The following is a 198366-nucleotide window of genomic DNA, read 5'->3' as shown; positions in this document are numbered from 1 at the left end:
GGCCCGCTGGGTAAACTGCCGGATCCGGTGTATGTGCCGCTGAAGGCCAAAGCGCTGGAGGTGATGCTGGCGGACCAGCTGAGCTGGATCACCGCGTGGCGCACCGAGCGCTTTGCCAGCCCGCAATACGCCGATAAGTATTATCAGCGTAAGCCTTTTTATCAGCAGGCGCTGAATGAGCAGGTCAGCGCGCTGCCGTCGTCGACGGCGCCCGCGGAAAGCGAAGGGCCGCGAGAAGTGCCGTTTATCGATAAGGATCGTCTGGATCGCGCGGCGTGGGGCTATGACTTTGCCCATACCGGTATCGTGGCGCTGCTGGCTCAGGTGCTGCTGGATATTATTCCCACCACGCAAGCCTGCGGGTAAAAATGATTATTGATATTAATGTCGGCGATATAGTAGTGCAGGCGCGAACGGATATGAAAATACAGCTGAAGATATTTATAGCGGCCAATTTTATTTGACCGCTACAAATATCATTATCAGTTATATATGGGGGTTCATCTATTAGCATAAATACAAGCATTTAATTACGCCATTTATTAATAAGTCATCACTTTATATTTGTAAGGACACATCAATGATAAAGCATATCCGTATTTTGCCCGGCGGGCTGGTGGTGCTGGTCGCCGTTTTGCTCTGCCTGCTGACGGCCTGTCGCGACCACAGTCGCGACGGCATGAGCGGCGCTGATATCACCCTTTTAAACCACGGCCCGGACGACATTGTTTCGGTGCAGGTGAACGGTTACGGGGGGCCCAGGGCTAATCCCTACGGCGGCGGCGGCGGCTTTTGTTGCGTGATGGTACCAGATGTCTGGCGCCCGGGACTGACGGCAAAAATCACCTGGACTTCCGATCCTAATGCCTGGATGAAATCGAGTGATATGCCCGATGATTATGAAACACACTATCAGCGGCATGGACCGATCACCGTACCTATTGAGCGCTGGGAAGAGGAGCAGGCCTGCGGTTTTCATGTGCATATTTTCCCCTGTGATAAGGTGCGGATAGTGCGTTCCTGCATTCCGCCGGGACAGCCGGGATATCCGGTCCCCCAGTCTCCCCCTGACTGGGAGGTGAGGGCACAGAAAATACTAATCAAACATATCAAGGAGGAAGTTGTATGTCCGACACCGCAGACTCCACGCTGAATGCCCTGAAGGCGCTTATCGCAGCGTTTCAGACCGGCGCCACCCCGGTCGCTGTTAAAACCTCCACCGCGGAAGCGGCCAGCTTACCGCCGCAGTTTCCCGGGCTGGATGACAAAAAGCCCGCGGATAAAATCAAGCAGCAGAAAACCGAATACAACGAGCGCGGGCGCCTGCCGGCGAGCAGAACGCAGACCGAAGGCAACTACGCCAGGCAGTACCTGGAGGGGTATGTTAAAGAGTCCGATCATCAATCGGATAAAAAAACGGAACCGGGCTGCCCGGCCAGCCTGCATATCAGCCTGTTCTTCGACGGAACCTGCTGTAATGAAGAAGATGGTGATGAAATGTATGGCTCGCGAAACCCGCCGTTGACCAATATCGGTCGGCTTTATCATGCGGCCAGTTGGGTAGATCAAAAGAATACTGCAGAAAACGATGGCTATTTTAGTTACTATTTTCCCGGCTGTGGGGCGCGCTTTCCGGAGATAGGTGAAGAGCACTACTCGCTGGACGGCGAGCTGTTTGCCAATGGCGGCGAAGACCGTATCAACCAGGCGCTGCTAAAAACCTACAGCAGCATCTGCTATGCGGTGAACAAAACCGCGATCAAAGACAGCGAACTGACCAGATATCGGCAAAGTATGGCCACCGTCTGGCCCTTCTCGCGGCTGACCCAGAAGTTCAACCGTAAAAGCGCGCTTGACAAATTCTGCGACGACCATCTGGGGTGCGTGGTCAATCAGTGGCCGCGGCAGCCAACGCGGTTGCATATCCAGCGCTCGCAGCGGCGCATCGCCAAAATCAAGCTCTTTGTCTACGGTTACTGCCGGGGGGCCGCCACCGCCCGCGCCTTCGCCCGCGGGCTGGAGTCGCTGCTCGATGACGCCAGAATGCCGCTCGATGCGACAAATATGCTGCCGGCGGGGGCGGTGGTACCCGGCGGCCCGACCCTGCTGGGCATTCCCATCAGTATCGAGTTTATGGGGCTGCTGGATACGGTCTCCGCGGTTGGCGTGCCGCATATCCTGCCGTCGGCCACCGGGCATCTGGGCTGGGCGGCCAACAGCCTGCGGCTGCCGACCACCAAAGGCTTTTTAAAAAGCTGCTACCACTTTGTTGCCGGCCACGAGCAGCACGGCGACCTGCCGCTGGATTCTATCCGCGGTCCGGACGGTAAATACCCGGCGGGGGCGGTAGAGGTGGTCTACCCCGGGATGCATGCCGATGTTGGCGGCGACTGTAAGCCTGCGGAACTCGGCAAAGTGCAGACCGATGCCGCCGGCCTGCTGTCAAAGGTTGTGCTGCACGATATGTATGCCGCCGCCTTCGATGCCGGGGCGCCGCTGAGCGTACCTGAGGAGGTATTGCCCGGAGGGGCTAAAAATAAGACCTACCGGATAATGACGAATGCCGTTATAAAACAATTTAAAATCTCCGAACAGGCGATCGCCCTGTTTAACGCCTGGCAGCAGGCCGGGGCGCAGCAGGCGGGGGCGAAGACCGAAACGCCGGCCGTCAACGAGGCGGAGGTGGTGGCCATCGCCGTGGCCCAGGGCCGGGATCCGGTTGCCGCGCTGAAGGCGGCTCACGACAAGGCGGATGGCGATAAGGCGAAAGCCGCCGCCGCGAAGCCGCCGGAGAACGGCCCGCTGGGCAAGCTGCCGGATCCGGTGTATGTGCCGCTGAAGGCCAAAGCGCTGGAGGTGATGCTGGCGGACCAACTGAGCTGGATCACCGCCTGGCGCACCGAGCGCTTTGCCAGCCCGCAATACGCCGATAAGTATTATCAGCGTAAGCCTTTTTATCAGCAGGCGCTGAATGAGCAGGCCAGCGCGCTGCCGTCGGCGGCGGCGCCCGCGGAAAGTGAAGGACCGCGAGAAGTGCCGTTTATCGATAAGGATCGTCTGGATCGCGCGGCGTGGGGCTATGACTTTGCCCATACCGGTATCGTGGCGCTGCTGGGCCAGGTGCTGCTGGATGTGATCCCCACCACGCAGACCAACCAGCTTGGCGGTCCGCTGGTGGCGGCGCAGGAGTCGGAATATATTCAGATCAAGAAAAGCGGCGATGCCCGGCGGGCGGCGCTGATGGGCTCGCCGACGATGCTGGATTTTTACGATAACTACGTGCATGACACGCTGGCTAAATATAATCACGACCCGCTGCACTCCTCGTTTTCCCACGGCTATTTTGCGTCGCGGACGATTTACGATAACGATGATGATACGTGGGATTCGGTGAAACAATTTGGCCAGCGGGTAAAAGCGATTATAGATATTAATGTCGGCGATATATTAGTGCAGGCGCGAACGGATATGAAAGATCTGAATACGGTATCGGGCGTGCTGGGTAAAATATATCGCGATATAAAAAGCGAGGCTTTTAAAATACTGCTGCCTTAATTCGTTATCGCCATATTCATTATATCCGCTAAGTATCCTTAATAACGCTATACGGGCGTGATGATGCACGCCCGTGGCTAAGGGAATCATCAATTTTATGTTCAAGGAAAAAAATGCCGCGGTAATGACCGTCGCGGCTACCGCGACCCTGTGTCTTGCCGTCTGGACAATTGTGGTCCTGCTGGGCGGTCTGGGATGGTGGAACTGGCACGCCAACCGCACGCTGCAGTGGACGGCGATCCGCGAGATATTGACCGTCTGTGGCCTGATCTGGGCGTATGGTCTCTGTCTCTGGATACTGGGCTTTATTGCTTTCCACCTGTTTATCAGGCAAAAAGCCGATGGGCAACAGCGTCAGACGCGGACTTTTATTAGCCAGCAGACAAAACCGGTGCAGCCGTTTGCGTCCTTAAAGCACTTTCTCCGTCGCCGCTACGGCCGATTGTGGCGCAATAAGGTCCGCCTGCTGTGGGTCGCTGGCGAGGCGGCGCAGATTGCCGCCATCGTTCCCGGCCTTGCGCATCAGCAATGGCTGGAGGGCCGCGGTACGGTGCTAATTCACGGCGGTAGCCTGTCGGCGAAGGTGGATAATGAGCGGCTCAGCGCCCTGCGTCGGCTGCGCGGCCGCCGACCGCTGGATGGTATCGTGCTGGCGCTGGACAATGCTCAGGCCACCGCCGCGAACCTGGACGGGTATTTGCGTACGCTGGAGCTGGTAGCGCAGGTCCTGCGCTACCAGCCGCCGGTCTATCTGTGGCAACTCCACGACAGCGACTGGCCTCAGGATACGCGCATTACCCAGACGCTGGGGGCGTTGTTCCCGCCGCGGGCCGTCCTGCAGGATGTTGAACGGCAGCTTCGCGCCATTCTGCCCGCCATGCTGGCGCAGGGGACCCAGCAGTTGTGCGCTGATTCGTCCCACGATTACCTGCTGCGTATCGCTAAATGGCTGAAGGAGGGCGGTATCAGCGGCTGGAAGTCGCTACTGACGCCGTGGCTTACCGGGTATCTGCAACAGATCCCGCTCCGCGGTCTGCTGTTCAGCCCATCGTTAAAGGCGGAAGAGGAGGCGGACAATGGGCTCTATCCCCACCATTGGTCAGCCCCGGCCGTCTGGCAGGGGATCATCGCAGACTGTGGCCGCGCGCGCGGCGTGCCGGTGGGGGGGGCGTGGCGCCGCTCCCTCGGCGTCGGCCTGCTGGCGCTGTTTGGCTTGTGGGCGGCGGGAAGCCTGCTCTCTTTTATCGTCAACCGCCAGCAAATTGTTAGCGCCACCCAGCGGGTACAGCTGCTGCGGCAGCCCGTCGTTAACGACCAACAGCTGATCGATTTGCAGGTGCTGCGTAACGATATCGGCCGTCTACAGAATCAGCTTGCCAACGGCGCGCCCTGGTATCAGCGCTTTGGTCTTAATCATAATGCGCCGCTTTCTACCGCGCTGCTGCCGTGGTATGGGCGGGCTAACCAGCGTCTGATCCGCGACGCGGCGGCAGAAGCGCTCACCCGGCAACTGACGGTGTTGGTCAACCTGCCGCCGCGCAGCCCGCAGCGGGCGCAGCTGGCGAAAGCGGGTTATGACCAGTTAAAGGCCTATCTGATGATGGCGCGTCCGGATAAAGCCGATGCGGCGTTTTACCGCCAGACAATGACCGCCGCGCAGCAGACGCGTCAGGGAGTCGCCCCGGCGCTATGGCAGAGTATCGCCCCCGATCTATGGGCCTTCTATATGGACAACTTGCCGTCGCAGCCGGCGTGGAAAATCACACCGGACGCCGCGCTGGTGACGCAAGCGCGTCAGGTGCTGCTGGCGCAAATCGGGCGGCGCAACGCTGAAAGCACGCTTTACGAGAACATGTTGCTGCAGGTGCGCCGCAACTATGCCGACATGACGCTGGAAGACATGACGCCGCAGACCAATGCCAGCCGGTTGTTTACCACGGAAGAGGTGGTTCCGGGGATGTTCACCCGCCAGGCGTGGGAAGGCGGCGTGCGCGAGGCGATCGATAAGGCGGTGGCGGCCAGGCGCGATGAGATCGACTGGGTGCTGAGCGATAGCCGCCAGACCGTCAGCGGCGATGTCTCCCCGGAGGCGTTGAAACAGCGGCTGACCGATCGCTATTTCACCGATTTCGCCGGGACGTGGCTGGGTTTTCTCAATAGCATTCGCTTGAATCCGGCGCGCAATATTGCCGATGTTACCGATCAGCTGACGTTGGCGGGCGACGTTCGTCAGTCGCCGCTGATTGCGTTGATGAATACCCTTGCCTGGCAGGGGCAGACCGGGCAGCAGCGTGAGGGCGTGGCGGATTCGCTGGTGAAGTCGGCTAAAAATCTACTCGATAAGGATAAGCAGCCGTTTATCGATCAGCAGGCCGGCGGCGTGCGCGGCCCGCTGGAGAGTACCTTTGGGCCGCTGCTGGCGCTGATGGGCAAAAATCCCTCTCAGAGCGTGGTCGCCGCAGACAGCACCCTCAGTTTACAGACCTGGCTGACTCGCCTGACTCGCGTACGCCTGCGGCTCCAGCAGGTGGCAAACGCCCCCGACCCGCAGGCGATGATGCAGCAGCTGGCGCAGACCGTGTTCCAGGGCAAAAGCGTCGACCTGACCGACACCCAGGAATACGGCAGTCTGGTGGCGGCCAGCCTCGGCGAAGAGTGGAGCGGTTTTGGCCAGACCATGTTCGTCCAGCCGCTGACGCAGGCCTGGGAGACGGTGCTGCAGCCATCGGCGGCCAGCCTCAACGAGGCGTGGCAGCGTTCTGTGGTCGCCAACTGGCATTCGGCTTTTGACGGCCGCTATCCGTTTGCCGCGGGTAAAAACGATGTCTCGCTACCGATGCTGGCGGCATTTATCCGCCGCGACAGCGGGCGGATCGATCGGTTTCTCACCAGCCAGTTGGGTGGCGTGCTCAACCGCGAGGGCAGCCGCTGGGTGGCCGATAGCACGCACAGTCAGGGGCTGACGTTTAACCCGGCCTTCCTGAAGGCGATTAATCAACTGAGTTCCTTGTCCGACATCCTGTTTACCGACGGCAGCCAGGGGATGGGGTTTGAACTACAGGGGGTGGCGACGCCGGGTATTGTTGAAACGCAGCTCACCCTCGACGGCCAGAATATGCACTACTTTAACCAGCTTGCCGAATGGAAAAGTTTCCGCTGGCCGGGGACGTTCAACAAACCCGGCGCGATGCTGACCTGGAGCTCAACGGCGGCGGGCGCCCGGCTATTGGCGAACGACAGCGGCCCGTGGGGCACGCTGCGTATGCTGGAGAGAATGAAGCGCCAGCAGATCGGCGATGGGCTGTTTCGCCTGACGGTCAATACGCCGGATAGCCGGCACCTGCAGTGGTTACTGCGTACGGAACTCGGCGATGGCCCGCTGGCGTTGCTGAAACTGCGAAACTTCACGTTGCCGACACAGATTTTCATCGTGGAGGCCCCCCGAGCAGAACCGTTTGCCGACGGTGACGTAGAGGAATAAGGGCCGACATTCACTCTGCAAGCGCTGCTTTACAAGCAGCGAGTTTTCTAATTCTGACATCTGAGATATTCCATGGACGATTTAACTCTGCGTTATTTTGACGCTGAAATGCGCTATCTGCGCGAGGCTGGCGAGGAGTTTGCCCGCGCCCATCCCGATCGCGCCGCGGCGTTAAACCTCGATAAAGCCGGCGCCCGCGATCCCTATGTTGAGCGGCTGTTCGAGGGCTTTGCTTTCCTGATAGGGCGGCTGCGCGAAAAGCTCGACGACGATCTGCCGGAGCTGACCGGCGGGCTGGTGAGTATGATCTGGCCGCATTATCTACGTACCATTCCGTCGCTGGCGATGGTGGAGTTCAGCATCGACTGGCGGGAGATGAAAGAGCCACAGCGGCTGGAGAAGGGGACGGAGGTGATCTCCCGGCCTATCGGCGAGACGGGCACCCGCTGCCGTTACACCACGACCCAGCCGCTAACCTTACAGCCGCTCGCGCTCTCCCGCGCCAGTATCAGGACGCTGGCGGATGGCCGCCAGGCGATTTGTCTGCGTTTTGATTGTGGCGAGCTGGTTGACTGGAGCACGCTCGACCTGCGCCGTATCCCGCTATACCTGAATGCCGATGCGCCGCTGGCCTGCGCGCTGCATGAAGCGCTGACCCTGAACGTGGCGCACATCGGCATACGTCTGGCGGGGGAGGCCGATAGCAGGCCGCTGGCGGCCCATTTTGCCGTCTGCGGGTTTGGCAACGATGAGGCGCTGCTGCCTCAAAGCGGCGGGTTCAGCGGCTACCAGTTGCTGCTGGAGTATTTCAGCTTTCGTGAAAAATTTATGTCGGTCGCGCTGTGCGGCCTGGAGAATATGACGTTTCCTGATGCGCCGGGATGGTTTGAGATAGACGTGGTGCTGGATAAATCGTGGCCGCAGGAATACGCGTTGTCAGAGAAACATCTGCGCTTACACTGCACCCCGGTTATTAACCTGTTCCCGCTGGAGTCGGACCCGCTGCATCTGGATTCACTACAAAGTGAGTATCTGCTGCGTCCCATGCGCGTCCAGGATGGACACACCGAAATCTATTCGGTGGAGTCCGTCACCTCTTCTCGCCTTTCCGGCACCCAGGCGTATGTGCCGTTTACCAGTTTTCGCCACAAAGGCGGCATGTTGCGCCATGATGCGCCGGAATATTATTACCACACGCGCGTTAAACGTGGCCCGTCCGGGCTACATGATACCTGGCTGACGCTGGGCGGCGAGGCGTTTGACCAGCATCGCGTGCCGCAGAATGAAACCCTGTCATTGAGCCTGATCGGCACCAACGGCCAGCTGCCGCGCCGGGCGTTGCAAAGCACGCTGCTGGACACGGTGGTCAAATCCACGACGTCGCGCCTCCAGGTGCGTAATCTCAGCGCGCCGACGTTGCCGTGTTATCCACCGGATCGCGACCGTTTTCACTGGCGGGTGTTGAGTCATCTCGGCAGCAGCTTCCTGTGGATGATGGATAACGCCGAGGTGTTGCGCGGCGCGCTGGCGTTGTATGACTGGACGGATAACGAAATGAACCGCCGTCGTCTGCAGGCGATCGTCGATGTGAGCCACTGTGAGGTGGAACGTTTTGCCGAGGGGCATTTTCTACGCGGCGTGCAGATAGAAGTGACGCTTGACGGTAACGGCTTCGCCGGGCACGGCGACATCTGTCTGTTTGGCGAGATGCTCAACCGCTTCTTTGCCCTGTATACCGACATCCACCTGTTTAATCGTCTGATTCTGATACTGCAACCTACCGGAGAGCGTCTCGAATGGCAGGAGAACCACAAACGCCGCATTCCCGGCTGAGCCCGCGGCTTGAGCGGGATATTCAGCGCATCAACTTTTACCGCTTCTGTCAGCTACTGGAAAAATCGCGACCTGGCGCGCCGGCATTAGGCAGCACGCTGAACCCGGCGGATGATCCGATACGCTTTCGCCCGCATCCGGGGATGGGTTTTCCGGTCAGCGAGCTCAAAGCGGTGGAGTATGATGAGGCGCATCCCGACGCGCCGCCGACGCTGCGCACCACCTTTATGGGGCTATACGGTGTCGATTCACCGTTGCCTACCGCCTGGCTGGATGATATTGCGCAGCAAAGAGAAGGGCATGAGGCGCAGGAAGCATTTCTCGATATTTTCAACCACCGCATTCTGAGCCAGTTTTATCGCATCTGGCGCAAATACTCGTATCCGGCAACCTTTGAAGACGGCGGTCGCGACCGTACTTCGCAGAGCCTGCTGGGGCTGATCGGGCTGGGCATTCCCGGCACCGCTCAGCATATTGCCGCGCCGGTATCTCGCTTTCTGGCATTACTCAGCGTGATGCGCCTGCCCGCGCGCACTGAAGAGGGAATTCAGGCGCTGGTACGATTGTTGGCGCCCCATACGCGGGCGGAAGCGTCGCCGCACTGCCCACGGACGGTGTACCCGGCGCAGCCGCTGGGTTTTTACGGCGATAACGATTTCCTGCTTGATGGCTATACGGTACTGGGCGATGAAACGACCGAGATTGCCAGCCAGTTGCTGATCGCGCTGTATACCGATGATATCGCCGAGGCCGCAGGCTGGATGCCGGAAGGGCAAATCTATGCGGACTTTCTGGTTCTGCTGCGGGTTTATCTCGGCTGGCGCTATAAGGCCAAAATCACCTTAACGCTTCCCACGCCGCTGTTACCCGCGCCGGTGCTCGGTGAAACGCCGTTTATGCTCGGCATCAGCGGCGTTCTGGGCATGGAGGGGGACGCGGTTCCGCCGGATTTACCGGCCACGTTTACCACGGAACTGGGCGGCTACCGCGGCATGCCGCTTGCACCATTATCACAAGGAAACCAACGTGTTGCATATCACTTCACTTAAACTATCCGCACTGATTATTCTGCCGTTCATGCTGGCGGGCTGCGGGCTAACACAGAAAATCAGCGACGGCGCTTCATCCGCCGTAAAGTCAGTATTTTATCGCCAGGTGAAAACGCTGCGTCTGGATTTTAGCGCGCGCAATGCGTTAAACACCGATAACCGCGAGGATAACAGCGCCTCCCAGCCGGTGATGGTGCGGGTCTATGTGCTGAAAGATCGCAAGACCTTCGATAAGACGGTTTACCAGCAGCTGGCGGCGGAAGGAGAGGACATTTTAAAAGACGACCAACTGGCCAGTCGCGGCCTGGTGCTCAAACCGGGAACGGCGATGAGTCTCACCATGCCGCTGGATGAACAGGCGCAGTATGTCGCCGTGGTGGCGCTGTTCCGGGCGCCGGATCTGACGAAAAACGACTGGAAGCTGGTGCTTACCCGTGAGGATCTTGACCCGGACCGCGCGCGCGTCATTGAGGCCAGCCATCATCAACTTGTTCTGCAACCACGGAAGGACAAGTGAGAAAGGCGCTGCGCAATTTTATATTCAATTAATAACCTCACTGACGCCATGATGGCCAAACCTGATTTTATTTAAGGTTTGGCCTGTTGGGGAATCATTTAACCGTGGGCAGATCGCTATATCGGGTGGTGTATCGCGGGGAGAGCATTTCCCGCTTCATCTGCCACGGTTGCTGGATACCCTGGCCGGCGAAGTAAAGCGTCCCACGTCCGTCTTCTGCATTCAGGCGGTCCAGCACCTCCATCAATTTTTGGCTGTTTTTTCGCGGCGCATTTTCGTCAAACAGATTAAGTTGCGCGACGCCCTGGCTATAAAAATCGCCCAGCATTACCCCGGCTTTCTGATACCGGCAGCCACTTTGCCAGATGGCATCCAGACAACGCGTCGCGGCGGCGATAATATCCCTGCTGTCCTGCGTTGGGGTAAGCAGGGCCACCGAGGCATTATTGGCGTAATACCGTTCGTCAGGCGCGAAGGGTGAGGTTTTTACAAAGACGGAGATAAACCGGCAGTATTGATGTTCCTGACGAAGTTTCTCTGCTGCCCGGGAGGCATAACTACAGATGGCCTGGCGCATTTCTTCGTACTCCGTAATGCGATGGCCGAACGAACGGGAGCAGACGATCTCTTGCTTTACCGGGGCAAACTCTTCCAGCTCGAGGCAGGGCTCGCCGCGTAATTCACGGACGGTTCTTTCCAGTACGACATTAAAGTGTTTTCTGATAAATCGGATATCCGTGTCAGCCAGCTGCAATACCGTCCGGATCCCCATCGCTTCAAGCTTCTTCGCAATGCGTCGACCCACTCCCCAAACCTCTTCCACCGGTAGCGCCGCCATCAATTTTCTTTGCCGCTCCGCATTCGACAGGTCAACCACGCCTCCTGTCTGCTGTTGCCAGCGTTTTGCCGCATGATTCGCCAGTTTAGCCAGCGTTTTTGTCTGGGCTATACCGACGCCTACCGTCAGGTGCGTGCGTTGCCGCACCGTGGCTCTGAGCTCATGTCCAAACTCGGTAAGAACGCGGCAGTTACGCACGCCGGTAAGATCGCAAAAAACTTCATCAATGGAGTATTTTTCGCAGCGAGGCGACATCTCTTCAAGCGTCGTCATTACCCGGTTGGACATATCGGCGTAGAGTTCATAGTTGCTACTAAAGCAAACCACCCCATGATGTCTGAAGATATCTTTTTGTTTAAAGTACGGTTCACCCATTTTCACAAACGGTTTGGCTTCCGCAGAACGTGAAATCACACAACCGTCATTATTGGACAAAACGACCACCGGGCGGCCGCGTAAGTCCGGGCGAAAGACGGTTTCACAGGAAGCATAGAACGAGTTCACATCACACAGGGCAAACACAATCAGCCCGCCGATTTCACGATGTAGGTCACCACGCCAAAAATTTCCAGACACTCTTCACTGCCTGGCATAATCGGCTGGTAGGCGGGATTATCAGGTTTGAGCATGACAACAGGATGTAACTGGAGGCGCTTAACCGTGAATTCTCCATCCACTGCGGCAATAACGATGCTGCCATGGACGGCCTTGCGGGAGCTATCCACCACCAGTAAATCACCATCGCCAATGCCAGCGCCAATCATTGAGTCACCGCTTGATTTCACAAAGTAGGTGGCGCCTGGATGCTGAATCAGCAGTTCATTCAAGTCGATACGCCGCTCAACATAATCCTGTGCGGGGCTAGGAAAACCGCAGGGAACAAGGTCGCTGAACAGCGGTAATGCCACGATCTGGCGTAGTTCGGTTAGTGTGAAAAACTGCATGATGATCACCGATTATTTTTACTGTATGCATATACAGTATTGTAGATCGGTGGCAGAGATCAAGAGGGGCGTACCTTATCAAAACCTGCGCCAGCGCCCGGCTGGCGGGGGTTTTATGTCTGAAGCCGGTTGATAAACAATAGATTACCTCATCGCTAATATTAACGACTTCGCCGTTTAGCTGGCGAAAATAGCGCGGCGATTTTATGTAAAAAGAATCTGAATATGACTGGGTAAAGGATCTGATATTAACGAGACCGGGATGTCTGCGCGATTAACGCGCTGGGATTGCTCACCGGCCGACCGTATGCAAGAGCTGGCCGGTGAGCAAATGGCTGTGATGGCAGTTCGCAGCCGCGGTTATTTTAAAGCGTCCGCGCAGGTTTAAACATATTTCTTCGCGCCAGGAGGCTATTTTCAGACTTACCTCATTACCGTTGCTAATAAGTCAAACCACTAATTAACGCCTGTTAAGAAAGCTCCACTACTAATAATGACGGTATAAAGATGAACAAAAGCACAGAGTTGAATAATTAAGAGTATTCCTGGGGGAATTATCGGGCAGAGAGATGACTTCTGATAAATATTCAGGATAATTTATCAATCTTAAGGAATTTGCCCCGCGGCTGCCTGTACCATAAAGGAATCCATATGGTTAATCGGATATCGATCCTGTCATCTGTCGACAGCTCCTCGTTATTATTCTGGAAATTCAGCGGGCAGGAGAAACTGTCCGAACCTTTCCACTTTCAGGTCGATTTACTCAGCCAGGATTTTGCTATCGACCGTCAGGCCATGCTTGGCAAAAACATGACGGTGGCGGTCCCCGGCCAATGGGGGCAGGAGCGTTATCTTTCCGGCAAAATCACCGCCGTTACCGTGCGCGCCGAAGATCTTGGCGAGACGCGCTACGCCGTCTATCAGACCACGCTGGAACCCGATTTTTGGCCGATGATGCGCGACCGCAACTTCCGTATTTTCCAGCAGCAGCGGGTGCCGGATATCGTGGCCAAACTGTTTAGCGAGCATAACGTTAAGTTTGAGGACAAACTTACGCGTAGCTACCGGCAGTGGGATTATTGCGTGCAGTACGCGGAAAGCAGCTTCCATTTCATCAGCCGTTTGCTGGAGCTGGAAGGTATTAGCTATCTGTTCCGCCACGATAAAGACGGCCATACCCTGGTGCTGATGGATGACTATCAGCAGGCTGAATCCTTCCCCGGTTATGAAACTATTCCCTGGCATGCGCAGCCGGGCGGCGGCGCGGTCGGCGAAGAGGGCATTAGCCAGCTGATGGCGAGCCACGTCGTCACGCCGGGGCTTTACAGCACCGATGACTATGATTTTCGCAAGCCCCATGCCTGGATGCTGCAAACGCTGCAGAACCCGGTCTCGCCGACGCCGGGCAAAATCGACGTTTACGACTGGCCGGGGCGCTTTATGGAGCACGGCGACGGCGAAGCCTACGCCCGCATTCGTCAGCAGTCCTGGCAGGCCGAACAGCAGCAAACGCAGGGTATCGCCACCGCGACCGGTATCGTCCCGGGACACACGTTTACGCTGACGCATGCGCCCAATATGGCTGATAACGCTAAATGGCTGGTGGTGGGCGCCCGTTATGATTTTGAAGAGAATCAGTACGCCTCCGGCGGCGGAAATACCGCGCAGCACCGCATCGCGTTCACCGTCATTCCCGCCGCGACGCCATTTGTCCCTGCGTCAAGGACCGACTGGCCGCGCACCTACGGGCCGCAAACCGCCCGCGTGGTAGGGCCGAAAGGAGAATCGATCTGGACCGATAAATATGGCCGGATTAAGGTGAAATTCCACTGGGACCGCGAAAGCCAGGGCGATGAAAATAGCTCCTGTTGGGTGCGCGTTTCCAGCGCCTGGGCCGGCCAGGGTTACGGCGGGGTTCAGATCCCACGCGTCGGTGATGAAGTGGTGGTGGACTTTATTAACGGCGAGCCGGACCGGCCGATTGTCATTGGCCGCGTCTATAACGAAGCCAGTATGCCGCCGTGGGCGCTACCGGCGGCAGCCACGCAGATGGGCTTTATGAGCCGTTCAAAGGATGGTTCGCCGGACAACGCCAACGCCCTGCGTTTTGAAGATAAACCCGGCGAAGAGCAGCTCTGGCTGCACGCCGAGCGCAACATGGATACTGAAGTCGAAAACGACGAGACCCATGATGTCGGCAATAACCGCACCAAAACCGTCGGCAAAGACGAAACCAGCCATATCAAACAGAATCGAACCCGCACGGTGGATGGCAATGAAAGCGTTACCGTCGGCAAAGATCGCAGCAAAACCATCAATGGTAATGAAACCACCACCGTTGAGCAGAACCGTACCGAGAGCGTGAAGGGGAATGAGACCCTAAGCGTTGAGCAGAACCGCGATGAAACTATTAGCGGCAACCATACCACCACGGTGAAAAGCAACCATACCGCGACCGTCGAAGGCAAGCAGTCTCTGGCGGTCGTACAGGATCGCACCCGTCAGGTGCAGGGTAACGAAAGCGTCAGCGTCCAGCAGAACCGTAACGTGCAGGTCACCGGCAATCAGACGCTGGGAGTGACCGGCAATCACGATATTTCCGTGACCGGTAAGCAAACGCAGACCATTGCCAGCAAGCAAGAGGTGACGATCGGCGCCGGGCGTACCCTGAGCATCACCGGCGGTGATACCCGCTTTACGCAAGGGAGCGTAACCGACAGCGCTACCGATACCGTACATATCAACGTGGGTGAAAGCGGCATTCTGATAAGCAACGGTAGCGTGGAGATTACCGCTGGCGGATCGACGATCACCATTAACGCCGCCGGCGTGATGGTGAATGGTAAGAAGATTGAGCTCAATGCCTGACAGGAAAAAGGAATGAACGCGGCGAAGAATCCGACCGAAAAAGTGATGAGCGAGCTTGAGCTTAGCTGGCTGGACGCCAGCGAGCAGGCGGAGCAGATCCGCTTATTTATCTGGCGGGTGCCTGCCGGCGGCGAGTCGCTGCTTGATGGTTTTATCGCGCTGCAGCAGCACCCCGAAGGGCGCTCGCTGCCGGATCTGCTGCTGGGGCTAACCACGCCGTTTGAGACCAGCTATGGCTACAGCGACGCGCTCGGGCGCGAGTTTGTGGAACATTACGAAGCGACGCCGGATGCCGCTATATGGGATGCCGAACGCTTTCTTCCGACCTATAGCCCGGCGCAGTTGCGGCAGCTGCTGCAGGATTTTGCGACGACATTTCATGACGATTTACGTTATCTGGTGTTGGTGCTGAAACCCTCCGCCGTCAGCGATGAAAAGGCGTTGAACCGCTGGTTGAACGGCTGGCTGGCGCAGGAGGCGTGCAACGCCAGACTGTTACTGATCGACACCCTTGAGCAACCGATCTGGCAGCCGCTGTATGAGGCGCATCCGCGCAGGGTACGGCTGCTGACCGATGATGTCGACAGTATGAAAGTGATGCACCAAACCGCGCGCGGGCAGAGCGATCTGAATCCCGATCGCCTGCTGTTTCGCCGCTATCTGGCTGACGCCATGCTGCTGCTGGAAAAAGGCAGCGCCGCGCAGGTGGCCGCGCGCGGCGGCATGGCGCTCGGCGTCGCCCAGCGCTGCGGTTGGGCCGACCAGCAGGCGATGATGCATAACCTGATCGCCGGCGGTTGGTTGAAAGGTAACGATCATCAACGGGCCGTCGAACACTACCGCCAGGCGCAAAACATCAGCGGCGAAATTGCCGATCCGGCGCTTAAAGGACAACTGCGTACCCAAAGCACTTTTGGCGAGGCCGGCGCCTGGTTTGCGCGCAAAGAGTATCTCCAGGCGGCGAAAGGCTATCGCCGGGCGGCGGGTGAAGCGCAAGCCATTCCACATCCGGTATTTGCCGTAGAAGGCTGGCGGATGTCCGGTTTTTGTCTCAACCTCGCCGGGCATCGGGCAAAAGCGATGGAGGAGTATGCCCACGCCATCCAGGCGGCGGAGCCGATCCCACGCCAGGAGCGCGGCCAGACCACGCTGCCGCTGGCATTTCAGGATCTGCTGCGCATCCATGATAAACGGCGAACCGAGGCGCTTGAAGCCTGCGCGACGCGCTGGCAAAGCGAAAAACAGCGCTTAATCCAGCAGGCGGAAGACCGCTTGCCGCGGGAACCCGTCGTCGAACAGGTAAAACGCGTGGACCGGCAGTTACAGCTACAGCTGGAAGCCGCGTTCGCGCTGATCCGCGAAGCGCGGGAAAAACTGATCCGCGGCGGCGATGACAGCTTTCGCCGCGTGATCCGTCTGGCGCGGGAGACGCTGCATCCGCACTGGAACGGCCTGCCGGAGATCGCCCACCCCTTTGATGCCCCGCCGGGTGAATGGCAAAGCCTGCCTGCCTGGGGAAATACCGATGCATCATCCACTGAAACTGCAGGGAGCAACCCGCTATGAAGACCCGGATTATTATTATTGTTGCCGTGACGCTGCTGGCAATCCTGTTTTTAAGCCTCTCGGACGGCGGTTTCGCCACCGAAGTGCGCACCTTCCTGCGCGCGCTGCTGCGCGCCATGTTCTGAGGCGCGTCTGATGCACTCCGGCGCTCACTTCGACCCGCAGCTTGGCCTGGATATCCATACTTATCCCTGGCCGCTGCCGACGCCGCATATCGGCATCGTTTTCGACGTGTTTGATTATCTGCCGCTGCTGGGCACTACCGTACACGTCAACGGCATCAAACGCGCCAGCGCGGGGACCGGCGGTATTGCGGTGCATATTCCGGTCGGCGGCGTGTGGGTACCGCCGCTGCGCGCGCCCGGCGGCCCGCAGATGGAAGACGAGCTGTTTATGGGCAGTAAAACCGTCGCCGTCGACGGTGAGCCGTTTTCCCGCATCGGCATGCCGGTGCTGAGCTGTAACATCCTCGGGATGGTGCCGCCGTTCCGCCTGAAGCGGCTGAGCAAACCAAAGCCGCTCTCGCTAACGCTGCCGCTGACGTTTAACCTCGCGATTCCCAACAATGTGATTGTCGGCGGGCCGCCAACCATCAACCTGATGGCGCTGCTGATGCGCGCCGGGTTAAGCGGGTTGGGCAAGGGGTTGAAGAAAGTTAAAAAAACGCCGCAGTGGCGGCTGTTTATGCGGCGGTTTAAAAAGCTGCGCCAGAAGCTGTTTCGCAACATGGATCCCGGCGTCCTGAAATGCCGGGTGCTACGCGCCGAACCGGTTGATATCCGCGACGGTAGCGTGAGCCTGGAACATGAGGATTTTTTGTTACCCGGCCGCCTGCCGCTGGCGTGGACGCGAAGCTACTCGTCGGCGGATCTCGATGAAGAAGGGCTGTGCGGTTACGGCTGGTCAACCCCGGCGGACACCCGCCTTGAAATACTGGCCGATGAAGGCGTCGCGGTGTTGACCCAGCCTGAAGGGATGACGCTGTTTGCGGCGCTGCCACAGTCCAACGGCCGCGATCAGGGTATTGTCGGCCTGCCGGACGGTAGCCGCCTGTGGCGGGAAACCCGCAATGGCGAATGCTTCTGGCATGTTGAGCAGGAAGGGAGCGCGCGGCTGCAATTTCGCGGTAAGTGCGGGCGGCTGGCGATTTACCGGCTGGCGGACCGTAACGGTAACGGCTGGCAGTTCGACTGGCAGGGACGCGAACTTGAGCGCATCCGCGAGTTCAGCACGCGCGGCATGAGCGGCAGGGAGATCCTCGTCACCTGGCAGGATGGCCGCCTGTGGGCGCTACGCCTGCGCAACGCGCTGGATGACGAGATCACACCGCTGACCCGCTATGAATACGATAGCGATAATCAATTGAGCGCGGAGATCGATGCGCTTTCGCATCCGCGGCGCTTCTACTATCAACAGCGCCATATGACCAGCCATGTCGACCGTAACGGCCAGGGCTTTCACTACCAGTTCAATGACGAGTGGCGGGTGGTTCACGCCTGGGGCGACGGCGGCGTATGGGATTACCATTTCGCCTGGCACGACTTGCTCAACGAAGTGGAAATCACCGATTCCAACGGCCATGTAACGTCTGTCAGCTTTGATGATAACGGCCTGCCGATTTCGGAGATCGATCCGACCGGCGGCAATACCGTCTTCCACTACGATGATTTTGGCCGCACCGTCGAACTCATTGAGCCGGACGGCAGCACGCGTCGTTGGGAGTATGATGAACAGGGGCGAATGATCGCCGAACATCTGCCGGACGGTAGCCAGATTCAGGCGGCCTACAATGAAGACGGCGATCTGCTGACGCTGATTGATGAGAAAGGCGCCTGCTGGCGTTCGGACTATGATGAACGCGGCAACCTGCTGGCGGGAACGGACCCTACCGGCGTCACCTCGCGCTATCAGTATGATGAGTACGGGCAGCTGAGCGCGGCGGACGTGCCGGGTTCCGGGCAGAGTCGCTATCGCTATGATCGGTTTGGTTTTTTGCAGGCGCTGAGCCAGGCCGGCGCGGGAACCACTCAACTGCGGCATTCCGCGCGCGGCACCCTGCAGGAGCGTATTGACGCCGGCGGCGGCAGCAGCCGTTTCCACTGGGACAGCAAGGATCGGCTGGTGGCGATGGTCAATCCGCAGGGTGGCGAAATTCGCGTCGCTTACGACCGGGAAGATTCACCGCTTCACTTCACCGATGAAGCCGGCCAGATAACCCGTTTTCGTTATAACCGCACAGGAATGCTGGCCGCCTGCGAGACGCCGGATGGCGCGACGCTTGGCTATCAGTACGACCTGGAAGATCGCCTGCTGGCGGTGATCAACCAGAACGGTCAGCGCTGGCAGCTGGACCGCGACGCGCTGGGGCGCATCGCCGCGGAGACCGATTACTGGGGACAGGTAACCCGTTATGGCTGGGATAAAGGCAACCGGCTGATCGGCCGTGAGGATCCGATGGGGCGGCTGGTGCGTTACGGTTACGACCGCGGCGGGCGGCTAAGCGAGCGGCGCAGCGGCGATACCCTGCAGGCGAAGTATCATTACGATCCCTGCGGGCGGATGGTGCTGTGTGAGAATCCGTGGCGGCGGCTGGCGTGGCGCTATGATGACGCCGGGCGGGTGCTGCTGGAGGAGCAGGACGGTTTTCAGCTGCATTATGGCTATAACGAGCGCGGCCTGCTGGTCTCCCGGCGCAGCGACAGCGGTCATCAGGTGCGTTACGCCATGGATGAGTATGACCGGCTGAGCCAGATCCAGCTGAATGACGATGCGCCGATCGTGCTGGGTTACGATGAGGCCGGGCGGCGGGTCAGCGAGCAGCTGTCGGCGGAGGTGACGCGTCATTTCACCTACGACCGGCTCGGCCAGCTGACGTCGCAGCAGGTGTTGCTGAATGATTTACCGCTGTTCGCCAGCGGCTTCAGCTGGGATAGGCTGGGTAACCTGACCCGGCGCGATGACAGCCTGTGGGGCAGCGATCGTTACGCTTACGATCCGGTGGGGCGCTTGACGGCCCATACCGCGCCGGACGGTACGCTGCGGCAGTTTGTGCAGGATGCGGCGGGCAGCCACCTGCAGACGCAGACCCGGGCGGTGAATGAGAGCGCCGGAGGCTGGTTCCGCGAGGGGCAGCAGCGCGGGGTGCGTTATGTATTCGATCGCGCGGGCGAGCTGCGACAGCGGCGCGATGTCCGGCATAACGGCGAGAAAGAGGATTTTAGCTGGGACGATAACCGCCAGCTGGTGGCGGTGCGCAAGGGCGAGCGGCTGGTGCGCTACGGTTACGACGGGCTGGGGCGCCGGGTGTTCAAGCAGACGGCGGAAGAGACGCGCTGGTTCTACTGGCAGGGCGACGCGCTGGCGGGGGAAACGGTCACTATCACCCGCGAACCGCTGGCGGCACAGAGCATTTTTGATACCGGCAGCCGGCTGCAGCGGCAGAAAGCGCAGGCCGCGCTGTTCGGCAGTATGCGCGAGTACGTGTACTATCCGGGAAGTTTTCAGCCGCTGGCGCTGTTGACGCAGGAAGCGGGCAGGAAGGAGAGCTGGCACTATCATTGTGACCCGAACGGCGCGCCGGTCCGCCTGACGTCATTGCAGGGCGAGATAGTGTGGTCAGAGAAGACGGGCGTATGGGGAGAAAAAGGGGAGATCTACGCCGATCGTATCAGCAACCCGCTGCGTTTCCAGGGACAGTATTTTGACGCTGAAACGGGGCTGCACTATAATCGACATCGTTACTATGATCCTGAAATTGCGGGATTTATTAGTCAGGATCCGATTGGATTAGCCGGTGGGCTGAATGTTTATCAGTATGCGCCGAACCCATTAAGCTGGATCGATCCGCTGGGACTAAAATGTGGCTTCGCGGAAAAGGACAATATAACCCAAAGGTGGGTAAATAAATTAACAGGTAAAACTCCGGCTGAAATAGACTCCCTTTTAACATCTAAAGGTTGGACGAAGATCTATCCACAAGCTGGTAGGCCTGAGGCTATTCAACATATACAATATGTGAAAACGACAAAATCTGGTACAACATATAAATTAGATTATCATCCTGGTGGTAACGCAAAACAACAAAATATTCATGGAAATGATTACTGGAAGGTTTATAGGACTAATAGTGAAGGTGAGGATATCGTATATGGACGTATAGGTCATGGTGGTTTTGAAAATTATGATCTAATAAAGGACTCTCCTGTTTATGTCGACGGTGTATTAGTAAATGGTGGGATGTAAAATGTTTGATTTTTCTGCAGAAATAAAATCATTTCATTCGTTAGGCGATGTGCTGTTAAATACAAATATATCTGTCTATCTTGCTGAAATGTATGCTGACCATTGTGTTGAGTACAAAGAGTATCTTCTACCTGATGCGAGTAAGAGATTTGCCTATGTATTGGATGATACTTTAACTATATCAACCGAACCTGATGGAAATATATTTTCTATTGGATGCAATCAAAATTACAAAGGGTTATACAAAAACTTATTATATGCCGGTCAAGAATTTGGTGAGATAAAAAAACTCACTTATCGGCAAAGAATATTTAATGGTTCCATTATTATAGACGAGGATTTTGGCATTCAATTTATATTACCCTCACCATTTGATGAGATAGCTGACAGTATAGATAACATTCCGTCCGACTTGAAATTGAATGAAATATATATAGGGGATTTTTCATTTTGGAATCCATGTAAATAACAAAGCAAAGCCGGGTAATAAATTAACTCTTCCCGGCCTTTATAGCAACGCTGCGCTTTGGGAACTCTATCTTAGAGCTTAGATTGGTGCGGGTTGACGGTACGATTGGCCCAGGGGATAGGATTGTTCGTCTGATCCGATTGGATTAGCCGGTGGGCTGAATGTTTATCAGTATGCGCCGAACCCGCTGGGGTGGGTGGATCCGTGGGGGCTGACTGGAAAACCGTTAAACTCACCTGATATAAGCAAGTGGCTTAATAAAGGGGGAACGGTTTGGCAAGAAGTTGAAAGCAAAGTTTGGGTATACCAAGATAGTGCTGGCAATGTTGTTCGCTATCCAGAAGGCTTTCCAGATTTTACACCATATGAAAGGCAGAGTGTTAATGTTCCAGACTTAAGGGGAGATCATAGTAAGTCACCTGGAGGAGATTTTGGTAAAGCAGATGCATTAGCGCCAAAAGGCCAGGCGAATTATGATCTTAATACGTGGCATCATCATCAAAATGGCATCACAATGCAGGAAGTGCCCAAAAATATTCATCGCCGGTTCACCCATAGAGGCGGTGTATCTAAAATAAAAAGCAACTGTCAATAATATCAGGAGTTATAGAATGCCTATTTTGACTGGATTAAGTATTGATAAACAAGATATTAGCTATCTGGAGGGACATTTCTCTGTTGCTTTTCCTGATGATTACAAAGATTTTTTAAAAAAATACAATGGATATAGAATCGTGGCACCTGACTATTGCGATCTACCATTCGACAAAGTTGATAATGATTTTATTTCATTCGATGTGCTTCTTGGTTATAAGACTAGTAATAGTAATTTTGATATAGTTGAAATTAATGAAGAGTTACTAGATGAAATATCGTTTATTGATGGTGCACTAATAATTGGCATGGATCCAAGTGACAATGGCTATGTCCTGATAACTAAAAATAATTTGGCCGGAGTTTATTACTGGGACCGGACTTGCCTACATGCTGAGGATAATAAACAAAGCTATGATATTAGTGATGATGATGATGATTTAAATCATCTTTATCTTATAAATAAAACCTTTTCGGATTTTTTTGGAAGTATAATGAATCTAACAGCCAATAAAGGAATGAAGTTATCTACGGGATTGTAATGATACTCTTAATTTAAGGATATACTTCTTTAATACCCTGCATGGTTAATTATCATGCAGGGTTTAATAATAAATTGGATTGCACATCTATAATGTCAAGTATTAAAAAGTAATAAATTGGATCATAGGATTTAGGGAGTCTTGCTTCCTGATAGATATAAACATTCTGGAGATTTTATTGGCCCAGAAGAAAAATCTCAGTATTTCCAGTAAAGGAGTATTGCACTATGAAAGAACTCGAAAATCCAAGAATTGAATCCGAAGTTAACTCCTTTGTTGAAAAAGGAAATGCGTTGCGTAATGACAAAAAATATGCTCAGGCTTAAGAGCAATATGAAAAAGCCTGGAATATTTTGCCTGAACCAAAACCAGAATGGCAAGTTGCTAACTGGATTACCGCAAATATATTCAGCGCTTATTTTGACCTTGGTGATTACAATGAGGCAAAAAAAGGGGCGAAATGACGTTGCAAACGAAAGTAAGAACTATTTCTTTAAATGATAAAAATCCACGCTACTGTGTGGGTTTTGCAATGCGAAAGCCCTTTGAGCAAATGGTATAATACCGGGAAAAAGGATTCCAGCCGGCGGCACAGGCATTTTTTTGATTCCGGCAGTCGGCAGCATGCGCCGGTCCGCCTGACGTCATTGCAGGGCGAGATAGTGTGGTCTGAGAAGACGGGCGTATGGGGAGAAAAAGGGGGGGGGCTACGCCGAACGTATCAGCAACCCGCTGCGTTTTCAGGGCCAGTATTTTGACGCTGAACGGCTGAATACCTTACTTACCTCTCTCGCGGCATCCCCTTCTTACTACTGTACATCGCTTTATCCGCACTGTTCAGCAATGTATCGGCATCCGCGGCATCGTGTGGGAAAACGGCAATGCCGATGCTGCCGGAAATCGTAATAACATGCTCGTGGATCAAAAATGACTGAGTCAGCGCATTGCTGATTTTTTCCGCCGTTTGTCGGGGGAGCGGATCGTTTACCTTTAATCCGGGGAGCAGGGCGATAAACTCGTCGCCGCCGAGGCGGGCTACCGTATCACCTTCTCGTAAAACGCTTTGTAGACGGAATGCTACCAGCCACAGCAGTTCGTCACCCACGGCGTGGCCGTAAACATCATTCACCGGCTTAAAGCGGTCGAGATCGATAAAGAGCAGCGCCACCTCTGTCTCATTGGCGATAGCCTGAGTAATCGCCAGCTCCAGGCGATTAACCAACAGCCTGCGGTTTGGCAATCCGGTCAGCGCGTCGAAGTTGGCGTGCAGCCAGACCACCTGCTCCCGCTGTTTGCGGTCGGTGATATCGCGAATAAACGCGGAGAAAATCTGCTTGCCTGATTGTTGATGTGGCCAGATTGACAGCTCGATAGGGAACTTGCCTTTAGTGCGATGCAGGGCGGTAATTTCGATGGTGCGATTAAGGATATTCGACGGCTGAGCCGCCTGAAAGCGCATTAAACCACGTGCGTGCTGCTCGCGAAACTCTTCCGGCACGATCATCTCGCCCAGGTTGTTGCCGATAGCTTCCCCAGCGGACCAGCCGAACATTCTTTCCGCGGCCTGGTTCCAGTTAATCACTACGCCCGCATGATTGATGGTAATCACCGCATCCTGCGCGGTCTCAACCAGCTGTCGATGGTTCTCCTCGCTTTCTGCCAGCGCTCGCTGCATCGACTCAATCTCGCTGATACTCTCTTGCAGCTCACGATGCATTTCCGCAAGCGAAAGCGAGAAAAAGCGAATACGCTCTTCTACTGACATATTTTTCATTTCGGCGTAGAGATCGCTGGCGCTACGTGGTGGCATAAGGCGTTCCTGATGAATCGAAGAGAATATTCAACCAATATAACAATAAGTGTAGTTAAAAAAAGATCCGCTGCTGACATCTCCGCTATTTTATCTATTAAATAAAATCTATTGTAAATTTGTCCAGATTTAAATTTAACGCTTAGTTACAGATGGATCATATTCCGGAGGTAATAATCCGCACTCTTTATAAAGCGTATTAAGGACAATTTATCGTGAATACTTTCTTGCGTAACACCCTGGCCGCCGTGTTGATGACTGCGGGTCTTTCCGTTGCCGCTCAGGCCGCGACGACAACCGAAGTACCGCCGTTATCCCAGGACCCGGTGGTGCAACATCTCAAGCTGAGCAACGATCAGGTCAGCAAAATTCAGGCCCTGCGTCAGGAGCTGGAAACAAACCTCAAAAATATCAAAATTGGTGGTTACCAGGATGGGGCTCTGGTTGATGTGATTCAATCCGGCAAATGGGATGATGCGAAAGTAAAACAGCAGTTAGCCGCTTTTGCGCAATTGGATCAGCAAACGCGTTATTACCGAGTGAAATATTACTTCGGTATTAATCAGGTACTGACGGCTGAACAGCGCGAGCAGGTAAAAAAAGATCTGCAGCAGGCACTAAATTAAACAATGTACGCATGTTCCGCCCTTTAGCGGAACATGCGTAATGACTTTCCGCAATGAAAAGACAAGGGCGTCATCATGAAGAAGTTTCTCTTTATTGCGCTGGGAATGACCGCGTTGTTTAGCCAGGCTGGGGTCGCCGGGACTAAAACGTTGGTCGATTATGGCGTCGTACAGGAAAGCCATATTATTAGCAACCCGCATCAGCGCCAGCCGCTTCGTACGCTGGCTGCGGGAACGCTGGGCGGCGTTGTCGGCCATCAATTCGGTAATGGTAAAGGGCAGACGGCGATGACCGCCGCAGGCGCCCTGGCCGGAGCTGGCGCTTCACGCTATCACCAGGATCGGCAGCAGGGCGCTCAGCAGGTTGAACTGCTAATCAAAACCAATAGCGGCCAGGTGATACAGGTGCTACAGGGTTACGACGGTCGGCTTATCTTCAACAAGGGAGATAAGGTGCGTATCCTGACGTCGGGAAATGATACCCGGGTGGATAAATCGGTGTAATGCGCCAACCGGGAGCCAATACATTCCCGGTTGGCGTGACACGTTATGCCGATTTCAGCATATCAAAGCGGATAATCCGCGAACGTCCCAGCTCTTTCGCCCGATACAGCGCGGCATCTGCGGCACGTAGCAGGCTGTCGCTTTGCGCGTGTTGCGGATAGCTGGCGATACCGATAGAGACATTCACCTGGCCTATGTCCGTCAGCCCGCAGCGTAAAGTCATATTTCTCACGTTGTTGTAGATTTCAGTCGCGCAGGCTTCCGCTCTGGCCTCATCGCTGCCGGAAAGCAGCACCAAAAACTCTTCGCCGCCATAGCGGAATGCCATGCCAATATCGCGAACCGCGCGCTGGATGATCGCTGCGACGTTTTTAATCACCAGATCGCCCGCTTCATGGCCGTAATTATCGTTAACCGCCTTAAAGTGATCGATATCAATCATCAGGCAGCTCAGCGGACTGTTGTTGCGCACCGCCAGATTCATCTGCGTATGCAGCGCTTCCTCAAGATGGTGGCGGTTTCGCAACCCGGTCAGAGAATCAAACAACGCTTTTTCCAGCAGCGCGTTGCGCAGACGCTGATTGGACAGCGCCAGGCCCAGCGCTTCCGCCATGAGTTCGAGATAGGCGCGGGAAGGGGCTGTCTCACTGGTGACATTACGAAAAGAGAGCAGGCCAATGGCTTCACCCTGGGCGATCAGTGGGACGCACAATGATTGCTCGTTACATTCTTGCGGCAGATGATAGCAGGCGATGTCCGGCTCGCCGTTAACCGGCGGATGGCTCAGACCGCGGCGTACTGCCCAGCAGTTATCAGGATAAAAGACTGCGGGCTCGTCAGGTGGCGAAAGCCACTGCGCGACGCAGCGCATTTGCCAGGGATTGGTATCCAGAATATACAGTCGGCCAGGAACGTCCGGCGCGATGTTGGGCGCGAAAAGTTCAGCGACCTTCACCACATCCTCGAATGACTCACATCCCTGCAAGCGTTGAGTCATTCGCGCCAGCAGTTCACGAACCGCCCAGTCGGCATCGCGTTGTTGTTCAAGGCGCTGGCGGGCAAGGCCATTTTCGCGAAAGATGCGGATTGCCTGCGCCATATCGCCGATTTCATCGATCTGTTTGAAGTGCGGTGGTTCGACGGCATAATCCTGTGATGCCAGACGTTGTACCACATCGCTGAGTCGTACCACAGGGGTGAGTACCCGGCGTTTGAGAATAAAACCGAGAACAAATAAAAACATTAAGGCGGTCAGGCCGACCATCGCTTCCGAAAGCGTCCGCCAGAGGTGCGATTTTTCAGTAGCTTGCTGCATGGCGTTGTTCGTTCGGCCTTCCAGCAGCAGGCGGAAATGATCGATCTGCGTTTGCACCCGATCCAACTCCTGCTCATAAGGCTTGCCGTAAACCTGCAAAATCGCCTCTTTCTCTTCGCCGCGAGCGACGCGATCGATGGCGGCCTGCTGTTCATCTTGTAATTCATCGGCAATACGCAGGCCGTCGCGCAACAGCGCCAACTCCTGCTGGCTGGCGCCAATGTCTTTTAGTTTAAGCAACCGATCTTCAATTGATTTGAGAGTTTGGATCTGCTGACGATACTGTTGCAGGGTCTCTGGTTGTTTTTCGATGACGTACAGTCGCGTGAGGTCCGAAAGCTCCCACGCGTCGCTTTCTATCTCATCGGCAAGACGAACGAACGCATCCCGTTGTTGTACAGCCTGGCGTTCAGCGCGATCGGCGCCGGAAGCCATTAGCATCGCCATACCGGATGCAATGGTCAGGCCTACGGTGATCCCGTAGGCCCAGTTAGTCATGGTGGCGATTCTCACCGAATATTTCCTTGCAGGCAGATGAATGAGACATTCGTCTTTTTATTATAGAACCCCGCAGCCAACCGGAAGATTCAGAGGCGCGGTATGCGGGTGACGAGGTGGTGTAACTCCTCGGCATGCTGGCGCAAAACAAGATACACATCGTTATCCAGAGCGCCATTTATAACATCAGTTTCGATAAGATGTAACGCCTCTTGATACGGCATACCGAGCCGATAAGGGCGATCCTCAACGAGCGCGGTAAAGATATCCGCAACGGCGATAATTCTGTCTGGAAGGTGCAAATAACGATGATTCAAATGAAGTGGATAGCCGCTGCCATCGAGTTTTTCATGGTGATTAGCGGCCCAATCGATGATTTCCGCCAGATCGGTGAAATCTCGTAATATTTCACCGGTCATATAGCTGTGTTCGCGAATCAATTCGGCTTCGTCATCGCTAAGTTCAGCCTGTTTTTCGAGGATCGCCAGTGGAATATATATTTTGCCGATATCATGCAAATAGCCGGCAATTTCAATTTTACGGCACACCAGCGGCGGTAAATTCATATAGACGGCGAGGGCATAAGAAATTTCGCCAACCATAATGCTGTGGCTGGCGGTGAAACTACTGTAGGTATCGACAATTTTCGCGATCAGCAAACAAATATCTTTCAGACCATCGATGTCAATATATACGTCGTTAATCGGCCCCACAATTTCCAGCAACCGCTGAATATGCTCTGCTTGCATATGGCGCCAGAAGGTAGGGTGTTGCGCTAGTTCACACAGAGTATCGCAAAGTGGTGGATCGATATCGCGATAGTCATCGACAAAGCGGGCGACGAGCGCCTTTTGTTGGTCCGGGGCAACGACGCCTTGCGTAGGGAGGAGACGCTCAAAGCAGTCCGCAAAATAGACGATATGCTGCTCCAGAGTGCCTTTGCGGGTTGGATCAAAGTGGTGATCGCCAATAATAGGGCGAATAAGGGTAAAAGTGTCCAGGCCGGCAAGCATCTGTACGCCGCGGATTTGGTGTGGGTCATAAAGGTTATCTATCGCATTCAGTGAGTCAATGCGCCGCTTATCACCCAGTACGCCGATATCATGCAGCAGCGCGGCCAGAAAGATGGTTTTTTGCTGGAGCGCTGGAAGCTCCAACGCCAGCGATAATTTGTAGCTTATCAGCGCCGTGCGCAGTAAATGCAGATCCAACCTTGGGTTGATGGCGTTAATGACGCGCGTGACCAGCATTAAAGCCGACTTTAAGGCAATACGCATTTTTCTCTCCGTCCATGTAAACCGCTGTTGCCGTTAATCCTGTGACATCCGAAAGCATGCTCAAATGCCTCCCGGACGCTGCATGAGTGAAGAGATGTATATCTGAGGCTTCATCCACGCTCCGTAAACAATTCATTTTAGCTCACATAGTCGCTTTCATTCTGCTAATCACTTGATGAATCCTTTCACAGTTTGATTCATATCTAGTTGCGATGAGGAGTGATTGCTTTTACATCACCTTTCAGGAGGCGATAGGCGCGGACTGACAAACCCAAATCAGCGATAATGTGTTGTCAGTCTCAATTTTTCGAGATGGCATCGGCAATGCGGTTTAATTGCCACGAGTGCAGCAAAGAGTAACAACCAGGGAATAGTTGAGATTCCTGCGAACGCGACTATTAGTTAGTTGCAATGTTATACTTTTGTCAGTATTTATCAGTAAGCATAAATAATCCTGTTCTTATTTATATTTATTAATAGCTAACATTTTTAATCGGCTAGTACGGTCGCAAATATTATTATCCACAGTGATTGTTTGCACTGACTATATTTGATGTATGTATGTTTTTTGCCCGTGCGCGTTGAGGGCCTAATGTGCCGGAAGGCGGCGTCAACAGCGGCCTGCGTGATGCCATGCCTGTAAAATCGCCAGATAGCAGTTTAAGTCCATTCCTATATCAGAAAAAATCATTAGCGCGAAAATGATTATCAGCGTGAATATGAATGAACGGACTTCATTTCCGCTTTACAATTTGTAACATCTGTGAATCTATTATGTATTTTGGCATTAAGTGTAATTTTTTCTTGCTGCCGTGAATTTACCAGGATTACTATTGTCTGACTTGCTGTATCGCCTAATGACGGATGAAGGGACTCGTTTTTTCCTTAAGCGTTACCCTATATTTTAATGTTTACAGGAAAAACCATGTCTTGCGCCTTTAAAAAACATCTATTGCTTCCCCGCTATTGGGTGACCTGGTTTGGCCTGGCCATTCTTTGGTTAATCGTCCAACTCCCTTATCCCGTGTTACATACGCTCGGTACTAGCGCAGGGCGGTTATCACGTCGTTTTCTGAAACGTCGGGAACACATTGCCCGGCGTAACATTGAGCTGTGCTTTCCGGAGATGTCCTGCGCTGCCCGCGAAAAGCTGCTGGAAGAGAACTTTATGTCTCTCGGCATGGGGCTTATCGAAACGGGTATGGCGTGGTTCTGGAGCGATGAACGCGTTAAGAAGTGGTTTGACGTCGACGGCATCGCCAATCTGAACAATGCGCTCAGCGCCGATAAAGGCGTGATGGTTGTTGGCATTCACTTTATGTCACTGGAGCTGGGTGGCCGCGCAATGGGCTTGTGTCGTCCGATGATGGCGACGTATCGCCCGCACAATAGCCCGCTTATGGAGTGGGTGCAGACTCGCGCTCGCCTGCGTTCGAATAAAGCGATGATCGACCGTCGTAATCTCTCCGGGCTGGTACATGCGCTGAAATCCGGTGAGGCGGTGTGGTTTGCGCCGGATCAGGATTACGGCCCGAAGGGCAGCGTATTTGCGCCGTTCTTCTCGGTTCCACAGGCGGCGACGACTAATGGTACCTGGGTGCTGTCGCGCCTCTCCGGTTCAAAAATGCTGAGTATCAGTATGGTGCGCAAGCTGGATCGTAAAGGCTACAGCCTGCATATCAGTGAAGTCATGAATGATTATCCCGGCGAAGATAAACAGATTGCCGCCAGTTATATCAACAAGGTCATTGAACGCGAAATTCTGCGTGCGCCGGAGCAATACCTGTGGGTGCATCGCCGGTTCAAAACCCGCCCGCTTGGCGAAACTTCGGTATATTAGTACCACAGTTGCGCTCCACGCTTTCAAAATGACCGCAGTTGCGTTAACGTGAGCCGGATCATACTTTTTGTTGAAAGCGAAGGAGTGCAGCGTGTTCGCTGAGTTTGGTGTTTTGAATTATCTGACCTACCTGGTCGGGGCTATTTTTATCATTCTCGTACCAGGTCCCAATACTTTTTTTGTACTGAAAACCGGTATCGCGCACGGCGTTAAGAAAGGATACCTTGCCGCCGCTGGCGTATTTATCGGCGATGCGGTTCTGATGTTCCTGGCTTTTGCTGGCGTTGCGACGCTTATCAAAACGACCCCGGTGCTGTTTAATATTGTGCGCTATCTCGGCGCGATTTATCTGCTTTGGTTGGGCGCCAAAATGCTCTACTCGGTATTTAAACAGCGCGAGGGGCATGATGCCGCCGATGCTGAGCCGGGGAGCGCGATCTTCAAACGTTCGTTAACCCTGAGCCTGACCAACCCGAAAGCGATCCTTTTCTATGTCTCTTTTTTCGTCCAGTTCATTGACGTTAATGCGACATCGCCGGGCGTCGCGTTCTTTATCCTGGCGCTGACGCTGGAGATCATTAGTTTTATCTACATGAGCTTCCTTATCCTGTCTGGTTCGTTTGTGACGCGCTATGTGAAAACCAAAAAGAAACTGGCGAAATTGGGCAACAGCTTGATCGGTCTGGTCTTTGTCGGCTTTGCCGCACGCCTGGCGACGCTGCAGTCCTGATCCCGGAAACTATCTGCCAGCGATAATCGCTGTGTTGTAACAAAAACCCTTCAATTTTTATTGCATTAGTGTTACATATACAGCCGATTATCGCTCACAGAGAAGGGAACCCGGATGATTCTGCAAAAAATCCTCAGTAATAAAAACGGCAAGAAGTTTCTGTTGTCGATGGCGACGGTATTTGCTATTGCGCTTGCCGTCGTGGGCCGCGCAACGTTCGGTGGCGTGGTGAGCGAGTACAACATGCCGTACTCGGAGTGGACAACTTCAATGTTCTTCCTGCAAGGCGCGATGGTGATGGTTTACAGTACCGTGTTCACCGTGTTATTTGCTATCCCGCTGGGCTTTCTGTTTTTAGGTTCTGATCGTCAGGACTAAATGCAACAAGGCGAACTCTTGTTCGCCTTTTTGAATGATCCTATCTGTCACCAGCCACGGTCATGATGATGGTGGCGGTGTCGATGATGATAACCATCATCTACGATACATCCCGATAACAGCGTGCACAGCGCAATAATCAACGGTAACACCATCGGTTTTTTCATTACTCACTTCTCCAGTTAATGCCCGCTTTAGCAAATAAATACAGCGAAGCGGCTGATGAAGTGAGTGTATCGTCTTAACTTATTGAGTAGATAAGACAACTCTGCAATACCGGGCGGAGGGGAAAAATGAGATTACCACCAGCCCAATTCGGTACCGGCGACCACTACGATGGCGACGATAATCATAATAATGGTCGTCTTTTTCATGATGCCCCCCCTGGCGCCGCATAGCCACCAACAAAAAACCAGCCCAGAAAGACCACGGCAACGATGAAAATCACCACCGGAAAAAGAATACCCAATTTCATGCTCAGTTCCTGTCTATTAACGTTATGTTATCTATCATACTGGAAAGTTATGCTTTTTGGTCAATATCGAACCGGGTCAGCATGCGGCGTGCGTTTTTGTCGTGGTACATAGCCTCATCCGCCGCGCGTAGCGCCTGCTCAACATCCATATTTCGCGGATCGACTTCGATCACCCCAAAGCTGGCGCCAGGATATTCTATACCGTGTCCGGCCAGGCGGTAACGTCCGGTAAGCTGCTGGCGTAAGTGGGCAATAAACGCCTCCTGCGCGGATGATTCAAGCGCCGGGCCGATGATTAAAAACTCATCGCCGCCGAGGCGGCCAACGGTATCTTCGTCACGCACGCTGGCACTTAATCGTTCGCCTATCTGGATGAGAAAACTGTCGCCGCAGGGGTGGCCCAGTTTATCGTTAATCGCTTTAAAATCATCGAGGTCGATGAAGATAAGCAGAAGTCGGCGTTGTTGGGCGCCAGCAGTGATAAACAGCGTCTTAAGATGTTTAAACAATGCGCGACGATTAGCTAAACCTGTCAACTCATCGGTATAGGAGTGCATCTCCAGCGCCGCATTCGCGCTGCGCAGTTGCTGAACCAGCGTCTCTTTCTCCACGTAATGAGAGATCAGGCTGGCGAACAGGATCATGACCTGTTCGCCTTCCAGGTTAAAGGGCTGCTTGACGCGGCTGGTGGCGCACAACGTGCCATATAAGGAACCATCGGCAAGATGGACCGGGATACTGAAGAACGTGGCGATACCGAGCTCCTGCGCGGCAATACAGGAGCGCCAACGTTGGCCAACGTCGTTGCAAAATATACAGTTATCATCGATCGCGCGTTTGCAAAGCGACTCGTCCCAGGGAACGGAGAACCCTTCGGGGATCTGCATTTCGCTGCTGTTGTGGGCATACATGACGAGCTGGCGCTGGGCTTCGAAGTCAATGCGGGTGAGATAAGTTGACTCCATGCGGGTCACCAGCTCCAGCATTTCCAGCAATTGTCGCACCAACGTTTCGAGCGTTCGTTCGGTAGCAAGCGTCTGTGAGACGCGGGCAAGAATGAAGTCTGACATGAATGAAACGGCCCCCGGACGTTAGCGCAGTACTGCGAGCTTGCGCAGCGAACAGCTAATAACAAACATATTTATAACGAATGTATCACATTTAGCAGGGGGATATCTGCTATCGCGACGGTAAAAAAAAGCCCCATCGGGGGCGATGGGGCAAAACTCATTGATTATGGAATGATCTGTTCTCTGGTCAATTCGAGAACGAGCGCTACTCTAAAGGGCAAAAGTGTAGTTAAAATGGAGAAACCGTGGAGATTCAGGGCGAAAGGTCGCTTTGAATAAAACAGGAGCAATTATGAAGTGGATAGTAATGATGTTGCCGCTGGTGTTAGCGGGCTGCGCTCAGTCACAACAGCCTGATGCGCCGCCGCCGCCAAACTCGATCGGTATGGCCAATCCGGCCGCCGTCTATTGCGACCAGAAGGGCGGTAAGCAGGTTCCGGTCCAGACACCTCAGGGCGTGCGCACCGACTGTAAACTTCCCAGTGGCGAAACGCTCGATGAATGGGAACTGTGGCGGCGCGATCATCCGGCGAAAAAATAATTCGCCGCCGCTAGATTAAGCTCTTTAGCCACTCCGCCAGCACCAGCGCATGGTTTTGTTGCGTATCTTTTGCCGCATAGAGCAGGGTTAATGGTTGCTGGTTGGCCAATTTGGCGAGCCGTAGCCCTTCATCGCGATGGTTTTCCAGTTCTTTGTGGTACTGCTGGCGGAAGTGAGGGAAGTCAATCGCTTCTCCATGCAGAGCCTTGCGTAAATCGCTGGAAGGCGTCAGGGTTTTACACCACTCGTCATAATGCAAATCCTCTTTTTTTATCCCCCGTGGCCACAGGCGATCGACCAGCACGCGGTAACCGTCGCTGGCCTCTGTAGGGTCATAAACGCGTTTACATTGAATCATCATTATTCTCCCGTCGTTATGTCAATCTGGCGGCAAGCCCTTGCAGCACACCGATAAATAACCATTGTGTTCCGCGAATGATAACGCTAATCTGAGGTTCCTTGTGTTGCCCGATAATCCACAGACATAAGGATCCTGCTATGAACACCCCTTTGCGCATTGCCCTTGTTGGCGATTACAACCCTGACGTGATTGCCCATAAGGCGATTCCGCTGGCTATCGATGACGCTGCCGCGGTTCTGGAACAACCGGTGAGTTATGACTGGATAGCCACCAGCGAGATTACCAGCGCTGACCGGCTCACCGATTATGACGCTATCTGGGTGGTTCCCGCCAGCCCGTATAAAAACGCCGAAGGCGCATTTATCGCCATTCGTTACGCCCGTGAAAATGGTATTCCGTTCCTCGGCACCTGCGGCGGTTTCCAGCACGCGATTATCGAATACGCCCGTAATGTAATGGGATGGCAGGATGCGGCGCACGCCGAAACCGATAGCGAAGGGCGAATGGTCATTGCGCCGTTAAGCTGTTCGCTGGTGGAGAAATCAGACGCTATCGAGCTGCGCGCGAACACGCTGATTGCTCGCGCTTATGGCCGGGACAGCATTGAAGAGGGATATCATTGTAACTACGGCATTGCCGAAAGCTTTGCCCATGAGCTGGAGCAGGGCGCGCTGCGGGTGACCGGTTGGGATGAGAACGGCGAGATCCGCGCCGTGGAGTTAACCACCCATCCGTTCTTCGTCGCCACGTTGTTCCAGCACGAGCGCAACGCGCTGGAAGGGCGTCCGGCGCCGCTGGTACAGGCTTTCCTGCACGCAACCCGACAATAAAAAATCGGCAGCCCCGGCTGCCGACCCTTGTTATTAATGAATTTCCCGCGCCCTTCCGGCAAGGGCGCCGAACAGCGCCATGACCACTGCGATGAGTGCGACGATGATTAACGGTATATGCCAATCGCCGTAAGCATCATGGATTTTACCGATGAGCGGCGGCCCGCAGGCGGCCAGCAGATAACCGATAGTCTGCGCCATGCCGGAGAGCGCCGCGGCCTGATGCGCTGAGCTGGCGCGCAGGCCAATAAACGTCAGGCCAAGGATCATGGTAGCGCCGGATCCGAAACCAAAAATCAATGTCCAGATCACCGCCTGACCGGGCAGTAACCACAGACCGAGCGTGCTGAACACGCACATTAAGGCGACCAGAACGGCGATGCCACGCTGATCTTTCAGGCGATGGAGTACTAGCGGGATGGCCAGGCCAGGCGCAGCGGTCGCCAGCTGCAACAGACCATGCAGAGAGCCAGCCTGCGCTTCGCTGTAGCCCATACTCTGCAGGATTGCGGGCAGCCAACCGACGATCACGTAATAGACCAGTGAATTAATGCCGAGGAACAGCGTTACCTGCCAGGCCAGCGCCGAACGCCAGATCCCCCGATTGTGCGCGGCGCCCGAACCGGTCATCGGCGTGGAAGCCTGGCGGCGGGCCTGCGGCAGCCAGAGAAAGAGCGCAAATAGGGGGAAAATCATCAGCAGCAGCAGCGCGCCGCGCCAGCCAAAACCCACTAGCGCCAGCGGCACCACCATTGCGGAACCTGCCGCCGCCGCCGCGCCCATGGTAATGGAGTAGGCGCCGGTCATACGGGCGACATGGCCGGAAAAATCACGCTTAATTAACCCAGGCAGCAGCACGTTACCCAGCGCGATTCCGCAGCCAATGAGCGCTGTACCGAGATATAGCCAGGCTGTTGAGGGGAGGGAACGTAATCCGATCCCGAGGCAAATAATCACCATCGCTAGCAGCAGGCTACGCTCAATGCCGAAACGGCGGGCGACGCCGGCCGCCAGCGGAGAGACCAGTCCGAAGGCCAGCAAAGGTAGTGTAGTGAGCAGCCCGGTTTGCGCCGTCGTCAGTTGGTATTCAGCGCGTATCGCATCCAGCAGTGGGGCGATACCGGTGAAAGTTACCCGTAGCGTGGCGGCGATAAATAAAATGCCGACAATCAGCAGCAGCTTGCTGCCGTCGGCAGAGGAAGAAACAGGACTCATAACGTTCTCAGACTAATAAACAGGGTCGTAACAATAGCCTGTTTAACCGCTGTTTGAATCAAGCTAAAATGACAGATTATCGCTAATATCGGACAATTTGATGATTGGACTGGGTTTAGACGGCTATGAACCAGACAGCGGCCATGAAGCGGCGCTGGCGTTTCGCATCCAGGTGGTGGACGACGAGCAGTTTATTCCGCGCCATCAGCACCGCAAAGGTCAACTGATCCTCGCGCTGCACGGCGCTTTAACCTGCGAAGTGGATAACGCTATGTGGATGGTGCCGCCGCTGTATGCGGTGTGGGTACCGGGTCAGCTTCCACACAGCAATCGTGCAACGCCAGGGGCGCAGGTGTGCTTTTTGTTCATCGAACCGGGGGCGGCGCCGATGCCTGAGCATTGCTGCACGTTAAAAATCTCACCCCTGGTGCGAGAGTTGATTATGACCCTTGCCGAACGCGGCAGGGAGGCGCTTGACGCGCCGCCTACGCAGCGCCTGGTGCAGGTATTATTTGATGAGCTACCGCAACAACCGCAGGAGCACCTGCAGTTGCCGGTTTCAGGACATCCGAAGATTCGCCGGATGGCCGACACTATGGCCCGCGATCCGGCGCACTGGCAGACGCTGTCGCAGTGGGCGGCGGCGTTCGCCATGAGCGAACGCAACCTGGCGCGGCTGGTGGTGCGGGAGACCGGGCTTAGCTTTCGCCGCTGGCGGCATCAGCTGCAGTTGATTCTGGCGCTGCAGATGCTGGTGCGCGGACAGACGGTACAGCAAACCGCCCAGACGCTCGGTTATGATTCAACAACCGCCTTTATCACCATGTTTAAAAAAGGATTAGGGCAAACGCCTGGCCGCTACCACGCCAGTTTATCTAAGCCTTTCCGATAAAAAGTGAAATAATGCCGGCGGCGATAAGCGGCCCGACCGGGACGCCGCGAAACAGCGCCACGCCCAACACGGTACCCACCAGCAGCCCGGCGACCAGTTGAGGCTGCGAACCCATGAGAGCGACTCCGCGTCCGCCAAGCCACGAGACGAACACGCCCACGGCAATCGCCAGCAGTGACTTCCAGTTCACAAAAGAGTGGATAAGCGTCGAGGGCGGTAACGTTCCGCTGGCGATGGGAGCCATCACGCCGATGGTCAGAATGATGATACCAATGGTCAGCCCCTGCTTTTCAATCCAGGGGAAGAAAACATTAAGCGGCGTCACCCGCACGATGATGAGCACCAGTATTGAGATAGCGACAGTGGTGTTATGGCTGATGAAGCCGAGCGCCGCCAGCCCCAGCAAAATAAACAGGGTTGTATCGAACATGCCAGAGATCCTTGCCAAAATAAAAAAAGAAAACCTGCTTACTCTACGCATAATCGCGTGAATAAACAGGCTTTTAATTTATTTGCTGCAAATAAGGCTACCAGCGCCGCCCGTGAACCTTGTCGCATACCGGCGATGCGTTAAATGACGCGACGGAACGCTACCAGCTCAGGACGGGCGATACGCAGATAATCGTCGGTATTCATAATGATCGATTTTTCCAGCAGGCCGGCATTAAAGGCTATCTCTGTAAAACGTTCGAACAGCAACGGGTCGGCGACCAGTTTTAGCTTAGGGTGGAAGCTAAACGGCGGAATGGCGCCGAATACGCAGGCGGTAAGGGCATCGACTTCTGCCGGGCTGGCGAGTGACGCTTTACTGCCGCCAATATGCTGCGCCAGGCGGGATAAATCGGCCTGCTGATCGGCGGCAAGGATAGCCAGCACGTGCTGGCTTATCCCATTACCTTTCACTTTACAGACCAGCGCTTTGGCGCCCTGTCCCAGCGCGGTACCGCGGATTGCAGATACGGCTTCACATTTACCAACGGCTTCATGTTCCATAACCCGGTAGCGAGCCTGTTGCCGATCAAGGAGGCGACATAACCGCTGGTGTATGTCTGCGGTCTCTGGCGATTGCATGTTGCGATAGTTCCTCTACAGAAAAGGCAAAGCTTAACCCCGCGCGATGGCAATGAAAACTTATCTGCGAAGGTCGGGGCTTTTTTTCTGCTTTTTGTTCATATACAGGCGCGCATCGGCAGCTTTCATTGCGTCGCTGAGTGATTGTTCTGGCGCGAGATGTTCCCCGCCCCAGGAAAAATCGACGCGCTGTTGATGGTCATGAATCGCCAGATATTGCCGGATCTTCGCCGGGATATTTTCCGCTTCATCGTGCGGATAATCGATCAGAATTAGAAAAAACTCATCGCCTCCTAAGCGCACGCCATAATCGCTGCTACGAATGGAAGCGGAAATAGCCCGTGCCAGAAGAATAATCGCTTCGTCGCCGGCGTTATGCCCCCAGGTATCGTTGATCTTTTTCAGTCCATCGCAGTCAAGCGCCACCGTTACCACATTAACCCCTTGCGCGGTAAGCCGTTGCAGGCGCGACTCCAGCATCGGAGTAAGGATCTTACGATTATAAAGGCCGGTCATGGTATCGCTGATATTCTCTTTCGATACCGAGTTATAAAGGCGGAAATGAACCCGCACCAGATGCAGTAACGCGGCGGTAGAGAGTAAATAAAACAGGAAGAGTTTCCACGAACTGAGCAGAAAATACATAATATCAAGAGATAAGCTTATCCGTAAGTTTTCTGCCACCTGATGGGTGTAATGGGCGTAATTCAACAGATGTGTTTTACTATGATGTACCTCAATGAGGGCGCCGGTATCGGAATCCTTCAAGGTAATATCCAGATAGCGCCACACTAAAGGCCGGTCGCTGGTATATAACAACGCCTCAATCTCTTGCGCGGTCACATCGACCATCACTACGCCTTTTAGCTTATCCTTGAAATACACCGGCGTTAAAAACGATAAAATATTCTTTCCCGTCATCGCATCAACATACACGGTTGAGATGAGCGAGCGACCCTGTTCTAAACCATCGAGGCTGGCCTGGCTAATACCCAGTTTACTGTCCTGAAGAAAATTCCAGTTCTGTATCGGATTGCTTTTAATTCTGACGGGTGCATAAAAATAGATATATTTATTTACCAGATCTATGTAATAGCGAAAGCGTTTTTCTGATTTGAGCGTCGCAGGAACCTCTGGCTGCCAGCTATCATTCCTGGCAACCGCGCGATCGAATGCCTGGAGCGCAGGAATATCGCCACGCCACTTGCCGCAGTCGGCATGCGCGGCGCTTAGCGTGCCATGCAGTTGGGGATAGGTATATCCGGCGATATTCAAACCACTGACATCCCCGTTGTGTTGTACGCTATTGCAGACCTGCTCTAGCTCCGTTTGATTTGGGGGAGTATCCAGTTTGCGCAGAAATTGAGAGATGATGAGTTGATTCTGATATTTATCATAGAGAAAGGTCGATTCTCCTTTTTCTATGATGTATCGCATATAGCCTGACATATCGCGATGGGTAGCGATTAATTCGTATACAAGAAATGAAGACGTCAACACCACAACGCCTGCGGAAATAACATGTCGCAGTAATTTATTCTGTAATTTCATGATGTTTGGATTCGTCTTACCCGTTTAGCTGATTTTATCATAGTGGATAAACAGGCTACCAGAGCGTGGGTGAACGAACGGCTGGTCAGATTAACTATGCTGACAGATAGTGTAGGTGTGGAGAACGAGGCAGGGCAGATTAACTAAAATGCGGCACTCTTCATGACGCGTGTCTGAAGAGTGCGCAGGACTGGCCAAAGGCCACTCATGAGGCGGCGGAGGCAAACATTTTGCTTCCGGCGACTTGTGACATGACAGGCTGATAAACATCGATAGATTCGATATTGTCAAAAGTCACCATGTCGGATTTGCAAAAAATGCATTTCGCGCCGAAGGGGTTTTTTTCGCTCACATCAAAATGTGAGGTTCTGTACTGTGACCCATGGCAGCACGGGCATCGGAAATGAATATTGTTAATCATAATTTTATCCTTTTATATTATTATGTTTTTTTTACATTTTGTCACTGACCCACAGATGAATATGTAAATTTCTGATGGGCTGAACTGCAAAACGGAAATATCGTTTGCGTTACTACTAAAAATAGCATGCCTGACAAATTATGTTATCAATTTATGCCATTTTGTGTTGATTTGAATGAGATGCTTCTTATTTATCTACTCAGGTCAAGGCCGTCATCGTTATCGTAAATCAGAAGTTCGCATCAAATTCAGCCAGCGTTTAACCGTCTTACTAAGCCATTACTCTTATTAGTCATCTTCTATCCAGTTTTTAATGTATCAAAGCATACAGGATTTGATTTGCAGAAGAATCTTAATACTATTGGAGAGACTCAGGAAAGGTGGTATCAGCGATAGCGCCTGGAGGTGTGAGTAACTGCTTGGGTAATATCTTTCTGTCTTTCAAATCGACGTAACCATTAACGCATAGTAGAAAAAATAGTGCAACCTTTATTTTAGCCGTCCGGAGACCCGATGCGTAAAGGATTAATTCGGCAATTATCAAAATGTAAATGTACGGAGCCAGAATCTGCCTGGCAATGTGTTTTCGTGACAGATAAATCAGCCAGAATGGGTATTTATCTGGCTGATTTATGAGACTAAGTATTACTGGTGGCGCCTTGTTTATGGAACAGCTCGCGGAAGACCGGGTAAATATCTTCCTGATCGCGAATATGCTGCATTGCAAAATTCTCAAACGTCGCCTGCAGATGCTCATACTCGCGCCACAGCGTCTGGTGGGCGCGGCGGGTGATTTCGATATAGCTGTAGTAACGAACCACCGGCAATATTTTCTTCGCCAGCAGTTCATGACACAGCGGCGAGTCGTCCGCCCAGTTATCGCCATCCGACGCCTGCGCGGCGTAAATATTCCACTGCGCCGGGTCATAGCGGGCTTTAACAACCTCATCCATCAGCTTTAAGGCGCTTGAAACGATCGTGCCGCCGGTCTCCTGGGAATAGAAAAACTCATGTTCATCCACCTCTTTCGCCTGGGTGTGGTGGCGAATATAGACCACCTCAACGTTTTTATAGGTCCGGCTGAGGAACAAATACAGCAGAATGTAAAAACGTTTCGCCATGTCTTTTGTGGACTGGTCCATTGAACCAGAAACATCCATCAGGCAGAACATCACCGCCTGACTTGAAGGCTCCGGTCGTTTCTCATAGTTTTTATAGCGTAAATCGAACGTGTCGATAAACGGCACGCGCTCAATTTTAGCCCGCAGTTCAGCAATCTCTTTACGTAGCCGCTCCTCTTCCAGCAACTGCGCTGGTTCGCTTTTGGCAATGGTATCGAGATCGTCTTCCAGCGCCCGCAGTTCGCGCCGTTTACCGGCGGTCATCGCGGTTCGCCGCGCCAGCGAATTCTGTAGCGAGCGCACCACGCTGATATTGGCCGGCACGCCGTTGGCGGTAAAACCCGCACGATGGGTTTTGAACTCGTTCAACTGGCGTTGCTGGTTTTTCTTCAGGTTGGGAAGGGCCAGATCTTCAAACAGCAGGTCAAGATATTCATCTTTGGAAATCTGAAAGACGAATTCATCCTGGCCCTCGCCATCGGCGCTGGCCTGCCCCTGACCACCGCCGCCTCCGCCGCCGCCGCCCTGAGGGCGTTCAATGCGGTCGTTCTGGACAAAGTGATCGTTGCCGGGATGGACGCGATTACGTAGCCCGCCGCGCCCCTGATGAAACATCGGCTCGTTAATATCGTCCGTCGGAATAGAGACGGACTCACCGCTGTCGATATCGGTCACCGAACGTTTATTGATGGCTTCGGAGATCGACTGCTTTATCTGCGCCTTGTAACGGCGCAGAAAGCGCTGACGATTGACAGCGCTTTTGTTCTTCCCGTTCAGGCGTCGGTCTATGAACCAGGTCATATGCCCTCCTGTACTGCATTTGCCAACTGTACCCAGATGTTGATTAGGGTAGATGTCTTTCGTTATACGAGCCGTGGTGCTGAAACCCGGCAGCCGCGGCTACCGGGTTTGTCGCTATCAGGACGATTTACGTACCCGCAGGTACCATTCGCACAGCAGGCGCACCTGTTTACGGGTATAGCCTTTTTCCATCATGCGATCGACAAAGTCGTCGTGTTTTTTCTGCTCGTCGGTAGACGTTTTGGCATTGAACGAAATGACCGGCAACAGCTCCTCGGTATTGGAGAACATTTTCTTCTCAATAACCGTGCGCAGTTTTTCATAGCTGGTCCAGTTCGGATTACGTCCGCTGTTATTCGCTCTGGCGCGCAGCACGAAGTTGACGATTTCATTACGGAAATCTTTCGGGTTGCTGATCCCCGCAGGCTTCTCGATTTTCTCCAGTTCCGAATTCAGCGATTCACGGTCGAACAATTGCCCGGTATCCGGATCGCGGTACTCCTGATCCTGAATCCAGAAATCCGCATAAGTGACATATCTGTCAAAAATGTTCTGTCCATATTCGGAATAAGACTCAAGATACGCCGTCTGGATCTCTTTGCCGATAAACTCGGCGTATTTCGGGATCAGATAGCCTTTAAGGAATTCCAGATAACGTTCGGCCTGCTCTTGCGGGAACTGTTCGCGTTCGATTTGCTGTTCCAGGACGTAGAACAGATGGACCGGGTTGGCCGCCACTTCGGCATGATCGAAGTTAAACACCCTTGAGAGAATTTTAAAGGCAAAACGGGTAGAGAGACCGTTCATCCCTTCGTCGACGCCGGCGTAATCGCGATACTCCTGGTAGGATTTCGCTTTCGGGTCGGTATCTTTCAGGCTTTCGCCGTCATAGACGCGCATCTTCGAGTAGATGCTCGAGTTTTCCGGCTCTTTCAGGCGCGACAGAATAGAGAAGCGCGACAGCGTTTCAAGCGTTCCTGGGGCGCATGGCGCATGGGTCAGTTCACTGTTATTCAACAGTTTTTCATAAATACGGATCTCTTCCGAGATGCGCAGGCAATAAGGCACTTTGACGATATAGACACGGTCAAGGAACGCCTCGTTGTTTTTGTTATTACGGAAGGTTACCCACTCGGATTCGTTGGAGTGCGCGAGGATAATGCCGTTGAACGGCAGGGCGGAGATCCCCTCGGTACCGTTATAGTTGCCTTCCTGGGTCGCCGTCAGCAGTGGGTGCAGTACCTTAATCGGCGCTTTAAACATCTCGACGAATTCCATGATCCCCTGGTTGGCGCGGCACAGCGCGCCGGAGTAACCATAGGCATCCGGGTCGTTTTGCGCATAGTGTTCCAGTTTGCGGATATCCACTTTCCCCACCAGCGCCGAAATGTCCTGGTTATTTTCATCACCGGGTTCCGTTTTGGCGATGGCAATCTGTTCGAGGATTGACGGCCACACTTTCACGACGCGGAATTTAGTGATATCGCCGCCGAACTCGTGCAGGCGTTTCGCCGCCCATGGCGACATAATTGTGCCGAGATAACGGTTAGGAATACCGTATTCTTTGTTGAGGATCTGCGCGTCCTCCTGCGGGTTAAACAGGCACAGCGGATGATCGTTGACCGGGCTGCGTTCGCCGTTGGCGCTCAGTACATAGATTGGCACTCGCTGCATCAGCGATTTCAGTCGTTCCGCCAGCGAGGACTTACCACCGCCGACCGGCCCCAGCAGATACAGAATCTGTTTTTTCTCTTCCAGACCCTGCGCAGCATGTTTCAGATAGGAAACAATCTGCTCGATGGCATCTTCCATACCATAAAACTCTTCAAACGCCGGATAGCGTGCAACAACCCGGTTTGAAAAGAGGCGGGACAGCCGCGGCTCCAGGGCCGTATCGACCATGACTGGTTCACCAATGGCCGTCAATAGCCGCTCAGCCGCGTTGGCATAAGCACTGCGATCTTGCCGGCAGATGGTAAGAAACTCCTGCAGTGTGAACTCTTCGTCCTTGGCAGCTTCATAGCGCTGGCGATAGTGATCGAATATATTCATGGCATGCCGTCCTTTCGTTTTTTAGCACAGGTTGAGAGCCGTTCATATGAATAGTAGGGGCCCCCGGAAGGAGCAGGCTGAACGACATCCTTCACTTCTCAGCAACCCTCGTGCCAGGTTACAGAAGCGATTTGGATAACGTGCTCTGCGACTACACCTTCTAAATTTAAGCGTAGATGCATTTAGAAAACTTGCATGCCGCTAAAACTCAATTTCAATGACATATCAATAACTCATCCGGAAACCAGGCAATTTTTCGCATATCTTGCCAAAGCCGTTCATCAATGCGTCATGAAGTTGCAAGAGGGCGGTCATCAAGCAGTGGGAAATTGTTCGGTTTAGTGTAAGAGCAAGTAAAGCATTTGAGGCATAACCTCTACGACGTTAAACTACACGCGCTAATTATTTGACAACAGGAATATGGATCGTGACTAAAATCAAACTTCTGGCACTGGGTGTGTTCATCGCGACGTCAGCTAGCGCAGCGCACGCTGACGGGAAGTTAACGCTGGGGGCCGGCGTGGGCGTCGTCGAGCATCCTTATAAACAATATGATGCAGATGTTTATCCGGTACCTGTCATTAGTTATGAAAGTGATAATTTCTGGTTCCACGGTTTGGGTGGTGGTTACTACCTGTGGAATGATACCAACGACAAACTGTCCGTGACCGCTTACTGGTCGCCGATGTATTTCAAGCCGGGCGACAGCGACAATTCGCAGATGCGCAAGCTGGACCGCCGCAAATCCACCATGATGGCGGGTTTGAGCTACGTTCATAACACTCAGTACGGATTCCTGCGTACGACGCTTGCCGGTGATACGCTGGACAACAGCAACGGTATCACCTGGGATCTGGCCTGGCTGTACCGTTATACCAACGGCAACCTCACCCTGACGCCGGGTATTGGCGTGGAGTGGAACAGCGACAATCAAAACGAATACTACTACGGCGTCTCGAAGCATGAGTCTAATCGCAGCGGCATGCGCAGCTACGATCCTGACAGCAGCTGGAACCCGTATCTGGAGCTGGCGGCGAACTATCGTTTCCTCGGCGACTGGAGCGTTTACGGTATCGCCCGCTACACTCGTTTGTCTGACGAAATCACCGATAGCCCGATGGTGGACAAATCCTGGAGCGGCCTGATTTCGACCGGGATTACCTACACCTTCTAACAGCGCACTACGACAGACTTTTTTGTGCATCAAAACAGGGCGTTATGCCCTGTTTTGCTATACGGTGGCGCGAAAGTGGCGAACTCCCACGACAATTCGCGTTTATGCCGGGTGACGGCTACGCCTTATCCGGCCTACGGTCCGTGCCATTGTGAGCTTAAATCTCTATCTCGTACCTATGGTTACTGACACTGCCGGTGTTGGTGGCGACTGGCCGCTCCCTGTCGCCCCATTTAAGTAGGCCTGATAAGCGAAGCGCCATCAGGCGCACATAGTCTACCCGCTCACGCCCGACGGTTATTGGGCGTTTTCGTACAGGGTTTGCGCGTTGATTAACGCTTCACGACGCGAATGGTCTGCGCCAGGCGGGTGGGTTTCTCTTCGCTGGCTTTCTGCGGCACGGTCACGCAGCAGGTTTCGACGCAAACGAAAGTTTTGTAGCCATCATCCGGCATATCGCCCATGCTGACGGAAAGCGCCGGGCCCGGGTTCCAGGCAACGACGTTACCGTGGTGGCGATGGACCACATCGATGTTGCGCTTCAGGACATCATCATGAATCACGCTGCAGGCTTCGGCGTTCAGATAAACGCGGTCGGTACGGTCAGGGAAGGTCTGGATGCCGTCTTTCAGCACGCCTTCTTCGGCATTCAGCACTTTATCAACATAGCGATCGCCAAGGCCGCTAACTTTCACCGCCGCGATATCGCCAACGTTGAAGTAGGTGTGCAGGGCAGAAGTGGTTTCAAACTCGCCGTGGGCTTCCAGTTCGATCTCGCAGGTCTTACCCAGCTTGAAGCGCGCATACAGCGTGAAGTCGTGCGGCCAGTATTTGCGGGTTTCGTCACTGCTCTGGAGCTCGAAGGTCAGCATCACGCCGTTTTCATCTTCGTCCTGGCATTTTAGCGCCCACGGCAGGTTACGTGCGAAACCGTGCGACGGCAGCCCCTGTTGCGCTGATGGGCCGAACCACGGCCAGCAGATGGGTACGCCACCGCGCAGGGCGACGCCGCTTTTAAATGGGGTATTGTTGCTCAACCACAAAACTTCTTCTTCACCGGCCGGTTGCCAGGAGAGCAGGTGAGCGCCCTGTAGGGCGACGGAAGCTTTTACCTGCGGGTGGTCAACCACGATAAGTTCAAGATCGTCCAGCTGGCGGCGGGATAAAGCAGGAGAAAGTTGTTCAATCACCGGGAGAGCAAAAATTTTATTAATCATTACGCCATCCTCTTTCAGGCAAAAAAAAGAGCGACCGAAGCCGCTCTTATTAATTACTTGTTCATCTCAACTTATTTGGAGATGTGAGCAATCAGGTCCAGAACTTTGTTGGAGTAACCAGTTTCGTTGTCGTACCAGGAAACCAGTTTCACGAAGTTGTCGTTCAGTGCGATACCAGCTTTAGCATCGAACACGGAAGTGCAAACTTCGCCGTTGAAATCGGTAGATACAACGTCGTCTTCGGTGTAACCCAGAACGCCTTTCATTGCGCCTTCAGAAGCCGCTTTGATTGCTTTCTTGATTTCTTCGTAGGACGCTGCTTTTTCCAGACGAACGGTCAGGTCAACAACGGATACGTTCGGAGTCGGAACGCGGAACGCCATACCGGTCAGTTTGCCGTTCAGTTCTGGCAGTACTTTACCTACAGCTTTAGCAGCGCCGGTAGAGGACGGGATGATGTTCTGAGCTGCGCCGCGGCCGCCGCGCCAGTCTTTGTGAGACGGGCCATCAACGGTTTTCTGAGTTGCGGTGGTAGCGTGAACGGTGGTCATCAGGCCTTCAACGATACCGAAGTTGTCGTTGATAACTTTAGCCAGCGGAGCCAGGCAGTTAGTGGTGCAGGATGCGTTAGAAACGATGTCCTGGCCTGCGTAAGTGTCGAAGTTAGCGCCGCGAACGAACATCGGAGTGTTGTCTTTGGACGGGCCAGTCAGAACGACTTTTTTCGCGCCAGCGGTGATGTGTTTACGAGCGGTTTCGTCGGTCAGGAAGATACCGGTTGCTTCAGCAACAACGTCAACACCAACTTCGTCCCATTTCAGGTTAGCCGGGTCACGTTCAGCGGTAACACGGATTTTTTTACCGTTAACGACCAGATGACCGTCTTTCACTTCAACGGTGCCGTCGAAACGACCGTGAGTGGAGTCATACTTCAGCATGTAAGCCATGTACTCTGCGTCTAACAGGTCGTTGATTGCAACGATCTCGATGTCAGAACGTTTCTGAGCAGCACGGAAAACAATGCGACCGATACGGCCAAAACCGTTGATACCTACTTTGATAGTCATATATTCCACCAGCTATTTGTTAGTGAATAAAAGGTTGCCTGTAAAATTACAAAAACCTTACGCAGCGTCAAGCGGAATCGTGTCAATCATTGCGACAAATCAATCCTGAGCAGACCTTTGCGCGATTGATTTGCCTCACTCTCCCTTTGAGCCCAATTCCATATGGGGACTGCGTCCGGAATTTTAAAGGTCATATAAGATAAAAATGTGATTAGTATCACAATTATCTGGCTGCCTGATGGCATCGGATAAGTTTAGAACAAAAGTACAGGTTTCATTGTTAATGTTTTGTTAGAATCGACGGGTAAAGTTGCCCTTTCAAAGCGAGAAGTAATCACATGGCTAATAAACCATCTCCTGACGAGCTCAAACAAGAATTGAGCGAGATGCAGTTTTATGTGACGCAGAATCACGGTACCGAACCGCCGTTTACCGGTCGGTTGCTGCATAACAAAAAAGACGGCATCTACCACTGCCTGGTCTGCGATGCGCCGCTGTTTCACTCACAATCCAAGTATGACTCCGGCTGTGGCTGGCCGAGCTTCTATGAGCCGGTGAGCGACGACGCGATTCGTTATCTCAATGATTACTCCCACGGTATGCAGCGTACGGAAATTCGCTGTGGCAATTGCGATGCGCACCTGGGGCATGTCTTCCCGGATGGCCCGCAGCCGACCGGCGAGCGTTTTTGCGTCAATTCGGCCTCATTAAGCTTCACCGATGACCAAAACGGCGAGCGAACTAAAGGCTAAGAAACGATTCAGCAAATTATTCCAAGTCGGATGAGCAGAAGATGGATATCGAGCAAATTATTGCCAGTATGACGCCGGAACTGTACCAACGTTTAGCCACCGCGGTGGAGTTAGGAAAATGGCCGGACGGCGTTGCGCTGACCCCGGAACAAAAAGAAAACAGCATGCAGCTGGTGATGTTGTGGCAGGCGCGCAACAACACGGATGCGCAGCATATGACCATCGACACCAACGGTCAGATGGTGATGAAGAGCAAACAGCAATTGAAAGAGGATTTCGGAATCGTGCCGAAGCCGATTGCGACGTTCAAACCGCAGTAATCTGCTGCACTGAGCGCCCGGTTTAACCGGGCGGCTCTTTAAGTCACCCCGGTCGCGTCGTGCTTCCGGGGCTCGCGCTTTACTGCGTCTTGATACCTAGCGACTCGGCCAACTGTCGGGCAAGCTGGTTTTTATCATCTGCGCCATATTCCCAGAACATGCCGCCCGCTAACCCTTTGCTCTTGATGTAATCGGCTTTGATCGCCACCGAACGAGGGTTCTCGTAGGACAGGGCGAATAGCGCTTTGCCATCGGCTGATTTTACCGATAACCACGGCACCTTCGCTTCGTCATCCCAATGTTCAGTAAAGCGTTTCTGCGGATCGTTTAGTAGTTTGGCGACAATATCGTTGTATTTCACATAGGTATCTTTCCTCAGGTCATAACCCAGCGATTTAAACAACTCGATTTGCTGCGCCCCGAAGTAAGGTTGAGTGGCCGGGTTTTTCTGCGCATCCGGCTTACTCCAGTCGATGCCTGGCTCGACGGCACGTTTCGGTACCCGGCCATAGAAACCAATACCGAGATTCATTTGGCTGGGTTTGAGACCAGCAGCCAGATAGTTATTAACCACAAAATCGGCGCTGTATTTATCCGCTGCGGCCGCCGTCGGCCAGTGGCGGGAGTCATACAGATTGGAGTTGAAATATTGCGTGCCGTAGGCCATGTCGTAGGTCATCAGATTGATGTAATCCAGCTGCGGGGCGACCGCTTTCACGTCGACCCAGCTTTTTGGACTTTCAACATTAGCGCCCACGGCGATGGTCACCAGTTTCTTAGTGCCAACGGCGGCACGCAGTTCTTTAAGCAACGCGGTAAAGTTATCGCGATCCGCCGGTTGGCTAGCCACTAATCTCCAGGCGCCGTTAACCGGAAATTCCCAGTCAAGATCGATGCCATCAAGGCCATACTGGTTAATGACCTGCTGAACCGAACGAATAAACACCGCCCGGCTTTCCGGCGTGGCTGCCGCGCCGGAAAATCCACGCGCGCCCCAGCCGCCGACGGAGAGCAGGACTTTTAGATCCGGGTTTTGCTGACGTAGCGCCGGCAGTTTTTGTAAATCCGCCTGTACTTTCGGCGACAGCCAGATTTGATGGAGATGGTCAGGATCTTTCAGCGCGTCGTTGGTCTCGTCTTTTTCATCGTTGTAGATAAGGCCGAACGAGTAGTTAAGATGGGTTATTTGTCGGACATCAAGCTTGTCGATATCGCCGCCGGGGCCTGCGGTGACGTCGCCGCCGCCGTTAAAGTAGCCGACCGACATGTAAGATTGCGCGGAAACGACAGAGGCGCAGAGCAGGGGTAATGCTGCCAGCAAGGGCAAAAGTTTCATCGGAGTTCCTCTTTGACAATAATAAAAATGCACACGCCACGGAAATGGCGTGGCGAAAAAACAGCCTGCCCACAGTATCAGCCCTTATCCGGGGAAACTGCGAGACAGCTCAATTTATCGAGGTCAACGAGGCGGTAAATACCGCCCGGCGTGAGGCACGCCGGGCGAGACGTCAGGGCTGAGTTTCCAGCCAGTCATCGAGGGTGTAGAGCGTGGCTCCGGCGGCGGCCATGTCCATAAAGGCAACGGCGCTGTCCTGCGGCTGCAGGTTGACACCGCGACAGCCGTCGGTGATAACGTTAACGGTGTAGCCCAAATCCAGCGCATCGAGCACGGTAAATTTAACGCAGTAATCCGTCGCGAGGCCAAGAATGTTCAGCTCCGTCACGCCGTGCGCGCGTAGCCAGCCATCCAGTTCGGTTTTCTGCCGGTGACCGTTGTCGAAAAACGCGCTGTAGCTGTCGATTGCCGGGTTTTGCCCTTTATGAAACACGGCGTTGATGGCCTGCTGTTTCAGTAACGGGTGCAGCGCGGCGCCATCGCTATGCTGCACGCAGTGATCGGGCCAGAAAGTCTGCGGCAGGCCATCAAGCTCGCCCTGGGCATAGGGTTCTGCCTGATGCTGGCTGGCAAAGCTGCCGTGGTTGGCCGGATGCCAGTCCTGGCTTGCGATGATGGCGTCGCCGCGCGCCAGGCTCCAGTCGATCAGCTGATTTGCGATATCAATGGTGCTATCGCCTTCGGGGACGGCTAGCGCGCCGCCGGCGCAGAAATCGTTTTGCAGGTCGACCAATAGCAGTGCGCGGTGGCTCATAGCATGCTCCTTATTCATCGGGGGTCAGCTCGCCGCGCAGGTTTTGCTGCATGGCGTTTCGAATGGCCGCACCATCAAGGTTCTGACTGAGCAGATAGTGTAGCTTGGTCAGCGTCGCTTCCACGGTCATATCAAAACCGCTAATGACACCGGCCTGCGCCAGTGCGTTGCCGGTGGCGTAGCCGCCCATATTCACCTTACCCGACATGCATTGCGTCAGATTCACCACCACGATACCGCGCTGGCTGGCTTCCGCCAGGACCTGAATAAACTCGCCGTTCTGCGGCGCATTGCCTACGCCATAAGAGCGCAGGATCAGCGCTTTCACCGGCTGACGCAGGAAGTTACGCACCACATCGGCAGAAATCCCCGGATAGATGGTGACCACGCCGATCGGCTGCGGCGTAATCGGGTGAACGATCAGCTCGCCATTTCCGTGCGGCGCCGGCGGGGTACCGAGACGGCGGATATGGATGCCGGCCTCCAGCAGTGGCGCGAGGTTTGGCGAAGCAAAGGCATCAAAACCGTCTGCGTGGGCCTTAGTCGTGCGGTTGCCGCGATACAAACGATTATTGAAGAACAGCGAAACTTCGTTGATGGGATAGTTGGCGGCGACGTACAGCGCATTGAGCAAATTGATTTGCCCATCGGAACGCAGCTCGGCTAGCGGGATTTGTGACCCTGTCACAATCACCGGCTTACCTAAGTTCTCCAGCATGAACGACAGCGCCGAAGCGGTGAAGGCCATGGTATCGGTGCCGTGCAGGATAACAAAGCCATCGTATTGGTCGTAGTGGTCGCGAATATCGTCAGCGATATGCTGCCAGTCTTCCGGCGTCATATCAGACGAATCCATCAACGGCGCATATTCATGAATAGTGAAGTCCGGCATCTCCGGGCGGTGGAACTCGGGCATCAGCGCCAGCTGGCGCTGCAGGTGGCCGGAAACGGGGATATAACCGTGATCGGAGCGCTGCATACCGATGGTCCCACCGGTGTAGGCAACGTAAATCGATTTCTTTTGCATAGCATCGCTTAGGTTGGATGTGAACAGGCGCAGTATAAAGTGGCAGGCAAAAAAATAAAGCGCTAACCCTGGGAGTTGCAGAGAAGCGCTTGAATTTAATGTCGTTGAAACGCTGCCCCACGGCGGGGGCAGACGGGGGATTAACGAATATTGGCGCAGGTCAGACAGAAGGCATAGCGATTCTGCGGATCGTTAAATGCCGCCAGTTTATCGCTTTCCGTTTTCACAACGTCCGCGGCTGCCGCAACCGGCGCAGGCAGGTATGCCTGGATGGCGGCCGGCAGAGCCGCGCGCACTGAACCGGTCAGGCTATCCATCACCATCGCGAAGAACGTTGGTTCTTCCTGGTACCAGGTGATATGCCACTGTTTCAGTTTCGCCAGCTCCGCGGCTTTCGCCACCGCGTCGTCGAAATCGCCGAGGCTATCCACCAGACCGTTGGCCTTGGCGTCTTCACCGGTCCAGACGTGGCCTTGCGCGATTTGGTCAATCTTCTCCGGTGTGCTCTTACGCGCGTTAGCCACCAGGGTGATAAAGCGCTTATAGCCGTTTTCGATGCTCAGCTGTATTAACTGCTTCACTTCCGGCGGCAGCGATTTGGTGGTTGAGACATCGGCCAACGGCGAGGTGGCGACGCCATCGGTATGGACGCCAATTGAACCGAGCGTATTTTCCACCGTGTTAATCACGCCAAAGATACCGATGGAGCCGGTAAGGGTGCTCGGGTTCGCCACGATGTAATCCGCAGGGGTGGAGATCCAGTAACCGCCGGATGCCGCCATGCCGCCCATTGAGACCACCACCGGTTTACCCGCCGCTTTCGCCGCCGCCAGTTCTTCGCGGATGACCTCCGAGGCGCTGACGCTGCCGCCAGGACTGTTGACGCGCAGAACGATCGCTTTCACTTTCGGATCCAGGCGCGCGTCGCGGATTTGCGCCGCGGTGGTATCGCCGCCGACGTTACCCGGCGTTTCTTCACCATCCATGATGGCGCCGTTCGCAAAGATAACCGCTACCGCTGAACCCTGTTCAGCAGGCGCTTTGACGTTGTAATCGTAGTAGCTGATGGCGCGATAGTTGTTATCCGCTTTGCTCCAGCCAAACTGCTTAGTCAGCGCCTTTTCCACTTCCGTCGAGGTGGCCAGCTCGTCGACCAGCTTGTTATCCAGCGCGTATTTCGCGGTATCGCCATCGACTTTACGAAGGCCGTCGATCACGCCCTGAGCGCCGGGGAACAGCTGCTGCGCGGTGATCTGGCGGTTAGCGGCAATAGTGTTGAGATAGTTCTGCCACAGTTCGCCGATCCAACGGCTGTCCGCTTCACGCGCAGCCGGCGACATGTCGTCGCGAATAAACGGCTCGACGGCGGATTTGTAGGTACCGACGCGGAAAACGTGGGTCGAGACTTTCAGTTTATCCAGCAGCGATTTGTAGTACAGACCGTTGGTGGCAAAGCCGTGTAGGTCGACTTCACCCTGCGGCGAGAGCCAAATTTTATTTGCGAAGCTCGCCAGGTAGTATTGCCCCTGGGTGTAGCTGCTGCCGACGGCATATACCGGTTTACCGCTGTCGCGGAACTCGCGTAGCGCTTTACCGATGTACTGCATCGAAGGCTGATCGCCGCCGACGAAGTTTTTCAGATCCAGTACGATACCGGTGATATTACGGTCGTCTTTCGCCTGGCGAATCGTCTGTACGATATCGAACAGTGAGTTCTCCTGCAGACGATCGGAACTGGCGCCGAACAGCTGGCGACCGATGACTCCCAGTTTGCTGCTGGCGGAAGGCTTATCAACTACCACGCCGGTGATGTTCATCAGCAGCGCGCCGCGTGCGGTATGTTCCGCGGTGCTGCTGCTAAACTGCGCCCAGATGCCGACGCAAATCAGCACCAGTGCCAGGAACACCAGGTTCAGCGCGAATTGGCGAATGAAATTGAGTATTCGCCATGTCCATTTAAAAAATCCGGCAAGAAATCGCCAAAGGGTTCGCATGTATTCTCCCTAATATTTTGATGATGGGTCAGCCGCAGGGGCTGCCGCGTCTGGCTATCCTAAAGAGAGTGCCGACGCTTGTCAGCAGGAATCACCCATCGGGCTGTAACAAAATCCATGCGCATGTTAATTTTATGCAAAATGACATCACAGGAGTTACACAGATGGATGCTCTCGAACTACTGGTAAATCGCCGCAGCGCGTCGCGCCTGACCGACCCGGCTCCGGCTGGCGAACAGCTGGAAAATATCCTTCATGCGGGGATGCGCGCGCCGGATCACGGTACGTTACAGCCGTGGCGGTTCTTTATTATTGCCGATGATGGTCGCGAACGCTTTAGTCAACTGCTGGAAAAAGGGGCGATGGCCGCCGGGCAGGATGAAAAAGCCATTGAAAAAGCACGCAATGCGCCGTTTCGCGCACCGTTGATTATCGCGGTGGTCGCGCGCTGCGAAGAGCATCCGAAGGTGCCGCAGTGGGAACAGGAGATGTCCGCCGGATGCGCGGTGATGGCGATGCAAATGGCCGCAGTGGCGCAGGGCTTTAACGGTATCTGGCGTAGCGGCGCGTTAACCGAGAGTCCGGTTGTCCGCGAAGGCTTTGGCTGCCGCGAGCAGGACAAAATTGTCGGTTTCCTTTACCTCGGCACGCCGCAGTTAAAAGCAGCAACCACGTTTGCGCGACCGGATACCGCGCCGTTCGTCACGCGCTTCTGAGTCAACGCTTGTTACGCCGGGTGGCGGCTGGCGCCTTACCCGGCCTACGGGGCGTGCGGCCTGCCTTTAATTTATTCACCATGCTGGCTGAAACTACTGATGCTGGCTATCTCAAAATCCCCGGTGGCGCTGCCGCTTACCGGGGCTACAGCGCTTTGCGATTTGGTAGCCCGGAGAAGGCGCAGCGCGCCGCCTCCGGGAATGCAAAGGCGATGACGTTACTTCTGCGTTTTGGCGAATTCATCTTTGGCTTTCTGCAACTGCTGCTGGAAAGCCGGATTGGTATGCAGGGTCGCTACAACCGCCGAGCCGACAATACGCGCCGCATCGACGTCGCTCTGCCAATGATAGCCGCAGATAACCCGGCTTTCGCCCAGCTCATAGCCGCGCTTGAGAATTTCGTTTTGTCGTTGCGGGTTGATCTCCGCCAGTACCAGCGCGGTTGCCCAACCGATTGAGGTGTGACCGGAAGGATAAGAGCCGTTTTTCGACAGCTTGTCCTGCTCGGTGGTGTTACAGGTTGAGACGCCGTAGAACGCAAACGGGCGAATGCGCATATATTTTTCTTTCGCGCTGCGGGTGGCCAGATCGCCGGCATCCTCAATCATATTCGTCAGCAGCTTATGCAGCTGCGGCGCGTCTTTTTCGGTGATGGGCGAACCAAAGGCGCTGGAGAAGGCATTCGCCACGCCGCCGGCGCTAAGGTTGGCATCTTCAGCCGCCAGTTTACCGCGTTCGGTATTGCGCAGCAGTCGTCCTTTCTCATACATCGCCTGATCGTTTAAAAATGCGATACTGCCAACTTCCGGCGGCGGCGGCAGCAGCGCCAAGCTATCGATGGCCTGGGCATTTTTCAGATAATAGAGATCGGGTTTGGTTGTCGCATCGTTGCCGGCAGGGACCAGTGCGAAAGCGTTAACGGAAAACAGGCTGGCGAGGCAGAGGGCGAGAACGCGCTTTTTCATCTACATTTCCTTACGGTGTTATATGTCCAGAACAATGGTTTTGTTTTTAGTCACATTTTTGTCATCTGTAAGTAAAAGTTAAAATCACATTGAAAAAATTGTTCGGTATCGCAAAAACGCATATTTGTCTGCTTAATGAGCAACCACTCGCGATTTCGGACTGTCGCACTTATCACCTTGCCGTTTGGGCGCTACCATAGCGGGATTGCAATGACAGGAGATGTCCATGAGCGAGCAAGCTATTCGTTTAACGCAATACAGCCACGGAGCCGGTTGCGGTTGTAAAATTTCCCCCAAAGTGCTGGAAACCATTCTGCATAGCGAGCAGGCGAAGTTTGTCGACCCGAACCTGCTTGTCGGCAACGAAACCAGCGATGATGCGGCGGTCTACGATCTGGGTAACGGGACGTCGATCATCAGCACCACCGATTTTTTCATGCCGATCGTCGATAATCCTTTTGATTTTGGCCGTATCGCGGCGACTAACGCCATCAGCGACATTTTCGCCATGGGCGGCAAACCGATTATGGCGATTGCGATACTTGGCTGGCCAATCAACACGCTGGCGCCGGAGATTGCTCGCGAAGTGGTTGAAGGCGGGCGTTTTGCCTGCCAGCAGGCCGGAATTGCGCTGGCGGGCGGTCACTCCATCGATGCGCCGGAACCGATTTTCGGGCTCGCGGTGACCGGCGTGGTACCAACCGAACGTATCAAGAAAAATAGCACCGCGCAGGCGGGCTGTAAGCTGTATCTGACCAAACCACTGGGCATTGGCGTGCTGACTACCGCCGAGAAGAAATCGCTGCTGAAGCCGGAACATCAGGGGCTGGCGACGGAGACCATGTGCCAGATGAACCTTGCCGGCGCCGCATTTGCCAATATCGAAGGGGTAAAAGCGATGACGGACGTCACCGGTTTCGGTCTGCTGGGGCATCTCAGCGAAGTCTGCCGCGGCGCGGGCGTTCAGGCGCAGCTAAATTACGCCGATATCCCGAAACTGCCGGGCGTTGAAGCCTATATCGCCGCCGGAGCGGTGCCGGGCGGCACCGGGCGCAACTTTGCCAGCTACGGTCATTTGATGGGCGAGATGCCGGCGGAATGGCGCGATCTGCTGTGCGATCCGCAAACTTCCGGCGGCCTGCTGCTGGCGGTAACGCCGGAAGCTGAAGCCGAAGTCCAGGCCGCTGCCGCGGAATTTGGCATCAAGCTGGCCGCCATTGGCGAGCTGGTAACCGCCCGCGGCGGGCGTCCAATGATCGAGATCCGTTGATTAGATGCGGTTGTTTATTGCAGAAAAACCGAGTCTCGGTCGCGCTATCGCCGATGTGTTGCCAAAACCGCATCGCAAAGGCGATGGTTTTATTGAGTGCGGCAACGGGCAGGTGGTCACCTGGTGTATCGGCCACCTGCTGGAGCAGGCGCAGCCGGATGTTTACGACGGCCGCTATGCGCGCTGGAATCTGCTCGACCTGCCCATCGTTCCGGAAAAGTGGCAACTACAACCAAAACCGTCGGTCACAAAACAGCTGAACGTCATCAAGCGCTTGCTTGGCGAGGCGCAGGAAGTGGTTCATGCGGGTGACCCGGATAGAGAAGGGCAACTGCTGGTCGATGAAGTGCTGGACTACCTGCAGCTGGCGCCGGAAAAGCGCCAGCAGGTGCAGCGTTGCCTGATTAACGACCTTAACCCACAGGCGGTTGAACGGGCGATTAACCGCCTGCGCGCGAATAGCGAGTTTGTCCCGCTGTGCGTGTCGGCGCTGGCCCGCGCTCGCGCCGACTGGCTGTATGGCATCAACATGACCCGCGCCTACACCATTCTCGGGCGTAATGCCGGCTATCAGGGAGTGTTGTCGGTTGGCCGCGTACAGACGCCGGTATTGGGGCTGGTAGTCCGTCGCGATGAAGAGATTGAAAACTTCGTCGCCAAAGATTTCTTTGACGTCAAAGCGCATATTGTCACGCCGCAAGACGAGCGGTTTATCGCCACCTGGGTGCCAAGCGAAGCCTGCGAACCCTATCAGGATGAAGAGGGGCGTTTACTGCATCGTCCGCTGGCCGAGCATGTCGTTAAACGCATAGAAGGGCAGCCGGCAATCGTAACCGGCTATAACGATAAACGCGATTCCGAACCGGCGCCGCTGCCGTTTTCGCTGTCGGCGTTGCAGATTGAGGCGGCGAAACGCTTCGGCTTCAGCGCGCAGAACGTGCTGGATATCTGCCAGAAGCTGTATGAGACCCATAAGCTAATTACCTATCCGCGTTCGGATAGCCGCTATCTGCCGGAAGAACACTTTGCTGGCCGCCATGCGGTACTGAACGCGATTAGCGTCCATGCGCCGGATCTGCTACCGCAGCCGGTGATGGATCCGGAGATCCGCAACCGCTGCTGGGATGATAAAAAGGTCGATGCGCACCACGCGATTATCCCGACCGCGCGCAGCAGTCAGGTCAAACTCAACGATAACGAAGAGAAGGTGTACAACCTGATCGCTCGTCAGTATCTGATGCAGTTCTGCCCGGATGCGGTATTCCGCAAGTGCCAGATTGACCTTGATATTGCTAACGGCAAATTTGTCGCTAAGGCGCGCTTCCTCGCCGAAGCGGGCTGGCGCGCGCTGCTTGGCAACAAAGAGCGCGACGAAGAGAACGACGGTACGCCGCTGCCGGTGGTCGCCAAAGGCGATGAGCTATTGTGCGAAAAAGGTGAAGTGGTGGAGCGACAGACCCAGCCGCCGCGCCACTTTACCGACGCGACGCTACTGTCGGCGATGACCGGTATTGCCCGCTTTGTGCAGGATAAAGAACTGAAAAAGATCCTCCGCGCAACCGACGGTCTGGGGACGGAAGCGACCCGTGCAGGGATTATCGAGCTGCTGTTTAAGCGCGGTTTCCTGAATAAAAAGGGGCGCTATATCCACTCATCGGACGCCGGTCGGGCGCTAATCCATTCCCTGCCGGAAATGGCCGCGCGCCCGGATATGACCGCCCATTGGGAGTCGGTATTGACGCAAATCAGCGAAAAACAGTGCCGCTATCAGGACTTTATGCAGCCGCTGGTAGGGACGCTTTTCCAGCTTATCGATCAGGCGCGGAGCACGCCGGTGCGCCAGTTCCGCGGGCTGGTTGCGCCAGGCGGAGCGAAAAAATCGTTTAGTAAAGGGAAGGGTAAGCCGAAAGGCAAAAAGCCGGCGGCGGATATCGCGCCGGAAAGTCCGCAATAATGTCTCCGCCCCTCGCCACGGAGGGGCTTAGCTAAAACGCCCTTCCGCCTGAGGGCGCTTAACCCGGTTGAGGGTTTTCCCGCATATCATTTCCGCCTCCCTGCTCTAAAATAGGGTCATTGATGTTAAAGAAGGGATGATGATGGCAAACGATCCAATGGACAGTATCCTCAAAATCAGATCGGTCAGCACCATGGCTGAACTGCAACGACACGTCAGAAACGTGATGTCCGCTTTTGGCTATGACCGGATCGTACTATTTTCTATTTCCCCACTACGTACTCCCTATATTGAACGCATTTACTGGATTGAAGGGCACTGGTTTGACGATGAGGTAGATGAACAAACCTACCTGCAGCGCTGTCCGGTCAACCAGCATTTCATCCATACCTCCCGGCCATTTTTGTGGCGAAAAACCGGTAGTGACACGGCCAGCAGTGAGTATCAAATTGTCGACGTTCCCTTGAAAGGCGCGCTTCATGGCATGCAGATCCCCATTTTCGGCCGCACGGGGATTGAAGGGGCGCTGAGCCTTGGCGGCATGGCCATCGACGCTTCTCCACGAGCCGAAATGCTGCTGATGTTACTGGGCATAGAGGCATTTCATTGCGCGCGGAGATTGTTGAGCTCTGTTGAGGAAGGTAACGCAACCGTACTGACCCGGAGAGAAATCGAAGTACTCACTCTGGTAGCCAAAGGGCTTAGGCAGGGAGACATTGCCGCCGTGCTGGGGATCTCTGAACGTACGGTGGAGAATCATTTGCGCCATGCGCGCGGTCGCCTGAGAGTGGTGACCACGGCGCAGGCCGTCCAGGTGGCGATGCTGAACGGTGAAATATCGCCGCCACACAGTGAATAATCGCTATATCCGCAGATGAAAAGGAAAAGATGATGAGCGAACAAATCAGTAAACAACCGCAAGTGGACCATGCTGAAGAGAATGCTTTTTTTCCTTCGGCCTATTCTCTCAGCCAGTTTACCAGCCCGGTGTCTGACCTCAGCGGCGCTGATTACACGCGGCGCTATAATGGACGGCGGAAAGTGCTGGTTATCGCCGCCGATGAACGTTATCTGCCTACCGATAACGGCGCGCTCTTTTCGACCGGTAATCATCCGGTAGAGACGCTGCTGCCGATGTACCATCTGCACGCCGCAGGTTTCGATTTTGATATTGCGACGCTCTCCGGGCAAATGGTCAAGTTTGAATACTGGGCGATGCCGCGCGAAGACCAAAAGATTATGCCGTTCTTCGAGCGTTATCTTCCGCAGTTCCGCCAGCCCCTGGCCCTTTCTGACGTCGTAGCGCAGCTGGATGCTGATAGCGATTATGCGGCGGTATTTATTCCCGGCGGCCACGGTGCGCTTATCGGCCTGCCGGAGAGCGAAGCCGTCGCCGAAACGCTGCGCTGGGCGATACGACACGATCGGTTTGTGATTTCGCTCTGTCACGGCCCGGCGGCGTTCCTCGCGTTACGACAGGGGGAGAATCCGTTAAACGGTTATGCTATTTGCGCGTTTCCGGATGCCGCCGATAAACAAACGCCTGATATCGGCTATATGCCCGGTCACCTGACCTGGTATTTTGGCGAAGCGTTAAAAGCAATGGGGCTTGAGATCGTAAACAGCGATATTAAAGGTCGTGTACATCAGGACCGTAAAGTACTGACCGGGGACAGCCCTTTTGCGGCGAATGCGCTCGGTCAGTTGGCGGCAAAAGCGTTGCTCGACGAATATGCAAAGTAACAGCAATCTGATGATGAGGGGGAGCAGTGAAGTATATCTCAATTAGTCAACCGGGCGGCCCGGAGGTTCTTCAGATTGGTGAAGGCGACATCCCCTCGGTCGGTGATAACGACGTCCTGATCCAGGTTAAAGCCGCTGGCGTCAATCGGCCGGATATCTTACAGCGACAGGGCGTTTATCCGATGCCGGAAGGGGTAACGCCGATACCCGGACTGGAAGTCGCTGGGGTGGTCGCGGCGGTAGGATCGCAGGTGACGGATTTTCATCCCGGCGATAAGGTTTGCGCCCTGACCAACGGCGGCGGCTATGCGGAGTATTGCGCGGTACCGGCGGGGCAAACGTTGCCAATACCGCCTGGGTTGAGTTTTAGCGAAGCGGCGGCGATACCTGAAACTTTCTTCACCGTGTGGGTGAACCTGTTTCAGATGGGCCGGGCGCAACCTCATGAAAGCGTCCTGATTCACGGCGGGGCCAGCGGCATCGGGACGACGGCGATCCTGTTGTGTCATGAGTTAGGTATGAAAGTCTATACCACCGTCGGGCAGGAAGAAAAAGTGGCGGCGCTGCGTCCTTATGCCACGGCCATCAATTATAAAACCGATGATTTCGCAGAGAAAATCACTCAGCTGACCGATGGTAAAGGCGTCGACGTTATTCTCGATATCGTGGGTGGACCCTATTTTAATCGTAACCTGGAACTGCTGAAACGAAACGGGCGGCTGGTTATTATCGGCTTTATGGGCGGGCGAATCGCCCATGATGTTGATATTCAAACCTTGATGCTCAAGCGCGCGACCGTGACCGGTTCAACGATGCGCGGCCGAAGCGCAGAAGAAAAAAGGCAGATCGCTCAGGCGTTGAAGGACCACGTCTGGCCGCTGCTGTCGCAGGGTAAATGTAAGCCGCTGATTTACGCCAGCTATCCGATGGCTGAAATCGCGCAGGCGCATGCCTGCCTCGATAGCGGTAATCATCTGGGGAAAGTGGTGATTACCATGGAGTAGAGTTGATATCCCCGACGCCGGGCGTCGGGGATAAAGACACAGATTAAATCACACCCTGCGCCAGCATGGCGTCAGCGACCTTGACGAAGCCGGCGATATTGGCACCGCGGACGTAGTTGGTCTGCTTCTCTTCACCGCCGTACTCGACGCAGGCGTGGTGAATATCCAACATAATGTGATGCAGACGCGCATCCACTTTCTCCGCTTTCCAGCCCATACGCGCGGCGTTTTGCGCCATTTCAAGGCCGGATGTGGCAACGCCGCCGGCGTTGGCTGCTTTGCCCGGCGCGAACAGCACGCCAGCGTCGAGGAACAGATCGGTGGCGGCAATGGTGGTGGGCATGTTGGCGCCTTCGGCAACCGCTTTAACGCCATTGGCGATCAGCATTTGCGCGGCATCGACATCCAGTTCGTTCTGGGTCGCGCACGGCAGCGCGATATCTACCGGCACTGACCACGGCTGCTGGCCTTCGAGGTAGGTCAGACCGAATTCGCGCGCGTAGTCGGCGACGCGGCCGTGGCTACGCTCTTTAATATCGATCAGGCGCGCCAGTTTCTCTTTAGTGAAGCCGGCTTCGTCTACCACCGTACCGTTGGAGTCGGAGGCGGTAATGACGCGCGCGCCGAATTCCATCGCTTTCTCAATGGCGAACTGCGCCACGTTGCCGGAGCCGGATACCGCGACGCGCATCCCTTCGAAGCCCAGACCGTGGCGCTTAATCATCGCTTCCGTAAAGTAAACCAGACCGTAACCGGTGGCCTCCGGGCGGATGAGACTGCCGCCGAAGGAGAGACCCTTGCCGGTGAAGACGCAGGCGCTGTTGTTGGAAAGTTTGCGCATCATGCCGGCCATAAAGCCGACTTCGCGGCCGCCAACGCCGATATCGCCCGCCGGAACGTCGGTATCCGGGCCGAGGTGACGATACAGTTCCGTCATCAAAGCCTGGCAGAAGCGCATCACTTCGCCGTCGCTTTTACCTTTCGGGTCGAAATCGCTGCCGCCTTTACCGCCGCCCATCGGCAGCGTGGTGAGGGCGTTTTTGAAGGTCTGTTCGAAGCCCAGGAACTTAAGGATCGACAGGTTGACCGACGGATGGAAACGCATACCACCTTTGTATGGGCCAATTGCGGAGTTGAACTGCACGCGCCAGGCGCGGTTAACCTGAACCTGATTGCGATCGTCAACCCAGACGACGCGGAACTGGATGACGCGCTCCGGTTCGACCAGGCGTTCCAGCAAATTGAGCTGACGATAGCGCGGATTCTGTTCAAGGAACGGCCACAGAGTGGTCATCACTTCGCGGACGGCCTGAGCGAATTCAGTTTGATGCGGGTCGCGCTGTTGAACGCGGGCGAGAAAACTTTCCAGAGTACACGCCTGATCCATAGATGTAATTTCCCCTTACGGTTGTGGTTGCTTGTTATTTTTTATACCCGGCCTTGAAAAAGCCGATTTTCCGACTATAGCACCGGAAATAGTTAGGCTGACAAGGAAAAATTGAGCGCGGAGAAAAATTTATAATCCGACGAGGGTCATAACTAAAAACGATGACCCAGGCCGGAGATGAGGGGGAGAGAAGCTAGCCTGCTTGTTGGTTTATAAAGGCATTCAGCAGAGGAATATCCGCTGGCGCCAGATCAAATTCTAATGCTTGCGACGGCGTACACCAGCGCAGTTCGCTATGGTAATGGGCGACGGGTTCACCGCTAAACTCGCCAACCCACCAGGCGTGCAGGTGGATCAAACGTCCGGACACTTCCCGCTGATGGCTGGCGATATATCGGGTTGGCCTCGCGACGATAGCCAACTCCTCTTCCAGCTCGCGCGCTAACGCCTGCGCCTGGCTTTCTCCGGGTTCGATCTTGCCGCCGGCGAACTCCCACAGCCCCGGCTGATCGGCATGCGGCGGGCGCTGCGCCAGGAGAATTTTGCCGTCGCGTTCGATAATCGCGGCGACGACATCAATGATTTTTTGCATAGTTGTCCTGAATCATTCAAATACCGGCCTTGCTTATAATGGCGTATTATCTCCGTCTTTCCCCTGTACCGACAACCTTTTAGCCTGATGGAGCGTCACCGTGCTTGATAGCCGCCTGCACCCCCGATTGAAGCCCGTACTGAATGCCATCGCCCGCGTGCTCGATCGCCCGGGGATCTCCCCTGACGGCCTGACGCTTTTCGGTTTTGCTATCGGCGTGCTGGCCCTGCTGTTTCTGGCGCTCGGCTGGTACGGCGCCGCGCTGGCGGCCATTTTGCTCAACCGGTTGCTGGATGGCCTGGATGGCGCGCTGGCGCGGCGGCGTGGCCTCAGCGATGCGGGCGGGTTTTTGGATATTTCGCTCGATTTTTTGTTTTACGCGCTGGTGCCGTTCGGTTTTATTGTCGCCGACCCGACGCAAAATGCGCTGGCGGGCGGCTGGCTGCTGTTTGCGTTTATCGGCACCGGCAGCAGCTTCCTGGCGTTTGCGACCCTTGCGGCAAAGCATCAGATTGCCAATCCGGGCTATGCGCATAAATCATTTTATTATCTTGGCGGGTTGACGGAAGGAACGGAGACGATCCTGCTATTTGTACTGTGTTGCCTGTTTCCGGCGCACTTTACCTGGCTGGCGTGGTGCTTCGGCGCGCTATGCTGGCTGACGACCTTCACCCGTATCTGGAGCGGCTACCTGACGCTGAGGGAGGCGCAAAGCCAGAACCTCCCTCAGTAGTCAGATTATTTGCTGCTGTCCGGGCCGCGTTCGCCGGTGGCTACCGGATTTTGCGGATTACCGCTCCATTCATACCAGCCACCGTCGTAAACGGAGACGTTTTTCCAGCCCATCGCTCTGGCGTACATGAAAGTCTCTGAGGCGCGCCAGCCTGTGCCACAGTAAAACGAGACCTGCTGGTTGGGCAGAATGTTCCACTGTTTCCACATCGCCGCGATATCGTCGGCGCTGCGCATCGTTCCGTCCGGATTATGGAAGTCTTCCATATGGGTGGAATCGCTGCCGGCATGGCCCCAGCGCGCGCCGGCAATATCGCCCTTCGGCTTGATGTAGCTGTAGCCGCTGGTGGTGCCGATAAATTCCGGCCACGAGCGGATGCTGACCAGCGAAGCATCCTGGCGGTGTAGTAACCCACGCGCCTGTTCGGTATTGAGCATTAACTGCGGCTGACCGGGGATCGGCGCGCCGAAATCTGCCGCCGCTTTTTCTGCGGCTGGCATACCGCGTTCGACCGGCAGATTCGCGTCGGACCAGCTTTTCCAACCGCCGTCGAGCAGGCGTACATCTTTCACCCCGGCATACAGCATGATCTGCGCGACGCGCGCGGCGGCGTAGACGTCGCGGCCGTACAGAATCACCGTGGTGTCATGGCGAATACCGTGTTTAGCCAGCATCGCTGTTAGCTGTTCATCGGACACTTTGTTCCACAGCGGCTCGCTTTCCACTTCATTGGTATCGATATAACCGGCGCCGGGAATGTGATTCAGCAGATAAAATTTCGGCGCGCCCCAGGCCACTTCAAACAGTTTCCAGTCGCCTTGCGGGGCGGCGGTAACGGTTTTACCTTGCTGTAAATCGTGGATCCACTGCGGATACACCAGCTGCTCAAAGTGCGGCAGCTTCTGCAGGCGCTCGCTCTGACTGAAGGCGTCGCTAAGCGTGCTGAGCTTCGTGAATCCGGCTTCTTTCAGGCGCGCCGCAACTCTGGCGTTATCCTCGGCGCCGCCATATAACGCGATTGGCGTATCGGCCTGCAGCTGGTGCTGAGTAGCCCATGCGCGCAGTTGTTCGTCGCTCATTGCGCCAAGCCAGGTAGCGGAGAGGTTTAGCGCCTGAGGTTCATGGCCCTGTGGCCCGTTGGCGCTTTGCGGCCAACCGTTATAGAAAGCGCTGAGGCGGGTGTCTATCGCCACGCCGTGCCGCTGTTGCAGCGTTGAAAAGTCCAGCGTTGGCATGGTATCAGCGGCGAAAGAAGAGGAAGCAGCAAGCCCCATGAGCAGGGCGAGTGCGGTCAATTGAGAAACACGTTTCATCGAAATGCCCGACGGTAGAAAGAGGAGGGCTCATTCTCTGCTCCTGATAAGGGAATTTCTTTGCGATAACGCAGGTTAGACGGAATTTGCCTGCCAGGCGGCGATATTAATATAGCGTCCGCCCGGCGGGAGATCCTGGCTGTCGTGAGTCACCAGCACCGCCGGGATTGCCAGCCGGTCAATTTCCGCAAATACCCACTGGCGAAAATCGGCGCGGCGTTCTGCGTCCAGGCGATTAAAAGGCTCATCCAGCAGCAGCGCTTGCGGCCTCGCCAGCAGGGCGCGCAGCAGGCTGACGCGCGCGCGCTGTCCGCCGGAGAGCGTGGCCGGATCGCGCGAGGCGAAGCCCGGCATACCGGCGCGCGCCAGCGCGTGCTCGACTTCGGCCCGCCGCGACGCGCCGCGGATCTCCGCAGGCAGGGCGAGCTGTAAATTGTGCCCTACGCTGAAGTGGTCAAACAGCAGTGCATCCTGAAACAGGATGCCAATGCGCCGCGCTTCGGTGGCGAGCCCGTCGCAGCGGCGTTCGTTGAGCCATAATTCACCTTCAGCGCGAAAGGTGTCGGCAAGCGCGCCGATCATCCAGGCAAAAAGGGTTGATTTACCGCTGCCGGAAGGGCCCATCAGGGTCAACACTTCGCCGGGAGCGACAGAAAAATTTACTCCACACAACAGCGGTTGGCGGTGGAGGGTTAATGTCAGGTCGTTAACGGTTAGCATTAGCGTAATCCCCGGCGGCGACGGCCCATAAACCAGGCCATCAGCGCAGTAACCATAAAGCAGATCGCCGGTAGCAGCAATTGCCACAGCGCTTGTGCGGCAAGCCGCGTGCTGTCGCCGCCGCTGCTCAGCGCTACCGCTTCGCTGGTCAACGTCGGCGTCCGTCCGCCGCCGAGCCACACGGTCGGCAGATACTGCGCGATACTCACCGAAAACCCGACCGCCAGCGCGGTGAGCAGCGGTCGCGCCATTGACGGCAGTTTGACCCACCAAAACAGGCGGCCGCGCCGCCAGCCAAGCGTACGGGAAATTAATAACAACCGTGGATCAAGATTGCGCCACGCCGGGGAGAGGATAAACAGCATCCATGGCACGACCCATAACAGATGCCCCCATAATACCGTCATCAATTGACCGTCGAGCCAGCCCACGAGTGCTAATTGATATTGACCATCGGCAAGCGGCAGCGTCGGGATGATTAATGGCAGCCAGAGTCCGTTATATCTGGCGGGACCGAACTCCAGCCACAGCAGACACAGCGCGGCTCCCAGTATCGCTGCGCCCAATGCCAGCCAGAGGCTGTTACCGATCGCCTCAGCCGTTGGCTGCGTCCATTGCGAAATGCCAGCCAATAACAATGCGCAAACCAGACCGCAGGCGGGTACCACCTGCGCCAGAATACGTCCGGTCGCAGCGTTGGCGGGGGCGGCGCGCTTGCCGCATAGTGCGGGAATAGTTTGCCGCCAACGGCGCCAGCCTATCGATGCTATGGCCGCGAAGATTAACGTGAACGCCAACAACAGCAGGCTGGCCAACGCGCCTTTCGCCTGTTGCAACGGATCGCCCTGATTAAGCCACTGCCACGCCAGTACCGCCAGCGTTGGCGGATTTCCCGGACCGATCACTAAAGCGACATCCACCGCCGACAGACTCCAGGCAACGGTGGCCAGCAGAACAAGGCTCATCGATGGCAGCAGCGCCGGCACAATAATCCACTGCAGACATTGCCAGCAGTTGTAGCCGAGGGTTTTCATGACTACGGTGTGGGCCGCCAGCTGTTTTTCACCCAGTACGCCATACGCCACCCACAGTAAAAAGGCGCTCTCTTTGACCGCCATCGTCAGGCCCAGACCGATACCGTAGCGATCGGCCGGTGGGCTCAACGCGGGAAACAGACGATACAGCCAGCCGCCTTCGGCAAATAGCAGCAGGGCGGCCGTGGCGAAAGCGACATGGGGTACCGCCAGCAGCAGCGGTAATCTTCTCGCAAGGCGCTGCCAGCCGGCGGCTGGCCATAACGCGCCAATCACCGTCAGGGTGATGAACAGCGCGCCGCCCACCGCCAGCAGCGTAGAAGCTAGCGTCGCCGCCAGCGCCTGCGGCAACTGCGGATCGCTTAATAGCGCCCGCCAGGCCGCGGCGTCGACGGCAGGTACCGCCATCAGCGCGGCGGCGGGAAGCAGAGGGAGATAGACAAGCGCTATCGCTCCCCACGTCAGCGCAATTAGTGGGTACCGTAGCGGCGCAACCATTCCTGCTCCAGCGCGTCAACCCAGGCGGCGTGCGGTTCAGCCAGCATCGGCGGCGTCGCTTTCGGTTGCACGGCGTACAATGCGGCGCGCTGGGCGTCGTTGAGTTTTTCGGGATCGAGTACGCTGGGATCGCCCCAGATTTGCGGATCGGCTTTGCGTAGCTGAGCCTGCGGCGATAGCAGGAAGTTGGCAACCACATGTGCGCCTGCCGTAGCGCGGGCGTTGGCGGGGATAGCGACAAAATGCACGTTGCCGAGCATCCCTTGTTTAAAACCGAAGCTATAACTGTCTTGCGGAAGTTCGCCGCTGGCGGCTTTTTGCTGCGCATGCAGCGGATTGAAAGTGAGTGATAGTTGTAGCGTGCCTTGCGACAGCATCGCGTCCATCCGCGCCGGTGACAGCGGAAAATCGCGACCCTGGCGCCAGAGCAGCGGGTGTAGCCTGGCGAGATAGTCCCATAGCGGCGCGGTCACCGCGGCGAAACTGGCCGCCTGCGGCGGCTGGCGCAGGGCATCCGGTCGATCGGTTAGCGAGATCAGCAACTGCTCAAGGAAAGCGGTGCCGGTAAAATCCGGCGGCCGCGGATAGGTGACGCTGCCTGGATGCGCTGTGGCGAACGCCAGTAGCGCCTGTGCGCTGTCCAGGGGGGCAGACAGCTGCGAGCGGCGAGCGATAAAGGTCAGCTGCGCGCCACCCCACGGGGACTCCGCGCCATCGGTGGCGAGGGAGAAATCTTCCCGAACCGGTTTTCGCGTATCGACGTAGCGCCAGTTAGGCAGCTTTTCAGCCCAGCCGCTGCGCAGTAAATTCGCCTGCTTCAACGTGCGGAAATTCTCGCCATTAACCCACAATAAATCGATTGAACCGCCGCGGGAACGACCGGCACGCGCCTCGGTCTGAATACGCTTAACCGCATCGGCGGCATCGGCGATATGTACAATACGCAGATCGACGGCGTAATCACGTTTAACCTCGGCGCTGACCCAGTCGAGGTAGCGGTTAACCGCCGGATCGCCGCCCCAGGCGTTGAACCACACCGTCTGGCCACGCGCCTGCTGGCTGATGCTCTGCCAGCTCTCGTCGGCGTTGGCGAGAGTCGGGGCCAGCAGCAGCGCGGCAAGCCAAATTAAACAATAACGCAGACTGCGCATATTGACTCCTTAGGGATGAGTGTCGGAAACATCGGGCTTCGGGATTTGGCACAGGCCCTGCGCCGGAATCGCCAGCGCGGAATTAAAGCGCGCGGATAAATTTTGCAGGCCGATCAGCGCGGTTAGCTCGGTTAACGCCTGAGCATCGAACTGCTGCGCCAGCCGGGCGCGCAGCGCGTCATCGACGGCGGGCGGCGTCATGCTCGCCGCTTCGGCATATTCCAGCGCCAACCGTTCGCTATCGCTGAATAATCCGCTATTGCGCCAGTCGTTAACCGCCAATAGTTTTTCGCTGCCGCCGGCGCGCTGCGCCAGTTTCATGCTGGTGATATCAATGCAAAATTCACAGTGACACAGTTGGGCGATACGGGCGCTCACCAACGAGCGTAGCAGCGGATCGAGCGGCGAGCGCCGGCGCTCCAGATATCCGACAAACATCGAAACCAGATAAAACGCCAGCGGGATGCGACCCCACCAGCGGATAGGGCTGAGCACCGCGCCATAATGGCGACGGTGTAGCCATGCCTGCGGGCGCAGGATCAATGGAATCGACGTTAACGGCGGTAGATTCATGGCGATTTCCTATTGTGATGCGCAACGTATTGCGCCCTGGCTATCGCGACTACGATAGCCAAAGCGAACAAAATAGATAAGCCGCTGAGCAGCCAGAACCGCCCCCCCGTCAGCAGGCTTCCGGCCCACGAGTAGACGATAGTCGCCGGTAATTGGCCGACGCCGGTGGCAAACATAAAATGGCGAAAGCGGATTGAGGTTAGCCCAGCGGCATAGCTCACCGGATCGAAAGGGACGAAGGGCAGCAGGCGGCAAACCAGGATGGTGTGCTTGCCGTAACGACTAAAAAAGCCATCTACGCTCTGTAATACCGCCTTGCCGGTCAGTTTTTCTACCACTTCACGGCCCAGTACGCGGGCAATAAAAAAGCACAGCGCCGCGCCAGCCATCGCGCTGACCCATGACAATACGCCGCCCCACAGTGCGCCGAACAGCGAAGCGTTGGCAAAAGTTATCAAAAACGCCGGCAGCGGCGCGACAATTGCCTGCAGGATCATCAGACCGAAAGAGACCAGGGCTGCCAGCGGACCATAAGCGTCAATAAAACGCTCCAGCGCCTGCTGATCGAGGGTGGCAAACGCGCTAAGGCTATGTTGCAGAAAGGAGCGTACGCCCGGTATTAACCACCAGCCGACGAGTGCTGCCAGCGCCAGCAGGACGATAGCGCCGCGTGAGAGCCACAGCCGTTTTCTGTTATCCATTTTCATCGCCTACCGCGGATGTTGCGACACTAATGCGTTTATAGCGGCCATAACGCCTGGCGGCCTGAGTTAATACAAATAGCGCCAGGCCGGCGATGCTGAGTTTGCCAATAAAGGCCGGGGTGATGCCATCGCGGGCCAGTTCGCTGGCCATAAAAGTATAAATAAACAATCCCGGCAGGGTGGCGATGGTGGAGATAAACGTAAAGGACCAGAAGGGGATCGCCGTCAGTCCATAGGCATAGTTCTGCAGATTATAAGGGAACAGCGGCACCAGCCTGGTGAAAATCAGAAAATCGCAGCCGCTGCGGGCAATACCGCGCTCGAACGCCTGAAAAACGGCATGGTGACCACAATAGCGCTGCAGCGCTTCGCGCCCCAGCCAGCGGGCCAGCAGGAACGACAGCGATGAGGCGACAGTCGCGGCGATAAGCGACAGTAACGTGCCCAACCAGGGGCCGAATATCATACCGCCGACGATGACCAACGCGCTGCCGGGCATCAGGCACAAGGTGGCGATGATAAACAGCAGGATATAAAGCGCATAACCTGCGCTACCGCTGTGCAGAATAAGTAATTGAAGATCGTGAAGGTGGCTGAACAGTCTCGTCAGCCCGGCGTGATGAACAAGCCATGCCAGCAGGGCAAACAGGAGTACGGCAAACAGCAGTTTATAGCGTGCCTGGTAACGGCTTCTTTTGCATGAGGGGTCTCCTGTCTTCGTTTTGCCCGGCAGGAAACGCCGGGTGCGCGCGACAGTATAGTAAATTGCCGTTAGCGACAATGTATACCGTTCACTTTATTGATTTTGCTCAGGATAGCGGGGCTCCGCGCCGGAGCCCCGGAGAAGAATTACGGCTTAAAGGTTGCCCATACCGGCGCATGGTCGGAAGGCTTTTCCATCCCGCGGATGTCGTAATCGATGCCGGTTTCGACGCAGCGCTGGGCCAGCGGCGAGCTTGCCAGCAGCAGGTCGATACGCAGACCGCGGTTGTCATCAAAACCTTTAGAGCGGTAATCGAACCATGAGAAGCGCTCATTATTATCCGGGTTGGCGTGACGCCAGGTATCGACCAGGCCCCAGCCCAGCAGACGATCCATCCATTCACGCTCTTCCGGCAGGAACGAACATTTACCGGTGCGCAGCCAGCGCTTGCGGTTCTCTTCGCCGATGCCGATATCAAGGTCGGTAGGGCTAATATTCATATCGCCCATGATAAGCACCGGATTTTCTTTGTTCAGCTCGGTATCGAGGTAGTTCTGCAGATTCTGATAAAACGCCGCTTTCGCCGGGAACTTGGTCTCGTGGTCACGGCTCTCTCCTTGCGGGAAATAGCCGTTAATTACCGTGACATTGCCAAACGGTGAGGGGATTTCCGCCATGATGATGCGGCGTTGCGCATCTTCGCCGTCGCCCGGGAAGCCGCGACGCACGGCTATCGGAGTCTCTTTGGTCAGCAGCGCCACGCCATAATGGCCTTTTTGCCCGTGGTAAAAGACGTTGTAGCCCAGCTTCGCCACCTCTTCGAGAGGAAACATATCGTCGTGAACTTTGGTTTCCTGGAGGCCGATAACATCGGGCTGATGTTTATCGACGATGGCGGCCAGTTGATGGGGGCGGGCACGCAGGCCGTTGATATTAAAAGAGATGTATTTCATAGTCGCTGCCACTGTGCAAGGTGAATAGTGCAAGGATGTTAGCAGAATTTCATCATGGTGGCTGCCGGCAGGTGGTTAATTCTACCGATTACTGCGGTTGGCGAGCGAATCGCACAAATTATGCACCGTTTTGGCGCATGTCGCGCCAAAAAAGCGCAGATATCTACGATAAATTTCGTAGAGGATCACAATTACAGAATTATATCTTATCGCTGCATAACTTATCGTCTTTTTCCACTATCCAGCGCCGTTTACCTGATAATTATTCACTAGATATGCATTTTTGTTGAATAATTAATGCCTGTAACTCGTTGATATCACGTGATTGAGCTCAATTTATGCATTTTTGCCTCTGGCTGGCACGATGCGTGCAATCTACATTTACAGCGTAATAACTCATAAATTTTAACATCGTTCTTACTTTTAATTTACCGGAAGAGGTCGATATGTCTCAGTCAATTACGCGTAGCAATTTTGATCAATGGATGATGCCGGTATATGCGCCGGCGGCTTTTATTCCGGTACGCGGCGAAGGTTCACGGTTGTGGGATCAGCAGGGGAAAGAGTATATCGATTTTGCCGGCGGTATCGCGGTGAATGCGCTGGGACACGCTAGCCCACAGCTAGTAAAAGCGCTGACCGAGCAGGCGGGAAAATTCTGGCATACCGGTAACGGTTACACCAATGAACCGGCGCTGCGCCTTGCCAAACAGCTGATCGACGCCACCTTTGCCGACCGCGTTTTCTTCTGTAACTCCGGCGCCGAAGCCAACGAAGCGGCGCTGAAACTGGCGCGTAAATACGCCCACGATCATTACGGCAGCCACAAAAGCGGCATTGTCGCCTTCAAAAACGCTTTCCACGGGCGCACGTTGTTCACCGTCTCCGCCGGCGGTCAGCCTTCCTATTCGCAGGATTTTGCGCCGCTGCCGCCGCAGATCCAGCATGCTACCTATAACGACCTCGACTCGGCGCGCGCGCTGATTAATGACGACACCTGCGCGGTAATCGTCGAGCCGATGCAGGGCGAGGGCGGCGTGGTGCCGGCGAAAGCGGAATTTTTGCGCGGCCTGCGCGAATTGTGTGACCAGCACAACGCGCTGCTGATTTTTGATGAGGTACAAACCGGCGTCGGGCGTACCGGCGAATTGTATGCCTATATGCACTACGGGGTGACGCCGGATGTCCTGTCGACGGCGAAAGCGCTGGGCGGCGGCTTCCCGATCGGCGCGCTGTTGGCGACGGAGAAATGCGCCAGCGTGATGACCGTCGGCACTCATGGTACGACCTACGGCGGTAACCCACTCGCCACTGCTGTTGCCGGGGAACTGCTGTCTATCGTCAATACCCCGACGCTTTTGAACGGCGTTAAACAGCGTCATCAGTGGTTTAGCGAACGCCTGAGCGCGATTAACGCCAGATACGGCCTGTTCAAGGAAATTCGCGGACTGGGGCTGCTGATTGGCTGCGTACTGAACGACGAATATGCCGGAAAAGCAAAAGCCATTAGTACCCAGGCGGCGGAAGACGGGCTGATGGTATTGATAGCCGGGGCAAACGTCGTTCGCTTCGCCCCGGCCCTTAACGTGAGCGAGGAAGAGGTTAACACCGGTCTCGATCGCTTTGAGCTGGCCTGCCGTCACTTCCTTGCGGGAGTTTCATCATGATGGTGATCCGACCGGTTGAAAAAGCCGATTTGCCGGGGCTGATGGCCCTGGCGGGAGAAACCGGCGGCGGCCTGACGTCGCTGCCGGCGGACGAACCCACTCTGGCTGCCCGCATTGAACGCTCCCAGCGGACCTGGCGCGGCGAACTGCCGAAAAGCGAACAGGGCTATGTCTTTGTGCTGGAAGATAGCGTCAGCGGCGCGGTTGTTGGGATCTGCGCGATTGAAGTCGCCGTTGGCCTCAACGATCCCTGGTACAACTATCGGGTCGGCACCCAGGTACATGCTTCAAAAGAGCTCAATGTTTATCACGCGCTGCCGACGCTGTTCCTTAGCAACGATCACACCGGCTGTAGCGAACTCTGCACGCTGTTTCTCGATCCGGCATGGCGTAAAGAGGGCAACGGCTACCTGTTGTCGAAATCGCGACTGCTGTTTATGGCCGGTTTCCGCGACCACTTTAATGACAAAGTGGTCGCCGAGATGCGCGGCGTGATTGATGAGCATGGTTATTCGCCGTTCTGGGAAAGCCTTGGCAAGCGCTTCTTCGCGATAGAATTTTCCCGCGCCGACTATCTCTCCGGCACCGGTAAAAAAGCGTTTATCGCCGCATTAATGCCAAAACATCCGTTATATATCGACTTTCTCTCCGATGAAGCGCGGGCGGTCATCGGCCAGGTTCATCCGCAAACGGCGCCTGCGCGTGCGGTACTGGAAAAAGAAGGCTTCCGTTTTAACAACTACATCGACATTTTTGACGGCGGCCCGACGCTGGAGTGCGAAATTGACCGGGTGCGGGCGATACGCAAAAGCCGCCTGCTGACGGTGGAGGAAGGGCAACCTGCGCCGGGAGAGTGGCCGCAGTGTCTGGTCACCAACGAGCAGTATCAGCAGTTCCGCGCCATCCTGGTCCATGCCGACCCGGATAGCGAAACGTTGCTGCTGAGCGCGCGTGAGCTGGATACGCTGAAATGCCACCCAGGCGACCGCGTACGGATGGTCCGCCTGATCCCCGAGGAGAAAGCATCATGAGTTTATGGATTAACGGCGAATGGCAAAACGGGCGCGGCCCGCAGCGCAGTAAATATAACCCGGTCAACCAGGCGCTGCTGTGGCAGGGGAATGACGCCGACGCCGGGCAGGTCGCGCAGGCGGTTAGCGCCGCGCGTCAGGCTTTTCCCGCCTGGGCCCGCCTGCCATTTAGCGCGCGTCAGGCGATCGTCGAGAAGTTTGCGGCGCTGCTGGAAGCGAACAAAAGCCAGCTGACGGCGATTATTGCCGCCGAGACCGGTAAACCGCGCTGGGAGGCGGCCACGGAAATTACCGCCATGATAAATAAGGTGGCGATCTCGGTGCGCGCCTATCATAGCCGCACCGGCGAGAGCGAGACGGCGATGGCCGACGGCGCCGCCACCCTGCGCCACCGTCCCCACGGGGTACTGGCAGTGTTCGGGCCTTATAATTTCCCGGGCCATTTACCCAACGGACATATTGTACCGGCGCTACTCGCCGGTAATACCATCGTCTTTAAACCCAGTGAGCTTACGCCGCAAAGCGGCGAAGTGGTGGTTAAGCTGTGGGCGGAGGCGGGCTTACCCGCTGGAGTCGTGAATCTACTGCAGGGCGGCCGGGAGACCGGCGAGGCGCTGAGCGGGCAGGTGGATATCGACGGTCTCTTGTTCACCGGCAGTTCCGCGACCGGCTTCCAACTGCACCGTCAACTGGCCGGGCAGCCGCAAAAAATCCTCGCCCTCGAAATGGGCGGTAACAACCCGCTGATTGTTGACGAACCGCAGGATATTGACGCTGCGGTCCACCTGACAATCCAGTCGGCGTTTATCACCGCCGGGCAGCGCTGCACCTGCGCGCGCCGTCTGTTGGTGAAGCGCGGCGCGACGGGCGATGCGTTTTTACAGCGTTTAGTGACGGTGTCACAACGTCTTATTCCCGACGAGTGGGATGCGCAGCCGCAGCCGTTCCTGGGCGGACTGGTATCGCCGCAGGCCGCGCAAAAGGTGCATCAGGCCTGGCTTGGGCACGTGGCGAGCGGCGGACAGACGTTACTGGAGCCGCGCCTGCTGCGCGACGGTACCTCGCTGCTGACACCGGGGATCATCGACATGAGCAACGTGCAGCAGGTGGCGGATGAAGAAGTTTTTGGCCCGCTGTTGTGCGTGTGGCGCTATGACGATTTCGAGCAAGCGATCGCGATGGCTAACGCCACCCGGTTTGGTCTCTCCTGTGGGTTGATTTCCGCCGAGCGCGATAAGTTCGAGCGCCTGTTGCTGGAGGCCCGCGCCGGGATCGTCAACTGGAACAAGCCGCTCACCGGTGCTGCCAGTACCGCGCCGTTTGGCGGAACCGGCGCCTCGGGAAATCATCGTCCAGGCGCCTGGTACGCCGCCGATTATTGCGCCTGGCCGATGGCCAGCCTGGAATCCGCCGAACTGACGCTACCGGAGACGCTCAGTCCGGGGCTGGATTTTTCATTGCAGGCAAGTTGATGAAAGTTCGCGGGGCCGGGATTCTCGGCCCTGCGAGTTTTCCTCGATCCGTTTCAGTAATAAAGGAGGCGTCGTGGACGACTTTCTGGCACTAACTCTGGCGGGGCGCTGGCCGCATCATTTTCATGGCGAAACCGCCCATTTTCGTTGGCACTGGATCGATTGCGGCATCCTGCTGCTGACCCCGCATGCGCGCTGCGAACGTTCACTGGTGCTCTCCTGCGGTATTCACGGCAATGAAACCGCGCCGGTGGAGATAGTCAACGCTTTGCTTCAGCAGTTGTTTAGCGGCGAACTCCCGCTGCGCTGGCGTGTGTTGGTGATATTCGGCAACCCGCCGGCGCTGCGGCAAAATAAACGCTATCTCGATAGCGATATGAACCGCATGTTCGGCGAACGCTGGCGCAAGTTCGCGCCCAGTGGTGAAACGGTGCGGGCGCGGCAGTTGGAAAGCGCTGTGACGCGTTTTTTTAGCGATAGCCATGGCGTGCGCTGGCACCTGGATATGCATACCGCTATTCGCGGCTCGCTGCATCCGCGCTTTGGCGTGTTGCCGGCACGCGAGGAGCCGTGGGGCGAAGATTTTCTCAGCTGGCTTGGCGCGGCCGGGCTGGAGGCGCTGGTGTTCCATCAACAACCGGCGGGAACCTTTACCCACTTTAGCTGCGAACGTTTTGCCGCGCTGGCCTGTACGCTGGAGTTGGGCAAAGCGCTGCCTTTTGGCGACAACGATTTAACCCAGTTCTCAGCGACGCAGCGGGCGTTAAGCAGGCTGTTGGTGGGCGATTTGGCGGTGGAAGAAACGACTGCGCCGCTGCGCTACCGGGTGGTGCAGCAGATCACCCGCCACAGCGACCAGTTCCAGTTGCATATGTCGGGGGAGACGCTCAATTTTACACCGTTCAGCGCCGGGACGCTGTTGGCTGAGGATGGCGAAACGCGCTATGTCGTCGAAAAGGCGCAGGAGTACGTGCTGTTTCCCAACCCCGGCGTAGCGCCAGGGCTACGGGCTGGGCTGATGCTGGAACGGTTGTAATTTCCTTTCTTAACTATTCACAGCCGTTGTTGTTCGCGGTTGTGAATATCGAGTGAAATATGGCTGCGCACCGATCTTATTTATTTGTGCCATTGGCATGGTTTGCGGATTATTCCTGGTTAAATGCTTTGTTTTTAATCTCCACTGTTTTATAATCTTCATAGTTTCCTTATAAAACAGCCTGTTATTTATTTTTTGTTGCATATCCCTCCTCATTTTCCTTATTTTCTCCACAATTGGTGAGAAAATGTTTTTTACACTTTCATTGTTTTACGCTTGCACTGACTAATTGACGATAAAGCGCGTAAAGTTAATCTCGTCAACACGGCAATGCGCCGTCAGAATAACTGATAGTAAGGACATAACCATGAAGAAGATTACTGCTCTGTTTGTTGCCTCTACTCTGGCTCTGGGTGCTGCTAACCTGGCTCACGCGGCCGATACCACCGCTACCACCCAAACCGATAGCAAACCGATGATGCACCATAAAGGTATGCCGGGTCATCACGATATGATGTTCAAAGATCTGAACCTGACCGATGCGCAAAAACAGCAGGTTCGTGACATCATGAAAAGCCAACGCCAGAACATGAAACGTCCGTCCCTTGACGAACGTCGTGCCATGCACGATCTGATCGCCAGCGATACTTTCGACAAAGCGAAAGCCAGCGCGCAGATCGACAAAATGGAAGCGCAGCATAAAGAGATGATGCTTTCCCGCATGGAAACCCAGAACAAGATTTACAACATCCTGACGCCGGAACAGAAAAAACAGTTCAATGCGAATTTTGAGAAGCATCTGACAGAACGTAAAGCGCCGGAAGGTAAAATGCCTGTACCTGCTGAGTAACTCAGCGCGAAGAATGAAGACCGCCGGTCTTGCCCAATCATTGCCAGTAAGGCTTTGGGCAGGGCCGGCGGTTTTTTACGTTTAATCCCGTTGCGTTCAGCCTGCTCGTCTGTTTCTGCGAGTTGCTCGCCATTATCGGAATACATTTATAAAGATACGGTTTATCTCCCCTGTTGATGCACGCTAATATCCCCTCTCGAAGAATATTTATATTTAATATCAAATGTTTATATATATTTATGTAAGAATGGGGTTGCTGAATGGTATCTGCTGGGAGTCAACCGGTTTTAATTGAGTGGAATGTTTTGGCGCTAATCGCCATCATCTCTTTTTATTTTTATCGTTGGCAAAAGGGAACAGGGCGACGGCTTGCTATAGAGCCCAAAGAGCTTCGGGCGGTGGTACCAGGCTTGCTATTAGTCGTGCATCCGGAGTGATGTCATGACGAAATTACTCCTTAAGTTATCGCAACTACTTACTGTCCTATTGTTTTTAATGAATTATATGGCTTTCGCCGCCGATGGTATTGGGGATGTAAAAAAGCCGCGACAGTTCTCAACCACAGCAATACCTTCTTTTGAGCATATCCTTTCATTTGACGTTCTGGCCAGCTTTAATCCCGATGGGAGCATGGAAGTCCAGGAGAATATAAGCGTTTTAGCTATGCGTGGAAGGATCCGCCAGGGCATTTTCCGAACGTTGCCTGATATTTGGGAGCGACGTGATGGTAGAATATTCCGTGCCAACTATACGGTAATGTCAGTATTACTAAACGGCGTTCCAGAGCTTTTTCAGCTTGATCAACAACCGCAAGCAGTGATTGTGCGTATTGGCAGCGCTGGACATATCCTCAGGCCCGGTATCTATCATTATCAAATACGCTATAAAGTGAGTAATCATTTCAGCCGATCTCATGGCAAAGATGAGCTTTACTGGAATGTTACCGGGAGTAGCTGGCCCTGGCCTATCAGTAGGGCCAGTTTTCGTCTGCAGCTTCCGAACGCAAGTGAAAATCTGAACGCTCAAGCAAAAGATCGCCGGTTACACTCCATTGAAGCGTTTTCCGTAATGGTCGGGTCGAAGCGATCTGCAGCGACCATATTACCAGACGGCAGTGTCCGTACTATACGCTCTATGGCAAAAGGTGAGGGTCTAACGGTTGTCTATAGCTGGCCGCAAGCGGTACTGGCTAACGCTCCCCAGCCGAAGGCCGTTGCGCCATTAGTACATTTGTTGATACCTACACCCGAAACCCTGGTGATATGGCTGCCATTATTGCTAATGATTGGCTATTACTATTGCTGGTGGCAAAAAAATGTCATTCAAACCGGCTTAAAGATGCCGGCTATTTTCTCGCTTGATCATGTACCAAATGGTATGACTCCGGGCTATCTGCGTTTTCTTATCCGCCGTGACTATGATGATATTGCTTTCAGTAGCGATGTGCTTGGATTAGTGACCAAGAGGGCGGTCGCGTTAGTAAGTGGAAAACGGGATGCTCTGAGGAAGGCCGGTGTAATACTACGGCTCTCGCTATTAAACACCGCAGGAAACAGCCGTCTGGATCGTGCTGACAAAGCGCTTGTTAGTCAGATTTTTAGTGGAAAGCGAAAAAATCTTCCTCTTTGTACAGGGCATCAACCCTCACTACATAAGGCGCGTCGAAATCAGGAAAAATATTATGATGCGCAGCGTGAGAGGCTTTTTCGTAAGTGGGGGCCACCCCTCAGGCATTGTATTTACCTGTCGCTTTTGATGCCTGCAGTTTGCGCTATTTGGGTGGATTTTCGCATTGCGCTTATCACTATTCCGGTGCTTTTCTTATGGCTGGTAGGAGGGGCAATCTGGTTTTTCCTGGCGAGATTTTTATGTCATCGCCGTGACATGTGGCGTTTTTGGGGGCCAGTTCCTCTTGTTTTAGGATTAATTTTTGGTTCCTTGACGACGTGGGGAGGCTACGTTCTCATGTTTATGCAACCGGGTAATCAGCCCCCGGCTGGATACCTTGGTGGTATGGCGATGGCATTTGCATTTCTCGTATTTGTAAGTTGGCGAACGCCGCGCTATACCCAGCGCGGCTTGAATGAACTCGCCGTTGCTAAAGGGGTGAAACTGTATCTGGCGTCAGCACAAAAAGAAAATCTACACTATCGATACCCGCCTGCTCAAATCATGTCGCATTTCGAAACGCTGTTGCCCGTGGCGGTAGCGCTCGGCTTAGGTAAAGAATGGATGGAGACATTCGCAGACTACCTTAGAGACCACGATATGAACTCGCAATTATTCGCTGGTATTGAGTGGAACGACATAACTCAATTTTGCGAGTGCTGTCATGCTTGTTCAATGGCTGCTGCTAAACCTGACTCTGGAGCTGTTTCACAGGATTTGCCTGACAGTAGTTATGGCTCCAGCGATAGTGGTTTTTCCGATAGTAGCTCTGGGGGAGATGACGGTGGCGGCGGCGGCTGGTAGTAAAGCTATGATCTACGGCCGTTAGGTTTGCCGGAGTTACTTTGCGCCAGAACCCGGCGCAAATTAACGCTTTAAAATGAATGCAGCTGATACTCACCGCTAAGCAAAGGCTTACAAAGGATCTTGTAGCCATCGTGATCGAAACCGGCTGGCAGTGCGGTGAGTTCAGCAGCTTGCGTCAGCGAATCCACCGCGCCCAGCCACAGCCAGTTATGAATGATGTGGTACTGGACCATATCCGGACCGCGCTCCTCCAGCGCCACCGGACCCGCCCACGGCCAGCACACCAGCTGAAGCTTACTCATCTGCGCCAGCAGCCGCTGGTTATGATCTTCGACGCGCTCTCTACCGCAGCAGGCGCCGGCGCAGCGCCCCAGCGCGGAACGAAAACAGGCGCGCCCGCGTCTCAGCGGTTCCAGCCCCAGAATGCCGTAACACAGACGGTGCTCATCGGCGATGGTTTGCAGCGCCTGTAATGCCGCGCGGCGGTTAGCGAACAGGCCGTACAGGTGCTGCTGATGGGAGAAATCGACTTCTCGCGCATACACAACTTGCGGTTTACCCGCCTCCAGCAGCCAGGAGCAGAGCTGCTTATTACGCCGCAGTCGTTTATTAAACAGCGGCTGCTGTTCTTTAATTAACCGCGCTTCAAGTAACAGCGCGCCTAATTCCCCGGCGGTCCGCTGCCAGCTGATGCGTCGCGACTGGCGCAGCATGGAGGCTTCATCAGCGGTACGCAAATGCGACAGCACCCGGCTGCGGATATTCACGCTCTTACCGATATAAAGCGGCAGCGTCTCGCTTTCCCCATGGAACTGATACACCCCTGGCAGCTTTGGCAAGGCCTCAAGCCATGGACGTAAGTGTTCGGGGTACTCATAGATTGCCGCCGCTTCAAATTCCAGACGCGGGGCAGATTGTTTTCTGGCCACAACAACTCCTGATACTGTTTATGTATCCAGTATAGCAGGCGAGTTTTACGGCGAAAAGAACAAAAAATAACCCCGGCGCTGGCCGGGGTGCAGGGGAGTAGTTACTTCTTCCAGAAATCGTCGAAGACGGTAATCGGCGGGCGGCGCTTATGCTCGGTTTTCAGATACCAGCCTTCGATGGTTTTGGCGATGTTCTCGTCCAGGGTTTTACCTTCCAGATAGTCATCAATGTTTTCGTAGGTCACGCCCAGCGCGACTTCATCCGGCAGAGAAGGGCGGTCATCTTCGAGGTCGGCGGTCGGCTGCTTCATATAAAGGTGCTCAGGACAGCCCAACTGCGCCAGTAGCTGTTTGCCCTGACGTTTATTGAGACGGAAGATAGGATTAATGTCGGTACCGCCATCGCCGTATTTGGTAAAGAAGCCGGTGATCGCTTCTGCGGCATGATCTGTTCCCACGACCACGCCTTTGGTCATGCCGGCGATACTGTATTGGGCTTTCATTCGCTCACGGGCTTTCTCGTTGCCGCGAACAAAATCGCTCAGCTCAATACCCGCTTCTCGCAACGCCTGCTCGCTGGCCAGCACCGCGCCTTTAATATTGACGGTCAGCACGCGGTCGGGCTGGATAAATTCGATGGCATCCTGGCAATCCTGCTCATCGGCCTGGACGCCATAAGGCAGGCGCACGGCGATAAATTGCAGGCTGCGATCGCCGTTTTCGGCACGCAGCTCATCGATCGCCATCTGGCATAGTTTGCCGGTAAGGGTCGAATCCTGGCCGCCGCTAATGCCGAGCACCAGTGATTTAATGAACGGGTAGGTCTGCAGATAGGATTTCAGGAAATCCACGCTGCGGCGAATTTCGCCTTCGACATCAATCTGCGGCTTCGCGCCCAGCGCCTGAATAATTTGTTGTTGAAGCGTCATTACGCCCTCCGGAAAGTGAGCCTGTATGGCAACCAGCATGGTCTAAAACTACCTCTTTGCTGCTGAAACGACAAGGCTGGTACCGCTGACTGACCGAAAAGAAGGCAACCAATGGCATAGCATTTAATTATGGTGCGGAAGGTAGTTGGAAGTAGAGTGCGCTGCGCCGCTGTTTTTTTGCACATATCTGGTTACCAGAAAAGTTCTGAATTTACATGAATTCGACGTTTGGCTTGAAAAATAACGCTTTTTATTCCAGGCTTAAAACACGCCGATTACATAATGAGGACGGAATATGAACAAAAAATTAGCAGGATTGATGGGCGCAGCGGCAGTATTAACCATGCTGGCGGGGTGTACGGCCTATGACCGCACCAAAGACCAGTTCACACAGCCAGTTGTTAAGGATGTCAAAAAAGGCATGACCCGCAGCCAGGTTATGCAGATTGCCGGTAAACCGTCATCTGAAGTCACCATGATCCACGCACGCGGAACTTGCCAGACTTATATCCTGGGTCAACGGGATGGTAAAATTGAAACCTACTTCGTCGCGCTGGACGAGACCGGTCACGTGATGAACTCCGGCTACCAGACCTGCGCCGAGTACGACACCGATCCGCGTAACAGCAAATAACTACGCGTCACAAGCTGAGAGCTACGAAAGCCCGACCATTGGTCGGGCTTTTTTATGGCGGCTAATGCTTATTTAATTGCGCGAATTATTTGGGGGAAATGTGAGGGTAGTCAAAACGCGAGGTCAATGAGAGACAATTCTGTTCAACAGGGAATTATCCTGCCGCCAAATGTTGCCGTATACTCAATGCATAAACAAAACTAACCGAAAGTTACCAGTCTTACCGGCTCTCAGTCATTGCTGAGGCCCAGGTCCTACAAATTGAGGAAGCGTTCATGGAAAAGAAACATATCTATCTGTTCTGCTCGGCTGGCATGTCCACTTCACTACTGGTCTCCAAAATGCGTGCCCAGGCAGAAAAATATGAAGTCCCGGTAATTATTGAAGCGTATCCTGAAACGCTGGCCGGTGAAAAAGGGCCGGAAGCTGATGTCGTATTATTAGGGCCACAAATTGCGTATATGCTGCCGGAAATCCAACGTTTGCTGCCGAACAAGCCGGTAGAGGTCATTGACTCCATTCTGTACGGTAAAGTTGATGGCTTAGGTGTATTGAAAGCGGCCGTCGCGGCCATTAAGAAAGCTGCTGCACAATAATTTTATTTTTTAAACTCGCGATATTCTGGCGTCTGGTAGTTAATTAATACTAGCCGCCACTATATTCAACAGTTTATTTTCCCGTCAAAGAGTAATTTCATACATCATCGCCGTAATATTTTATTGCGGCTTTTAAGGGTATTGACTATGAGTAAAGTGATCGATTCGCTTGAAAAGGTACTCCTTCCTTTTGCTGTTAAAATAGGAAAGCAACCGCACATTAATGCGATTAAAAACGGCTTTATTAAATTAATGCCGCTGACCCTCGCCGGGGCCATGTTCGTATTAATCAACAACGTTTTTCTGAGCTTTGGTGAAGGTTCTTTCTTTTATTCAATGGGGATTCGCCTGGATGCCTCCACCATTGAAACCTTAAACGGCTTTAAAGCCATCGGCGGTAATGTCTATAACGGTACGTTGGGCATTATGTCGCTGATGGCGCCGTTCTTTATCGGCGCCGCGCTGGCCGAAGAGCGTAAAGTCGACCCCATGGCTGCCGGTCTGCTGGCGGTCGCTGCCTTTATGACCGTCACGCCTTATAGCGTGGGTGAAGCCTACGCCGTTGGCGCCAACTGGCTCGGCGGGCAGAACATTATCTCCGGGATGATTATCGGCCTGGTGGTGGCGGAACTGTTCACCTTTGTCATTCGTCGCAACTGGGTCATTAAACTGCCGGATAGCGTGCCGTCATCGGTATCGCGTTCCTTCTCGGCGCTGATCCCGGGCTTCCTGATTTTGTCGGTCTTCGGCATTATTTCGTGGATTCTGTCAAACTACGGCAGCAACTTCCATCAGATCATCATGGACTCCATCTCCACGCCGCTGGCGGCGATGGGCAGCGTCGTTGGCTGGGCGTACGTAATCTTTAACTCCCTGCTGTGGTTCTTCGGGGTGCACGGTTCGCTGGCGCTGACCGCGCTGGATAACGGCATTATGACGCCGTGGGCGCTGGAAAACATCGCGCTGTATAACCAGTATGGTTCTGTCGACGCGGCCATCGAAGCCGGCAAACAGTTCCATTTCTGGGCGAAGCCGATGCTCGACTCCTACATCCTGCTGGGTGGTTCCGGTGCGACGCTGGGTCTGATTATCGCCATCTTCATCGCTTCTCGCCGCGCCGATCATCGTCAGGTCGCTAAGCTGGCGCTGCCGTCAGGCATCTTCCAGATTAACGAACCGATTCTGTTCGGTCTGCCGATCATCATGAACCCGGTCATGTTCATCCCGTTCGTTCTGGTCCAACCGATTCTGGCCGCGATTACGCTGGCCGCTTATAGCCTGGGCATTATCCCACCGGTGACCAACCTGGCCCCGTGGACGATGCCAACCGGTTTGGGCGCTTTCTTTAACAGTAACGGTAGCGTTGCTGCCCTGCTGGTCGCGCTCTTCAACCTTTGTGTCGCTACTGCCGTGTACCTGCCGTTCGTCATCCTGTCGAACAAAGCGCAGAGCACCATCGAGCAGGAAGAAAGCGAAGAAGATATTGCTAACGCACTGAAATTCTGATGTCGAGCGGTACGGGCTCTTCCCGTACCGCCTGAGAAACGAGGGAAATATTATGTTTGATCTGGATAACATCGACGCGGTAGAAACCCCGGAAAATGACCTCGAAGAGGTGGTGATGGGGCTGATTATCAACTCCGGACAGGCGCGTAGCCTGGCCTATGCGGCGCTGAAGCAGGCGAAGCAGGGGGATTTTGCCGCCGCGAAATCGATGATGGAGCAATCGCGGATGGCGCTGAGCGAAGCGCATCGCGTCCAGACCCAGCTTATTGAAAGCGATGAAGGCGAGGGCAAGATGAAGGTGAGTCTGGTGCTGGTTCATGCGCAGGATCATCTGATGACCTCAATGCTGGCCCGTGAACTGGTGGCCGAATTGATCGAGCTGCACGAGAAGGTACAATAGGCTATCCGAACGATGAGGCAGCCGAAGATGATGACCACCGAGATCAGTACCGCCAGGGAACAACAGCTCTTCAACGGGAAAAACTTTCATGTGGTCATCTATAACAAAACGGAGAGCGTGAGCGGGCTTCACCAGCATGATTACTACGAGTTCACTATCGTTTTAACCGGGCGCTATTATCAGGAAATTAATGGCAAGCGGGTGTTGCTGGAGCGCGGGGACTTTGTCTTTATCCCAATGGGGTCGCACCATCAGAGCTTTTACGAGTTTGGTGCGACGCGCATTCTTAACGTTGGCATCAGCAGACGCTTCTTTGAGAAACATTATCTGCCGCTGCTGCCGTTCGGTCTGGTCGCCTCTCAGGTCTATGCGGTGCAAAGCGCCTTTCTCAGTTATATCGAGTCGGTTATTGCTTCACTGAATTTTCGCGAGACTGAATTTGACGAGTTTATTGAACTGGTCTCGTTTTACACCATTAACCGCTTACGTCATTATCGTGAAGAGCCCGTTGAAGATGTGATTCCTCACTGGCTGAAAAATACCGTAGAAGATATGCACGATAAAAACAAATTTGGCGAAAGCGCGCTGGAAAATATGGTGCAATTGTCCGGGAAAACGCAAGAATATTTAACCCGGGCGACCCAGCGCTATTATGGTAAGACGCCGATGCAGATCATTAATGATATCCGCATCAATTTCGCGAAAAAACAGCTGGAAATTACCAACTATTCGGTCACTGATATTGCGTATGAATCAGGATATAGCAGCCCAAGTCTGTTTATTAAAACATTCAAAAAGCTGACTTCCTTTACGCCAAGCAGTTATCGCAAACAGCTGACCAATATTAATTAACTCGCAGCGGAATTTACCGCGCGGTTTATTCATTCAAGTTAACTGTCCGCATTTATGCGGAGAGCGGTCTACGTCTACGCGTAGCGCCTAAGGGAGAAAGATATGAGCCAGAAATTAAAAGTCGTGACTATCGGCGGCGGCAGCAGCTATACCCCGGAATTACTGGAAGGTTTCCTCAAACGCTATCATGAGCTGCCGGTAACGGAACTGTGGCTGGTGGACGTGGAAGAAGGGCAGGAGAAGCTCGATATCATCCATGCGCTGTGCCAGCGGATGGTAGAAAAAGCCGGCGTGCCGATGAAAGTCTACAAAACGCTGGATCGCCGCGCGGCGCTGGAAGGGGCGGATTTCGTCACCACGCAGCTACGCGTTGGCCAGCTGAAAGCGCGTGAAAAAGATGAACGTATCCCGCTAAGCCATGGCTATCTTGGCCAGGAAACCAACGGTGCGGGCGGTCTGTTTAAAGGCCTGCGTACCATCCCGGTGATTTTCGATATTGTCAAAGATGTGCAGGAAATTTGCCCCGATGCGTGGATCATTAACTTTACCAACCCGGCGGGTATGGTCACCGAGGCGGTATATCGCCACACCAATTTCAAACGCTTTATCGGCGTGTGCAACATTCCAATCGGTATGAAGATGTTTATTACCGATGTGCTGCAGCTGAGCCCGAGCGATGAACTGAATATCGATCTGTTCGGCCTTAACCACCTGGTGTTCGTTCGCGATGTGCTGGTCAATGGCGTGTCGCGCTTCGATGAACTGCTGGACGGCGTGGCTTCTGGCCGCCTGACCGCGAACTCGGTGAAAAATATCTTCGACCTGCCGTTTAGCGAAGGGTTGATTCGCTCACTGCGCCTGATCCCATGCTCGTATCTGCTTTATTACTTCAAGCCGAAAGAGATGCTGGCGATTGAGATGGGCGAGTACTACAAAGGCGGCGCGCGCGCTCAGGTCGTACAGAAGGTTGAAAAACAGCTGTTCGAACTGTACAAAAATCCGGATCTGAACATTAAGCCGAAGGAGCTTGAGCAGCGAGGCGGTGCTTACTACTCTGATGCCGCCTGCGAGGTGATTAACGCCATTTACAATGATAAGCAGGCCGAGCACTATGTGAATATTCCGCACCATGGCCACGTTGATAATATTCCGGCCGACTGGGCGGTAGAAATGACCTGTACGCTGGGCCGCGACGGTGCGAAGCCAACGCCGCGAATCACGCATTTTGATGAAAAAGTGCTGGGGCTGATTTATACCATCAAAGGCTTTGAAGTGGCGGCCAGCCAGGCGGCAATAAGCGGCGAGCTTAATGACGTACTGTTGGCGCTGAATTTAAGTCCGCTGATTCATTCGGATCGCGATGCCGAGCAGCTGGCGCGGGAGATGATCCTCGCCCATGAGAAGTGGCTGCCGAACTTTGCAGCGACTATCGAAAAACTGAAACAGTAACGGGAGCGGCCGATGGAACGCGTATTGATCGTTAACGCCGATGATTATGGCCTGAGCAAAGGGCAGAACTACGGCATTATCGAAGCCTGCAGGAACGGACTGGTGACGTCGACCACGGCGTTGGTCAACGGCGCGGCTATCGGCCACGCCGCCCAGTTGAGTCGCAGCCTGCCCGAGCTGGCGGTGGGCATGCACTTTGTGTTGACGCTGGGCGAGCCATTATCGGCGATGCCGGGGTTAACCCGCGACGGGCGGTTGGGCAAATGGATTTGGCAGATGGCGGAAGAAGACAGCCTGCCGCTGGATGAGATCGCCCACGAACTGGAGTGCCAGTACCGGCGTTTTATCGAACTGTTTGGTTGCGAACCGACCCATATCGACAGCCACCACCACGTGCATATGATCGCGCAGATCTACCCCATCGTCGCCGCTTTTGCGCGCGAAAAGGGCGTTGCTTTGCGTATCGACCGCCAGGTGGCGGCGCTGAATGGCCTCGATCAGGATGCGGCTCGCAGTAGCGATGGCTTCAGCAGCGAATTTTACGGTGAAGCGGTTTCACAAGCGCTGTTCCTGCAGACGCTGGATGCCTCACTTGAACAGCAGGAAAACTCGCTGGAAGTGATGTGTCATCCGGCATTTGTCGATAACACCATTATGGGCAGCGCTTACTGCTATCCGCGGCTGACCGAACTGGACGTGCTGACGTCCGGCGAACTGAAGTACGCTATTGCGGAACGCGGCTACCGGCTCGGAAACTATCGCGACGTATAAAGAGAGGAAAGCCCGGCAGCCATGAACTGCCGGGCTTTTTATTATGCGGGTATGGCCGCAACTTTACTGCTTCTTGACCAGACGCGATGCGCGGCCAGTAACGTCAGCAGCTTATCGACGCTAAGCGTATTTATCGCGTCGCATTCGATAACCCCTTCTTCACCCGCAGCGGGCACCTGTAGCAGCGAACTAAACTGCCGCGCATCGCCCGCCAGTAAAATAGGCTTCAGATGCTTATAGGCTTCCAGCAGATAGTAGCGGGCATCCCCGTTATCGCTGATGCTGCTCAGATCGCCGCCGGGAACGATAACCGCATCAACCGTCAACGATGGCGAGCCGGCGAAGGTTCCGGCGATCGGTAGCTGCGATCCATCATCGGCGCTGACTTCGCCCATACGCGAATAGAGCAGTTTGCTGTGGACGCCTCTGGCCTGCAGCGCTTGCAACAGGTTGAGTACATCCTGCGCGCAGGTCTTCTCGTTGAGTAATACCACGACAATTCGTCCTTTTACGTCGCCATCGCCATCAGCGTAAAGACTGAGGGTTGGATCTTTCTCCACGCCGTTAACCGGCGCTGGCGGGGCAATATTCCGCTGCTCATCGCTGAGTTCGATACCGAGATTGTTGGCTACCGCTTCCGCCAGCCCGATATCAATATGCGCCAGATGATCGACCACCCGCTCGCGGATCCAGACTCTGACCACTTTGCTCAGCTCAAAACTAAAGCCGCCGATAATGTGCTGCTGCTCAATCGGCGTCTGGCTGAGCCAGAACAGGCGAGGCTGGGCGTAGTACTCGCCGAAGGAGGGGCTACGGTTACGGATTTTCTCGCCATCAACGCGTTCCGCCAGTGATTCAAAGCCGCCGCGTTTCGGCGCCGGCGGCGTTTCGCGAGGCCAGTTATCGTTGATAGAGTTGGGCTCATAGTTTGCTGGATTGGTATCAATCTCCATTCGGTGCATGCCGTCACGCTGGAAATTATGATACGGGCAGGTAGGGCGGTTAATCGGAATTTCGTGGAAATTTGGCCCGCCGAGGCGGCTAATTTGCGTATCGGTATAGGAGAAGAGTCGCCCTTGCAGCAGCGGGTCGTTACTAAAATCGATACCCGGCACGATATGACCCGGATGGAATGCCGCCTGTTCGTTCTCAGCGAAGAAGTTGTCGGGGTTACGGTTAAGCACCATTTTGCCGACTCGTTGCACGGGCACCAGCGCTTCCGGAATGAGTTTGGTCGGATCCAGCAGATCGAAGTCGAAATCGAACTCGTTTTCCTCTGGAATTAACTGCAGGCCGAGCTCAAACTCCGGATAATCGCCAGCCTCGATGGCTTCCCATAGGTCGCGGCGATGAAAATCCGGGTCGCGGCCGGTCAATTTCTGCGCCTCATCCCACACCAGGGATGCTTTACCGGCCACCGGCTTCCAGTGGAAGCGTACGAAGGTGGCTTTGCCTTCGGCGTTGATGAAACGGAAAGTATGTATGCCGAAACCTTCCATCGTGCGATAGCTGCGCGGCAAGCCGCGGTCGGACATGGCCCACATCACGTTATGCAATGTTTCCGGCTGCAGCGAAACATAGTCCCAGAAGGTGTCATGGGCGCTTTGTCCCTGCGGAATTGCCCAGTGCGGTTCGGGTTTCACCGCATGGACAAAGTCGGGAAATTTAATCGCATCCTGGATAAAGAAAATCGGCGTGTTATTGCCCACCAGGTCGAAAATGCCCTCTTCGGTATAGAATTTGGTGGCAAAGCCGCGGATATCACGCACGGTATCGGCCGAGCCCGCGCCGCCCTGAACGGTGGAGAAGCGGACAAAAACAGGGGTGATTTTTTCCGGCGCGGACAGAAAATCGGCTTTGGTAATCTCTTTCAGGCTTTTGTAAGGCTGGAAATAGCCGTGCGCGGCGGAACCGCGAGCATGAACGATACGCTCGGGAATGCGTTCATGGTCAAAGTGGGTAATTTTCTCACGCAGGATAAAATCTTCCAGCAACGTTGGTCCGCGGTTGCCGGCGCGTAACGAGTTTTGATCGTCGGCGATGCGTACCCCCTGATTGGTGGTCAGCGGGAAGTTTTCGCCGCCTTTACGCTGCGGCTCAAGCGTATCTAATTTTATGCTGTGAGTATCCGGCGCTTTCAGGCTGCCGGGCGACGTCGGCTGCTCCCCGGGCGCGGTTGGCTGGGGAGTAGGGCGCCATTCGCGGTCTTCGGGTGCCAGTGAATCAAGGCCCGGTTTTGCTTCATCGCTATCGTGTACCGGAGCCTGTCGGCTGTGTGGGTCGTGGTGTTTTTCTGACATCTGCTCGTCTCCTGCTTTCATTGCTAAAAGTGGTCGTTGCTAAACCAAAACCCTTCTAACTATAGAACATTGTTCTGGGTTCGCCGGGCAGAAACGAATAGAGTTATCCTAAAATGCGCATTAGCGGAGGAGGGGCGACGAAAAGGGGGGCGATCGGCTATGATAGGGGTTTATGTTCCCGCTTTGCTTAGTGAATCCATCTGTTATGAAAACATTGCGCCAACAAAATCGCCCTGTCATTAGCTACGTGCCGCGCGTCGAGCCTGCGCCGCCGGATCATGCCGTTAAAATGGACCATTTTCGCGATGTCTGGATATTGCGGGGCAAATATGTCGCCTTTGTACTGATGGGCGAGCGTTTCCGCCGTTCACCGGCGTTCACCGTGCCGGAATCGGCGCAGCGTTGGGCTAATCAGATACGCCAGGAAGGTGAAATAGAGGCCTGACCTCGCGGGTAAAATAAAAAAGCCGCTGAAATTCAGCGGCTTTTTTGTGGCTGTTAACGTTAGCGATGCGCCAGTTCGGCGTCTTCTTCGCTATCGAGGATGGCTTTATCCGTCTGGCGCAGCCACTGGCTGGTCAGCGTGCCGGCGGTCATTGAACCGTTAACGTTAAGGGCGGTACGGCCCATATCAATCAGCGGCTCGACGGAAATCAGCAGTGCGACCAGCGTGACCGGCAGACCCATCGCCGGCAGCACGATCAAGGCTGCGAAGGTCGCGCCGCCGCCAACGCCGGCTACGCCCGCGGAGCTTACGGTGACGATACCCACGAGGGTGGCAATCCACATTGGATCCAGCGGGTTGATGCCAACGGTTGGCGCTACCATTACCGCCAGCATCGCCGGATAGATACCGGCGCAGCCGTTCTGACCAATCGTCGCGCCAAATGAGGCGGAGAAGCTGGCAATAGATTCCGGCACGCCCAGACGGCGCGTCTGCGCTTCCACGTTCAGCGGAATAGACGCCGCGCTGGAACGGCTGGTGAAAGCGAAGGTAATCACCGGCCAGACTTTACGGAAATACTTCAGCGGACTGACGCCATTGACGGCTAACAGCAGACCGTGTACCACAAACATGATCCCCAGCGCGATGTAAGAGGCCACCACGAAACCGCCGAGCTTGATGATGTCATGCAGGTTGGAACCGGCAACCACTTTGGTCATCAGTGCCAGTACGCCGTACGGGGTCAACTGCATTACCAGACGCACCAGCTTCATCACCCAGCCCTGCAGCGTGTCGATGGCGGTCAGGACGCGTTGGCCTTTCTCCACATCGTCTTTCAGCAGTTTCAGCGCCGCGACGCCAAGGAACGCCGAGAAGATAACGATGCTGATGATAGAAGTCGGGTTAGCGCCGGTCAGATCGGCAAACGGGTTTTTCGGCACAAACGACAGGATCAGCTGCGGAACGCTCAGATCTGATACTTTACCGACATAGTTGCTCTGGATGGCGTTCAGACGAGCGGTTTCCGCGCTGCCCTGCACCAGGCCTTCAGCGGTGAGGCCAAACAGGTTGGTCACCAGCACGCCGACCAGCGCGGCGATTAGGGTGGTGAACAGCAGCGTACCGATGCTCAGGAAACTGATTTTCCCCAGCTGTGATGCATTGTGCAGGCGCGCCACCGCGCTCAAAATGGAGGCGAAGACCAGCGGCATGACAATCATCTGCAGCAGTTGCACGTAGCCGTTACCGACGATATTGAACCACTGAATAGAATCTTTCAGAACCTGACTGTCGGAGCCGTAAACCAGCTGCAGGCCAAGACCAAAGATAACGCCGATAACGAGACCGACCAGTACTTTTTTAGCGAGGCTCCACTGTTTGTGGCGGGTTTGAGCCAGCGCAAACAGTAAAACCGCGAACACGACAACGTTCGCTATTAATGGAAAATTCATCCCCGTTCTCCTGATATCTTGTTACCTGGGTTGGTCTGAAACCAACTCTTATGGCGCCAAGAGTAGCAGAAGGCCTTATTGCTTTCTTATACTCAAATGGAATGGGTTATAACCAAAAAATTATTTAGCGTATTTATCGTTCAGCCTGATGGTTAATAAAACGATTAAAGGTTATTTGCAGCGAATTAATCATATTTGATGACCAGCGCACGGCGCTATTTTCGGCCATGCTTTGCGGCATCCAGACGGCGTAAATGAACAGCGCCATGCACAGCGCGCGCTCGAGCTGATTGCCTTTGCGCGGCGCGAGGATCGGCAGACGGAACCGCCAGCGACAAGGCCACAGCAGCGGTACGCCGGCCGGGGTGAGCATATCGGCGAGTATATGGCTGAGGTAGCCAAGCACTAAACCCTGCAGCGCATCGGCCGGGATTATCCAGCTCTCCGGCACTTTTAGATAGAACAGCGCCAGCGCGCCGAATACCGCCAGCAGGCTGTGGGTAAAGCCCCGGTGGCCAAAGGCGCGGGCTACCGGTTTTGAGACCCAGCTTAAACGCTGCCCGAGGAAAGATTTAGGATGGTCGATATCGGGCAGCAGGCAGGTCAGCACGGCGGAAGGAACGATATGCCACCAGTCCCCCTGCGCCAGCACGGGTGTTAATTCTGCATTTTTTGCAAATACCGCACAGGCGATAGAAAAGAAGAGGTGGCCTTCCGCCGTCATGATAAAAACCCTAAACTGTCAATTCATACAGTATAGGGTTTTTATACAGTATACGGAAGAGGTGACGGTGTAACTCTTTGTCACAAGGTTGACATATTTTGACGACATTAATGCCAGCGCAAGTCGCTTAGCCGCGCAGGTCTGCTACCGTCAGCTGCTGCAGAGACGCCAGTTTCACATCGGCCAGTACGAAGCGCGGATCGCGGCTGTTTTCTGCTTCCGGAACCACAATCGAGCGCATCCGCGCCGCTTTGCTGGCAATCATGCCGTTAACAGAATCCTCCAGCGCCACGCAGGACATTGGCGCGACGCCAAGCTTTGCGGCGCAATCAAGATAGACCTGGGGATGCGGTTTGCTGTAAGGCAGATGTTCGGCTGAGGCCAGCGCGTCGAACTGGTCGCGAAGTTCAAACATTTCCAGCACTTTTTCCAGCATATGCAGCGGCGACGCGGAGGCGAGGCCGATTTTTAGTCCTTCGGCCTTACACAACGCCACGGCTTCACGCACGCCGGGCAGCAACGGCCGTGACTCCTCGACCAGCTGAATGGCCCGGCGGATAATGCTGGCGGTTACCTCCGCGCGGTCCGGGCCGCGCCAGGGCTGTTGCGCAAACCATAAATCGACCACCAGGTCGATGCGCAGCCCCAGCAGGTCAGGTAATTCATCACGGCGGCTAATATCCACTCCGAGGCTTTCCAGTACCTCCAGCTCTGCGCGGTCCCATAGCGGCTCTGAATCGATAAGCAGGCCATCCATATCGAAAATAGCGGCAAGAATCTGACGCTTTGCTGACATAAGTTCCTCTCCATTGGCGTAAGTAGATAACGAAATTGTCCATATGGTATATCATACCGCGCTGAAGCAGGCGAAATTCGCTGCGGAAGATAGACTTATACCTGACTCTATGTCGGCATGGAGAGTCTGGCGTTTTAAACAAGGGGAACTCATGACGTATCAACAAGCTGGACGCATTGCGGTCATTAAACGCATTTTGGGATGGGTCATCTTCATTCCAGCCGTGCTGTCTACGCTGATTTCCGTACTGAAGTTTATGTACGAGCATAGCGAAAAGAAACCGGGTATTGATGCGGTGATGATGGATTTCGCCCACCTGATGATTGAGATGGTGCGTTTCAATACGCCGTTCCTGAATTTCTTCTGGTACAACTCGCCGCTGCCGGAGTTCAAACATGCGTTGAACATCGGTTTCTGGATTATCTACGCGCTGGTGTTTGTCGGTATGGCGTTGCAGGCTTCCGGCGCGCGGATGGCCCGCCAGGCGAAGTTTCTACGCGAAGGCGTGGAAGATCAGTTGATTCTGGAACAGGCTAAAGGCGCGGAAGGCCTGTCGCGCGAACAGCTTGCCGAACGTATTGTCGTTCCGCGTCATACTATTCTGAAGCAGTATTTCACGCTTTACGTGCTGCCGATTGTGGTGATTGTGATCGGTTATATTTTCTTCTCGCTGCTTGGCTTTCTTTAAGCAGAAGATCTGCCCGGCAAGCCGGGCAATGCCTTACTTGGCAGGCAGCGCTCGCGGCTTGCCTTCATTGTCTACCGCCACATAAATAAACAGGGCTTCCGTCGCCTTATAACGCTGGCCCAGAGGTTCCGTCGATACTTTTTTCACCCACACCTCAATATTAATAGTGATCGAGGTGTTGCCGCGCTTTACGCAGCGGGCATAGCAGCACACAACATCGCCAACGGCGACCGGGCGTAAAAAAGTCATACCATCAACACGGACAGTCACAACGCGGCCGCGGGCAATCTCTTTGGCCATAATCGCGCCGCCGATATCCATCTGCGACATCAGCCAGCCGCCAAAAATATCGCCGTTCGCGTTGGTATCCGCCGGCATGGCCAGGGTGCGTAAAACCAATTCGCCCTTCGGGGCGAGATCTGTTGTTGTCATTCTATACTCTGTACTAGTCAAAGGAGATCAGGCGCGATGCTACTATGAAAACGGCGCAGAGAGAATAGGGGAATACGCCCGTCGGTACGGGCGTCGGCAGATTAGAAACTTAGGGTAACGCCGGCGTAATAGGCGCGCCCCGGCTCGTTGTAAGTTGACGCACCGGCGTTCTCGCGATAAATCTGCTTATCAAACAGGTTGCTGATGCCGGCGTTCAGGCGAATATCTTTCATCAACTGATAGTTGCCGCCGATCCCGACTATCGAATAAGCGCCGACTTCATTGGTGGCGAGAACCCCGGTCTCGTTGCGAATTTCCGCGTACTGACGCGGCTTTTGACGGCCATACATTGTCCAGTTTATGTTAGCCGACAGTTTGCTGTTTACCTGCCAGTCAAGCATGGTATTGATAGTATATTTCGGGATCACCGACAGCGGATTGCCGGTATCTTTACTTTCCGATTTAATCATCCAGGTCGCGTTGGTGCGCCAGTTCAGGGTGTCGGCAATCAATGGGATCAGCACGGTCCCTTCCAGTCCTTCTACTACGGCTTTGCCGCCGTTCTGCCACTGTAGAATGTTGTTGCCGCTGGAAGTGTAGCCAAGCACCTCGGTGCCGGAGACGATTTTGTTTTTGTAATCATTACGGAACCAGGTGATCCCGGCGTTATAGCCTCCGGCGTTGAATTCCAGCCCAAGCTCTTTATTGATGCTGATTTCCGGATCCAGGTCCGGGTTGCCGAGCAGATAGCAACTGCCTGTTGCAATGGCGTTCGGGCATCCGTTGCCGCGGGTGGAGAGCAGATAGCCTTCGCTGGATTGATATAAATTCGGTGCTTTAAATACCCGTGCAATACCGGCTTTGACTTTAAACCACTCACCTAATGCCTGCGCCAGGTTGAGGCTTGGGCTCCAGTTACTGCCGAACTGGTTGTGGTAATCGAAACGCAGGCCGGGAATGATGTTAGTTCCCGGCGTGGCCTCGATATTATCTTCCAGGTAGATCCCGGTTAACGTGGCGCTGTTTTTGCTACTACGATCGGCGGCATTGCCGCTGGTGCCGGCGATGGTTTCACCGCTCACGTCAGTGGCCTGCATCGACGCCGGATCGTTGAGTTCGTCGCGGTTCCACTCCATGCCAAGCGTCAACGTCTGATCCGCCAACCAGTAGAACGGAATGTTTAACTCGCCTGTGGAGCGCCATGATTCCAGACGGCTGGTGGCGTATTCATCGCTATTGATCATCCCCTCGACGCGGCCGGTTGATCCTTCCTGCAGGCGGGTATTATTGGTTTTTTCATAATAAACGCCGGCTTTTGACTGTCCCCAATCCCAAATTCCGTTATAGGTTAGCCCCCACGACTGGCGATACAGGCGGTTGGTCTCATGGCCGTAGAGTGAATCAACCAGGCCATTGGGGCTAAGGTTGCCGTTACTGTACTGGGTATCGCCGGCATAAATATTGCCCTGGCGGCTGTAGGCATAGTTGAAATCGAGGATCTGTTGTGGGGTCATTTTCCACGACAGCAGGGCGTTAATATCTTTATTACGCACGCCTTCGCGACCGGCGGCATATGAGCCATTCTGCGCATGGTTGATATCCCAGGCGTCAGCATCGGTTTTATTGATGTTGCCGTACAAACGCATGGTGAGGGCATCGCCTGACAGCGGCCCGCTGAGGTTAAAGTTGGCCCGGTTGGTGGCGCCTTCTTTGTTATTCTCCGGTTGATTGGTGAAGAACGACAGTGAGCCGTGCCAGTCGTTGGTTGGTCGTTTGGTAATGATATTCACCACGCCGCCGGCCGCGCCGGACCCATAGCGGGCCGCAGCGGGTCCGCGCAGGACTTCAATACGTTCAACCATTTCAGCGGGTACCCAATTACTATCACCGCGGGTATCGCGTTCACCGCGCCAGCTGTAACGTACCGAATTTCGTGAGGTAACCGGTACGCCATCGATCAAAATCAGCGTGTTTTCGGGGCCCATCCCGCGAATGTCGATTTGACGGTTGTTACCGCGGCTACCGCTGGCGCTGTTGCCGGTCAGATTCACGCCGGGCATTTTACGGATGATTTCTGACAGGTCATTAACCGGCGGCTCTTTGGCAATATCTTCGGCAGTGATAATCGAAACGCCGGGCTGTTGTTTTAACGCTTCTTCGGCGGTGCTGTAGACCACCATGGTTTCAGTATCCTGTTCGGCTTCTTCGGCCAAACTCTCCGCTGAAAAGAAGCTGGCGATAATGATGGTAAGGGGAGCGAGGGGGAATGCGGTGTTCGTTCTCATTGTAAATATCCGTATCAAAATAAAACAAGAACGTGAATATTAATAATAATCATTATCATTACAATGAGGCGAGACGAAACTTCATCAAATCCTCACAATTGGCGCAATTTTTCCAGTTTGATGAAGAAAGCGTGAAGGCGAGCCGTTGGGGAATGGCGTAATAAGAGGTGGCTTACCCACTCTTTCGGAAGTTAAATTTGAACTGAACGGGATAGGAGGTAGAGAAAAGAAATGAAAAGCACAAGGGAGGCGGTACGCGCCGGCTAGCGCGTACCGTTGAGAGGTATTAGTGCTTATCGTCCTGTGGCATGTGGCGGTAGATATAAACGCCGCTCAACAGGGTAAAGACCAGGGTCAATGCCGTTAAACCGAAGACTTTGAAGTTGACCCAGATATTCTGCGGCAGCCAGAACGCGATGTAGATATTAGCCAGCCCGCAGAGAATAAAGAACAGCGCCCAGGCCAGATTCAGCCGCGACCACACCTGCTGCGGCAGCGTCAGCTCTTTACCAAGCATGCGTTGGATCAGCGGCTTTTTCATTACCCACTGGCTGAACAGCAGGGCGCCGGCAAACAGGGCGTAGATGACGGTCACTTTCCACTTAATAAATTCATCGTTGTGGAAGAAGATTGTCAGCCCGCCGAATACGGCGACCAGCACAAAAGTGATCAGCGCCATCTTTTCAACTTTACGATAGCGCACCCAGCTATAAATGAGGACTACCGCGGTGGCGACGATCAGCGCGGTGGTTGCGGCGTAGATATCGTAAATCTTATAAAAAGCGAAGAAGACTACGAGCGGTAAAAAATCGAGAAACTGCTTCATACATCAATTCCGTCGTTCAGGAAGGGCCGGAATGCCCGGCCCTGATTAAAGTTAGTTGCGAATAAGCATATACAAGCGGAACAAATAGATCAGCAACAGCGCAGAGAACAGATTGCTGATGGTATTAATGACCACGGCGGCAACGTTGGGCGACAGCGTTGCAAAGCTTGAAGCAAGCAGCAGCAGCGCCGTTTTTGCCAGCAGCCAGCCGAGTACCGCAGGCGCCACCAGGCGCATATTCGTCCACGCCAGACGCATACTGCCGCGCATTGCGCTAAAGATGCCGATTTTATCCTGCACCAGCATCACCGGCGCGAACGCCAGAACAATCGCCAGCAGCACGCCCGGCACCAGCACCAGCATCATCCCCATCTGTACCACGAAGGTGGTGAACAGAATAAGCAGCAACAGCTTCGGCAGAACCGGCGCCGCCGCGCCGATCGCCCGCAGCGCGCTGACGCGATGCCCGGCGGAGATCAGCTGAATCAGCAACAGTACGCCGCCGACGAGGATGGCATTCCCCACCAGGCCCGAGAAGGTTGAGGCTGCCGACGCGCGCAGCAGGATCTGCTGCTGTTCCGGCGTCATGTTCTGCACCAGCTCAAACAAGCCGGCGCTGCCCACGAGGTTATCGCCCTCGCTGAGAATCGATAACTGCTCGTCGCTGGGCGAAAAGGCATGGCCAATGACTACCGTGATGAACGCGCATAACAACGCAATCAGCAGAATAGTAACGAACTGATTACGAAAAAAATTCCCCGTGTCACGGTAGACGGACTTCGCCGTGATAGACATGCATTCTCCTTGAGTCTTGCAGGTGTTTTAACTAGCCGGGGATTGTACCGCAAAACGTGGTTGGGTAGCAGTCTCTGCCGAGGTCACGGTAGGTATATCTTTGTAAAGAGTTCCCAGCGGCGGCAGGCCATAGCGGGCACGGGCGCGATCGCACGCTTCGTTGAGTTCGCCGCCTTCGCCTGACATGGCAAACTCGCGGCAGGGGGAAGGCCGCTGGTGATAGATGGAGCAGTGTACCGATTCGCCGATTTCACCGCTTAAGGCGGTACAGCGGCTTTGCCGCTGATTGGTACCGCTCATGCAGCGCAGAAAAGGGGTAAGGGGTTCGGTGAGCTGTGTGGGTACCACGCCGCCAGCGTCGTCGGCTTCAGCCCAGTAGAAGGAGACTCGAAAATACGCACAACAGGCACCGCACGTCATGCACGGGTTGATTTCACTCATAATTACACCTGAAAAAAACGCATCAACACAAATTGTCTGCAATTAAATTAGCTATCCGCGCGATCGGCGACAAGAGGGGCAAGCAAAAATTTTTCTCATGGGTAAAAATTGATGTAAAGACAAATCAGAACGTTACTAACTGCTGCAAAAATTAATCTGGATCAATAAATGTTAAATCTAATGGCCTGGTGTGATCTAAAACAGATCAAAGCTAACTCATTGTAGGTATATTTGCAGCCGCTGATAAAAACCATAATGGGGACATGGATATGAAGAAAATAGCAGCGGCGGCATTGATCTTAGGTACGCTTTCTGGTGGTAGCGCCTGGGCGCATGAAGCGGGGGAGTTTTTTATTCGCGCGGGCTCGGCGACGGTTCGCCCGACTGAGGGCTCTGACAACGTGCTGGGTAGTCTCGGCGGTTTTAACGTCAGTAATAACACCCAGTTGGGTTTAACCTTTACCTATATGGCGACCGACAATATCGGTATCGAACTGCTGGCGGCAACGCCGTTCCGCCATAAGGTCGGTACCGGGCCGACCGGCACTATCGCCACCGTACATCAGCTGCCGCCGACGCTGATGGCGCAGTGGTACTTTGGCGATGCGCAAAGTAAAGTGCGCCCGTATATCGGCGCCGGTATTAACTATACGACCTTCTTTAACAATGATTTCAACGATACCGGTAAGGACGCCGGGCTTTCCGACCTGAGTCTGAAAGATTCATGGGGCGCGGCAGGACAGGTTGGCCTGGATTATCTGATTGACCGCAACTGGCTGCTTAACATGTCGGTCTGGTACATGGATATCGACACCGATGTGAAATTTAAAGCTAACGGCGTTGACCAGAAAGTCAGCACCCGTCTGGATCCGTGGGTGTTTATGTTCTCTGCCGGTTATCGCTTCTAATGCTTTAAAAAAACTGGCCGCTTGCGGCCAGTTTTATCCTCTTCAGACCAGCCGATGGGCGTGCAGTTTGGCGCTTTCCATAATGCTATCCATTATCACCTGCACGCGATGCGGCAACACGCCTCGCTGACGATAAATCAACCACGCCTGCATATTCACGCCGCGTTCCCGTGGCAGACAGGGTTGTAACGTACCGGCCTCCAATTCCGCCGCGACGGAGTAAAAAGGGGCATAAACGATGCCCAGACCCTGCTTGGCAAGCTCGATGGCCGGTAAAATGTTATCGCATACGCTGGAACCGTTGACCTCCACCTGAATGCTTTCACCCGCTGCGTTATAGCAATGCCAGCTGTTGCGGATCCCGCCCAACGTACGCAAAGTGATGCAACGATGCTGCGCAAGCTCATCAACATCGTGCAGAGGCGACTGCGTAATATAATCCGCGCAGGCAAACAGCCCCATGCGAAAGCGGGTGAGAGGCCTTGCGATCAGGCTTTCGTCCTGGGGCTGGAAAAAGCTAATCAGCAGATCGCAATCGCTATCGAAAAGCGTCCCGTGTTTCTGTTCGCGCTCGTCGGGATTGCGGGTGAGAAGGTTTACGGTTAATTCCGGCGCTGAGCGCAGCACCGGCGGCAAAAGATATCGGGCAAGGAAAGCCTGAATGCCGATTGGCGCGCCGAGCGTCACCATACCGTTGAGGCTGCGTTTCCAGGTACCGGACATATCAAGCAGGTCATTATGCTTATCCAGCAGAATGTCCGCCCGGCGCAGGAACTGCTCGCCAAACTCGCTCAGGATTAATGCCCGTGGGTGGCGGATAAAGATTTCCAGCCCCAGGCGCCGTTCCAGCGCATTCAGCGCCCGCGACACGTTCGACTGCGGCATATCCAGTAGCTGGGCGGCTTTGCTAACGCTTGCCGTTTCGGCAATCACGCGGACGATGCGGAGTTCGTCTATGCGCAGGTCTTTTTCTTTCACGAGGTCGCTTCTTTTGGTTTTGCTATATCAAAAATGATATACATCTTTGCTGTCATTGTCATATGACTTCTGGTTGGGAGCTGGGTATCATTTGTGTGGATTATTTGTTACAGCCGAAAAATACAGAGAAATAATTCGATGAAAATAACAAGAATGGCTGCGTTATCTGCAATGTTGCTGCTGGCTGCGTGCGCTTCCAGCGTAACCGAAAAAGAAAAATATATTGAATATGACGATATTATCAAGGGACTATCGGTTTCGGGGGAAGAGATATTATACCGGAAAGATAAAAGTACTGATTTTTACCGTTACCAATATTTGGTCTATCAGTCGGAAAATGATTATTCTCGGCACAGCCCCACGATTACAGTGAGTGGCATTGCTAATTATAAAACAGCGTAGTTAGTACGGTTTACCTTTTTTATTACCAGGTGTTATTATGTTCCTTAACTACTTCGCCTTAGGCGTGTTAATTGCCGTGTTTTTGATTTTATTTTACGGCATTATTATTATTCATGATATTCCCTATTTATTAGCCAAAAAACGTCAGCATCCTCATCAGGATGCGATCCATGTGGCCGGCTGGGTGAGCCTGTTTACCCTGCATGCGATTTGGCCGCTGTTATGGATCTGGGCAACGCTGTATCGCCCCGAGCGCGGATGGGGAATGGCGCATAAAGTCGAAGATAACGCCGAAATGCATCAGCGAATCAGGCAACTTGAAAGCGAGCTAAAGCGTCTGCAGGAGCAACAGATAACTGTAACGACAAACTCGTCAAATAACCGCTGAGGCCAGTGTATGGATTTACTCATTATTCTTTGCTATGTGGCGTTGGCCTATGGCGTATTTAAAATTTTCCGTATCCCGGTAAATAAATGGACGGTACCGACGGCGGTCCTTGGTGGGGTGTTTATTGTCGGCGCGCTAATTCTGACTATGAATTATAATCACCCGTACACCGACCGGGCGCAAAAAATAGCTCTGTCGATCCCGATTGTGCCGCAGGTGTCGGGGGCCATCGTAGAAGTTACCGATAAAACGAATGTGTTATTACGCAAAGGCGAGGTACTGTTTCGTCTTGATGATAGCCGCTATCGCGCGCGACTGAATAAACTGGAGGCGGATCTCAGTGCCGCCGAAGCGGATATCAGAACCCGGAAAGCGGCATTAAGTGAATCCGCCGCTAACGTCCAGCGGATGACGGCTGAATATGAACGTGCCCGTCAGGATTATCAACGCTATGCGAAAGGCGCGGCCATGCCGGTTAACCCTTTTTCTGAGCAGGACGTGAATCACGCCGAGCAGCAATATCAGGCGCAATCCGCGGCCCTGCGGGCGGCTAAGGCACAGTATCAACAGGAGTTAGAAAGACTATCTGCGCGTTTCAATGGCGAGGATGCGCAAATCGCCAGCCTGAAATCGCAGATTGCCGAGGCGCGTTATGACCTTGAACAGACGGTATTCCGCGCGCCCAGCGATGGTTATGTCACCCAGGTGCTGGCGCGACCGGGAACCACGGCAGTTCGTCTGCCGTTCAAACCGGTGATGATTTTTATTCCGCAGCAGAAACGCCAGGTGGTGGCGGTATTTCGCCAGAACGCTATCCTGCGCCTGGAGCAGGGGGACGAGGCAGAGGTGGTATTCAATGGTCTACCGGGGCAGGTGTATGCCGGCAAGGTCACAAAAGTATTGCCAACTATTCCCGACGGCAGCTACCAGGCCAGCGGCGCGTTACAGGGTTTAAGCGCCACGCCCGGTCGGGAAGGGGTTTATGTGATGATTGACCTCGCGGCGAGCCGCGATCTCGCCCATCTCCCTGATGGCGTCAGTGCCCAGGCGGCGGTGTATACCGACCATTTTGCCCACGTGTCGGTGATGCGTAAGGTGCTGTTACGGATGACCAGCTGGTTGCATTATCTGTATCTCGACCACTAAAGGCCGAAGTTGAGCGAAAAAAAGCCCGCGATAAACGCGGGCAAAAATACTGGAAGCAATGTGAGCAATGTCGTACCGAATACCTGAGTTGTTCACTCAACTATTCGGTAATGAGAAAGATAATATTTCTCATTTAAGATATCAACCCCAGAGTTTGTGCGGAGGCGAATTTTTTTAATCAAGGGTGAAAACCGTGCGTTTCTGGCTGTTATCACGCGGCCAGGCCGCCGCGACATCGCGGAGCGGCAGCGGCGTGGTGGCGATGGTAAACTGACCGGGAACTGCAGCCTGCAGCATCTCCCCGGTTGCCGCCAGCAGTTGCGGCATGGTCAGGCTGCCGATGCCGCTGCCCATAAGCTGTAGCGGCGCGGCGCGCAGCACGGCGCCATTTAACGCGATATCCGCCCCGGCAAGGGAACCCACCTGCACATAACGCACCGGCTTATCGCCGGGGGTATATTTCGCCAGCATGGGCAGCAGCAACTCTGCGCTGCGTCCCCACAAATAATCCACGATCGCATCAACTTGCCCGGCGCTGGCGGCGGCGAATTGTGCGCTAAGCGTCTGCTCATCGGCGGTTAAATCAATACACTCATCGGCTGCGAGGGCGGCCAGCGCTTGCGCATTGCGCCCGGTGGCAATGATTTTTTTCGCACCGAGGTGGCGGGCAATCTGCACCGCCAGCTGCCCGGCGCTGCCGGTGGCGCCGTTAATCAGTACCGTTTCGCCGGCCTGAAACTGCGCCCGCTTTACAAGCGCAGCCCAGGCAGACATGCCCGGATTGGCCATGGCCGCGGCGCTGATATCGTCAAGTTCATCCGGCAGCGGCAGGCAATTCTGCATTGCGACCGGCGCGCGTTGCGCCATACTGCCGAACGGGGCGCTGGGGAAAGCAAAATAGACGCGCTGGCCGTCAGGGGTCATACCGACGCCATCGATACCGACGACAAACGGCAGAGTGCCGTCAAAACTATAATGATGTCCTGATGCCCGGCCCTTTACCACGTGGCTAATGGCGGCGGCGCGAACGTCGATCAGCGTGTGTCCGACGGCGGGCTGCGGTTCGCTAAAATCGGCCCATACCGGGCCTTCGCTTAGATCAAATACCACGGCGGCTTTCATAACATTATCTCCTGATGATAATTATGTGTAATATGCACATATTCTTCAGGAGCACTATACGCGGTTAACTAATATATGCAAGATGCACATAATAATTACGACATCACCGACTTTCACGGCGCGCTGCTGGATATCATTAGCGTGATGAATCAACCTCTGCGCGATGAGCAGATATTGCAGGCGGCAGGGGTGCAGCTTGAACAGATACTATTTCCGCTACTGGTGGCGGTAGGGCGCTATGGCCCGGTGGGGGTAGTTGAGCTGGCGGATCATTTAGGCCGCGATTACACCACCGTCAGTCGTCAGGTGAAAAAGCTGGAGGCTCAGGGGCTTGCCTGCAAGCAGGCCAATGCCAAAGACCGGCGGATTAGCGAGGTGACGCTCAGCGAAGAGGGGCAGCGGATAATCGACGCTATTGCCGTTGCGCGGCGGCGGTTAATGAATCAGGTGCTGGATGGATGGTCAGAAGACGAGGTGCTGGCGCTGTTTCGCTTAACGCGAAAATACGCCAACAGCCTGCAGCAGAAATAGCCGCCCGGCGTGAGGCCGGGCGGCAAAGGGTCAGGCGGTTTTGGTCGCCGCTTTCAGACTCTGCGCGAAGGTTTTTAGCTCTTCGAGCATTTTTTGCGGTTGTTCAAGATTGCGCTCGATAATCTTAACGATGGCCGAGCCGGATATTGCCCCGGCGGCGCCGGCGTCAATAGCGGCCGAAACCTGCTCCGGCGCCGAGATACCAAAGCCCTGCAGCGGCGGCGCGGCGTTATATTCCGCCAATTTTTCAATCAGATGATGCAGCGGCAGCGCGGCGCGGTTTTCCGCGCCTGTCACGCCAGCGCGCGATAGCAGGTAGGTATAGCCGCGGCCATAGGAGGCAATCTGGCGCAGTAAATCGTCATCGGCATTTGGCGGGCAGATGAAAATCGGCGCAATGTTATGGCGCAGCGCTGCCTGACGGAACGGGGCGGACTCTTCGACCGGCACGTCGGCGACCAGCACGGAATCCACGCCGACACGCGCGCATTCGGCGTAGAACTCATCAATCCCCGGGCTGAACACCAGGTTCGCGTACATCAACAGGCCGATTGGAATGGTCGGATGCTTGTGGCGGATCGCCGCCAGCATCTCGAAGCACTGCGCCGGGGTAACACCGGCGGCAAAAGCGCGCAATGTGGCGCCCTGAATCGTCGGGCCGTCGGCCAGCGGGTCGGAGAAGGGGATCCCCAATTCCAGCGCATCGGCGCCGGCTTCAATCAGCGCATCGATGATTTTCAGCGACTGTTCCGGCCCCGGATCGCCGAGGGTGACGAAGGGAACAAAGGCGCCTTCCTGGCGGTTTTTTAACTGTGCAAATAGCGTCTCGTAACGTTCCATCAGATTTCCCCTCGCGCTTTCAAAATGTCGTGTACGGTGAAGATGTCTTTATCGCCGCGGCCGGACAGGTTAACCACCAGCAGCTGCTCTTTATCCGGATTCTCGCGCATCATCTTCAGCGCGTGCGCCAGAGCGTGCGACGACTCCAGCGCCGGAATGATGCCTTCATGGCGGGAGAGCGCTTTAAAGGCATCCAGAGCTTCGTTGTCGGTAATTGACACATACTCAGCGCGCCCGGTGCTATTAAGGAACGCATGCTGAGGCCCCACTGACGGGAAATCCAGCCCGGCGGAGATAGAATAAGATTCTTCAATCTGCCCGTCGGAGGTTTGCATCATCGGCGACTTCATGCCGAAATAAATGCCGACGCGACCATGCTTCAGCGGCGCGCCGTGCTCGCCGGTTTCGATACCGTGGCCGGCAGGCTCGACGCCAATCAGGCCAACGCCGGATTCATCAATGAAATCAGCGAACATGCCGATGGCGTTAGAACCACCGCCAACGCAGGCGATCACCGCGTCCGGCAGGTGTCCTTCTTTCTCGAGGATCTGCGCTTTGGTTTCTTCGCCGATCATGCGCTGGAATTCACGCACGATAGTCGGGAATGGGTGCGGGCCAGCGGCGGTGCCGAGCATGTAATGCGCCTTCTCGTAGCTGCCGGACCAGTCGCGCAGCGCTTCGTTACAGGCATCTTTCAGGGTGGCGGAACCGCTGTGCACTGGAATGACTTCCGCACCCATCAGGCGCATGCGGAACACGTTCGGCGACTGCCGCTCGACGTCTTTGGCGCCCATATAGATGCGGCATTTCAGACCGAGCAGGGCGCTGGCCAGCGCCGAGGCGACGCCGTGTTGGCCGGCGCCGGTTTCGGCGATAATTTCCGTTTTACCCATACGTTTGGCCAGTAGCGCCTGGCCCAGCACCTGGTTGGTTTTGTGCGCGCCGCCGTGGAGCAGATCTTCACGCTTGAGGTACAGCGTGGTGCGGGTGCCTTCGGTCAGATTGCGGCATTTGGTCAGCGCCGTCGGGCGGCCCGCGTAGTTTTTCAGCAGGTCGGTGAATTCGGCCTGAAACTCAGGATCTTTTTGCGCGCTGACGAAAGCCTCTTCCAGCTGGCGCAGGGCGGGCATCAGGATCTGCGGAACGTACATACCGCCGAATTCGCCGAAATACGGGTTCAGTAAAGTGCTCATTATTGCATTGCTCCTTAATATGCGCGCAGCGTCTGGAAAACGGCAGCCACCAGGCTTGCCTCTTTTATTCCCGGCTGCGACTCTACGCCTGAGTTGAAATCGAGTCCGGCACAGCCGCTTTTCGCGGCTTCTACGCAGTTATCGGCGCTGAGGCCGCCTGCCAGCATCACGTTACGCAGGTCCTGGCCCTGCAGCAGCGACCAGTCGAAGCGTTGACCGCTACCGCCCTGACCGTTGTCAAAGACATATCTGTCCACATGATTGAGGTTACGCGGCGGCAGCGTTTCGCCGACGCTCAGCGCCTTCCAGATTTGGATCTGCTCCGGCAGCGCCGCGCGCAGGGCATCAATCCAGGCCTGGTCTTCGCTCCCATGAAGCTGGACCGCGGCGAGTTTCAAGTTGGTCGCACGGGTGACGACCTCTTCAATGGCTGCATCGCGGAATACGCCAACGTAGCTGAGCGGCGCGGCGGCCATTACCGCCTGTGCCTGCTGGTCGTCAACGGCGCGCGGCGAACTGGCGACGAAAATCAAGCCGCCGTAGATAGCGCCCGCCTCCCAGGCGACTTGCGCATCCTGCGGACGAGTCAGGCCGCAGACCTTGTTCTCACCTAACAGCACGCGCTTCACCGCAGCGCTGAGGTCCGGTTGCTCCATTAGCGCCGAGCCAATCAGGAAGCCGTTGGCGAAGTGGCTCAGTTCGCGGACTTCGCCGTAGGTATGGATTCCGGATTCGCTGATCACGGTGACATCCGGGCCGAGACGCGGCGCCAGTTGACGCGTGCGGTTCAGATCAATCGACATATCGCGCAGATCGCGGTTGTTAATGCCGACGACTTTGGCCTTCAGCGCAATCGCGCGCTCCAGCTCCTCTTCGTTGCTGACCTCGGTCAGAACGCCCATATTGAGGCTGTGGGCGACGGCGGCGAGCTGCCGATATTGGTCATCATCGAGCACCGAGAGCATCAGCAGGCAGGCATCGGCCTGGTAGTAACGCGCGAGGTAAATCTGGTAAGGATCGATGGTGAAGTCTTTACACAGAATCGGCTGCGGCGCGACCTTGCTGACGATCGGCAGAAAATCAAAGCTGCCCTGAAAATATTTCTCATCGCACAGTACTGAAATTGCCGAAGCGTAGTGCTTATAAACCCCGGCGATGGTCGCCGGGTCGAAATCTTCCCGAATCAGTCCCTTCGACGGCGACGCCTTTTTGCACTCAAGAATAAAGGCGGTGCGGGCGCCGGCCAGCGCATCGTAAAAATGGCGCTCGGACGGCACGATATCATTCTGAAAACTGGCTAACGGTTGTTGTTGTTTGCGGGCTTCTACCCAAATCGCTTTGTCGGCAACGATTTTTGCTAAAACGGTCTGCATTATTTACCCTCTTGCCGCTAATGCGGTCACTCTGTCATAGGCCGCTCCGCTGTGCAGCACATCCAGTACCTGCCGGGCGTTGGCTTTCAGGTCTTCATGCCCGTGTAAACGCATCAACATGGCGACGTTGGCGGCGACGGCGGCTTCGTGAGCGGCTTCACCTTTACCTTGTAGCAAGCGCGTGAGAATGTCACGGTTTTCTTCCGGCGTGCCGCCGGCCAGTTGCTCTTGATGATAAGGCGTCAGACCGAAGTCGGCGGCGGTCAGCTGATAGCTCTGAATTTCGCCGTTATTGAGTTCGGCGACCACGGTCGGCGCATGCAACGAGACTTCGTCCATACCGCCGCTGTGTACCACGGCGGCGCGTTGATAGCCGAGTACGCGTAAGGTTTCGGCAATCGGCAACACCAGTTCCGGGCTGTAGACGCCAATCAACGCCAGCGGCGGGTGCGCAGGGTTAATAAGCGGCCCCAATACATTAAACAGGGTGCGCGTTTTCAACTGCTGGCGGACCGGCATCGCATGGCGGAAACCGGTGTGGTATTTCGGCGCGAACAGGAAGCAGACGCCCAGTTCATCCAGCGCGGCGCGCGATTTATCGGCATTCATATCCAGATTAATACCAAACGCGGCCAGCAGGTCGGACGAACCGGATTTACTGGAGACGCTGCGGTTGCCGTGTTTCGCCACCTTTAAACCGCAGGCGGCGGCGACAAAGGCGCTGGCGGTTGAGATATTGATGCTGTTGCTGCCATCGCCGCCGGTGCCGACAATATCGGCAAACTGATAATCCGGACGCGGGAAGGGCGCGGCGTTTTCCAGCAGCGCGGTGGCAGCGCCGGCAATTTCCTGCGGTTGCTCGCCGCGCACTTTCATGCTTACCAGCGCCGCGGCCAGCTGTTCCGGCTTCACTTCGCCGCGCACGACGGCGGAAAACAGCACGTGGCTCTCCTGCTGGCTCAGCGTCTGTGCCTGGTACAATTTTTCCAGAATCGGTTGTACGACATTGGTCTGTTCCAGTTTCTGCAGCGCCCATGCCAGCGTTTGCTCCAGCAGCAGCGCCCCCTGGGTAGTCAGAATCGACTCCGGATGGAACTGGAAGCCGCAGACGCGATCGGCGTCGTGGCGAACCGCCATCACCATACCGTTGAAATTGGCGTTAATGGTGAGCCCGGCCGGAATATTGCTGCCGACCAGTGAATGGTAGCGGGCCACCGGCAGCGGGTTGGCAAGACCAGCGAACATCGCCTGGCCGTCATGCTCAATGCTGGAGGCTTTGCCGTGAAGGATTTCTCCCGCCTGGCCGACATAGCCGCCGTAGGCTTCCACGATGGCCTGGTGGCCGAGGCAGATACCGATAATCGGTAACTTGCCGCGCAGGCGGGTCAGCAGCTCCGGCATGCAGCCGGCTTCGCTTGGGGTTCCCGGCCCCGGAGAGAGCATCAGCACCGGGTTATCCATGGTGCCGATACGTTCAATCAGCGATTGCGCCGGAACGGTATTGCGATAAATAACCACGTTGTGGCCGTTAGCCCGCAGCTGGTCGGCGAGGTTATAGGTAAAGGAGTCGATATTATCGAGCAGCAGGATGTCGGCCATTAGAAAGTCTCCTTCGCGTGATGGGCCTGAGCAATGGCGCGCAGCACGGCGCGAGCTTTATTACGGGTTTCATCCGCCTCGGATTGCGGAACGGAATCGAGCACGATACCGGCGCCCGCCTGCACGGTGGCGATACCATCTTCAACGTAGGCTGAGCGGATCACGATGCAGGTATCGAGGTCGCCATGGGCGGTAAAGTAGCCGACCGCGCCGCCATAACTACCGCGCCGCTTGCCTTCTGCGGCGGCGATTAGCTGCATGGCGCGAACTTTCGGCGCGCCGCTAAGAGTGCCCATATTCATGCAGGCGCGGTAGGCGTGCAGGACGTCCAGGTCGCGGCGCAGTTCACCAACCACGCGGGAAACCAGATGCATCACAAAGGAGTAGCGATCGACTTTAGTCAAATCCGCCACGTAGCGGCTACCCGGCGTACAGATGCGGGCCAGGTCGTTACGGGCCAGGTCGACCAGCATCAGATGTTCGGAAAGCTCTTTGTGGTCGGTACGCATCTCCAGCTCAATACGGCTATCGAGATCGCGATCCAGCGAACCGTCGGCGCGGCGGCCGCGCGGACGGGTGCCGGCAATGGGGTAGATCTCAATCTGGCGGCTGACGGCGTCGTATTTCAGCGAGCTTTCCGGCGAGGCGCCGAACAGGGTGAAATCGTTATCCTGCATAAAGAACATATACGGGCTGGGATTGCTCTTTTTCAGCACATCGTACGAGGCCAGCGGCGACGGGCAGGGGAGGGAGAAACGGCGCGACGGCACGACCTGGAAAATTTCGCCCGCGCGAATGGCGCGCTGCATTTTGCGCACCACGGCGCCGTACTCTTCATCGCTCTGATCGACGTCGCAACGCATCTCGGCGACGGTAGTGACCGGCAGCGGCGCAGGCGGTTCATTTAACTGCTGGCGAAGCTGGGCGATACGTTGCAAAAGACGCTGTTTCTCATTCTCCAGCGGCGTGAACAGGCTCGCCTGAATGCGGGTGTTTTTGGTCTGATGATCGATGACCAGCAGCGTTTCCGCCAGGTAGAAACAGTAATCCGGGCAGGCGGTATCGGCGTCGAGCGGCGGTAAATCCTCGAAACCGGCCACCAGGTCGTAAGCGAACAGGCCGCCGAAGAACATCGCTTCGCGCTCGGCCTGCGGGACGCTGACCAAATCTTGTAGCAGACGAAACGCATCGAACACCGATAACGAACACAGGCGAGCGTCTTCATCCAGCAGGGCGCTAACCGGTGGGAAGGTGAGTACCCGGCTGTTCGGCTGGCGCAGATTCTCAATGCCGGACGGCAATGCGTTATCCAGCAGTTCAAGCAGCGCGGCGCCGTTCGCCGACAGCGCCTGGACAGTGACGGTATTGCCAAGCGCGGTAATGCGCAGGGCGCTATCGACCAGCAGCAGGCTTTTTAAGTCGTCTTTACTATCGATGTCGGCCGATTCCAGCAGCAGGGTTGCCGGGCGCGCGCCGCATAATTGATGGAATAACGCCGTCGGGTTTTCGCGATAGATGGCGTCGCTGGTGAGAAGCTCGAGCGCTGGTTTTGATGTTTGCATTATCATTCTCGCCTGTTCTGTTCATTATTTTGTTCAAAAAAAAGCCCGCTCAGTGGCGGGCCAGGTATCTGTTTGCTGAGTGCAAAACGCGATTACGCCGCCCGATTCCAGGAACGACGCCACCAGCTATGAAGAGTAATAATTTGCGTTTTCATCAGAGATACCCGTTTTGTGAACTTGCGTACTAGTTAACTGGTTCATGAAAATAAAGTCAACCCTTGTTTGCAGATTTTCTTTCTCAGTCGTTATCATAATGCGCTTATTTCAGTTCAGGTCCACCAGGAGCCATCTTGAGCGACACTAATTACGCGGTCATTTATGACCTGCACAGCCATACCGTCGCCTCCGATGGGCGATTGACTCCAGAAGAGTTGGTACACCGCGCGCATGATATGCGGGTGGGTACGCTGGCTATCACCGATCACGATAGCGTGGCGGCCATACCGGCGGCACGTGCCGAAATTGCGCGGGCTGGACTGCCGCTCACGCTTATCACCGGGGTAGAAATTTCCACCCTATGGGAAAATCACGAAATTCATATCGTGGGACTGAATATTGATATCGACCATCCGGCGATGACGCAACTCCTTTGCGAACAGAAAGAGCGGCGCAACCAGCGCGGGCGGATGATTGCCGAACGGTTGGAGAAAGCGCGTATCCCCGGCGCCTGGGAAGGGGCGTTAAAGCTCGCCGATGGCGGCGCGGTCACCCGCGGCCATTTCGCGCGCTTTTTGGTTGAAGCGGGTTTCGCCGGCAATATCGCCGACGTATTCAAAAAATATCTCGCCCGCGGGAAAACCGGATACGTTCCGCCGCAGTGGTGTACAATAAAACAAGCGATTGATGTCATTCATCATTCTGGCGGCAAAGCGGTGATCGCCCATCCAGGGCGCTACGATCTTTCCGCCAAATGGTTGAAACGGCTGTTGGCCCATTTTAGCGAGCAGGGCGGCGACGCGATGGAGGTCGCCCAATGTCAGCAGGCGCCGCATGAGCGCGCGCAGCTGGCGAGCTACGCGAAACAGTTTGGTTTGATGGCGTCGCAGGGTTCAGATTTCCACCAGCCCTGCCCGTGGATTGAACTGGGGCGTAAACTTTGGCTACCCGCTGGCGTGGAAGGGATCTGGCGCAGTTGGGAAGGGGCCGCTGAACAAATTGAGAGGGAAGTATGAGCCAGTTTTTCTATATCCATCCCGATAATCCGCAGGCGCGGTTGATTAATCAGGCGGTGGAAATCGTGCGTAAGGGCGGGGTTATCGTTTATCCAACGGACTCTGGCTATGCCCTGGGTTGCAAAATCGAAGATAAAGGGGCGATGGAGCGGATCTGCCGTATCCGTCAGTTGCCGGATGGCCACAATTTCACCCTGATGTGCCGCGATCTCTCCGAGTTGTCGACCTACGCGTTTGTCGATAACGTGGCGTTTCGTCTAATCAAAAACAACACGCCGGGCAACTACACGTTCATTCTTAAGGGAACGAAAGAGGTGCCGCGACGCCTGTTGCAAGAAAAGCGTAAAACCATTGGTATGCGCGTGCCGGCGAACCCTATCGCCCAGATGCTGCTGGAAACGCTTGGCGAGCCGATGCTTTCGACATCATTAATGCTGCCAGGTAATGAATTCACGGAGTCCGATCCGGAAGAGATTAAAGACCGTCTGGAGAAGGTGGTCGATCTGATTATTCATGGCGGTTATCTCGGCCAGCAGCCGACGACGGTTATCGACCTGACCGAAGACGCTCCGGTGGTGCTGCGTGAAGGCGTCGGTGATATCAAACCCTTCCTGTGATGCTTCTCGCGGGCGGCGTTACACGCGCCGCCCGCGGCTTAAATTTAATTTAAAACACCTTTCATATTGAGTCATTTCTTCCCTGGTATATTATTAGCACGCTTACGATATCACTCATTGATATCGCTTCCAGAAAGAAACTCAACATTATGCATAAGCTGACTATTCAACCCTCTGATGTTATTAAGAGGGAGAAAGTGCTATTCAATTTTTTCATACTTTCAAGCATTACCGTTACTTTATATCTGGTGGGAAAAGCCATACGCCATAGCGATATTGCTTTGTTCTGGCCACTGAATGCGGTCATTGTCGGATTATTTATCAGGCATAAGGCGTTACGTTATAAAAAATACGCCGCAGTTGTTTTAGCCGCAATGCTATTATCAAGCTTTGCTACGGGCGAGCGAGGAGTCTATAGCATTCTGGTGGATTTCTCCGATGTGCTATTTATGTTAATAATGTACTGGCTGATAATCAGAGAAGAGAAGGCAGATGAAGATAATTTAAAAATAACCATCTTTCGAATTTACAGCTATTGTTTTATCTCCGCGTTATTATGTTCAGCCCTGGGGAGTTATATTTATTCCTGCGGTATTCACGCTGAATTCTGGCAAATCTATCCTGTTTGGTTTAGCGAGGAGTTTACCACTAGTGTGCTCATTCTACCTTTTACGCTGTTGTGTCAGAAAAAAGAGTTTTTTAGCGCATTGAATTTGCGGCGGTTAGTACCGGTTGGCATGTTAATGGCCTCGCTGCTGGTCTCTATTCTCAGCGGAGTGACGGGAAGTATGGGAACGCTGGCGATGATTCTTCCGGCGTTAATTTGGTGCGCGCTAAACTATTCATTATCAACAACCTGCTTGCTGACTTTGTGCTCCGGTATGGTGGAAATGATGCTGATCGACCGGCACGCTATTGAATCGAACATGACGTCGTTTCTGCCTATGATTATCTCCACGCGCCTTGGCATCGCATCTATTGCCATTAGTCCGGTTATCGTCGCGGTCAGCGTGGAGGCGGTCAACAAGATGGTGAAACAGCTATCGCGACAGGTTCGCTACGATTACCTGACCCGGGTTCATTCTCGTTTTGGTCTTTATGAACATCTGCGTGAACTGGAAGTAACGGACAATGAGACGTCGCTAAACGTGCTGGTGCTTGATATTGACCATTTTAAAAAAATTAACGACACCTGGGGCCATGATTGTGGCGATAATGTTTTGATGACTTTCGCCCGGCGGGTCAAAAACACTGTAGCCGATCGAGGGGTGATTGCCCGACTGGGCGGTGAAGAGTTTGCCGTGGTGATGACGGGCAAACCGGGTGAAGATGGCTATCGTTTAGCTGAAGATATTCGTCAGGCGATTGAAGAGATGAATATTGCCTGGAAAAGTGCGAATTTATCGCTAACCGTCAGTATTGGTCTTAGCTACGGGCAGGTGATGCGCTGGAATATTGTTGACAGCTTTGATCGGTTATTATCTGAGGCAGATAGCTATCTTTATCAGTCTAAAAAAACGGGGCGCAATCGTATCAGCGCCTCTCCTCTAATAAATAATATTGTTACCGGCTCATAGTCGAGATTAAAGCTGGTGGAACTCAATAATAATGACCTTTTACTTGTGATTGAATACAGTTAATTTATGCTCAAACTGAACCCAAATACTTATCCCATCACCCTGGTAAAAAGCGTGCTGGTTGTTTCACTGCTGGCGTTAATGCTGATTATTGTCAGCCTGACCGGCCTGTTTAACTATCAGTCGCGTCAGGTCAGTACCGCCATTGATAAAAAAATCATCGGAACTCAGTATGCGTTGATTCAGCATAAACTTGAAGATGCCGTTGACCGCCCGCGACAAATAACGAATCTATTTTTACAATATATACAGGGGGAAGGTAACAACATCGATAAGGATGCTTTGGTTCCTGAAATGGTGTATTTGACCGCGAGCGCGTTTAAAACCATGCCTGCCTTTCAAAGCCTGTCGTGGTTTGCAGAAAATGGCGCCTGTATTGCTGTCATTCGCGACAATCACAGTAATCAAATTTATTTGCAGCGAACCCAGCGCGATAATCATCACTCCCTGGTAAAATACAGCGGTTTAAGCCCGCAGACCAATATTGTCAAAGTTAATAACGCCTTTAATGTCGCTGATTTTCCGCAGTTTCGCCGCGCACGCCAGCAAACGAGCGGTTTCTGGCAACGCTCCCTCTCTACCGGCAGCATCATCATGAGCTGGAACCAGCCGGTGTACGACAAGCAAGGTCGCTTTGTCGGGGCGATCGCCAGTGGCGCCACACCCGCAGATATGACCGCTTATTTACAGAGTCTCCTGCCGGACAAAAGCTATGCTCTCCTGCTTATTGATGACAACAATCGTATTGTCGCGCGTACCGGTAGCCAACAGATCTGGCAGCAGGATCGCCAACTGATAGAAAAACTGACTTCCGCGCCACCGTCGCCAACGTCATTTTCCTTACGTGCTGGGGAGAAGACTTTGCTGGCGACCGCCTTTAGCGTGCAGGACAGCCAACATCTGTTGAACTGGAAGGCGGTTCTTATCGCCCCGCAGCATGCGGAAATGGCTGAAATGAATAAGCAGCGTCTACTTTTGATCTTCACCACGACGCTGTTTATTTTTATTTTGATGTTGGTTCTACTGATGATTATTTCGCATTTTACCGGCGCCTTAAAGGATGTTGCAGATAAAGTGCGTCTCGGATTGATGCCGTGGAAGAAACAAACTAAACGAGTATTTCCGGAAATAGCGTCACTGGATACGGCCTTGAGCAATCTTTGTTCAATTATTCCTGATACGTTTGAATTGAAACGCCGGAAACTGGAAGAGGATAGCGAAACCGGCTTTTTAACCCGTAGTGGTCTACTGAATTGTGAATCTCTTTACTATCACCGCAATATGTTGGCGATGATTCACGTCAACAATTACAACTCGGTAAAGCATGTACTTGGTACCGCCCAGGCGCGGCAGTTTATTCATCAGTTTGCTTTACGCATTCGCAAAATGTTGCCTGCAGGGGCGCTATGTTGCCGCGACCGCGAAGACTTGTTCATCATTGCTTTTGACGGCATTTATGCCGAAAAAGATGTCGCCTGGTATAGTGCGCTAATTGCTTCCGTTTTTCGTATGTCTACTTCTGATATGCCGGGTGAATCGCATATATTTACAGGCCATATTGGCATGTTGATTGAGTCGCTCACGCCAGAGAATATCAGCGAATGTCTGATGAATGTTAGCCTGGCTTTACAGCATGCTCAAATGCAGCGTAGCGGCATGAGTAAACTTTTCACCGTCGCTATGCGTGAAGAGGAAGTCAATAATCTGCGTCTGCATCAGGCGTTATGCGATGATCTCCGTTCAGAAGGTTTTCATTTGGTTATGCAGCCGATCGTCGCATTTGAATCGCAGCGCCCTTGTAAAGAAGGTGAATGCCTGGTTCGCTGGCAATCCAATGTGCTTGGCTTCGTGCCGCCCGATAAATTCATTTCCCTCGCCGAGAACACCGGCATGATTGTGCCGTTAGGGAAATGGATAATTGAAACCGCCTGTCGTGAACTTGCCGCGTTTATCGCGCGCGGCGCGCCACGGGATTTTAAACTTCACGTCAATATCTCGCCAATTCAGCTTCAGCAACCTGATTTTGCTCAGCATCTGCTGGAATCAATTCACGCTTGCGATTTGATGAACAGTAATATTTGCCTTGAAATCACCGAAAGCGTCTTGCTACAAGACACGTGGCGAATTGTCGAGATACTGGCTTATTTACGCCGCCTTGGCGTTTGCGTCGCGATTGATGATTTTGGCTCCGGTTACTCCAGCCTTTCATATCTGCATTCACTGCCGTTTGATTGTTTGAAGATCGACCGTGGGTTTGTCAGCAATGTGCTTGACGACAAAAAAAATGAAGCGGTTATCGCCTCGGTGTTAATGCTGGCTCGAAGCTTTTCCGTGCCTCTGGTGGCCGAAGGCGTTGAAACGTGCGAAATGGCGGAAAAACTGCAGGAGATGGGCTGTGATTTGGCGCAGGGGTATTATTATTCCCGGCCGAAAACGTTTGATAGCTTTGAATTTACTAATGGTTTATTTGTTGTTGACCCCGAATGATGTGCCCGACAAACGGCGATAATAACGATGCAGATATTAAAAAAACAGCTTTCGGTCAACAGCTACCCGTTCACCTTAACGCAGGCCATCATATTTACCTTAGTTACGACAATTATCGTCGTGCTGCTGACGACATATGCTTTTCTCTACTACGAGGGTTATGCTTTTTTTGATGAGGTGAGTGCTGATATTCTGCGCGCGAAAAGAGTCAATATCGAGGAAGTTATCCACGATTATATTGATGTTCCCGTACAAGCGAATGCGATACTGGTCCATGCCATTGGGCGCCAATCCAGTGCGGCGATCCCGGTTCGCAGTTTGATTGGGGAAATGGTCAATACCACCAATAACGTATTCAGCAACAAACATTATCTCAATCTGGTTGAATTTGGCGCGATGAATGGCGATTTCCTTCAGGCGGCACATGGTAAAGTCGCGTCGAATGATTATCTTGCGGTAAAAGATGCGCGAACAGCTCATCATCTGACGGTGTATAGTCATCTCACTGTGAATTCATTGGTAAAAGCGGTGCTACCGGATTATCAAATAACGCAGCGCGAATGGTATGCGGCGGTTGCTAAAGACCAGTGTTCTCACTGGACAAAACCTTTTCGCGATTATGAGTATGATAATGAAATTGGCGTCGCGTTTAGCTCGCCGGCATTCAATCGCACAGGGCAGTTTGTTGGCGTCGTCGCCAGCGAATTGCACCTCAACGAACTAAATAAAAGCCTGGAAAAATTTAAACCCCATCCTGAAAGTATCCTGCTGATTGTTAATGAAAAAGATGAACTAATCTCTTCATCCGTTCCCTCATTAACGCGGAGTATGTTGGCGGGTGGAAAACACTCGCAACTGAATTTGCAAACGCTGGAAAATACTCCTTTACCGGTTATTGTAGCCGCTAGTCGTACCTTAAAAGCGCATGACCACACGGGATTACAGTTTTTCAGTTCCGGCAATGAAGAATATTATGTTGATGCTTTTCCTGTTACCGACCGTGACGGCATACTGCACTGGACGGGGATTGTAATTAGTCCGGCGAGAATGATTACGCGCACCATAGTCAAATATATAGCCATTACCATGGGCGTGCTGTTTATCATTTTTGCTTTTGGCCTGTTGGTGGTTTTCTGCGGCCTGGCGAGGGTAGTCAAACCATTGCGGGATATTGTCCGTAAAGCGGATCAGCTTGCGACGCACCGCTGGACGCCGCCAGATAATAAGCGTCATTTCCCGGAAATCGCCTCTCTGGAAACCACTTTTATGGCGCTGTCACATAAACTGGCGGAAAGCTTCGACGTCCAGCGGCGCGAAATAGAAGAGGACAAAACCACCGGCTTATTCACGCGGACAGGGCTACTGCGGCAGACATCGCTATATCAGCGAAGAAACTTACTTGCGCTATTGCATATCAGTAACATGAACGCGATTATCAATTCATTAAGTACCGAATATGGTGAGAGATTTATTAGCGATTTTATTGTTCGTCTGCGTAATTTACTGCCGACGAATACGCTAATCGCTCGTGATAAAGTGGATCAGCTTATCGTGGTTTTTCCGGGGCATCACCAGCCAAAGGAGCGGCAGCAATATAGTGAACTACTTTCCTCACTATTTATCGATGTCGAATACGACTCCCATCTTGCGGCAAGCAAATATGTTTACACCGGAAATATTGGTGTGGTTACGGCTGATATTAGCGTTGAGAATATTGAGCAAACGTTGCGTGAGGCGTGGATTGCCCTACGTCATGCGCAGAAACAGGGGAATGGCGTCGCGACGTTTTTCAGCGGTGAGATGCATGAGGCCGAGCTTTATAATATCCAACTTCATGAGCATCTTCATGATGCCATCCAGCATCATGAATTTCGTCTGGTACTGCAGCCAATTGTGGATTTGCAGGATCAAACCATTTTTCGTGAAGGAGAGTGTCTGCTTCGCTGGCCGTCCGCAGTGGGTGGGGAGATCTCGCCTGAGCGTTTCATCCCACTGGCGGAAGAGAGTGGGATGATTATTCCACTGGGGCGGTGGATTATCGAGGAGGCTTGTCGGGAACTCGCCGGGATGATAAATCGCGGGGCGTCACCGCATTTCCTCCTGCACATAAATGTATCGGCGATTCAACTTCTGCAACAGGATTTTGCCTGGCATTTAATGGATGCTATCTATCGTAATGGCCTGGTCACGGGCAATATTTGCCTTGAGATAACCGAACGGCTATTGATGAATGATGCTACGCGAATGAGCAGAATGATTGCTTATTTACGCCGCCATGGTATTGCCGTAGCGCTGGATGATTTTGGCGTCAATTTATCCAGCCTGTCTTATTTACACTCGCTGTCATTTGATAGCATCAAAATTGACCGCCGGCTGATTTGCCAATTTGCCGATGAGGATAAAGCAGAATCGATGATTGCATCGTTGATTGTGCTGGCTCAGGGTTTTAAGGTGCCCGTTGTTGTTGAGGGTATTGAAGATGAGGCGATAAAAAACCAGTTACGCGACCTCGGCTGCCAGAAAGCGCAAGGTTATCTATTTGCTCATCCGGCGCCATTTGCCCACTTTCCCATCCAGGCAAGTTCGCTGACGGCGGATGATGAGCAATAGACGGAGAAATGTATCGCAGTGAAGCATTCATTTTGAAGTTAGTGTAGTATGTTCGCCCACGCAGGCGCGCGCGCTGTTTTACAGCGCTGACGAATGGCGCCTTAAATTGTGTAAAGTGTTTATATAACAACAGGTTGGTGTTTTTAATGACCTGTTGTCGCCAAAGCATATCAGACGCCTGGGAAGGCGACACCTAAAGGAAGCTCTATGAGCGAGAAATTACAGAAAGTGCTGGCTCGTGCTGGCCATGGCTCCCGCCGTGAAATTGAAACTATCATCGAAGCTGGCCGCGTCAGCGTGGATGGTAAGGTCGCAACCCTCGGCGATCGCGTAGAAATCGTACCTGGTTTGAAAATTCGTATCGACGGTCATCTTATTTCGGTAAAAGAATCTGCCGAGCAGATTTGCCGGGTATTGGCCTATTACAAACCAGAAGGCGAACTCTGCACCCGTAACGACCCGGAAGGGCGCCCGACGGTATTTGACCGTCTGCCAAAACTGCGCGGCGCGCGCTGGATCGCGGTAGGTCGCCTTGATGTGAACACCTGCGGCCTGCTGCTGTTTACCACCGATGGTGAACTGGCGAACCGTTTGATGCACCCAAGCCGCGAAGTCGAGCGTGAGTACGCCGTTCGCGTTTTCGGCCAGGTTGATGAAGACAAACTGCGCCAGCTGGCGCGTGGGGTACAGTTAGAAGATGGCCCTGCAGCATTTAAAACGATTAAGTTCACCGGCGGTGAAGGGATCAACCAATGGTATAACGTCACTCTGACCGAAGGCCGCAACCGCGAAGTGCGTCGCCTGTGGGAAGCGGTCGGCGTTCAGGTTAGCCGTCTTATCCGCGTACGCTACGGCGATATTCTGCTGCCGAAAGGCCTGCCGCGCGGCGGCTGGACGGAACTGGATTTGGCTCAGACCAACTATCTGCGTGAACTGGTGGAGCTGCCAGCGGAAACCGAAAGCAAAGTGGCGGTGGAGAAAGATCGCCGTCGCATGAAAGCGAATCAGATTCGCCGTGCCGTCAAGCGTCATAGCCAGACCAGCGGCAATCCGCGTCAGGGTAATAACGGTAACCGCCGTTCCAGCACCCGCAACAAGACTAACGGCTAATGCTGTCCGTTCCGGCGGTCTCCCGCCGGAACGCTCCTCCTTTATCCCTTCGCTTGTGACATTTTTCACACTTTTGCATAAAGACAAGAAACAGGAATTACGCAGACAAATAACGCAAAGTGATGTTATTAGCGTCGCCATATACTGTCGGCACTGATTACAAAACAGGTAGCCCGCAATGAGTACAACAACAAAGTTATCGGCAAGCTATGTGGTCATCGGCGTAAAAGAAAAGATAGGCTATGGCTTAGGTGATTTCGCCTCTAATTTATCGTTCGGTTTTGTCTCTTTATTCCTACTGTTTTTTTATACGAATATTTATGGCATCAGCGCGGTACAAGCGAGCCTGATCTTTGTGATTGCCCGGGTGATTGACGCAATATTTAATATCCTGATTGGCTTTGCAATTGATAAGACGCAGAGTAAATATGGCAAACTGCGTCCCTGGCTATTATATGGTGCGATACCGTTAGGTTTTTTAACCGTGCTGTGTTTTGTGCCGTTTGGCGGGGAGGCTAAATTTTATTTCGCGCTTGCTTCTTATACTATTTATTGTCTGGCCTATACGGCGGTTAACACGCCTTATTCGGCATTGACCAACCGCCTGACGCAGCATGAAGCCTCGCGCTCGTCGCTGTCGGTATACCGCTTTGTGTTGGCGATTGTCGGCTATCTGATTGTTTCCACGACCGCCGACTGGCTGATTTCGCCTTTTAACGATAAACAAATGGGCTATGTCTTTGCCGTTTCCTGTTTTGCGCTGTTAGCGACTTTTATGTTTCTTGCCTGTTTTGCCATGACCACGGAGCGAGTTGGCGAAGAGGATAAAATGAATGCGCCGACGCTTCGTGAAATGTTCCGTGCGGTATTAGGTAATGCGCCACTAATTCATCTGTCATTATTTACCGTATTTTTCTATATCGCTTATACCGTATGGATGGCGATCGCCATTTACTTTATTAAATACATCATCGGCAGCGAAGGTTTCACCGCTACTTTCTTCATGGTTCAGTCAGGTGCTTATATCATTGGTACCATTGTTTCCGAGAAAGTGATTGCGCTAATGGGGAAAAAGAAAATGGCGCTACTGGCATTGTTAATTGGCGTGCTGGGAGTGCTGATGCAATATTTTATCGCCGGTAATAATCTGTGGCTGATAATGATTGGCGTGTGCCTTTACAGCATTACGCTAGGCATGGGCTTTGTCGCCATGTGGTCGATGATTGCCGACACCGTCGAATATGCTGAATGGCATCACGGCGTACGCTCTGAAGGCGCAATCTACGGTTTCTTTAACTTCATCACCAAAATTGCGATGGCGATTGGCGGCGGTTGCGCGGGCTGGATGCTGGATCTCTATCACTATGATGCGGGTAATGTGACCAGCGATGCAATTAATGGCATCAATATTCTGATGACGCTTTTCCCCGGCGCGATGTTCGCCATCAGCGCCATCTTCGTGGCCTGCTATTCGTTGGATGAAAAAACCTATCGCGATATTGTGCAAAAAATCAGCCTGCGTAAGCAAAACGCGCTTTAACCTCAAGGAGTCAGAGAGATGAATAACGATTTTAGTACCCTTATCGCCGCCATGACGGCAGAGGAAAAAGTGGCGCTGCTGACCGGCAGCGGCCTGTGGCGCACGGCTTCGTTGCCGCAGCATGGTATCCCCGATATCGTGATGACCGATGGTACCTACGGCGTGCGCTATAGCAGCGCGCAAATAGATGGTAATGAAAAGTGGAGCATGGATGACTTCATCTCGGTGATTACTCAAACCGCCGACCAGGCCAGCGCCGATGAGCCTGTCGCGAAGGGCGGCAGTGAAGCGTTGTTCAGCGCCTCGCTGCCGGCCACCTGTTTTCCGAATGGCTCCAGTCTGGCCTGTAGCTGGGATGTTGAACTGGTACGGGAGATGGGGGAAGCGCTGGGTCGCGAATGCCAACAGATGGGGGTGGGCATTCTATTGGGGCCGGGAATTAACATTCGGCGCACCCCGTTGGCTGGACGCGGCTATGAATACTACTCTGAAGACCCGATCGTCAGCGGTGATATCGCCGCGGCGCTGATTAACGGCTTACAGGCCGAAGGCGTCGGCGCCAGCCTTAAACATTTTGCCGCCAATAACTCCGAGTATCGGCGTACCGAAATGGATTCCATTATTGAGGAGCGAGCGCTGCGTGAAATCTATCTCGCCGGATTTCAACGAGCGATTGCCAAATCCCGGCCGTGGACGGTGATGTCTTCTTATAACCGACTTAATGGCGTTCAAACATCGCAGGATCCGTTCTTACTGACCCAGGTATTGCGTGATGAATGGGGATATGACGGTCTGGTGATGTCCGACTGGTACGGTATTAAAGACCGCCCGGCATCGCTGCTTGCCGGCAATGACCTGGCGATGCCGGAAACCCGCCGGGACAAACAAACCCTGCTGGCGGCCATCTCCTGCGGCGAGGTACCGATGTCGGTGGTTGACCGGGCCTGTTTGCGGATGCTGGAGCTGGTCGATAAAGTACAACGACATCGCCGGCCGCAAACGCGCGCTGACTTTGCCGCACACCATGCGTTATCGCAGCGTTTAGCGGCAGAATCCATCGTATTGCTGAAAAATGAAGACAACCTGCTGCCGTTGAAACCACATAAAACCCCGCGCATCGCGGTGATCGGTAAGCCCGCACAGGAGCCGGTTATTCAGGGCTCAGGTTGTGCCACCACGGTTCCGTATTTGCTCGACCGTCCGCTGGATGAGATTTTCGATCTTGCCGGGGACGACTTTAAGGTCACGTGGTCGCCGGGCGCGCCAGACGACAACCAAAGCGACGAGCAGGCTCTGGCGCAGGCGCGCGATGTTGCCGGGGCCGCCGACGTGGCAGTGGTTTTTGTCAGCACGGCGGTTGGCGAAGATGGCGAAAATGGCGATCGCCAGGATCTGAATATTCTCCCCGCGCACGAACAGCTGATCCGCGAGGTCGCTGCGGTACAGCCGAACGTGGTGGTGGTGTTGGCCAACAGCGATGCGGTGGTGATGCCATGGCTTGGCGAATGCCGGGCGCTGCTGGAAACCTTCTTCGCCGGACAGGGGATGGGGCGCGCCGTTGCTGAAATTCTCTTCGGTAAGCGCAACCCCTGCGGTAAGCTGACCGTCACGGTGCCAAATACGCTCGAAGAGACGCCCGCCTGGCTGCAGTATCCTGGGGAAAACCTGCGCCATCATTATGGCGAAGGGCTATTTGTCGGCTATCGCTATTACGATAAACGCCGTCTTACGCCTCTTTTTCCGTTTGGCTTTGGCCTGAGCTATACCCAATTCAGCTATGCCAATCTTTCGCTTTCCACAGCGCGGCTTGCCGAAGGCGACACCCTGTATGTAGCGTTTGATTTAACGAATACCGGCGACTATGAGGGCAAAGAGATTGTACAACTGTACGTTGCGGCCCCGAAGGGGGAGCTTATCCGCGAGGTTCGCGCGCTGAAAGCCTTTAGCAAAGTACCGTTGCTGGCGGGAGAAACGCGTCGGGTCGAGCTCGCGCTGCCTGTCGCTGATTTAGCCTGCTATCATCCGGGGCTGGCGGATTGGCTGGTGACCCCTGGGCAGTGGCAAATCTACGTGGGCGCTTCGTCACGCGATCTTCCATTAACGGCAAGCGTTGAGATTGATTGCCCTGCGCGCTACGTACCGCTGCGCGACGACAATTCTCTCCAGCAGCTTATTCAACAGCCGGAAGCCTTTGCCCGCGTAGTGACGCTGATATCGGCGAAAAGCGGTGTAGCGCCAGACCTGGTAAGGGAAAAGCTTATCCGCCTGGCCCCGGATCTGTTCTGTGGTTTGCTGATTGCATTGACTGAATTCCTGGCGCTGGATATCGATCGCGATGAACTCAATGCCGTGCTGGCGGGCCATCAATAACCAAAAGTTCAGGAGGTAATCCGTGTTCCCGTTTTCAGTGACGCATCCTCGTCAGGTAACGCAAAGCGGGCAGCCGGCGACCAATAGCGGCTACGAGCTGATCGCCTTCGACGCCGAGAAACTCAACGTCTTTGCCGCCGAGGTACGCTACTGCGAACCTCACTGGCACCCGGCGCCGGAGCTTATCACCGTCGTTCATGGCGGTTTTACGCTGGCCGTCGGTCAGCGGGAGTGGCTGTTGCGCGAGGGCGATATGCTGTATATCAACGCGGAGGAAGTGCATTCACTCAGCGCGGAGATGGCCGGTAGCCAGCTGGTCACCGTGCAATTTTCGCCAGGTCTGTTTGATGAAATGCATCCCTCTCCGCGGCTGGAGTGGTGTACCGCCGGACGTATTGCGCAGAACGCGGATTGGCAGGTGCGCCAGCGGCTAACGGCGCTGCTGCAACAGCTCGTCGATAACCGTACGCCATTCCAGCGCATCGCGGCGATTTATTTACTGCTTGATGCGCTGGTGACGGCAGGGGAGCCGCAGGAGCGCGAAGAGAGCTCGCTACGCGAAGAGTCGATGATTAAAAAAGGCATTGATTATATTAATCTGCATTACGATCGGCCACTGACGTTGAGCGAAGTGGCCGAGCACAGCGGCATGAGCTATTCGTGGTTTTCCCGGCTGTTTAAGCGGGTGAGTCGTTACAACTTTAAAGAGTATCTGACCCTGGTACGGCTGAATAAGGCCCGTAATCTGCTGCGGGATACGCGTACGCCGATAACCGAAATCAGCCATAGCTGCGGTTTTCAGGAGCACAAATACCTGATCGCCGCCTTTAACAAATACTGCGGACTGACGCCGACCGAGTACCGTAAACGCTTTGTTTCGCGGCAAAACGTCCTCGACCAGCAGCTGGCGCTCGGCGAGGACTGTGTATGCCTGCCATTAAACGGCCAACTGCTGGCGCGGCTGGCGGTTAGTAATCAATCCCCATCTGCGCTTTAACCCCCGCGTCAAAGGCATGCTTTATCGGGCGTAGCTCGCTGACGGTATCGGCTAACTCGATAATTTCGCGATGGCAGCCGCGCCCGGTAATCATCACCGTTTGGTGCGCAGGGCGGTTTCTCAGCGCCGTCAGCACCTCTTCCAGCGGCAGATAGTCATAGGCCACCATGTAGGTAAGTTCATCCAGTAGTACCAGATCCAGGCTGTCGTCGGCCAGCATGCGCCGCCCGTGCTGCCAGACATCGAGGCAGGCAGCGGTATCGCTTTCGCGATTTTGCGTATCCCAGGTAAATCCAGTGGCCATTACCTGAAACTCGACGCCGTGCGGCTCCAGTAAATTACGCTCGCCGTTAGGCCAGGTTCCTTTGATGAATTGCACCACGCCGGCTTTTTTGCCGTGTCCAACCGCGCGGGTGACGGTACCGAAGGCGGCGGTAGTTTTGCCTTTACCGTTTCCGGTAAATACCATGATCAGCCCGCGTTCTTGCTGGGCGGCGGCGACCCGCGCATCGACTTTGTCTTTTACCCGCTGCTGGCGCTCGCGGTAACGTTGATCGCTCATTGGGATATCCCTGGTTTACGCCCTGGCTGGGCATCAAAGGTCATACCGGTTTTACGTCGGCTATCGTCGCCCATCAGCCATAAATAGACCGGCATGATATCGGCAGGGGTTTTCAGCTTTTGCGGATCTTCGGTCGGGAAAGCGCTGGCGCGCATTTTGGTGCGCGTCCCGCCAGGATTAATACAATTTACCCGCAGATGACGGCTTTGGTACTCTTCGGCCAGTACCTGCATCATCCCTTCGGTGGCGAATTTCGAGGCCGCGTAAGCGCCCCAGTTGGCGCGGCCCTGGCGGCCAACGCTGGAAGAGGTAAACACCAGCGAACCGGAATCAGACTTGAGTAATAAAGGAAGAAGCGCCTGGGTGAGCATAAAAGTGCCATTAACGTTCACCTGCATCACCTGCTGCCATACCTCAGGATCCTGCTGGTCCATCGGACATACGTCGCCAAGCAGGCCCGCGTTGTGCAATACGCCGTCGAGACGCGGGTAGTGAATGGCGATTTTCTGCGCCAGTTGCTGGCACTCCTGCGGCGTGCAGGTCAACAGGTCGAGAGTGAACCAGCGTGCCGCAATACCGCCAGCCTGTTCAATTTCTTGCGCGACGCCGCGCAGCTTTTCTTCATTGCGGCCGACCAGTACCACGCTTGCGCTGTAGCGCGCATAGGTAAGGGCGGCTTCACGGCCGATGCCGTCGCTGGCGCCGGTGACCAGAATGATACGGTCTTTAAGTAGGTGATACTGCGGTTGATAGTGCACGGCGACTCCTCTGCTGGCCTGCTTATGGCCACATCTTATTCGGTATCTTACTTTTGCGCTTTATGCCTCAAACGATTGATGATTGCAATCAGTCAAAGGGAAACTCTTCGCAGAATTAATATCTTGCAACGATTTCATTGCGACAAAAAAAAACGGGAATGCGCCTCGCAGCGCACGGAAAGCGCAGAGACTTGATGATAAAGGCTGATGTACACTGTGCGTCAACGTCAGTGCTTTACACAAGGTGAAAACGTGGAATTACTTGCTCAATACGGCTTATTTTTAGCCAAGGCTGCGACTATCGTCGTTGCCATTGCGGTTATCGCCGCCATTATCGTTAATCTGACACAGCGTAAGAAGCAGCGCGGCGAGCTGCGGGTGACGAATCTTAGCGAGCAATATAAGGAGATGAAAGAAGAGCTGGCGGTGGCGCTGCTGGATGGCCCGCAGCAAAAACTCTGGCATAAAGCGCAGAAGAAAAAGCATAAGCAGGAAGCCAAAGAGGCCAAAGCGCGGGCAAAATTGGGCACCACGGAGCCCAGCGGCAAGGCGCGTATCTGGGTGCTGGATTTTAAAGGCAGCATGGATGCCCACGAGGTAAGCGGTCTGCGCGAAGAAATTACGGCGGTGCTGGCTTCGGCGAAGGCGCGTGACCAGGTGGTGGTGCGTCTGGAAAGCCCCGGCGGGGTGGTTCACGGCTATGGCCTGGCTGCATCGCAGCTGCAGCGCTTACGTGATAAACAGATCCCACTGACGGTTGCGGTCGATAAGGTCGCTGCCAGCGGCGGCTATATGATGGCCTGCGTGGCGAACAAAATCGTCTGCGCGCCGTTTGCTATCCTTGGCTCGATTGGCGTAGTGGCGCAGATCCCCAACATCAATCGCTTCCTGAAAAACAAAGACATCGATATTGAACTCCATACCGCCGGGCAATATAAACGCACGTTAACCATGTTGGGTGAAAACACCGAGGAAGGCCGGCAGAAATTCCGCGAAGATCTCAATGAAACCCATCAGCTTTTTAAAGATTTCGTACATCAGATGCGCCCGTCGCTGGATATCGAAAAGGTAGCGACCGGCGAGCACTGGTACGGCGTGCAGGCGCTGGAAAAAGGGCTGGCGGATGCGGTACAGACCAGCGATGAACTCCTGTTGAGCATGATGGATAACCATGAAGTCATTAGCGTGCGTTATCAGCAGCGTAAGAAGTTGCTCGATCGCGTTACCGGTAGCGCGGCAGAAAGCGCGGACCGTCTATTACTTCGCTGGTGGCAGCGTGGGCAAAAGCCCTTAATGTAAGATAAAACAACGCGAGGCTGATACCTCGCGTTGCTGTTTCTGGCTGGCTTAAGCCGAGAGCCGGCCCATCAATGACTGGCTATTAATCAACCAGGTGATACTTATCTGACAACTCATGAGCGAGATACTTGAACATGTTAAATACGGCAGTGCTCTTCGCTGTCGGCAAACCTTGCTCATCAAGATAAAACTCGCCGCTGAACACCAAAACCCCGTTACGCTGAACGACGTTGGTGGCTTCAATTCCGGCTAACGTATCTTCATGATCGCGAATGAGTTGGTTGGCAATTTCAAGTAACGCCTGGCGTTCGATGGGTTGGGTTGTACCTTGCATAACGGACTCCTGTAGTTCTTCGCGGGTAGTCTACGCCGCGAGAGGGCAACGGGCAAATTTTCCATTGATTGTGCAGGGGTAATTGCAACTGGCTAAGAAACATCACTTTACTGGCGGAGTTGGCTTTTGCATGCTAATAAAGTTGCGTAACGAATTTTATCAGGTACAGTGTGACGCTTTCAGCGATCTGGCAACAGATTTGCTTGACATTCGGCCAAAAATTCTTCGTGCTATGCAACCTGGCTCGCTAAAGCCAGCAAACTCAGCTATCTGGTTTTATGGATGTGAAACTGGGCGTGCAGAGGGTTGATATCCATCGACGTGGCCGCAACATATCAGGCACGTCGCTAGTGGATGGTGAATCAATGTGCGATGTATTCCTGGATGAATTAAATTAGGTAAAGGTGAATATGGGTAAAGCTCTCGTTATCGTTGAGTCCCCGGCAAAAGCCAAAACGATCAATAAGTATCTGGGTAATGACTACGTGGTGAAATCCAGCGTCGGTCATATCCGCGATTTGCCGACCAGTGGCTCAGCTTCCAAAAAGAGCGCCGACTCTACCTCCACCAAAGGGGCTAAAAAGCCTAAAAAGGATGAACGTGGCGCTCTGGTCAACCGCATGGGTGTAGACCCATGGCACGACTGGAATGCGCATTATGAAGTACTTCCGGGTAAAGAAAAGGTAGTTTCAGAACTCAAACAGTTGGCGGAAAAAGCCGACCACATCTATCTCGCAACCGACCTTGACCGCGAAGGGGAAGCCATTGCCTGGCACCTGCGGGAAGTTATCGGTGGTGATGAGCAACGGTACAGCCGCGTGGTGTTTAACGAAATCACCAAAAACGCAATTCGTCAGGCCTTTGAGAAGCCGGGCGAGCTGAATATCGATCGTGTTAATGCCCAGCAGGCGCGCCGCTTTATGGACCGCGTGGTGGGGTATATGGTTTCTCCACTGCTGTGGAAAAAAATTGCCCGCGGTCTGTCCGCTGGCCGCGTGCAGTCTGTCGCAGTCCGCCTGGTCGTTGAGCGCGAACGCGAAATTAAAGCCTTCGTTCCGGAAGAGTTCTGGGAGATCGACGCCAGTACTACCACGCCGGGCGGTGACGCGTTACCGTTGCAGGTGACTCACAAGAATGACAAGCCGTTCCGTCCGGTTAACCGTGACGAAACCATGGCGGCCGTCGCGCTGCTGGAAAAAGCGCGATATAGCGTGCTGGAGCGCGAAGATAAGCCGACCAGCAGCAAGCCGGGCGCGCCGTTTATCACCTCCACGCTGCAGCAGGCCGCCAGTACCCGTCTTGGCTTCGGCGTGAAGAAAACCATGATGATGGCCCAGCGTCTGTATGAGGCCGGTCATATTACCTACATGCGTACCGACTCTACCAATCTGAGTCAGGATGCGTTGAATATGGTACGCGGCTATATCGGCGATAACTTCGGCAAAAAATACCTGCCTGAAAGCGCGAATCAGTACGCCAGCAAAGAAAACTCGCAGGAAGCGCACGAAGCGATTCGTCCTTCTGACGTGAATGTGATGGCGGAATCGCTGAAAGACATGGAAGCCGATGCGCAGAAGTTATATCAACTGATTTGGCGTCAGTTCGTCGCCTGTCAGATGACGCCGGCAAAATACGACTCAACCACCCTGACGGTACAGGCTGCCGAGTTCAAACTAAAAGCCCGCGGTCGTACGCTGCGCTTTGACGGCTGGACGAAAGTGATGCCAGCGCTGCGTAAAGGCGATGAAGACCGGACGTTACCGGTGGTCAATCAGGGCGACAGCCTCAGCCTGGTGGAACTGACACCTGCGCAGCACTTCACTAAACCGCCTGCGCGTTTCAGCGAAGCCTCGCTGGTAAAAGAGCTGGAAAAACGCGGCATCGGTCGTCCGTCCACTTATGCGTCGATCATTTCGACCATCCAGGACCGCGGCTATGTACGCGCCGAGAATCGCCGCTTTTACGCTGAAAAAATGGGTGAAATCGTCACCGACCGTCTGGAAGAAAACTTCCGCGATCTGATGAACTACGATTTTACCGCACAGATGGAAGACCGCCTCGATCAGGTGGCCAATCATCAGGCCGAGTGGAAACAGGTGCTTGATAACTTCTTTGGCGATTTCACTTCCCAGCTACAAACGGCTGAGAAGGATCCTGAAGAAGGCGGTATGCAGCCGAACCCAATGGTGCTGACCAGCATCGACTGTCCGACCTGCGGGCGTAAAATGGGCATTCGTACCGCCAGTACCGGGGTATTCCTCGGCTGCTCTGGCTACGCTTTGTCGCCGAAAGAGCGTTGCAAAACCACCATTAACCTGGTACCGGAAAACGAAGTTCTCAACGTGCTGGAAGGCGATGATGCCGAAACCAACGCGCTGCGCGCTAAACGTCGCTGTCAGAAATGCGGCACCGCGATGGACAGCTACCTTATCGATCCGAAGCGTAAACTGCATGTCTGCGGTAACAACCCGACCTGCGACGGCTACGAGATTGAAGAGGGCGAGTTCCGTATCAAAGGCTATGACGGCCCTATCGTGGAGTGTGAGAAATGTGGTTCCGAAATGCACCTCAAAATGGGGCGTTTTGGTAAGTACATGGCTTGCACCAACGACGAATGTAAAAATACGCGTAAGATCCTGCGTAATGGCGAAGTGGCTCCGCCGAAGGAAGATCCGGTGCCTTTACCGGAACTGCCCTGCGAGAAGTCCGACGCTTATTTCGTCCTGCGCGATGGCGCGGCGGGCGTTTTCCTGGCGGCAAACACCTTCCCGAAATCACGTGAAACACGTGCGCCGTTAGTGGAAGAGTTGTACCGCTTCCGCGATCGTCTGCCTGAAAAGCTGCGTTATCTGGCCGATGCGCCGCAGCAGGATCCTGAGGGCAATAAAACGCTGGTACGCTTTAGTCGTAAGACCAAGCAACAGTACGTTTCCTCCGAGAAAGAGGGTAAAGCGACCGGCTGGTCCGCCTTCTTTATCGACGGTAAATGGACTGAAGCGAAAAAGTAACCTTCTGAATGGGCCGCGATGCGGCCCATTCTTTCTTCGATTTTCCTCGCACTACCGCCTCGTCATTGTCGCTTTATAACCGACTTATTATTTTTTGTTACCATCTATACACTGTAGATATAAATGATATAGTGGTTATAGCGAATCACTTTTTTATTATTAAATCGTCTTATACACCATCGGTCTCAGCACGCGTTGTGGCGCAGGTTCGGCGTGCCGCAGGGCATCTCTGGCATTTTGCCGCCGGCAGGCAGCAGTCTGAACGTAATGGGTATTAAGCGGATTCATTTGACGCGTTTACGGATATCAGCCATGAAACTACAGCAACTCCGCTACATCGTTGAGGTTGTTAACCATAACCTGAATGTCTCCTCTACCGCCGAAGGCTTGTATACTTCACAGCCTGGCATCAGCAAGCAGGTACGCATGCTGGAAGATGAGTTGGGAATTCAGATATTTGCCCGCAGCGGTAAGCATTTAACTCAGGTCACTCCAGCCGGTCAGGAAATTATTCGCATCGCGCGTGAAGTGTTATCTAAAGTTGAGGCCATTAAATCCGTGGCAGGCGAGCACACCTGGCCGGATAAGGGCTCGTTGTACGTTGCCACCACCCATACGCAGGCGCGTTATGCGCTCCCTGGAGTGATTAAAGGCTTTATTGAGCGTTATCCTCGGGTCTCTTTGCATATGCATCAGGGGTCGCCGACGCAGATTGCAGAAGCGGTTTCGAAGGGTAATGCCGACTTTGCCATTGCTACCGAAGCGCTGCATCTGTACGACGATTTGGTGATGCTGCCGTGCTATCACTGGAACCGTTCAATTGTGGTGACGCCGGACCACCCGCTCGCTTCGAAAGGTTCGGTGACCATTGAAGAGCTGGCGCAGTATCCGCTGGTAACTTATACCTTCGGCTTCACCGGACGTTCTGAGTTGGATACCGCGTTTAATCGCGCCGGGCTTACTCCACGTATCGTCTTCACGGCGACTGATGCCGATGTCATCAAAACCTATGTGCGCTTAGGGCTTGGCGTTGGAGTTATTGCCAGCATGGCGGTCGATCCCGTGTCCGATCCAGACCTGGTAAAACTCGATGCCAATGGTATTTTCAGCCACAGCACCACCAAGATAGGCTTCCGCCGAAGCACCTTCCTCAGAAGTTATATGTATGATTTTATTCAACGTTTTGCGCCGCATTTAACGCGAGATGTGGTCGATACGGCCGTGGCGCTACGTTCGAATGAGGATATAGAGGCCATGTTCAAAGATATTAAACTGCCGGAAAAATAATCGAATTGATAAATGGCATTTCCTCCGGGGAGTGCCATTTTCTATTATGGACCTTATCAGAACTTATAAACCTCGTTGTAATCACATTTCTACGGATTTTCACTTCGTTATTTCTCCAATATACCCGCTGCGATCAAAATAACGGTTAAAAGCCTTTTACCTGTTCCTGAATTAGCTGGATCTATTTTATATATCTTATTAAGATTTATCTGTACCTGATGATTTTAGCAATTGGTGGTGATGAAATGATAAACAATATCGATTATGCAAAGCTCGCGATGTCGTATGAACGTCACAAAGCGGAAATCGATCCAACGCTGCGCAGTCAGGTCTGGGGCTCACTACTGATGGGGCTTAGCGCTTTCTGGTGCATCGTTGCATTATTCATCTGGATTATTAGCTAAAGCAGTTTATCAGAGAAGGTTATATTTCACTTTTGTGACAAAAGGAGGTTGGTAAAATTAGCACCCGGAATTGTGGAACACGGTGGAAGAAATTATTTTCCGACTTATCAGCTTTAAATGTTAATCCATCCTGAGCTAATCATTGTCTATCCGTGATTAGCTCTTTTTCTTTTCCCGTTCAGTGAATAGGTTCGGAACTTACTCAACCTCATCAAATATCTCCGTGCTGTAACACTGTTATCTTCAAAATTTCTGAACTGTATGGTTTTGTCAATTTTAGCAATTTGAGTTGTTATCAAAGTGTTATGTCAAGTTTGTGTTATCTTTAATAAAGACCCTGAGGAGTTCAGGGCATGCATCCCTGTGATAAAGGAGGAGCTATGTCGTCAACACTACGAGCAGCCAGTAAGGATACGCTACAGGTCAAAGACAAAACCTACCATTACTACAGCCTGGCGCTGGCCGCTAAACAACTGGGCGATCTCACCCGACTGCCCAAATCCCTCAAAGTTCTGCTTGAAAACCTCCTGCGCTGGCAGGATGGCGAGTCGGTGACGGAACAAGATATTCAGGCGCTGGCCGGCTGGCTGCAGAAAGCGCATGCCGACCGCGAAATAGCCTATCGTCCGGCGCGCGTATTGATGCAGGATTTTACCGGCGTACCGGCGGTGGTCGATTTAGCCGCCATGCGTGAAGCGGTAAAACGGCTGGGCGGCGATACGGCAAAGGTGAATCCGCTCTCGCCGGTTGACCTGGTGATTGACCACTCGGTAACGGTGGACCGTTTTGGTAATGAAAACGCCTTTGAAGATAACGTGCGCCTTGAAATGGAGCGGAACCACGAACGTTATGCTTTCCTGCGCTGGGGGCAGCAGGCCTTCAGCCGCTTTAGCGTTGTGCCGCCGGGAACCGGGATCTGCCACCAGGTGAACCTTGAATATCTCGGCCGTGCCGTGTGGAGCGAACTACAGGATGGCGAATGGGTGGCTTACCCGGATACGCTGGTGGGTACCGATTCGCACACCACCATGATTAACGGTCTGGGCGTATTAGGGTGGGGCGTCGGCGGGATTGAAGCGGAAGCGGCGATGCTTGGGCAGCCGGTATCCATGCTTATACCTGATGTCGTCGGTTTCAAGCTGACCGGTAAACTGCGTGAGGGGATCACCGCGACTGACCTGGTGCTGACAGTGACCCAGATGCTGCGCAAACATGGTGTGGTTGGCAAGTTCGTAGAATTCTACGGCGACGGTCTCGACTCGTTACCGCTGGCCGACCGGGCAACCATTGCGAATATGTCGCCAGAATATGGCGCGACCTGCGGCTTCTTCCCGATCGATGCGGTAACCCTCAGCTATATGCGCCTGAGCGGGCGCAGCGAAGAGCAGGTGGCATTGGTTGAAGCTTATGCCAAAGCGCAGGGGATGTGGCGCCAGACGGGCGATGAGCCGGTATTTACCAGCACCCTGGCGCTGGATATGGGTACGGTTGAGGCCAGCCTCGCCGGGCCGAAACGGCCGCAGGACCGCGTCGCGTTGGGCGATGTGCCGAAAGCGTTTGCCGCCAGCAACGAACTGGAAGTGAATCAAACGCAAAAATCGCGTCAGTCGGTTGATTACACTCTCAATGGGCAACGCTATTCGCTGCCGGAAGGCGCGGTGGCGATTGCGGCAATCACTTCATGTACCAATACTTCCAACCCGAGCGTGTTGATGGCCGCCGGCCTGCTGGCGAAGAACGCCGTTGAGCGTGGCCTGAAACCGCAGCCGTGGGTGAAAGCCTCGCTGGCGCCGGGTTCGAAAGTGGTTTCTGATTATCTGGCGCATGCGGGGTTGACGCCTTATCTCGATGAATTGGGCTTTAACCTCGTAGGGTATGGTTGTACAACCTGTATCGGTAACTCCGGGCCGCTGCCGGAACCTATCGAAGAGGCAATTAAAAAGGGTGACCTGACCGTGGGGGCGGTGCTCTCCGGTAACCGCAACTTCGAAGGTCGTATCCATCCGTTGGTGAAAACCAACTGGCTGGCGTCGCCACCGCTGGTCGTGGCCTATGCGCTGGCTGGCAATATGAACATTGATCTGACCCGTGAACCGCTTGGGGTTGGTAAAGACGGTAAGCCGGTGTTCCTGAAGGATATCTGGCCGAGCGGCGAGGAGATTGCTCGCGCGGTGCAGCAGGTTTCCACCGACATGTTCCGTAAAGAATATGCCGAAGTCTTCGAAGGTACCGAGGAGTGGAAAGCTATTCAGGTAGACCGTTCCGATACCTATCGCTGGCAGGATGACTCTACCTATATTCGCCTGTCGCCATTCTTTGATGAGATGGGCGTTGAGCCGAAACCGGTAGAAGATATTCACGGCGCGCGGATCCTGGCGATGTTAGGCGATTCGGTGACCACCGACCATATCTCTCCGGCAGGAAGTATCAAGGCAGACAGCCCTGCAGGACGCTATTTGCAGGAGCACGGCGTGGCGCGCGCCGATTTCAACTCTTATGGTTCACGACGTGGCAACCATGAGGTGATGATGCGCGGTACCTTTGCCAATATTCGTATCCGTAACGAAATGGTGCCGGGCGTGGAAGGGGGGATGACGCGTCATTTACCAGACACGCAGCCTGTTGCTATCTACGATGCGGCTATGCTGTATAAAGCCGAGGGTACGCCTCTGGCGGTGATTGCCGGTAAAGAATATGGTTCAGGTTCCAGCCGCGACTGGGCGGCAAAAGGGCCGCGTCTGTTGGGCGTGCGGGTTGTGATTGCCGAGTCCTTCGAGCGTATTCACCGCTCCAACCTTATTGGCATGGGGATATTACCGTTGGAGTTTCCGCAAGGCGTGACGCGTAAAACGCTACAGCTGACCGGCGAAGAGCGGATCGATATCAGTAACCTGCAGGCGCTGCATCCTGCGGCAACGGTTCCAGTCACCATCACCCGCGCCGATGGACAGCAGGAGGTCATTCAGTGTCGCTGTCGTATCGATACCGCGACTGAACTTACCTACTATCAGAATGACGGCATTCTGCATTATGTGATTCGTAATATGCTGTAAAAGAAAGGGCCAGCGAATGCTGGCCCTGATTCATTCTGGAGCTGACTTATTTATTCAGCAGATGCCCCATCTTGGCCGCTTTGGTATCCAGGTAGTGTTCGTTTTTCGGGTTACGGCCGACGATGAGCGGAACGCGTTCGACGATATTGATTCCCGCCTCGGTCAGAATTTCGACTTTCTTCGGGTTGTTGGTCAACAGTCGAACCTGCTCAACGCCGAGCAGTTTGAACATATCGGCGCACAGCGTAAAATCGCGCTCATCGGCGGCAAAGCCTAGCTGGTGGTTGGCTTCGACGGTATCGTAACCTTGATCCTGAAGCGCGTAGGCGCGAATTTTATTCAGCAAACCGATATTTCGGCCTTCCTGACGATGATAAAGCAGGATCCCGCGCCCCTCTTCAGCGATGTGCGACAGCGCCGCTTCCAGCTGAAAACCGCAATCACAACGCAGACTAAAAAGGGCATCGCCCGTCAGACATTCTGAGTGTACGCGAGCCAGTACCGGGGCTTGCCCCGAAATATCGCCATACACCAGCGCGACATGATCCTGCCCGGTTGCCAGTTCTTCAAAGCCCACCATCAGGAAATCGCCCCAGGGGGTTGGCAGTTTGGCTTCTGCCACACGTTTAAGCTGCATGTGATTCTCCAGATTCTGACAGCACCTGAATGTGCTTTCTGTTTACTACTATTTTGCCACAACGCCGCGACGTTCTCCTAATTACCAACGACCGCCTGCGCGGAAAGCGCACAAACGATCTACTTTCCGTTATGATATTCAGAAGGAAAGAGAAGGAGATATGATGCTGTTGATTGCCAAAAGGACCGCCATCGGGGCGGCGCTATTGCTTGTTATGCCCGTTATAGTCTGGCTCTCCGGCTGGCAGTGGCAGCCGGGTCAAGCCCCGGCCATGTTGAAAATGTGGTACTGGGTGACTGAAACCGTCACCCAGCCGTGGGGAATAATTACTCATGTAGCGCTATTTGGCTGGTTTTTGTGGTGTTTACGGTTTCGTCTGCGCGAAGCGCTGGTGCTGTTTCTCATTCTCGGCGCCGCCATCCTGGCAGGTCAGGGGCTTAAATCCTGGATCAAAGAACGGGTGCAGGAACCACGGCCATTTGTGATTTGGTTAGAAAGAACCCAACAGGTACCGGTGGCGCAATTCTATGAGTTAAAACGTAAAGAACGCGCTAAACTGGTGCATGAGCAATTGGCTGAACAACAGACAATACCGGGATTCTTGCGTAAACACTGGCAAAAAGAGACCGGTTTTGCCTTTCCGTCCGGCCATACCATGTTTGCCGCCAGTTGGGCGTTGCTGGGGGTAGGACTGTTGTGGCCACGTCGGCGCTGGGTGACTATCGGCCTGCTGTTGGGGTGGGCTACTGCGGTCATGGGCAGCCGCCTGGCGTTAGGCATGCACTGGCCGCAGGATCTTATCGTGGCGACCAGCCTTTCCTGGCTGCTGGTTACCGCGGCGACCTGGCTCACGCAGCGTTTTTGCGGCCCGTTAACCCCGCCTGTCGAAGAGGCGACGGATATCAAAAAACGCGCAACCTGACGCCGTTTATGTTGAATTTCGCGACACCTGGCCGCATATCATGACGGGTGTCATGCTTTTCCATTTCACCACTGCGGTGAAAATGATACTTTATAGGGCTTGAACGCGTTTTACTCGCGCAACCCACAGAACGGGAAGTCATGTGAAATATTTACTTATTTTCTTACTGGTGTTAGCTATCTTCGTCATCTCTGTGACGCTGGGTGCGCAAAACGACCAACTGGTCACGTTCAACTATTTGCTCGCGCAGGGTGAATTCCGCATCTCCACGTTGCTGGCGGTGTTATTCGCTGCCGGGTTTGCGATTGGCTGGCTGATTTGCGGCCTGTTCTGGCTGCGGGTTCGTGTATCGCTGGCGCGCGCCGAACGTAAAATTAAACGCCTGGAGCAGCAGATCGCGCCAGTGACCGTAGCGCCTGCTGATGCCGGCGTCCCTGCGGTCAAGGAATAACCTTCTATGCTGGAGTTGTTGTTTCTGCTTCTTCCCGTTGCCGCTGCCTATGGATGGTATATGGGGCGCAGGAGCGCACAACAGTCCAAACAGGACGATGCTAGTCGCCTGTCGCGTGATTACGTGGCCGGGGTCAACTTCCTGCTGAGCAATCAGCAGGACAAAGCCGTAGATCTGTTCCTCGATATGTTAAAAGAGGATACCGGCACCGTTGAAGCCCACTTGACCCTTGGCAACCTGTTTCGTTCGCGTGGTGAAGTCGACCGCGCCATCCGCATTCACCAAAGCCTGATGGAGAGCGCCTCGCTCACCTACGATCAGCGCCTGCTTGCCGTCCAACAGCTGGGGCGAGATTACATGGCCGCCGGCCTGTACGATCGCGCGGAAGATATGTTCAAGCAGCTGGTGGATGAAACCGACTTCCGCCTGGGCGCGCTACAGCAACTGCTACAAATTTACCAGCTAACCAGCGATTGGCAGTCCGCGATTGAAGTCGCCGAAAGGCTGGTAAAATTGGGCAAAGAAAAACATCGCAGCGATATCGCCAACTTCTGGTGTGAGCTGGCGCTGCAGCAGATGGCCAGTAACGATCTCGATAAAGCAATGACGCTGCTGAAAAAAGGCGCGTCAGCGGACCGTAACAGCGCCCGCGTCTCGATTATGATGGGGCGCGTGTGGATGGAAAAAGGCGACTACGCGAAAGCGGTAGAAAGCCTGGAACGGGTGATTGGCCAGGATAAAGAACTGGTTGGTGAAACCCTGGAAATGCTGCAAACCTGTTATCAGCAGTTGGGTAAGCATGAGGAGTGGGAAGCGTTCCTGCGCCGCTGTGTCGAAGAGAACACCGGGGCGACCGCGGAGCTTATGCTGGCGCAAATTATCGAGCAGCAGGAAGGCGCCGAGGCTGCACAGAGCTATGTGACTCGCCAGTTGGAACGACACCCGACGATGCGCGTGTTCCATAAACTGATGGACTACCATCTTAATGAGGCGGAAGAAGGGCGCGCGAAGGCGAGCCTGGGGGTTCTGCGCAACATGGTTGGCGAGCAGGTGCGGAGCAAACCGCGTTACCGCTGCCAGAAGTGCGGTTTTACTTCCCACACCCTGTACTGGCACTGCCCGTCCTGCCGTTCGTGGGCGACTATCAAGCCGATTCGCGGCCTTGATGGCCAGTAACATCTAAAAAAAGCCTGTCTTTAGTTACAACATACTTATCTGTATTTTACCGTACCCGCTTCTGTTACCACGTGCCCGCTTTTGTCTGTAGCCGGGCAAAACCAGCCTGTCATTTTCCCTACTTCGCAGGTAGAATGCTGCCCGTTTACCTTTTTTGCGCCGTGCAGGCGCCCATCAACAATTAAGGTCCGGTCATGACGTCTACTGCTAGCTCTTCTCCTCGCGTTATCACATCTTCTCCCGTGGTTGTTGCGCTTGATTATGATAACCGCGATAAGGCGTTAGCCTTTGTTGATCGAATCGATCCGCGCGATTGCCGGTTGAAGGTAGGTAAGGAGATGTTCACGCTGCTGGGCCCGCAGTTTGTTCGCGACCTGCACCAGCGCGGCTTTGAAGTATTCCTCGACCTGAAGTTCCACGATATCCCGAACACCACCGCACGCGCGGTCGCCGCCGCCGCAGAGCTTGGCGTATGGATGGTAAACGTCCACGCTTCCGGCGGCGCGCGTATGATGACTGCCGCCCGCGAGGCGCTGCTGCCGTTTGGGAAAGAGGCGCCGTTACTGATAGCGGTCACCGTACTGACCAGCATGGAGGCCAGCGATTTACAGGATCTCGGTATTACGCTTTCTCCAGCCGATCATGCTGCTAAACTGGCGGCGCTAACCAAACGCTGTGGTCTCGACGGCGTCGTCTGCTCAGCGCAGGAAGCCGTCCGCTTTAAACAAGAGTTAGGACAAGAATTTAAGTTAGTTACCCCAGGGATCCGCCCCACAGGCAGTGATGCTGGCGACCAACGCCGGATTATGACTCCGGAACAGGCGCAGCAGGCAGGGGTTGATTATATGGTAATCGGCCGACCGGTTACCCAATCCGCCGATCCGGCTGCAACGCTTGCGGCTATCAACGCGTCGCTGAAATTGGAGGCGTAATGAGCGATTCTAACAGCCGCCTGGTTTACTCTACCGATAGCGGACGTATCGAAGAGCCGAAAGCGGCGCCGCAAAGAGCGAAGGGCGATGGTATTGTGCGCATTCAACGCCAGACCAGCGGGCGCAAAGGGAAGGGCGTTTGCCTGATTACCGGTATCGATCTCGATGATGACGCGCTGGCGAAGTTGGCCGCTGAGCTGAAAAAGAAATGCGGCTGCGGCGGTTCACTCAAGGACGGAGTGATTGAAATTCAGGGTGATAAACGCGACTTGCTGAAATCACTGCTGGAAGCCAAAGGGATGAAAGTGAAATTAGCGGGTGGCTAAGATAATTTCTGCGAAATAAACAACAAGGCCACGGTATTTACCGTGGCCTTAATTATTTGTAGATGCGTGAGTCAGTAACTACGAAATTATTATTAATTTAATACGCGGGGTGGTTATTTACCAACCTGGTGGCCAATGATGCCGCCAACCGCTGCGCCGCCCAGGGTGCCCAGGGTGCTGCCGTCAGTTAATACCGCGCCGCCCAGTGCGCCGGCGCCTGCGCCGATTGCGGTGTTACGGTCGCGTTTAGACCAGTTAGAGCAAGCGCTCAGGGACATTACTACAGTAACCGCCAGTACGGCCGCAGCCATTTTTTTGCTCATCGAAGTCATCATTTTATTCTCCTGAATAATCTATTCATGGATACAACTTCCTTTTAAGCATAGCAACTGACTATGACTTAAGGGTTATTCCATGAAACTTAAGTTGCGCAGGTGTTGCTCTAATCACGCAGGTGATAGTCACTTCCTGTTATATCGCTAATAATAATTCTACTTATTTTAAAATTTAACGTCAGGTAAAAAATCTTAATTGCAGGTCAGAATACTCTCAGACACAGAGGAGCTGCCAACGCCATTCCAGGGCGCTGGCGGAAGCGATCAGGCGGGGTTGACAATATCGAGGGTTAAACCGCTTGCGCAGAGCTGCTGGCGAATAGTTTCGCTCAGGTTATTGTCGGTGATGACGCGATTGAAACGGGCAATCGGGCCCAGTGGATAAGGATGCACGACGCTGAATTTCGAACTGTCGCTGAGCACAATAGCTTCGCTCTGTTTTTCCAGCACTGCGTTAACCACATCGGCGCGCATCATGTCGCGGCCGGTAAAACCAGTTTCACTCTGCCAGCCGTCAACGCCGATAAATGCCTTGCTGAAGTGCACCTGCTGGATGCATTGACGGGTTAACGGGCCAACCATGCTTTCACTGCGTTTCTGATAAATGCCGCCCAGCAGAATGACCTCACCCGGCGTTTCCTTGAGTAAATGCGCGATATAGCTGCTAACGGTGATGATCGTGATATCGCCGCGTTCCGCCAGCGTGCGGGCCAGCAGGGCGTTTGAACTGCCATTTTCGATGAACACCGTCTCTCCGCCTGCCACCAGCGACGCAGCGCGCGCGGCGAGTTCACGCTTAATGGCAAAGTTGGTCATCATGCGGGTTTCGACGTCTTCGCTATCAAGCGGTACGGCAAAGCCGTGGGTGCGGCGCAGATAGCTTTGCTTTTCCAGCGAATTCAGATCCTGGCGAATAGTGACTTCGGAGACACCGGTCATCCTGGCCAGATCGGCAACGCTCATGCGGCCTTTATCGATGACCATTTGTAAAATACTTTGTTGTCGGGCGTTCATAGCTACATCACAGTTAGAGGTCTATACGGCGCCCAGCAGGCCTTCGGGCGTGCTGGGGGACAGGAATGAATCAGATTTCCCACGGCGCTTTCGTTTGCCCTGAGTCCTTCTCTGGCTCGTCGTGAGACAACGCCTGCAGCTCGGCTTTGAGGATCTCCAGGTTATGGATAGCCGAGTGATAATCTCCGGCAACCAGAATATCCAGCACGGTATCGATACGTTGGGCGAGCAGGCGGGCATTCAGATCAGACATAGCATTATCCTGGTTACAAAAATGAATGAAATCAATGATGCAAAAAACGGCTGCAAAAGAGAAGCGAAAAAAACGCACATCCTTGCGCAGCTGGCGATATTCACTCAAAACGAGAAATGTATGGCCCCTGGGCAGGGGCCATAAAAGCGTTACGCCGCCGGACGGGCGATGACGCTGCGGGTTTCCATACGGACTTCAGCGATAGTCACGTCGATAACATCGGTGACTTTATAAACGACTTCACCTTTAATCTGTACGGTTCCGTTCTCCTGGCTGCAAACCAGTTCATCGCGTACCGCGTGCAGGAAAGGTGCCGGGATAAAGGCGACAGCGCCGTTATCAACCAGGCGTACGCGCATGCCGCCGCGGCTGACATCAATGATTTCTGCCGCATAACGGGTATCGGTTCCGGCTTTATCGTTGAGGAAGCGAGCGTACAGCCAATCTGCGACGTCGCGTTCCGCCATACGGTTCAGACGACGACGTTCCGCCATCTGCACGGTGACATCATCCTGCGGGCGGCCAATGGTCTCGCCTTTAATGATGGCCTTTAACAGACGGTGGTTGATCATATCGCCGTATTTACGGATTGGCGAAGTCCAGGTCGCGTAAGCTTCCAGCCCAAGGCCGAAGTGTGGGCCCGGCTCGGTGCTAATCTCAGCGAACGACTGGAAGCGGCGGATACGGCTATCAAGGAAACCTGAAGGCTGGGCATCCAGTTCGCGGCGCAGTTTACAGAAACCTTCGAGCGTCAGGACTTCCTGCGGATCAACGTGTACATCGTGCGTTTTTAGCAGCGCGGCCAGTTGCTCGGTGTTAGCCGGGTCGAAACCGGTATGCACGTTATATACGCCGAAGCCGAGGTTATCGCGCAGCACGCGTGCCGCGCAGATATTAGCGGCAATCATTGACTCTTCAACAATGCGGTTGGCGATGCGGCGAGGTTCGGCAACAATATCCAGTACTTCACCTTTCTCACCCAACACGAAGCGATAATCAGGGCGGTCTTTGAACACCAGGGCGTGGGTTTGACGCCATTCGCTGCGGCGTTGGCAGACTTCCTGCAGCAGTTTGATTTGCTGCGCGATAGCGTCATCGGCAGGTTCCCAGGCGCCGATATTTTCCAGCCAGTTGGAGACGTCGTCATAAGCCAGTTTGGCTTTTGATTCGATGGTCGCGGCGAAGAATTCGATATTATCTTCAATGGCGCCGTCGGCTGCCAGGGTCATGCGGCAGGCGAGCACCGGGCGCACTTCGTTGGCGCGCAGCGAGCACAAATCATCAGACAGTTCGCGCGGCAGCATCGGGATATTAAAGCCCGGCAGATAGTTGGTGAAGGCGCGGATTTTCGCCGCGTTGTCCAGTTTGCTGCCCTCGGCAATCCACGCCGTCGGATCGGCGATAGCGACGGTCAGCAGCAGTTTACCGTCGTCGGCGCGCTCTACATATAGCGCATCGTCCATATCTTCGGTGCTGGCGCTGTCGATGGTCACGAACTCAAGCGCCGTCAGATCGCGACGTTCCAGTCCTTCATCGAGCATCTCGGTAGCAACGCCATTCGGCGCTTCTTTTTCCAGGTTATGACGCGCCAGCGTCACCCACCATGGCACGAAATGATCGTCGCTAAAGGTGATGAACTGCGTTAATTCGGCATAAAATCCGCGGTCGCCTTTCAGCGGATGGCGACGCATTTCAGCCACCGCCCAGTCACCCTGTTTGAAGTCGTGTTCAACGCCACGCGCGGCGCGGCAAGGGATGGCGTCTTTCAGCAGCGGATGATCAGGAACAATAGACAGGCGATCGTCTTTTTTCTGCACTTTACCGACAAAACGGGTCAGGAAAGGCTCAACCAGCTCTTCCGGCTCGGCGCTTTCACGTTCTTTTTCCGTATGGACCACGGCGATAATACGATCGCCATGCATCACTTTTTTCATTTGCGGCGGCGGAATGAAGTAGCTTTTCTGCGAGTCGACTTCGAGGAAGCCAAAACCTTTTTCCGTACCTTTAACGACCCCTTCAACGCGCGGAGTCTGGGAATGCAATTGCTGTTTAAGCTGCGCTAGCAGCGGGTTGTCCTGAAACATAATTAGGTTTTTTCGTGGCTAAAAGAGCGGCTGACATTTTTACGCGAATATGCCTGCCTCAGCAAGCGCTGTTTCAGCATTTTACGTCGCTTGACGTACCTCGCCGAGGGCGATTTTAAGCCGGTTCAGCCAGCCGCAGAGGCCGCACCACGCCAGCAGATTGATAGCCTCAATGCGGGAAAGCCCATATTCAGTGAGGGGAGTTAGCTGTGCGGCGCTAAAACGGTCCGGCGCACGGGTCAATAGCTGCGCCGCCTGCAGGAAAACGTGTTCCAAAGAATGGCTTTGCGCCCAGCGCTGAATCGTTCGTTCATCGCCGCGCAATGCTTGCAACAATCCGTTATCAGCTGTCCAGCGCGCTGCCCAGGCGTTAAAACAGCTGACGCTACCGTTGATTCGCGCCGCCAGCAACGCCGCCATTGTGCTTAAGGGCTGCGCAGAGTTATCCAGTTCAGTTAGCAGTTGATGCAGCAGCGCTAACGCCCCTTCATCCGTTGCCAGAATAGGGGCGAGAGGCTGTAGGCCGGGATGACGGTGCCATGCGGCGAGCCTTGCTTGCCTATCGTCATTGGCGTAACGCAGGTCGGCATCATCGATATCCGCAGACCACTCTCCTGTCACGTCCGTGAAGCGTTCTGACGGGGCATCTTCCTGCTGCGGCATACCCGGAAGCCAGCGTACCGGTTGTCCGAGCGCGGCCTGAAAGGCAGCTACCGCGCGGGCCTGAAAGCCCACGAAACCAATAATCTGGTTAATTAACACAATATCGCGGCTGGTCAGTCCGACCTCATCAAGCTGGCGGCGGGAGACCTCGTTGATAACCGAAGGGGAACTGGCTAACTGGCGTGCGTACTGGGTAATCTGCGCCAGTCGGCGATTACTCTCTCGTGAGGAATCAGGGCCCGGCAACGGCGCCAGACGCGCGGCATAGTGGTTACATAAGCGCTGTACGCCGTAGACCTGAGCGACGGTCAGGGCGGTGCTGAGACGGTCGTAGGCGCTGAAGGTTTGTAATCGGGTTACCGTGACGCTGTCCGGGAAAAGCACCTTTGCCAATTGACGCGCGGGCGCCAGCCAGCCTTCATGGGGGTGGCTGACATCGGCTGCAAGCGACAGATCGAGCAAAAAACGGTCATCAACGTCAGCGGCTTCTGGCACCAGAGGAAGAACCTCGACCGGGCTGTTGGTTGACTGGGTCTCGTGATACCAGTGGTTTTTGCCATACACGCGGCGTTGCTCCATGGGCGTTCCTTGTTCGGTAGGTGGCGAACCGCCGTTTCGCGGTACCTCTATGCACAACTATCCTGGCGTAACCCTGAAGCAGGAGAAAATATTGATACGTACTAATAAATAGCGGATTGGAATAACAGAGGAAAAGCGTAGGTAGAGAGGGGGAGGAAAGATCCTCCTCACCGGGGTGAGGAGGATAAGGAACTTATTTCAGTTCCAGTTCGTTCATCGCAGCGATGTTAAAGCCGCCGTCAACGTGAACGACTTCGCCGGAGATACCCGCAGACAGGTTAGAGCACAGGAAAGCCGCGCTGTTGCCGACGTCTTCGATGGTGACGGTGCGACGGATCGGGGTGACCGCTTCGCAGTGCGCCAGCATTTTACGGAAATCTTTGATACCGGATGCCGCCAGGGTGCGGATCGGACCGGCGGAGATGGCGTTAACACGAATACCTTCCGGTCCCATCGCGTTCGCCATATAGCGGACGTTGGCTTCCAGAGACGCTTTCGCCAGACCCATAACGTTATAGTTCGGGATCGCGCGCTCAGCGCCCAGATAGGAGAGGGTCAGCAGCGCGGAGTTCGGGTTCAGCATCGCGCGGCAGGCTTTCGCCATCGCCACGAAGCTGTAGGCGCTGATGTCGTGGGCGATTTTGAAACCTTCGCGAGTTACGACATTGACATAGTCGCCATCTAACTGGTCAGCCGGCGCATAACCGATAGAGTGCACGAAACCATCAAATTTCGGCCATACTTTCTCAAGCTCAGTGAACAGCGCGGTGATGCTTTCGTCTTCAGCCACATCGCACGGCAGCACAATGTTGGAACCCAGCGCAGCAGCAAACTCTTCTACGCGGCCTTTCAGTTTTTCGTTCTGATAGGTGAATGCCAGTTCAGCCCCTTCACGGTGCATTGCTTGCGCAATACCGTAGGCGATGGACAGTTTACTGGCCACGCCAGTGATCAGAATGCGCTTACCGGAAAGAAAACCCATAGCTTTAATCCTTATCGTTATTGCTTATTTTTACTCTAACAATCAAAAGGTTAACGTTGTTATTTCAAAATAACTCAAATTTAGCCGGGAATTATATCCCACTGAAGACCCCTTGTGTCACGATTTTTTGTGTCGCCTGTCGCAAGGCAGCGCGTAATGATAAATGCGCTCGCTCCAGTATATCACCGGATAATCACTGTGTTTTAGCGACAGATCCCAACGCGTTGCCGAAATTTCTGCGGTTAACGGCGCACGATCGTGGTGAGTAAAAGCAGGGCGTCCGTCGTTAGCGGCGCGAGTTCGCCCGGCGCTTGTTGGCGCCAGAAAATACCCGATTGCGCTTCATATTGCCGTTCACCAAGTTGCCAGCGCCCCTGTAATACCCACGCGACGCCTTCGTCGCCGGGGGTCTGTACATCGTCCACGACGCGTACCTCGGCGGCGGCGCGACTGCGCTGGGTCATGATATTAAAGTCGAGACCGCGCTCGCGGATCCCTTCGCTACGCAGCGGCCACTCGCCGGCAAAAGCCCAGGGTTGCCACAACGCTAAAGGGTGATCGATAGCTTCGCCTTTCAGGCGGAGCGGTTGCCCGGTCAGCAGAGTAATGACCCGATCGACGCCGGGAAAGCAGGAAAACGGACCATCATTTTGCAGAGTGGCAATGCTGGCTCGCCATAAAAAAGGGGCATCAGGTGAAGGCACACAGACTATCTCACGGGTCTCACCTGCGCCATTTTTCCAGGGTGTGACGGGCAGAGTGGATAGTTGAACGGGAACGATCATGAGCGGTACACCTCGGTTAAGCGCTGCCTGCGCAGGCGTTAATCAACGTTATTGTTATGGTTTTGTTACTTTTTGCAATACAAAGAATTTACATATTCATCACAAAAATAGGATGCGTGCGGTGCGGGCAGTTGTCAATGCTTGTATATACATGATCGGTCAGATGGGGAGTGAATGAAATAATAATAGCGAGGTACCTATGTCTTCTTTTTCGTCTACAGACGGGCAATCAAAAAGTAATGAGGCAGGATTAAAGGAAACGCGGTCGATTGATTACATCCCCGAGCGCGAAAGGCATGGGCATCCCTTTAGCCAGTTTACCCTATGGTTTGGCGGCAACCTGCAAATTACCGCTATTGTCACCGGCGCTTTAGCCGTAGTGCTGGGTGGTGACGTGGTGTGGTCGCTGACAGGTCTTCTTCTTGGACAGGTGCTGGGGGCGGCGGTGATGTCGCTGCATGCGCTGCAGGGACCACGGCTGGGTTTGCCGCAGATGATAATAAGCCGCGCCCAGTTTGGCGTCTTTGGCGCGGTAGTGCCGTTGGTACTGGTCTGCATTATGTATGTCGGTTTCTCCGCGAGCGGTACCGTACTGGCGGGGCAGGCGATGGCAAAACTGTTGAGTATCAGCAATGTAGCTGGAATGCTGCTATTCAGTGCAATTATTATTGTTATTGCGGTGCTGGGTTATAAGGTGATTCATAAGCTGGGTAAACTGGCGAGCATTATCGGCATTCTGGCCTTCGTCTATATGTTCGTTACCCTGCTGATGTCGGCGGATCTCACGGCCCTGGCGCAAAATAACCATTTCTCCCTGCCGATGTTCCTGCTGGCGATGTCTCTATCCTCGTCGTGGCAAATCGCTTTCTGCCCGTATGTGTCCGACTATTCGCGCTACCTGCCACGCAATGTATCGGCAACGAAAACGTTCTGCTCGGTGTTTTTCGGAACCGTATTGGGAACCCAGACATCCATGACGCTGGGTGTGTTTACCGCCGCGATTGCCGGCAGCGCATTCCCCGGTCATGAAGTGAGTTATCTGGTGGGATTAGGTAAAAGCCAGGTGATGGCGATGGTTATCTATTTTGCTATCTGCTTTGGCAAAATCACCTTCACGACGCTCAACGCTTACGGCAGTTTTATGTCTCTGACTACCATTGTTTCCGGTTTTCGTCGTCAGACCGCGTTGTCGCAGCAATGCCGGGTTGCTTTCGTCGTCATGATGGTGGCGGCTTCATGTATTATCGCGCTGCTCAGCGAACCGGCTTTCTTAAAGCACTTTACCCATTTCCTGTTATTCCTGCTGGCCTTTTTCGTTCCCTGGAGCGCCATCAGCCTGACGGATTACTACATTATCTCTAAAGGCGCGGTCGATATTCCGGCGCTGAGCGATCCGCATCAACGCTATGGTTTCTGGAATTGGTATGCCATTACCATTTATATCATTGGCGTGCTGATTCAACTGCCGTTTATTGAGAACCCGCTGTTCCATGGTTCGCTGACGTGGATATTCGCCGGCAATGATGTGTCATGGATTATCGGCTGGGTAGGTACCGGATGGTTGTATTTTGCGCTGCGACGCTTCGACCGCCGTCCATTACCGGCGCAGAGCGTGTTCCCGCAGTCATAAACAGCAGGGGCGGCTATTGTGCCGCCCCTGAAGGAAGGTTAACGCTATTTGCCATCTTTTCGCCAGGCGTCGGCAGTCAGCGCCTCGCCGAAATGGCCGGCGATCAGCCGTTTGGTCAGTTCATGGAGCGGCGAGGCCAACACATCGGCGGTGCTTCCGCGTTCGACTACTTCGCCCTCATGCATCACCAGCACCTGATCGCTGATATGCTTCATCATCCCCAGATGCTGGGTCACGTAGATGTAGGATATTCCCTGTTTCTCCTGCAGCTCCAGCATCAGGTTGATTAGCTGCGAACGCATCGACATATCCAACGAGGCCAGCGCCTCATCGCAGATAATGACTTTCGGGCGCAGGATCAAGGCGCGAGCAAGCCCCAGGCGCTGCTTTTGCCCCGGCGCCAGCATATGCGGATAGTAGCTGACGTGGTCCGGCAGCAGTCCCACCATGCGCATGGTTTCGATAATCTGCTTTTCCCGGGCTTCCGGTTCGAGATCGGTATTGAGACGCAGCGGGAAATCGAGGATCTGCGAAATACGCTGACGCGGGTTGAGCGAGGTCGAGGGATCCTGAAAAATCATACGAATACGCTGGCTACGGAATGAGTAGTCGCCAAACTCCAGCGGATGGTCGTCAATCAACAGTTCGCCGGTGGTCGGCTCGACCATGCCGGCCAGCATTTTGGCCAGCGTGGATTTCCCGGAGCCGTTTTCACCAATAATTGCCAGCGTCTGCCGCTCGCGCAGGGTAAAGCTGAGCGGCTTCACCGCCTCTACCGTCTGGCGATGGAACCAGCCGGTGCGGTAGCGAAAGGTCTTACTCAGATTGCGAACTTCCAGCAATGTTTCGACCATTTCACTCTTTCTCCATGTTCAGCGGGAAATGACAGGCGTACAGATGATTACGCGCGCCGGTCAAACGCGGCGTGACGATACACTCGCGTTGAGCATAGGGACAGCGCGGCCCCAGTCGACAACCGATGGGCAGCTGTTCCAGCAGCGGAATGGCGCCGGGCAGGGTATTCAGCCGGCTTTTATGCGGCATTGAGCTGCCGAAGTCCGGGATCGCACGAATCAGCGCCTGCGTGTAGGGGTGATGAGGGATGGTCACCAGCTCTTCGCTCGGGGCGGTTTCCACCGTCTGCCCGCAATACATGACGTTAATTTTATCCGCCCATTTGCTGAGCATCTGCATATCGTGACTGATCAGCAAAATGGTGGTGTTGTTATTCTGGTTGAGCCGGGTCAACAGGCGAATAATTTGCGCCTGGGTGGTTGGCTCCATGGCGTTAGTGGGTTCATCAGCAATCAGCAGCCGCGGCTGGTTGGCAAGCGCGATGGCAATCATAACCTTCTGACATTCGCCGTCGGTCAGTTCGTAGGGGAAGCTGCGCATAATATCTTTGTGGTCTTTAATCCCCACCCGGTGCAGCAGTTCGATAGCGCGGCGCTTGCGCCAGCCAAAGCGTTGCCACCAGTGGCCTTTAAAGGTCCAGCCGGGGATATTTTGCATCAACTGCAGACCGATACGCTCGGAAGGGTCGAGGCAAGACTGCGGCTCCTGAAAGATCATTGACACGTTGTGGCCAATCAGTTTGCGGCGCTCGCGGTTAGACAGGCGCAGCAGATCGATATCATCAAAACGCATACGGTCGGCGGTAACCCGCCAGTTGTCTTTGGTGACGCCGCAAATCGCCTTGGCGATCAAGCTTTTGCCGGAGCCAGACTCACCGACCAGACCACGGACTTCACCTTCAGCCAGCGTCAGGCTGACCCGGTCGACGGCCTTTACCCAACCCTCGTTGGTTTTAAACTCAATGGTGAGATTACGAATATCCAGTAACGGCATTATTGAACCCCGGCAATAATTGCGCGGCGAATACCGTCGCCCAGCAGATTGATGAGCAGTACGCTTATCATGATGGCCGCGCCCGGCAGCATAACCGTCCAGGGAGCGACGTAAATCAGTTCCAGCGCGTCGCCGAGCATGGCGCCCCATTCCGGAGACGGTAGCTGGGCGCCGAGGTCGAGAAAACCGAGTGCGGCAATGTCGAGGATCGCCATTGACAGCGCGCGGGTAATTTCGGTGACCAGCCCGGCGGTAATATTAGGCAGAACCGCAAACCAGAGAATATTGAGCGTGGAAGCGCCGTCGAGGCGGGCGGCAATCACGTACTCTTTTTCCAGTTCATCGTGCACCATGCTATAGACCGAACGCACCATGCGCGGCAGCAGCGCCAGCCAGACGGCGAACATTGCATGGCTCAGATGCGGCCCGGCGAAAGCGACGACGATAATCGCCAATAGCAGCGAGGGGATCGACAGCAGAGTGTCGAGGATGTGGTTCATTATCGCTGAACGCAAACCATGGGTGGAGCCGGCAATGACGCCAAGCACCAGGCCGAACAGTGCGGCGCCGAGCGTGACCACAAAGGCGCCGCCAACGGTCGGCGCCGCGCCGCTGAGCAAGCGGCTCAGAACGTCGCGGCCGAGATCGTCGGTACCGAGGAAGAACGACACTTCGCCGTAGCGCGACCACGAGGGCGGCAGCAGCTGGTAGCCGAGGAACTGCTGATCGATGCCATAAGGCGCGAACCAGCCGCCGAATACGCACAGCAGCACCAGCGCGCCGCAGCCGTATAAACCAATCATCGCGGTGGTATCGCCGTAGAATTTACGCCATACGGTGCGCAATGCGCCGGGCGGGCGCTTTTCAAGATAGACGCTATCGTAGGGCATACCATTCCTTATGTTTCAGTGGGTTAGCCATGGCTCCTAAAATATCCGAGATGACGTTGACGATAATGACCAGCGCGCCGATTACCATCACTCCGGCGGAAATCGCCGCGTAATCCTGTTGGCGGATAGCGTTGATCAGCCAGCGCCCCAGACCCGGCCAGCTGAAGACCATTTCGGTAATCATCGCCAGCGTTAGCATGGTGGAAAACTGCAGCCCCAGGCGTGGGATCACCGGCGGCAGGGCATTGTGCAACACGTGACGATGCAGGATTGTCCGTCGGGTGACGCCGCGTGTCGCCGCCGCTTTAACATAGTTAGTATCGTAGACTTCGCTGGTGCTGATGCGCATCAGGCGGATCACTTCGGTGGTCGGCGCGACGGCCAGGGTCAACACCGGCAGCACCATATGCCGCGCGGCGCTGACGATCATCTCATGGCGCCACGGCGAATCAGAGAGCCAGGCGTCGATGAGGGCGAAACCGGTCACCGTCTTCACTTCGTATAATAAGTCAAAGCGACCGGATACCGGGAACCAGCCCAGCGTCAGCGAGAAGAACAGGGTAAACAGTAATGCCAGCCAGAATACCGGAATAGAGAACCCCACCAGCGCCAGGGCGCTAATGAGCGTGTCCGGCCACTTATTACGCATGATCCCGGCAATCATTCCCACGGGAATGCCGACCAGCAGCGCAAAACCAAATGCCAGAATGCACAGCTCCATTGTGGCCGGGAAGACCACTTTCAGCTGTTCGGAAATCAGTTGGCCATTGATGCTGGAGACGCCAAAGTCCCAGTGCAGCACCCCTTTGAACCAAAACAGCCAGGCATTCCACAGCGATGCACCCTGCAGCGGCGCGTGCGGCGTGAAATAGCTGAGGCTAAAGCCGATAAAGGTGAGGAAAAACAGCGTCACAAGTAACAGCAGCAGGCGGCGCAGGGTAAAAATAATCATGGTTTTTTCACCTCTTCTTTTTCGCGCGACACGCCTGCGAAGGAGGCGTTGCCAAACGGACTCAGCACCAGTCCTTTCATATCATAACGATAAGCCTGCAGCCGCAGCGAAGAGGCCAGCGGCAGCACCGGCAGTTCGCGGGCGAGAATATGCTGTGCCTCTTTATAGGCTTCGATGCGCGAGGCCAGCTGCTGAGAAATCAGCGCTTTTTGTAACACCTCATCAAACTCGCGGTTGCACCAGTGGGCGAGGTTGGTCTGCGAACCAATCGCCGCGCAGCTCAACAGCGGGCGGAAGAAACTATCCGGGTCATTACTGTCGGTGGCCCAGCCGGAAAGCGTCAAATCGTGGCTCATGTCCATCAAACGTGCCTCCTGGAAGCGGCCTTCAACAGGAATAATAATCACTTTTACACCCACCTGCGCCATATCCGCCTGTATCAACTCGGCGGTTTTCAATGGGCTGGGGTTCCACGCCTGAGAACTGGTCGGCACCCACAGTTTTAAGGTCAAATTACTCAAGCCCAGCGCCTGCAGGCGACGACGCGCCTCCGCGGGGTTGTATTCGGTGATTTTAGCGTCGTTGTCGTAGGCCCACGAGGCGCGCGGCAGCATTGAAGCCGCGGTTTCCGCGGTGCCGTAGTAGATCGATTGCATCAGCCGCTGGTTGTTGATCGCCAGCGCCAGCGCGTGGCGAACTTCCGGGTTATCCAGCGGCGGTTTGGCGGTGTTGAAAGCCAGCCAGGCGATATTCATACCCGGGCGCAGCGTCAGACGCAGGCGCGGATCGTCGCGCAGGATGGTGAGCTGGCTGGCGGCCGGCCAGGCGAGCACATCGCATTCGCCGGTCAGCAGTTTTGACAGCCGGCCGGTGCCGCCGGAACCGAGATCCACCACCACCTGCGGCATCAATGGCTTGCCGCGCCAGTAGGCCGCGTGGCGCTGCAGGCGGATGTACTGCCCGGTACGATACTCTTCTAGCTTGAACGGACCGGTACCGACGGGCTGGCGGTCGAGTTGTTCTTCGCGATCGCTTTTGGTCAGCTGCGCGGCATACTCTGCGGACATGACCGAAGCATAGTGCGTCGCCAGGTGCCACAGGAAAGAGGCGTCGGGACGTTTCAGGCGAAACTCGACGGTATGGTTATCCAGTTTCCGAACGCTTTCTACGGTGTCGGCGAACTGCAGACTATCGAAATAGGGGAAGCTACTGCCGTTGACGCTGTGCCACGGGTCGTCACGGTTAAAGATGCGCCCGAAGGTGAATATGACATCATCAGCGTTAAAAGCGCGGGTCGGTTTAAACCAGTCGGTGGTCTGGAACTGGACCTTATCGCGCAGATGGAAGCGGTAGGTGGCGCCGTTATCAAGCACTTCCCAGCTTTCCGCCAGTTCAGGCACCAGACGGTAGGTATAAGGGTCGACGTCGAGCAGGCGATCGTAGATCTGGGCGGCGAGGGTGTCGACAATCAGGCCGCTGCTGACTTTTTGCGGGTTAAAGGTATTTACCTGCCCGCTGACGCAATAGACAAATCCGCTATCGCGGATATCGGCATTAGCTGGCAGCGCCGGAGTCGGGGCCGGCGCGGCAAAAGCCTGCCCGCACAGCATCGAGGCTGCCGCTAAAAGAGAGGACAATTTCAGGCGCATATTTTCTTTTTGATCATAGAGCAGAGCTCTATCTTATTAATATTAAATGACATTTACCACCACCTTTACGACATCGAGGGGGATAATGCGGTCACCGGCAGCGCATGTTGTCCAGCCAGTTGGTCAAAATAGTGTCGGAACTAAACCTGTATTATCAAACATGGTATCTTTTTATTGCCAATTTCTCCAGTTAGCCATCTGCAGGCGTTCTGGTGTCGGCGCGGGTGGGCTGTGGGGATCAGAGCGGAAGGAGCTGATTATAGCGGGCAATATAATCTTTTGGCGTGATCTCCAGTTCTCCGCCATCGCGATGGATGGCGACGAAAGTACGCAGCACCAGTCCGCTTTTACGCTCTGATATTTCCCAGCCTTGTTCATTGTAGGCATCACGGGTGGAACGCACGCAGAGATCCGAGAAAATCATCATTAATGAGAGGGCTGGCGCATGATGATTTTTCATGGTGTGGATCAAACTGGCATGGGCGGCATAGCGGGTGAGCGTATGAGAATTAACCGGAATCACGTGAATTTTCAATCCATTGAATGATATTGCCGTCGATGATAATTCACATTAAGACATCTTACCAGTTACATATTATTAACTCTCCGCGTTTTCATATGTGAATTAATAGTGACGTTGTCACTTTTCAATCCTCCAGCGGTGTGAATTCATATAACGCCAGCGCATTGCTCTGCAGTGAATCCACCCGTAGCCAGCCATCATCCAGTTGTTCCTCATGCACGCTCAGCGCCGGACGGGCGTGGTGCTGGAGCCAGCGATAATCTTCTTCGTCAGGGCCGCTGCGGCTACGAAATGCCTCAAATAGCGGGAATAGCGCGCCATGGTGCTGATCGAACAGATGCTGTTTGATGCGCCAGCGTCCCTTCAGCCCTGCAAGCCGCAGGGTATAGGGCTGGCGAAAACGCTGAGTAAAGGCCTCTTCGCTCGACAGCCAGGGGTTGAAAATCACCGTATTGCGCAGTAGCAACTGGTAGTGTCCGTTATGGCGCAATAACAACAGGTTTTTGTCATTGATTAAGACTTCGCCGCGTAGACGCCGCCACAGCCATAATACCCAGTACACCGGGCGCGGCAGACCATGCAGGTAGTGCAGCGCCAGGCTGGAGGTGTCGAGTTTACCGTTGTCCCGCGCTTCCCCCTGAAGACCTGAATTAAGCCAGAAGCCGGCCAGCCACACCCGATCGGCAATGCCCAACAGGTTATCCATCAACAGCGCGCCGCGGAAAAAACGCCCGTTGGTATCGCGGGTATCGCCGGTTAGGGTATTCCACGATAGCAGCCACAGCGGTAACGAGAGCTGCCGTTGCCGTAGGGCATGATGGATTTGGCGTAATTTTTGTCGTGGATAGTCTTCGCTGGCGGATAGTTTGCTGCTATCGGCCTGCGCCAGGTCAAGCAGTTCGTTGGCATCCGCCTGGCAGGCGAGAAAGTCGGCCTCGCTGAGCAGCGGGGAAGACAGGAGCGGATCGTCGCCAATACCGCTTTGCGGGAAACGATGCCAGATACCCATTTGCGGTTGTTGCAAGGTGGACGCGAGCACTTCTCGCTGTTGTCGCCAGGCCAGCTGTCGCGCCGCTTCACTGGCCTGCGGCGACCAGTGCCAGACAAAGCGCCAGCTCGCGAGCGTTGCGGGTGGAAAGTGATTGGCGGCGAGTTGCAGAAAACGCTGTAATAAATCGCAGCGGGTGGTTAAGCCGGTATGTAGCAGCACCGTCCAGCCTTTCTGCGCCAGCCAGCTAAACAGCTGCTGAAGATTGTACCAACAGGCATAGCCTGCGAGCGTCGGGTCGTCCCAGCCCTCGCCAAACAAGCGACTGCTGAGAAACGGATCGTGAATATCGATGCCGTAAACGGGTAGCGTCTGCTGCAGTTGCTCCAGCTCGCGTCGCACATCTTCGCGGAGTAAATCATCGAGTTCACGGACGGTAACGATGGTTCGGGTATGGCGTAATACCGGCGCGCGCGCTGGCAGCTGGCGGATATCCACCAGCCGTGTCTGACGCGGGTTGAGCAGCAGCGGCGGCGTATCATCGCTGCTTTTTTCCGCCTCGTTAAGACGGGCGTAAAGCCTCTCGACCGCGACCGGGCGCCAGATTTCGCTGGCGTTCGCTCGTGGACGAGCGCTGGACTGCGGCTGCTGCTGGCGAAATTGTCGCGGCGTGATGCCGTGCTGGCGCTTAAACAGATCGCTCATGATGCGGGTACTGGCGAAGCCGTTATCCTGTGCCACCTGCTGAACCGAGCGGCGGGTAGTCAGCAGTTGCTCGGCGGCTTTGCCGAGACGCAGGGCGGTAATGTACTGAACGAAGCTAATGCCGACCTCTTTATGGAACAGGCGCGAAAGCCAGGCCTCAGAGACAAATTCGGCGGCAGCCAGTTCCTGCAGCGAGATCCTCCGCTGATAGTTGGCTTCGATGCGCGCTATCACGTTGGTAATTCGTCGGCTCCAGGTCTCGGCGCCGCGGCGCAGGCTGGGCACGATAGGTTGGGTAAAACGGGTTGCCAGCAGCAGGGCAATTTCACTCAGCCAACGGTTGGCCTCCAAGCGGTAGCGCGACTGATGATTGACCAGCCCGGCTACCAGCAACTGGCGCATCAGCTGGCGTAGATTATCTGTGGCATCCCTGGTTTCGCTGCTAACCCGATAATCACTGGCAAAAAAATCGCTATCAAGGCGGGTGAGCCAACCGGCGGCAAGGTTGAGGATCATGACCGCATTGGCCTCTTCGCCGGTAATCTGCCAGCGCTGGCGGCGGTTAATAATCGCCAGTTCATCAACCCGCATCGGTTGCGACGATTCGCCGAGTTGCAACGTTGCGCTACCTTCCAGCAGCCATAGCAGCGTTAATCCGTCGTTTTCCGGCGGGCTGAAATGGCGAATATCGCGAACCGTGAGGCTGAAATCGCCGAGATGATGTTCCATGCGCCGCTCCTTAAAAGACAAAAAATAGCAGGCTGTTTTTTGTCATAACAGAATTGTATAGAAAATAGTCATTGATATTTCGTCAATATAAAACAAAAAAAGTCATTTTAAAGCCGGGTGGGGCGCATAAACTCGAAAGTGTCGTACAAACACAACACAGGAATAATAAAAATGACACATCCACTGATTGAATCCTTGCAAGTTAATGAAGCGCAGTTTGTGGCGTTACGTCGCCGCTTCCACCAACAGCCCGAGATTGGCTTTGAAGAACATAAAACCAGCGATGAAGTCGCCCGGTTGCTTACTGAGTGGGGTTATGAAGTGCATCGCGGCCTCGCCGGTACCGGCTTGGTCGGGACGCTGAAAGTCGGCAGCGGCGAAAAACGTCTGGGATTGCGCGCGGATATGGATGCACTGCCGATGCAGGAAATGAGCGGTAAAGCATGGGCAAGCCAGGTCGACGGGCGTTTTCACGGCTGCGGCCATGACGGTCACACCACCACGCTACTGTATGCGGCGGAATATCTGGCGCGCACGCGTCAGTTTAACGGTACGCTGCATTTAATTTTCCAACCGGCGGAAGAGCTGCTGTACGGCGGACGGGTGATGGTCGAAGATGGCCTGTTCACGAAATTCCCCTGTGACGCCATCTTTGGCCTGCATAACATGCCGGGCCAGAAACTGGGCAAAATCGGCCTGCGCGACGGCGCGATGATGGCCTCTTCCGATACGCTGCATATCGAGGTGAAGGGCATTGGCGGCCATGGCGCGGTGCCGGAACATACCGTCGATGCGACGCTGGTGGCCTGCCACATTACTCTCGCGCTGCAATCAATCGTTTCACGCAACATCACGCCATTTGAACCCGCGGTAGTCACCGTCGGCAGCATTCAGGCGGGCCATGCGCCGAACATCATCAACGATAAGGTATTGATGAAGCTAACCGTACGTACCCTTAACCAGCAGGTGCGCGAGACGGTGCTGCAGCGTATTCACGACATCGCGGTCGCTCAGGCGGAAAGTTTTAACGCCAGCGCTACCTTAACCCACGTCAACGGCAGCCCGGTATTGCGTAACGATCCGGCGGCTAATGAGCTGGTCCGTGAAGTGGCGACCACGCTGTTTGGCAAAGAACAGGTTGGTACCGTGAATCCATTTATGGGCAGCGAAGATTTCGCCTTCATGCTGGAGAGCAATCCCAACGGCTGCTATTTCACTATCGGCGCGGGTGATGAAGCCGACCGCTGCATGGTGCATAACCCAGGGTACGATTTTAACGATCAAATCCTGCTTACCGGCGCGGCGCTGTGGTGCGGCCTGACGGAACGCTATCTGCGTTAACCTATCGCGACGGGGGGACCCGATTATGAGTTCTGTATCGTTAAGCGAATCTCAGTTCGTCGGTAGCGATCGCCTGCTGGCGGGTATTGTGCTCAGCGTGCTGACGTTCTGGCTGTTTGCGCAATCGGTTATCAATGTTGTTCCGGCGATGAAAAGCAGCCTCGATATTTCACTGGAGACGCTAACCCTGGTGGTGAGTCTCAGCGCCTTATTCAGCGGCTGTTTTGTGGTGGCCAGCGGCGGGCTGGCGGATAAATTCGGCAGGGTGCGGATGACCTATCTCGGCCTGGCGCTGAGTATTATCGGTAGCGCATTTCTGGCGGCGTCGCAGGGACCGGGGCTATTTATCACCGGCCGTATCCTGCAAGGGCTCTCGGCGGCCTGCATTATGCCGGCGACGCTGGCGCTGATTAAAACCTGGTATGAAGGCAAAGCGCGGCAGCGGGCGGTGAGTTTCTGGGTCATTGGTTCCTGGGGCGGCAGCGGGCTTTGCTCGTTTGTCGGCGGCGCGATTGCTACCGGTCTTGGCTGGCGGTGGATCTTCGTGTTCTCGATTGCGGTGGCGCTGCTGGCGTTGCTGCTACTGCGTGGCACCCCGGAGAGCCGCAGCGCCAGCGCCGATCGGCATAAGCTGGATGTGGGCGGATTATTAAGCCTGATCGCGTCGCTGGTGCTGCTTAATCTGTTTATCAGCAAGGGTCATCAATGGGGCTGGAGTAGTGGTTTATCGCTGTCGATGCTGTGCGGCGCGGTGCTGGCGGCAGCAGTATTTATCCGCAGCGGCCTGCGTAAAGGTGAAGCGGCACTGATCGACTTCGCTTTATTTCGCAACCGAGCCTACGGCGCGGCGGTGCTATCGAACTTTATGCTCAACGGCGCTATCGGCACCATGATGATTACCAGCATCTGGCTGCAACAGGGGCATCATCTCAGTCCGCTGGAAACCGGCATGATGACGCTGGGCTATCTGGTGACGGTACTGGCGATGATCCGCGTCGGGGAAAAGCTGCTCCAGCGCTATGGCGCACGGCTGCCGATGATGACCGGGCCGGTCTTTACCGCCATCGGCATTTTGCTGATCTCCTGTACCTTCCTCGATAAGTCGCTCTATATCGGGACCGTCTTCTTCAGCAATATCCTGTTTGGTCTCGGGCTCGGTTGTTACGCCACGCCATCGACCGACACCGCCGTCGCCAATGCGCCGGAGAATAAAATTGGCGTCGCGTCAGGGGTGTATAAGATGGGAAGCTCGCTTGGCGGCGCGATGGGTATTGCCGTGACAGCGTCACTTTTTGCGCTATTCCTGCCGTTGGGGATGGCCAGCGCCGCGCAGTACGCGCTGTGGTTTAACGCCGCGCTGTGTTTAGGCTCAATGCTGGTCAGCGCGGCGATGCTGCCGCGCGTCGCTCATAGATGATGCTTCTTCAGTAATGCGCGTAGCTGGTGGTAGGTAAGCCCCAGCAGCTCAGCCGCCTGCTTTTGATTGTACTTCGCCTGCTGCAGGCTTGACTGCAGCAGGCTTTTTTCTTGCTCCAGCTGAAAGGCGCGCAGGTCCAGTGGTAGTTTGGGAAGCGCAGATTCATCGCCTGGAGCAGGCGCTGGGGCCGCGCGGCGAAATGGGTTGATAATGATATTATCCAGCTCGCTATCACTGCTGCCGTGGCGGTAAACCGAGCGTTCAACCACGTTTTTCAGCTCACGAATATTGCCCGGCCAGCGGTATGCGAGCAGCGTGTCGACGGCTCGCTCGCTAAAGCCGGGAAACAGAGGAAGCCCCAGTTCGCGGCACATCTGAATAGCAAACTGGTTGGCAAGCAGCATGATGTCGCTTTGGCGCTCGCGCAATGGCGGTAGTTGCACGACATCAAACGCCAGCCGGTCGAGCAGGTCAGCGCGAAAATGGCCTTCTTCCACCATTTTAGGTAAATCCGCGTTGGTGGCGCACACCAGCCGTACGTTAACCTGCAGCGGTTGGCTGCCGCCGACGCGTTCCAGTTCGCCGTATTCAATTACCCGCAGCAATTTTTCCTGCACCAGCATCGGAGCGGTGGCTAGCTCATCGAGAAACAGCGTGCCGCCGTCAGCACGTTCAAAGCGCCCCGGATGCCGTTTGCTGGCGCCGGTAAAGGCGCCGGCTTCATGACCAAACAATTCGGAATCGAGAAGGTTTTCATTCAGCGCCGCGCAGTTGAGCGAAATAAACGGCCCCTGCCAGCGCGAAGAGAGAAAGTGCAGACGGTTGGCAATAAGTTCTTTCCCGGTGCCGCGCTCGCCGATCACCAGCACCGGTTTATCCAGCGGCGCCAGCTGCGAGACCTGCTCGAGCACCTCCAGAAAGCTGTTGGCCTCGCCAAGCAGGTTATCCTTGTATTCCGCCATGATGAATTTCGCCATTAAGTAGTGTGATTCGCCAACTCACTGTAGCAAGCAGGCGACCATATCTCAACCACCTTGTTTAAAATCAATAAGATAAAAATTTGGCACGCCATTTGTATTAACTACTGCACAGGCCGCTGCCTGCTATCAGAACTATGAGGATTGAAATTATGGGTATTTTTTCTCGCTTTGCCGACATCGTGAACGCCAACATCAACTCTCTGCTGGAGAAAGCGGAGGATCCGCAGAAGCTGGTCCGTCTGATGATTCAGGAGATGGAAGATACATTGGTTGAAGTGCGTTCTACCTCCGCCCGCGCGCTGGCGGAAAAGAAACAGCTGACCCGCCGTATCGAACAGGCGCAGGCGCAGCAGGTGGAATGGCAAGAAAAGGCCGAGCTGGCCCTGCGTAAAGAGAAAGAAGATCTGGCGCGTGCGGCGCTGATCGAAAAACAGAAGCTGACTGACCTTATCGGCAGCCTGGAACACGAAGCGCAACTGGTGGATGAAACCCTGGCGCGGATGAAAAAAGAGATTGGCGAGCTGGAGAATAAGCTCAGCGAAACCCGCGCTCGTCAGCAGGCGCTGATGCTGCGTCATCAGGCGGCCAGCTCTTCGCGTGATGTTCGCCGCCAGCTGGATAGCGGTAAAATGGATGAAGCGATGGCGCGTTTTGAGTCTTTCGAACGCCGTATTGACCAAATGGAAGCCGAGGCGGAGAGCCATCGTTTTGGCAAACAACAATCGCTGGATCAGCAGTTTGCCGAGCTGAAAGCGGATGATGAAATCAGCGAGCAACTGGCGGCGCTGAAAGCCAAAATGAATCAGAATAACCAGTAATGCATATTGCGCGGCGCGGTGTTGCGCCGCGGCTCACCACCTGTAAGGAGTACACATGAGCATGCTTTTTCTTGCCATCCCGCTCACGCTGTTTGTGCTGTTCGTGTTGCCGGTCTGGTTATGGCTGCACTACAACAATCGCTCGGCGGACGGGGCATTAACCCAGAACGAACAGCAGCGCCTGCTGCAGCTGACCGATGAGGCGAAACGGATGCGCGAGCGTATTCAGGCGCTGGAAGCGATCCTTGATGCGGAACATCCGAACTGGAGAGACAAATAATGGCCGGATTGGATTTTAATAAAAAACTGTGGCGCATTCCGCAGCGCGGCATGGTGAAAGGGGTCTGCGCCGGTATCGCGCAGCACCTGGATGTGCCGGTGAAGCTGGTGCGTTTGATAACCGTACTGGCGATGATTTTTGGCCTGTTCTTTTTTGTGCTGGTGGCCTACATCATTCTCACTTTCGCGCTGGATCCGATACCGGATAGCGAACTGTACGGCGAGAAAGGGCCAAGCAATGGCGATTTACTGGCCGCCGTGGATGCCGAACTGGCTTCCGGCGAACAGCGCCTGCGTGATATGGAGCGTTATATCACCTCCGATACCTTCACGCTGCGCAGCCGTTTTCGTCAGCTGTAAAATTTTTCCATGTAACCAACGAGGCAACGCATGAATATGAAATGGCAACAGGCAGGGCAAAAAGTGAAACCGGGTCTTAAGATCGCCGGTAAGCTGGTGCTACTGACCGTGCTGCGATACGGCCCGGCGGGCGTTGCCGGTTGGGCGGTGAAATCGGTGGCGCGTCGGCCGCTGAAAATGTTGCTGGCGGTAGCGCTTGAGCCGCTGCTCAGTCGGCTGGCCAATCGTTTTGCCCGCGGCATGAAATAATTCCTCAGGGGGAGGAATACCGGCGCGCTTTATATTGGCCCTGATTATCCCCATCTATTTAGCTTATCATTAAACGACATTCCTTCTGGGCATAACGGACTGGCGATGAAGCGACTCAAAACTGAATTCAATGCGCTGGTCAACCGCGGGGTTGACCGGCATTTACGTCTTGCCGTGACCGGGCTAAGCCGCAGCGGCAAAACGGCTTTTATCACCGCGATGGTCAATCAACTGCTGAATATCCACGCCGGGGCGCGGTTGCCGCTGCTGAGCGCGGCGCGTGAAGAACGTCTGTTGGGCGTGAAACGGGTTCCGCAGCGTGATTTCGGTATTCCGCGTTTTACCTATGATGAAGGCCTGGCACAGCTTTATGGCCAGCCCCCGGCCTGGCCGACGCCGACCCGTGGGGTGAGCGAAATTCGTCTTGCGCTGCGCTATCGCTCCAACGACTCTCTGCTACGTCATTTCAAAGACACTTCAACGCTGTATCTGGAAATCGTGGATTATCCGGGAGAATGGCTGCTCGACCTGCCGATGCTGGCGCAGGATTATTTAAGCTGGTCGCGGCAGATGACCGGGCTTTTACAGGGGCAGCGCGGAGAGTGGTCTGCCCGCTGGCGGCAGCTGTGTGATGGGCTCGATCCGCTGGCGCCCGCCGACGAAACCCGTCTGGCGGAGATCGCCGCCGCCTGGACCGATTATCTGCACGCCTGCAAGCGCGAGGGGTTGCACTTTATTCAGCCGGGGCGGTTTGTGCTTCCCGGCGACATGGCGGGCGCGCCGGCGCTGCAGTTCTTCCCCTGGCCGGATGTCGATGCGATTGGCGAAGCCAGACTGGCGCAGGCTGATAAACACACCAATGCCGGGATGCTGCGCGAGCGTTTCAAATACTACTGCGAGAAAGTGGTGAAAGGCTTTTATAAAGATCACTTCCTGCGCTTTGACCGCCAGATTGTACTGGTGGACTGTCTGCAGCCATTAAACAGCGGGCCGCAGGCGTTTAATGATATGCGCCTGGCGCTGACCCAGTTGATGCAAAGCTTCCATTACGGCCAGCGAACGCTGTTCCGCCGCCTGTTTTCACCGGTTATCGACAAGCTACTGTTTGCCGCCACCAAAGCCGATCACGTGACCGTCGATCAGCATGGCAACATGGTGTCGCTACTTCAGCAACTGATTCAGGACGCCTGGCAGAATGCCGCCTTTGAGGGCATCAGCATGGATTGTCTGGGGCTGGCGTCAATTCAGGCCACCCAGGGCGGGCTTATCGAGGTTAACGGCGAGAAGATCCCGGCGCTGCGCGGCGATCGTCTGAGCGATGGGCAGCCGCTCACCATTTTCCCGGGCGAGGTGCCGGCGCGGCTGCCGGGTCAGGCCTTCTGGGAACAGCAGGGCTTCCAGTTTGAGAACTTCCGCCCGAAAGCGATGGATGTCGATAAACCGCTGCCGCATATTCGCCTCGACGCGGCGCTGGAATTTTTGATTGGAGATAAATTGCGATGAGCGAGCCGATAAAACCGCGGATCGATTTCGATGGCCCTTTGGAAACGGAAAAGAGCCAGACCTTAAAATCGGCCCGCGCCTTTGACGCGGCGGATGCGCAAACCTTCTCTCCGATGCTGCCTGAAAGGGTCGCTGAAGAAGAGGGGGCCGCCGAAGCGGTGGTGGAATCGGTACTGCGCCCGAAACGCAGTCTGTGGCGGCGGATGGTTAGCGCCGGGCTGGCGATTTTTGGCATTAGCGTGGTGGCGCAGGGCGTGCAGTGGACGGTGACGGCCTGGCAGACCCAGGACTGGATTGCGCTCGGCGGCTGTGCGGCCGGGGCGTTGATTGTCGGCGCGGGCGTGGGCTCGGTGGCGACCGAATGGCGTCGCCTGTGGCGTTTGCGCCAGCGTGCGCACGAACGCGATGAAGCGCGGGATCTGATGCATAGCCACGCGGTGGGCAAAGGGCGCGCGTTCTGTGAGAAGCTGGCGCAGCAGGCCGGGCTGGATCAATCGCATCCGGCGCTGCAGCGCTGGTATGCGGCCATCCATGAAACGCAAAACGATCGCGAAGTGGTGAGCCTGTACGCGCAACTGGTACAGCCGGTGCTGGACGCACAGGCGCGGCGGGAAATCAGCCGCTCGGCGGCGGAATCGACGCTGATGATCGCCGTCAGCCCGCTGGCGCTGGTCGATATGGCGTTTATCGCCTGGCGTAACCTGCGGTTGATTAACCGTATCGCCACTCTCTACGGTATTGAACTCGGCTATTATAGCCGCCTGCGTTTATTCCGCCTGGTGTTGTTGAATATCGCCTTTGCCGGCGCCAGCGAACTGGTGCGCGAAGTCGGAATGGACTGGATGTCGCAGGATCTGGCGGCCCGCCTGTCGGCGCGCGCCGCCCAGGGTATCGGTGCCGGCTTGTTGACCGCCCGTCTGGGGATTAAGGCGATGGAGCTGTGCCGTCCGCTGCCGTGGATCGCGGATGATAAACCGCGGCTCGGCGATTTCCGCCGCGAGCTGATCGGCCAGTTGAAAGAGACGCTGCAGAAAAGCAAAACCGGCGCGGAGAAATAACGCCGGCAAGCGTAAATGCCGGGTGGCGGCTGCGCCTTACCCGGCCTACGGTTCGTGCGGCCTGTCATTAATTTATTCACCACGCTGGATCCCCCGGTGGCGCTGCCGCTTACCGGGGGATCCAGCGCTTTGCGATTTGGTAGCCCGGAGAAGGCGCAACGCGCCGCCTCCGGGAAAACCCCTTAAAAAAGTGGTAAACCGATAACAGTATCTACGGTCCGTGCGGCCTGCCTTTAATTTATTCACCATGCTGACTGAAACTGCCGGTGTTGGTGGCCTCAAAATCGCTGAGACGTTCCCGGCAGGCCGGGGCAGCCCGAATGGATGCGGGCTGAGGGCCGTGATTTGCAAGGACGCTGCCTCGGCCCGACCCGAAGCCTGCCGGGATAAGTCGAAGGTACCACGAAGTGGCGATTTTGGCGGCCAGAGCCCGGGAGTACAGAGGGCGGCGGCGACTGGCCGCCCTCTGTGCGCTCCCTGCGCCACGGAAAACATGTCGCAGAAAAATTAACCAGGAGCGCAAGATACTCTGGAGCGAAACGAGATAAACGCTTTTCTCAAGCTAAAAGGTTGCAAACCGATAACAGTATCTACGGTTCGTGCGACCTGCCGTTAATTTATTCACCACGCTGGATCCCCCGGTGGCGCTGCCGCTTACCGGGGCTACAGCGCTTTGCGATTTGGTAGCCCGGAGAAGGCGCAACGCGCCGCCTCCGGGAAAAAACCTAGCGACCAGCGCCCTCTGTGCCATGAGAGCCATAACGCAGAAGAAATATCGGGAGCGCAATGTGCTCTGAATTAACACAACGCATATGCTTTCCTGGACCAAACGATACGCTGCGTCTGCTGTAATTGATGAAATCCTTTAAACAGTTTACTGTTGCCCGCATAACTTTACGGCATAAAGCCCATTTTTCCGCCATACTGTCAATAATTGTTGACAGCTATCTTCACGTAAGCCCATATCTGTCCTATCATTCATCCGTCATTGGCCTTTTTAGGGTGAAAACTCCTATGCGTCTGGAAGTCTTTTGTCAGGACCGTCTTGGTCTGACCCGTGAATTACTCGATTTGCTGGTGCTGCGCGGTATTGACCTGCGCGGTATCGATATCGACCCGATTGGCCGAATCTACCTTAATTTCGCCGAGCTGGAGTTCGCCAGTTTCAGCAGTTTAATGGCGGAAATCCGCCGTATCTCCGGCGTAACCGATGTACGTACCGTGGCGTGGATGCCGTCAGAACGGGAACATCTGGCGCTGAGCGCGCTGCTGGTGGCAATGCCGGAACCGGTGCTGTCGCTGGATGCCAAAGGCAAAGTAGAGCTTGCCAACCCGGCCAGCTGCCAGCTGTTTGGTCAAACCCAGGCCCGCTTACGCAGCCATCCGGTGGCGCAGCTCATTACTGATTTCAACCTGCAGCGCTGGCTGGAAGGCAATCCGCTGGAGTCGCATACCGAGCATGTGGTCGTTAATGGCCAAAACTTTATGCTGGAAGTAACGCCGGTGTATCTGGAAGGCGAACACGCCGAACGCGTGCTGACCGGCGCCGTGGTGATGTTACGCTCCACCGTACGTATGGGGCGTCAACTGCAAACGCTGACGACCCAGGATACCAGCGCCTTTAGCCAGATCCTCGCCGTTGGGCCGAAAATGCGCCACGTCGTCGAACAGGCCCGCAAGCTGGCGATGCTTAGCGCCCCGTTGCTGATTGTCGGCGATACCGGTACCGGTAAAGATTTGCTGGCCCATGCCTGCCATCTGGCCAGCCCGCGCGCGAACAAACCGTATCTGGCGTTGAACTGCGGTTCGATTCCGGAAAACGCGGTGGAGAGCGAGCTGTTCGGCGATGCGTCGCAGGGGAAGAAAGGTTTCTTTGAGCAGGCCAACGGCGGCTCTGTGCTGCTGGATGAGATCGGCGAAATGTCGCCGGCCATGCAAACGAAGCTGTTGCGCTTTCTCAACGATGGCACTTTCCGTCGCGTCGGTGAAGATCACGAAGTGCATGTCGATGTCCGGGTTATCTGCGCGACGCAAAAAAATCTCGTCGAACTGGTGCAGAAAGGGCTGTTCCGCGAAGATCTTTATTATCGTCTGAATGTGTTGACGCTGAACCTGCCGCCGCTGCGTGATTGTCCGCAGGACATCATGCCGCTCACCGAACTGTTCGTCGCGCGCTTTGCCGATGAGCAGGGCATCCCGCGGCCCAAACTCTCTGCCGACCTTAATACCGTGTTGACCCGCTATAGCTGGCCGGGCAACGTGCGTCAGTTGAAAAACGCAGTGTACCGGGCGTTAACCCAGCTTGATGGCTTCGAACTGCGCCCGCAGGATATCCTGTTGCCAGATCACGATGTGTCCTCGCTGCCGGTTGGCGAAGAGGCGATGGAAGGATCGCTCGACGATATTACCCGCCGCTTTGAGCGTTCGGTATTGACGCAGTTGTATCGCAGTTTCCCCAGCACGCGTAAATTAGCCAAACGTCTCGGCGTTTCGCATACCGCGATTGCTAACAAGCTGCGCGAGTATGGTCTGAGCCAGAAGAAGGGCGACGAGTAAGTCACAGGTTGCGGCCGGCTCGGCGCGGCCGCAATTAACTGCGTTTTTTTAGCGATATTTCTGTATATACTTATTTTATTATTCTTTTTTCCGGGAAGGTGACGGTTGGTGCTGCAACGGGATTGGCCTCAGTGGATGATATTACTGGTACTCTCCGCCGTGCTCTCCTTTGTGCTGTTCCGCTTTCATCTCCCTGCCGCGCCGCTGCTTGGCCCACTGATCGCCGGAATAATCCTCAGCCTGCGCGGCGCCACGATTCGTCTCCCTCGTCCCTTCTTTATCGCCGCTCAGGCTATCATCGGCTGCATGATCGCCCGTGCGCTCACGCCGTCTATTTTCGGCGTTCTGGCCGCCAACTGGGCGCTGGTGTTGATTATCCTCTTTTCCACGCTAGCCATCAGCGCGCTGACCGGCTGGCTGCTGGTGCGCTACAGTTCGCTACCCGGAGCAACCGGCGCGTGGGGAAGCTCGCCGGGTGGCGCATCGGCGATGGTGGTGATGGCGCAGGAGTATGGAGCCGATGTTCGGCTGGTGGCTCTGATGCAGTATCTGCGGGTGCTCTTTGTGGTCGGCGCGGCGGTGATGGTGGTGCGTTTGGCGCTTGGCGGCGAGGCGCAGGAGATGACCCAGCATATCGTCTGGTTCCCGCCGCTGACTTTTAATCTACCGTTAACGCTGCTATTGACCGCGGTCGCCGGTTGGTTGGGGTTACGTTTACGCATCCCGTCCGGGGCAATGTTATTACCGATGCTGGCCGGCGCGTTGGCGCAGGGCGAGGGCATGCTGTTGCTGGAGCTACCGGAATGGTTACTGGTGCTGGCGTATACCGCGCTCGGCTGGACGGTTGGCCTGCAGTTTAATCGCGAGATTTTTCTGCTGGCGTTGAAGACGCTACCGCAAATCATCGCCGCCATCGTTGGCTTGATCGCGCTGTGCGCGCTGATGGCTTTAGCGTTAACGCACCTGCTGCCGCTGGATTTTCTCACCGCCTATCTGGCGACCAGCCCCGGCGGCCTGGATACGGTAGCGATAATCGCCGTCGGGACCCGGGCGGATATGTCTTTTATCATGGCGATGCAAACGCTGCGCCTGTTTACCATATTGCTCACCGGCCCGGCCACCGCGCGGTTGATTTCGCGCTATGCGCCGCGCAAAGAAAAAAGCCTCCGTTGAAGGAGGCTTGATAACAGAAGGAGGGCGATTACGCTTTCAGCGCAGCCAGCGCCGCATCGTAATCCGGCTCTTCGGTGATTTCGTTAACCAGTTGGCTGTAAACCACCTGGTCGTTTTCATCGATAACGACGACTGCACGTGCTGCCAGACCAGCCAGCGGGCCTGCGGAGATAGCAACGCCATAATCTGCCAGGAACTGCGGCGCGCGCAGGGTGGACAGGGTGACCACATTGCTCAGGCCTTCTGCGCCGCAGAAACGGGACTGCGCGAACGGCAGGTCAGCGGAGATGCACAGCACCACGGTGTTGTTCAGCTCAGAAGCCAGTTGGTTGAATTTGCGAACCGATGCCGCGCAGACGCCGGTATCGATGCTTGGGAAAATATTCAGTACTTTACGTTTACCAGCGTATTGGCTCAGCGTGACGTCAGAGAGATCTTTGGCGACCAGCGTAAACGGCTGCGCCTTCGCGCCAGCCTGCGGAATGGAGCCCTGAACGGACACTGGGTTACCCTGGAAATGTACGGTTTGCGACATGGTTATCTTCCTGTTTACATATAGTTAACGTCGTAGTTAGTGTATGACATCAGCCAGCAACACGGCAAACTCTATTTAACATTTACCTAAGAGGCCCAGGGAATGCGCAACCTTCGAGTTTTTGAAGAATCATGGCCGCTACACACGCCGTTTGTTATTTCTCGCGGCAGCCGCAGCGAGGCCAAAGTTGTCGTGGTGGAAATAGAAGAGGATGGGGTAAAAGGGGCCGGAGAATGTACGCCTTATCCGCGCTACGGTGAGAGCATCGCCTCGGTGATGGCGCAGATTATGGCAATCGGCGAGCAGCTTGAGCGCGGCGCTACCCGCGAGCAGGTGCAACAGCTACTGCCGGCAGGAGCCGCGCGCAACGCCGTCGACTGTGCGCTGTGGGATCTGGAGGCGCGCCGCGCGGGGAAAACGTTGCCGCAGCTGCTTGGCGTCAATCTGCCGCGCGAAGTGGTGACGGCGCAAACCGTGGTAATCGGCACGCCGGAACAGATGGCGGCCAGCGCCGCCGCGCTGTGGGAGAAAGGCGCGCGGCTGCTGAAGGTCAAGCTCGACGATCATTTGATTAGCGAGCGGCTGGTTGCTATTCGCGACGCGGTGCCGCAGGCGACCTTGATCGTGGATGCTAACGAAGCGTGGCGTGGCGAGGGTCTGGCGGCTCGCTGCCAGCTGCTGGCCGATCTTGGCGTGGCGATGCTGGAGCAGCCGTTGCCGGCCGGCGCGGATGAGGCGTTGGAAAACTTTATTCATCCGCTGCCGATCTGCGCCGATGAGAGCTGTCATACGCGGGAAAGCCTGCCGGCGCTGGCGGGCCGCTACGAAATGGTCAACATTAAGTTGGATAAAACCGGTGGTTTGACCGAGGCATTGCTATTGGCGCAGGAGGCTGAACGGCTGGGCTATACGCGGATGCTGGGCTGTATGCTTTGTACTTCACGGGCCATTTCCGCCGCGCTGCCGCTGGCGCCGTTGGCCCGTTTCGCGGACCTTGATGGACCGACCTGGCTGGCGGTGGATGTCGAGCCGGCGCTGCAGTTCAGCACCGGCCTGCTTCATCTGTGAGTGTGCCAGTGCAGTAAATCGGTCATCGCCGCGAGGTACTTTTCTGTGGCTTCGTCGGCGGAGACCGGCGGGAATTCGGCGGTAATGCACGGTAGGCCGATATCGGCGCACCAGCTGCCGAAAGAGCCTGGCGTTTCGTAACCGACGCTGCCCACCAGCGGTAAATTAAAGGCCCCGGCAAGCCATTGTCCAAGCTCGCTGTGGCCGGGGTCTTCAATGCAGGCTAGCGGATCGTGGAAGGAGACCACCCACGCCGGGTGGATCTGGTGGATCAGCTGGCACAGCGCCTGGGTTTCGGGTTCCGAACCTGGCTTTTCACCGGTCAGCAGCACTACATCGCGCTCTTCCGCGGCGCTATTCCAGCGATACACCGTTTCTCCCGCCTTCCAGTTAGCGGCCGGAAAGTTACGGTTGAGATCGATGCCGCGGGCGTTGGCGCGTAGCCCTAACTGACAGCCATCGGGGTTGACTGTGAGAACGACATGATGGCGGCGTAGCTCCGGTTTCAGCGTGCGCAACGCGCAGGAGAGGGTGACGATCGACGAGTTTTCGTCGCCGTGCGTGCCGGCGATAATCAGACCGCTGCGGCTATCGGCCAGCGGAGCGGGGAACCACAGCAGCGGCGCGCCGAGATGCGACTGGCCGTAGCGTTGCGTGCCTGGCGGGAAAGCGCCGCGCAAGGGGCGAGGGCGTGAAACGGGCATAGGGTATCCTGTCATCAGGTTATTGTTAGCAGTGTTGTAGAAAAGCGCCCCGGAATCAAATAGTTTCCATGGTTGGCGAAAAAACTCGTCATGTCAATTTTCTATCATAAGCCGTTTGCAATTTCAGCTGGGGAAACAAATAATTATCGCTCTGCCAGCACTGGTTTGTTCATTTAAAAGGGGATCTCATGAAGTATCCTGTCACATTGACATGCGGCGCGCTGTGGTTAGCCAGCGTTTCTTCTCTTGCCTGGGCGGCTGACGTGCCTCCGGGAACCGTATTAGCTGAAAAACAGCAGCTGGTACGCCATATCAAAGACGAGCCCGCTTCATTAGATCCCGCTAAAGCCGTCGGCCTGCCGGAAATTCAGGTTATCCGCGATCTGTTCGAAGGGCTGGTGAACCAGGATGCGAAGGGCAATATCATCCCTGGTGTGGCGACCCGCTGGCAGAGCAACGATAACCGCGTCTGGACCTTTACCCTGCGCGATAATGCGCGCTGGTCCGACGGCACTCCGGTGACGGCGCAGGATTTCGTCTATAGCTGGCAGCGGCTGGTCGATCCGAAAACCACCTCGCCATTTGCCTGGTTTGCCGCCTTAGCGGGTATCAGTAATGCGCAAAATATTATTGATGGTAAAGCGGCGCCAGACACCCTCGGGGTGACGGCGGTAGATGCCCACACGCTGCGCGTGCAGTTGGATAAACCGCTGCCGTGGTTCAGCAACCTGACCGCCAGCTTTGCGTTCTACCCGGTGCAGAAAGCCAACGTTGAAAGCGGCGCTAACTGGACGCGCCCGGGCAGCCTTATCGGCAACGGCGCCTATGTGCTGAAAGACCGGGTGGTGAATGAGAAACTGGTTGTCGTGCCGAATACACAGTACTGGGATAACGCCAAAACGGTGATTAAGCAGGTGACTTTCGTGCCGATTAACCAGGAATCCTCGGCGACCAAACGCTATCTGGCGGGGGATATTGATATCACCGAATCCTTCCCGAAAAATATGTATCAGAAGCTGCTGAAGGATATTCCCGGACAGGTCTACACGCCGCCGCAGTTAGGTACCTATTATTACGCCTTCAATACGCAGAAAGGGCCAACCGCCGATGAGCGCGTGCGCCTGGCGTTAAGCATGACTATCGACCGGCGGATTATGGCGGAGAAGATCCTCGGCACCGGCGAGAAACCGGCCTGGCGATTCACCCCTGATGTCACCGCAGGCTTTACTCCGCAGCCTTCGCAGTTTGAAAGTATGAGCCAGGCCGAGCTTAATGCCCAGGCTAAAGCGCTGCTATCGGCGGCAGGATATGGCCCGGACCGTCCGCTGAAGCTGACGCTGCTGTACAACACGTCGGAAAATCACCAAAAGATCGCCATCGCCGTGGCGTCAATGTGGAAGAAAAACCTCGGTGTCGACGTGAAACTGCAAAACCAGGAGTGGAAGACCTACATCGATAGTCGTAATACCGGTAATTTCGACGTTATCCGCGCGTCGTGGGTAGGGGACTACAACGAGCCGTCGACCTTCCTGTCGCTACTCACTTCTACTCATAGCGGTAATATCTCGCGGTTTAACGATCCGGCATACGATAAGATCCTCGCTCAGGCGGCGCAGGAAACCTCGGAAAAAGCGCGTAACGATGATTACAATGCGGCAGAGAAAATCATCATGGCCAAAGCGCCTATTGCGCCGATTTATCAGTATACCAATGGCCGCCTGATCAAGCCGTGGTTAAAAGGATACCCGATCACCAATCCGGAAGACGTGGCCTACAGCCGCACGATGTATATTGTGAAGCATTAATCAGTACCGGTTGCCTGATGGCGTCAGGCAACCATCGCTAACCACAGAACTGGCGCGGCTTGCAGCGCCAGTCTCTCTTTCTGACCATTTCCCGCCGCAGATGAAAACATCACTTTTCTGACTCATAGTTATCCTGCCGTATTTGGCGGGATAACAAATCAATAAATATGTCACTAAAACTACGGCTTTCTGGTGCTGGCGCGAACTTGTAACGCTGAAGGTAATTCAATGAATTTATCTGTCGAATTACCCGCCAGGAGCTCCAGCAATGTCTGTCCTGCGAGGGTTCCCGTTTCACTCCAGGGAAATTCGACGGCAGTCAGCGCCGGTGAACAAACGGCGGCAAGAGTCCCTCCGCTCAGGCTTGCCAGTGCCAGAGAGTCGGGCACTTTTTGCCCCGCGCCATGGCAGGCCATAATGCAACCGCAGGCGATTTCATCGGATGTGCAAATCAGCGCATCCAGTTCGGGCCAGGTGATACGAATATCACCGAGCAGGTTCAGGCCGGTCGTAATACCTGCCGCCAGGTGAGAGGTCACCACGCGATGCGGAGAGTGGTTAACGGAGAGCATCGCGCTGTTCCAGCCGCTCAGGACCTGGCGAAACATAATGTTATTGGAAGCCGTGCAAAGCAGGCCGATATTTTTGTATCCGGCCTGTACAAGCGAGGTGACCAACTTTTTGATGGCTGCAGCATAGTCAACACCAATGCTAACCCAGCTCGCATCACGATTGATGGCGCCAATCTCAACCACCGGCACGCCGGTATTACTTATCATTTGCGAACAACTGCTGATGTTATCAATATTGAATTGAACAATCGCAGCCGGGTTGTAAGCGAGCATTTGCGCAAAAGCTTTTTCTTCACTCTGTCCACCCTGGCCGGATTCGATAAACATCATGCTATAGCCCTGGGTCGCAAGCACGGTCTGCAGTGTTTCGGAGACGGCAAGAAAGCCCGGGGAGGAAAAAGAGGGAACCACGCCCATCACCAGGCTAGAGTCAGCGGAGGCAAGGTTGCGGGCCTGCAGATTTGGCACATAGCCCAGTTCGCTTACCGCTGCTTCTATGCGTGTGCGCAGTTCAGGGTTCACTTTTTCAGGCATCCGTAACGCGCGAGACACGGTCATTGTGCTAACGCCAACCAGTTTTGCTACTTCAGCGAGCGTAATTTTACCGGTATTTTTTCTGCGTTTTTCTCTCGCGCCATCGTCCGCTTCTAACGTCTGCACTGATTTCCTCCTTTCGCCTGACTGGGCAGCCATTGTAAATGATATTTAGCGCTTTGCGCATTGCCCAACAGCAAAGTAATGATAAGTATGGTTTATCAAGTTAGCGGTAACAATAATTTTAACACAGCTACCATGTTAGCGCTAACTTTGCGAGGGAGATCACGGTAAGCCGTAAAGGCATTCCACTATAGTAGGCGCACCTTAAACGCCATCGGGGTATTTATGATTACGACCTGGCTACCCACGGAAAATATCCAGATTGTAGATTCAATTAGTGACTGGAAACAGGCAATTACATTATCGGCCCAACCCTTATTGGCGAAAGAGGCGATTACTGAAAATTATATTCAGGCCATTTTTAACAGCCACCAAAAACTTGGTCCTTATTATGTTTTAGCGCCTGGTCTGGCGATGCCACATGCTCGCCCGGAGCAAGGGGCTATTAAAAACGGGCTATCGCTATTACATATTAAAAAAGGCGTTTCTTTTGATTCGGAAGATAATGACCCTATTTACGTCGTGATTATGCTGTGTGCGCTTTCGGGAGATGAACACATCAATATGATTACAGCACTGGCGGACATTTTTAGCGATGATGAACGACTCTCAGCACTGCTGAAAGCATCATCAATGAAAACAATTCAAGCCGTTATCAATGGATAATGAGGTAGAGATGAAAAAGATTCTGATTGTTTGTGGTAACGGTTTAGGTAGTAGCTTTATCGTTGAAATGAACGTAAAAAAAATCATTACAGAGTTGAATAAAGAAGCAGAGGTTTCCCATACCGATCTGACTTCAGCAAAAAGCGAAACTGCCGATATTATTCTTAGCGCCAGGGATATAGCTGAACATCTGTCCAGCCATTCTGCACAGGTTTTTGGTTTATCTAACCTGCTGGATAACAATAAAATCAAAGAAATTCTTTCCGAGAATCTCTGATTAATTATTTGCGGCCTTACGGAGTCATTCTATGCTGCAGTTTATTATTCATGATGTGTTGGGCACACCAGCAATACTGGTCGGTCTGTTTTCCCTGATCGGCTTATTATTGCAGAAAAAAGCAGTTTCCGACGTTATTTCCGGAACCCTCAAAACCATTATGGGGTTTGTGATATTAACATCCGGGGCGGCGATTGTCGCCACGACGTTAACGACGTTTAGCCAGCTGTTTGAGCACTCCTTCCATATTCAGGGGGTTGTACCCAATACTGACGCCATGGCGGCGCTGGCGCAGAAAAACTACGGTACTGCGACAGCCATGATCATGGTGCTGGGGATGTTGTTTAACATCGTCCTTGCCCGTATTACGCCGCTGAAATACATCTTCCTGACCGGCCACCACACGCTGTATATGTCGGCGATGCTGGCTGTCATTCTTTCTGTCGGCGGTCTGTCGCCGTTCTGGGTGGTACTGGTGGGGGCAGTAATCCTCGGTATCATGATGGTGGTCTCTCCGGCTATTCTGCAGCCATTTACCCGCAAAATTACAGGCACTGATGACCTGGCGCTGGGCCACTTTGGTTCAACCGGGTATCTGCTGTCGGCGCTGGTGGGGAAGGCGATCGGTAAAGGCAGCCCGTCGATTGAAGAGCTGAAAGTGCCGAAAACGCTGAACTTCCTGCGTGACTCCTCGGTAGCCATCTCGCTGACGATGATGATTCTGTTCCTGATTCTGGTACTGGTCGCAGGTAAAGAGTTTGTTGAGACCAGCATCAGTGGTGGTCAGAACTTTATTATCTTCGCCATTATCCAATCGCTGACCTTCGCGGCAGGCGTGTGGATCATCCTTGCGGGTGTTCGCATGATTATTGCCGAAATTGTTCCGGCCTTTAAAGGCATCGCCGACAAGCTGGTGAAAGACGCGAAACCGGCGCTCGACTGTCCAACCGTTTTTCCGTTCGCCCCGAACGCGGTGATCGTCGGCTTCCTGTCAAGTTTTGCCGCTGGTCTGGTGAGTATGTTCCTGTGTCCGCTGCTTGGCCTGAGCGTCATTGTTCCCGGCCTGGTGCCGCACTTTTTCTGCGGCGCGACGGCGGGCGTTTACGGCAACATCTGCGGCGGTCGTCGCGGCGCGGTGGTGGGGGCATTCGCCCACGGTCTGTTGATTTCTTTTTTGCCCGCGATTTTGCTGCCCCTGATGGGCGACCTTGGCTTTGCATCCACCACCTTTGGCGATGCGGACTTTGGCGTTGTTGGCATCATTCTTGGGCATGTCGTGTCACTGTTTAACTAACTAATTTTAAAGAGGTGAGGTATGGCAGCTAAATTTTCGCCCTCGTTAATGTGTATGGATTTAACGCAATTCAGAGAGCAAATTACGGCAATGAACGGTCGGGCTGATTTTTATCACGTCGATATTATGGACGGTAACTATGTGAAGAATATTACGCTATCACCGTTTTTTATCGAAAACCTGAAAAAAATTACCGATGTGCCGATCGACGTACATCTAATGGTGAATCACCCGGAAGATATAATTCCAATGTGTATTGATGCCGGGGCCGATATTATCAGCTTCCACCCTGAGACGGCGAATAACAAAATATTCCGTCTGTTGAACCAGATTAAAGACGCTGGTCGTCGCTGCGGCGTGGTGTTGAACCCTGCTACACCGGCGGATGCTATTAAAGAGTACGCGCACCTGCTGGATAAAGTGACCGTCATGTCGGTTGACCCAGGCTACGCAGGTCAGAAGTTTATCCCGGAGTCGCTCAATAAAATTAAACAGCTGATCGCGATGCGCGAAGCGCATGGGTACCACTATCTGACCGAAATTGACGGCTCCTGTAACGAGAAAACTTTTAATGTTATCTCCCAATCGGGCGTTGACGTCTTTATTGTGGGAACCTCGGGCCTGTTCTCCCTGGCGGATAATGTCAGCGATGCATGGGATAAAATGGTCGATATCTATCAACGCGAAATCGCTGCCTGAAAATTGCAGCGCGCTCAGCCGTATTGAGCCATTGTGCGGTGCAAAGAGTCTATTTAACCGGTCTGTCTTTTTGCCTTCGCGTTAGATTTATATGGTTGAGAGCGCTGTAACCCTTTTTATATCTGGAGTTCGCGTGCGGCGCCTCGTCGCACGCTTGCGGATGCTATCTATTGATGCTGTCCGGCCACCGAGGCGCCCCGACAGGTTTGGCAGACTGCATGGTGGCAGAAGCTGGTATCGCTGATTAATAATGATTATTTATATTAACGAAGGTAACTTATGGACATTTCGAGTGTACTGAACGTAAAAAATATCAAATTGAACATGATGGCTAAGAGTAAAGAAGAAGCAATTGAAGAATTAGCTGACTTATTAGTACGTGATGGAGCAGTTATTAATAAAGATATTTTTCTGAAAGATGTTTGGTTACGTGAAGAACAGGGCTCCACTGGATTCGAAAATCATATAGCGATCCCGCATGGTAAATCCTCAGGCGTAGCCCGTACGGCATTGGCCATTGGACGAACCCAACATCATATCCCCTGGGAAACGATGGATGGTAGTGACGTTCGTTGTATTATTTTATTTGCTGTATGCCTGGTGGATCAAAATACTACCCACATCCGATTATTATCCCAGGTTTCAGGTTCACTTGCCGATGAAGAGATAGTAGAAAAATTGCTGATGGAAGATTCCACTCAAAAAATTATTGATCTTTTAAATGCTGAAGGTGCCAGCGCTTAAATTAATTGTCAGATCTGCCATAGTATCTAAAAAACCATTCTGGAGAATAGTTATGAATATTGTTGGAATTACAGCCTGCACTGTAGGTATTGCACACACCTATATTGCGCAAAAGAAAATTGAAATAGCTGCAAAAAAGGCCGGTCACAATGTCAAAATCGAAACGCAAGGCACTATAGGTATTGAGAATGCCTTGACCGCTGAAGAAATTGCACAAGCCGACATTGTTCTGTTAGCCGCCGATGTTAAAGTTTCCGGTGAAGAAAGGTTTGCCGGAAAGAAAGTCGTCAAAGTACCAACGGAAATGGCAGTTAAATCACCAAATAAGCTTATTGAAAAGCTTGGTGAATTAGTCAATTCATAACCCCTACCTATGCGTATCCTATATAAAATAAAGGGCGTAATTTATGAATATAAAAGAAATATGGAAAGCAGCAAACCCTAAAGGTCATCTGCTGACTGCCATCTCATTCTTGATTCCGATTGTCTGTGGCGCTGGGTTTATTATTGCCATCGGTATGGGTTTTGGCGGGACGGTTCAGGACACTTTAGTATCGGGTCAATTTGATCTGTGGCAGGCTTTCGCTACCATGGGAGCTAAGGCACTCGGACTATTACCCGTCGTTATTGCTATCGGAATTTCCGGTTCGATCGCAGGTAAGCCCGGTATTGCCCCTGGTTTTGTTGTCGGTCTGGCCGCTAATGCTATTGGTGCGGGTTTTATCGGGGGAATGATCGGCGGCTACATTTCCGGGTATATTGCTCTTGCTATCATTAAAAATGTGAAGGTTCCTGGCTGGGCTCGGGGTTTAATGCCGACATTGATTGTGCCATTTTTTGCATCCATTTTCAGTGCTCTGCTCATGGTCTATATCATCGGCACGCCTATTGGTATTTTTACCGATGCACTCACATCGTTCCTGAGAAGTATGGGAACTTCATCTAATTTAGTGTTAGGTGCTGTTATTGGGGCGTTGTGTATCGTTGACTTTGGTGGGCCGATCAATAAAACGTGCTTTGCATTCGTCTTAACCCTCCAGGCACAGGGTATAAATGAGCCAGTTACGGCCCTTCAGTTAGTCAACACGGCAACACCTATCGGTTTTGGGCTTGCATTTTTTATCGCTAAGCTGCTTCGCAAAAATATCTATAATAACGAAGAAATCGAAATGTTGAAGTCGGCGGTTCCTATGGGGGTAGTGAATATTGTTGAAGGATCTATCCCTATAGTGATGAATGATATCGTTCGCGGTATTGCAGCAGCGGCAATCGGCGGTGCTTGTGGTGGTGCAATCACCATGGTTTATGGTGCGGATGCAACTGTACCTTTTGGCGGGGTATTAATGCTCCCAACAATGTCAAATCCTATGGCAGGTATTATGGCATTAATAGTTGATATTTTAGTAACAGCAACCATCTATGCTGTCATCAAAAAAGATGTTCCTCGCGATGTTGTTATTAATAACGATCAAGAAGAGGAAGATATCAACTTCGATGATATTAAGATTAGTTAGATATATGCATAATGGCATGTCGTAACTTGATGTCGCGTTCACAATACAATGTGATAATAGAATGTTATTGTTTTTGCGACATATATTATTTCTGCATTCTGTTCTAATCGCCACGAGTAAAAAATGGGTCGCCAGGGTGGCCCATTTTTTACAGGCATGTTATCAGAGTTACTTAAAAAGACTATCTAATAATCAATTGCGGCCCTGACGATTAACGTTGGGTGAAGAGCATGAGGGTAAATAGCAGCAATATTTTGTGGTTCAGTCTTAATCATCGTTTCATATCCGGCATTAATTCAATACGTTCGCCGCTCTGTAGCGTTGCGCCAATCAACCTACCTGTATTTATGAATTCAATGCATAGGTCAAATCAGAAATGACAGACTAATCATGTTGGCATTCCGGGCCTAAAATGATGTTTTCACATGACGGGAGCCTTTTCATGGAATACACAGTTTTAAGTAACAACCTCAACATGCCGATGGTCGGTTTTGGCGTGTTTAAGGTTACCGATAAAGAAGAGTGTAAGCAGTCGGTATTAAGCGCTATTCGTACCGGTTATCGCCTGATTGATACCGCTGCCGTCTATGGCAATGAAGACGCCGTGGGCGAGGCGGTTCGTGAAGCTATCGCCGAAGGGCTGTGTACCCGTGAGGAATTATTTATTACCTCAAAACTGTGGGTTCAGGACATGGCCAATGGCGATATGGCCAAAGCCGGTATCGAGGCGTCACTGAAAAAATCGGGCCTGGATTACTTCGATCTCTATTTATTGCATCAGGCCATGGGCGATTATTTCAGCGCCTGGCGCGCGTTGGAACAGGCTTATGAAGCCGGTAAATTGAAAGCCATTGGCGTGTCCAACTTCTATGCGCATGTCTTGGCCAACTTTTGCGAAACCGTCAGAATTAAACCTATGGTCAATCAAGTCGAACTGCATCCTTACTTTGCGCAACCCGCAGCGCTGGAAACCATGAAGCATTATAACGTTCAGCCTGAAGCCTGGGCGCCGTTAGGCGGTGGCAGATATAAACCTTATGAAGATGCAATGCTTCGGGGGATTGCCGCTGCTCATCAAAAAACCATTGCTCAGGTTGTCCTGCGCTGGAACGTGCAGCGCGGTGTCACGGTGATTCCTAAATCCACTCGGCAGGAACGGATTGCAGAGAACTTTGCAATCTGGGATTTCTCACTGACTGACAGCGAAATGGCGCATATCAGCGCACTGGATTTAGGCTATGTGGGTGAAGCGGTGAAACACTTTAATCCTGAATTTGTTCGCGGTTGTCTGGGGGTTAAAAAGCAGTAGAAAAGTCATAATGAGACGGTGGGGGAACCCACCGTCCTGATATAAACATTGCCAATCCACAGATCTTCGCTTTCATCTTACCGGGTTAATCTGCGCCAGGTTGACTATAAAAGATGTTCATCAAACTAACCAGCACGTAGCTCGCCAGCCTCCCAGCTATAAACATCATCGCCAATTAATGAGTCGCCCAGTTCCTGATAATCGAAATGGTAAAACTCGGCGCTGACGTCATAACCGGAGTAGTCTACTGCAGCAAGACCTACAAATGCCCCAGTAAAGAAACCGCCATAGCTCTGCAGGACATAGTCATCAGAAAGAACAGCGGCATCTAATATCACCGGGATTTCAATAAACGCGATGCCGTCAAAACTATACTCATAGCTATAGGTCTGCTTCCTGACTTTCGTCCGTAACCATACGTATTCGACGTTTTCAGGAACCTTAATCGCATTATCTTTCAAATATGAAGTATATTTTCCACGGTTGTTTTCGGCGACCTCAATGACTCTGCCGTTAATTTCATTCCAGGTGATAAAAGCAAAACTCCAGTGGCGATCGTTGTAGTAATTTGTTAACCCGGCCATTTGTTGGTAACTAAAGGGATTAAAGACTACTTTAACTTCAGCATTAAAGTAAAAGGCTTGCCAGCGGCGGGCAATCAACGACAGGTCATGGGTGTTCGCTAATGACCCCTGACCGATTAAGGTTAGCTTTCCGTTGCCTGTGCTACCCATTTTTTCGCTAAAAGGTACCCGAAGGGTATTCCAGTTGAGATTGAGCGCTGGTGTTGTAAATTCATCATGTTGGCTGTTGTCTTTCGTGCTTTCGGTATAAATGGCGTCTTTTGGTCCCTCGACAAACGTTCTACCGCCGTGACCGCCTTCCACTCGTGGCCAGCCATCGTCATCCCAGTACACCTTTTGGATAGCCGTTTCCCGGCCAAGCGTGGACCAACCGCGTGGATCATAAATTGACTCACCAGGGCGATTCCATGGACGAGCGCACAGCGAAGCATAATACCACTCGCCTTCGGGCGTCGAAACCAAAGCCCCGTGTCCTTGTTTCTGGATATAGCTGTCAGGGGTATCAACGTTAGTTAAAAATACCTCCCCAGGCTCAGTTTCAAAGCTATCGGCGTTTAATGTCGTGGAACGCGCCACCACCTCCTGATGAGTAAATACCGTTCCCCCCTGAGCGGCAAAGAGATAGTAATAGCCGTGCAGTTTATAGAGATGCGGCCCCTCAACGAGCGCCACCGCGGTACCGCGATAAATGGTTCTTGCTGTTTCGGGCATCAGTTTTAGCGTTTTAGTATCGAGTTCAGTCAAGGTAATGCCGTCAAAAGGATGATGGTACTCTCGATGGTCCCACGTTTGCTGCACGATATATTTACGGCCATCATCATCATGAAAAAGTGAAGCATCAAAACCTACGCCATTAAGTTTGACCGGCGAACTCCACGGGCCGCGAATATCAGTTGCGGTGGTCAGGTAGTTTGTCATGTCTTTAAAGGCACCCTCGGTGACTTTCACATCGGTATACACTAACCAGAATTTGCCATCCGCATAAGAGAGCGCCGGAGCCCAGATGCCGCCTGAAGACGGATTGCCTTTCATATCTAAAAGAGTAGTGGTCGACAATGGTGACGGCAGCAGATTCCAGTGCTGCAAATCCTTTGACTCATGCAAACGGACGCCGGGAAACCATTCAAACGTCGAGTTGGCTATATAGTAGGTGTCCTCAACACGGATAATGCTGGGGTCGGCATTAAAGCCACGCAAAATAGGGTTTTGGATAAGAGACATATCATTATACCTTTATAAATTTAATCGTATTGGTTTTACACCCGAATCTCATCAAGCTGGCGGTTAATGTCGCTGACGTGTTTGTCTGAGATAGGATAAATTTGCATGATGATCATCGAGACAATCGCTAAGGCGATGGGGATCCAGACCGCTGTCATCATGATCCCGTCGATAGCGCTCGCGCTTTGTTGCGCGCCGGTTTCATTAAAACCATAGACGGCCAGCAACCACAGAGGAATAGCGCCCCCGATGGTAAAGCCAATCTTGAAAAAGAGTCCCATAATCGCGTTGATGATTGCCGCATTTCGCTTACCAGACTTTAATTCGCCATAGGCAATCACTTCAGGTACCAGTGCCCACATAAATCCGGTGGCTGAGGTTAAGCCCCACTGTTTAATAAATGTGGCGATATAAGCAAGCCACAGCGCATCGTGCATACCTTCCCGTGACCAGACATACGTTAATAACTCACCGACAATAAACATCCCCAGGAAAATGTGGAAGAAGCCTTTCTTACCAAAAATTTTCTTAAGTTTTGGCCAAAAAATAGGGAACGCAATACCCGGTATTGAGGCGACCAGACCGACGGCGCCCATCCACTCAGAGTGACCAACCACATACTGATTGAAAAAGCCATTTACCGTGTTCATAAAGAACATGAAGGTAAAGGCCAGCATGAAAAATAGTCCAAGAATGACAAGAGGACGGTTATTTTTGAGCTCAAGGAACAGATCGGTTGTTTTGACATTCGCCGTCTGTTCTGCGGTTGCAACGACGCGTTCTTTGGTGAATTTATAACAAATAAAAAGTGCCACCGCGCCTAATAACATATAAACGGAGTAGACGCCGAACCAGGCGTAATTCGCTGATGGGTCGGTATAGTTACCAAGGTTGAGTTCAATGCCAAAAAAACCAGTATCCTTGAGGCTACGATCTTTTGGTGAAGCCATTTGTACGAACATCGGAAACAGGGTATAGACTAAAAGGTTGGCGCTATTAGCCAGCATCATTCGCGTACTGGTTAATTTATCAATTGATTCGGGATCTCTGGTTAGCGAGGCATTAAGAGAACCGTAAGGTATATTGACCAGGGAATAGACTAAATCCAGCGCTAAATAGATGATAAAAGCAAACGGTACGGAGCCTCTGACGCCCGGAATGGGGGCAAAAAGCAAAGCGGAAAGAATCACTAGCGGCACTCCGGCTCTTAATAGCCAGGGACGATATTTCCCTGCCGCGGAGGTCCTTTTGTCCACATAGGTTCCAACCATCGGATCCCAAAAAACATTGATGATTCGGACAAAAAGAAAAATGAACCCCGCAGTGGCTGTACTGATCGTATTTACCGTCAACATATGTAGAGCAAGAAAGCCGCCGATCGTGCCGAAAACCAGGTTTTGCGCAAAATCGCCCATACCGTAGCCAATACGTTCCCCGCGAGTTAATTTATGATATTCATCATTGCGATTTTGCATTATGTTTTTACTCATTCTGAGCAGACTCCGGTTTGTTGTGTGAATGTGAAACACTTTCTGACACAAAAGATCGCGAAGAATCTATTACGTTTTTAAATTAATTAATTATGTTTTTTTACTTCTGTGATCCTCAAAGCAAAGGCCGTTTGGCATTATCTCTGTACTCTATATGGATTTTATGATGTTGAATATATGAAAGTGATATTTGCGATATGGCTCACATTTGAGTGTTTTCTCAATCGCTGAGTGAAATAACGTAATTGAGCAGCCGGTTTATAGAATACAGGATGTGTCATAGTTGTTACATTTCTTACATCCACCAATATTGGAGTGTTCATGCAATCTTAGGTCAAGTGCAGCGCGATTAATGGTTTTGTTCACCATACAATGAAATTCAACTGGCAAGTCTCTGCGGCGTTGCTTGTTTTAGCGCTAATCATTAATTTAATTGTGGGAAAGGAGAACGTTATTCGTATAAAACCTCTGTAGTCGAACAAAATAAAAATTAAATTGTTCTCACAGTAGCAACATATTCTGCGTGGCCAGAGTGAGATTGTTATTGCCTGAATAAAATTAACCTCTATTGAGATAATGATGACAATGATAAGAAAGCTTCCATTAACTATGGCGGTCATCGCCGTGTTTTCTCCGCTTACCTCTGTAACAGCCCAAGAATTTACCCAGGAGCAGATCGACGCCATCGTCGCGAAAGCCGTCGATAAAGCGCTGGCCGACCGCCAGGCCAAAATCGACGCCGCGGCTAATAAGAAGGTCGATGTTATAACCAACCCGCAAACCACCGCGGCTTCGCCGGATCTGGCGATCCCTTTCGGCCTGAAATTTAGCGGTTACGCCCGCTATGGCGCCCACTTCCAGACCGGCGACCAGAAATATGTCGGCGTCGACGGCTCCTATAACGGCGCCTCGGCGATCGGCCGTCTCGGCAACGAAAGCAACGGCGGCGAATTCCAGATCAGCAAAGCGTTCAAAAGCGCGCAGGGGGCCATCTGGGATCTCAACGTCATGTTTGACCACTGGAGCGACGAGGTTAACCTGAAAAAAGCCTACGTCGGCGTCACCAACGTCCTCGAATCTAACCCCAACGCCTATATCTGGGCCGGCCGCGACTTCCACCAGCGCCCACAACAGGGGATCAACGACTACTTCTGGATGAACCACGACGGCCAGGGCGCCGGGGTGAAGAATTTCGATATCGGCGGCGTGCAGTTCGACGTGGCGACGGTGTCGCAGGTGAAATCCTGTAGCCCGGAAGTGATGGCCGACGAGACCAACCCGTCGCGCATCACCTGTACCGGCAGCTCCGATACCGGCGACAACGATCACTACGCGCTGACCACCAAAACCCACAACATCAAGGCCGGGCCGATCGACGTCGAGGTATATGCCAACTACGGCTTTGACTCAAAAGCGGTGGACAGCGACGCGCGCCTCGATGCCTGGCAGGGCGGGCTGGTGCTGAGCCATAGCAACGACAGCGGGGTGAACAAAGTTATTCTGCGTTACTCCGACAACTCGGATAACAGCGTCTATAACAAGACCGACGACCTGACCACGGTCTATGCCAGCTTCGAGGGCAGCCATAAATTCACTCAGCAGGCGCAGATCGAGTATCTGCTGGCCTTCCACGATTACGACAACGGCAAGGACAATACCGATAACCGTAAAAACTACGGTGCGATCGTCCGGCCGATGTACTTCTGGAACGACGTGCACTCGACCTGGCTGGAAGCGGGCTACCAGCGCGTTGACTACGACCAGGGCGGGGATAACCACGGCTGGAAGCTGACGCTGTCGCAGAACATCGCCATCGGCATGGGGCCGGGGTTCCGCCCGATGCTGCGCTTCTATGTTACCGGCGGCCAGGTGGATAACGAGCACACCGCGAAAGTAGACGGCACCAGCGACGAGCGGCTGGATTCGCTGAACATCGGCGGTATGTTTGAGGCCTGGTTCTGAGAGAATGTTTTTTACGGGAATACCAGACTGGCCTACGCCAGTCTGGTAGTTTTTGACACCCAAAATGCTATTTTATTAACGTCTCTATTAATAGTTCCTTTTAATAATTCATTTATTAAAAGGAACTATTTTATTTCGACGCTGAAAGTTGAATTTATCACATTTAAATAGTTTCCATCTGTGATTGAGTGAATTATATATTGGTTATCGTGTTGAGATTGCATAAGTTATTGGTTGAAATGATTGCTTGCCGGCGATATTGATCTATGCCAATTAAATGACTTGTTATCTCTGGATCTTCGTATCTGCTGGTTGATATATTGCCCTGATTTCTTTAAACATAACGTTGTGAATAAAACGAAATTTACTCCGCAATCATTCCTTAAGGAAAAGGGACCGCTATGGCTGATTCATTCCAGAATGAGGTGCCGAAGGCACGTATTAATTTAAAATTATCCTTACATACCGGGGGGGCGCAGAAGAAGGTTGAACTACCGCTTAAACTGCTCACCGTTGGTGATTTCAGTAATGGAAAAGAGCATCGACCATTGGCCGAGCGCCAGAAAATAGATATCAATAAGAATAATTTTAATAGTGTGCTTTCTGAATTTAACCCAGAGATCAATCTCACCGTTGAGAATACGCTGGCTGGGGATAACTCAGAAGACAATGTTAAACTGCGTTTTTCCGATATAAAAGACTTTGAGCCCGAACAGGTTGCCCGGCAAATCCCTCAACTCCGCGCCATGCTGGCGATGCGTAATTTATTACGCGATCTCAAATCGAACCTGCTTGATAACGCTACTTTCAGAAAAGAGCTTGAGAGAATCCTTAAAGATCCAGCTCTGTCCAGCGAATTACGCGCCGAAATGAGTGCCCTTGCCGGGAAGTAAACGGCGGTCATCTCTTTTAATGGATTAACCGGGAATATGCTGATGTCTGTAAATACTGAAACGAACCCCGTGCAGGGGCAAACTGCCGTAATGAACAAAGAAAGCGTTTACGCTTCTCTGTTTGAAAAAATCAATCTGAGCCCGGCATCAAGCCTTGGCGATATTAATGTCTTTCTGGACGACGCGGCGCTATCAGAGGCCACGGCGGGGGAACGCCTGACCGCGGCGATGCAGGTTTTTATGGACTGCATTCGTCAATCCGGCCAGCAGGTGGAGAAACTCGATAAAACGCTTATTGACCACCACATCGCGGACCTGGATTTTCGTATAAGCCGTCAACTTGATGCTGTTATGCATCACCCGGAGTTCCAGAAGGTGGAATCTCTGTGGCGCGGCCTGAAGCAACTGGTAGATAACACCGACTATCGCCAGAACGTGAAAACCGAAATCCTCGATGTGTCCAAAGACGATTTACGTCAGGATTTTGAAGATGCGCCAGAGGTGATACAGAGCGGCCTGTACTGGCATACTTACACCGCCGAATACGACACCCCCGGCGGCGAGCCGATAGGATCGGTAATATCGGCGTACGAGTTTGACGCCAGCCCGCAGGACATGGCGCTGTTGCGTAATATTTCGAAAGTCTCCGCTGCGGCGCATATGCCATTTATCGGCGCCGTAGGGCCGAAATTTTTCCTCAAGGATTCAATGGAAGAAGTCGCGGCAATTAAAGATATCGGCAACTATTTCGATCGCGCTGAGTACATTAAATGGAAATCGTTCCGCGATACCGATGACTCGCGCTATATCGGCCTGGTCATGCCGCGGGTATTGGGCCGTCTGCCGTATGGGCCGGACACGGTTCCGGTGCGCAGCTTTAACTACATTGAGCAGGTAAAGGGGCCGGATCACGAAAAGTATCTGTGGACCAGCGCGTCATTCGCCTTCGCCTCGAACATGGTACGCAGCTTTATTCAAAACGGCTGGTGCGTGCAAATCCGTGGCCCGCAGGCGGGCGGCGCGGTGAAAGATCTTCCCATCCACCTCTATGATCTCGGCACAGGAAATCAGGTGAAAATCCCTTCCGAGGTGATGATCCCGGAAACCCGTGAGTTCGAATTCGCCAATCTGGGCTTTATTCCGCTGTCTTATTATAAGAACCGTGACTATGCCTGCTTCTTCTCAGCTAACTCAACTCAGAAACCCGCGCTGTACGACACCGCGGATGCGACAGCCAATAGCCGTATCAACGCCCGCCTGCCGTACATCTTCCTGCTATCGCGCATCGCCCACTACCTGAAACTGATCCAACGCGAGAACATCGGCACCACCAAAGATCGCCGCCTGCTTGAGCTGGAGCTCAATACCTGGGTTCGTGGCCTGGTTACGGAAATGACCGATCCGGGCGACGAGCTGCAGGCCTCACATCCGCTGCGTGATGCGAAAGTGGTAGTGGAAGATATCGAGGATAACCCTGGCTTCTTCCGCGTCAAGCTGTTCGCGGTGCCGCACTTCCAGGTGGAAGGCATGGACGTCAATTTGTCTCTGGTTAGCCAGATGCCGAAGGCGAAGGGGTAACACGCCTGTCACTATCCAAGTCGTCTGGCTCGACAGGCTACAGCCTGTCTGGCGACAGACAACACACCTGCGCCATCTCAGGATGATGGCGTGTTAAAAAATGAAATGGAGTAATTAACATGGCAATACCAGTCTATTTATGGTTGAAAGACGACGGCGGGGCGGACATTAAAGGTTCCGTAGATGTGAAAGATCGTGAAGGCAGCATCGAAGTAGTGGCGCAGGAGCATAACCTGTACATCCCGACCGACAACAACACCGGAAAGCTAACCGGCACGCGTATCCACACGCCGTTTCTGTTTACCAAGGAAATCGACTCCTCAAGCCCCTATCTCTACAAGGCGGTGACTACCGGCCAGACGCTGAAGTCTGCCGAATTCAAGTGGTACAAAATCAATGATGCTGGTCAGGAAGTGGAATACTTCAACACCAAACTGGAAAACGTGAAAGTGGTGAAGGTCAATCCGCTGATGCACGACATCAAGAACCCAGCCTACGAGAAGCACAGCCATCTTGAGCAGATTGAACTGCGCTACGAAAAAATCACCTGGACCTATAAAGACGGCAACATCATTCATTCCGATTCATGGAATGAACGAACGACAGCCTGACGCCCGAAGCAGGCGGTTCGCCGTCTGCTTTTTTGCTAAGCGCCAGTGACCGTTGGCTTTTAGCAAAAATAATCAGCCTGCCCGACCTTGTGCGCTTTGGTCTCCTGCATCACGGGAAACGGCGATGGGCGGTAGCGTGTCCGGAATCGACAAAGAGAGAGCCTCATGGAAAACCCAGCCATTCTGTTACGCCGTTTAAACCCTTATTGCGCCCGCGCCCTGGAAGGCGCCGCTTCGTTGTGCCAGGCCCGCGCGCATGCGCAAATCCTTCCCGAACACTGGCTGCTAAAACTATTGGAGCAGGGCGAGGGAGACCTGACCGTATTAGCGCGGCGTTATGAGTGGGATATGGACGCTATCTGGCAGGATCTGCTCTCTTTTCTGGAAACGCTTCCGCGCTCGGTACACAGCCGGCCGCAGCTGTCCGGCAGCATCCAGAGCCTGATGCAGGAGGCGTGGTTAAGGGCTTCACTGGCGGGCGAGACCTCTCTACGCAGTGTTCATCTACTGATGGCGTTAGTCAGCAACCCAACGCGGGTGCGCTGTGACAGTCTGTGGCCGCTGTTAACGTTGGGGCAAGCGCAGCTTGAACACCTGCGACCACTATTAGATATGCAGTCTGATGAGCGCCCGGAATTACAGCCAGATGAACCAGGCCACGTTGGCGATGTGGAGTTTGTCGGCCGCCCCGTGGAATCGGGCGTGAAGTCCGCTGAGATGACCCCTGCGTTACAGAACGCGCTGGACAAATTTACCCTTGATATCACTGCTCGCGCCCGCGAAGGCAAAATCGACCCGGTCTTTGGTCGCGATAACGAAATTCGTCAAATGGTGGATATCCTGTCGCGCAGGCGAAAAAACAACCCAATCCTGGTTGGCGAACCCGGTGTCGGCAAAACTGCGCTGGTCGAAGGGCTGGCGTTGCGTATCGCGGAGGGCAACGTGCCGGACAGTCTGAAGCCGGTTTCATTGCGTACGTTGGATCTCGGCTTACTGCAGGCCGGCGCAGGCGTTAAAGGGGAATTCGAACAGCGGCTTAAGAACATTATCGAAGCGGTACAGCAGTCGCCTGTTCCGGTGCTGCTGTTTATCGATGAAGCTCATACTATCATCGGCGCAGGCAACCAGGCCGGTGGCGCGGATGCCGCTAATTTGCTCAAACCGGCCCTGGCGCGCGGCGAACTGCGAACTATCGCCGCCACGACCTGGAGTGAGTATAAGCAGTACTTCGAGCGTGATGCCGCGCTGGAGCGCCGCTTCCAGATGGTCAAAGTCGACGAACCGGACGATGACACCGCCTGTCTGATGCTACGCGGGCTGAAATCTCGCTATGCTCAGCATCACGGGGTACATATCACCGATGAAGCCATTCGCGCTGCCGTGACACTTTCCCGACGCTATCTCACCGGCCGCCAGTTGCCAGATAAAGCGGTGGACCTACTGGATACCGCATCGGCCCGCATTCGCATGGGAATCGATACGGTGCCGGAATTGTTGACGCGTATGAAAGCGCAAATCACGGCGCTGGAAATGGAAAAACAGGCGTTGCTGGAAGATGCCATGGTCGGTAGCGGTAGCGACGAAGCGCGGCTGGCGGCAATTGAGCTGGAAGAATCGCGTATTATTTTACAGCTTGGTGATCTGGAAACGCAGTACGGCCTGGAACTGAAGCTGACCGAGCAACTGCTGAGCTGCCGAGCCGATCCTTCCCGCCGCAAGGAGATCGGCGCATTACAGAGCCAACTTGCCAGCGTCCAGAATAACCATCCGTTGCTGGGGCTGGATGTCGATTTACGTACCGTAGCAACGGTGATTGCCGACTGGACCGGGGTACCGCTCTCTTCATTGCTGAAGGACGAGCAGACGGAACTGCTGAGTCTCGAATCTCATTTGGATAAACGAGTGGTGGGGCAGGATATGGCGCTAAACGCCATTGCCAAGAGACTGCGGGCGACCAAAACCGGGCTTGCACCGGATAACGGCCCGCAGGGCGTATTTCTGCTTGTCGGTCCGAGCGGCACTGGAAAAACGGAAACCGCGCTGGCGCTGGCTGATGAGCTGTTCGGTGGTGAGAGATCGCTGATTACCATCAACCTTTCCGAATATCAGGAGCCGCATACGGTGTCCCAACTGAAAGGTTCGCCTCCCGGTTATGTCGGCTACGGTCAAGGGGGTATTCTCACCGAAGCGGTACGCAAACGCCCGTACAGCGTGGTACTGCTTGATGAAGTGGAAAAAGCGCATCGTGATGTGATGAATGTGTTCTACCAGGTGTTCGACCGTGGCTTTATGCGCGATGGCGAGGGACGCGAAATCGACTTTCGCAATACGGTGATCCTGATGACCTCAAACCTCGGCAGCGATCGGCTGATGCAGAGGCTGGAGGAGCGGCCGGAAGCGACAGAATCCGATTTACATGACCTGTTGCGCCCGGTGCTGCGAGAACATTTTCAACCAGCGCTGCTCGCGCGTTTCCAGACCATTATTTACCGTCCGCTCAGCCAACTGGCGATGCGCAAAATTGTCAACATGAAACTCAACCAGGTCAGCCAGCGTTTGTATCGTCACTACGGTATGACAACCGATATTGCCGAAAGCTTGTACGACGCGTTGACGGACGCCTGCCTGCTGCCGGATACCGGCGCGCGTAACATTGACAGCCTGCTTAATCAACAAATTCTACCGGTGCTGAGTCAGCAACTGTTGAGCCATCTGGCGGCAGGGTTGAAGCCGCAGAGCCTTTCTCTGGATGTCGATGAAGAAGGCGACGTGGTCATGGAATTTAGCCACTCCTGATGAGAATTTCTTAGCGTCAACCCCATCCCGGTACAGGATGGCGCGGGCGATGGGCAAGCAGAACACTATCTGCAGGGCATTGCGGTCTTATGGAGAAAAAATATGACCTGGATGAGTTCGTTGGGCCGTGAGCGCAACACAACCGCAGGAGCATAACCTGCATGGTTGGGAATATGAATTTAATCTCAAGCAAAGCTACCCAAAACGCGAACAGATAAACCAGTATCGCGAGAGCGACCTGGCGTTTATTCAGCGCCTGCTGGCTGAAGTCGGCATATTCTATTATTTCACCCTGCAGGAAGAGGCGCAGAGCGAAGTGGTGAATTTCGCCGATGCGCAGCGCACGTTGATATTTGGTAAGACACTCCCCGTCAACAGCCCGTCGGGAATGAGCGACAGCGGGGCGGAGTCCGTATGGGGCTGCGAGGCGGAGAGTGAACAGCGCAGGGAGGATCTTTATTAATGGCATCAGTTCTTACATTGATTAGTGCGAGCCAGGTAGCGCCGGAAGCGCTGGCCGCACAGACCCAGCAGCGTTTGCTGCTGTGGGAAAACTGGCTGCAGCCGGTCACGACCGAGCAACCAACGGGCGATGATCCCGGCTATGACGATGATTTCCAGTTGATGCGCGAAGAAGTGAATAAGCTATCCGGCGCCAATACCGATCTGATTTGTCAGCTTGCGGAAAAGCTGCTGACCACCGTCACCCAGGATATCCGCGTCGCCTCATACTACGCCTGGGCCCGCCTGCACCGCGATGGCGAAGCGGGTCTGGCTGATGGGCTGGAATTACTGGCTGGATTAATGCAGCGTTTTGGCGTGAGTCTACACCCGCAGCGGGATCGCAGCAGGAGAGCTGCCCTTGACTGGCTGGCGAGCCAGCGCATGCTCGACAGCCTGTCGTTATACCCGGAGGTATGCAACAGCGATGCGCTACGTATCACCGGCGCGTTGCTGATCATGGAGCAGACGCAAGAAGGGGCGGTCCCCGGCGCGTTGTGCGCCGCCCTCGAAACCCGGTTAATGAAATCCGGCGGGCCAGAAGCTGTGGTCCCGCAGAATATCAGCGATGCGCCGCTAGCGGCGGTGGGGGGCAGCGCGCCAGTGCTCAGCGGTATCACCTCTGGTCAGGAGCTGCTGACGCAGGCGCGGGTGCTGGCAAAGTATCTCAGCGACCAGCCGGATGGCTGGCTCTCTGCCCACCACCTGATAAAGAGCATTCGCCATGATACGCTGCATCAGTTGCCGCCGTTACTGGCGGACGGCAGAACTCGTATTGATCCGCCAAAACCGGACCAGCGGGCGCTGCTGAAAAGGCTGTATCTCCAACAGAGCTGGATGGAATTACTCGAGCAGGCCAGCGAGATGTTTTCCCGCGGCGCAAACCATCTGTGGCTGGATCTGCAGTGGTATGTTCACCAGGCGCTGTTGAAATCCGGGCGCGACGCGCAGGCCGCTATTATTCAGCATGATCTGCAAGGACTGCTGGCACGTTTGATCGGCCTGGAAGGGTTGGCGTTTAACGATGGTACGCCGTTTGCCGATGAGGTGACGCTGAACTGGATACAGCAACAGGTGCTGGATAATGCAACCATCTGGCTGGACGACACCGCTTCCCGCGCCGTCACCGCTTCCGGCGACGACAACATCCTTCAGTTAGAGCCGGAGGCGCTGGCTCTGGTCGACAGCGATGGCGCTGAGGCGGCGCTGACCTGGCTGCAACATCGTCCGGGTATCACCACCCCCAGAAGCCGCTGGTTACTGCGATTATTGATGGCGCGGATTGCCGAGCAGAGCGGGAAAAACGAACTGGCGCAACATCTGCTGGCGGAACTGGACGTGCTGGCAGCCACGCTGTCACTGGCGCAATGGGAACCGGAACTACTGTTTGAAGTCCGAGCGCGTCATCTGCGGCTGTTGCGCGGTAAGGCCGGACGCAGCGAAACGGAAAGAGCTCGTCTGCAGTCGCAGATGGACCGTTTGCTGGCGGACCTGATTGCTATTGACCCCGCCCGCGCGGCGGTGCTGTGCGTTTAAACGCCTGATGCTCGTCATGGACGAGTAACGGATAACATACGATCGATGATTTAACCTTGTGCTATTTCGATGCTGGATCTCGACAAAGCCGGTACGCCGGATCCCTACGTAGAGCGTCTATTTGAAGGGGTTGCTTTTTCCATGGAGCGCTTGCGGGAAAAGATTGATGACGACCTGCCTGAGCTTACCGAAGGGCTGGTTAGCATGCTGTGGCCGCACTATCTGCGCACCATTCCGTGGCTATCGGTGGTGGCGCTGACGCCGGAACTACCGACGATGAAGATGGCGGAAACGGTGCCTGCCGGGCTGGAGATATATTCCCGCCCGCTGGGGCCGAAAAATACCGTCTGCTGCGCCGCCTGCGCAGAGCGTGGGGCCGCGTGAGGTACCGTTTATCGACAAGGATCGGCTGGACCACGCGGCGTGGGGCTATGACTTTGCCCACACCGGCATCGTGGCGCAGCTGGGTTCGCCGCAGATGCTGGATTTTTACGATAATAGCGTCCTGCCGGGCCTGCGAGTAAAACAATTATTGAACTTAATATCGGCGAAATAATTAATACACGCACGAACGGATATGAAATAACTGCTGAGAATATTTATCGTGGCCAATATTCATTGACCGCTACAAATATCATCATCAGTTATATATGGAGGTTCATCTATTAGCATAAATACAAGCATTTAATTACGCCATTTATTAATAAGTCATCACTTTGTATTTGTAAGGACACATCAAAGATAAAGCATATCCGTATTTTGCCCGGCGGGCTGGCGGTGCTGGCCGCCGTTTTTCTCTGCCTGCTGACGGCCTGCCGCGACCACAGTCGCGACGGCATGAGCGGCGCTGATATAAATGTCTATAACCACGGTCCAGACGCCATTGTTTCTATGCAGGTTGACGGCTACGGCGGGCCAAGGGCGAATCCCTACGGCGGCGGCGGCGGCTTCTGCTGCGTGATGGTGCCCAACGACTGGCGACCGGGCCTGACGGCAAAAATCACCTGGACTTCCGACCCTAACTCCTGGATGAAATCGAGTGAGATGCCGGACGATTATGAAACTCACTATCAGAAACATGGGCCGATTACTGTCCCTATCGAACGTTGGGAGAAGGGGCAGGCCTGTGGCTTTGATGTGCATATTTTCCCCTGCGATAAAGTGCGGATAGTGCGTTCCTGCATCCCGCCTGGGCAGCCGGGCTACCCGGTACTCCAGTCTCCTCCTGACTGGGAGCAACGAGCGGATAAGATCATTTTCAAACATATCAAGGAGGAGATCGTATGTCCGACACCGCAGAGTCCACGCTGAATGCCCTGAAGGCGCTTATTGCGGCTTTTCAGACCGGCGCCACCCCGGTCACGGTTAAAACCTCCACCGCGGAAGCGGCCAGCTTACCGCCGAAGTTTCCCGGGCCGGATGATAAAAACGGAGAAAAGTCTGCCGATAACTCTGTGCAGCAGAAAGCCGAATACAACGAGCGCGGCCGCCTGCCGGCGAGCAGAACGCGGGCCGAAGGCAACTACGCCAGGCAGTATCTGGAAGGATATGTCGGGGAGTCTGAACATCAATCGGACAAAAAAACGGAGCCGGGCTGTCCCGCCAGCCTGCATACACAATTCGCTGCTGACTAATATTGCCCGGCTCTGGTCTATGAGAAACCGGTATTGATATTTGTAGCGGCCCATTTTATTTGACCGCTACAAATATCATCATCAGTTATATATGGAGGTTCATCTATTAGCATAAATACAAGCATTTAATTACGCCATTTATTAATAAGTCATCACTTTGTATTTGTAAGGACACATCAATGATAAAGCATATCCGTATTTTGCCCGGCGGGCTGGCGGTGCTGGCCGCCGTTTTTCTCTGCCTGCTGACGGCCTGCCGCGATCACAGTCGCGACGGCATGAGCGGCGCTGATATAAACGTCTTAAACCACGGTCCGGATGCCATTGTTTCGGTGCAGGTGAACGGCTACGGCGGGCCTGGAGCCAATTCCTACGGCGGCGGCGGCGGCTTCTGCTGTGTGATGGTGCCCAACGACTGGCGGCCGGGGCTGACGGCAAAAATCACCTGGACTTCCGACCCTAACTCCTGGATGAAAATAAGCGATATGCCTGACAACTATTCACAATACTATCAGCGCCATGGACCGATCACCGTTCCCATTGAGCGCTGGGAGAAGGGACAGGCCTGTGGCTTTGAAGTGCATATTTTTCCCTGCGATAAGGTAAGAATTGTTCGTTCTTGTCACGATCGCTCATCTCCGGAATATCCGATACATCGTGCGCCCGATGAGGATGAAAAAGCGAAAAAAATATTATTTGACCATGTTAAGGAGAACATCGTATGTCCGACACCGCAGACTCCACGCTGAATGCCCTGAAGGCGCTTATTGCGGCTTTTCAGACCGGTGCCACTCCGGTCGCAGTCAAAACCTCCACCGCAGAAGCGGCCAGCCTACCGCCAAAGTTTCCCGGGCCGGATGACAAAAAGCCCGCGGATAACTCCACGCAGCAGAAAACCGAATACAACGAGCGCGGCCGCCTGCCAGCGAGCAGAACGCAGACCGAAGGCAACTACGCCAGGCAGTACCTGGAGGGGTATGTTAAAGAGTCCGATCATCAACCGGACAAAAAAACGGAACCGGGCTGCCCGGCCAGCCTGCATATCAGCCTGTTCTTCGACGGTACCTGCTGTAATGAAGAAGATGGTGATGAAGTGTACGGCTCGCGAAACCCGCCGTTGACCAATATCGGTCGCCTCTACCATGCAGCAAACTGGAACGGACAGTCGCCGCCAGCGGAAGATGACGGCTACTTCAGCTATTACTTTCCCGGCTGTGGGGCGCGCTTTCCTGAGATTGACGAAGGGCACTACTCGCTGGACGGCGAGCTGTTTGCTAACGGCGGTGAGGACCGTATCAATCAGGCGCTGCTTAAAACCTACAGCAGCATTTGCTATGCGGTGAAAAAGGAAAGGATAGAAGACAGCGAACTGACCAGATACCGGAACAGTATGGCCACCGTCTGGCCCTTCTCGCGGCTGACCCAGAAGTTCAACCGTAAAAGCGCGCTCGATGAGTTCTGCGACGGCCATCTGGGTTGCGTGGTCAACCAGTGGCCGCGGCAGCCAACACGGCTGCATATCCAGCGCTCGCAGCGGCGCATTGCCAAAATCAAGCTGTTCGTCTACGGCTACTGCCGGGGGGCCGCCACCGCCCGCGCCTTCGCCCGCGGGCTGGAGTCGCTGCTCGATGACGCTAAAATGCCGCTCGATGCGACAAATATGCTGCCGGCGGGGACGGTGGTTCCGGGGGGACCCACGCTGCTGGGCATTCCCGTCAGTATCGAGTTTATGGGGCTGCTGGATTCGGTCTCTGCGGTTGGTGTGCCGCATATCCTGCCGTCGGCCACCGGTCATCTGGGCTGGGCGGCCAACAGCCTGCGGCTACCGACCACCAAAGGTTTTTTAAAAAGCTGCTACCACTTTGTCGCCGGCCACGAGCAGCACGGCGACCTGCCGCTGGACTCTATCCGCGGTCCGGACGGGAAATACCCGGCGGGAGCGGTGGAGGTGGTCTACCCCGGGATGCATGCCGATGTCGGTGGCGACTGTAAGCCCGCGGAGCTCGGCAAGGTGCAGACCGACGCCCGCAGCCTGCTGTCCAAGATTGTGCTGCACGATATGTATGCCGCCGCCTTTGATGCCGGGGCGCCGCTGAGCGTACCTGAGGAAGTGATGCCCGGCGGCGCCAAAGAGAAAACCTACCGGATAATGACTAATAATTTACTGGACCAATTCAAAATCTCCGAACAGGCGATCGCCCTGTTTAACGCCTGGCAGCAGGCCGGGGCGCAGCAGGCGGGGGCGAAGACCGAAACGCCGGCCGTCAACGA

At 54.4% G+C, this 198366-nt stretch carries 178 protein-coding genes, 6 pseudogenes and 1 other annotated feature; of the genes and pseudogenes, 108 read left to right on the top strand and 76 right to left on the bottom strand.

Annotated features, from left to right (window positions below; translation table 11 throughout):
• The 7 genes and pseudogenes from PGS10_RS21170 to tssJ all read left to right on the top strand — a co-directional run.
• Positions 1 to 366: pseudogene (locus PGS10_RS21170) on the top strand (T6SS phospholipase effector Tle1-like catalytic domain-containing protein); the annotation flags it as partial.
• 214 nt (positions 367 to 580) lie between these two features.
• On the top strand, positions 581 to 1153 hold the full coding sequence (locus tag PGS10_RS21165; RefSeq protein WP_047078535.1) for a DUF3304 domain-containing protein: 573 nt from the start codon (positions 581 to 583) through the stop codon (positions 1151 to 1153).
• Positions 1126 to 3555 (top strand): T6SS phospholipase effector Tle1-like catalytic domain-containing protein, encoded by a 2430-nt coding sequence (locus PGS10_RS21160; protein ID WP_289578613.1) that lies wholly within the window; start codon positions 1126 to 1128, stop codon positions 3553 to 3555. Before PGS10_RS21165 ends, PGS10_RS21160 begins: the two co-directional genes overlap by 28 nt.
• A gap of 97 nt (positions 3556 to 3652) precedes the next feature.
• Complete coding sequence (locus PGS10_RS21155) at positions 3653 to 7036, top strand: ImcF-related family protein (protein ID WP_316423447.1); 3384 nt, start codon at positions 3653 to 3655, stop codon at positions 7034 to 7036.
• A 72-nt stretch (positions 7037 to 7108) separates the two neighbouring features.
• Positions 7109 to 8869, top strand: coding sequence for a type VI secretion system baseplate subunit TssF (gene tssF, locus PGS10_RS21150; protein WP_063415155.1), 1761 nt, complete (start codon positions 7109 to 7111; stop codon positions 8867 to 8869).
• Positions 8833 to 9918 carry a type VI secretion system baseplate subunit TssG gene (tssG, locus tag PGS10_RS21145; RefSeq protein ID WP_047045178.1) on the top strand — a complete coding sequence of 362 codons (1086 nt, stop codon included), beginning with the start codon at positions 8833 to 8835 and terminating at the stop codon, positions 9916 to 9918. Before tssF ends, tssG begins: the two co-directional genes overlap by 37 nt.
• Positions 9896 to 10435, top strand: coding sequence for a type VI secretion system lipoprotein TssJ (gene tssJ, locus PGS10_RS21140; RefSeq protein WP_063415157.1), 540 nt, complete (start codon positions 9896 to 9898; stop codon positions 10433 to 10435). Before tssG ends, tssJ begins: the two co-directional genes overlap by 23 nt.
• A gap of 94 nt (positions 10436 to 10529) precedes the next feature.
• On the opposite strand, the gene PGS10_RS21135 is transcribed toward tssJ, so the two are convergent.
• The gene (locus PGS10_RS21135; RefSeq protein WP_047066916.1) at positions 10530 to 11795 is read right to left on the bottom strand and encodes a Y-family DNA polymerase; all 1266 of its coding nucleotides are present in this window, start codon (positions 11793 to 11795) and stop codon (positions 10530 to 10532) included.
• 2 nt (positions 11796 to 11797) lie between these two features.
• The gene (locus tag PGS10_RS21130) at positions 11798 to 12217 is read right to left on the bottom strand and encodes a translesion error-prone DNA polymerase V autoproteolytic subunit (RefSeq protein WP_015705808.1); all 420 of its coding nucleotides are present in this window, start codon (positions 12215 to 12217) and stop codon (positions 11798 to 11800) included.
• Between the two features lie 651 nt (positions 12218 to 12868).
• Here PGS10_RS21130 and PGS10_RS21125 point away from each other — a divergent pair.
• The 9 genes and pseudogenes from PGS10_RS21125 to PGS10_RS25135 all read left to right on the top strand — a co-directional run.
• Complete coding sequence (locus PGS10_RS21125) at positions 12869 to 15085, top strand: type VI secretion system Vgr family protein (RefSeq protein ID WP_045398202.1); 2217 nt, start codon at positions 12869 to 12871, stop codon at positions 15083 to 15085.
• Between the two features lie 12 nt (positions 15086 to 15097).
• Positions 15098 to 16651: a hypothetical protein gene (locus PGS10_RS21120; protein ID WP_316423445.1), complete on the top strand. Its 1554-nt coding sequence runs from the start codon at positions 15098 to 15100 to the stop codon at positions 16649 to 16651.
• Entirely contained in the window at positions 16648 to 16776 is a 129-nt protein-coding gene (locus PGS10_RS21115) for a hypothetical protein (protein ID WP_015366119.1), read from the top strand. Before PGS10_RS21120 ends, PGS10_RS21115 begins: the two co-directional genes overlap by 4 nt.
• Before the next feature lie 10 nt (positions 16777 to 16786).
• On the top strand, positions 16787 to 20893 hold the full coding sequence (locus tag PGS10_RS21110) for an RHS repeat-associated core domain-containing protein (protein WP_316423444.1): 4107 nt from the start codon (positions 16787 to 16789) through the stop codon (positions 20891 to 20893).
• A gap of 1 nt (position 20894) precedes the next feature.
• The gene (locus PGS10_RS21105; protein WP_047045164.1) at positions 20895 to 21362 is read left to right on the top strand and encodes a hypothetical protein; all 468 of its coding nucleotides are present in this window, start codon (positions 20895 to 20897) and stop codon (positions 21360 to 21362) included.
• A gap of 127 nt (positions 21363 to 21489) precedes the next feature.
• Positions 21490 to 21573: pseudogene (locus tag PGS10_RS21100) on the top strand (RHS repeat-associated core domain-containing protein); the annotation flags it as partial.
• Positions 21559 to 21957 (top strand): HNH endonuclease, encoded by a 399-nt coding sequence (locus PGS10_RS21095; protein ID WP_072048046.1) that lies wholly within the window; start codon positions 21559 to 21561, stop codon positions 21955 to 21957. The pseudogene PGS10_RS21100 and the gene PGS10_RS21095, both read left to right, overlap by 15 nt.
• Before the next feature lie 16 nt (positions 21958 to 21973).
• Positions 21974 to 22498, top strand: coding sequence for an SMI1/KNR4 family protein (locus tag PGS10_RS21090; protein ID WP_316423443.1), 525 nt, complete (start codon positions 21974 to 21976; stop codon positions 22496 to 22498).
• A gap of 626 nt (positions 22499 to 23124) precedes the next feature.
• Positions 23125 to 23263 (top strand): annotated as a pseudogene (locus PGS10_RS25135) (sugar-binding protein); the annotation flags it as partial.
• 16 nt (positions 23264 to 23279) lie between these two features.
• Here PGS10_RS25135 and PGS10_RS21085 read toward each other — a convergent pair.
• Positions 23280 to 24308, bottom strand: coding sequence for a diguanylate cyclase domain-containing protein (locus PGS10_RS21085; protein WP_316423441.1), 1029 nt, complete (start codon positions 24306 to 24308; stop codon positions 23280 to 23282).
• Positions 24309 to 24523: 215 nt separating this feature from the next.
• Between PGS10_RS21085 and PGS10_RS21080 the strand changes: the two genes are divergently transcribed.
• Both PGS10_RS21080 and PGS10_RS21075 read left to right on the top strand, forming a co-directional pair.
• On the top strand, positions 24524 to 24934 hold the full coding sequence (locus tag PGS10_RS21080) for a Spy/CpxP family protein refolding chaperone (RefSeq protein ID WP_072251527.1): 411 nt from the start codon (positions 24524 to 24526) through the stop codon (positions 24932 to 24934).
• Between the two features lie 75 nt (positions 24935 to 25009).
• Positions 25010 to 25438 (top strand): glycine zipper 2TM domain-containing protein, encoded by a 429-nt coding sequence (locus PGS10_RS21075; RefSeq protein WP_047045152.1) that lies wholly within the window; start codon positions 25010 to 25012, stop codon positions 25436 to 25438.
• Positions 25439 to 25481: 43 nt separating this feature from the next.
• On the opposite strand, the gene PGS10_RS21070 is transcribed toward PGS10_RS21075, so the two are convergent.
• Positions 25482 to 27266 carry a sensor domain-containing diguanylate cyclase gene (locus tag PGS10_RS21070; RefSeq protein ID WP_316423440.1) on the bottom strand — a complete coding sequence of 595 codons (1785 nt, stop codon included), beginning with the start codon at positions 27264 to 27266 and terminating at the stop codon, positions 25482 to 25484.
• A gap of 74 nt (positions 27267 to 27340) precedes the next feature.
• Complete coding sequence (locus tag PGS10_RS21065) at positions 27341 to 28528, bottom strand: HD-GYP domain-containing protein (RefSeq protein ID WP_289578410.1); 1188 nt, start codon at positions 28526 to 28528, stop codon at positions 27341 to 27343.
• A 925-nt stretch (positions 28529 to 29453) separates the two neighbouring features.
• On the opposite strand from PGS10_RS21065, the gene lpxP reads away from it, so the two are divergent.
• The 3 genes from lpxP (at position 29454) to PGS10_RS21050 (ending at position 31476) form a co-directional block, all read left to right on the top strand.
• Entirely contained in the window at positions 29454 to 30368 is a 915-nt protein-coding gene (lpxP, locus tag PGS10_RS21060) for a kdo(2)-lipid IV(A) palmitoleoyltransferase (protein WP_045397989.1), read from the top strand.
• A 91-nt stretch (positions 30369 to 30459) separates the two neighbouring features.
• Positions 30460 to 31098 carry a leucine efflux protein LeuE gene (gene leuE, locus PGS10_RS21055; RefSeq protein ID WP_316423438.1) on the top strand — a complete coding sequence of 213 codons (639 nt, stop codon included), beginning with the start codon at positions 30460 to 30462 and terminating at the stop codon, positions 31096 to 31098.
• A 114-nt stretch (positions 31099 to 31212) separates the two neighbouring features.
• The gene (locus PGS10_RS21050) at positions 31213 to 31476 is read left to right on the top strand and encodes a DUF2534 family protein (RefSeq protein WP_015366132.1); all 264 of its coding nucleotides are present in this window, start codon (positions 31213 to 31215) and stop codon (positions 31474 to 31476) included.
• Between the two features lie 47 nt (positions 31477 to 31523).
• On the opposite strand, the gene PGS10_RS21045 is transcribed toward PGS10_RS21050, so the two are convergent.
• From PGS10_RS21045 to PGS10_RS21030, 4 genes are all read right to left on the bottom strand, one after another.
• Positions 31524 to 31643 carry a hypothetical protein gene (locus PGS10_RS21045; protein ID WP_316423437.1) on the bottom strand — a complete coding sequence of 40 codons (120 nt, stop codon included), beginning with the start codon at positions 31641 to 31643 and terminating at the stop codon, positions 31524 to 31526.
• A 132-nt stretch (positions 31644 to 31775) separates the two neighbouring features.
• The gene (yoaJ, locus tag PGS10_RS21040; protein WP_100279139.1) at positions 31776 to 31850 is read right to left on the bottom strand and encodes a protein YoaJ; all 75 of its coding nucleotides are present in this window, start codon (positions 31848 to 31850) and stop codon (positions 31776 to 31778) included.
• Positions 31847 to 31951 (bottom strand): YoaK family small membrane protein, encoded by a 105-nt coding sequence (locus PGS10_RS21035; RefSeq protein WP_045374857.1) that lies wholly within the window; start codon positions 31949 to 31951, stop codon positions 31847 to 31849. Before PGS10_RS21035 ends, yoaJ begins: the two co-directional genes overlap by 4 nt.
• A gap of 47 nt (positions 31952 to 31998) precedes the next feature.
• Entirely contained in the window at positions 31999 to 33021 is a 1023-nt protein-coding gene (locus PGS10_RS21030) for a sensor domain-containing diguanylate cyclase (RefSeq protein WP_213797706.1), read from the bottom strand.
• 292 nt (positions 33022 to 33313) lie between these two features.
• On the opposite strand from PGS10_RS21030, the gene PGS10_RS21025 reads away from it, so the two are divergent.
• Entirely contained in the window at positions 33314 to 33562 is a 249-nt protein-coding gene (locus PGS10_RS21025) for a putative hemolysin (RefSeq protein ID WP_047077926.1), read from the top strand.
• Positions 33563 to 33572: 10 nt separating this feature from the next.
• Here PGS10_RS21025 and PGS10_RS21020 read toward each other — a convergent pair whose 3' ends face one another.
• Entirely contained in the window at positions 33573 to 33920 is a 348-nt protein-coding gene (locus PGS10_RS21020) for a DUF488 domain-containing protein (protein ID WP_047045364.1), read from the bottom strand.
• Positions 33921 to 34060: 140 nt separating this feature from the next.
• Between PGS10_RS21020 and PGS10_RS21015 the strand changes: the two genes are divergently transcribed.
• Entirely contained in the window at positions 34061 to 34753 is a 693-nt protein-coding gene (locus tag PGS10_RS21015) for a CTP synthase C-terminal region-related (seleno)protein (RefSeq protein ID WP_047077927.1), read from the top strand.
• A gap of 33 nt (positions 34754 to 34786) precedes the next feature.
• Here PGS10_RS21015 and PGS10_RS21010 read toward each other — a convergent pair whose 3' ends face one another.
• On the bottom strand, positions 34787 to 35968 hold the full coding sequence (locus PGS10_RS21010) for a CynX/NimT family MFS transporter (protein ID WP_047077928.1): 1182 nt from the start codon (positions 35966 to 35968) through the stop codon (positions 34787 to 34789).
• A gap of 97 nt (positions 35969 to 36065) precedes the next feature.
• Here PGS10_RS21010 and PGS10_RS21005 point away from each other — a divergent pair, with 97 nt between their 5' ends.
• Complete coding sequence (locus PGS10_RS21005; protein ID WP_163351358.1) at positions 36066 to 36860, top strand: AraC family transcriptional regulator; 795 nt, start codon at positions 36066 to 36068, stop codon at positions 36858 to 36860.
• On the opposite strand, the gene PGS10_RS21000 is transcribed toward PGS10_RS21005, so the two are convergent.
• The 6 genes from PGS10_RS21000 to yeaG all read right to left on the bottom strand — a co-directional run bounded on the left by PGS10_RS21000 (position 36844) and on the right by yeaG (position 43877).
• On the bottom strand, positions 36844 to 37290 hold the full coding sequence (locus PGS10_RS21000; protein WP_045393296.1) for a DUF441 domain-containing protein: 447 nt from the start codon (positions 37288 to 37290) through the stop codon (positions 36844 to 36846). The two genes, PGS10_RS21005 and PGS10_RS21000, sit on opposite strands and share 17 nt — an antisense overlap.
• Positions 37291 to 37430: 140 nt before the next feature.
• Positions 37431 to 37931: a YbaK/prolyl-tRNA synthetase associated domain-containing protein gene (locus tag PGS10_RS20995; protein WP_047077929.1), complete on the bottom strand. Its 501-nt coding sequence runs from the start codon at positions 37929 to 37931 to the stop codon at positions 37431 to 37433.
• A 60-nt stretch (positions 37932 to 37991) separates the two neighbouring features.
• Entirely contained in the window at positions 37992 to 39482 is a 1491-nt protein-coding gene (gene dgcJ / locus PGS10_RS20990) for a diguanylate cyclase DgcJ (RefSeq protein WP_063415167.1), read from the bottom strand.
• A gap of 205 nt (positions 39483 to 39687) precedes the next feature.
• Entirely contained in the window at positions 39688 to 39903 is a 216-nt protein-coding gene (locus tag PGS10_RS20985; protein ID WP_047077931.1) for a hypothetical protein, read from the bottom strand.
• 638 nt (positions 39904 to 40541) lie between these two features.
• A complete protein-coding gene (locus PGS10_RS20980; RefSeq protein WP_015366144.1) occupies positions 40542 to 41825 on the bottom strand; it encodes a YeaH/YhbH family protein in 1284 nt (427 codons plus the stop codon).
• Between the two features lie 117 nt (positions 41826 to 41942).
• On the bottom strand, positions 41943 to 43877 hold the full coding sequence (gene yeaG / locus PGS10_RS20975; RefSeq protein WP_015366145.1) for a protein kinase YeaG: 1935 nt from the start codon (positions 43875 to 43877) through the stop codon (positions 41943 to 41945).
• A 427-nt stretch (positions 43878 to 44304) separates the two neighbouring features.
• On the opposite strand from yeaG, the gene PGS10_RS20970 reads away from it, so the two are divergent.
• Positions 44305 to 45051 carry a MipA/OmpV family protein gene (locus tag PGS10_RS20970; RefSeq protein ID WP_047076760.1) on the top strand — a complete coding sequence of 249 codons (747 nt, stop codon included), beginning with the start codon at positions 44305 to 44307 and terminating at the stop codon, positions 45049 to 45051.
• A gap of 332 nt (positions 45052 to 45383) precedes the next feature.
• Here the strand turns inward: PGS10_RS20970 and PGS10_RS20965 are convergent, their stop codons facing one another.
• Together PGS10_RS20965 and gapA are read right to left on the bottom strand one after the other, a co-directional pair.
• Positions 45384 to 46268, bottom strand: a complete 885-nt coding sequence (locus PGS10_RS20965; RefSeq protein WP_213797711.1) for a D-hexose-6-phosphate mutarotase — start codon at positions 46266 to 46268, stop codon at positions 45384 to 45386.
• Positions 46269 to 46339: 71 nt separating this feature from the next.
• Entirely contained in the window at positions 46340 to 47335 is a 996-nt protein-coding gene (gene gapA / locus PGS10_RS20960) for a glyceraldehyde-3-phosphate dehydrogenase (protein ID WP_004203784.1), read from the bottom strand.
• 338 nt (positions 47336 to 47673) lie between these two features.
• On the opposite strand from gapA, the gene msrB reads away from it, so the two are divergent.
• On the top strand, positions 47674 to 48087 hold the full coding sequence (msrB, locus tag PGS10_RS20955; RefSeq protein WP_045393286.1) for a peptide-methionine (R)-S-oxide reductase MsrB: 414 nt from the start codon (positions 47674 to 47676) through the stop codon (positions 48085 to 48087).
• 41 nt (positions 48088 to 48128) lie between these two features.
• On the top strand, positions 48129 to 48407 hold the full coding sequence (locus tag PGS10_RS20950; RefSeq protein ID WP_015366149.1) for a YeaC family protein: 279 nt from the start codon (positions 48129 to 48131) through the stop codon (positions 48405 to 48407).
• A gap of 79 nt (positions 48408 to 48486) precedes the next feature.
• Here the strand turns inward: PGS10_RS20950 and PGS10_RS20945 are convergent, their stop codons facing one another.
• The 4 genes from PGS10_RS20945 to sppA all read right to left on the bottom strand — a co-directional run bounded on the left by PGS10_RS20945 (position 48487) and on the right by sppA (position 53578).
• Positions 48487 to 49743, bottom strand: coding sequence for a glycoside hydrolase family 18 protein (locus PGS10_RS20945; protein WP_316423434.1), 1257 nt, complete (start codon positions 49741 to 49743; stop codon positions 48487 to 48489).
• Positions 49744 to 49915: 172 nt separating this feature from the next.
• A complete protein-coding gene (gene pncA / locus PGS10_RS20940) occupies positions 49916 to 50557 on the bottom strand; it encodes a bifunctional nicotinamidase/pyrazinamidase (RefSeq protein WP_045393282.1) in 642 nt (213 codons plus the stop codon).
• A gap of 10 nt (positions 50558 to 50567) precedes the next feature.
• On the bottom strand, positions 50568 to 51584 hold the full coding sequence (gene ansA, locus PGS10_RS20935) for an asparaginase (RefSeq protein ID WP_045393280.1): 1017 nt from the start codon (positions 51582 to 51584) through the stop codon (positions 50568 to 50570).
• A gap of 140 nt (positions 51585 to 51724) precedes the next feature.
• Positions 51725 to 53578, bottom strand: coding sequence for a signal peptide peptidase SppA (gene sppA / locus PGS10_RS20930; protein ID WP_213797713.1), 1854 nt, complete (start codon positions 53576 to 53578; stop codon positions 51725 to 51727).
• A 164-nt stretch (positions 53579 to 53742) separates the two neighbouring features.
• On the opposite strand from sppA, the gene PGS10_RS20925 reads away from it, so the two are divergent.
• Positions 53743 to 54294, top strand: a complete 552-nt coding sequence (locus PGS10_RS20925) for an NAD(P)H nitroreductase (RefSeq protein ID WP_047045108.1) — start codon at positions 53743 to 53745, stop codon at positions 54292 to 54294.
• 218 nt (positions 54295 to 54512) lie between these two features.
• Here the strand turns inward: PGS10_RS20925 and phoC are convergent, their stop codons facing one another.
• Complete coding sequence (phoC, locus tag PGS10_RS20920) at positions 54513 to 55259, bottom strand: acid phosphatase PhoC (RefSeq protein WP_015705781.1); 747 nt, start codon at positions 55257 to 55259, stop codon at positions 54513 to 54515.
• A 226-nt stretch (positions 55260 to 55485) separates the two neighbouring features.
• Between phoC and selD the strand changes: the two genes are divergently transcribed.
• From selD to PGS10_RS20895, 5 genes are all read left to right on the top strand, one after another.
• A complete protein-coding gene (gene selD, locus PGS10_RS20915) occupies positions 55486 to 56529 on the top strand; it encodes a selenide, water dikinase SelD (protein ID WP_045360482.1) in 1044 nt (347 codons plus the stop codon).
• Between the two features lie 4 nt (positions 56530 to 56533).
• Positions 56534 to 58483 carry a DNA topoisomerase III gene (locus PGS10_RS20910; RefSeq protein WP_015366158.1) on the top strand — a complete coding sequence of 650 codons (1950 nt, stop codon included), beginning with the start codon at positions 56534 to 56536 and terminating at the stop codon, positions 58481 to 58483.
• A 139-nt stretch (positions 58484 to 58622) separates the two neighbouring features.
• Positions 58623 to 59342: a PA1136 family autoinducer-binding transcriptional regulator gene (locus PGS10_RS20905; RefSeq protein WP_227508626.1), complete on the top strand. Its 720-nt coding sequence runs from the start codon at positions 58623 to 58625 to the stop codon at positions 59340 to 59342.
• A gap of 32 nt (positions 59343 to 59374) precedes the next feature.
• Entirely contained in the window at positions 59375 to 60226 is an 852-nt protein-coding gene (hchA, locus tag PGS10_RS20900; RefSeq protein WP_047045104.1) for a glyoxalase III HchA, read from the top strand.
• Positions 60227 to 60252: 26 nt separating this feature from the next.
• Positions 60253 to 61230, top strand: a complete 978-nt coding sequence (locus PGS10_RS20895) for an NAD(P)H-quinone oxidoreductase (RefSeq protein WP_047045103.1) — start codon at positions 60253 to 60255, stop codon at positions 61228 to 61230.
• Between the two features lie 43 nt (positions 61231 to 61273).
• On the opposite strand, the gene gdhA is transcribed toward PGS10_RS20895, so the two are convergent.
• On the bottom strand, positions 61274 to 62617 hold the full coding sequence (gene gdhA / locus PGS10_RS20890) for an NADP-specific glutamate dehydrogenase (protein WP_316423431.1): 1344 nt from the start codon (positions 62615 to 62617) through the stop codon (positions 61274 to 61276).
• Between the two features lie 193 nt (positions 62618 to 62810).
• Positions 62811 to 63209: a pyrimidine (deoxy)nucleoside triphosphate diphosphatase gene (locus tag PGS10_RS20885; RefSeq protein ID WP_045393266.1), complete on the bottom strand. Its 399-nt coding sequence runs from the start codon at positions 63207 to 63209 to the stop codon at positions 62811 to 62813.
• Between the two features lie 100 nt (positions 63210 to 63309).
• Here PGS10_RS20885 and PGS10_RS20880 point away from each other — a divergent pair, with 100 nt between their 5' ends.
• Positions 63310 to 63942: a CDP-alcohol phosphatidyltransferase family protein gene (locus PGS10_RS20880; protein WP_316423430.1), complete on the top strand. Its 633-nt coding sequence runs from the start codon at positions 63310 to 63312 to the stop codon at positions 63940 to 63942.
• A gap of 5 nt (positions 63943 to 63947) precedes the next feature.
• Here PGS10_RS20880 and PGS10_RS20875 read toward each other — a convergent pair whose 3' ends face one another.
• From PGS10_RS20875 to xthA, 8 genes are all read right to left on the bottom strand, one after another.
• Positions 63948 to 65255: a rhodanese-like domain-containing protein gene (locus PGS10_RS20875; protein ID WP_316423429.1), complete on the bottom strand. Its 1308-nt coding sequence runs from the start codon at positions 65253 to 65255 to the stop codon at positions 63948 to 63950.
• Positions 65256 to 65330: 75 nt separating this feature from the next.
• On the bottom strand, positions 65331 to 65975 hold the full coding sequence (locus PGS10_RS20870; RefSeq protein ID WP_316423428.1) for an ATP-binding cassette domain-containing protein: 645 nt from the start codon (positions 65973 to 65975) through the stop codon (positions 65331 to 65333).
• Positions 65975 to 67507, bottom strand: a complete 1533-nt coding sequence (locus PGS10_RS20865) for a thiamine ABC transporter permease (protein ID WP_316423427.1) — start codon at positions 67505 to 67507, stop codon at positions 65975 to 65977. The genes PGS10_RS20870 and PGS10_RS20865 overlap by 1 nt, the downstream gene beginning before the upstream one ends.
• Positions 67480 to 68658 (bottom strand): ABC transporter substrate-binding protein, encoded by a 1179-nt coding sequence (locus tag PGS10_RS20860; RefSeq protein WP_315710844.1) that lies wholly within the window; start codon positions 68656 to 68658, stop codon positions 67480 to 67482. The genes PGS10_RS20865 and PGS10_RS20860 overlap by 28 nt, the downstream gene beginning before the upstream one ends.
• A 9-nt stretch (positions 68659 to 68667) precedes the next feature.
• The gene (locus PGS10_RS20855; RefSeq protein WP_015366168.1) at positions 68668 to 69231 is read right to left on the bottom strand and encodes a carboxymuconolactone decarboxylase family protein; all 564 of its coding nucleotides are present in this window, start codon (positions 69229 to 69231) and stop codon (positions 68668 to 68670) included.
• Positions 69228 to 69932 (bottom strand): TVP38/TMEM64 family protein, encoded by a 705-nt coding sequence (locus PGS10_RS20850; protein WP_063415179.1) that lies wholly within the window; start codon positions 69930 to 69932, stop codon positions 69228 to 69230. Before PGS10_RS20850 ends, PGS10_RS20855 begins: the two co-directional genes overlap by 4 nt.
• Positions 69925 to 70545, bottom strand: coding sequence for a TVP38/TMEM64 family protein (locus PGS10_RS20845; RefSeq protein ID WP_161801924.1), 621 nt, complete (start codon positions 70543 to 70545; stop codon positions 69925 to 69927). The genes PGS10_RS20850 and PGS10_RS20845 overlap by 8 nt, the downstream gene beginning before the upstream one ends.
• A gap of 239 nt (positions 70546 to 70784) precedes the next feature.
• Positions 70785 to 71591, bottom strand: a complete 807-nt coding sequence (gene xthA, locus PGS10_RS20840) for an exodeoxyribonuclease III (RefSeq protein ID WP_316423426.1) — start codon at positions 71589 to 71591, stop codon at positions 70785 to 70787.
• A gap of 446 nt (positions 71592 to 72037) precedes the next feature.
• Here xthA and astC point away from each other — a divergent pair, with 446 nt between their 5' ends.
• The 6 genes from astC (at position 72038) to PGS10_RS20810 (ending at position 80119) form a co-directional block, all read left to right on the top strand.
• Positions 72038 to 73258: a succinylornithine/acetylornithine transaminase gene (astC, locus tag PGS10_RS20835; protein ID WP_316423425.1), complete on the top strand. Its 1221-nt coding sequence runs from the start codon at positions 72038 to 72040 to the stop codon at positions 73256 to 73258.
• Entirely contained in the window at positions 73255 to 74289 is a 1035-nt protein-coding gene (gene astA, locus PGS10_RS20830) for an arginine N-succinyltransferase (protein WP_032711851.1), read from the top strand. Before astC ends, astA begins: the two co-directional genes overlap by 4 nt.
• Entirely contained in the window at positions 74286 to 75761 is a 1476-nt protein-coding gene (gene astD, locus PGS10_RS20825) for a succinylglutamate-semialdehyde dehydrogenase (RefSeq protein WP_316423424.1), read from the top strand. The genes astA and astD overlap by 4 nt, the downstream gene beginning before the upstream one ends.
• Before the next feature lie 73 nt (positions 75762 to 75834).
• Positions 75835 to 76797 carry a succinylglutamate desuccinylase gene (gene astE, locus PGS10_RS20820; RefSeq protein WP_047045078.1) on the top strand — a complete coding sequence of 321 codons (963 nt, stop codon included), beginning with the start codon at positions 75835 to 75837 and terminating at the stop codon, positions 76795 to 76797.
• Between the two features lie 367 nt (positions 76798 to 77164).
• Positions 77165 to 77647, top strand: a complete 483-nt coding sequence (spy, locus tag PGS10_RS20815) for an ATP-independent periplasmic protein-refolding chaperone Spy (RefSeq protein WP_045393240.1) — start codon at positions 77165 to 77167, stop codon at positions 77645 to 77647.
• A gap of 441 nt (positions 77648 to 78088) precedes the next feature.
• Positions 78089 to 80119 carry a DUF2207 domain-containing protein gene (locus PGS10_RS20810; RefSeq protein WP_316423423.1) on the top strand — a complete coding sequence of 677 codons (2031 nt, stop codon included), beginning with the start codon at positions 78089 to 78091 and terminating at the stop codon, positions 80117 to 80119.
• Between the two features lie 71 nt (positions 80120 to 80190).
• Here PGS10_RS20810 and cho read toward each other — a convergent pair whose 3' ends face one another.
• Together cho and nadE are read right to left on the bottom strand one after the other, a co-directional pair.
• Complete coding sequence (gene cho, locus PGS10_RS20805) at positions 80191 to 81051, bottom strand: excinuclease Cho (RefSeq protein ID WP_316423422.1); 861 nt, start codon at positions 81049 to 81051, stop codon at positions 80191 to 80193.
• A 101-nt stretch (positions 81052 to 81152) separates the two neighbouring features.
• The gene (nadE, locus tag PGS10_RS20800; protein WP_047077943.1) at positions 81153 to 81980 is read right to left on the bottom strand and encodes an ammonia-dependent NAD(+) synthetase; all 828 of its coding nucleotides are present in this window, start codon (positions 81978 to 81980) and stop codon (positions 81153 to 81155) included.
• Positions 81981 to 82275: 295 nt separating this feature from the next.
• Between nadE and osmE the strand changes: the two genes are divergently transcribed.
• From osmE to chbG, 8 genes and pseudogenes are all read left to right on the top strand, one after another.
• A complete protein-coding gene (osmE, locus tag PGS10_RS20795; protein ID WP_045393231.1) occupies positions 82276 to 82614 on the top strand; it encodes an osmotically-inducible lipoprotein OsmE in 339 nt (112 codons plus the stop codon).
• A gap of 275 nt (positions 82615 to 82889) precedes the next feature.
• Entirely contained in the window at positions 82890 to 83210 is a 321-nt protein-coding gene (gene chbB / locus PGS10_RS20790) for a PTS N,N'-diacetylchitobiose transporter subunit IIB (protein WP_015366183.1), read from the top strand.
• A gap of 70 nt (positions 83211 to 83280) precedes the next feature.
• Positions 83281 to 83346, top strand: a pseudogene (locus tag PGS10_RS20785) (hypothetical protein); the annotation flags it as partial.
• 11 nt (positions 83347 to 83357) lie between these two features.
• Positions 83358 to 84716, top strand: coding sequence for a PTS N,N'-diacetylchitobiose transporter subunit IIC (chbC, locus tag PGS10_RS20780; protein ID WP_015366184.1), 1359 nt, complete (start codon positions 83358 to 83360; stop codon positions 84714 to 84716).
• 52 nt (positions 84717 to 84768) lie between these two features.
• Positions 84769 to 85116 (top strand): PTS N,N'-diacetylchitobiose transporter subunit IIA, encoded by a 348-nt coding sequence (gene chbA, locus PGS10_RS20775; RefSeq protein WP_015366185.1) that lies wholly within the window; start codon positions 84769 to 84771, stop codon positions 85114 to 85116.
• Between the two features lie 12 nt (positions 85117 to 85128).
• On the top strand, positions 85129 to 85968 hold the full coding sequence (gene chbR, locus PGS10_RS20770; protein ID WP_045393229.1) for a transcriptional regulator ChbR: 840 nt from the start codon (positions 85129 to 85131) through the stop codon (positions 85966 to 85968).
• A gap of 102 nt (positions 85969 to 86070) precedes the next feature.
• Positions 86071 to 87417 carry a 6-phospho-beta-glucosidase gene (locus PGS10_RS20765; protein ID WP_045374759.1) on the top strand — a complete coding sequence of 449 codons (1347 nt, stop codon included), beginning with the start codon at positions 86071 to 86073 and terminating at the stop codon, positions 87415 to 87417.
• A 12-nt stretch (positions 87418 to 87429) separates the two neighbouring features.
• Entirely contained in the window at positions 87430 to 88188 is a 759-nt protein-coding gene (gene chbG / locus PGS10_RS20760; RefSeq protein WP_063414209.1) for a chitin disaccharide deacetylase, read from the top strand.
• A gap of 41 nt (positions 88189 to 88229) precedes the next feature.
• On the opposite strand, the gene katE is transcribed toward chbG, so the two are convergent.
• Entirely contained in the window at positions 88230 to 90488 is a 2259-nt protein-coding gene (gene katE, locus PGS10_RS20755; RefSeq protein WP_316423420.1) for a catalase HPII, read from the bottom strand.
• Positions 90489 to 90660: 172 nt separating this feature from the next.
• Here katE and cedA point away from each other — a divergent pair, with 172 nt between their 5' ends.
• Positions 90661 to 90933, top strand: coding sequence for a cell division activator CedA (cedA, locus tag PGS10_RS20750; RefSeq protein WP_072047989.1), 273 nt, complete (start codon positions 90661 to 90663; stop codon positions 90931 to 90933).
• Between the two features lie 59 nt (positions 90934 to 90992).
• On the opposite strand, the gene PGS10_RS20745 is transcribed toward cedA, so the two are convergent.
• The 3 genes from PGS10_RS20745 to hxpB form a co-directional block, all read right to left on the bottom strand.
• On the bottom strand, positions 90993 to 92384 hold the full coding sequence (locus PGS10_RS20745; RefSeq protein WP_015366191.1) for an L-cystine transporter: 1392 nt from the start codon (positions 92382 to 92384) through the stop codon (positions 90993 to 90995).
• A 133-nt stretch (positions 92385 to 92517) separates the two neighbouring features.
• Positions 92518 to 93108, bottom strand: coding sequence for a metal-dependent hydrolase (locus PGS10_RS20740; RefSeq protein WP_015705758.1), 591 nt, complete (start codon positions 93106 to 93108; stop codon positions 92518 to 92520).
• A 127-nt stretch (positions 93109 to 93235) separates the two neighbouring features.
• Positions 93236 to 93904, bottom strand: coding sequence for a hexitol phosphatase HxpB (gene hxpB / locus PGS10_RS20735; RefSeq protein WP_045393217.1), 669 nt, complete (start codon positions 93902 to 93904; stop codon positions 93236 to 93238).
• A 151-nt stretch (positions 93905 to 94055) separates the two neighbouring features.
• Between hxpB and PGS10_RS20730 the strand changes: the two genes are divergently transcribed.
• A complete protein-coding gene (locus PGS10_RS20730) occupies positions 94056 to 94592 on the top strand; it encodes a YniB family protein (RefSeq protein ID WP_047045057.1) in 537 nt (178 codons plus the stop codon).
• Between the two features lie 33 nt (positions 94593 to 94625).
• Here the strand turns inward: PGS10_RS20730 and yciA are convergent, their stop codons facing one another.
• The 5 genes from yciA to PGS10_RS20705 form a co-directional block, all read right to left on the bottom strand.
• On the bottom strand, positions 94626 to 95024 hold the full coding sequence (gene yciA, locus PGS10_RS20725; RefSeq protein ID WP_316423419.1) for an acyl-CoA thioester hydrolase YciA: 399 nt from the start codon (positions 95022 to 95024) through the stop codon (positions 94626 to 94628).
• 101 nt (positions 95025 to 95125) lie between these two features.
• Entirely contained in the window at positions 95126 to 97309 is a 2184-nt protein-coding gene (locus tag PGS10_RS20720) for a TonB-dependent siderophore receptor (RefSeq protein ID WP_316423418.1), read from the bottom strand.
• 286 nt (positions 97310 to 97595) lie between these two features.
• Entirely contained in the window at positions 97596 to 98135 is a 540-nt protein-coding gene (locus PGS10_RS20715; protein ID WP_015366196.1) for a septation protein A, read from the bottom strand.
• A 51-nt stretch (positions 98136 to 98186) separates the two neighbouring features.
• Positions 98187 to 98930: a YciC family protein gene (locus PGS10_RS20710; protein WP_047045053.1), complete on the bottom strand. Its 744-nt coding sequence runs from the start codon at positions 98928 to 98930 to the stop codon at positions 98187 to 98189.
• A gap of 27 nt (positions 98931 to 98957) precedes the next feature.
• Complete coding sequence (locus PGS10_RS20705) at positions 98958 to 99371, bottom strand: YkgJ family cysteine cluster protein (protein ID WP_045393211.1); 414 nt, start codon at positions 99369 to 99371, stop codon at positions 98958 to 98960.
• Positions 99372 to 99640: 269 nt separating this feature from the next.
• On the opposite strand from PGS10_RS20705, the gene ompW reads away from it, so the two are divergent.
• Positions 99641 to 100279: an outer membrane protein OmpW gene (ompW, locus tag PGS10_RS20700; RefSeq protein ID WP_045374891.1), complete on the top strand. Its 639-nt coding sequence runs from the start codon at positions 99641 to 99643 to the stop codon at positions 100277 to 100279.
• A 42-nt stretch (positions 100280 to 100321) separates the two neighbouring features.
• Here the strand turns inward: ompW and PGS10_RS20695 are convergent, their stop codons facing one another.
• Complete coding sequence (locus PGS10_RS20695) at positions 100322 to 101257, bottom strand: LysR family transcriptional regulator (RefSeq protein WP_045393208.1); 936 nt, start codon at positions 101255 to 101257, stop codon at positions 100322 to 100324.
• A gap of 138 nt (positions 101258 to 101395) precedes the next feature.
• Here PGS10_RS20695 and PGS10_RS20690 point away from each other — a divergent pair, with 138 nt between their 5' ends.
• From PGS10_RS20690 to PGS10_RS20680, 3 genes are read left to right on the top strand one after another with little or no spacing between them, the layout of a single operon-like run.
• Positions 101396 to 101659, top strand: a complete 264-nt coding sequence (locus tag PGS10_RS20690; protein WP_049060844.1) for a hypothetical protein — start codon at positions 101396 to 101398, stop codon at positions 101657 to 101659.
• Between the two features lie 37 nt (positions 101660 to 101696).
• The gene (locus PGS10_RS20685) at positions 101697 to 102047 is read left to right on the top strand and encodes a DUF3302 domain-containing protein (RefSeq protein WP_063414215.1); all 351 of its coding nucleotides are present in this window, start codon (positions 101697 to 101699) and stop codon (positions 102045 to 102047) included.
• Between the two features lie 9 nt (positions 102048 to 102056).
• A complete protein-coding gene (locus PGS10_RS20680) occupies positions 102057 to 103193 on the top strand; it encodes an HlyD family secretion protein (protein WP_045393199.1) in 1137 nt (378 codons plus the stop codon).
• A gap of 174 nt (positions 103194 to 103367) precedes the next feature.
• Here the strand turns inward: PGS10_RS20680 and PGS10_RS20675 are convergent, their stop codons facing one another.
• On the bottom strand, positions 103368 to 104315 hold the full coding sequence (locus tag PGS10_RS20675; RefSeq protein ID WP_045411330.1) for a quinone oxidoreductase family protein: 948 nt from the start codon (positions 104313 to 104315) through the stop codon (positions 103368 to 103370).
• A 75-nt stretch (positions 104316 to 104390) separates the two neighbouring features.
• On the opposite strand from PGS10_RS20675, the gene PGS10_RS20670 reads away from it, so the two are divergent.
• Positions 104391 to 104846 carry a MarR family winged helix-turn-helix transcriptional regulator gene (locus PGS10_RS20670; RefSeq protein WP_289578393.1) on the top strand — a complete coding sequence of 152 codons (456 nt, stop codon included), beginning with the start codon at positions 104391 to 104393 and terminating at the stop codon, positions 104844 to 104846.
• Positions 104847 to 104876: 30 nt separating this feature from the next.
• Here the strand turns inward: PGS10_RS20670 and trpA are convergent, their stop codons facing one another.
• Genes trpA through PGS10_RS20645 form a run of 5 tightly spaced genes read right to left on the bottom strand, consistent with a single transcriptional unit; the run spans position 104877 to position 111413 of the window.
• Entirely contained in the window at positions 104877 to 105686 is an 810-nt protein-coding gene (gene trpA / locus PGS10_RS20665; protein ID WP_316423416.1) for a tryptophan synthase subunit alpha, read from the bottom strand.
• Positions 105686 to 106879, bottom strand: a complete 1194-nt coding sequence (trpB, locus tag PGS10_RS20660; protein ID WP_316423415.1) for a tryptophan synthase subunit beta — start codon at positions 106877 to 106879, stop codon at positions 105686 to 105688. The genes trpA and trpB overlap by 1 nt, the downstream gene beginning before the upstream one ends.
• Before the next feature lie 14 nt (positions 106880 to 106893).
• Positions 106894 to 108252 (bottom strand): bifunctional indole-3-glycerol-phosphate synthase TrpC/phosphoribosylanthranilate isomerase TrpF, encoded by a 1359-nt coding sequence (trpCF, locus tag PGS10_RS20655; RefSeq protein WP_045393187.1) that lies wholly within the window; start codon positions 108250 to 108252, stop codon positions 106894 to 106896.
• 3 nt (positions 108253 to 108255) lie between these two features.
• Positions 108256 to 109851: a bifunctional anthranilate synthase glutamate amidotransferase component TrpG/anthranilate phosphoribosyltransferase TrpD gene (trpD, locus tag PGS10_RS20650; RefSeq protein WP_047045032.1), complete on the bottom strand. Its 1596-nt coding sequence runs from the start codon at positions 109849 to 109851 to the stop codon at positions 108256 to 108258.
• Positions 109851 to 111413, bottom strand: a complete 1563-nt coding sequence (locus tag PGS10_RS20645) for an anthranilate synthase component 1 (protein ID WP_047045030.1) — start codon at positions 111411 to 111413, stop codon at positions 109851 to 109853. The genes trpD and PGS10_RS20645 overlap by 1 nt, the downstream gene beginning before the upstream one ends.
• A 35-nt stretch (positions 111414 to 111448) precedes the next feature.
• Positions 111449 to 111544: a sequence feature (Trp leader region), on the bottom strand.
• Positions 111545 to 111703: 159 nt separating this feature from the next.
• Here PGS10_RS20645 and rnm point away from each other — a divergent pair.
• The 9 genes from rnm to PGS10_RS20600 all read left to right on the top strand — a co-directional run bounded on the left by rnm (position 111704) and on the right by PGS10_RS20600 (position 125953).
• Positions 111704 to 112585, top strand: a complete 882-nt coding sequence (gene rnm, locus PGS10_RS20640) for an RNase RNM (RefSeq protein WP_289578391.1) — start codon at positions 111704 to 111706, stop codon at positions 112583 to 112585.
• A complete protein-coding gene (locus PGS10_RS20635; protein WP_020078571.1) occupies positions 112582 to 113202 on the top strand; it encodes an L-threonylcarbamoyladenylate synthase in 621 nt (206 codons plus the stop codon). Before rnm ends, PGS10_RS20635 begins: the two co-directional genes overlap by 4 nt.
• A gap of 149 nt (positions 113203 to 113351) precedes the next feature.
• Positions 113352 to 114779 (top strand): GGDEF domain-containing protein, encoded by a 1428-nt coding sequence (locus tag PGS10_RS20630; RefSeq protein ID WP_289578390.1) that lies wholly within the window; start codon positions 113352 to 113354, stop codon positions 114777 to 114779.
• A gap of 141 nt (positions 114780 to 114920) precedes the next feature.
• Complete coding sequence (locus tag PGS10_RS20625) at positions 114921 to 117326, top strand: bifunctional diguanylate cyclase/phosphodiesterase (protein WP_289578869.1); 2406 nt, start codon at positions 114921 to 114923, stop codon at positions 117324 to 117326.
• Positions 117327 to 117353: 27 nt separating this feature from the next.
• Positions 117354 to 119936: an EAL domain-containing protein gene (locus PGS10_RS20620; protein ID WP_316423412.1), complete on the top strand. Its 2583-nt coding sequence runs from the start codon at positions 117354 to 117356 to the stop codon at positions 119934 to 119936.
• A 207-nt stretch (positions 119937 to 120143) separates the two neighbouring features.
• On the top strand, positions 120144 to 121046 hold the full coding sequence (gene rluB, locus PGS10_RS20615) for a 23S rRNA pseudouridine(2605) synthase RluB (RefSeq protein ID WP_045393170.1): 903 nt from the start codon (positions 120144 to 120146) through the stop codon (positions 121044 to 121046).
• A gap of 178 nt (positions 121047 to 121224) precedes the next feature.
• Positions 121225 to 122586 carry an MFS transporter gene (locus tag PGS10_RS20610; RefSeq protein ID WP_045393167.1) on the top strand — a complete coding sequence of 454 codons (1362 nt, stop codon included), beginning with the start codon at positions 121225 to 121227 and terminating at the stop codon, positions 122584 to 122586.
• An 18-nt stretch (positions 122587 to 122604) separates the two neighbouring features.
• On the top strand, positions 122605 to 124956 hold the full coding sequence (locus PGS10_RS20605) for a beta-glucosidase family protein (RefSeq protein ID WP_316423411.1): 2352 nt from the start codon (positions 122605 to 122607) through the stop codon (positions 124954 to 124956).
• Between the two features lie 22 nt (positions 124957 to 124978).
• Positions 124979 to 125953: a helix-turn-helix transcriptional regulator gene (locus PGS10_RS20600; RefSeq protein WP_316423410.1), complete on the top strand. Its 975-nt coding sequence runs from the start codon at positions 124979 to 124981 to the stop codon at positions 125951 to 125953.
• Here PGS10_RS20600 and cobO read toward each other — a convergent pair.
• Positions 125925 to 126515, bottom strand: coding sequence for a cob(I)yrinic acid a,c-diamide adenosyltransferase (cobO, locus tag PGS10_RS20595; RefSeq protein ID WP_045393160.1), 591 nt, complete (start codon positions 126513 to 126515; stop codon positions 125925 to 125927). The two genes, PGS10_RS20600 and cobO, sit on opposite strands and share 29 nt — an antisense overlap.
• Positions 126512 to 127273: a YciK family oxidoreductase gene (locus PGS10_RS20590; protein WP_015366220.1), complete on the bottom strand. Its 762-nt coding sequence runs from the start codon at positions 127271 to 127273 to the stop codon at positions 126512 to 126514. The genes cobO and PGS10_RS20590 overlap by 4 nt, the downstream gene beginning before the upstream one ends.
• A 252-nt stretch (positions 127274 to 127525) precedes the next feature.
• Between PGS10_RS20590 and sohB the strand changes: the two genes are divergently transcribed.
• Positions 127526 to 128572, top strand: coding sequence for a protease SohB (gene sohB, locus PGS10_RS20585; RefSeq protein ID WP_316423409.1), 1047 nt, complete (start codon positions 127526 to 127528; stop codon positions 128570 to 128572).
• 82 nt (positions 128573 to 128654) lie between these two features.
• Here sohB and PGS10_RS20580 read toward each other — a convergent pair whose 3' ends face one another.
• Complete coding sequence (locus tag PGS10_RS20580) at positions 128655 to 128906, bottom strand: YciN family protein (protein WP_015366222.1); 252 nt, start codon at positions 128904 to 128906, stop codon at positions 128655 to 128657.
• Between the two features lie 410 nt (positions 128907 to 129316).
• On the opposite strand from PGS10_RS20580, the gene topA reads away from it, so the two are divergent.
• The 4 genes from topA (at position 129317) to acnA (ending at position 136658) form a co-directional block, all read left to right on the top strand.
• On the top strand, positions 129317 to 131914 hold the full coding sequence (topA, locus tag PGS10_RS20575) for a type I DNA topoisomerase (RefSeq protein WP_316423408.1): 2598 nt from the start codon (positions 129317 to 129319) through the stop codon (positions 131912 to 131914).
• Between the two features lie 312 nt (positions 131915 to 132226).
• Positions 132227 to 133201, top strand: coding sequence for an HTH-type transcriptional regulator CysB (gene cysB / locus PGS10_RS20570; protein WP_015705738.1), 975 nt, complete (start codon positions 132227 to 132229; stop codon positions 133199 to 133201).
• A gap of 245 nt (positions 133202 to 133446) precedes the next feature.
• A complete protein-coding gene (locus PGS10_RS20565) occupies positions 133447 to 133605 on the top strand; it encodes a YmiA family putative membrane protein (protein WP_072056445.1) in 159 nt (52 codons plus the stop codon).
• A gap of 380 nt (positions 133606 to 133985) precedes the next feature.
• A complete protein-coding gene (gene acnA / locus PGS10_RS20560) occupies positions 133986 to 136658 on the top strand; it encodes an aconitate hydratase AcnA (protein WP_316423407.1) in 2673 nt (890 codons plus the stop codon).
• Positions 136659 to 136704: 46 nt separating this feature from the next.
• Here the strand turns inward: acnA and ribA are convergent, their stop codons facing one another.
• Positions 136705 to 137295: a GTP cyclohydrolase II gene (gene ribA, locus PGS10_RS20555; protein WP_015366227.1), complete on the bottom strand. Its 591-nt coding sequence runs from the start codon at positions 137293 to 137295 to the stop codon at positions 136705 to 136707.
• 163 nt (positions 137296 to 137458) lie between these two features.
• Between ribA and pgpB the strand changes: the two genes are divergently transcribed.
• The 5 genes from pgpB to yciH all read left to right on the top strand — a co-directional run bounded on the left by pgpB (position 137459) and on the right by yciH (position 141102).
• Complete coding sequence (pgpB, locus tag PGS10_RS20550; protein ID WP_045393152.1) at positions 137459 to 138217, top strand: phosphatidylglycerophosphatase B; 759 nt, start codon at positions 137459 to 137461, stop codon at positions 138215 to 138217.
• A gap of 142 nt (positions 138218 to 138359) precedes the next feature.
• A complete protein-coding gene (locus tag PGS10_RS20545) occupies positions 138360 to 138668 on the top strand; it encodes a LapA family protein (RefSeq protein ID WP_045374686.1) in 309 nt (102 codons plus the stop codon).
• A 6-nt stretch (positions 138669 to 138674) separates the two neighbouring features.
• Positions 138675 to 139844 carry a lipopolysaccharide assembly protein LapB gene (gene lapB / locus PGS10_RS20540; protein WP_045374683.1) on the top strand — a complete coding sequence of 390 codons (1170 nt, stop codon included), beginning with the start codon at positions 138675 to 138677 and terminating at the stop codon, positions 139842 to 139844.
• A gap of 194 nt (positions 139845 to 140038) precedes the next feature.
• A complete protein-coding gene (pyrF, locus tag PGS10_RS20535; protein WP_045393148.1) occupies positions 140039 to 140776 on the top strand; it encodes an orotidine-5'-phosphate decarboxylase in 738 nt (245 codons plus the stop codon).
• Positions 140776 to 141102: a stress response translation initiation inhibitor YciH gene (gene yciH / locus PGS10_RS20530; protein WP_015705734.1), complete on the top strand. Its 327-nt coding sequence runs from the start codon at positions 140776 to 140778 to the stop codon at positions 141100 to 141102. The genes pyrF and yciH overlap by 1 nt, the downstream gene beginning before the upstream one ends.
• A 113-nt stretch (positions 141103 to 141215) precedes the next feature.
• On the opposite strand, the gene osmB is transcribed toward yciH, so the two are convergent.
• The 7 genes from osmB to PGS10_RS20495 all read right to left on the bottom strand — a co-directional run bounded on the left by osmB (position 141216) and on the right by PGS10_RS20495 (position 147797).
• The gene (gene osmB, locus PGS10_RS20525; RefSeq protein ID WP_032688354.1) at positions 141216 to 141434 is read right to left on the bottom strand and encodes an osmotically-inducible lipoprotein OsmB; all 219 of its coding nucleotides are present in this window, start codon (positions 141432 to 141434) and stop codon (positions 141216 to 141218) included.
• A 267-nt stretch (positions 141435 to 141701) separates the two neighbouring features.
• Complete coding sequence (locus PGS10_RS20520; RefSeq protein ID WP_316423406.1) at positions 141702 to 142451, bottom strand: DNA-binding transcriptional regulator YciT; 750 nt, start codon at positions 142449 to 142451, stop codon at positions 141702 to 141704.
• 70 nt (positions 142452 to 142521) lie between these two features.
• Entirely contained in the window at positions 142522 to 142704 is a 183-nt protein-coding gene (locus PGS10_RS20515) for a hypothetical protein (protein ID WP_045393142.1), read from the bottom strand.
• Between the two features lie 149 nt (positions 142705 to 142853).
• Positions 142854 to 144788 carry an exoribonuclease II gene (locus PGS10_RS20510; protein WP_063414231.1) on the bottom strand — a complete coding sequence of 645 codons (1935 nt, stop codon included), beginning with the start codon at positions 144786 to 144788 and terminating at the stop codon, positions 142854 to 142856.
• A gap of 81 nt (positions 144789 to 144869) precedes the next feature.
• Positions 144870 to 146030, bottom strand: coding sequence for a carboxymuconolactone decarboxylase family protein (locus PGS10_RS20505; protein WP_047044995.1), 1161 nt, complete (start codon positions 146028 to 146030; stop codon positions 144870 to 144872).
• A 193-nt stretch (positions 146031 to 146223) separates the two neighbouring features.
• On the bottom strand, positions 146224 to 147012 hold the full coding sequence (gene fabI, locus PGS10_RS20500; RefSeq protein ID WP_045393136.1) for an enoyl-ACP reductase FabI: 789 nt from the start codon (positions 147010 to 147012) through the stop codon (positions 146224 to 146226).
• Between the two features lie 242 nt (positions 147013 to 147254).
• Positions 147255 to 147797 (bottom strand): HutD/Ves family protein, encoded by a 543-nt coding sequence (locus tag PGS10_RS20495; RefSeq protein ID WP_063414235.1) that lies wholly within the window; start codon positions 147795 to 147797, stop codon positions 147255 to 147257.
• 199 nt (positions 147798 to 147996) lie between these two features.
• Here PGS10_RS20495 and PGS10_RS20490 point away from each other — a divergent pair, with 199 nt between their 5' ends.
• Positions 147997 to 149427 carry a purine-cytosine permease family protein gene (locus tag PGS10_RS20490; RefSeq protein ID WP_063414237.1) on the top strand — a complete coding sequence of 477 codons (1431 nt, stop codon included), beginning with the start codon at positions 147997 to 147999 and terminating at the stop codon, positions 149425 to 149427.
• A gap of 44 nt (positions 149428 to 149471) precedes the next feature.
• Here PGS10_RS20490 and sapF read toward each other — a convergent pair whose 3' ends face one another.
• The 7 genes from sapF to PGS10_RS20455 form a co-directional block, all read right to left on the bottom strand.
• Complete coding sequence (sapF, locus tag PGS10_RS20485; protein WP_015366242.1) at positions 149472 to 150281, bottom strand: peptide ABC transporter ATP-binding protein SapF; 810 nt, start codon at positions 150279 to 150281, stop codon at positions 149472 to 149474.
• A 1-nt stretch (position 150282) separates the two neighbouring features.
• On the bottom strand, positions 150283 to 151275 hold the full coding sequence (gene sapD, locus PGS10_RS20480; RefSeq protein WP_015366243.1) for a putrescine export ABC transporter ATP-binding protein SapD: 993 nt from the start codon (positions 151273 to 151275) through the stop codon (positions 150283 to 150285).
• Positions 151275 to 152165, bottom strand: a complete 891-nt coding sequence (sapC, locus tag PGS10_RS20475; protein WP_020078584.1) for a putrescine export ABC transporter permease SapC — start codon at positions 152163 to 152165, stop codon at positions 151275 to 151277. The genes sapD and sapC overlap by 1 nt, the downstream gene beginning before the upstream one ends.
• Positions 152152 to 153117 (bottom strand): putrescine export ABC transporter permease SapB, encoded by a 966-nt coding sequence (gene sapB / locus PGS10_RS20470; protein ID WP_020078599.1) that lies wholly within the window; start codon positions 153115 to 153117, stop codon positions 152152 to 152154. The genes sapC and sapB overlap by 14 nt, the downstream gene beginning before the upstream one ends.
• Complete coding sequence (gene sapA, locus PGS10_RS20465) at positions 153114 to 154766, bottom strand: ABC transporter substrate-binding protein SapA (RefSeq protein ID WP_045393130.1); 1653 nt, start codon at positions 154764 to 154766, stop codon at positions 153114 to 153116. The genes sapB and sapA overlap by 4 nt, the downstream gene beginning before the upstream one ends.
• Before the next feature lie 238 nt (positions 154767 to 155004).
• Positions 155005 to 155289, bottom strand: coding sequence for a hypothetical protein (locus PGS10_RS20460; RefSeq protein ID WP_047067096.1), 285 nt, complete (start codon positions 155287 to 155289; stop codon positions 155005 to 155007).
• A 124-nt stretch (positions 155290 to 155413) separates the two neighbouring features.
• Positions 155414 to 157711, bottom strand: a complete 2298-nt coding sequence (locus PGS10_RS20455; RefSeq protein WP_316423405.1) for a helix-turn-helix domain-containing protein — start codon at positions 157709 to 157711, stop codon at positions 155414 to 155416.
• Between the two features lie 171 nt (positions 157712 to 157882).
• Between PGS10_RS20455 and PGS10_RS20450 the strand changes: the two genes are divergently transcribed.
• Both PGS10_RS20450 and PGS10_RS20445 read left to right on the top strand, forming a co-directional pair.
• Entirely contained in the window at positions 157883 to 159052 is a 1170-nt protein-coding gene (locus PGS10_RS20450; RefSeq protein WP_316423404.1) for a M20 aminoacylase family protein, read from the top strand.
• 25 nt (positions 159053 to 159077) lie between these two features.
• On the top strand, positions 159078 to 160469 hold the full coding sequence (locus PGS10_RS20445) for an MFS transporter (RefSeq protein ID WP_316423403.1): 1392 nt from the start codon (positions 159078 to 159080) through the stop codon (positions 160467 to 160469).
• On the opposite strand, the gene pspF is transcribed toward PGS10_RS20445, so the two are convergent.
• Positions 160460 to 161446 (bottom strand): phage shock protein operon transcriptional activator, encoded by a 987-nt coding sequence (gene pspF, locus PGS10_RS20440; RefSeq protein WP_316423402.1) that lies wholly within the window; start codon positions 161444 to 161446, stop codon positions 160460 to 160462. The genes PGS10_RS20445 and pspF overlap by 10 nt on opposite strands.
• A 152-nt stretch (positions 161447 to 161598) precedes the next feature.
• Here pspF and pspA point away from each other — a divergent pair, with 152 nt between their 5' ends.
• The 8 genes from pspA (at position 161599) to PGS10_RS20400 (ending at position 169445) form a co-directional block, all read left to right on the top strand.
• Positions 161599 to 162267 carry a phage shock protein PspA gene (gene pspA / locus PGS10_RS20435; protein ID WP_015366272.1) on the top strand — a complete coding sequence of 223 codons (669 nt, stop codon included), beginning with the start codon at positions 161599 to 161601 and terminating at the stop codon, positions 162265 to 162267.
• A gap of 55 nt (positions 162268 to 162322) precedes the next feature.
• On the top strand, positions 162323 to 162547 hold the full coding sequence (gene pspB / locus PGS10_RS20430; protein ID WP_045393114.1) for an envelope stress response membrane protein PspB: 225 nt from the start codon (positions 162323 to 162325) through the stop codon (positions 162545 to 162547).
• Entirely contained in the window at positions 162547 to 162906 is a 360-nt protein-coding gene (gene pspC / locus PGS10_RS20425; protein ID WP_015366274.1) for an envelope stress response membrane protein PspC, read from the top strand. The genes pspB and pspC overlap by 1 nt, the downstream gene beginning before the upstream one ends.
• A gap of 30 nt (positions 162907 to 162936) precedes the next feature.
• The gene (gene pspD, locus PGS10_RS20420) at positions 162937 to 163155 is read left to right on the top strand and encodes a phage shock protein PspD (RefSeq protein WP_047078486.1); all 219 of its coding nucleotides are present in this window, start codon (positions 162937 to 162939) and stop codon (positions 163153 to 163155) included.
• 105 nt (positions 163156 to 163260) lie between these two features.
• Positions 163261 to 164658: a YcjX family protein gene (locus PGS10_RS20415; protein ID WP_316423401.1), complete on the top strand. Its 1398-nt coding sequence runs from the start codon at positions 163261 to 163263 to the stop codon at positions 164656 to 164658.
• Positions 164655 to 165716, top strand: a complete 1062-nt coding sequence (locus PGS10_RS20410; RefSeq protein ID WP_316423400.1) for a TIGR01620 family protein — start codon at positions 164655 to 164657, stop codon at positions 165714 to 165716. Before PGS10_RS20415 ends, PGS10_RS20410 begins: the two co-directional genes overlap by 4 nt.
• A 1014-nt stretch (positions 165717 to 166730) precedes the next feature.
• Positions 166731 to 168272 (top strand): transcriptional regulator TyrR, encoded by a 1542-nt coding sequence (gene tyrR, locus PGS10_RS20405; protein WP_063416260.1) that lies wholly within the window; start codon positions 166731 to 166733, stop codon positions 168270 to 168272.
• 135 nt (positions 168273 to 168407) lie between these two features.
• A complete protein-coding gene (locus PGS10_RS20400; protein WP_047047297.1) occupies positions 168408 to 169445 on the top strand; it encodes an AbrB family transcriptional regulator in 1038 nt (345 codons plus the stop codon).
• Between the two features lie 28 nt (positions 169446 to 169473).
• On the opposite strand, the gene tpx is transcribed toward PGS10_RS20400, so the two are convergent.
• On the bottom strand, positions 169474 to 169980 hold the full coding sequence (gene tpx, locus PGS10_RS20395) for a thiol peroxidase (protein ID WP_015366280.1): 507 nt from the start codon (positions 169978 to 169980) through the stop codon (positions 169474 to 169476).
• 102 nt (positions 169981 to 170082) lie between these two features.
• Between tpx and ycjG the strand changes: the two genes are divergently transcribed.
• A complete protein-coding gene (ycjG, locus tag PGS10_RS20390) occupies positions 170083 to 171048 on the top strand; it encodes an L-Ala-D/L-Glu epimerase (RefSeq protein WP_045393093.1) in 966 nt (321 codons plus the stop codon).
• On the opposite strand, the gene mpaA is transcribed toward ycjG, so the two are convergent.
• The gene (gene mpaA, locus PGS10_RS20385) at positions 171039 to 171752 is read right to left on the bottom strand and encodes a murein tripeptide amidase MpaA (protein WP_015366282.1); all 714 of its coding nucleotides are present in this window, start codon (positions 171750 to 171752) and stop codon (positions 171039 to 171041) included. The genes ycjG and mpaA overlap by 10 nt on opposite strands.
• Before the next feature lie 188 nt (positions 171753 to 171940).
• Here mpaA and PGS10_RS20375 point away from each other — a divergent pair, with 188 nt between their 5' ends.
• The gene (locus PGS10_RS20375; RefSeq protein ID WP_045374631.1) at positions 171941 to 173557 is read left to right on the top strand and encodes a peptide ABC transporter substrate-binding protein; all 1617 of its coding nucleotides are present in this window, start codon (positions 171941 to 171943) and stop codon (positions 173555 to 173557) included.
• A gap of 179 nt (positions 173558 to 173736) precedes the next feature.
• On the opposite strand, the gene PGS10_RS20370 is transcribed toward PGS10_RS20375, so the two are convergent.
• Positions 173737 to 174822: a LacI family DNA-binding transcriptional regulator gene (locus PGS10_RS20370; protein WP_047047293.1), complete on the bottom strand. Its 1086-nt coding sequence runs from the start codon at positions 174820 to 174822 to the stop codon at positions 173737 to 173739.
• A gap of 189 nt (positions 174823 to 175011) precedes the next feature.
• Between PGS10_RS20370 and PGS10_RS20365 the strand changes: the two genes are divergently transcribed.
• From PGS10_RS20365 to PGS10_RS20325, 8 genes are all read left to right on the top strand, one after another.
• On the top strand, positions 175012 to 175452 hold the full coding sequence (locus tag PGS10_RS20365; RefSeq protein ID WP_045393081.1) for a PTS sugar transporter subunit IIA: 441 nt from the start codon (positions 175012 to 175014) through the stop codon (positions 175450 to 175452).
• Between the two features lie 10 nt (positions 175453 to 175462).
• On the top strand, positions 175463 to 175729 hold the full coding sequence (locus tag PGS10_RS20360; protein WP_045393078.1) for a PTS sugar transporter subunit IIB: 267 nt from the start codon (positions 175463 to 175465) through the stop codon (positions 175727 to 175729).
• Between the two features lie 31 nt (positions 175730 to 175760).
• The gene (locus PGS10_RS20355) at positions 175761 to 177023 is read left to right on the top strand and encodes a PTS ascorbate transporter subunit IIC (RefSeq protein WP_015366288.1); all 1263 of its coding nucleotides are present in this window, start codon (positions 175761 to 175763) and stop codon (positions 177021 to 177023) included.
• A gap of 21 nt (positions 177024 to 177044) precedes the next feature.
• Positions 177045 to 177722, top strand: a complete 678-nt coding sequence (gene alsE, locus PGS10_RS20350; protein ID WP_032711805.1) for a D-allulose 6-phosphate 3-epimerase — start codon at positions 177045 to 177047, stop codon at positions 177720 to 177722.
• Between the two features lie 279 nt (positions 177723 to 178001).
• Entirely contained in the window at positions 178002 to 178466 is a 465-nt protein-coding gene (locus PGS10_RS20345) for a PTS sugar transporter subunit IIA (RefSeq protein ID WP_316423398.1), read from the top strand.
• Between the two features lie 52 nt (positions 178467 to 178518).
• Complete coding sequence (locus PGS10_RS20340) at positions 178519 to 178830, top strand: PTS fructose transporter subunit IIB (RefSeq protein WP_001028229.1); 312 nt, start codon at positions 178519 to 178521, stop codon at positions 178828 to 178830.
• 43 nt (positions 178831 to 178873) lie between these two features.
• Entirely contained in the window at positions 178874 to 179980 is a 1107-nt protein-coding gene (locus PGS10_RS20335; RefSeq protein ID WP_316423397.1) for a PTS fructose transporter subunit IIC, read from the top strand.
• Positions 179981 to 180422: 442 nt separating this feature from the next.
• Positions 180423 to 181289 carry an aldo/keto reductase gene (locus PGS10_RS20325; protein ID WP_316423448.1) on the top strand — a complete coding sequence of 289 codons (867 nt, stop codon included), beginning with the start codon at positions 180423 to 180425 and terminating at the stop codon, positions 181287 to 181289.
• Positions 181290 to 181414: 125 nt separating this feature from the next.
• Here the strand turns inward: PGS10_RS20325 and PGS10_RS20320 are convergent, their stop codons facing one another.
• Both PGS10_RS20320 and PGS10_RS20315 read right to left on the bottom strand, forming a co-directional pair.
• On the bottom strand, positions 181415 to 183094 hold the full coding sequence (locus PGS10_RS20320; RefSeq protein WP_047047283.1) for a glycoside hydrolase family 43 protein: 1680 nt from the start codon (positions 183092 to 183094) through the stop codon (positions 181415 to 181417).
• Between the two features lie 35 nt (positions 183095 to 183129).
• On the bottom strand, positions 183130 to 184569 hold the full coding sequence (locus PGS10_RS20315; protein ID WP_161801886.1) for an MFS transporter: 1440 nt from the start codon (positions 184567 to 184569) through the stop codon (positions 183130 to 183132).
• Positions 184570 to 185163: 594 nt separating this feature from the next.
• Here PGS10_RS20315 and PGS10_RS20310 point away from each other — a divergent pair.
• From PGS10_RS20310 to PGS10_RS20250, 13 genes and pseudogenes are all read left to right on the top strand, one after another.
• Positions 185164 to 186546 carry a carbohydrate porin gene (locus PGS10_RS20310; protein ID WP_316423396.1) on the top strand — a complete coding sequence of 461 codons (1383 nt, stop codon included), beginning with the start codon at positions 185164 to 185166 and terminating at the stop codon, positions 186544 to 186546.
• A gap of 401 nt (positions 186547 to 186947) precedes the next feature.
• Positions 186948 to 187439 (top strand): type VI secretion system contractile sheath small subunit, encoded by a 492-nt coding sequence (gene tssB / locus PGS10_RS20305; RefSeq protein ID WP_015366297.1) that lies wholly within the window; start codon positions 186948 to 186950, stop codon positions 187437 to 187439.
• A gap of 42 nt (positions 187440 to 187481) precedes the next feature.
• The gene (gene tssC, locus PGS10_RS20300; RefSeq protein WP_316423395.1) at positions 187482 to 189017 is read left to right on the top strand and encodes a type VI secretion system contractile sheath large subunit; all 1536 of its coding nucleotides are present in this window, start codon (positions 187482 to 187484) and stop codon (positions 189015 to 189017) included.
• Positions 189018 to 189136: 119 nt separating this feature from the next.
• Positions 189137 to 189628, top strand: a complete 492-nt coding sequence (hcp, locus tag PGS10_RS20295; RefSeq protein WP_015366299.1) for a type VI secretion system effector Hcp — start codon at positions 189137 to 189139, stop codon at positions 189626 to 189628.
• Positions 189629 to 189793: 165 nt separating this feature from the next.
• Positions 189794 to 192424 carry a type VI secretion system ATPase TssH gene (tssH, locus tag PGS10_RS20290; protein WP_316423394.1) on the top strand — a complete coding sequence of 877 codons (2631 nt, stop codon included), beginning with the start codon at positions 189794 to 189796 and terminating at the stop codon, positions 192422 to 192424.
• 145 nt (positions 192425 to 192569) lie between these two features.
• Positions 192570 to 192845, top strand: a pseudogene (locus PGS10_RS20285) (contractile injection system protein, VgrG/Pvc8 family); the annotation flags it as partial.
• Positions 192846 to 192886: 41 nt separating this feature from the next.
• Entirely contained in the window at positions 192887 to 194461 is a 1575-nt protein-coding gene (gene tssA / locus PGS10_RS20280) for a type VI secretion system protein TssA (protein WP_045398046.1), read from the top strand.
• A gap of 54 nt (positions 194462 to 194515) precedes the next feature.
• Positions 194516 to 194812 (top strand): annotated as a pseudogene (locus PGS10_RS20275) (type VI secretion system baseplate subunit TssF); the annotation flags it as partial.
• Between the two features lie 19 nt (positions 194813 to 194831).
• Positions 194832 to 195017, top strand: coding sequence for a hypothetical protein (locus PGS10_RS20270; RefSeq protein ID WP_015705642.1), 186 nt, complete (start codon positions 194832 to 194834; stop codon positions 195015 to 195017).
• A 203-nt stretch (positions 195018 to 195220) separates the two neighbouring features.
• Positions 195221 to 195772 (top strand): DUF3304 domain-containing protein, encoded by a 552-nt coding sequence (locus PGS10_RS20265; protein WP_316423393.1) that lies wholly within the window; start codon positions 195221 to 195223, stop codon positions 195770 to 195772.
• A complete protein-coding gene (locus PGS10_RS20260; protein WP_316423392.1) occupies positions 195745 to 196095 on the top strand; it encodes a hypothetical protein in 351 nt (116 codons plus the stop codon). Before PGS10_RS20265 ends, PGS10_RS20260 begins: the two co-directional genes overlap by 28 nt.
• A gap of 179 nt (positions 196096 to 196274) precedes the next feature.
• Positions 196275 to 196844, top strand: coding sequence for a DUF3304 domain-containing protein (locus PGS10_RS20255; protein WP_047042468.1), 570 nt, complete (start codon positions 196275 to 196277; stop codon positions 196842 to 196844).
• Positions 196817 to 198366: T6SS phospholipase effector Tle1-like catalytic domain-containing protein (locus PGS10_RS20250; RefSeq protein ID WP_316423391.1), on the top strand; the 1550-nt coding region annotated here is incomplete at its 3' end. The genes PGS10_RS20255 and PGS10_RS20250, both read left to right, overlap by 28 nt.

The sequence above is a fragment of the Klebsiella sp. 141153 genome (assembly GCF_032601995.1).
Classification (GTDB): domain Bacteria; phylum Pseudomonadota; class Gammaproteobacteria; order Enterobacterales; family Enterobacteriaceae; genus Klebsiella; species Klebsiella aerogenes.
The sequence above is the reverse complement of the archived record's forward strand: the minus strand, read 5'-3'. Positions and strand labels throughout refer to the sequence as shown.

Coding starts and splice junctions, on each gene's coding strand:
- PGS10_RS20950 (WP_015366149.1), top strand. CDS start 48,129: ATGGATATCGAGCAAATTATTGCCAGTATGACGCCGGAACTGTACCAA.
- pgpB (WP_045393152.1), top strand. CDS start 137,459: ATGCTGTTGATTGCCAAAAGGACCGCCATCGGGGCGGCGCTATTGCTT.
- PGS10_RS20450 (WP_316423404.1), top strand. CDS start 157,883: ATGACACATCCACTGATTGAATCCTTGCAAGTTAATGAAGCGCAGTTT.
- PGS10_RS20675 (WP_045411330.1), bottom strand. CDS start 104,315: ATGAAAGCCGCCGTGGTATTTGATCTAAGCGAAGGCCCGGTATGGGCC.
- PGS10_RS20630 (WP_289578390.1), top strand. CDS start 113,352: ATGCATAAGCTGACTATTCAACCCTCTGATGTTATTAAGAGGGAGAAA.
- ompW (WP_045374891.1), top strand. CDS start 99,641: ATGAAGAAAATAGCAGCGGCGGCATTGATCTTAGGTACGCTTTCTGGT.
- trpB (WP_316423415.1), bottom strand. CDS start 106,879: ATGAGCACTTTACTGAACCCGTATTTCGGCGAATTCGGCGGTATGTAC.
- PGS10_RS20885 (WP_045393266.1), bottom strand. CDS start 63,209: ATGCAAAAAATCATTGATGTCGTCGCCGCGATTATCGAACGCGACGGC.
- PGS10_RS20945 (WP_316423434.1), bottom strand. CDS start 49,743: ATGAAACTTTTGCCCTTGCTGGCAGCATTACCCCTGCTCTGCGCCTCT.
- PGS10_RS20670 (WP_289578393.1), top strand. CDS start 104,391: ATGCAAGATGCACATAATAATTACGACATCACCGACTTTCACGGCGCG.
- chbC (WP_015366184.1), top strand. CDS start 83,358: ATGAGTAAAGTGATCGATTCGCTTGAAAAGGTACTCCTTCCTTTTGCT.
- PGS10_RS20730 (WP_047045057.1), top strand. CDS start 94,056: ATGACGTATCAACAAGCTGGACGCATTGCGGTCATTAAACGCATTTTG.
- PGS10_RS20515 (WP_045393142.1), bottom strand. CDS start 142,704: ATGTCTGATCTGAATGCCCGCCTGCTCGCCCAACGTATCGATACCGTG.
- rluB (WP_045393170.1), top strand. CDS start 120,144: ATGAGCGAGAAATTACAGAAAGTGCTGGCTCGTGCTGGCCATGGCTCC.
- PGS10_RS20520 (WP_316423406.1), bottom strand. CDS start 142,451: ATGAACGCCCGACAACAAAGTATTTTACAAATGGTCATCGATAAAGGC.
- sppA (WP_213797713.1), bottom strand. CDS start 53,578: ATGCGAACCCTTTGGCGATTTCTTGCCGGATTTTTTAAATGGACATGG.
- PGS10_RS20565 (WP_072056445.1), top strand. CDS start 133,447: ATGATAAACAATATCGATTATGCAAAGCTCGCGATGTCGTATGAACGT.
- ansA (WP_045393280.1), bottom strand. CDS start 51,584: ATGCAAAAGAAATCGATTTACGTTGCCTACACCGGTGGGACCATCGGT.
- cobO (WP_045393160.1), bottom strand. CDS start 126,515: ATGAGCGATCAACGTTACCGCGAGCGCCAGCAGCGGGTAAAAGACAAA.
- trpA (WP_316423416.1), bottom strand. CDS start 105,686: ATGGAACGTTACGAGACGCTATTTGCACAGTTAAAAAACCGCCAGGAA.
- tssF (WP_063415155.1), top strand. CDS start 7,109: ATGGACGATTTAACTCTGCGTTATTTTGACGCTGAAATGCGCTATCTG.
- PGS10_RS20260 (WP_316423392.1), top strand. CDS start 195,745: ATGTCCGACACCGCAGAGTCCACGCTGAATGCCCTGAAGGCGCTTATT.
- PGS10_RS20705 (WP_045393211.1), bottom strand. CDS start 99,371: ATGAGTGAAATCAACCCGTGCATGACGTGCGGTGCCTGTTGTGCGTAT.
- chbA (WP_015366185.1), top strand. CDS start 84,769: ATGTTTGATCTGGATAACATCGACGCGGTAGAAACCCCGGAAAATGAC.
- cedA (WP_072047989.1), top strand. CDS start 90,661: ATGTTCCCGCTTTGCTTAGTGAATCCATCTGTTATGAAAACATTGCGC.
- astA (WP_032711851.1), top strand. CDS start 73,255: ATGATGGTGATCCGACCGGTTGAAAAAGCCGATTTGCCGGGGCTGATG.
- PGS10_RS20925 (WP_047045108.1), top strand. CDS start 53,743: ATGGATGCTCTCGAACTACTGGTAAATCGCCGCAGCGCGTCGCGCCTG.
- osmE (WP_045393231.1), top strand. CDS start 82,276: ATGAACAAAAAATTAGCAGGATTGATGGGCGCAGCGGCAGTATTAACC.
- pspB (WP_045393114.1), top strand. CDS start 162,323: ATGAGCATGCTTTTTCTTGCCATCCCGCTCACGCTGTTTGTGCTGTTC.
- astD (WP_316423424.1), top strand. CDS start 74,286: ATGAGTTTATGGATTAACGGCGAATGGCAAAACGGGCGCGGCCCGCAG.
- PGS10_RS20320 (WP_047047283.1), bottom strand. CDS start 183,094: ATGTCTCTTATCCAAAACCCTATTTTGCGTGGCTTTAATGCCGACCCC.
- alsE (WP_032711805.1), top strand. CDS start 177,045: ATGGCAGCTAAATTTTCGCCCTCGTTAATGTGTATGGATTTAACGCAA.
- lapB (WP_045374683.1), top strand. CDS start 138,675: ATGCTGGAGTTGTTGTTTCTGCTTCTTCCCGTTGCCGCTGCCTATGGA.
- pspC (WP_015366274.1), top strand. CDS start 162,547: ATGGCCGGATTGGATTTTAATAAAAAACTGTGGCGCATTCCGCAGCGC.
- pspA (WP_015366272.1), top strand. CDS start 161,599: ATGGGTATTTTTTCTCGCTTTGCCGACATCGTGAACGCCAACATCAAC.
- PGS10_RS21090 (WP_316423443.1), top strand. CDS start 21,974: ATGCCTATTTTGACTGGATTAAGTATTGATAAACAAGATATTAGCTAT.
- PGS10_RS20360 (WP_045393078.1), top strand. CDS start 175,463: ATGAAAAAGATTCTGATTGTTTGTGGTAACGGTTTAGGTAGTAGCTTT.
- PGS10_RS20985 (WP_047077931.1), bottom strand. CDS start 39,903: ATGATTAACAATATTCATTTCCGATGCCCGTGCTGCCATGGGTCACAG.
- PGS10_RS20510 (WP_063414231.1), bottom strand. CDS start 144,788: ATGTTTCAGGACAACCCGCTGCTAGCGCAGCTTAAACAGCAATTGCAT.
- chbB (WP_015366183.1), top strand. CDS start 82,890: ATGGAAAAGAAACATATCTATCTGTTCTGCTCGGCTGGCATGTCCACT.
- PGS10_RS20610 (WP_045393167.1), top strand. CDS start 121,225: ATGAGTACAACAACAAAGTTATCGGCAAGCTATGTGGTCATCGGCGTA.
- ycjG (WP_045393093.1), top strand. CDS start 170,083: ATGCGCAACCTTCGAGTTTTTGAAGAATCATGGCCGCTACACACGCCG.
- PGS10_RS21075 (WP_047045152.1), top strand. CDS start 25,010: ATGAAGAAGTTTCTCTTTATTGCGCTGGGAATGACCGCGTTGTTTAGC.
- PGS10_RS20325 (WP_316423448.1), top strand. CDS start 180,423: ATGGAATACACAGTTTTAAGTAACAACCTCAACATGCCGATGGTCGGT.
- tssC (WP_316423395.1), top strand. CDS start 187,482: ATGTCTGTAAATACTGAAACGAACCCCGTGCAGGGGCAAACTGCCGTA.
- tyrR (WP_063416260.1), top strand. CDS start 166,731: ATGCGTCTGGAAGTCTTTTGTCAGGACCGTCTTGGTCTGACCCGTGAA.
- PGS10_RS20455 (WP_316423405.1), bottom strand. CDS start 157,711: ATGGAACATCATCTCGGCGATTTCAGCCTCACGGTTCGCGATATTCGC.
- PGS10_RS21085 (WP_316423441.1), bottom strand. CDS start 24,308: ATGCCACCACGTAGCGCCAGCGATCTCTACGCCGAAATGAAAAATATG.
- yeaG (WP_015366145.1), bottom strand. CDS start 43,877: ATGAATATATTCGATCACTATCGCCAGCGCTATGAAGCTGCCAAGGAC.
- PGS10_RS21120 (WP_316423445.1), top strand. CDS start 15,098: ATGAACGCGGCGAAGAATCCGACCGAAAAAGTGATGAGCGAGCTTGAG.
- sapD (WP_015366243.1), bottom strand. CDS start 151,275: ATGCCGTTACTGGATATTCGTAATCTCACCATTGAGTTTAAAACCAAC.
- PGS10_RS20400 (WP_047047297.1), top strand. CDS start 168,408: ATGATATTACTGGTACTCTCCGCCGTGCTCTCCTTTGTGCTGTTCCGC.
- PGS10_RS20315 (WP_161801886.1), bottom strand. CDS start 184,569: ATGCAAAATCGCAATGATGAATATCATAAATTAACTCGCGGGGAACGT.
- sapB (WP_020078599.1), bottom strand. CDS start 153,117: ATGATTATTTTTACCCTGCGCCGCCTGCTGCTGTTACTTGTGACGCTG.
- pncA (WP_045393282.1), bottom strand. CDS start 50,557: ATGAGCCACCGCGCACTGCTATTGGTCGACCTGCAAAACGATTTCTGC.
- nadE (WP_047077943.1), bottom strand. CDS start 81,980: ATGACGCTTCAACAACAAATTATTCAGGCGCTGGGCGCGAAGCCGCAG.
- PGS10_RS20345 (WP_316423398.1), top strand. CDS start 178,002: ATGGACATTTCGAGTGTACTGAACGTAAAAAATATCAAATTGAACATG.
- PGS10_RS20335 (WP_316423397.1), top strand. CDS start 178,874: ATGAATATAAAAGAAATATGGAAAGCAGCAAACCCTAAAGGTCATCTG.
- topA (WP_316423408.1), top strand. CDS start 129,317: ATGGGTAAAGCTCTCGTTATCGTTGAGTCCCCGGCAAAAGCCAAAACG.
- fabI (WP_045393136.1), bottom strand. CDS start 147,012: ATGGGTTTTCTTTCCGGTAAGCGCATTCTGATCACTGGCGTGGCCAGT.
- PGS10_RS20690 (WP_049060844.1), top strand. CDS start 101,396: ATGAAAATAACAAGAATGGCTGCGTTATCTGCAATGTTGCTGCTGGCT.
- PGS10_RS21130 (WP_015705808.1), bottom strand. CDS start 12,217: ATGCAGTTTTTCACACTAACCGAACTACGCCAGATCGTGGCATTACCG.
- yciA (WP_316423419.1), bottom strand. CDS start 95,024: ATGACAACAACAGATCTCGCCCCGAAGGGCGAATTGGTTTTACGCACC.
- PGS10_RS20995 (WP_047077929.1), bottom strand. CDS start 37,931: ATGCAATCGCCAGAGACCGCAGACATACACCAGCGGTTATGTCGCCTC.
- tssA (WP_045398046.1), top strand. CDS start 192,887: ATGGCATCAGTTCTTACATTGATTAGTGCGAGCCAGGTAGCGCCGGAA.
- PGS10_RS20370 (WP_047047293.1), bottom strand. CDS start 174,822: ATGGCTGCCCAGTCAGGCGAAAGGAGGAAATCAGTGCAGACGTTAGAA.
- PGS10_RS21160 (WP_289578613.1), top strand. CDS start 1,126: ATGTCCGACACCGCAGACTCCACGCTGAATGCCCTGAAGGCGCTTATC.
- katE (WP_316423420.1), bottom strand. CDS start 90,488: ATGTCAGAAAAACACCACGACCCACACAGCCGACAGGCTCCGGTACAC.
- osmB (WP_032688354.1), bottom strand. CDS start 141,434: ATGACTTCGATGAGCAAAAAAATGGCTGCGGCCGTACTGGCGGTTACT.
- PGS10_RS21115 (WP_015366119.1), top strand. CDS start 16,648: ATGAAGACCCGGATTATTATTATTGTTGCCGTGACGCTGCTGGCAATC.
- cysB (WP_015705738.1), top strand. CDS start 132,227: ATGAAACTACAGCAACTCCGCTACATCGTTGAGGTTGTTAACCATAAC.
- PGS10_RS21050 (WP_015366132.1), top strand. CDS start 31,213: ATGATTCTGCAAAAAATCCTCAGTAATAAAAACGGCAAGAAGTTTCTG.
- PGS10_RS20410 (WP_316423400.1), top strand. CDS start 164,655: ATGAGCGAGCCGATAAAACCGCGGATCGATTTCGATGGCCCTTTGGAA.
- PGS10_RS20605 (WP_316423411.1), top strand. CDS start 122,605: ATGAATAACGATTTTAGTACCCTTATCGCCGCCATGACGGCAGAGGAA.
- PGS10_RS20445 (WP_316423403.1), top strand. CDS start 159,078: ATGAGTTCTGTATCGTTAAGCGAATCTCAGTTCGTCGGTAGCGATCGC.
- PGS10_RS20865 (WP_316423427.1), bottom strand. CDS start 67,507: ATGGTTGCGCCGCTACGGTACCCACTAATTGCGCTGACGTGGGGAGCG.
- mpaA (WP_015366282.1), bottom strand. CDS start 171,752: ATGCCCGTTTCACGCCCTCGCCCCTTGCGCGGCGCTTTCCCGCCAGGC.
- PGS10_RS20875 (WP_316423429.1), bottom strand. CDS start 65,255: ATGAAACGTGTTTCTCAATTGACCGCACTCGCCCTGCTCATGGGGCTT.
- xthA (WP_316423426.1), bottom strand. CDS start 71,591: ATGAAATACATCTCTTTTAATATCAACGGCCTGCGTGCCCGCCCCCAT.
- PGS10_RS20765 (WP_045374759.1), top strand. CDS start 86,071: ATGAGCCAGAAATTAAAAGTCGTGACTATCGGCGGCGGCAGCAGCTAT.
- PGS10_RS20375 (WP_045374631.1), top strand. CDS start 171,941: ATGAAGTATCCTGTCACATTGACATGCGGCGCGCTGTGGTTAGCCAGC.
- hchA (WP_047045104.1), top strand. CDS start 59,375: ATGAGCGAACAAATCAGTAAACAACCGCAAGTGGACCATGCTGAAGAG.
- PGS10_RS20340 (WP_001028229.1), top strand. CDS start 178,519: ATGAATATTGTTGGAATTACAGCCTGCACTGTAGGTATTGCACACACC.
- tssH (WP_316423394.1), top strand. CDS start 189,794: ATGGAAAACCCAGCCATTCTGTTACGCCGTTTAAACCCTTATTGCGCC.
- msrB (WP_045393286.1), top strand. CDS start 47,674: ATGGCTAATAAACCATCTCCTGACGAGCTCAAACAAGAATTGAGCGAG.
- PGS10_RS21125 (WP_045398202.1), top strand. CDS start 12,869: ATGGTTAATCGGATATCGATCCTGTCATCTGTCGACAGCTCCTCGTTA.
- PGS10_RS21155 (WP_316423447.1), top strand. CDS start 3,653: ATGTTCAAGGAAAAAAATGCCGCGGTAATGACCGTCGCGGCTACCGCG.
- tpx (WP_015366280.1), bottom strand. CDS start 169,980: ATGTCGCAAACCGTACATTTCCAGGGTAACCCAGTGTCCGTTCAGGGC.
- PGS10_RS20580 (WP_015366222.1), bottom strand. CDS start 128,906: ATGCAAGGTACAACCCAACCCATCGAACGCCAGGCGTTACTTGAAATT.
- gapA (WP_004203784.1), bottom strand. CDS start 47,335: ATGACTATCAAAGTAGGTATCAACGGTTTTGGCCGTATCGGTCGCATT.
- PGS10_RS20850 (WP_063415179.1), bottom strand. CDS start 69,932: ATGGATAACAGAAAACGGCTGTGGCTCTCACGCGGCGCTATCGTCCTG.
- dgcJ (WP_063415167.1), bottom strand. CDS start 39,482: ATGAAATTACAGAATAAATTACTGCGACATGTTATTTCCGCAGGCGTT.
- PGS10_RS21010 (WP_047077928.1), bottom strand. CDS start 35,968: ATGAGTCCTGTTTCTTCCTCTGCCGACGGCAGCAAGCTGCTGCTGATT.
- PGS10_RS21015 (WP_047077927.1), top strand. CDS start 34,061: ATGAACACCCCTTTGCGCATTGCCCTTGTTGGCGATTACAACCCTGAC.
- ribA (WP_015366227.1), bottom strand. CDS start 137,295: ATGCAGCTTAAACGTGTGGCAGAAGCCAAACTGCCAACCCCCTGGGGC.
- PGS10_RS21035 (WP_045374857.1), bottom strand. CDS start 31,951: ATGAAATTGGGTATTCTTTTTCCGGTGGTGATTTTCATCGTTGCCGTG.
- yciH (WP_015705734.1), top strand. CDS start 140,776: ATGAGCGATTCTAACAGCCGCCTGGTTTACTCTACCGATAGCGGACGT.
- phoC (WP_015705781.1), bottom strand. CDS start 55,259: ATGAAAAAGCGCGTTCTCGCCCTCTGCCTCGCCAGCCTGTTTTCCGTT.
- PGS10_RS20860 (WP_315710844.1), bottom strand. CDS start 68,658: ATGCGCAGTCTGCGTTATTGTTTAATTTGGCTTGCCGCGCTGCTGCTG.
- PGS10_RS20415 (WP_316423401.1), top strand. CDS start 163,261: ATGAAGCGACTCAAAACTGAATTCAATGCGCTGGTCAACCGCGGGGTT.
- lpxP (WP_045397989.1), top strand. CDS start 29,454: ATGTCTTGCGCCTTTAAAAAACATCTATTGCTTCCCCGCTATTGGGTG.
- pspF (WP_316423402.1), bottom strand. CDS start 161,446: ATGGCGAAATTCATCATGGCGGAATACAAGGATAACCTGCTTGGCGAG.
- PGS10_RS20255 (WP_047042468.1), top strand. CDS start 196,275: ATGATAAAGCATATCCGTATTTTGCCCGGCGGGCTGGCGGTGCTGGCC.
- PGS10_RS20495 (WP_063414235.1), bottom strand. CDS start 147,797: ATGATCGTTCCCGTTCAACTATCCACTCTGCCCGTCACACCCTGGAAA.
- PGS10_RS20870 (WP_316423428.1), bottom strand. CDS start 65,975: ATGCTAACCGTTAACGACCTGACATTAACCCTCCACCGCCAACCGCTG.
- PGS10_RS21165 (WP_047078535.1), top strand. CDS start 581: ATGATAAAGCATATCCGTATTTTGCCCGGCGGGCTGGTGGTGCTGGTC.
- PGS10_RS20365 (WP_045393081.1), top strand. CDS start 175,012: ATGATTACGACCTGGCTACCCACGGAAAATATCCAGATTGTAGATTCA.
- PGS10_RS20635 (WP_020078571.1), top strand. CDS start 112,582: ATGAGCCAGTTTTTCTATATCCATCCCGATAATCCGCAGGCGCGGTTG.
- PGS10_RS20715 (WP_015366196.1), bottom strand. CDS start 98,135: ATGAAGCAGTTTCTCGATTTTTTACCGCTCGTAGTCTTCTTCGCTTTT.
- sapF (WP_015366242.1), bottom strand. CDS start 150,281: ATGGTCGAAACATTGCTGGAAGTTCGCAATCTGAGTAAGACCTTTCGC.
- PGS10_RS20710 (WP_047045053.1), bottom strand. CDS start 98,930: ATGTCTATCACGGCGAAGTCCGTCTACCGTGACACGGGGAATTTTTTT.
- astC (WP_316423425.1), top strand. CDS start 72,038: ATGTCTCAGTCAATTACGCGTAGCAATTTTGATCAATGGATGATGCCG.
- PGS10_RS21000 (WP_045393296.1), bottom strand. CDS start 37,290: ATGTTCGATACAACCCTGTTTATTTTGCTGGGGCTGGCGGCGCTCGGC.
- PGS10_RS20965 (WP_213797711.1), bottom strand. CDS start 46,268: ATGATTAATAAAATTTTTGCTCTCCCGGTGATTGAACAACTTTCTCCT.
- PGS10_RS20490 (WP_063414237.1), top strand. CDS start 147,997: ATGTCTTCTTTTTCGTCTACAGACGGGCAATCAAAAAGTAATGAGGCA.
- PGS10_RS20745 (WP_015366191.1), bottom strand. CDS start 92,384: ATGAATTTTCCATTAATAGCGAACGTTGTCGTGTTCGCGGTTTTACTG.
- trpD (WP_047045032.1), bottom strand. CDS start 109,851: ATGGCCGACATCCTGCTGCTCGATAATATCGACTCCTTTACCTATAAC.
- PGS10_RS21065 (WP_289578410.1), bottom strand. CDS start 28,528: ATGCGTATTGCCTTAAAGTCGGCTTTAATGCTGGTCACGCGCGTCATT.
- PGS10_RS20310 (WP_316423396.1), top strand. CDS start 185,164: ATGACAATGATAAGAAAGCTTCCATTAACTATGGCGGTCATCGCCGTG.
- sapA (WP_045393130.1), bottom strand. CDS start 154,766: ATGCGCCTGAAATTGTCCTCTCTTTTAGCGGCAGCCTCGATGCTGTGC.
- PGS10_RS21030 (WP_213797706.1), bottom strand. CDS start 33,021: ATGTCAGACTTCATTCTTGCCCGCGTCTCACAGACGCTTGCTACCGAA.
- acnA (WP_316423407.1), top strand. CDS start 133,986: ATGTCGTCAACACTACGAGCAGCCAGTAAGGATACGCTACAGGTCAAA.
- PGS10_RS21020 (WP_047045364.1), bottom strand. CDS start 33,920: ATGATTCAATGTAAACGCGTTTATGACCCTACAGAGGCCAGCGACGGT.
- PGS10_RS21105 (WP_047045164.1), top strand. CDS start 20,895: ATGTTTGATTTTTCTGCAGAAATAAAATCATTTCATTCGTTAGGCGAT.
- PGS10_RS20680 (WP_045393199.1), top strand. CDS start 102,057: ATGGATTTACTCATTATTCTTTGCTATGTGGCGTTGGCCTATGGCGTA.
- PGS10_RS20620 (WP_316423412.1), top strand. CDS start 117,354: ATGCAGATATTAAAAAAACAGCTTTCGGTCAACAGCTACCCGTTCACC.
- PGS10_RS20740 (WP_015705758.1), bottom strand. CDS start 93,108: ATGACGGCGGAAGGCCACCTCTTCTTTTCTATCGCCTGTGCGGTATTT.
- PGS10_RS20980 (WP_015366144.1), bottom strand. CDS start 41,825: ATGACCTGGTTCATAGACCGACGCCTGAACGGGAAGAACAAAAGCGCT.
- chbG (WP_063414209.1), top strand. CDS start 87,430: ATGGAACGCGTATTGATCGTTAACGCCGATGATTATGGCCTGAGCAAA.
- PGS10_RS20505 (WP_047044995.1), bottom strand. CDS start 146,030: ATGGAGCAACGCCGCGTGTATGGCAAAAACCACTGGTATCACGAGACC.
- selD (WP_045360482.1), top strand. CDS start 55,486: ATGAGCGAGCAAGCTATTCGTTTAACGCAATACAGCCACGGAGCCGGT.
- tssG (WP_047045178.1), top strand. CDS start 8,833: ATGGCAGGAGAACCACAAACGCCGCATTCCCGGCTGAGCCCGCGGCTT.
- PGS10_RS21110 (WP_316423444.1), top strand. CDS start 16,787: ATGCACTCCGGCGCTCACTTCGACCCGCAGCTTGGCCTGGATATCCAT.
- PGS10_RS20910 (WP_015366158.1), top strand. CDS start 56,534: ATGCGGTTGTTTATTGCAGAAAAACCGAGTCTCGGTCGCGCTATCGCC.
- PGS10_RS20685 (WP_063414215.1), top strand. CDS start 101,697: ATGTTCCTTAACTACTTCGCCTTAGGCGTGTTAATTGCCGTGTTTTTG.
- PGS10_RS20855 (WP_015366168.1), bottom strand. CDS start 69,231: ATGAATCTACCGCCGTTAACGTCGATTCCATTGATCCTGCGCCCGCAG.
- chbR (WP_045393229.1), top strand. CDS start 85,129: ATGAGGCAGCCGAAGATGATGACCACCGAGATCAGTACCGCCAGGGAA.
- PGS10_RS20355 (WP_015366288.1), top strand. CDS start 175,761: ATGCTGCAGTTTATTATTCATGATGTGTTGGGCACACCAGCAATACTG.
- PGS10_RS20720 (WP_316423418.1), bottom strand. CDS start 97,309: ATGAGAACGAACACCGCATTCCCCCTCGCTCCCCTTACCATCATTATC.
- PGS10_RS20645 (WP_047045030.1), bottom strand. CDS start 111,413: ATGCAAACATCAAAACCAGCGCTCGAGCTTCTCACCAGCGACGCCATC.
- PGS10_RS20905 (WP_227508626.1), top strand. CDS start 58,623: ATGATGGCAAACGATCCAATGGACAGTATCCTCAAAATCAGATCGGTC.
- hcp (WP_015366299.1), top strand. CDS start 189,137: ATGGCAATACCAGTCTATTTATGGTTGAAAGACGACGGCGGGGCGGAC.
- spy (WP_045393240.1), top strand. CDS start 77,165: ATGAAGAAGATTACTGCTCTGTTTGTTGCCTCTACTCTGGCTCTGGGT.
- tssB (WP_015366297.1), top strand. CDS start 186,948: ATGGCTGATTCATTCCAGAATGAGGTGCCGAAGGCACGTATTAATTTA.
- PGS10_RS21025 (WP_047077926.1), top strand. CDS start 33,314: ATGAAGTGGATAGTAATGATGTTGCCGCTGGTGTTAGCGGGCTGCGCT.
- pspD (WP_047078486.1), top strand. CDS start 162,937: ATGAATATGAAATGGCAACAGGCAGGGCAAAAAGTGAAACCGGGTCTT.
- PGS10_RS21045 (WP_316423437.1), bottom strand. CDS start 31,643: ATGAAAAAACCGATGGTGTTACCGTTGATTATTGCGCTGTGCACGCTG.
- sapC (WP_020078584.1), bottom strand. CDS start 152,165: ATGCCCTACGATAGCGTCTATCTTGAAAAGCGCCCGCCCGGCGCATTG.
- hxpB (WP_045393217.1), bottom strand. CDS start 93,904: ATGTCAGCAAAGCGTCAGATTCTTGCCGCTATTTTCGATATGGATGGC.
- pyrF (WP_045393148.1), top strand. CDS start 140,039: ATGACGTCTACTGCTAGCTCTTCTCCTCGCGTTATCACATCTTCTCCC.
- gdhA (WP_316423431.1), bottom strand. CDS start 62,617: ATGGATCAGGCGTGTACTCTGGAAAGTTTTCTCGCCCGCGTTCAACAG.
- trpCF (WP_045393187.1), bottom strand. CDS start 108,252: ATGCAGACCGTTTTAGCAAAAATCGTTGCCGACAAAGCGATTTGGGTA.
- PGS10_RS20625 (WP_289578869.1), top strand. CDS start 114,921: ATGCTGATTATTGTCAGCCTGACCGGCCTGTTTAACTATCAGTCGCGT.
- PGS10_RS20810 (WP_316423423.1), top strand. CDS start 78,089: ATGACGAAATTACTCCTTAAGTTATCGCAACTACTTACTGTCCTATTG.